Origin of the sequence: Rahnella victoriana (genome assembly GCF_021276285.1) — a bacterium.
Lineage (GTDB): Bacteria > Pseudomonadota > Gammaproteobacteria > Enterobacterales > Enterobacteriaceae > Rahnella > Rahnella victoriana.
Genome location: NZ_CP089919.1, coordinates 3218702 through 3449387 on the forward strand (window position 1 = coordinate 3218702; position 230686 = coordinate 3449387).

Below are 230686 nucleotides of genomic sequence, written 5' to 3' on the forward strand. Positions count from 1 at the left end.
CGCATTACGCGTGAAATCATGCATCAGCCTGCGCTGGACCCGTACCGTGGCCGCGAAATCAGTCCGGGTGAACATGTGCAGACGGACGAAGAACTGGACGCGTTTATCCGTGAACATGCGGAAACGGCGTTCCATCCTTCCTGCACCTGCAAGATGGGCACCGACGATATGGCGGTGGTGGACGGGCAGGGTCGGGTTCACGGTATGCAAGCGCTGCGCGTGGTCGATGCGTCGATCATGCCGCAGATCATTACCGGCAACCTGAACGCCACGACGATCATGATTGCGGAGAAGATCGCGGATAAAATCCGTGACCGTCAGCCGTTGCCGCGCAGTACCGCAGAGTATTACACCGCAGGCGATGCACCGGTTCGCACGCAACCGATGAAAAAAACGGCCTGATAAATTGGCTGTAAAATCTGTGTTAAAAAGAGATATTCTCAGGAATATCTCTTTTTTTTTGGCTTTCAGAAACAGACAGGGCATTAATTCATGACGGGATCAACATCGCTTCACTGGCAGGATTATCATCACAGCGAACTGAACGCGGCACAGCTTTACGCCATTCTGGCACTGCGCAGCGAAGTGTTTGTGGTGGAGCAAACCTGTGTTTATCAGGATATCGACGGGCAGGATCTGGCCGGTGAAAACCGCCATATCGTCGCCTGGCTGGACGGCAGGATTGCCGCCTACGCGCGTATTCTGCGCTTCGAAGAGGATGTGGCTATCGGGCGGGTGATTGTTGCCCCTTCCGCCCGTGGTCTGAAACTAGGCTATCAGCTGATGGAACAGGCGCTGATCGCCTGCCAGAAGCACTGGCCGGGCGTGCGCGTCGCCATTTCCGCCCAGGCGCATTTGCAGGGGTTCTACGGCAGACTGGGATTTGTCGCGTATACCGAGATTTATGATGAAGATGGAATTGCGCATGTGGGGATGGAGTTGAATTCCTGATATTGGGCGAAGCGCAAGCTTCAGCATTGTTTTTGTCATTAATACCCCACCCCAACCCTCCCCTTCGCAGGGGAGGGAGCCGATCGAGCCTTTCGCATGGGATATCGCCGATCGGGTTTTACTCATCTTCCTTCGCATAGGATATAACCGATCGGGTTTTACTCCTCCCCCTGCGAAGGGGGAGGCGGGGAGGGGGTATTAATGGCAACTCAGAAGACGGATATGTTTACCTTTCCCAGTACGCCGGACTCCCAAATTTCTCCAGCAGAAAATCAATCACCGCCCGTACTTTGATCGAAGGACGGCGGCTGTTCGGGTACAGCGCTGAAATGGTTTGCGGCTCCGGCGAGGTCGATACCTGATAGCCTTCCAGCACACTGACCAGCCGTCCGTCGCGTAAGGCGTCGCCAATCAGCCAGGTTGGGAAGACCACCAGCCCCATGCCGTCGGTGGCCGCCTGTGTCAGGCTTTCCGCATTATTGCTGGTCAGCACGCCACGCAGGTTCATCGAGTGCCACTCCTGGTCCGGTTGACGGAAATACCAGCGCTGCGAACCGGCGAAGCCTTTGAACACCAGACAGCTGTGATGCAGCAAATCCTCGGGCGTTTCCGGGGTGCCGTTGCGCGCAAAGTAAGCGGGGCTGGCGGCAAGACGGAAAGTCTGATGGCCAAGCGTACGCGCCTGAAGGGTGGAATCGGCCATCACGCCGATGCGGATCAGCATATCAACGCTGTCCTGTAACGGGTCGATAAAATCATCGGTCTGCATCAGTTCAATATTGAGACGCGGATACCGGGCGCTGAGTTCATGCAGCCAGGGGGCGAGATGGCGCTGGCCGAAAACCACCGGCGCATTGATACGCACCAGTCCGCCGGGTTCGCTGTCCTGTTCCTGTAAATCCAGTTCCGCCAGATCAAGCTGTGCCAGAACCTGCCGGGCGTGATCGGCCAGCAACTTACCTGATTCTGTCGGGCTGACTGCCCGCGTATTGCGGTACAGCAATTGCGTCTGCAAAGCCTGCTCCAGCTGGGAAATTACCCGCGAGATCGTGGAGGGTGACATCGCTTCCTTTCGCGCCACTTCTGAGAAATTCCCCTGATCCAGAACGGCGACATACAGACGCAGGGACTGAATAGTGATCTGATTGAAACCTTTCATCTGTGCATTTCCTGCAAAGGTATTTTCCTGATTGTGCGGTTTTTCGCACAGCTCTGTCACGTTATAGTCGCCGCTTCTCAAAAAACAAAGCAGGGCAATAATGAATCTGATGTTAATTCCGCTGGTGATCCTGGCGGGGATGGGGCTTTCACTGGAAGCCGGACTGATTGGACCGCTCGGGACGGAAGTGGGGCATTTGTGGGCCACGCTGAGTATTTTTGGCGTGGGTGCGGTACTCACCGGCCTGCTGGTGCTGTTTTTCAGCCCGCGTAACGCGCCGTCTTACACCCAGCAACCCGGCTGGCAATTGCTCGGCGGGGTGCTCGGACCGGTGTATGTCGTGGTGCTGACGCTGGCGACGCCGGTGATTGGGATCGGCATGACCATGATTGCGATTTTGTCCGGACAGGTCGCAAAAAGTGTGCTGATAGACCATTACGGTTGGTTTGGTACGCCGCATAAAAAAGTGGGCGGTGAACGTCTGCTGGCGCTGCTGTTTATCGTTGCCGCACTTGTTTTGATTGCCTGGGACTGAACCATGACTGAACTGATTATGATTATTCTGGCCATTGTGGCGGGGGCTGCGCTGAGTATGCAGGCGGCGGTAAACGGACAGTTAGGCGAGAAAGTAGGCGTACTGAAAAGCGCGTTTCTGACCTTCAGCGTGGGGGCTGCAATCACGGCGGTGTTGATTTTATTTCTGCAAACGCCCCAGCAGGCCACATTGCTGACCGTGCCGAAATGGCAACTGGCGGGTGCACTATTCGGTGTGCCGTACATCATCATTATGGTGACTGCGGTTCCGCGTGTGGGCACGGCAGTCGCAACGGTCGCGGTGATCCTCGGACAACTCGCGATGGGGATGCTGATCGATAATTTCGGCTGGCTGGATAATCCGCTGATTGCCTTGTCATGGCACCGGCTGGCGGCGATCCCGTGTCTGATTATCGCGCTGGTGCTGATTTACCGCAGCAACAGAAAAGCCGGATAACCCGCGACGATAAGTTGACCCGCTTCTATTGCAGACGCGGGTCAAACATCATGGGCTCGCGTTGTACCGAACTCAGCAAGGCGGCAAAAGCAGGGTGTTGCGGGTTAAGCAAAACGTTGTATTCCGCAGGGACAATCACCGACGGCACTTTTAATCCGACATAACTGCCTTCCACCAGCCAGGTTTCGCCCTGACGCTGCGTGCTGTCCGGCGGGGAAGGGCTGCGCCAGTCAGCGGCCAGTTCCGACACCTCAAGGGTATCGAGTAACGCCTCCGGCACGTCGATACTTAGCAGCGTGTAGGAGCGCATCAGCATGCTGTTTTGCAAATGCACCAGAATTTCAAGGATCGCCAGTGAAATGCTGGTGGTGGTATACACAACCGGACGACCCGGCGGATTCCACCGCCCGCCATACAGCTGCGCGCCCGCACCAGACCAGGCCGTGGCCAGATGTTGAGTCTGAATGATGCGAAACAGCTTCAACTGAATACCCCGTGCTGCAGGCGACCAATTAAGCGGTTAACTTCGACGGCACCCGCTTCTGACATCAGCAGTTCCAGCGGACGGGAGCCATCCAGTGCCGGTGCCGGACGGGTGATCCAGTCCAGCGCAGAAACGCGATCGCCTTCGAACAAATCCGTGGCCGCGTCAATCACGCGTACCAGCCGCGCTACCCGCTCACTTTCATCGCTTTTCAGTAATCCGTTTCCGGCTTTTCGACGCGCATAGTTGCGCTCATTAATGCCCATGATTTCCAGCAATACCATTTTCGGCCATCCCAGCTCTGTATTAAGTCGGTTGATGCTATCAACCGGAAATCCTTTTTGGATGGCATTTATTAAACTAATTCCGCTACTTGCGGGAAGCCCCGCAGTTTGCCAGAGCGGTGTGACAGGGTGTTGCATCGGTCTGGAAGACAGCCCGGTAATTTTTGAATTCATGATATGTGCCTCCGCACCGTTATTTGTCATAACTATACCATGACAAATAACGAATGGTTGTTTTATCAGCAGATCATTTTTCCTGTCAGCCCGTCAATGAAATCGAACTGAAACATAAGTGTGATCAATGTCACATTGAGGATGTATCAGGATGAAACACAAATTGACAAACCTTGACCAAATCTATTTATTAGCTAAGAAAAGTTAACTCTTGTAGGAAGTAACTGGAAATTGCAGGTTTTTTGCACTATGTGCAGCAATCGGTTGCGGATCACAGTTTTAGGGTTTGTTTTATGCAGCGTCTGAAAGTGGCAAGACGTTGTTCCACCCCCCGCTTCTGGTAAAAATATGAAAAATAAAATTATTGCAGCAGGCGCTTTGATGGCTTTGTCCTACAGCGCGACCGTGCTTGCAGATGATAGCAAGGGCGAGTTTGTTTCTGACTGGTGGCACCAGAGTGTTAACGTTGTAGGCAGCGCCGATACCCGTTTCGGGCCTACGCTGCGTAACGATGTTTACCTTGAATATGAAGCGTTTGCGCACAAAGACTGGTTTGATTTCTACGGCTATATCGATATTCCTAAAACCTTCGGCGCCGGTAATGGCAACGACACCGGTATCTGGGATAAAAACGGTTCTCCGCTGTTTATGGAAATCGAACCGCGTTTCTCTATCGATAAGCTGACCGGCACTGACCTGAGCTTCGGTCCGTTCAAAGAATGGTACTTCGCCAACAACTATATCTACGATATGGGTCCGGACAGCGATAACCGTCAGAACACCTGGTACATGGGTCTGGGTACCGACATCGATACTGGTTTACCGATGAGCCTGTCTCTGAACGTGTATGCCAAATATCAATGGGAAAACTACGGCGCGGCGAACGAAAACAGCTGGGACGGTTACCGTTTCAAAGTGAAATACTTCGTTCCTCTGACGCAGCTGTGGGGCGGCAACCTGAGCTACATCGGGTTCACCAACTTCGACTGGGGCTCCTCACTGGGTGACGACGATTTCCGTGATCTGAACGGCAACAAAGCGCGTTCTAACAACTCTATCGCGTCCAGCCATATCCTCTCGCTGAACTACACACACTGGCATTACTCGTTCGTGGCGCGTTACTTCCACAACGGCGGCCAGTGGGCTGACGGCGCTGAGCTGAACTTCGGTAACGGTAACTTCGATGTGAAGTCCACCGGCTGGGGTTACTACGGCGTAATCGGCTACAACTTCTGATTTCAGAGGTTGTCCTGAAAAGCCCGGCTTATGCCGGGTTTTTGCTTTTTAGATCCCTCTCACCGGGCGCATCAGGCACTTTTTTAGCTATTGAGTGAAAAATGAACACAACTACAGGCGATCCTGACGCGCCGTTGTGGCATAATGCGCGCCAAATCACATTTCCCAATTAAGAGCGAGCGTTGTGCTAAGTACTTACAACATCACCATGCAATTCGGCAGCAAGCCGTTATTTGAAAACATTAACGTGAAATTTGGCGGCGGTAACCGTTATGGCCTGATTGGCGCGAACGGTTGTGGCAAGTCCACTTTCATGAAGATCCTCGGTGGCGATTTAGTGCCTTCCGGCGGTAATGTCGTCCTCGACCCGAACGAACGTCTGGGTAAATTACGTCAGGATCAGTTCGCCTTCGAACAATTCAGCGTGCTGGACACCGTGATCATGGGTCACACCGAATTGTGGGAAGTGAAGGAAGAGCGCGACCGCATTTACGCCATGGCGGAAATGAGCGAAGAAGACGGCTATAAAGTGGCTGATCTGGAAGTCGCTTACGGTGAAATGGACGGCTACAGTGCCGAATCCCGTGCCGGTGAATTACTGCTGGGCGTCGGCATTCCTGTTGAACAACATTATGGCCCGATGAGCGAAATCGCTCCCGGCTTTAAACTGCGTGTGTTGCTGGCGCAGGCCCTGTTCTCCGACCCGGAAATCCTGCTGCTCGACGAACCGACGAACAACCTGGACATCGATACTATTCGCTGGCTGGAGCAGGTGCTGAACGAACGTAACAGCACCATGATCATCATTTCGCATGACCGTCACTTCCTGAACATGGTGTGTACGCACATGGCGGATCTGGACTACGGCGAACTGCGTGTTTATCCGGGTAACTACGACGAATACATGACGGCGGCAACGCAGGCGCGTGAACTTCTCAGTGCTAATAACGCTAAGAAGAAAGCGCAGATTGCTGAACTGCAATCATTCGTCAGCCGTTTCAGCGCCAACGCCTCCAAATCTAAACAGGCGACTTCCCGTGCCCGTCAGATTGATAAGATTCAGCTTGATGAAATCAAAGCATCCAGCCGTCAGAACCCTTACATGCGTTTCGAGCAGGACAAGAAATTGTTCCGTAATGCGCTGGAAGTGGAAAAAATCACCAAAGGTTTCGACAACGGTCCGCTGTTTAAAAACCTCGGCCTGATGCTGGAAGTCGGCGAAAAAGTCGCGATTCTGGGTGCCAACGGTATCGGTAAATCGACCCTGCTGAAAACGCTGGTCGGTGAGCATGAGCCGGAAAGCGGTTCAGTGAAATGGTCCGAAAACTCTAAAATCGGTTATTACGCGCAGGATCACGAATACGAATTCGACGATACCCTGAACGTGTTCGACTGGATGAGCCAGTGGAAATCCGAGAAAGACGACGAGCAGGCTGTGCGCGGTGTGTTAGGCCGTCTGCTGTTCGGTCAGGACGATATCAAGAAGAAAGTGAAAGTGCTTTCCGGTGGTGAAAAAGGTCGTATGTTATTCGGGAAACTGATGATGCAGCGTCCAAACATCCTGATTATGGATGAACCAACCAACCACCTTGATATGGAATCCATCGAGTCACTGAACATGGCGCTGGAAATGTATGAAGGAACGCTGATCTTCGTTTCCCACGACCGTGAGTTTGTCAGCTCGCTGGCAACGCGTATTCTGGAAATGACCCCGACGCGCGTCATTGATTTCTCCGGTAATTATGAAGACTACCTGCGTAGTCAGGGCATCAACAGTTAATTCGCTGCATCCTTCGCGTTGTCTCGGCGTTGGCTGCCTTTACTCACCCCGGTCACTTACCGATGTAAGCTCCCGGGGATTCGTGCAGTTGCCGCCTTGATACAACGCGAATGATTTTGCGAATTGTTTTGGGTGCCATAAAAAATAGAAAACCGCCGATAAAGGCGGTTTTTTTGTGTCTGAATTTACTGATTCATCATTCCCCACACACTTCACAATGCGGGTCTTTCATCAGTTTCATTTCGCGGAACTGCAATGTTATGGCGTCAAACATCAGCAGTTTGCCGCGCGGAGTCTCGCCGAATTTTGTCAGCAGCTTGATGGTTTCCATCGCCTGTAAACTGCCGATGGTGCCGACCAGCGGGGCCATGACGCCAGCTTCCACGCAGGTCAGGGCGTTTTCACCGAACAGGCGGCTCAGGCAGCGGTAGCAAGGTTCCTGCGGCTGATAAGTGAATACGCTGAGCTGGCCTTCCATGCGGATGGCCGCGCCGGAGACCAGCGGTTTTTTCTGCGCGAAACATTCACTGTTCAGCTGATTACGCGTCGTGACGTTGTCGGTGCAATCCACCACCACATCGCAGGCGGCAATCAGGTCGCGCAACAAGGCGTCATCCGCCTGTGCATTCACCTGATTTAAGCGGATGTGCGGATTGATTGCCGCCAGTGCCACGGCGGCGGAGGCGACTTTCGCCATGCCGATCCGCGCATCGGTGTGCAGCGTCTGGCGTTGCAGGTTTGAGAGCGACACCGTATCGAAATCCAGCAGGGTTAATGTGCCGGTGCCTGCTGCCGCCAGATATTGCGCAGCGGCGCAGCCTAAACCGCCCAGCCCGACAATCAGCGCATGGCTGGCTTTCAGCTGTTCCTGACCGTCAAAATCAAACCCTTGCAGAACGATCTGGCGGTTATAACGCAGGGTTTCAGCGTCCGTCAGTTCCGGCAGTTGAGGCATATTCAGCTCCGCAACAGGGCGTTAAAGGGTTCGATTTCAACGATGTCGCCTGCGGCCACGTTGTCGCGTTCGCGCTCAAGCACGATGAAACAGTTGGCCTGACTGAACGAACTGAACACGTGCGAACCCTGATGACCTGTGGTGCGCACTTCCAACTGACCTTCTGCATTGGTGCTGAAGATACCGCGCTGGAAATCGAGACGGCCCGGCGATTTTTTCAGTGGTGTCACCGCTTTTGCCTTCAGGCGCGGCGGGAATTGCCAGGCAGTATGACCCGAGAGTTGTGCAATAAAAGGCTGAACCAGCTGATAAAAGGTCAGCGCGGCAGACACCGGGTTGCCCGGCAGCCCGCAGAACCAGCTATTTTTCAGTTTACCGAAGGCGAAAGGTTTACCCGGCTTCATGGCCAGTTTCCAGAAACCAATTTCGCCCAGCTCATCCAGCATCTGCTTGGTGTAATCGGCTTCACCGACCGACACTCCCCCGCTGGAAATGACCAGATCGGCAAAGTCATTGGCTTCTTCGAAGGCTTTACGTAAGGCCTGTGGATTGTCGCGGATAATGCCCAGATCCAGCACGCTACAACCCAGTTGTTCCAGCATCAGACGGACGGCGAAACGGTTGGTATCGTAAATCTGACCTTCCTGCAAAGGCGTTCCCACGGGTTGCAGTTCATCACCGGTGGAGAATACGGCCACTTTCAGCGGTTTCCACACGTTAACGTCAGTCACGCCCAGAGATGCCAGCAGCGGCAATTCTGCTGCGCCGAGACGCACACCGGCAGGTAACACGCTGTCGCCTTGTTTGATGTCGTCACCGGTCAGGCGGATGTTTTGGCCTTTCACCACATTGGCGGTGAAACGTACGCCCGAGTCAGACACTTCTGCCTGTTCCTGCATGATCACCGCATCAGCGCCCGCAGGCACCGGCGCACCGGTCATGATACGGATACAGGTTCCGGCAGGCCATTCGCCGTGAAAAGGTGCACCGGCAAACGCTTTGCCCGCGACCGGCAACACGGCGCCGTCATGTAATTCGTCGCAACGTACGGCGTAACCGTCCATTGCCGAGTTATCGAAAGGTGGCACAAAAACCGGCGAAAGCACTGGTGTGGCGGTGATGCGGCCTGCGGCTGTGGCGAGTGGTAAGGATTCGGCACCCTGAGCGTTACTGGCTGGCACAAAGGCGCGCATTTTAGCCAGCGCCTCGTCAAGTGAGATCAAACCGGCAGTATTGAATTCCATGAAAATTCCTTAGTGGTTCATCCCGGCTGTGCGGGTATTTTCACCGGAGCCGGGCAGGGAAGTGGAGCATCCGCATAGTATGACAGAGAAACGCAGCGAACCAAAAATCACGAAAGGCGTAAAAAATTCGCGGGGATTGGTGAAAAATTGAGATCGATCCCAAAATTAACAATGTAACGCAGGTATCATAGTTTCCGTTATTTGTGACCACCGTCACACAACTGTCATACAAACAGGAATAACCGGTGCTTAAAAAAAATCGCCATCAGGCCATCCTTCAGTTGGTAGAACAACATGAAGTGTTACAGGTTAGCGAACTGGCACAATCGCTGGATGTGAGTCTTGAAACGATCAGACGCGATCTGAGTGAAATGCAGGACAAGGGATTGATTTTACGCCGTCATGGACGCGCGCGTCGTCTGGCCGCTCAGCCTGAAACATCCTGGCTAAACAGTTTGCAGCGCTGCCCGCAACTTTGATTGCGTAAGCAGAATAAGAAACGGGAAGGCTTAATGCCTTCCCTTTTTTATGCGCTGGATCTACTGGCCGGGATCAGAACCGTCCCTGAATACCAATATGGCCGACATAGCCTTCCATATCGCCGTCAAAACCTTTGACGTATTTCACATCAGCATACACTGAGGTATTTGGCGCAAGTTGTGCCGTCATGCCTGCACCGGTCTGCCAGTATTGATCGGAGAAATCCGTGGTGCTGATATCGGTTCCGCCGACATTGATATCCGGTGAGTCTGAGAAATTACTCAGTACATCGGCAGTCAGATAAGGTTTGAATTTTTCACTGGCTTTATCTTCAGCCTGATCACGGAACAAACGCAGCCCGGCGCGCGCAGTGCCCTGATTGACAGACACACCGGAAATATCAGAAATCTCATCGCTGAAATCTTCAGCATTCAGATACTGATAAATTATCTGACCCTGAGGTTCGATTTTCCAGTTGGTGCTGACCGTATAAGGTTTTCCCGCTTCCGCAGACAGCAGCGCGCCGTAGCTGTCCTGTTTCGCGTCATGCAGGCTGTCATACTGATTGCGATACCAGGTGAACTGGCCGACGAGATCGATATAAGCCCCATCTTGTGCATAACGGGTGTAATACCCACCCAGACTATACGCATCACTGCGCACTGATCCGGCGTCAGCGCGTTTACCGGCCAGGGTGCGCACCTGATCCTGCGTGTCAGTGCTTTGATTACCCAGGGTTGCCATGATACCGGCGTGGACCCGCGTGCCGTTTTTCAGCTCATCCTGATACAGATCGGTCCCGAACTGTGCAAACCAGTAATCACTGTCGTAATCAAAACGGCCTGCGTCAAAAGTGGTGTGCTCGCCGCCGGTTCTCGCCCATGACCGGTTGTTATAGCCTTTGCCGTAAGCTTCGGTGTCGCCCATGCGTTCATGCAAGGTTCCCGCGATACGCATGCCGTAATACAGGTTCAGATAAGGTGCCGCGATATAGCCGGGAATTTCGCCACGGTATGTTTCAGGCGTATCCGGAGTAGGCACAGGAATATCCGGAGTCGGAGTATCTGGCGTTGGAACATCAGGAACCGGGACATCGGGAACCGGGACGTCAGGTGTTGGAATTTCCGCGCGCAGGTACCAGTCATTATTATCGCCGGTCGCCTCTTTGCTGCCTTCGAAAAGGTAATAGTCGTAAGCCCCTATGCTGACGCTATTTTCCAGACTGAATAAGCCATTATGGCGGCTGGCATCATCAATCTGAGCGACCCGGATCCCGTCGTTAATGGTCTCTGCTGCCGTACCCGACGTGGAGATATTTAATCCGAACTGCCCGGAGGCGTTGCCGGTAACGTGAATTAAATCGCCGGCACTGTTTCCCTGCGCATCCTGTTCCAGCGACGTATTCATAAAGAACGTACCGTTGCCTGACAGAGTTTGCATTTCCAGCGTTTTATAATCACCTTGATCGGAAAACCGGACGCTGGCGTTATTCATGTTAAGAGAGTCAATGCGGGAGGAACCGGTCATCAGCCACTGACTGTCCTGCGCATCAATATTAATCGTACCGGCAGGGGCAGACGTCAGCGCCGCGCCATTTATTGCACTGCCTTGCCAGGTTGAATTAAGCAAATTGAGCGTGAGCTGGCTGGCGATTGGATCTTCATCGGCGCTTAGTGCAATAAGGTTACCGTTAATGATGCTGCCGTTGCTGGCATCGACCGACAGGTTGGCAATCTGGCTGGCATTGCTTCCGGCGACAACAAAGGCATCGGCGGCAGTCAGAGTACTGTTATCGAGGGTAACGGCCCAGTCGCCTTCGCTGGCATGCACACCTTGAGTTTTGCCGGTAAGCTGAGAGTTTTTGAGGCTCAGCGCGCCACCAAAGGCATAGTCCGGCGTATCGTAGGAGGTGATCAGGTCAACCAGCGGTTTATCCGATTGCGTATTTTCCATTATCACCTGATTAAGATGAACTTTCCCCTGATGACTGATTTCTATGCCGCTGGTGGTATTGCCGCTGCTGATAGTGCCATTGAGCACCGAGACAACAGAGTTTTCGTTTGAGCTGATCGCTGCGCCTGCGGAATGGACATCGGTGTCCACTAAGGTGACGTAGCTGTTTTGATTGCTTTCGATGGCCGTGCTGCCTGCATATTCTGTATTAACAGAACCGCCGTTCATTAACACACCGCCATTGCGGGTGGAATAAATCGCCCGCGAACCCTCGCCAGTGGTGGTAATTACCGCGTCATTGGAAAACAGAATAAATCCATTGTCTTCAGCATATAAGGCGTTGGTATGCTTACCGTGGGTGGTCACTGCGCTACCACTTCCCGTGATAAGAACGTCGTTTCTCTTGTGCAGGCTGGGATTGATGTTGTTTAAAATAATGCCTTCTGAAAAGTCACCCGCAGTTGTGATATTGACTTTATTGATGGTGCCCATTGCCCCATTCTGGATAACCAGACCATCAGAGCCATTATTCATTGAATTAATATTCAGAGTGCCAGCAATCGTCGCGGTGGCATTATCATTCACTGTGAATGCGGGGGTGCTGTTATTATAGGTATTTACAGTGACATCATTTGTAGAAAGGAAAGAGGTTCCTGCACCTTTCATAATAATGCCTATACTTTCTCCATAAGTATTGACGATAAGCGGGCCGAGTAAATTAACGCTTCCGCCCTTGGAAATGAGCATGGCTTCAGTAAACGAGCCATGGGTGGTAATCGTCACCGGGGCCGCGACAGACTGTGTCAGCGTGCCGCCATCATGAATATAAAAGGCGGGAATACTGACATTGGAACCTTCCGACCAGGTAGTGGCATTGATACCATCAAGATACCCTTCGGCAGAAAGGTCAAAGGGGGCGGTTCCGCTGATATCAAAAATAGGTGCATTTGTCACATTGCCAAATTCATCTTTATCACTAATATCTGTTGCAAGCGCGTAATTTGCCAGAGAGACAGATATTGCCAAAGGGGTCAGTTTTATTAATCTAAATGCAAATGTTTTCCATTTTCTAGGTTCATTGTCCATTTTATATAAAGTCCTGTCAGGATTTTTGTTAAAGAGTCTGCAGGACATTCTACGCAGTTTTATTAATAAGGTTATTAATTGTGTATTAAGGAATGCTTAATTTTAGATGTTTACGAATGTGTAATATGAAGGCGTTAACGCGATGAATACAGAGGATTAAATAATATTCGATGATAATGTTGTTTCAAAGCATATATATTATCGATCGGATGAACACAAAAAAAGCCGACCGCAAAAATGCGGTCGGCTTTTTAGTACTCAAATAGCGTTTTTTAGTGCGCGGTGACTTCGTGATTAATCTTCTCTGCCTTGCTCTTCAGGCTGGCAAGCACCACCATCAGCACCAGCAACGCATAGGAAATGGTCGCGATGTTCAGCGCCCAGAACAGACCGTATTCGTTGTAGATGAAGGAGGAGAAGGACGCGAAAATCAGCGTGCCGACGGAACTGGTGGTCAGCAGCGCGGAAGTCAGCGTTGGCGGGGAGTTTTTCACCTGCAGGCTGCCGTAGCTCATCAGACCGGAGAACATCCCGGAGTTACAGAAACCGAACAGACCGACCGCGAACAGCACCAGAGACGGCGAGTTGCTGGTGGTCAGCACCGCCAGACTTGCCATACCGACAACCACGGAAATCAGCAGGAAAGTACGCAGTTTGACGAAACGCACGGTGAACTGATTCAGGAACAGGCCAATCGCTTTCACCATCCAGTACGTGGTGATGTAAATCGCGGCGCGGTCAGTTTCCATGCTGAAATGCTCATGCAGCCAGCTTGGCATCCACAACGTGAAGACCAGCTCGGTGAAGACAAAAGCAAACAGCGCGATACACAGGAAGAACACCGCAATGCCCCACGGCTCTTTCGCCACGTTGTGCGTGGATTCGTTTTTCACCGGTTGCGGCACATTTGGGAATTTCTGACCTGCGCACAGCAAAATCATCAGCAGGCTCAGTACACCCATAATGCCGTACATCGCCAGCCAGCTTGCGCCATGTTTGAACAGGAAACCCAGCACCAGCGACAGCGTCATTCCCGAAAGCGCGAAGAAGAAGTCAGTGAAGATTAAGTTGGCGGAACGCTTTTTCGGGTCGTCATTGATACGCACCACCAGATAGCTGCCGATAGACATCATCAGACCCGCCGTGGCACCAATCAGGAACACACCCACACCAAACAGCGTAATCGACGGCATGATGAACAGTGCGATACACACCAGCACGGAAATGAACGAGCCGGTCATCAGCTGTTTGCCCAGATCAAACTTACGCATCAGGATGCCACTGATCATAATTGGCAGGAACAGGCCGATGTTCATCAGAGAGAACATCTGGCCGATAAAGCCCGGATCTTTGTTAAACGCGGTGGCCACCGGCCCGATCACAATGCCCAGAGTGGAAACCAGTCCACCGGTAAAGAAATAGCTAAGCCATGAGATCACATTAATCCGACGGCGGTTATAAACAGTTTCCATAAACTGATTTCCTAAAAAGAGAAAATAAAAAAGCCACGGAAAGCTTATCCAGAGGTGCTTTTATCCGCAGTTAAGACGTTTATTATTGCTGTTCTTTGGTCATTTGTCCCGCGAGTATATTCAATTGCAGCATTTGTTTTTCCTAAACAATCTAAGCAATTAGCGACCTTTTGATGGCGCGACATTTCTGCTTTACATACTGTAGCGGGCTAAATATAGTCAAAAACAGATCAACATTTTCCTATACATAAATACAACATCGAAAGGTGCAGCGCTAATGAGTTTTTCTACTGATAATTCAGCGGCTTCCGTTTCGGACAAGAAGCGGGCGGTTATTGCGATCCACGGTGGTGCAGGGGCGATTACCCGCGCGGCAATGAGCGCTGAAAAAGAACGACTTTACTTAGCCGAACTGGAGAGAATAGTCGCGTCCGGACAGGCGATTCTGGCCGCCGGCGGCAGTGCACTGGATGCGGTCACCGAAGCGGTGCGTCTGCTTGAAGAGTGCCCGTTATTTAATGCGGGCAAAGGCGCTGTTTTTACACATCAGGGAACGCATGAGCTTGACGCCTGCATTATGGACGGCCGCACGCTGGATGCCGGTGCGATAAGTTGTGTCAATCATATCCGCAATCCGATCCTGACTGCCCGTAAAGTGCTGGAAGTCAGTCCGCATGTGATGTTTACCGGCGCGGGGGCGGAAGCCTTTGCCCGCGAAAACGGACAGGAAATGGTCGGCCCGGACTACTTTTTCACCCAGGAACGTTATGACCAGCTGCAACGGGCGATTGCCGCCGATCAGGGCGTGATGCTTGATCATGACGGCGCAACGCTGAATGCGGCTGTGTCAGATGATCCGCTCGATCCGGAACGTAAATTTGGCACCGTGGGCGCGGTGGCAATGGATGCGCTGGGTAATCTGGCGGCAGCGACCTCCACCGGCGGCATGACCAACAAACAGGCCGGACGCGTCGGCGATTCGCCGATCATTGGTGCCGGGTGTTACGCCAGCAACAATACCGTGGCGATTTCCAGTACCGGCACCGGCGAAGTGTTTATGCGCACGGTGGCGGCCTATGACGTCGCCGCGCTGATTGAATACGCCGGTCTTTCTCTTGAAGAGGCGACACGTAAAGTCGTGCAGGAAAAACTGCTGCCTCTGGGCGGCAGCGGCGGCATGATTGCGGTAGATAAGTTTGGCAACGTGGAACTGCCGTTCAACAGCGAAGGCATGTACCGTGGATTTGCACGGGTGGGCGAAGCGCCCGTCGTCAGCATTTACCGCGCATGAACAGCCCGATGAAACCCTCTCTTATTTTGCCCCCCGACCACGTGCTGGCTGTCAGTCAGCTCAGTGTGCAATTTGCGCATGAAGGTCAGGTGATCCCGGCGGTTAATCAACTCAGTTTTCAGGTGAAACGCGGCGAAACGCTGGCGATCGTCGGGGAATCCGGCTCCGGAAAATCTGTCACCTCGCTGGCGCTGATGCGTCTGGTAGAGCAGGGCGGCGGCCAGATTTCCCAGGGCGAGATGCATTTTCGTCGCCGTAACGGTGAAGTGGTGGATCTGATGGCGGCCTCGCAGCCTGCCATGCGTAACCTGCGCGGCGCAGACATGGCGATGATTTTTCAGGAGCCGATGACCTCGCTCAATCCGGTTTTTCCGGTGGGTGAACAAATCGCCGAGTCGATCCGTCTGCACCAGAATAAAGATCACCGCGCTGCCCGTGCCGAAGCGTTACGGATGCTGGATCTGGTGCGGATCCCCGAAGCCCGCAATATTCTCGACAGCTACCCGCATCAGCTTTCCGGCGGGATGCGTCAGCGGGTGATGATCGCCATGGCGCTTTCCTGCAAACCCGCGCTGCTGATTGCCGACGAACCGACCACAGCGCTGGATGTCACCATTCAGGCGCAAATTCTGCAACTGATCCGCGTGCTGCAAAAAGAGATGCAGATGGGCGTGATTTTCATTACGCACGATATGGGCGTGGTGGCCGAAATCGCTGACCGGGTGCTGGTCATGCATCAGGGCAACAGCGTGGAAACCGGTCGCGTCAGTGATATTTTTTACTCACCGCAACAGCCCTATACCCGCACGTTATTGGCTGCGGTGCCGAAACTGGGGTCGATGGCGGGTAAACCGCTGCCTGCGCGTTTTCCTTTACCGGAGCAGGAAGAAAGCGACCCGGAACTGGTGCAAAACACCCTGACGCCGGGCGTGCCGCCGATTTTACAGGTGCGTGATCTGGTGACGCGATTTGACCTGCGCAGCGGCATATTTAACCGCGTTACCCGCCGCGTTCATGCGGTGGAAAAAGTCAGCTTTGATTTGCATCCCGGCGAGACGCTGGCGCTGGTCGGGGAATCCGGCTGCGGGAAATCCACCACCGGCCGCTCGCTGCTGAAACTGGTGAAAAGTCAGGGCGGTACCATCACCTTTAACGGCCAGACGCTGACGGATATCGGCGGCAGCGAACTGCAACATCTGCGCCGCGATATTCAGTTTATCTTTCAGGATCCCTACGCCTCGCTCGATCCGCGCCTGACGGTGGGCTATTCGATCATGGAGCCGCTGCTGGTTCACAAGCTGGCAAAAGGCGCAGAAGCGGAAGCCCGCGTGGCCTGGCTGCTGGAAAAAGTCGGGCTGCTGCCGGAACACGCGCAGCGGTATCCTCACGAGTTTTCCGGCGGCCAGCGCCAGCGTATCTGTATCGCCCGCGCACTGGCGCTCAATCCCAAAGTGGTGATTGCCGACGAATCGGTTTCCGCGCTGGATGTCTCCATCCGCGCGCAAATCATCAACCTGCTGATGGATTTGCAGAAAGAGTTCGGGCTGGCGTTTCTGTTTATTTCTCACGATATGGCGGTGGTCGAGCGGATCAGCCATCGCGTGGCGGTGATGTATCTCGGGCAGATTGTGGAGATCGGCTCGCGGCGTGCGGTGTTTGAAAGCCCGCAACATCCTTATACCCGCAAACTGATGGCGGCGGTGCCGGTTGCCGATCCGGCGCATAAGCGCAAGGAACAGGCGCTGCTGGTCGATGAAATCCCCAGCCCGATCCGTGCGCTCAATGATGATCCGCTGGTGGCACCGCTGGTGAAAGTTGGCGAAGGGCATTTCGTCGCACGGCACAGTATCGCGGGCATTTACTGATTTTTCTGGCGGCTTATTTTGAGCCGTCAATTCTTAGCAAGACAAACGGGTAAGACAGGAAAAGGAACTGACATGAATCAGCAGAAATCTAAAGGTAAGAACGTTGTCCGTCAGGCCGTGCTCGCTGCCGCTGTTTTCGGTTCGCTGGCCTCGGCTTCTGCGTGGGCAGCCAAAGACGTGGTGGTCGCCGTAGGCTCTAACTTCACCTCGCTCGATCCCTACGACGCCAATGACACGCTGTCACAGGCGGTTGCCAAATCCTTCTATCAGGGACTGTTTGGCTTCGATAAAAACATGAAGCTGGAGAATGTGCTGGCGGAAAGCTACACCGTCAGTCAGGACGGTCTGGTGTACACCATCAAACTGCATCCGGGCATTAAATTCCAGGACGGCACCGATTTCAACGCCGCTGCTGTGAAGGTTAACTTCGATCGCGCCAGCAACCCGGACAGCCATCTCAAGCGTTACAACCTGTTTAAAAATATCGCCAGCACCGAAGCGGTGGATGACACCACGGTAAAAATTACGCTGAAAACCCCGTTCTCGGCCTTCATCAACATTCTGGCGCACCCGTCTGCGGTGATCATTTCCCCGGCGGCGCTGACCAAATACGGTAAAGATATCGGCTTCCATCCGGTCGGTACCGGCCCGTATACGCTGGATCAGTGGAACCAGACTGACTTCGTGAAAGTGAAGAAATTCGACGGCTACTGGAAAAAAGACGAGCCGAAACTCGACACCATCACCTGGCGTCCGGTGGTCGATAACAATACCCGCGCGGCCATGCTGCAAACCGGCGAAGCGGATCTGGCCTTCCCGGTACCTTATGAACAGGCTGCGCTGCTGGCGAAAAACGACAAACTGGATCTGGTGGCCGCGCCGTCTATCCTGCACCGTTACATCAGCTTTAACGTGACGCAAAAGCCTTTCGATAACGTCAAAGTGCGTGAAGCGATCAACTACGCCATCAACAAACAGGCGCTGATCAAAGTCGCGTTTGCCGGTTACGCGGTGCCATCAGAAGGGCCGTTGCCGCAGGGCATCGAATACGCCGCGAAATTCAAACCCTGGCCGTATGATCCGGCAAAAGCTAAAGCCTTGCTGAAAGAGGCCGGTTATCCGGACGGTTTCACCACCACGCTGTGGTCATCGCACAACAACAGCACCGCGCAGAAAGTGTTGCAGTTCACTCAGCAGCAACTGGCGCAGGTGGGCATCAAAGTCACCGTGACCGCCATGGACGCCGCACAGCGTGCCGCACAGGTTGAGAACGTCGGGCAGAAAGAAGCGGGTATTCGTATGTTCTATACCGGCTGGTCAGCCTCTACCGGTGAAGCAGACTGGGCGCTGTCGCCATTGTTCTCCACGCAGGCCGCGCCGCCGAAGCAGTTCAACACGGCGTTCTACAGCAATGCGCAGGTGGATAAAGACTTGTCGGATGCGCTGAAAACCACCGACAAAACCGAGAAAGCCAGACTGTACGCCGATGCCCAGAAACAAATCTGGACCGATGCGCCGTGGGCCTTCCTGGTGACGGAACGTCTGGTGTCTGCCAATAATAAACGTCTGACAGGCTTTTATGTGATGCCGGATACGGCCTTCAGCTTTGAAGATGCCGATGTGAAATAACAGACGGTGAAGCTTTCAGGGCGTGTGGCGCACAGCGTGCGCGCCCTGAACCCATGTGTTCCGGGGCCGGAACATGGATGTTTACCGTGAAATCACAGACAGCGAATCATGCTTAACTATTTTTTAAAACGATTACTCGGACTGATCCCCACGTTGCTGATTGTGGCGGTGCTGGTGTTTTTATTTGTGCATCTGTTGCCGGGCGATCCGGCGAGGCTGATGGCCGGACAAGATGCCGACGCCAGCGTGGTCGCGCTGGTGCGTCAGGATTTAGGGCTGGATAAGCCGCTTTATCAGCAATTTTTCACCTTCTTTGGCAATGCGCTGACCGGTGACTTCGGTCATTCGATGGTGTCAAAACGCCCGGTTATAGAAGAAATCAGTTCCCGTTTTCTGCCGACATTCTGGCTGACGCTGACCAGCATGCTGTGGTCGGTGATTTTCGGGCTGGTGATCGGCGTGGTCTCCGCCGTCTGGCGTAACCGCTGGCCTGACAGACTGGGTATGGCGCTCGCCGTCTCCGGTATTTCCTTCCCGGCTTTCGCGCTGGGCATGTTGCTGATGCAGATTTTCTCCGTTGAACTGGGCTGGTTGCCGACGGTCGGCGCGGACGGCTGGCGTCACTATATCCTTCCTTCCATTACGCTGGGTGCGGCGGTGGCGGCGATCATGGCCCGCTTCACCCGCGCCTCGTTTGTCGAAGTGATGCAGGAAGATTACATGCGCACCGCGCGCGCCAAAGGGGTACACGAGGTGGTGGTGGTGGTCAAACACGGCCTGCGCAACGCGATGATCCCCGTAGTGACCATGATGGGGCTGCAATTTGGTTTTCTGCTCGGCGGCTCGATTGTCGTCGAAAAAGTCTTCAACTGGCCAGGATTAGGGCGGTTGCTGGTCGATTCCGTTGAGATGCGCGATTATCCGGTGATACAGGCAGAAGTGCTGCTGTTCTCGCTGGAGTTCATCCTGATCAATCTGCTGGTGGACATGCTGTACGCCGTCATCAACCCTTCCATCCGATACAAGTGAGTCAACGCATGAAAAACTGGCGGCGAAATGCCGTACTTGCGAGTTTGCCGATAATCACACCGGGAACCGCGCAATCACAGGCGGTTCGGACACCGTGGAAAGCGTTCTGGCGGCGTTTCCGTCGTCAGCATATTGCGATGATTGCGGGTGTGTTCATCCTGTTATTGATCGCGGCAGCCATTCTTGCGCCCTGGCTGGTGCCCTTTGATCCGGAAAATTATTTTGATTACGACCGGCTGAACGAAGGCCCGTCGCTGATCCACTGGCTGGGCGTCGATTCCCTTGGACGGGATATTTTCAGCCGCATCCTGATGGGCACGCGGATTTCCCTGACGGCGGGTGTGCTTTCGGTGGTACTCGGCGCGGCGATTGGCACGGTATTCGGCCTGCTGGCGGGATATTACGAAGGCTGGTGGGACCGCATCACTATGCGCGTTTGCGACGTGCTGTTTGCTTTCCCCGGTATTTTGCTGGCGATTGCCGTGGTGGCGGTGATGGGCAACGGCATGTCGAACGTGATTATCGCGGTGGCGATTTTCAGCATTCCGGCCTTCGCACGTCTGGTACGTGGCAACACGCTGGTGCTGAAACAGCAAACTTATATTGAATCCGCCCGCAGCATCGGTGCCTCCGACGCCACCATTTTGTTCCGCCACATCCTGCCGGGTACGTTGTCATCCATCGTGGTGTATTTCACCATGCGCATCGGCACGTCAATTATTACCGCCGCCAGCCTGTCCTTCCTTGGCATGGGCGCGCAACCGCCAACACCGGAGTGGGGCGCCATGCTCAACGAAGCCCGCGCCGACATGGTCATGGCACCGCACGTGGCGATATTCCCCAGTCTGGCCATATTCCTGACCGTACTGGCGTTTAATTTGCTGGGCGATGGGTTAAGGGATGCGCTGGATCCGAAATTGAAGAATTGATTTTTGGGGGCAGCTATAGGTTTGAACCATATCGCATTTTTCCCAACAAATTACAGATGAGGATCTGGCCAGTTTTAGGCCTGAAATTAACGGACATGACAATTCCTTTGTTTGTTTTCACAAACGCAGAACAACTCCCTTCCCTGCGAAGGGGAGGGTTGGGGTGGGGTATTAAGGTCAAAATCCATAAGTTGAAGTGTGCTCTGACCGGGGGTTAGCCCTTAAAACCCCCTCCCAGCCTCCCCCTTCGCAGGGGGAGGAGCAAAGCCAAACCCTTATTGCATCAGCAGAGTGTCAGACTTCAGAGTGCAAAAACTCCGCATGGAATCTCAGGTGATCTTCCACAAATGAGGCAATCGTGAAGTAGCTGTGATCGTATCCGGGCTGAACGCGCAACTGTAACGGCCAGCCGCGCTGGCGGGCGATCTCGGCCAGTTTTGCCGGTTGCAGCTGATCTGCCAGGAACTGATCGCCGTCGCCCTGATCGACTAAAATCGGGAACGGTTTTTGATCTTCCGGCAGGGCGCTCAGCAGGTGGCAGCTGTCGTATTGCAGCCACTGGCTTTCGTCATCCCCCAGATACGCGCTGAACGCTTTGCGTCCCCACGGCACCTGCGCCGGATTCACGATCGGCGCAAACGCTGACACGGAGCAGAAACGCTGCGGATTACGCAGTGCCAGCATCAGTGCGCCGTGACCGCCCATCGAGTGCCCGAAAATAGACTGACGATGGCTGACCTTGAAATGCCCGCTGATCAGCGCAGGCAGTTCATCGAGCAGATAATCGTACATGCGAAAATGCGCGGCCCACGGTGCCTGCGTGGCATTCAGATAAAAACCTGCGCCCTGGCCGAGGTCATAACCGTCGTCGTTGGCGACGCCTTCACCGCGCGGGCTGGTATCCGGCATCACCAGAATCACGCCAAGCTCTGCCGCGACACGTTGCGCCCCGGCTTTGATGGTGAAGTTTTCGTCATTGCAGGTCAGACCCGACAGCCAGTACAGCACCGGCGGCGGTGTATCGTCCTGCGCCGGGGGCAGATAAAGGCTGAACGTCATGCTGCAATTCAGGCTCTCAGAGGTATGGCGGTAGCGCTGCTGCCAGCCGCCAAACATCCGGTGTTCTTCGAGTAGTTCAATCGAGCTGCTCATCGACACATTCCTTACTTGTTAAAATGAATCACCGTTCGGATAGATTTTCCTTCGTGCATCAGGTCAAAGGCTTCGTTGATTTCTTCCAGTGGCATGGTGTGGGTGATGAAATCGTTCAGGGCGAATTCGCCGTCCAGATAACGCTGCACAATGCCCGGTAACTGGCTGCGGCCTTTAACGCCACCGAAAGCCGAACCACGCCATACACGGCCGGTCACCAGCTGGAAAGGACGGGTGGAGATTTCTTCGCCTGCACCGGCCACGCCGATGATGACCGATTCGCCCCAGCCTTTATGGCAGCATTCCAGCGCGGAACGCATCACGTTCACGTTACCGATACATTCGAAGGAGAAGTCCACGCCGCCGTCGGTCATTTCAACGATCACGTCCTGAATCGGCTTATCGAAATCTTTCGGGTTGATCAGGTCGGTTGCGCCAAGTTTACGCGCCAGATCGAATTTGCTGGTGTTCAGATCGATACCTATGATGCGGCCTGCGCCCGCCATCACGGCGCCAATGATGGCTGAAAGACCAATGCCGCCGAGGCCGAAGATGGCTACGGTGTCGCCTTTTTTGACTTTCGCGGTATTGATAACGGCACCCATACCGGTGGTCACGCCACAACCGAGCAGACAGACTTCTTCCAGCGGGGCTTCTTTGTTGATTTTCGCCAGCGAGATCTCAGGAACCACGGTGTATTCGGAGAAGGTCGAGGTGCCCATGTAATGGAAAATCGGCTTGCCGTCTTTGAAGAAACGGGTGGTGCCGTCCGGCATCAGACCTTTACCTTGCGTGGTGCGGATCGCCTGACACAGGTTGGTTTTGCCGGATTTACAGAACTTACACTCGCCACATTCCGGGGTGTACAACGGAATGACGTGATCGCCGACGGCCACGCTGGTGACGCCTTCGCCAACCGCTTCCACCACGCCGCCGCCTTCATGGCCGAGGATCGCCGGGAAGACGCCTTCCGGATCTTTGCCTGACAGGGTGTAGGCGTCGGTGTGGCACACGCCGGTCGCGACGATCCGCACCAGCACTTCGCCTTTTTGTGGTGGCATCAAATCGACTTCTTCGATGGACAGAGGTTGGTTCGGGCCCCAGGCGACAGCCGCGCGCGTTTTGATCATTTGCATTTTTTAGCTCCAGTCAGGTGTTTTTACTTATTCAGTTTCGAATTAATAGGTCGGGTGCAGCGCCGGATCGTGTTCCCCGGCGAGCGGATGTTTCAGTAACGGGATCACGCCGTCATTTTGTTCGATGATCAGTTCTTTCAGCGCCCGCACATTCGGGCTGAAGGCGTCCCTGCGCCAGATAAGCCAGGTGGCGGTATCGGCGAATTCATCCGGGATCTCGTGAATGCTGACCCGTTCGTGGCCGGGCAATTGTTCGAGTACCGAGCGCGGCACCATGGCAATCCCCGCACCGCTGGCGACGCAGGCCATCATCGAATGATAGGACTGGATCTCCATGGTATTGGCGACCGGAATGCTCATGTGTTTGATCCAGCCCTGTAAACGCTGGCGGTATGAACAACTCGGGCGGAACGCAAAAACGGTATGACCGCTGCGCCCGGCAGGCACTTCCTGCGGCGATTCGCCGGGCGGCGTGATCACCACCATGCGTTCACGAAAAGAAATGCAGCCATTGATATCGTCAAAATCGATCGGGCCATCCACCAGCGCCGCCGCCAGACGTCCGGCACGCACGCTGTCGATGGTTTCGCCGGAGGTGGCCGTGACCAGCGACAGCGCCACCTGCGGAAACTTCTGATGATATGCCGCCAGTAAAGAGGGCAGGCGCGTCGCCGCCGTACTTTCCATCGATCCCAGCGCGAAGTTCCCGGCGGGTTCACCGGCATGCGTGATGCTCATGGCTTCGTCGCTCAGCGCAAGAATACGTTCGGCATAGTTCAGAAAATTATGGCCCATGGCGGAAAGGCGGATGCGCTGCTTTTCGCGGATAAACAGATCGGTGCCCAGTTCGAGTTCCAGCTGACGCAGGCGGGTGGTCAGGTTCGACGGGACGCGATGCAACTGCTCTGCCGCGCGTGCCAGCGAACCGGTTTCCGCTACGCAGCAAAACATCCGTAACTGAGTGAGATCCATGATGGGTTCCTGTGTTCTCTTATCGTAAACAAGTTGGTTTGTATTATTCAGTTTTCGTGATTGTACTCATAAGGCATCATAGCGACAACATTCAATTTACTTTCTTTTAAGAAATCCGCTGTTTTCAGCCTCGGGCTTTGAGTATGTTTATTCATTGTTTCTATGATGTTGCATCGCGGTTTCTTTTAACGGAGCAGTTATGGCCTTTCGAATTGCGCTAAGTGGTTTTCTGGCTTTTGTGGTCGCGATGGGTATCGGGCGCTTCGCCTTTACGCCGCAGGTGCCTTTAATGATAGCTGAACATCAGTTCAGCCTGACCGGCGCGGGGCTGGTTGCGGCCTTCAACTACCTCGGTTATCTGTGTGGCGCGTTCGACGGGATGCGCGCGGGCAAACATCTCGAGCGCCGTTTGTGGCTGGGGGTGTGGGGCGGCGTTGTGCTGACATTATTGTCGGCGGTGATTTCCGGCGAAGTGCTGCACAGCATCGTGCGCTTTATGATCGGCTGGACCAGCGGCTGGGCGATGGTGATGGTGTCTGCGTGGTGTAATGAACGTCTGGCGCATTATGGCCGTCCGGCGCTGAGTGCCGCGGTGTTTGCCGGGCCGGGCGCGGGGATTTTCCTCAGCGGCATGTTGGCCGTCGGCATTCACAGTTTGCAGCTGACCTCGGCGCAGGCCTGGTGCGTGTACGGCGTGCTGGCGCTGATTTTTGTGGCGATCATTACGCCGACCCTGCCGCGAACAGGAGATTTGCACCGCTCGCATGTGGCAACTGAACCGCTGGTGATGACGCCTGCGCTGAAACGACTGGTGTGGAGTTACAGTCTGGCGGGCTTTGGTTACATCCTTCCCGCCACGTTTTTATCGCAGATGGCGAGTGCACGTTTCCCTGACAGCCTGTTCGCCCAGTTCGTCTGGCCGGTGTTTGGCGGCGCGGCGGTGATCGGCATCATCATCGGTATTCTGACCCGGCACCGCCTGACGACGCATAACCGTCTGGCGCTCACATTATGGGCGCAGGGGCTAGGGATTTTGTGTGCGGAAGTGGTGCCGGGCGTGACCGGTCTGGTGCTGGGCGCATTGCTGACCGGCGGCGGTTTCCTCAGTGTGGTCCAGCTGGCTTTACAATATAGCCGCGAACTGGCACCGAATCACAGCCGCTACATGGCCGGTTTGCTGACCACCGGTTATGCCGTCGGTCAGTTATTCGGCCCCGTTCTGTCGGCCATTTCTACCGCACTGACGCACCGTCTGGAGCCTGCGCTGTATGTCGCGCTGGTCGGTTTCATTATTGCAGGGGCGCTGGTCTTCCGGCAGAACCGATAACTTGCAGCTATTTCATCCATCATGACGCACATTCACTGGATTCTGAACCGGCTCTCTACTACAGTAAGCCACCTCACTTTAGCGTGATCTGCGTCAAAGTGATTACATCTGCCGGAGAAAGAAAGAATGCCAACCCTGAGTAAAGAAGCCATTTTGGTTCACGAGGCCCTGTTAGCCCGTGGTCTGGAAACCCCTCTGCGTGAAGCTTTGCCGATCGACAACGAAACGCGCAAGCAGCGGATCCAGGAACATATGACCGGCATCATGCAGCTTCTTAATCTGGATCTTTCCGATGACAGTCTGGCGGAAACGCCGCACCGCATCGCCAAGATGTATGTGGATGAAATCTTCTCCGGGCTTGATTACGCCAATTTCCCGAAAATCACCGTCATCGAAAACAAGATGAAAGTGGATGAAATGGTCACCGTGCGCGATATCACCCTGACCAGTACCTGCGAACACCATTTCGTGACCATCGATGGCAAAGCCACCGTGGCCTATATCCCGAAAGATACCGTGATTGGCCTGTCGAAAATCAACCGCATTGTGCAGTTCTTCTCGCAGCGTCCGCAGGTTCAGGAACGCCTGACCCAGCAGATCCTGGTGGCCTTGCAAACCCTGCTCGGCACCACCAACGTGGCCGTCTCCATTGACGCCGTGCATTACTGCGTGAAAGCACGCGGTGTGCGTGACGCGACCAGCGCAACGACGACAACATCACTCGGTGGACTTTTCAAATCCAGCCAGAATACACGACAAGAATTTTTAAGAACCGTCCGCCATCCGTCGTAACTAAAGCCGCAGCGGTGTTCGCTGCGTTCGTAGACCCGAATCACTGACATCAGTCAGCTCATCGGGCTCTGCTCGCTGGCTGCCTTGCTGCAACTTCATTTACCTGGAGGGTAGCCACCCTGATTTTCTTCCCTTATTCTTAAATAACTCAACAATCTTCAAAAGGAATGTCAGGGTGCGCTCACGTATTGCCACGCTCGACTTTGCCCGTGGCCTCGCCATTTTTGGCATTCTTCTGCTCAATATCAGCGCCTTCGGTTTACCGAAAGCCGCTTACCTGAATCCGGCGTTTGCCGGAACGCCCTCTGTTTCTGATACCTGGACCTGGGCGGTGCTCGACGTCGTCGCGCAGGGTAAATTCCTGATGATGTTTGCCATGCTGTTTGGCGGCGGTCTGTTTTTGTTGCTGCCGCGCGGTAAACACTGGATCCAGGCGCGTTTGTCGATTCTTTTACTGTGCGGGTTTCTGCATGCCACCCTGATGTGGGACGGCGATATTTTGCTGTCTTACGGGCTGATCGGTCTGGTGTGCTGGCGGATGGTGCGGGAAGGGCGCAGCAGTCAGTCGCTGATTTCCACCGGCATTATTTTGTATCTGATCGGCGTCGCCGTGCTGGCGATGCTCGGGTTCATTACCTCGCCGAAACCCGGCAGTTTCTGGCTGCCGGGACCAGCGGAAATTCAATATGAACAATACTGGCGGCTGAAAGGTGGCTGGGAAGCGATCCGCAACCGCCTCGATTTGCTGTCCTCCAGTTTGCTGGCGATCGGTGCGCAATACGGCTGGGAACTGGCGGGCGCAATGCTGACAGGTGCCGGGCTGATGCGCAGCGGCTGGCTGAAAGGTGAGTTTCGCCTCGCACATTACCGCAAAGTTGCCGCTGTACTGTTACCGCTTTCATTACTGATACAAATTCCGGCGATTTACCTGCAATACCGCACCGGCTGGGACTACCGCTGGAGCGGTTTTTTATTGCAGGTGCCGCGGGAAATTGGCTCGCTGATGCAGGCCGTCAGTTATCTGGCGCTGTGTTACGGCTTCTGGCCGCAGATTTCCCGCTGGCGGGCGGTGAACTGGATTGCGCAGATTGGCCGCATGGCCCTGACCAACTACCTGTTACAGACGCTGATCTGCACCACATTCTTCAATGTCTTCGGCTTCTACCAGCACTTCGACCGCCTGCAACTGCTGGCGCTGGTGCCGCTGGTCTGGGCGTGTAACTTGCTGGTGACCCTGCTGTGGTTGCGGCATTTCCGTCAGGGACCGGTGGAGTGGTTATGGCGTAAACTGACGGTCAAAGCCTCCGGTGTTGAACTGAAAACCGCCTGATCCCAGATCGTCACATCATCCTAAATGATAGATTTGGGATGAAGGTTACAGAATTGTATGTAAACGTTTTCTTTCCTGTGACGAGATTCACGCAGGCGTTTTCGCAAAATGTTTAGGATAGCGGTCGTGCCTCTCCGACGACCACTACACTAAAAAAGGAAACGCCATGCGCACTTCACCTCGCTTCTCTTTGTCCGGCTTCTTTACCTCCTGGGTTAAAAATTTCCGTATTCCTCCGTACCACTCTCTGGCTGATCACGGAGCGACGCATGGTCACCATTCGTGATGTCGCCCGGCTGGCGGGGGTTTCTGTCGCCACCGTTTCACGTGTTCTGAACAATCCCGCTATCGCCAGTAAAGAAGCCCGCGAGCAGGTGTTGCAGGCTGTCGCCACGCTGGGATACCGGCCTAATGCCAACGCGCAGGCGCTGGCCACGCAAAGCAGCGACACCATCGGTGTGGTGGTCATGGATGTGTCAGATCCGTTTTTCGGCGCGCTGGTGAAAGCGGTGGATACCGTTGCACAGCAGCATCAGAAATACGTTTTAATAGGTAACAGCTATCATATTGCCGAAAAAGAAAGGCACGCCATTGAGGTTTTGATTCGTCAACGCTGTAACGCACTCATTGTGCATTCGAAAGCGCTGGGCGATGACGAACTGTCGCGGTTTATGGATCAGGTATCCGGCATGGTGCTGATTAACCGCGTCATTCCGGGCTACGAGCACCGTTGTGTCTGGCTTAACAACGTCAGCGGTGCGGAGATGGCGACGCGTTTGTTGCTGTCGCAGGGCCATCAGCGCATCGGCTATATCGGGTCAAGTCACGGTATCGAAGACGATTTGCAGCGTTATCAGGGCTACGCTCAGGCAATGACGCAGGCACATCAGAGCGGTGACGCGCCACCTGCCGCATGGCGGGCACAAAGTTCGCCGGATCTGCAGGGCGGTGAGGCGGCGATGGTGGAACTCCTCGGGCGTAATCTGCACCTCAGCGCGGTGTTTGCCTATAACGATTCGATGGCGGCCGGTGCGATGGCGGTGTTGAAAGAAAACGGAATTAACATTCCGGATGACTTTTCACTGATCGGTTTTGACGATATTCCGATTGCCCGCTACACCAGCCCGAAAATGACCACCGTGCGATATCCGATCGTTTCCATGGCGACGCTGGCCACCGAACTGGCTTTAAAAGGTGCGGCAGAACAGTTAGCTACGGGCGTTTCGCATTGTTTTATGCCGACGCTGGTCAGACGCCATTCGGTTGCACCCTGGCAAAATGTGGCACCCGTCACTTATTGATCAAATAACGCGATGTAACCGTTTTCAATCTGTGAGAACTTTCACAGTTTATTAACATCGCGCACATTATGATTCATTCGTTTTCAATATGATTCATTTTGGGTCCGGTTTGCCGGACTTGTTTCACAGCGAGTCAGGACGTTATCAGTCAAGGATGGCAGGCACCCACAATCATGACGTGGAGCTGTACTGCTCCCGCAGGGATTTCCGGTGCCACATTCTGTAACACCCTACATAACCGGAGATACAAATGAATAAGAAGGTCTTCACCCTGGCGACTCTGGCTGCAAGCATGATGTTTGGTTTTGCCGCACATGCTGCTGATACTAAAATCGGCGTCACCATCTACAAATATGATGACAACTTCATGTCTGAAGTTCGCAAAGCCATTGAAAAAGATGCTAAAGCTTCTCCAGATGTGCAACTGCTGATGAATGACTCGCAAAACAGCCAGTCTACCCAGAATGACCAGGTTGACGTCATGCTGGCGAAGGGTGTGAAAGCGTTAGCCATTAACCTGGTTGACCCGGCTGCTGCCCCGGTAATCATTGAGAAAGCCCGCGGTGCCGGCATTCCTGTTGTTTTCTACAACAAAGAACCTTCCCGTAAAGCGCTGGACAGCTACGACAAAGCCTATTACGTCGGTACCGATTCTAAAGAATCTGGCGTGATCCAGGGTGAGCTGATTGCTAAACACTGGAAAGCGAACCCGGCCTGGGATCTGAACAAAGACGGCGTGATCCAATACGTGCTGATCAAAGGCGAACCGGGCCATCCGGATGCTGAAGCGCGTACTAAATACGTCATCAGCACCCTGAACGGCAAAGAAGGCCTGAAAACTGATCAGCTGCAACTTGATACCGCTATGTGGGATACCGCACAGGCGAAAGACAAGATGGATGCATGGTTGTCTGGTCCTAACGCCAACAAAATCGAAGTGGTTATCGCCAACAACGATGCCATGGCAATGGGTGCTGTAGAAGCACTGAAATCTCATAACAAATCCAGCATTCCGGTATTTGGTGTGGATGCCCTGGCAGAAGCGCTGGCACTGGTGAAATCTGGCGCAATGGCCGGTACCGTGCTGAACGATGCGAACAACCAGGCTAAAGCGACCTTTGATCTGGCGAAAAACCTGGCAGCCGGTAAACCTGCTGCTGAAGGGACTGACTGGAAAGTTGAAAACAAAGTTGTTCGTATTCCTTACGTCGCGGTGGATAAAGACAATCTGTCTTCCTTCGTGAAATAAGTCGACGTCAGCAGCAATAAAGACAGACAGACAGACAGCAATAAAAAACAAAGCTAAGCAGTGGCAAAAATAATTGCGGTTAAGCCGTAAATAAAGACAAAGTGTTATACCCAAAATAATTTGCGTTGCAGGAAGGCGGCAAACGAGTGAGTCCCGATGAGCTTACTCAGGTAAGTGATTCGGGCGAATAAGCGTAGCCACCGCATCTGCAACATGAAGAATGAAGGGTATTGAGACGTTAATGCTTATCTGACAGGACGTCATGTCACGATGCAGCCGGCAGGTTCGCTTGCCGGCTGCATTACTGACATCAGGTATTAATACACCCGTTTATTTTTATCTTTAGCCAGGTATAACTATGGCCGATAATACGTTATCTGACACAACACAAAAACCGGACGAATTCCTTCTGGAAATGAGTGGTATTAATAAATCATTTCCTGGCGTCAGGGCGTTAGATAATGTGAATTTAAAAGTGCGTCCTCATTCCATTCACGCCCTGATGGGTGAAAACGGCGCCGGTAAATCCACATTATTGAAATGCCTTTTCGGGATATACAGCAAAGACTCCGGTACCATTCTTTTTCAGGGACAGGAAGTTAATTTTAAAAGTTCAAAAGAAGCGCTTGAACAAGGCGTGTCGATGGTCCATCAGGAATTAAACCTGGTGTTGCAACGTACGGTCATGGACAACATGTGGCTGGGACGTTATCCGACCAAAGGTCTTTTTGTCGATCAGGACAAAATGTACAAAGACACCAAGGCGATTTTTGACGAACTGGACATTGATATCGATCCGCGCGACAAGGTCGGTAAACTGTCCGTTTCACAGATGCAGATGATCGAAATCGCCAAGGCGTTTTCCTACAATGCAAAAATCGTCATTATGGACGAACCGACGTCCTCGCTGACGGAAAAAGAAGTGAACCATCTGTTCACCATCATCCGTAAGCTGAAAGACCGTGGCTGTGGCATTGTGTATATCTCTCATAAGATGGAAGAAATTTTCCAGTTATGCGATGAAATCACCATTCTGCGCGACGGTCAGTGGATTGTTACGCAGCCGCTGGAAGGTCTCGACATGGATAAAATCATTTCCATGATGGTCGGCCGTTCACTGAGCCAGCGTTTCCCTGATCGCCAGAACGTACCGGGTGAAGTCATCCTCGAAGTGCGTAATCTGACCTCGCTGCGTCAGCCTTCAATTCGTGATATTTCCTTTGATTTGCACAAAGGGGAAATTCTCGGCATTGCCGGTCTGGTCGGGGCAAAACGTACCGATATCGTCGAGACGTTATTTGGCATCCGCGAGAAAGTCGCCGGTACCATTAAACTGCACGGCAAAAAAATTAATAATCACAGTGCTAACGAAGCCATTAATCACGGTTTTGCACTGGTGACGGAAGAACGTCGTTCCACCGGTATTTATGCGTATCTGGACATCGGCTTTAACTCGCTGATTTCCAATATTCGTCAATATAAGAATAAAGCCGGTTTACTCGATACCACCCGTATGAAAAGCGATACCCAATGGGTTATCGATTCCATGCGGGTGAAAACGCCGGGACATAAAACCAGCATTGGTTCATTGTCAGGCGGGAATCAGCAAAAAGTCATTATCGGGCGCTGGTTATTAACCAACCCTGAAATATTAATGCTGGATGAACCGACGCGCGGCATTGACGTTGGCGCTAAGTTCGAAATTTACCAGTTAATCACCGAGTTGGCGAAAAAAGAGAAGGGGATCATTATTATCTCCTCTGAAATGCCAGAGTTGCTGGGTATTACTGACAGAATATTGGTTATGAGTAATGGACAGGTTGCAGGTATTGTTGAAACCAAAAATACCTCGCAGAACGAAATATTACGCCTGGCTTCCTTGCATCTCTAATTTTTAAGGGTTCTTATTATGAAAGCATTAAATAAGAAAAGTGTGCTCACTTATTTAAAAGAGGGCGGCATTTATGTGGTCCTGCTGGTCTTACTGGCCATTATTATCATCCAGGATCCGAGCTTCCTCAGTCTCGTCAACTTAAGTAACATTCTGACTCAGTCTTCCGTGCGCGTGATTATCGCGCTCGGCGTGGCGGGGCTTATCGTGACGCAGGGTACTGACCTGTCAGCCGGGCGTCAGGTCGGGTTAGCGGCGGTGGTGGCTGCCACCATGTTGCAGGCGATGGACAACGTCAACAAAGTCTTCCCGAACCTCGAAGTGGTGCCAATTCCGCTGGTTATTCTGACCGTGTGTATTGTGGGCGCGTTAATTGGTTTGCTGAATGGTGTGATTATCGCTTACCTGAACGTGACGCCGTTTATTACCACGCTGGGTACGATGATTATCGTTTACGGGATTAACTCCCTGTATTACGACTATGTCGGTTCCTCACCGGTAGCCGGTTTTGACCCGGGCTTCTCACAGTTTGCGCAAGGCTTTATCCATTTAGGCGGCCTGAAGCTTTCCTACATCACCTTCTACGCGCTGATTGCCATCGCCTTTGTCTGGGTGCTGTGGAATAAAACCCGCTTCGGTAAAAACATCTTTGCTATCGGGGGTAACCCTGAAGCCGCGAAAGTGTCTGGCGTTAACGTTCCGTTAAACCTGATCATGATTTATGCGTTGTCCGGTGTGTTCTATGCGTTCGGCGGTTTGCTGGAAGCAGGGCGTATCGGCAGTGCGACCAACAACCTCGGCTTTATGTATGAACTGGATGCCATCGCAGCCTGCGTGGTCGGCGGCGTGTCATTCGCCGGTGGTGTGGGTTCTGTGGCAGGCGTGGTGACCGGTGTACTGATCTTCACCGTTATCAACTACGGTCTGACTTACATCGGCGTTAACCCGTACTGGCAGTACATCATCAAGGGCAGCATCATCATCTTCGCGGTGGCGCTGGATTCCCTGAAGTACGCCAAGAAGAAGTAAGCCATCGGAAAGACAAACAAAAGGCCGCTTATGCGGCCTTTTTGCTGTCGTAAATTCAGAACTCGATCAACTCCCTCCCCTGCGAAGGGGAGGGCTGGGGTCTTTGCTCCTCCCCCTGCGAAGGGGGAGGTTGGGAGGGGGTTTTAAAGGCTAACGCTTTGTCAAAGCTCACTTTAAATCTTGCTTTTGACCTTAATACCCCACCCCAACCCTCCCCTTCGCAGGGGAGGGAGCGGTCCGGCGATCACTGCTGGAAGGGATTTCTGCCTGCCGGTTTCGCCGGTTCGGGTTTGGCGGTGGGTTCCACATCTTCTGCTTCATCCTGCGCTGCGTCGTTGGCTTCCTGTTCTGCTTTCAGTCTGGCGGCTTCGTCTGCGGCTGCTTTGTCCGCAGCGGCTTTATCGGCTGCCGCTTTTTCAGCGGCGGCTTTGGCGATGGCGGCTTTCTTCTCGGCTTCCAGTTGCTGTTGTAACGCCAGCAGTTGTTCCGGCGTGACGGCCGGATAGCCCTGCGCATCGTCAGGAATGGTATGTACCGCAGGAATCGGGATCAGCGGGCCGAGGAAGCGGGGTTCGCGTTTGAGCAGGTACAAATCGGTCAGCGCACCCAGACGGGCGAAGATCTCGCGGCTGCGCACGCTGAGCATATTTTTCGGGGAAGGGACGGCGAAACATTGCGCCTGAATCCCCATATGCAGCGCGATAAACAACGCCCGCTCACAGTGGAAACGCTGGGTGATGATGATGAAATCGTTGGTGTCGAAAACTTTGCGGGTTCTGACGATGGAATCGAGCGTGCGGAATCCGGCGTAGTCGAGCACGATATCGCTGGCGGGGATACCGGCGGCAATCAGGTCGCGGCGCATGGTGCTTGGCTCGTTATAACTTTGCTGCGCGTTGTCGCCACTCAGCAGCAGGTATTTCACCTTACCGCTGTTGTAGGCATTGATCGCACCCTGAATGCGGTACAGGTAATACTGGTTGATCACGCCGGTGCGGTAATACTTCGCGGTGCCGAGCACCACGCCGACCTGACGGTGTGGCAGGGTCTGCACCTCGTCATAAATGTAAGGCTGGGTGCGTATGCTTATCCACTGATCAAGCCCAATAGCGACCGCCAGCATCAGAATAATGATGCCGAAAACGCCAGCGATGAGTCGCTTAATCATAGGTATCCCTGTTATGACCAGATGGAAATCGGATCCAAGGCTACTTTACCTCTCCGGGCTTCGCAATACGTTGGCGTCCGCATCCACCGGCTTCGCGGGTTTTTTCAGCACTTTTCAGCGAATTACTTTTGAATCTGCGCCACGCGCTGCAATTTGAGTGAAAAAAAGACCAATGCACAAGGCATTGGTCCCGATCAGTGTCTGACTGTTTTTCCGGCGATTATCAGAAAGACGTGCGCTTATAGCTGCGGTATTGCGGTGCCCAGAAGTTGTGCTCAATCGCTTTCGACAGCGAGTCTTCTGATGTCACCATGGCGACGCCCTGCAACTGCGCGGCTTTACCGACGGCCATCGCGATGCATTTGGACACGCCCTGAATGTCGTCCACATCCGGTAACAATGAACCTTTACCTTCCGTCGCCAGCGGGGAACATTCTGCCAGCGTCCGGCTCGCGGCCATCAGCATACCGTCGGTCACGCGTGTCGCACCGGAGGCAATCACCCCCAGCCCGATACCCGGGAAGATGAAGGAGTTATTGCACTGTGCGATAGGGTACAGCGTGCCTTTGTGGCTGACCGGTGCAAACGGGCTGCCGGTGGCCACCAGCGCCGCGCCATCCGTCCAGTTAAGGATATCGGCAGGTGTCGCTTCCACGCGGGATGTCGGGTTGCTCAGCGGCATCACCACCGGACGCGCACAGTGTTTGTGCATCTCGCGGATGATTTCTTCGGTGAACAGGCCCGGCTGGCCGGAAACACCGATCAGCACGGTCGGTTTGGCGTTACGCACCACATCCAGCAGGGAAACGCTGTCGCTTTCCATTCCCCAGCTTGCCAGTGCGCTGCTTTTCTGCACCAGTTTGCTCTGGAAATCCAGCAGGTTAGGCAGTTTGTCGGTCAGCAGACCAAAACGATCCACCATAAAGACTTTGGCGCGGGCTTCTTCTTCGCTCAGACCTTCAGACTTCATCTGCGCCACGATCTGTTCGGCGATACCACAACCGGCAGAACCCGCACCGAGGAAGGCGACGGTCTGATCACTCAGCTTGCCACCGGCGGCTTTGCTGGCGGCAATCAGGCTGCCCAGCGCCACGGACGCGGTGCCCTGAATATCATCGTTAAAGCAGCACAGCTCATCACGGTAACGTTCGAGGATCGGCATGGCGTTCTTCTGGGCGAAATCTTCAAACTGCAACAGCACGTTCGGCCAGCGGATTTTCACTGCCTGAATAAACTGATCGACGAAGGCTTCGTATTCTTCGCCGGTGATGCGCGGATGACGCCAGCCCATGTACAGCGGGTCATTCAGCAATTGCGGATTGTTGGTACCGGCATCCAGCACCACCGGCAGGGTATACGCCGGGCTGATGCCGCCACAGGCGGTATACAGCGAAAGTTTACCAATCGGGATCCCCATGCCGCCGATGCCCTGATCGCCCAGGCCGAGGATGCGTTCGCCGTCGGTCACCACCACCACTTTGACGTGTTGTTTGGTGGCGTTTTGCAGCATGTCATCGATATGAGCGCGGTTCGGGTAGGAGATAAACAGGCCACGGGCGCGGCGATAAATATCAGAAAAGTGTTCACAGGCTTCGCCGACGGTCGGCGTATAAATCACCGGCATCATTTCGCTGAGATGGCTGTCCAGCAGACGGTAAAACAGCGTTTCGTTGGTATCCTGAATGTTTCTCAGATAGACGTGTTTATCGATGTCGTTTTTGAAATTTTGAAACTGGCGGTAGGCGCGGTCGGCCTGCTCTTCAATGGTTTCCACCGCTTCCGGCAGTAAACCGTGAAGGTTAAAGTTGCTGCGCTCTTCTTCAGTAAAAGCACTGCCTTTGTTCAGTAACGGAAACTCTAACAGAATCGGACCAGCATGCGGGATGTACAGGGGACGTTTACTTTCGTATTCAAGTTCCATCGTTTTACTCTTCCGGTTTTCAGAATGTGTTTTTTATATTTCGGCGCGTTGAAGGGTAACAGAGAGGAAATAAGGATTTCAAATGACAAACGTAATGACAATGTTATGTAACTAAAGACTCCGGAAACGAAGTCTTTAGTGTTAACCCGCTCACGTTTTCAGCAGGTCAGCGTGGTGATATCTTCACAGCCCAGCGCGTTTAAGGTGGCGCGTGTGGCATCGTTTTGGGTGATCAGCGCATCCGTTTGCTCGACCAGCACGGCGCGGCGAACGTTCAGGCAATCTTCCCCGGACATGTTCAGCAGAATTAACGCTGCCTGGAGCGGAGGCAGGCTCGGGTTAAACGCCGCGTTTTCCGCGTAACGGCCAGCAAACTGTTTGCCGTTGGATGTTTCCAGCGCCACACCGCTGTGAGATTTGCTGTAAGGCGCATGGCTCTGGTTGCAGGCATCCAGCGCCAGCAGGGCCAGCGGGTCCGCGTTTGCCAGTGTGTAGCCGTGGTCTACTTTGTCCATCAGCAGGGTGGTGATGTCCAGATCCTTCGGGCCGAAGGAGTGGGGCAGGTAATCGCCCAGCGTAGCCACGTCACGATCGGGCAGATGGATATCCAGCGCGGTGCCGCTGGTCAGTTCATTCATAAACTGACGGCAGTGACCGCACGGGGTGTAATTCACGGTGATGGAAGCCAGACGGATTTCCCCGCGCAGCCAGGCGTGAGTCACGGCGGACTGTTCGGCATGAACGGTTTGCTGCATCGGCGCACCGGCGAATTCCATATTGGCACCGAAATACAGGTTGCCGGAAATTCCGCGGGCTACTGCACCGACGTTGAAATGAGAAATAGGCGTAACGGAACAGGCTGCAGCCAGAGGCAACAGGGCAAATGCCAGCGCGTCATCGTCCAGCCCGGTCGCCTGTTTTACCTGCGCAACGTCAGCCGCGGTGAGCATTGCCGGGAAGTCATCATGACGCAGAAACGGCTCAAGCGCGGAGGATAAATTTTCAGGGAGTGCCGCAAAGGCGGTGTGAAAACGTGCGTGCATAAACATTCGATCTCGCAGTGATTACGGTTGAACAGTGTAAAAGTCATTACATGAACGTAGTGTGACGAATGTCACTTTTTCGATGTAATAAGTTCTGCTTCGTTGCATATTTGGGAGATGTCACGCATAAACGCCGCCTTTTCAGAAGGCTGTCAAAAAAGGATGACGGGGAATCAGTGAGCCGGGAACCACTTGTCATTGATCTTCTGAAACTCGCCGTTGGCTTTGATCCCTTCCAGTGCCGCATTCAGCCTGGACAGCAGTGCCGTATTATCAGGACGTACTGCCATGCCGACGCCGGTACCAAAGTATTGCGGATCTTTAATCACTTCGCCCACTTCACCGAGATTCGGGTTGGATTTCAGCCAGCCATTCAGCACGGCGGTGTCACCTAACAGCCCGTCCAGACGACCACTTTTCAGATCCAGAATCGCGTTCTGGTAGCTGTCGTAGCCGACGGTGGTGATTTCAGGATGCTTTTCCATCAGGTATTTCTGATGCGTGGTGCCGTTTTCCAGACCAACACGTTTCCCTTTCAGATCCGCAACCGACGAGAATTTGCCTTTCGGCCCGATGATCATCGCGGTATTGGCGTAGTAAGGCTGGGTGAATGTCACCTGTTTGCTGCGCTCTTCGGTGATATCCATTCCGGAAATAATCACGTCGAAACGACGGAATTTCAGTGCCGGGATCAGGCCGTCAAACGGCTGGTTGGTGAAGGTACAGGTTTCCTGCATCTGCTTGCATAATGCGTTCGCCAGATCGATATCAAAACCAATAATCTGGTTATCAGCACCGATGGATTCAAACGGCGGATAAGTGGCGGAAGTGCCGAAACGGATGGTATCTGCGGCGGTGGCAGCAAACGCAGTGGCAGACAAGAGAGCGGCGAGGATAAGCTTTTTCATGCAATACATTCCTGTTTAAAAAATGACATTCCCTTCGCGATTCAGTTTACTGATTTCATTGATGTAATCGGGTAACTGGCAGGAAGTGAAACCTGTCGGTTAAGTTGCCATTAAATGAATTTGTATGCAATAAATTTGATTAAAAAATTACGAAGGTGAGTGGGGAGGTTTTTCACCGGCATAAAAAAAGGGACGATTTCTCGTCCCTTCAGTTTCGACTCTGAGAATCAGTTGCGACGTTCAAACGCCAGCGCACGACGTTCTATCAGACGCATCATCAGGGTCAGCAAGCCGTTCACGCACAGATAAACCAGACCGGCCGCGCCAAACACCATGACGTCATAGGTACGGCCATACATCAGCTGGCTGTGACCCATCACGTCCATCAACGTAATGGTGTACGCCAGCGAAGTACTTTTGAACACCAGCACCACTTCGTTGGAATACGACGACAGCGCGCGTTTAAAGGCATACGGCAGCAAAATGCGCAGGGTTTGCGGTTTCGACATGCCGAGCGCGTTACACGACTGCCACTGGCCCGACGGGATCGCGCGCACCGCACCGGTAAACAGCTGCGTGGTATAGGCCGCGCTGTTCAGTGCCAGCGCAAACATCGCGCAAAGCCACGGCTGAGACAACACTTCCCATAACCACGGAATTTCACGGATCGACGGAAACTGACCCGGACCGTAGTAAATCAGGAAGATTTGGACCAGCAACGGCGTGCCGGTAAACAGCGTGATATAACCTTTGACGATCTGGCTGGCCACCGGCACTTTCAGCGTGAGGATCACGGTGAAAATCATCGCCAGCAGCAGCGCGACAATCAGCGCCGCCACGGTCAGTGTCAGGCTGGTGTGCAATCCTTTCAGGACTTCAGGTAAATATTCCCACATCAGGAAGCACTCCGTTCAAAGCGGGTAGTACGCAGTTCGATGCGTTTAATCACGAACTGGCTGAACAGGGTGACAAGCAGATAAATAGCCGCCGCAATCACATACCAGGTAAAGGGTTCCTGCGTACGGGTGGCGATACTTTTGGTTTGCAGCATCAAATCATTCACACTGATCAGCGACACCAGCGCGGTGTCTTTCAGCAGCACCAGCCACTGATTGCTCAGACCCGGTAATGCATGACGCCACATCTGCGGCATAATCAGACGGAAGAAAATCGCCGACTTTTTCATGCCCAGCACCTGACCGGATTCCCATTGGCCTTGCGGCACGGCTTTCAGTGCGCCGCGCAAGGTCTGCGATGCGTAAGCCGAATACAGCAGGGAAAGGGCGATCACACCACACACAAACGGGCTGACTTCGAAGTTCTCAATCGGCAGTTTGATCGGGATGGCGAACAGGCCGAGGTTGATGCTGAAGCCATCGGCCAGCACCATCAGCAGCTGTGACGAACCGAAATAGATGAACAGCACCACCAGAATTTCCGGCAGACCGCGCAGCACGGTGACCCACGCGGTGCCCAGCCAGCTAAGCGGCTTCCACGGCGCGGATTCCCAGACAGCGAAAATCATCGCCAGCACCAGGCCGAGGATCAGCGCACAAACGGCAAGGCCGACGGTCATCCCGGCGGCGCTTGCTAAAGGTTGGAATTCAGTCATTGATAGGCAAACTTATTGCTGGAACCATTTTGAATACAGCGTCTTGTAAGTGCCGTCAGCTTTCACTTTTGCCAGCGCATCATTCAGTTTAGTCAGCAATTCAGTGTTGTTCTGACGAACAGCAACACCCAGACCGGTACCGAAATACGTCGGGTCAGTGACTTTATCGCCGACAGCGGCCAGATTTTTGTTCTGTTTCAGCCATTCGTTCACCACGGCGGTGTCACCGAAGACCGCGTCCAGACGACCATTTTTCAGATCCAGCACGGCGTTTTGATAGCTGTCATACGGCACGGCAGTGATTTCAGGGTGCTTATCCATCAGGTATTTCTGATGGGTGGTGCCGTTCTGCATACCGACACGTTTGCCTTTCAGCGCCGCAACGTCAGTGAACTGACCGGAATGGGCGATGAAAATAGCGGAGTTGTCGTAGTACGGGTTGGTGAAAGCGACTTGCTTGAGACGTTCCGGCGTGATGTCCATACCGGAAATCACCGCGTCAAAACGACGGAATTTCAGGCTTGGGATCAGGCTGTCAAACGCCTGGTTGGTGAAGGTACAGGTGGCCTGCATCTCTTTACACATGGCGTTCGCCAGATCGACGTCGAAGCCCTGGATCTTGTTGCTGGAGTCGACAAACTCAAACGGAGGATAAGACGCTTCCATCGCGAAACGGATGGTATCAGCCGCGCTGGCTGACAAACTGACGGTGGCCAGAACCGCGGCAATTACTAATTTTTTCATCGCAAACTCCGTAGAAACATCAATCAATGTATTGATAAGAATACAGTTTAGTGGGAAAGGTAGCTGGCAAACTCTTTGGTTTGCGGCTGAGCGAAAATGGAGGCATCGCCTTGCTCAACAATGCGGCCATTTTCCATGTACACCACGCGGCTGGCGGTTTTACGCGCCACTTCCACTTCGTGGGTCACGATAACCTGTGTAATCCCGGTACCCGCCAGTTCGCGGATAATACTGACGATCTGGGCAGTGATTTCCGGGTCAAGCGCGGCGGTCGGTTCATCAAACAGCAGAACCTGAGGCTCCATCATCAGCGCACGGGCAATCGCCACACGCTGTTGCTGACCACCGGAAAGGTGTAAAGGAAAGCGATCGGCGTAATCGGTCAGGCGCAGACGGGTCAGCAGTTTCTGGGCACGTTGCATCGCGACATCTTTGGTCAGTCCCAGAACACGGATCGGGGCTTCCAGTAAGTTGTCGAGTACGGTGCGGTGCGGCCACAGGTTGTATTGCTGGAATACCATGCCGACGTTCTGACGCAGTTCGCGAACGGCTTTTTCATCCGGCTTGCGGGTGAAATCGAAGGTGTTACCGGCGATATGCAATGTGCCTGAACGCGGCATTTCCAGCAGGTTCAGAACACGTAACAGGGAGCTTTTGCCTGCACCACTTGGCCCGAGTAAAACCAAAGTTTCACCGGCAGGGCAGTCGAGCTGGATGTCAAAAAGCGCCTGATGCACGCCGTAGAAGCAGTTGATGCTATTAAGTTGAATACTCATGCGCAAATAGTGAATAGCCATTGATGCCGCAGATGGTAACTTCCACAGCATAGTTATGCAACGATCGCGGCTTAAAAATTATGTGTTGCCGCAGGAATGCCAAAGTGTAGCACAACATATTGTTAACTAACTGTGACGGGGGTGTTGGTCAATGGCGTTATTCATCATTGACCAACATTTTCGTGTGGGGTTTTTAGAAAGCTGAACGGGTTACTGGTTTTCTAAAACCTGACGCAGCGTGCCGCTGGAAGCGAAATCGAGGTTGGCCATATACCGCACGTCATCGACCGTCCAGCATGTGCCTTCCCGCACCATCAGCACTTCATCTTTCCAGCGGGTTGACGCGCCTTGGTCTTTCTCATGCGTGAAGGTCACGCGCAGAGGAATGTTGCGGGCGTCGGTATTTGGAATGGTGGAGGCGTCGTCAACGGAGGCGGACGTCGGGCCGTCAAACAGGCTGGAGAAAATGTCACCATCGCCGGAGCCGGTACCGGTTTTTTCGTTGGGTGAAGCCGCAATATCCACTTTCGGTTGTGACCGTGCTTTCAGCAGGGCGTCATATAACGCGGTGCTCAGATAAGGGCGGTACGCCGCAAGCTGGCTGGCATTCGGTATTCCGCTGCCGCCTTGTTTAATGCGCAAATCATAGAATTGCTGAGCCACGCTGTCAGGGCCGCCGTCGACACACGGCGCGGTACGGCTGCCGATATCCTTATACGCAGGTTCTACCGTGGTGCAGGCATTTAACATCAATACAAACGGGATTGCGGCGAGCAGAGTTTTCTTTTTCATCGTATTCCTTACTGAAAGATTGAACGTTTTCACCATGACTTTCTTTACCATACAGTATAAAACCGATTTGGCTTAATGCATGGCGCAGAGAAAAACAGTCACCGGCAATACCTTGATCTCTCACGCATGGTTTATGCTGTGGATGAACGCTGCGCTTCAACGTGGACGACAACTGATAAGGAATACTCATGCAAATTTCAACCACCCCGACCCTCGAAGGTTTCACCATTGCTGAATATTGTGGCGTGGTGACAGGCGAAGCGATTTTAGGCGCGAATATTTTCCGTGATTTTTTCGCGGGTGTGCGCGATATCGTCGGCGGACGTTCCGGCGCTTATGAAAAAGAGCTGCGCAAGGCGCGTGAGATTGCTTTCCGTGAGCTGGAAGAACAGGCGAAAGAACGCGGAGCCAACGCGGTTGTCGGCATCGACATCGATTACGAAACCGTGGGTAAAGACAGCAGCATGCTGATGGTCAGCGTGTCCGGCACCGCAGTGATCGTACACCGCAAATGATGTGCCGCCGTCTGTCACGCGGCGTACTGACCGCCGCCTTGCTGTTGCTGGCGGGGTGTCAGGGTGCCACCGAAAAAGCCAAAGACGCGCCGTTCCGGCTGGAAACGGCGCGGCAGGCGCAGGGCGCGGATCAGCGGATCCGTTTTCTGGTGATCCATTACACCGCCGAAGATTTCAACAACGCATTAAATACGCTTACAGATGAACACGTCAGCGCGCATTACCTCATTCCGGCGCAACCGCCTATCGAAGACGGTAAACCGGTGGCGTGGCAACTGGTGCCGGAAAATAGGCGCGCCTGGCATGCGGGTGCCAGCGGCTGGCGCGGGCGCACCAATCTCAACGACACGTCGGTCGGCATTGAGCTGGAAAACAAAGGCTACAGCAGGCATCTGCTTGGCAAAAAATTCTATCCGTTCCCGCCTGCGCAAATCGATTTGCTGGCAAATCTGAGTCAGGAGATTGTCACGCGTTATCAGATTGAACCGCGCAATGTGGTGGGACACAGTGATATCGCCCCGCAGCGCAAAGATGATCCCGGCCCGCTGTTTCCGTGGCAGGAAATGGCTGAACGCGGGATTGGGGCATGGCCGGATGCGGCGCGGGTCAATCACTCTCTGGCAGGACGCAATCCGCAGCAACCGGTCGATCAGACACAATTACTGGGGCTGCTGAAAGCCTACGGCTATCCGGTGAGTGATGACATGACGCCGGAACAGCAGCGGCGGGTGATCGCCGCGTTCCAGATGCATTTCCGTCAGAGTGATTACCGCGGTCATGCGGATGCCCAGACGCAGGCCATCGCGCAGGCGTTATTAGTGCAGTATCCGGATAAGAATGACTGAAATCAGCGGCTGACCCTGGCGGTCAGTCGCGTTTCGGACCGATACCGTGCAGCCCCTGAAGTTTACCGTGATCGCGCAGCCAGTCGGCGGTGCGGATAATCCCCTGATCGAGCGAAATCACCGGCACATAGCCCAGTTCTTTCTGCGCGCGCTGCGTATCGAGCGTGAGATCAAAATTCAGTTTCGCCACGCTGTAATGCGTCAGCACCGGCTCTTTATGCGAGCTTTTGCTGATACGCTCCATGCCCCGCGCCATCATATCCAGCAACGGATAAGGCACCGAGCGGATGCGGTATTTGATATCCAGATTTTCCATCAGCTGCTGCACCAGCGTACGCAGCGGGCGCGGCTGCTGATTGGTAATGTTGAAGGCGCGACCGGACTCGGTGGACTGAGAATGCGTCGCCAGCCACATCGCATGTACGGCGTTCTCGACGTACGTCATATCGACCAGTGCTTCGCCGCCGCGTGGCAACATCAGCGTGCCGCCGTATTTCAGCATCTGTAACAGGCGCGGCAGCAGCACGTTATCGTGCGGGCCGAAAATACCTTGCGGCCGCAGGATGGTGAAATGGGTTTGCGGATTGGACAGTGCCAGCGTGTTGATCACCTGCTCACCGGCGGCTTTACTGCGCGCAAACGAGTTAGCGAAACGGTGCGGACGAAAATCTTCCTGTATATCGCGGTGATGGTGGAAATCGAAATAGATGGCCGGTGAGGAGATATGCACGAAGTTTTCGACACCATAAGCTGCCGACCATTCGCCCAGACGGCGCGTGGCGCGCACGTTGGCCAGTTCAAATTCCTGTTCGCTGCCCCACGGCGACATCAGCCCCGAACAGTGCCAGACGGTGTCGATATCTGCCAGCAACGCTTTTGCCTGTGCTGAGACCAGCGTGGTGAGATCGGCGTGAATAAATTCCGCGCCCATTTTCTGCAAAAGCGATCCCATGGCGGCGTTACGGCCTGTCGCCCGGACTTTGATGCCTTTATTTCGCAGAAACTCAACGGCGTTACGTCCAGGGCCGCCACTCGCACCGGTAACCAAAACCTTCATATACAGGCCAATGCCTTCATAAATAGAGAAAAAATATTGTCAGCGTCAGAGTTCTGGCACCCCTCAGCAATAAGGGTGCCATTCTTTCGTGAAATTGTGCGGGTTGCAATGGGAAAGGGGGAAAGCTGTGTCCGAAAGCGGATTAAATGACCCTTTCTAGCGTCCGCAACGGTCTTTCTGCCGGGCAAGGCTGGCGATGCGTTTTGCCATGCCACGAAAAATAAACTGATGAGCGGGCATCATACTGAACCAGTACAGCAGCCCGCTGAACCCGGCGGGATGCCACCACGCGCGCACATCCAGACTGCGGCTCTCGCCATGATCGGTAATAGTGAACGTTAAGCGCCCCAGCCCCGGCGCTTTCATGCCGAATAACAGCGCCAGTTCTCGCTGCGGTTTCAGCCCGATGACTTTCCAGCCATCGATTTTATCGCCGGGTTTCAGAAAGTCGCGATCAGGACGGCCGTATTTTACGCCGCCGCCAAGTAAATCATCGATGCGCGCCCGCGTTTTCCATAAGCCGTTGGCATAGAAATACCCCTCCGCGCCGCCCAGCTGCTGAATGACTTTCCAGAGTGAGGCTTTGGTGGCTGAGGTTTCCAGCGTAAAACCGGCCTGTTTCGGGTAATAACCGTAGCCGGGGCGCCAGCGTGCGCGGGCATCCGCATCGTAGCCCCAGTCCGGTGAATCCATAATTTGCTGCTGTTCTTTTTCCAGTGTTGTGCGGATCGCCTGATCAACAGGGATCAGGATCTGCGGGATCAGCCTTTGCAGTTTCTCACTGTCAGCCGGTAAATCGTGATTCAGCCCCTGAATCAGCGCCTTCGCCAGCGACGTCGGTACGGAGGTGATCAGGCTGAGGAAATACACCGACACAAAGGAGGTCGGCAGGGGAACCGGGATCAGCCAGCGGCGTTTGCCGCTCATGGCGATAAAGCGTTCAAACAGGGTCTGATAGCTGATGTACTCCGGTCCTGCGGCCTCCAGGATCTGATTTTCGCTGGCAGGCAGTGTCACCAGCCCCTGCAAATAATTCAGCAGGTTTTCCAGCGCAATGGGGGAGGACTTTGAGCGAACCCAGCGCGGCGGCGTCAGCACCGGCAGGTTATAGACCATGTCACGCATCACTTCGAACGCGGCGGAACCCGCGCCAATCACAATGCCGGTGCGCAGTTCTGTCACCGGGATGGCGCTCATGCGCAGCAAATCGCCGGTCAGTTTTCTCGCCTGCAAATGCGGCGAATGGTTATCTTCCGGCTGCATCGAGCCGAGATACACAATGTGCTTAATGGAGGACTCTTTTAGCGCCAGCAGGGTGTGTTGCGCGGCCTGCCGTTCCTTTTCCAGCAAGTCATCATCTTCGGCCATCGCGTGAACCAGATACACCAGCACATCCGCGCCTTCAAAGGCGGCAGCCAGCGTTTTACTCTGATACACATCGGCGAAACAGCAGCGGACGTTCGGCCATTTTTGTTGCTGTAACCATTCGATCCGGCGTGCGGCGGCTGTCACCTGAAAGCCTTGCTGGCTGAGATGCGCGGTAAGATGTTGTCCGATATATCCGCTGGCGCCGAGAACGACGATCCGGCCAGTGTGTGTCGTGATTGGCATTTCCATTTGCTCGGTCAGTGTGAGGGAGATAAAGCAGAAAATACGGCGATAGCCCGCAGGTTATCGCCGTGAACCGGACGGTCTGTCAGGCGTGCTGGTGCAGGAATTCCTGCCACAGCGCCACGACTTTTTGCAGGTCTTCGCGGCTGATATTGATGTGCGTCAGCACACGGGTCAGGGGACCGGCGCTGATGATCACTCCGCGCTCCAGCATCCACGGCCCCATTTTAGCCGCCAGCTCTGCGCTCTGTTTGATGTACAGCACGTTGGTCTGAGCACCCGGCGCGGCAATTTCGACGCCGATCTTGCTCAGTTCTTCCGCCAGCCACTGCGCATTGTCGTGGTCATCTTTCAGACGTGCCACGTTGTTTTCCAGCGCGTAAATCGCCGCTGCGGCCAGAATACCGGACTGGCGCATACCGCCGCCGGTCATTTTGCGCCAGCGGTTCGCGCGCTGGATGTACTCTTTGCTGCCGACCAGCAGGGAGCCAATCGGCGCGCCCAGACCTTTCGACAGGCAGATCGTCAGCGTGTCGCAATACTGCGTGATCTCGCGCAGGTCCACGTTCAGCGCCACGGCCGCATTCATGATGCGGGCACCGTCGATATGCAGCGCAAGCCCTTTTTCGCGGGTGAAGGCAAACGCCTTTTGCAGATATTCCAGCGGCAGCACCTTGCCGCTGTGGGTATTTTCAAGACTCAGCAGGCGGGTACGGGCGAAGTGAATGTCATCCGGTTTGATGGCAGCGGCGACTTTATCCAGCGGAATCGAACCGTCAGCGTCCATATCCAGCGGCTGCGGCTGAATGCTGCCGAGGACCGCCGCACCGCCTGCTTCGTACATATAATTGTGGGCTTTCTGGCCGACAATATATTCTTCGCCACGCTGGCAGTGCGTCAGCAACGCCACCAGGTTGGCCTGTGTGCCGGTCGGTAAAAACAGCGCTGCTTCTTTACCGCACAGCTTTGCGGCCATGTCCTGCAAAGCATTTACCGTTGGGTCATCGCCGTAGACATCATCGCCGACTTCAGCGCGGGCCATGGCCTGACGCATCGCTTCACTGGGGCGGGTTACGGTATCACTGCGTAAGTCGATCAACGTGGCTTCCTCTTCTCGGGTTGTAGTTGTGAATGCATGATTAGACAGAATTACCCGCCTAATCATGCACTATAGCCCTGTCAGGGTTATCGCAGCCAGTTGGTTTTTGCCAGTTCAACCACTTCGTCGCCACGACCGCTGATCACTGCGCGCAGCATGTACAGGCTGAAGCCTTTGGCTTGCTCGAATTTGATCTGCGGCGGCATCGCCAGTTCTTCGGTGGCGGTGATCGCATCGATCAGCACCGGACCTTCGTAGGCGAAGGCATCCTGAAGGGCGGTGTCAATATCCGAGGCTTTTTCAACGCGGATGCCTTTGATGCCTGCGGCTTCAGCAATGGCGGCGAAATCCGGGTTTTTCAACTCGGTACCGTCCGTGAGATAGCCGCCGGATTTCATTTCCATCGCCACAAATCCCAGCACACTGTTGTTGAAAATGATGATTTTCACCGGCAGCTTTTGCTGCGCCAGCGTCAGGAAATCCCCCATCAGCATGGCGAATCCGCCGTCACCGCACAAGGCGACCACCTGCCGCGTGCGGTCAATGGCTTGCGCGCCAATCGCCTGCGGCATGGCATTCGCCATTGAGCCGTGGTTAAACGAGCCGAGCAGACGGCGCTGACCGTTCATTTGCAGATAACGGCAGGCCCAGACGGTCGGCGTGCCGACGTCGCAGGTGAAAATCGCATCGGCGGCGGCAAAGCGGCTGATCTGCTGCGCCAGATATTGCGGATGGATCGGCTGCTTGTCGTTCGGCGTCGCCAGCCCGTCGAGATCTTTGCGCGCTTCTTCGTAATGCTTCAGCGCCTTGTCGAGGAACTTGCGTTCGTTTTTCACCTGCAATTGCGGCAGAAGGGCGGTCAGGGTGGATTTGATGTCGCCGACCAGCGCCATATCCACATGGCAATGCGCGCCGATGCTGCCCGGATTAATGTCGATCTGAATGATTTTGGCATCGGTCGGATAGAAGGCGCGATACGGGAATTGCGTACCGAGCAGGATCAGGGTGTCGGCATTGAGCATGGCGTGATAGCCGGAAGAAAAACCGATCAGCCCGGTCATGCCGACGCTGTACGGATTGTCCCACTCGATATGTTCTTTCCCGCGCAGGGCATGGACGACCGGCGCTTTCAGGGTTTCAGCCAGCTTAATCACTTCGTCATGCGCGCCCGCGCAGCCGCTGCCACACATCATCGTGATATTGGTCGCGCCGTTCAGCAGTTCGGCCAGCTTCGCCAGTTCCGTGGGCTGTGGGGTGACTTTCGGCAGCACCGGCGGATACCAGCTGACTTTGGCGTCTTCCGGCGCTGGCCTGAGCGCCACATCGCCCGGCAGCACAATTACCGACACGCCACGGTTGAGAATAGCTTTGCGCATGGCGATCGCCAGCACCTGCGGCAGTTGCTCGGGATTGCTGATCAGTTCGCAGTAATGACTGCATTCGCGGAATAATTCGGTCGGATGGGTTTCCTGAAAATAACCGCTGCCGATTTCACTCGACGGAATATGGGCGGCAATCGCCACAACCGGCACGTGATTGCGATGGCAATCGAACAGGCCGTTAATCAGATGCAGGTTGCCGGGACCACAGGAACCGGCGCAGACCGCCAGCTCACCGGTGATTTGCGCTTCGGCACCGGCGGCAAACGCAGCCACTTCTTCATGGCGCGTACCCAGCCATTCGATGGTGCCCATGCGGTTCAGGCTGTCGCTCAGCCCGTTCAGGGAGTCGCCGGTGACGCCCCAGATCCTTTTTACGCCTGCTGCCTCGAGAGTTTTCGCCAGATATGCTGCTACGCTTTGTTGTTTCATTACTGAATCCCTCCACTGATGCTGAAAAATAACTGCGTTAAGCATAGTCCACTGATTACATCCTTGAATGTTCAGCCTTAAACCATACAAAAATACGCGAGTGAGGGAGGTGAAGATTTGTAAATCTGCCCGCGCAGACTGTAAAAAGTCGTGTGCGGGCAGGGCGTTAAGGCGGGGATCAGGCGAGGGTGACGTTGCCCTGAAGCTGACAGCTACAGGCCAGCACATAACCCTGAGCGACCTCTTCGTCGGTCAGCGTCATGCGGCTGGTGGTCTGATAATCACCGGAAAGTATCCGGGTTTTACAACTGCCGCAGACGCCCGCACGACAGGCCGCGGTGACCGGTAGCTTGTGCTGCTCCATGGCGGCCAGCAGGGTCGAACCGACCGGCACGCGGTAATGCTGTAACGGTGTCAGGCGGGTCAGCGTCAGTTGCTGATCAGCAGACACTTCCGCCTCCGCTGCCTGAAACTGTTCTTTGACGATATTCTCCTGCACCGCGCCCAGCGCCTTCGCCCAGTCTCCCGCCAGTTGCATATACGGCGCCGGGCCGCAAATCATTACCCGGCGTTGACGCATATCCGGCACCTGACTTTGCAGTAAATCCTGGCTCAGACGCCCGGCGATGTGCCCCGGCGCGGCATCCTTTTCCGCCAGAATGGTCAGGTTCAGTTGCGGATATTGGGCCGCCAGTTGCTGCCATTCATCGGCAAAAATGATGTCCTGCGGGCTGCGCACACTGTAAAACACCTGCACACTTTGCGCCGGATGATGTGCCAGCACATCCCGCGTGATCGACATCACCGGCGTCACACCACAGCCTGCCGCCAGCAATAACAGCGGCTGTGCGGTGTCGCAGGTGAATTCCCCTTGTGCATCACTCAGCCAGACATAATCACCGGGTTTCACCTGCTCCGTCAGCCAGGATGAACCTGCGCCACCGTCGATGCGGCGCACCGTCAGCTGAATAAACCGGCTTTTTCCCGGCGTGGAGGAGAGCGTATACGCGCGCTGCACATCGCCACTCTGACCGATATTGACCAGCGCAAACTGTCCGGGACGATACGGATACACATCGTGAGTCATCAGCGACAGCGTGCGTACATCCGGTGTTTCCTGCGTAACGGAACTGACCTGCATGCGGTTCTGGCATAACGCGGTCGGCTGATCGGGAAATAAAGGAAATTTCATCTCAGCTTACTCCGGCAGCATGGTTTTCAGATCCTGCTCCACCGAGGTGATTGCGCGCAGGCCAAATTTTTCATTCAGGATCGCCAGCAGGTTATCGGTGAGGAAGGCTGGCGCCGTCGGGCCGGTGGCGATGTTTTTCACGCCGAGCGACAGCAGGGTCAGCAGGATCACAATGGCTTTCTGTTCAAACCACGACAGCACCAGACTCAGCGGCAAATCATTCACGCCGCAGCCTAATTTCTCAGCCAGAGTCACAGCAAGAATAATGGCGGAATAAGCGTCGTTACACTGACCGACGTCCAGCAGGCGCGGTAACCCTTCAAGCGTACCGAAATCCAGTTTGTTGAAACGGTATTTACCGCAGGCCAGCGTCATGATCAGACAATCCTGCGGCACGCTGAGGGCCAGATCGGTGAAGTAGCTGCGTTCGCCACGGCTGCCGTCACAGCCGCCGATCAGGAAGATATGACGCAGTTTTTTGGCAGCGACCAGATCAATCACGGTGTCTGCCGCGCTGAGTAAGGTCTGACGGCCAAATCCGACGGTAATTTCCTGCTCAATCTCGCTGTAACGGAAGCCCGGAAGCTGCAACGCCTGGGCGATGACCGGCGCAAAATCTTCGCCTTCCAGATGCTGTACGCCCGGCCAGCCGACGATGCTGCGTGTCCAGATGCGGTCGCCATAATTGCCGACGTTCGGATCAATAATGCAGTTCGATGTCATGACCACCGGACCGGGGAATCGGGCGAATTCCACCTGCTGATTCTGCCAGCCGCTGCCGTAGTTACCGGCCAGATGCGGAAATTTCTTCAGCTCAGGGTAACCGTGCGCAGGCAGCATTTCGCCGTGGGTGTAGATGTTGATGCCGGTACCGGCGGTTTGCTCAAGCAGCATCTGCAAATCTTTCAGGTCGTGACCGGAGATCAGGATCGCTTTGCCTGCCAGCGGACGGACATTCACCGCCGTCGGTTGCGGGTGCCCGTAGGCGTCGGTTTCGCCTTTATCCAGGATCGCCATCACGCCAAAGTTCATTTTGCCGATCGCCATCGCGTTGCTGAGCAGTTCGCCCATGTCCGACGGCTGCGTGCCCAGCCAGGCCATCAGGCGGTGGTATTCGGCATAAATGGCGGTGTCAGACTGGCCCAGCACATGGGCGTGTTCCATATAGGCCGCCGCCCCTTTCAGGCCGTACAGACAGAGCATCCGCAGACCATGAATGTCATCGCCGATCTGCGCTTTGTCACTGTTGAGGGCAAACTGCTGCGCCTGCTGTTGCAGCTCGCTGAGGTTATCGCTCACCAGTTCCAGTGCGGCCAGCGGGTGGCTGACGATGACATCAGGATCCATCAGACGGCAACGGACGGCCAGCGCCTCGCGGTGAATAATGGCCTCGCGGGCATAACCCACGATACGGTCAGAATCGAAGTTGACGTTGGTCAGGGTGGAGAAAAAGGCGCGGGGCGCGAAGCTGTCGATCCCGGCATCAGTGATGCCGTAGCCGCGGGCGGTGAGCGCCCAGGCGGATAATCCTTCCAGCACGGCCACCAGTAAGTCTTGTAAATCAGAGGTTTCTGCCGTTTTACCACACATACCCTGCGCATAAGCGCAGCCATTGCCCGCCGGGGTACGGACTGTTTGTTCACATTGCACACAAAACATGATGAGGTCCTTTTTTAAAGTTGCATTTTAAATGCTTGTTTTAATGCAAGCCTAGAACCGGCAGGAACAGAAATGAAGGAGTTTTTAAGACAAAGTGACGCGAAGTTGATTTATCGCAAGTTTTGCTGGGAGGCACCCGCTGCCGGATGGCAGCGGGAAGGGCGGTGATCAGGCGGAGAAAAAGGCCATTAACACCGGGGCGATCAGGCTGAGGATAAAGCCGTGCACCACGGCGGGCGGCACCATATCCAGCCCGCCACTGCGCTGTAAAACCGGCAGGGTGAAGTCCATCGACGTCGCGCCGCACAGACCAAGTGCCGTCGAGCGGCTGCTGCGTACCAGCGTCGGGATCAGCATGATGGCGCACAGTTCGCGCGCCAGATCGTTAAAGAAGGCGGCGCTGCCAATCACCGGCCCGAAGGAATCGGTCAGCACGATACCGGAAAGCGAATACCAGCCGTAACCGGACGCCATTGCCAGGCCGGTTTTCAGCGGCAGACCGAGCAGCACGGCAGCCAGCGCACCGCCAATCAGGGCGCTGAGCGCCACCACCACCGCCACCATCATGCCGCGACGGTTGAGGATAATCTGGCGCAGGGTCATGCTGCTGTTGCGCAGTTGCAGACCGACCAGCGCCAGCAGGAATAACAGCGCGATTTCGCTGGCCTGCGAAGCGAACGTCAGCCAGTGCCATTGGGTCAGGCCGAGTGCAAAACCGCCGACCACCACGCCACACAGTTTCAGGGATTCCAGTGCCATGTGAATACGCGACGGCAGTTTTTCTTGTTTGTATTGCGTTTTCCAGGGTTTGCGGCGTTCCAGCAGCCACAGCGCGGCGTAGTTCATCACGAAAATACACAGGAAGCAGACGGCCGCGTATTTGAATATCAGCAGTAAATTGGTGCTGAGATTGTCGAGAAAAGCCAGACTGATGCCCATAATGAACAGGATGACATACACCATCCAGCTCAGTAACTGGTTCACGAGATGCAGCAGGGAACGGCTTTTGAGCGGAATGAGATAGCCGGCAATCAGCGGCAGGAGAATAATTAACAGCCCGGAATACATGATGCAAAAGTCCCTGAAAAGTGAGATCCCATGAATGGTGCGCGGCACAGAAAATGCCGCCCGCCACGCTAACGAAAAGTTATCTGACTGTAAAGCAGCTTCGGCACGCAGAGATATCTCCGGGTGCTTGACCTGAACCGATTTTTAACGCCATGCTCGGGAAAGCTCTGAGCGCACAGGAGGCGTCTGATGTATCTGGAACATATTGATATTGTCGGTTTTCGCGGAATTAACCGCCTGTCTTTGACGCTGAACCAGCCAGCACAACGTGGGGCATCCATTACCGCTTCTGTCCATCAGGGGCAGACAGAATCCTCTCTGACCAACACCGTGTTGATCGGCGAAAACGCCTGGGGCAAATCCAGCCTGCTTGATGCCTTAACCCTGCTGCTTTCACCGGAACCCAAACTTTACTGCTTTAAAGAGGAGGATTTCTATTTCCCGGCGGGAGAAGAGGAGTCCAAATCGCAGTATCTGCATGTGGTGTTTACGTTTTGCGAGAATCAGGCAGGACATCATATGTCGCCGCGTTTTAATCCGCTCTCACCACTTTGGGTGAAATGCGCCGACAAGCTGAACCGGATTTATTACCGGCTGGAAGGGGAACTGGACGACGATGGCAGCGTGATGACGCTGCGCAGTTTCCTGTCCTCCAACGGCCAGCCTTTAAACCTGACGACCATAGATCCGCTGGCACAGGCGCTGATCCGCCTGAATCCGGTATTGCGTTTGCGCGATGCGCGCTTTATCCGCCGTCTGCGCAGTGAGACGCTGGCCCCGCGTCTGGCGGCCAATAATAAAGAACTGGCCAGACAGCTGGATGAACTGACGCGGGAGCTGGTCCACAGCCCGCAAACGCTGAAAAACAGCGAACTGCGCAGCGGGCTTTTGGCGATGCAGCAGTTGCTGGAACATTATTTTGCCGAGCAGGGGACATCGAACAGCGTGCCGTGGCAGCAAAAGCGTCATGGCCGGGCGGAGAGCCGCCGGGCATGGCGTTCGCTGGATAATATCAACCGCATGATTGCCGAACCGAACAGCCGCAGTATGCGGGTGATGCTGCTGGGCATGTTTTCCACCTTGTTACAGGCCAAAGGTTCGGTGGTGCTGCACCCGGATGCGCGGCCGCTGCTGCTTATCGAAGACCCCGAAACGCGCCTGCATCCGATCATGCTGTCGGTGGCCTGGGGATTGCTGGATCAGCTGCCTCTGCAACGCATCACCACCACGAATTCCGGTGATTTACTCTCGCTGGTGCCGGTTGAACAGATCTGCCGTCTGGTGCGTGAATCCGGCCGCGTCGCGGCTTACGCCATTGGCCCTGAAGGGCTGAGCATGGAAGACAGCCGCCGTATCGCTTTTCATATCCGCTTTAACCGCCCCTCGTCGCTGTTCGCCCGCTGCTGGCTGCTGGTGGAGGGGGAAACCGAAGTCTGGCTGCTGAACCAGCTGGCGCGTCAGTGTGGCTATCATTTTGAATCGGAAGGGATCAAGGTGATTGAGTTCGCACAATGTGGCCTGAAGCCACTGCTGCGTTTTGCCCGGCAAATGGGCATCGAATGGCATGCGCTGGTCGATGGTGATGAAGCCGGACGCAAATATGCGGCGACGGTGATTGCCAATGTGGAAAACCACGACGATACGCTGCGTTATCGCCTGACGGCATTGCCGTCGCAGGATATCGAACATTTTCTGTATCGCGACGGGTTCGAGGACGTTTACCGCAAGAACGCTGCTATACCGGACAATGTCCCGATGTCGCCGCGACGCATTATTGATAAAGCCATTCACCGCAGCTCAAAGCCGGATCTGGCCATCGACGTGGCCCTGGCCGCCTCGCTGCGCGGAACCTCGTCGATTCCGCCTTTGCTGCGGCAAATGTTTTCCCGCGTGGCATGGCTGGCACGCGGCCGGGCGGATTAAGCGGCGCGGCTGTTATCCGTCATCAGCGGATTGCCATGACCCCGGCTAAAGGTCTGGCGGATCTGCGTTTCCAGATCGTCTAACAGCTGGTAACGGCGACGGTATTCCGAGCGCCGTTTACTGGCGATTTCTTCCAGCGGGCGGTGAGCAATCTGCAACGGTAAATGGAAATAACCGTCTTCGGCCTGCTTCGCTTCCATGGTTTCCCAGAAACTGTCGTAATCGGCAAATACCATGCCTTTGCGTTTTTTGTAGCGCGGATTTTCATAAATATGCGTGTGGTTACCCACCGCCACAATCTGTTTCATGCCGGTTACGTCCGCGAGAGTCGTCAGCGCTTCAATCACCAGACGTTTGGGAAATAATCCGTGGCAGGCTTTGGTTGCGGTCTGGATTTCCTGATGATCCACATGCGCGCGGGGCCCCTGTAATGCGCCAATGAACAATGTCGGACGTCCCAGATATTCAATAAAGGAGAACGTCACGATCGCAATCGGCTCGCCCTGCGGCGTGGTAAATGTCAGGGTGGCTTCCCCTTCTTTATCCAGACGGCTGATGGCATTAAAGGTGATAGCAAAACGCTGTTCATCTTTTCCCGTCAGCGTGGCAATCGCCATCGGTTTTTTGCTCAGATAACCGTGATTAATCGCCTCCGGCAGGCAGTGGCCGATCATGTCGTAATGGTCGGTGATGCGCTTCATCGCCTGTTCCGGCGTGATATTGGCCGCCTGGTAGGTGCGGTGCAGTTTGCAGGGCAGGCTGGGCATGGCGGCGAGGATTTCGTCGCGTTGCGGGTGATGCGACAGATAATCAAGCATGCCGAACGTTCTGCGCGGATGCAGCAAAGCGCGATAAAGGAATTTGAAGCGATAACGTGGCAATGTCCATGAAGGCCCCGGCGTGATGCGGCGTGAGAGCAATGCCTTCATCAACTGAAAGCCTGAAAGCGGCGCCTTTTCTTCGGCAGGGTAGCTGAAAGTGGTCATGAAATTACCTGTTATTGTTAGCCAGATTTCTGTAGTGGCTATTTCAACAGGCGCAAAATAAACAGGCGTACAACGGCGGAAATTATGAGGAAATTGAAGGTGATTTGTTGAGATTGTGTTTAGTTTTAATTCCTTTTATATCCTGTCTTAGCAATCGGTGTTTAAAAAATGTACTTTTTTTCGTGCGAAGGGCTTGAAGCCAGCGTCATTCTCCCCCATAAATAAAAATGCCAGTCAGTGAGTGACCGGCATTTGCAGTTGAAGCGTGATGTGTTGCGTAATGCTGAACCGGTCAGGCGACCGCTTCACTTTCCACTGGAATAATGAGACTGGCATGATTCCCCTTTGGGCCTTCATGAACGTCGAAATTGACCTGCTGGCCGGCTTTTAATGTCCGGTAACCCTCCATCTGAATTGTGGAGTAGTGAGCGAAGATGTCTTCACCGCCATTTTGCGGGCAAATGAAGCCAAAGCCTTTAGCATTATTGAACCATTTAACAGTACCCGTCTGCATGCTTCTACATCCCTCTCATGACTAGTCTGGTAGTAAATAGATAAAGCCAGTTGAGTGAGCACGAAGGCCGGAACGCAGCGGATCAGCGCCTGTTCGAGCCTGTTTAAACTCCGTTCAGCTCACGAATTTACACTCTAGTGGAATAGAGTTGGACGTCAAGGAATCGGCATTTGTCCCGAGGGGGCAGATAACCAAACTTTGAAGCAGGTAACGCTATTGACATATTTTGTTAAATTTTCGTAGCGGGGCGGATGGCAGGGAGAACATTTTGTGCAGCGGCGCGGCGACGCAAGAGATGGTAAAATACGGTCATAATGATGTGAGGCTAAGCAGAAAGTGTTCACGTTGCGTATTTAGCATCCAAACGATCTTCACAGGTGACGAGCAGGCAATGGGCAATAATCAAGACTGGCTAAATTTTGAACATTTGGCGGCGGATAAGCAAAAGGATGAGGTAAAACCGCCATCTATGTATAAAGTTATATTAAACAACGACGATTACACTCCAATGGAATTTGTGATTGACGTTCTGCAAAAGTTCTTTTCTTATGATATTGAACGTGCAACGCAACTGATGCTCCAGGTGCACTATAGAGGCAAAGCGATATGCGGCGTTTATACCGCCGAAGTCGCGGAAACCAAGGTCGCACACGTAAATGAGTACGCCAAGGAGAATGAGCATCCGTTGCTGTGTACGCTGGAAAAAGCCTGATTAAGGCAATCTATTTGGGAGGTGCCTATGCTCAATCAAGAACTTGAACTCAGTCTCAACATGGCTTTCGCAAGAGCCCGTGAGCACCGGCATGAGTTTATGACCGTGGAGCACCTGTTGCTGGCGTTGCTCAGCAACCCTGCTGCCCGTGAAGCGCTTGAAGCTTGTACAGTGGATTTAGTGGCCCTGCGCCAGGAACTGGAAGCCTTCATCGAGCAAACCACACCCACCTTACCTGCCAGTGAAGAAGAACGTGACACCCAGCCTACGCTGAGTTTCCAGCGCGTTCTGCAACGTGCGGTATTCCACGTGCAATCTTCTGGCCGCAGCGAAGTGTCCGGCGCCAATGTTCTGGTCGCGATTTTCAGCGAACAGGAATCTCAGGCCGCCTATCTGCTGCGCAAACATGATGTCAGCCGCCTTGATGTGGTGAACTTTATCTCGCACGGCACCCGGAAAGACGAATCCGGCGGTCAGGCGCAAAACAATGCGGAAAACCCAGTTAACGAAGAACAGTCGGCGGGGGAAGATCGTATGGAGAACTTCACCACTAATCTTAACCAGTTAGCGCGTGTAGGTGGCATCGATCCGCTGATTGGCCGTGACAAAGAACTGGAGCGCGCCATTCAGGTGCTCTGCCGTCGTCGTAAGAATAACCCGCTGCTGGTGGGCGAATCCGGCGTAGGTAAAACCGCGATTGCTGAAGGTCTGGCATGGCGAATCGAGCAGGGCGACGTGCCGGAAGTGATGGCCGACTGCACCCTGTATTCTCTGGATATCGGTTCGTTGCTGGCGGGCACCAAATACCGCGGTGATTTCGAAAAACGTTTCAAATCCCTGCTTAAACAGCTGGAACAGGATAAGAACAGCATCCTGTTTATTGATGAAATCCACACGATTATCGGTGCCGGTGCGGCATCAGGTGGTCAGGTGGACGCGGCAAACCTGATCAAGCCATTGCTGTCGAGCGGGAAAATCCGCGTGATCGGTTCGACGACGTATCAGGAATTCAGCAATATCTTTGAAAAAGACCGTGCCCTGGCACGTCGTTTCCAGAAAATTGATATTACTGAGCCAAGCGTTGAAGAAACGGTTCAGATCATCAACGGCCTGAAAACCAAATACGAAGCGCATCACGATGTGCGTTACACCGCGAAAGCGGTACGTGCGGCGGTTGAGCTGTCGGTCAAATATATTAATGACCGTCATCTGCCGGACAAAGCCATCGATGTGATTGACGAAGCGGGCGCACGCAGCCGGTTGATGCCGGTGAGCAAACGCAAGAAAACCGTTAACGTCAGCGATATCGAAAGCGTGGTCGCGCGTATTGCCCGCATTCCGGAAAAAACCGTGTCTGCGACAGACCGCGATGTGCTGAAAAATCTGGGCGATCGCCTGAAAATGCTGGTCTTCGGACAGGATCCGGCTATCGAAGCACTGACCGAAGCGATCAAAATGAGCCGCGCCGGTCTGGGTCAGGATCACAAGCCTGTCGGTTCATTCCTGTTCGCGGGGCCAACCGGTGTCGGTAAAACCGAAGTGACGGTTCAGCTGGCGAAAGCACTGGATATCGAACTGCTGCGCTTTGATATGTCGGAATACATGGAGCGTCATACGGTCAGCCGTTTGATCGGTGCGCCTCCGGGATACGTTGGTTTTGATCAGGGCGGTTTGCTGACGGATGCGGTGATTAAACATCCTCACGCCGTGGTGCTGCTTGATGAAATCGAGAAGGCGCACCCGGATGTCTTTAACCTGCTGTTGCAGGTGATGGATAACGGTACGCTGACCGATAACAATGGCCGCAAAGCTGATTTCCGTAACGTGATTCTGGTGATGACCACCAACGCCGGTGTGCGTGAAACGGAACGTAAATCGATTGGTCTGGTGCATCAGGATAACAGCCCGGATGCGATGGAAGAGATTAAGCGTACCTTTACGCCGGAATTCCGTAACCGTCTGGACAATGTTATCTGGTTCAACCATCTGTCTACGGAAGTTATCCAGCAGGTTGTCGACAAATTTATCGTCGAACTGCAGGCGCAGCTGGATGCGAAAGGCGTGTCTCTGGAAGTCAGCGACGAAGCCCGTGACTGGCTGACCGTGAAAGGTTATGACCGTGCGATGGGTGCGCGTCCGATGACCCGTACCGTTCAGGAAAACCTGAAAAAACCTCTCGCCAACGAGCTGCTGTTTGGTTCACTGGTGGATGGCGGTTCCGTTTCTGTGGCGCTCGATAAGGCGGCTGACAAGCTCACTTATCACTTCATGAGTGCGCAGAAGAAAAAACCGGAAGGTGCGGTGCATTAATTTTTCATAAAGCATGAAAAAACAAAAGGCGATGTGAAAACATCGCCTTTTTTCTTTCCGAAATTCTTTATTTAATTGCAGTAATTAGTGGGGGATTTCAGAAAGGATAGTGGAACAAATAATGGAACAAACGCCGGATTGCGGATACCACAAAACGCCCTTGCAACAGCAGGAAGGGCGAAGAGGGTATCCTCAGGTATCGCCGGAAAATCAGCGATGAGTGAGCCGCTTATTAACGGCTACGGAAGACAATGCGGCCTTTGCTCAGGTCGTACGGGGTCAGCTCTACAGTGACTTTGTCGCCCGTCAGGATGCGGATGTAGTTCTTACGCATTTTACCGGAGATGTGAGCGGTAACTACGTGTCCGTTTTCTAACTCTACGCGGAACATAGTGTTTGGCAGCGTATCAAGTACGGTGCCTTGCATTTCAATGTTGTCTTCTTTGGCCATCGAATCCTCTAGGTCTAACTACCATAGTTTTTAACCGGCAAGATAATGCCGAAAAACCCACATTATGTAAAGAAGTATGGTCCATGACCGCACCTATTCCCTATCCTTCGGGAACACCGGCAGGTCTTCATCATGTGGGGATAAGTCTTGTGGCAACCAGCAATCCGGTGCTAACGCGCGTTGCGAAAGTTCGGATAACTGCTGCAAAAATTGGCGGCGGGGGATCTCTCTCGCACCCAGCGACGCAGTGTGAGGGTTGAGCACCTGACAGTCAATCAGTTCTCCACCATTGCGGGAAAAATGTTGGCAAAAAAGCATAAGCGCGCACTTTGACGCATTCTCCCGGCGGCTGAACATCGACTCGCCGCAAAATAACTGACCGACAGACACACCGTATAATCCGCCGACCAGTTCATTCCCTTCCCACACTTCGACCGAGTGCGCCCGTCCGGCCTCATGCAATTCCTGATAACCCCGCTGAACCAGCGGGCCGATCCAGGTGCCATCTTCACGTTGCATGGCGCAGGCGCGGATCACCTGCTCAAATTGCTGATTGAGGGTGAAACGAAACGGCATCTTACGCATAAAACGTTTAAGACTGCGGCTGGCGTGTCGCTCCCCGGGAACCAAAATGGCACGCGGGTCAGGTGACCACCAGAGGATCATTTCGCCCGGTTCGAACCAGGGAAAAACACCGTGCTGATACGCGGAAAGCAGGCGGGGAGCCGTGAGATCGCCACCAATAGCCAGCAAGCCATTCGGCTCCTGCAATGCAGTGTCAGGATCCGGAAAATTGACTGAATTGGCCTCAAGCTTCACTAACCGCATAGATCTCCTTATCCGGCGGCACATGTCCGCCGTTAACTCAGAACAACAACATCAGGCGCGGGCGAGAAACCTTGCATAACGGCTCTGTGTCGCGGCTAACGTCTGGTGATCGCCTTGTTCCACAATCTGCCCCTCTTCCATGATGCATATCCTGTCGAGGGCTTCCAGACCGTGCAAACGGTGCGTCACTAAGAGTAGCGTCTTATTCTGACAATGCTTGTGCAGGAGTGCCAAAATATGTTGTTCCGTTTCGGCATCCAGCCCTTCTGTCGGCTCATCAAGCAACCACAGCGGCGCATCATGTAATAACGCACGCGCCAGCCCGATACGGCGTTGCTCGCCGCCGGAAAGCTGACGTCCGCCTTCACCGAGCCAGGCATTCAGCCCTTCGTTTTCTAACAGCACATGCAAATCAACGTCCCGTAATGCCTGCGCCAGCTGTTCATCGCTGCTGTGCGGCGAGGCCATGCGCAGGTTTTCCCGCAACGTGGTGTTAAACACATGCGCGCGCTGGCTGACGACGGTGATCATCTTACGCAGCGTGGCTTCATCGTAATCCGCCACCGGATGGCCATTGATTTCCAGCGTACCGTTGCTGATATCCCAGCCCCGGGTCAGCAGTTGCAGCAGGGTGGATTTGCCACAACCGGTCTGACCGAGCAGGGCGATATGTTCACCGGCACGGACCTCCAGATTAATGTCTTTCAGCACGGGCAAAGGCTGCCCCGGATAGGTGAAATTCACCTTTTTCAGCGACAGGCTGACCTGCTCACCGGCCACCGGTCCCTGAGACGGGAACGTCACATCGGCGGGCTGGTCAATGATCTGACTGACGCGCTGAGCAGAAGCGATAACCTGCCCGAGATGCTGGAAGGCGGCGGCTACCGGCCCCAGTGCTTCAAAGGCAGCCAGCGGGGTGAAGACGAATAAAGCGATAAGCGCACCCGGTTGCGGGAACTGGCTGATCCCCCCGGCGGCCAGCCACAGCATCAGCGTAACGGTCAGACCCGCCGCGGCAATCACCATCGCCTGCGACAAACCGGTCAATTTGGCCTGCTGCTGCTGACGCAGCATCCAGCGCCGTTCGATATCGTCGAGTTGCTGGCGAAAGCGTGGCTGAGCGCCGAACACCACCAGCTCAGACTGGCCTTGCAGCCAGGATGTCAGTTGCATCCGGTAATCGCTGCGCAGCGTCGTCAGTTCACGGCCTGCCGGTTTTCCGGCGCGGTAGAAAATCACCGGCAGAAGCAGCATCAGTACCAGCATGATGGCGCCCAGTGTCAGGGCGAGGGTGACATCCAGGAAACTCAGGCCAAACGTCACCAGAAGGATCACCACCAGCGCACTGACCAGCGGAGAAATAACCCGCAGATACAAGTGATCCAGCGTATCGACGTCGGCAACCAGACGGTTTAGCAGATCCGCCTGACGGAAACGTGCAATGCCCCCCGGCGACAGCGGCATGATTTTGGTGAACGTGAAGACCCGCAAATGTGCCAGCACGCGGAATGTTGCATCGTGGCTGACCAGACGCTCGGCGTAACGGCCTGCGGTTCGGAAAATCGCCGCGCCGCGCACACCGGCAGCGGGCAGCATGTAGTTGAAACTGTATAAACCGGCGATACCGGCCACGGCAGAGGCCGCCAGGAACCAGCCGGAAAGTGTCAGCAGGCCGATGCTCGCCATCAAGGTGACGATGGCCAGAATGACGCCCAGTGAGAGACGGAACCAGTGGCGGCGGTACAGGGCGAGATAAGGCAAAAGCGTTTTCATGATTACAGCTCCTTATTCCGCTGGGAAAGCAGGCTGGTGAATAATCCGTTCTGAGCCACCAGTTGCGCAAATGTGCCACGCTCAGCGATCAGGCCCTTATCCATCACCCAGATTTCGTCGTAGTCCCGCGTATCTTCCAGCTGATGCGTCACCAGCAACGAAGTCTGTGCTTTTGACGCTTCATTCAGCGCGCTCATCACGCGTTTTTCGCTGTGAGCATCAAGGCTGGCGGTAGGCTCATCGAGCAGTAAAAGACTGCACGGCGAGAGCAGGGCACGGGCAACGGCGACGCGTTGCGCCTGACCGATGGATAACCGTGCGGCGCTGTCGCCGACTTCCGTTTCCAGCCCCTGTGGTAACAGCGGCAGAAATTCATTCACATAGGCGCGGTCGATGGCGGACTGAAGTTGTTCCTCACTGACATCCGGCTGATTCAGCAGAATATTGGCGCGCAGGGTTTGTTCGGGCAGATGCGGGTTCTGACCGACCCAGCTCAGTTGCTTTCGCCATTCGTTATTGCGCAATGATTTCAGATCTGTGCCGCTGGCGGTGAGAGAACCCTGATAAGGCAGGAAGCCGAGCAGGGCGTTGAGCAGAGAGCTTTTTCCCGCACCGCTCAGGCCGACAATCGCGATACGTTGTCCGGTCTGCACATCAAACGTTAACGGACCGGCCAGTGTTTTGCCCTGCGGCGACTGAATAATCAGGTCGCGGGCTTGCAGTTCCACCGCCTTTCCGGCAGGCCAGTGCTGTTCACCTTCGCCCATATCGGCAGTTTCGGCACTCAGGAACGTGACCAGGCTTTCTGCGGCGCCGACCGCCTGCGCTTTAGCGTGATAAAACGCGCCCAGATCGCGCAGAGGCTGGAAAAACTCAGGAGCCAGTATCAGCACCAGAAAACCGGCAAACAACGTCACAGGGGTACCGTAGCTGCCAAAATTCAGTTCGCCGAGATAAGAGAAACCGAAATACACCGCGACTACCGCAATGGAGATAGATGCGAAGAACTCCAGCACGGCGGAAGATAAAAACGCCAGACGCAGGACATCCATCGTGCGGGCGCGGAAATGTTCAGTGGAACGTGTAATCTGGTCGATTTCCGCAGTACCGCGATGGAAAAGACGAAGCGTATCGAGACCGCGCAGGCTGTCGAGGAAATTGCCGCTGAGACGCGCCAGCGCCACAAAGTTACGACGGTTGGCATCCGCGGCACCCATCCCGACCAGCGCCATAAACAGCGGGATCAGCGGAGCGGTCACCAGCAAAATCAGACCGGCAGCCCAGTTGATCGGGAAGACGCTGACCAGGATCAGCAGCGGAATAATGCCCGCCAGCGCAATCTGCGGCAGATAGCGGGAATAGTAATCCTGCATATCTTCGATTTGTTCAAGAATGATGCTGGCCCAGCTGCCCGCCGGTTTGCCCCGGATCCATGCAGGCCCCAGTTTTTCCAGACGATCCAGCACCAGTTTGCGCATTTCCTGGCGGATAATGCGTCCGCAAATAAAGCCCACCTGTTCCCGCAGCCAGGTCACGACGGCACGCAGCACAAAGGTCAGCGCCATTAACAGGAAGCTTTGCAGCAGGGCATCACGGGAGGTGTGTTCGATGATCAGGCTGTGCAGTAATCCGGCCATCAGCCAGGCCTGAGCCAGAATCAGCAGGCCGGAAAGTAAACCCAGCATCATAGACAGACGGATCCAGCCTTTGGCGCGGGAACTTTGTTGTTTTAACCAGCGGATAAGTTCTTGTTGTCGTGTTTTGTTCATCAGGCTTCAGTCTGTGCAGCAATCCGGATGGGAGGGCGCTTATGTTACATGCTCAGACCGCAAACTGAAAATATGAAAAAGGCGGCAATTACGCCGCCTCTTTTTAAGGGCAAACAGAAGGGGAGATACTTACAAATCCGGTGCTTGCGATAAACCGTCCAGATAGCGTTCGGCATCCAGCGCGGCCATACAACCGGTACCGGCTGAGGTGATCGCCTGACGGTAAATATGGTCCATGACATCGCCTGCGGCGAAAACACCGGGAATGCTGGTTTGTGTCGCATTGCCGTGGGAACCGGACTGCACTTTGATGTAGCCGTCTTTCAGTTCCAGCTGACCTTCGAAAATGCCGGTGTTCGGGCTGTGACCGATGGCAATGAACACCCCCGCCACATCAACCTGAGATTTCTCGTCAGTGCGCACATCCATCAGGCTCGCGCCGGTCACACCCATCTGATCACCGACCACTTCGTTCAGGGTCTTGTGGGTATGCAGAACGATATTGCCGCTGGCGACTTTGTCATTCAGACGGTCAACCAAAATCTTTTCTGCGCGGAAGCTGTCACGGCGGTGGATCAGGTGCACTTCAGAGGCGATATTGGCCAGATAAAGGGCTTCTTCAACAGCGGTATTGCCGCCGCCGACAACCGCGACTTTCTGGTTACGGTAGAAGAATCCGTCGCAGGTTGCACAGGCAGAAACACCACGGCCTTTGAAGGCTTCTTCAGAAGGCAGGCCGATATAACGAGCTGACGCGCCGGTGGCGATAATCAGTGCGTCGCAGGTGTATTCCCCGCTGTCACCGGTCAGGCGGAACGGACGGTTCTGCAAATCGACTTTGTTGATATGGTCGAAAATGATCTCAGTATTAAATTTGGTGGCATGCTCGTGCATACGGTCCATTAAGCCCGGACCGGTCAAACCTTCCGGATCGCCCGGCCAGTTTTCCACTTCGGTGGTGGTGGTCAGCTGACCGCCTTTTTCCACACCCGTGATCAATACCGGATTTAAGTTTGCGCGCGCTGCGTAAACCGCTGCGGTATAACCCGCCGGACCGGAACCCAAAATCAATAACTTACTGTGTTTAACCGTACTCATGCGTAATTCATCTCCGCGGTGGCGACAAGCGATAGACCGATTGTAGGGAAAACGGCGCAGTAAAAAAAGCAAACTCAGATGTTGTTAACGATTTGTCTGATAGTTTTTACTGCGCAACCGGCGTAAAAAGGGGCCTGTCCAATTCGATGAAGCAGGTAACTGTTTGATGGGTAGGGTGAAAAAGCAGCGTATCGGAAGCGGTGCGCGGTAAAAGTTGTTCATCAGATCGCGTTAATTAAGTCCTATATCTCGGTGGTTAGCAGGGATTTGGCTGAAATAACGGGTGAGATGCGTTGTTATTGTTCAAAGAGAAAACATAGCTAAAAAGGGGGCGTCCGCTTTTCAATCTGGCACGTTCTTCTGATTTTGCTTCTTTTACTTTGACAATCCGCTGTGCATTTGCGAAAACATCAGGGGAAGAAGAAATTAACTGCCTGTCTGTGACTTGAATTTATGCAAATGGCTGCTACCCGACCCGTTCTGGTGTTGCTTTTTGCTGTTTTTGTTGCTGCAGGGTTTAGTGAATCAGGTTGGTAGTTGACAACCTATTAATTTCGCAGGGTTATTTCTTTTGAGTATCCGCTTTACGGCCGTGTTCCTTTTGACAGGGGATCAACGCGGCTTTTGGATGCGTAAACCTAAATAATCGGGTCTTCGCTTGGGACAACCCTTAGACATTGAAGTTGGCTGGGGTATGGCAGGTGCAGGGAAGGACAGCAGAGAGACAATAATAATGGTAGACAACAAAAAACGTCCGGGAAAAGATCTCGACCGTATTGACCGTAACATCCTCAACGAATTGCAAAAGGATGGCCGGATTTCAAACGTCGAGCTTTCCAAACGTGTGGGATTATCTCCGACTCCATGTCTGGAGCGCGTTCGTCGTCTCGAACGTCAGGGCTTCATCAATGGTTATACCGCATTGCTCAACCCGCATTATCTGGATGCATCGTTGCTGGTATTTGTTGAGATTACCCTCAACCGCGGTGCCCCGGATGTATTTGAGCAGTTCAATGCGGCAGTGCAAAAACTCGAAGATATTCAGGAGTGTCATTTGGTTTCAGGGGATTTCGACTACCTGTTGAAAACCCGCGTACCTGATATGTCTGCTTACCGTAAGCTGTTAGGTGAGACTTTACTTCGTCTTCCGGGCGTTAACGACACCCGCACCTACGTGGTGATGGAAGAAGTGAAACAGACAAATCGCCTGGTCATTAAGACCCGGTAATTGTCAGGTGCAAAACCTTGTCATTTTAGCTACACTCCTGTGTATCTATACAGCTATGGCGCCGGGGTCAACTCTCGGCGCTGTTGCTTTTTCTCAGTTCACAGGAACCTGGAGAGCCTTTCTTGAGCCAGGAATATACAGAAGATAAAGAAGTTACCCTGAAAAAACTGAGCAATGGCCGCCGTCTTCTGGAGGCTTTGCTGGTTGTGGTAGCGATTTTTGCTGCTTATTTGATGGCAGCACTGGTGAGTTTTAACCCATCGGATCCAAGCTGGTCTCAGACCGCCTGGCATGGGCCAATTCATAACTGGGGCGGTGGTGTGGGTGCCTGGATGGCCGACACGCTGTTCTTCATTTTTGGCGTATTTGGTTACGCGATCCCACCTATTATCCTGTGTCTTTGCTGGGCGGCTTTCCGTCAGCGAGATCAACAGGATTTCGTCGATTATTTTGCCCTTTCGCTGCGCCTCATCGGGACGCTGGCGCTGATTGTCACGTCTTGTGGGCTTGCGGCCGTCAACGTGGACGACCTGTATTACTTCGCGTCGGGCGGTGTGATCGGCAGTCTGTTGAGCACGGCGATGACGCCGTACTTCAACAATGTCGGCGCTACGCTGGTGCTGCTGTGCGTCTGGGCCGCCGGTCTGACCTTATTTACCGGCTGGTCATGGCTGACCATCGCCGAGAAAATTGGCGGTGCGGTGTTGGGCGTGACCAACATTGTGACTAACCGCTCCCGTCGTGATGATGATTATGATTACGACGAACAGGACGATCCGTTACTGGAAGACGATGAACAGCAACCGGTGGCGAAAGTGGCACCGGTGGCAGCAGCGGCAACCGCCACGGCAGCGGTTTCTTCCGCACAAGCCGACGACGATGATGTGCTGTTTTCTGCTCCTTCCGTCAATGAACCTGCGGTTCCGGCTGTTGCAGCCACAGCCCCTGTGGCTGAGCCTGCACCGGCGGTCGGCGAACCTGCACCGGCGGCCAATCCTTATGCCGCTGAGCCGCCGGTCGCGAATATTGCTCCGCCGCCAGCCCCTGCTCCGGCAACGCCACCGTTGTACAGTTTTGAAATTCCGGAAGAAACGCCGGTGCCACGTCATCCGCAACCCGTTCAGCAATCGCCGTCTCCGGCACCTGCTGAACGTCGTGATGAAGACGGTCCGAGCCTCGGCAACTGGCAAACGGCGGTGGAACATTCGCGTTCACCGTTTGATTTCAGTGCTGCCGTTCCTGATGCTGCGCAGGCTGCCAGCGTGGCTGCAACCGCCGCACTGGCCACCGGGCTGGCGCAGGCAGGGCAGTCGGCCGCGACTTCTGCGGGCGCTACGTTTATGCCTGCGTTCAGCGCCGTGAGCGATGAAAATCCTCAGGTGAAAAAAGGCTTCGGCCCTGAATTGCCGCGTCCAAACCCGGTGCGTATTCCTACCCGTCGTGAGCTGGCTTCCTATGGCATCAAGTTGCCATCTCAGCGTATGGCAGAACAGCAGGAACAGGCGCAGTCGGCCGCACAGCAAGATGCGGAAGAAAATGTCTGGCATAACGATCCGCTGGCGCAAGCCGATGAAGAAGCGAGACAGGAAGCCGCATTGCAGCAGGCGTTTGCCGCTCAGCAGCAGGAACGTTATGGCGATGCTGTGACGGAAGATGAGCCGGATGCAGAAGCGGCCTTGCAGGAAGCCGAATTGCGCAATGCGTTTGCTGCGCGTGAGCAAGCCCACTATCAGCAGGATGTCGAGCCGCAAAGCGGTGTGGTGCAACATCATCATTCGCAAAACCAGCAGACAGAATTGCCTGCTGCGGCGGCTGATAATTTTGCCGCCGCCGCGATGAAACTCAGCCAGCATGATGCATTCAGCTTCTCGCCGATGGCGGATCTGGTGGATGACACGCCTTCTGAGCCGTTGTTTACCTTGCCGGCACAAGCGGAAGAAGAACCGCAACCTGCGACCTTTGCTCAGCAACCTTATCAGCGTGCGGTTTCTGAACCCGTGCAACACGCACAGGAATATGAAGCGCCACGTCAGTCTTCGCCATCGGCTCAGCCGGATATGGACAGCCTGATCCACCCGTTCCTGATGCGTAATGAGCAGCCGCTGGTGAAACCGACCACGCCGTTGCCGTCACTGGATTTGCTGACTTCGCCGCCGGCGGAAGCGGAACCTGTTGACGAGTTCGCGCTGGAACAGATGGGCAATCTGATCGAAGCGCGTCTGAACGATTACCGCATTAAAGCGGATGTCGTCGGGAAATTGCCGGGGCCGGTCATCACGCGTTTCGAACTGGATCTGGCACCGGGCGTCAAAGCGGCGCGCATTTCTAACCTTTCCCGTGACCTTGCGCGTTCGCTGTCTGCCGTGGCGGTACGTGTTGTCGAAGTGATCCCGGGCAAACCGTACGTCGGGCTGGAATTGCCGAACAAGAAGCGCCAGACCGTGTATCTGCGGGAAGTGCTGGACTGCGCGAAATTTAAAGAAAGTACGTCGCCGCTGACCATTGTGTTAGGGAAAGATATTTCGGGTGAACCTGTTATCGCCGATCTGGCGAAAATGCCTCACCTGCTGGTGGCCGGTACCACCGGCTCCGGTAAGTCCGTCGGCGTTAACGCCATGATCCTGAGTATGCTGTACAAGTCCAAACCGGAAGATGTGCGCTTCATCATGATCGACCCGAAAATGCTTGAATTGTCGGTGTATGAAGGCATCCCGCATCTGCTGACCGAAGTGGTTACCGATATGAAAGACGCCGCCAATGCGCTGCGCTGGTGTGTCGGTGAAATGGAACGTCGCTACAAGCTGATGTCGGCATTGGGCGTACGTAACCTTGCCGGTTACAACGAACGGGTTCTGGAAGCGGAAGCGATGGGGCGTCCTATCCCTGATCCATTCTGGAAACCGGGCGATGGTATGGCGGCTGAACCACCGTATCTGCAGAAAGAACCGTTTATCGTGGTGATGGTCGATGAGTTTGCCGACCTGATGATGACCGTCGGTAAAAAAGTGGAAGAGCTGATTGCGCGTCTGGCCCAGAAAGCCCGCGCAGCCGGTATTCACCTGGTTCTGGCGACGCAGCGTCCTTCGGTCGATGTGATTACCGGCCTGATTAAAGCCAACATCCCGACCCGTATTGCCTTTACCGTGTCGAGTAAAATTGACTCCCGTACCATTCTGGATCAGGGGGGCGCAGAATCGCTGCTGGGGATGGGGGATATGCTGTATATGGCACCTAACTCCTCGATTCCGGTGCGTGTTCACGGTGCCTTCGTCCGCGATCAGGAAGTGCATGCGGTCGTTCAGGACTGGAAAGCGCGAGGCCGTCCAAAATACATCGAAAGCATTGTTTCCGGTGGTGAAGATGGCGAGGGCGGTGGTTTAGGTCTGGATGGTGATGAAGAGCTTGATCCGCTGTTTGATCAGGCGGTGGCGTTCGTGGTTGATAAACGTCGTGCGTCCATTTCAGGCGTTCAGCGTCAGTTCCGTATCGGATACAACCGGGCGGCACGCATCGTTGAACAAATGGAAGCGCAGGGCATTGTCAGTACGCCGGGCCATAACGGTAACCGTGAAGTGCTGGCTCCGCCGTCGCACGAATAAAACCATACTGAACGGACTGTATTTTGTTAAGAAGGGTCGCGAATGCGGCCCTTGTGCAAAGATGCGTAAAACTATTGTTTTTCAGATGAATGAGCTACCGCCGGGGCGTTGTCTCGGATAGAGTTCGCACCATACGTCTTTTGCCTGTGTAAAAGGCATCGTCTGAAGTTTATGGATTTCTGAGGTAAGTATAAGAATGAAAAAATTATTGATGGTAGGGTGTTTACTGACCGCATTTACCTCCGCTTCCGTATTAGCGGATGCCAGCAGTGATCTCAAATCCCGCCTCGGCAAACTCAACACCTTCCACGCCAGTTTCACGCAAACCGTGACCAGTGATGATGGCGCTGCCGTTCAGCAGGGCGAAGGTCAGCTGTGGGTGAAGCGTCCGAACTTGTTTAACTGGCATATGACGACGCCGGATGAAAGCATTTTAGTTTCCGATGGCAAAACCCTGTGGTTCTACAACCCGTTCGTTGAGCAGGTCACGGCGACGTGGCTGAAAAATGCCACCGGTAACACGCCGTTCATGCTGATCACCCGTAATGACAGCAGCGACTGGGCAAAATATAACGTGAAGCAGAAAGGTGATGATTTCGAATTAACACCTAAAGCGGCAACCGGCAATCTGAAACAATTCGCGATCAATGTGACGCCAGCAGGCACCATCAAAAGCTTCACCGCTGTTGAGCAGGATGGGCAGAAAAGTGCTTATACGCTGAAAGGCGAGCAAAATGCGTCTGTGGATGATGCCAAATTTAAATTTACGCCACCGCAAGGCGTGACGGTGGATGACCAGCGTCAGTGAGGTGAGTTTGAGTAATCTGTCACTCGATTTTTCCCAAAACGAATTCCAGCCACTGGCCGCCCGTATGCGGCCAGTCACACTGGCAGAATATATCGGACAGCAGCATCTGTTAGCGCCGGGCAAACCTTTGCCGCGTGCGATTGAAGCAGGGCAATTGCATTCGATGATTTTGTGGGGGCCGCCAGGCACCGGGAAAACCACGCTGGCAGAACTGATTGGCCGCTATGCGAACGCCGATGTTGAGCGCATCTCAGCGGTCACATCAGGGGTTAAAGATATCCGTGAAGCGATTGAACGCGCCCGTCAGAACCGCGATGCCGGGCGTCGTACAATTTTATTTGTCGACGAAGTCCATCGCTTTAATAAAAGTCAGCAGGATGCCTTCCTGCCGCATATCGAAGACGGCACCATCACGTTTATTGGTGCGACGACCGAAAACCCTTCTTTTGAACTTAACTCCGCCTTACTGTCACGCGCCCGCGTGTATTTGCTCAAATCACTGACGGCTGAAGATATCGGGAAAGTGATCGACCAGGCGCTGACCAATGCTGAGCGCGGTTACGCTAACGAGAAAATTCGTGTCCCGCCGGAAACCCGCCGGATGCTGTCTGAGCTGGTGAATGGCGATGCCCGCCGTGCGCTGAACAGCATCGAAATGATGGCGGATATGGCGGAAATCGACGCCAAAGGTTACCGGACATTAACGCCGGAACTGCTCACTGAGATAGCCGGTGAGCGCAGCGCGCGATTCGATAACAAGGGCGACCGTTTTTACGATTTAATTTCTGCATTGCATAAATCGGTGCGCGGTTCCTCACCGGATGCGGCGCTTTACTGGTACGCCAGAATCATTACCGCCGGTGGTGACCCGTTATATGTTGCCCGTCGTCTGCTGGCCATTGCGTCTGAAGATGTCGGTAACGCTGATCCGCGTGGCATGCAGGTGGCGATTGCAGCCTGGGATTGCTTCACCCGTGTCGGTCCGGCGGAAGGTGAGCGGGCCATTGCTCAGGCTATCGTCTATCTGGCTTGCGCGCCGAAAAGTAATGCCGTCTACACGGCATTTAAATCTGCCATGCGCGATGCACGTGAAATGGCCGATTACGATGTGCCTGAACATCTGCGCAACGCGCCTACAAAACTGATGAAAGAAATGGGGCTTGGGGCTGAGTATCGCTACGCGCATGACGAGCCGAATGCATACGCCGCCGGTGAAGATTATTTCCCCCCTGAAATGGCCCGTACACAGTATTATTACCCGACATCACGCGGGCTTGAAGGCAAGATCGGCGAAAAGCTGGCATGGCTTGCCGGACAAGATCAAAATAGCCCGACAAAACGCTACCGCTAACTTTATCGTTGCGGTAAGGTTACCCGTGATAACTCTTTGACACGCTGTCGTTTCAGACAGCGTGCATCATCAAATTAACATTCAATAACGACACGTACAGGATTAGCATGCTGGATCCCAATCTGCTGCGTAATGAGCTAGACGCAGTTGCAGAAAAACTCGCTCGCAGAGGTTTTAAACTCGATGTGGAAACGCTGCGTTCTCAGGAAGAACGCCGCAAAGTCTTGCAGGTAGAAACGGAAAGTCTACAGGCTGAACGTAACTCCCGATCGAAATCTATCGGTCAGGCAAAAGCCCGTGGCGAAGACATCGAACCCCTGCGTCTGGAAGTGAATACGCTGGGTGAGAAGCTGGATGCAGCGAAAGCTGAGCTGGATGCATTGCAAAATGATATCCGCGATATCGCTTCTGCGATCCCAAACATGCCTGATGACTCCGTGCCTGCCGGTAAAGACGAGAACGATAACCAGGAAGTAAGCCGCTGGGGTACGCCTCGCCAGTACGATTTCGCTGTGCGTGATCACGTATCGCTGGGCGAAATGGCGGGGGGGCTTGATTTTGCGGCTGCCGTTAAACTGACCGGTGCGCGTTTTGTGGTGATGAAAGGGCAGATTGCCCGTATGCATCGCGCGCTGTCCCAGTTCATGCTGGATCTGCACACAGAACAACACGGCTACCTGGAAACTTACGTTCCGTATCTGGTCAACCAGGAAACCCTGTACGGTACCGGTCAGTTGCCTAAATTTGGCGAAGATCTGTTCCATACCAAGCCACTGGGTGAAGAAGCGGGCAGCAGCAACTATGCACTGATCCCGACGGCAGAAGTGCCGCTGACCAACCTGACCCGTGACGAAATTCTTGAAGAAGACTCTCTGCCACTGAAAATGACGGCGCATACCCCCTGCTTCCGTTCAGAAGCCGGTTCTTATGGACGTGACACCCGTGGTCTGATCCGTATGCATCAGTTCGACAAAGTCGAGATGGTGCAAATAGTTCGTCCTGAAGACTCCATGAACGCACTGGAAGAACTGACCGGTCATGCGGAAAAAGTGCTTCAGTTGCTGAATCTGCCATACCGTAAAGTGCTGCTGTGCACCGGTGATATGGGCTTTGGCTCTTGCAAAACGTACGATCTGGAAGTGTGGCTGCCAGCGCAAGATACGTACCGCGAAATCTCTTCCTGTTCCAACATGGGTGATTTCCAGGCGCGTCGTATGCAGGCACGTTGCCGTAACAAGACAGATAAAAAACCACGTCTGGTACATACCCTGAACGGGTCTGGTCTGGCGGTGGGGCGTACTCTGGTGGCTGTGCTGGAAAACTATCAGCAAGCTGACGGTCGTATCGAAGTGCCGGAAGTATTGCGTCCTTACATGGGTGGTTTGGAATATATCGGTTAATCCCGCTGTATATTCAATGAAATAACGAAAAAGCGCCTGAGGGCGCTTTTTTTATGCATAAAACCGTGCGCTGGGTTAAGAATTCCGTATTTCTCTTCTCCAACCCTGTCTTTTTTGATAGCAGACAAAGTTTCCTACCTCCTAATTAGTAGTATCCCTGCATTCTGAGTGGGTAACTACCTCATTACCGGAGTGGGAAAATGTCGGAAACTAAACCAGAAATCACCACGGCAAAAAGTGGTATCAGCCGCCGGACGCTGATGAAAACATCCACCCTGGCAGGGCTGGCGATTGCCGCCGGTGGGGTATCGCTTCCTTTCAGCCGTAAAGCGCTGGCTGAGGCGGTGAGTGATGCGAAACCGTCAGCGCCTGAAGATAAAGTGGTCTGGGGTGCCTGCTCGGTCAACTGCGGCAGCCGCTGCGCATTACGTTTGCATGTGCGCGATGATGAAGTTTACTGGGTTGAGACGGATAACACCGGACAAGATATTTATGGCGACCATCAGGTACGCGCCTGTCTGCGCGGGCGCTCTATCCGCCGCCGCATGAATCATCCGGAACGTCTGAATTATCCGATGAAGCGTGTCGGCAAGCGGGGTGAAGGCAAGTTTAAACGCATCAGCTGGGAAGAAGCCTTCGATGAAATTGCCGGTAATCTGAAGCGTATCGTCGCCCGCTACGGCAATGAAGCGGTGTATATCAATTACACCTCCGGCGTTGTGGGCGGTAACATTACCCGTTCCTCGCCTTATGCCTCTCTGGTTGCCCGTCTGATGAACTGCTACGGCGGTTTCCTCAGCCACTACGGCACATACAGTACCGCGCAAATCGCCTGCGCGATGCCGTACACCTACGGCAGTAATGACGGCAACAGCACGTCAGATATTGAAAACAGTAAGCTGGTAGTGCTTTTCGGTAATAATCCTGCGGAAACGCGCATGAGCGGTGGCGGCATCACCTATTACCTCGAGCAGGCGCGTCAGCGTTCCAGTGCCCGTATGATCGTGATCGACCCGCGCTACACCGACACTGCGGCAGGCCGTGAAGATGAGTGGATCCCGATCCGTCCGGGAACGGATGCTGCGCTGGTCGCCGGTCTTGCGCATGTGTTGATCACCGAAAATATGGTCGATCAGCCTTTCCTCGATGCCTGTTGCGTGGGCTACGACGAAAAAACATTGCCCGCGGACGCACCGGCCAACAGCCATTACAAAGCGTACATTCTCGGTCAGGGGGAAGATGGGACGGCGAAGACGCCTGCATGGGCATCCCGTATTACCGGTATTCCGGCAGAGCGTATTGTTAAACTGGCCCGGGAAATCGGACAAGCCAAACCGGCGTATATTTCTCAGGGCTGGGGTCCGCAGCGTCAGGCTAATGGTGAGCTGACATCGCGCGCTATCGCCATGCTGCCAATTTTAACCGGCAATGTCGGCATAAATGGCGGCAACAGTGGCGCGCGTGAGTCCACCTATACCATCACCATTGAGCGTATGCCGGTGCTGGAAAACCCGGTGAAAACGCAGATCTCCTGTTTCAGCTGGACGGATGCCATTGCCCGTGGCCCGCAGATGACCGCCAAAGCGGACGGAGTAAGGGGCAAAGACAAGCTGGACGTACCGATTAAGTTCATCTGGAACTACGCCGGTAACACCATCACCAACCAGCATTCCGACATCAATAAAACCCACGATATTCTGCAGGACGACGCGCAGTGTGAAATGATCGTTGTGCTGGAAAACTTCATGACCTCCTCGGCAAAATACGCCGATATCCTGCTGCCTGACCTCATGACCGTCGAACAGGAAGACATTATTCCGAACGATTATGCCGGGAATATGGGCTACCTGATTTTCATCCAGCCTGCGACGTCCGCTAAGTTCGAACGCAAAGGCATCTACGAGATGATGAGTGAAGTGGCGCTTCGCCTTGGCCCGGACGTTTACAGCAAATTCACCGAGGGCCGCAGCCAGCGGGAATGGTTGCAGTATCTGTATGCCAAAATGCTGGCGAAAGATCCGGCATTGCCTGCCTATGAAGCACTGCGGGAAATGGGGATTTATAAGCGTAAAGACCCGGCGGGACATTTCGTGGCCTACAAAAAATTCCGTCAGGATCCTCAGGCCAATCCGCTGAAAACACCTTCCGGTAAAATCGAAATCTACTCCTCCGCGCTGGCAAAAATTGCCGGCGAATGGGAACTGCAAAAAGACGAAACCATCAGTCCGCTGCCGGTGTATGCCTCAACCTTTGAAGGCTGGGATGACCCGAAACGCAGCCAGTTCCCGCTGCAAATGTTCGGCTTCCACTACAAAGCCCGTACCCATTCAACCTACGGCAATATCGATGTTCTGCAGGCGGCCTGCCGTCAGGAAGTGTGGATTAATCCGATGGATGCGAAAAGCCGGGGCATTGAAAACGGCGACAAAGTGAAAGTCTTCAACGATCGCGGCGAAGTGCGTGTGGCGGCGAAAGTCACGCCGCGCATCATGCCCGGCGTGGTGGCGATGGGGCAGGGTGCATGGCATCAGGCCAATATGAGTGGCGATCGTATTGACCATGGCGCCTGCATGAACACGCTGACGACCCAACGTCCTTCCCCGTTGGCGAAGGGAAATCCTCAGCATACTAATTTGATTCAAATAGAAAAAGTCTAAAGAAGCTACGGACAAAGAGCCACGCTCGATGACACGGTTGTTACATTTTGTCCTTATGATAAGGACGTTACGGAGTAAGCAATGTCAGATTCAAACAGTCAAAAACCTGATACAGGCGGCGGGATCAGCCGCCGTGATTTGGTTAAGGGAACCACGCTCGCCGGTATGGCGGCAGCGGTCGGCGGAATATCGCTGCCGTTCAAATCCATTCGTGCTGAGCAGATTAAGGCTCCGGTCAGCGCCGCAGACGAGAAAATCGTCTGGAGTGCCTGTACCGTAAACTGCGGTAGCCGTTGCCCGCTGCGCATGCATGTCGTTGATAACGAAATCCGCTATGTCGAAACCGATAATACCGGTGACGATAATTATGAAGGGCTACATCAGGTACGCGCCTGTCTGCGCGGGCGCTCAATGCGCCGTCGCGTGTATAACCCCGATCGCCTGAAGTATCCGATGAAACGGGTAGGCAAACGGGGTGAAGGCAAATTCAAACCTATAAGCTGGGATGAAGCCTATGACACGCTGGCGGCCAGCCTCAAAGACATTATTCACCGTTACGGTAATGAAGCGATCTACCTGAATTACGGTACCGGTACGCTGGGCGGTACCATGACCCGTTCATGGCCGCCGGGCAAAACGCTGATCGCCCGTCTGATGAACTGCTGCGGCGGTTATCTGAATCATTATGGCGATTACAGCTCGGCGCAAATCGCGGCTGGCCTGAATTACACCTACGGCGGCTGGGCAGACGGCAACAGTCCGTCTGATATCGAAAACAGTAAACTTGTGGTGTTGTTCGGTAACAATCCCGGCGAAACGCGCATGAGTGGCGGCGGGGTAACCTATTACCTTGAGCAGGCCCGTCAGCGTTCGAATGCCCGCATGATCATTGTCGATCCGCGATATACCGATACCGGTGCCGGTCGTGAAGATGAATGGGTACCGATCCGTCCGGGGACGGATGGCGCACTGGCCGCTGCACTGGCACACGTGATGATCACCGAAAACCTGGTTGATCAGCCCTTCCTCGATAAGTATTGCGTCGGCTACGACGAAAAAACCTTACCGGCCGGTGTCCCTGAGAATGCGCATTACAAAGCCTATATTCTCGGCAACGGGCCGGATGGCGTAGCGAAAACGCCGGAATGGGCGGCAAAAATCACCGGTATTTCCGTGGATAAAATCGTCAAGCTGGGGCGCGAAATCGGGCAGGCGAAACCGGCGTTTATTACGCAGGGCTGGGGTCCGCAACGTCATGCTAACGGCGAAATTGCCACCCGTGCGATTGCGATGCTGGCGATCCTGACCGGTAACGTCGGCGTTCACGGCGGTAACTCCGGCGCCCGCGAAGGCGCCTACGAAATTCCGTTTGTCCGTATGCCAACGCTGGAAAATCCGGTTCAGACCAGCATTTCTATGTTCCTGTGGACGGATGCGATTGTGCGTGGTCCGGAAATGACGGCCACGAAAGATGGCGTGCGCGGCAAGGAAAAACTGGATGTGCCGATCAAGTTTATCTGGAACTACGCCGGTAACTGTCTGATCAACCAGCATTCTGATATCAACCGCACTCACGATATTCTGCAGGATGACAAACAGTGCGAGATGATTGTGGTGATTGATAACCACATGACGTCGTCAGCGAAATACGCAGATATTATCCTGCCCGACTGCACGGCCTCTGAGCAGATGGACTTCTGCCTTGATGCCTCGTGCGGCAATATGGATTACATCATTTTTGCCGATCAGGCGATCACGCCACGATTCCAGTGCAAAAATATTTATGAAATGACCAGCGAATTGTCCCGCCGTCTGGGCGTTGAGCAGCAGTTCACCGAAGGACGTACGCAGGAAGAATGGTTGCGCCATCTGTACCAGCAATCCCGCGAAGCGCTGCAGGAGCTGCCTGATTTCGACACTTTCCGCAAACAGGGCATGTTCAAAAAACGCGACCCCGATCAGCATCACGTGGCCTACAAAGCATTCCGTGAAGATCCGGCGGCGAATCCGCTGAGCACGCCATCTGGCAAAATTGAAATCTACTCTGCCGAACTGGCCAAAATTGCCGCTGAATGGGAACTCTCCAAAGAGGACGTGATTGATCCATTGCCGGTGTATGCCGCCGGTTTCGAGAACTATGACGATCCGCTGGCCAGCAAATATCCGCTTCAGATGACCGGTTTCCACTACAAAGCGCGTACTCACTCCACTTACGGCAACGTGGATGTCCTGAAAGCAGCCTGTCGTCAGGAAATGTGGATCAACCCGATGGATGCCGCGCAGCGTGGTATCGCCAATGGCGACATGATCCGCATCTTTAACGATCGCGGCGAAGTGCACATTGCTGCAAAAGTAACGCCACGCATGATGCCGGGTGTTGTCGCACTGGGCGAAGGTGCCTGGTATTCACCGGACAGCCAAAAAATCGACCGTGCGGGCAGCATCAACGTACTGACTTCTCAAAGACCTTCACCGCTGGCGAAAGGTAACCCCTCTCACACCAACCTTGTGCAAGTGGCTAAGGTTTAACGGAGTAAAACATGACAACTCAATATGGCTTTTATATTGACTCAAGCCGCTGCACCGGGTGCAAAACCTGTGAGCTGGCTTGCAAGGACTTCAAAAACTTAACGCCGGACGTCAGTTTCCGCCGCATTTATGAATATGCCGGGGGTGACTGGCAGAAAGACGGGGACGGCTGGCATCAGAATGTGTTCGCGTATTATCTGTCTATTTCATGCAACCACTGCGCGGATCCGGCCTGTACCAAAGTCTGTCCGAGTGGCGCAATGCATAAGCGTGAAGACGGTTTTGTGGTGGTGAACGAAGATGTGTGCATCGGTTGCCGCTATTGCCACATGGCATGCCCGTACGGCGCGCCGCAGTACAACGAAGCGAAAGGTCACATGACCAAATGTGACGGTTGCTACGAGCGCATTGCCGAAGGTAAAAAACCGATCTGTGTGGAATCCTGCCCGCTGCGTGCGCTGGATATGGCCCCGATTGAAGAGTTGCGTGCGAAATACGGTGATCTGGCCGAAGTGGCACCGTTGCCGGCTTCACACTTCACTCACCCAAATATCGTCATCAAACCCAATGCGAATTGCCGTCCTGTAGGCGATACCACGGGTTATCTGGCTAACCCGAAGGAGGTTTGAGATGGGAAACGGATGGCATGAATGGCCTTTAATGGTCTTTACCGTTCTGGGGCAATGTGTAGTGGGTGCCTTTATCGTGCTGGCGATTGCCTTACTGTCGCGACGCACTGTCGATGAATACCGCAGGATCCACCTGTCGATGTTCTTCCTGTGGGTGCTGATGGCGATCGCGTTTATCGCCTCAGTGTTGCATCTGGGTTCGCCGCTGCGCGCATTCAATTCGCTTAATCGTCTGGGCGCTTCGCCGCTGAGCAACGAAATTGGCAGCGGTTCATTGTTTTTTGCGCTTGGCGGGATTTACTGGCTGCTGGCGACTCTCAACAAGATGCCGCGCGCACTGGCTAAAATCTGGTTAATCATGACCATGCTGGCAGGCATTGGGTTCGTTTTCGCGATGTGTCGTGTCTATGAAATCAATACCGTGCCGACCTGGGACAATGCCTACACCGCGTTGCATTTTGCTCTGACGGTGCTGATTGGCGGTCCGGTTCTGGGCTATTTGCTGCTGCGTGGTGCCGGTATCAATGGCTGTGCGCTGCGTCTGCTGCCGGTCGTCAGTCTGGTGGCGCTGATCGTGAGCATGGCCGTGGTGGTCTTGCAGAGTGCGAGTCTGGCGGGCATTAACAGCTCTGTTCAGGCAGCTTCAACCCTGATCCCGCAATACGGCGTGTTGTCAGTATGGCGGCTGGTGCTGATTGTTCTGGGATTGGGCTGCTGGTTCTGTCCGCTCATCATGCGTAAACGTCCGGCACTGGCGTCAATGATTCTGGCTTTCGTGCTGGTGTTTGGCGGTGAGTTGATTGGCAGGGCGATTTTCTACGGTCTGCATATGACAGTAGGTATGGCAGTCAGCGGGTAATTTCGGGTCGTCAGGTTTATCAGGAGGCACGTCACCGGTGGTGATGTGCCTCTGCAACAAATGAGTCAATTATGTCAGCAGAATCAATCAGTTTAACCGGTAAAGTTTTAGGCGCGACATTGTTTTATCCGCCGGGAACCGAAGAAGTCCAGCCTCTGGTCGCATTACTTAAAGCGAATGACTGGATGTCACAGTGGCCTTTCGCTTCTGAGGAGGCAAAAAATCAGGCGAGGCAAATGTTCAGTCAGATTGATGCCGCACCTGAGAATCTGGATGACGCTTATCAGCGCCTGTTCGTGGGGCCTTATGCATTACCTGCGCCGCCGTGGGGCTCGGTGTATCTGGATAAGGAATCCGTAGTGTTTGGCGATTCCACCCTGGCGCTTCGTCAGTGGATGCGTGAAAACGGCATTGAGCCGCATCTGGCGCAGGCGGAGCCGGAAGATCATATTGGCTTGCTGCTGATGATGTCTGCGTGGTTAGCCGAAAACTCGCCGTCATTGCTGGATGATTTTTTGACGCTGCATGTATTGCCGTGGGCGGGCCGCTACTTCGAACTGCTCATTCAGAGAGCTGAACACCCGTTTTATCTTGGCGTGGCTTTACTTGCCGGGTCCACGTTGCAAGGCTGGAAACAGCAGCGTGGGTTGCAGACACCGGTCGTGGATCTGTATTTCTGATGAGCGACTCCCGTGACGCCGGTTATTACCGTGCCTGGATGAGCAGCAGAACAGTCAGCCGCCGTGGATTATTCCGCGGCTTGCTGTCTTCGGGCAAACAGGCGATGGAACAGTCGGCAGGCCCCTCCGCCACCTTGCTGGAACGTCGGGTTTCCCGCCCGCCGCAGGCCGTTGCGGAGCCCTTATTTCTGCAACAGTGCAGCGGGTGCGGACATTGTGCAGTGGCCTGTCCGGTCGGCATTATCCGTGTTCCGGACGGGAAGGCTTCGCTGGCAATTGATTATGCCGAATGTGATTTTTGCGGAGCCTGCACACAGGCCTGTGAAAGCGGGGCGCTGGATCTGAGCGTGCCGATGGATACCGGCTTACGTCCGACAGTTTTGTCACAGTGCCTGGGGCGGATGGATGACTTGTGCAGACTGTGCGAAATTGCGTGCCCACGCACGGCAATATTTTTTAATCAACAGAATCAACCTTCTGTTGATGACGCAAAATGTAATGGCTGCGGTAAATGTAAACTTGTTTGTTATCATGGCGATATCAACTTGTCATTAAAGCGTCATGTATCTTCATAGCCAGGCTTGATTAGCGTTTTCAATCATTCCTCTCCACTTTGTGCTCAGGTCAATTTTTGCCAGATTGACTTTTAATCCGCCAGTGGCATGATGCGCGCAATTTCCTCCTCTTTGTGGTCTTCATCGCCCTATGTCCGCCTATTCCCGACCCGTCGCATTATTGCTGTGCGGACTCCTGCTGCTGACGATTTCTATCGCCGTCTTAAACACGCTGGTACCTTTGTGGCTAAGCCATGAGCAACTCCCAACCTGGCAGGTCGGGATGGTCAGTTCATCCTATTTTACCGGTAATTTGCTGGGGACGTTGCTCGCGGGCGGGCTGATTAAACGTATCGGGTTTAACCGCAGTTATTACCTTTCCTGTGTTTTGTTTGCCGTCGCGACCGCAGGGCTGGCGCTGTCGATGAGCTTCTGGGGCTGGGTCAGTGCTCGTTTTGTCGCAGGAGTCGGCTGCGCACTGATTTGGGTGGTGGTGGAGAGTGCTTTGCTGCGCAGCGGAACGGTGAAGAACCGGGGGCAGCTGCTGGCCGCTTATATGATCATGTATTACATCGGCACGGTGGTCGGTCAGCTTCTGGTGGGCACTGTGCCAACAGCTATCTTCAGCGTGTTGCCGTGGGTAACGGCGCTGATTGTGATTGCTATGCTGCCGCTGCTGCTGACGCATATTGAGAATCAGGACAGCGAGCAGCCGCGTCATGCCGTGATGCCGATGTTCAGACGCCGTAATGCGCGTCTGGGGATCAATGGCTGCATTATTTCCGGCATTGTTCTGGGGTCGTTATACGGGCTGATGCCACTGTTCCTGACCCATCAGGGAATGAGTGATGCGAATGTGGGTTACTGGATGGCCTTGCTGGTCAGTGCCGGGATTATCGGTCAGTGGCCGGTAGGGCGTCTGGCAGACCGTTATGGTCGCCTGATGGTTTTACGTATCCAGATTTTTTGTGTGATCCTCGGCAGCATTGCGATGCTCAGTGGCTATGCGATGGCACCAACACTGTTCATTTTGGGATGTGCGGGATTCACACTTTATCCGGTTGCGATGTCATGGGCTTGTGAGAAAGTGAGTGCTGATGAGCTGGTGGCGATGAATCAGGCGTTACTGATGAGTTATACCCTCGGCAGCCTTGCTGGACCGACGATGACCGCAATGCTGATGCAGAGCTATTCTGACCGCCTGTTGTTCGTGATGATCGCTGTAGTCTCACTGGTGTATCTGGTGATGCTGATGCGTAAAGCGGATCATACGCATAACCCGGTGGCTGCCGCCTGATTACCCTGCATACTTGAAGCCGCCACTGCGTTAGCTACGCTCCCGAACCCGAATCACTGACTTAGGTCAGCGCATCGGGATCTCGTCACTTACCGCTTTGTTGCAACTCCAATTATTTTGGGTAAGGTTTCATTGAGAATCTTAGTCTCATAAAGCAAAAAAGACGCCAAATGGCGTCTTTTTTAATGGGCATAATCGGGTGATTAATAAATCACTTTATGCCCGTAGCTGGCGAGAATGTTTTTCACTCTTTCCATGATCTCTTTGGTCGGTGGGTTTACGCCATCCAGACCATATTTCTCACCCATTGCCGTCCATTTGTGTTTGCCCAACTCATGATAGGGCAGCAGCTCGATTTTCTCGATGTTGGTCATGTCCTTGGTGAACTCGCCCAGTTTATGCGCGGAATCATCATCATCTGACCAGCCCGGTACCACCACATAACGGATCCAGGTGCGCTGATTACGTTTCGCCAGATAGCGGGCAAAATCCAGCGTGCGGTGGTTGGATACGCCCACCAGATTCTGGTGAATATCGTCATTCATCTGCTTCAGATCGAGCATGACCAGATCCGAGACATCCAGTAACTCGTCGATCACCGGATCATAACGGCGGACAAAACCGTTGGTGTCCAGACAGGTGTTAATCCCTTCTTTCTGGCAGGCGCGGAACCAGTCGCGCACAAATTCAGCCTGAAGAATGGCTTCACCACCGGATGCGGTCACACCGCCGCCGGAAGCATTCATAAAGTGGCGATACGTCACCACTTCTTTCATTAAATCATCGACATTGATCTCTTTACCGCCATGAGTGTCCCAGGTATCGCGGTTGTGGCAATACATGCAACGCATCAGGCAACCCTGGAAGAAAACAATGAAACGGATACCTGGGCCGTCAACGGTGCCACAGGATTCATATGAGTGGATGCGACCTTGAACTGACATTGCGGGTTATTCTCCATATTGACCAATGAATAGCAGTCTACATGTGCGGGTGCTGGCCTGGCAGAGATAAACTGGAAACCACAGGTTTATGATACCAGACAATCAATAAGGTTGATTGTCAGCAATGGCGGTACTGCTTTGCCAGAGGTCCACAACGTATAGCGCTCTGGCAAAACAGACTGTCGTACAGACAGTGCAGGGCAGGGAGGGATGAAACAAAGGCTCCACGTTGTGGAGCCTTTTATATCAGACCAGATTACAAGGCTGAATTATTACAGGGACTTGGTGAAAGTACGGGTAATAACATCTTGTTGCTGTTCTTTAGTCAGTGAGTTGAAACGCACTGCGTAACCAGAAACACGGATGGTCAGCTGAGGATAGTTTTCAGGATGTTCCATCGCGTCTAACAGCATTTCACGGTTCATCACGTTCACGTTCAGGTGTTGACCACCTTCGATGGACGCTTCGTGGTGGAAGTAACCATCCATCAGACCCGCGAGGTTGGCTTTACGCACATCATCGTCTTTACCCAGCGCATTTGGAACGATAGAGAAGGTATAAGAAATACCATCTTTCGCGTAAGCAAACGGCAGTTTAGCAACGGAAGTCAGAGAGGCAACCGCACCTTTCTGGTCACGACCGTGCATTGGGTTCGCACCTGGACCAAATGGAGCGCCAGCGCGACGACCGTCAGGGGTGTTACCGGTTTTCTTACCATAAACCACGTTAGAGGTGATGGTCAGAACAGACTGAGTAGCCACAGCGCCACGGTAGGTACGCAGTTTCTGAATTTTCTTCATGAAACGTTCTACCAGGTCACAAGCGATGTCATCTACACGAGAATCGTTGTTACCGAACTGTGGATATTCGCCTTCAATTTTGAAGTCTACAGCCAGGCCGTCTTCGTCACGGATGGTGCTCACTTTTGCATATTTGATAGCGGACAGGGAGTCGGCAGCAACTGACAGACCTGCGATACCACATGCCATGGTGCGATAAACGTCACGGTCATGCAGAGCCATCAGCGATGCTTCGTAGCTGTATTTGTCATGCATGTAGTGAATGATGTTCAGCGCAGTCACGTACTGTTTAGCCAACCAGTCCATGAAGTGATCCATGCGATCCATGACTTTGTCATAGGTCAGCACTTCATCCATCATTGGCGCTTCTTTAGGGCCAACCTGGATTTTCATTTTTTCATCAACGCCGCCGTTGATTGCGTACAACATGGTTTTCGCCAGGTTTGCACGAGCGCCGAAGAACTGCATTTGTTTACCCACAACCATTGGGCTCACACAACACGCGATAGCATAGTCATCGTTGTTGAAGTCAGGACGCATCAGGTCATCGTTCTCATACTGTACAGATGAGGTATCGATAGACACTTTTGCTGCGTACTTTTTGAAGTTCATTGGCAGCTTTTCAGACCACAGAATGGTCATGTTCGGCTCTGGTGAAGGCCCCATGGTGTACAGGGTATTCAGGAAGCGGAAGCTGCTTTTGGTGACCAGCGTACGGCCGTCAACGCCCATACCTGCCAGGGATTCAGTCGCCCAGATTGGGTCACCGGAGAACAATTCATCATATTCAGGTGTACGCAGGAAACGTACCATACGCAGTTTCATGACCAGGTGGTCAATCAGTTCCTGAGCTTGTTCTTCGTTCAGTTTGCCAGCTTTGATATCACGTTCGATGAACACGTCAAGGAAGGTAGATACGCGGCCGAAGGACATTGCAGCGCCGTTCTGAGATTTAACTGCAGCCAGGTAGCCGAAGTAAGTCCACTGTACAGCTTCTTGTGCATTGGTCGCAGGACCAGAGATATCGCAGCCATATTTAGCCGCCATTTCTTTAATCTGACCCAGAGCACGGTGTTGTTCTGAGATTTCTTCACGCAGCTGGATGGTCATTTCCAGATTTACGCCGTTTTCCAGATCGTCTTGCAGAGACTGGAATTGTGCGTATTTGTCGGCCATCAGGAAGTCGATACCGTACAGTGCAACGCGACGGTAGTCACCGATGATACGGCCACGGCCATAGGCATCTGGCAAACCGGTCAGAACACCGGATTTACGGCAGTTCAGGATGTCTTTAGTGTAAACATCGAAAACGCCCTGGTTGTGGGTTTTGCGATAATCAGTGAAGACTTTTTTCAGTGCCGGATCCAGTTCACGACCATAAACTTTACATGAACCTTCCACCATTTTGATGCCGCCGAATGGGATCAGGGCACGTTTCAATGGCGCGTCAGTTTGCAGACCAACGATAGTTTCCAATGATTTGTTGATGTAGCCGGCATCGTGCGAAGTGATGGTAGAGGCAACGTCGGTATCAAAATCTACTGGAGCCTTGGTACGGTTCTCCAGTTTGATACCATCCATTACTTTATCCCACAGGGTGGTTGTCGCTTGGGTAGCGCCAGCCAGGAAGGACTCATCACCTTCATACGGTGTGTAGTTCTTCTGAATGAAGTCACGGACGTTTACGCCATTCTGCCATTCACCAGCACTAAAACCTTGCCATGCGTTGGTCAATTTTTCATTGAGCTTGGACATTTTGCACCTACCTTCTAATTTGGATTTCTTTAAAAATCACGTGTAAAACTGTCGTAACAAGAGTGCCACGTTGGATCAGTGGTGTTTCTCATCGCGAAGATATATGACCCAGTACGTTAACCCTACCAGCAAACCGCCCCCGATAATGTTACCGATGGTCACAGGGATAAGATTGTCGATGATAAAGTTAGTGATGTTCAGTTCTGCGAATTGCGCCGGGGTTGCTCCGACGGCCTGCCAGAATTCGGGAGTCGCAAAGTTTTTCACTACGATGCCTAAAGGGATCATGAACATGTTGGCAATGCTGTGTTCAAAGCCGCTGGCGACGAACATACCCACCGGTAAAATCATGGCGAACATTTTATCCATCAGACTGCGGCCGGAGTAACTCATCCATACCGCAAGGCAAACCATCAGGTTCGCGAGGATCCCCAGACAAACAGCTTCGATAAATGTGTGATGCATTTTATGGTCAGCAGTTTGCAGAACATTCAGTCCCCACAAACCGTTATCAACCATGTATTCACCTGAGAACCAAATCAGAGCCACAAAGAACAGGCAGCCAATCAGGTTACCAATATAGACATTGACCCAGTTGCGCGCCAATTGCCCCCAGGTAATACGCCCGCTGGCTTTCGCAATCACGATAAGCACAGTGGAAGTGAACAGGTCAGCGCCACACACCACGACCAGCATCAGACCCAGTGAGAAGCAGATGCCCCCGACGAGTTTTGCAAGACCATAAGGTACGGTACCGGTGCCTGTAGTGGCGGTGATATAAAAAGCAAAGGCAATAGAAATAAAGACGCCAGCAGTAATGGCTAAAAAGAATGTTTTTAACGGCTGTTTGGTGGCTTTATAAACGCCGGCATCTTCAGCAACTTTTGCTGTAGCGGCGGGTAAAATGAGATCGAAGGGGTTGTCAGCTTTCACATTAACTCTCTTATTCAGGGCTATGCACTGCGCAACGAGATACTAGCAAAGCAGTATAACGTAAAAATTGACGTGGATCATACGAGGGGGTTTTTGGTGGTTTTCAGGGTACTACTGAAGGGGTGGTTTTTTAGTTAACTTATTGAAAATAATAGTGTAAAAACATTTTAATTTTTACAAATAAAGTTGATGGCAGGAGGATTTATTTTTCTTTTTGCGTTAATGGGAATAACTCATTGTTAATTAATGTCGTTAATTTGACTTTGTAAATTTCACCGCCATTTAACGTAAAAAAATAAGTGCCATACTTTTGTCGTAAAAAAGACATCCGGGCTTTATTTCGCGCGGAATTACACGTCATTTTTAAGGCTGAGTCAAACCCCGGAGGTCAAATGGCGCACCGCAAGCGTAAACGCAGGAATAAAAAAACCGGCAGGAATTCTGCCGGTTTGAAAGAGTTTTTATCTGAGTGAGATCAGCTTTTTGCCCAGTGGCGACGTTTCGCCACCTGCAACTTCTCATACGCACCCAGCAGCGCCTGATGAGCCGGTAAGGCTTTAAGCGCCGGATCTACCGCAAACAGGCTGTGGAAACGGACGTCGCCACTGATGGCGGCGGAGGCATCTTCAACTGCTTTCTGGCCGTACATTTTCACAAATGCATTGTAATATTGTGCCGGATCGCGATCTTCTTCCAGAGACAGTTGCAGCAGCGTTTGCAGGCAACGGTAGTAGTTGTTGCGCTCATCGCTGTACACAGACGAGTTGAACTCGTGTGCCCACTCAGCCCAGGTCAATGCCTGATCTAAATCGCCACCCGCCAGCGCCAGCATGGATTTCAGTTCGCCCACACGCAGGGTGTACCAGCCGTTGTCCTTACCGCTGGCAATACCCAGTAATTCACGGACGCGGGTAAAGTCATCGAGACCTTCATCATCGAGCTGAGTGATCATCTCAAGATAGGTTTCTTTCGGCAGATCACTGTCCGGCAAGGCCAGCAGCTGATCACGCAGATGTGCGCCCATGCTGTTATTCGCCAGCAGCAGGTCTTCTGCAGGGTAGATATCCGACATACCAGGGACAATAATGCGACAGGCATACACGTCCAGATGCTCGTAATCTGCGATATACACTTCGGCATCTTCTTTATCAAAGATAGCCATCAGGGTCGCGAATTCTTGTTCTGTCGTGCCGCTGAAACTCCAGTCAGCAAACGGATAGTCGGCGTCCTGCTTGAACATGTCCCATGAGATCAGACCGCTTGAATCGATGAAATGGGTTTCAAGGTTAGCGTGTTCCGCCACTTCTTCGTCATCGAAGGTTGGTGCCGTGAAGACATCCAGATCTTTCAGGCTGCGGCCCTGCAGCAGTTCAGTCACGGTACGTTCCAGTGCGACACCAAAATCAGGGTGTGCGCCAAAGGAGGCGAAACAGGTGCCGTTTGCCGGGTTGAACAGCACCACGCAAATGACCGGGTAGTTTCCACCCAGAGAGGCGTCATAAGAAAGAATAGGGAAACCTTCTTCTTCCAGTTTGGCGATGGCTTCCACCACGCCCGGGTAACGTGCCAGCACGTCAGCAGGAATTTCCGGCAGGCTGATGGATTCGGCAATAATGCGGTTCTTGACGTAACGCTCGAAGACTTCTGACAGTCCCTGCACACGCGCTTCATTGGCCGTGTTACCGGCAGACATCCCGTTAGAGACGTACAGGTTGCCGATGATGTTCATCGGAATGTAAACGGTTTGCAGATCAGACTGACGGGTAAACGGCAGGGCGCAGATACCGCGATCCGGATTGCCGGACTGCAGGTCGATCAGATCACTGGCGATCAGTTCTTTATCGGCATCATAAAAGGCATGCAGGCGTTCATCCAGAATGCCAGCCGGCAGGCTGTCGTCTTCAGGCAGCGGGAACCACTTTTCATTCGGATAATGCACGAAGTCGCCGTTGGCTATCTCTTTGCCCAGATAGAAATCGGCAAAGAAATAGTTTGTCGACAGACGCTCAAAATATTCCCCCAATGCCGACGCGAGAGCGGCTTTCTTGCTGGCCCCTTTACCGTTGGTGAAGCACAGCGGACAGTCGCGATCGCGAATGTGCACTGACCAGACGTGGGGAACCGGATTCAGCCAGGAAGCTTCTTCGATATTAAAGCCGAGATCGGTGAGTTTTTGTTGGAAGCGGGAAATGGAGTCTTCCAGCGCCGCGTCTTTACCAGGAATAAAAGTTTGCGTCATTGAGTTCACTTTTGAGCGTGCTAAAAACGCGCAATGATACGGGGTTTTGCGTATGAGCTCCATGTATTCGTGTTAAGAATGTAATCGCGGTGTAACGCGCTAAGCTTGTCTGTAAATCCGCGGCAGGTAAGCCGCTGTTTTCTCTTCCCGTGAGGCATCTATGCAGGCTTTTGATCTGAAACGTATGACGCTGGATAAGTTCCCTCTTGAGTATCTTGGAGAGGTGACATTCCGCTGCTTTTTCATTTTTATTGTGGTGTTTGTCTTTCTGAAACTGACCGGGCGTCGGGGCGTGAATCAGCTTTCTTTGTTCGAAGTGGTGATCATTCTGACGCTGGGTTCTGCCGCCGGTGACGTGACGTTTTATGATGACGTCCCGCTGTTGCCCGTGTTTGCGGTCTTTTTCTCAATTCTGCTGTTTTACCGTCTTTCAACCTGGCTGATGGATAAAAGTCCCCATTTCCAAAACTGGATGGAAGGCAAACCGCTGATCATCATTCGTGACGGCATGTTTGAATGGGAAACCATGGCGCGCGAGAACATCACCAAAGGCGAATTCTACATGGAGTTGCGGCAGAAAGGGGTGGAGCATCTCGGCCAGGTGCGGCTGGCGTTTCTTGAAGCTAACGGCGGCCTGAGTGTTTATTTCCGGCTGGACGAGGATGTCCAACCGGGCCTGCCTGTGTTGCCGGAAGATTACATTGATATCGAGACCCTGATGCTCACCAGCGGGCTGTATGCCTGCCATCAGTGCAGTCTGATTCAAACTTTCAAAGTGGGCGAAAAAGCGGCCTGTCCGCGTTGTCAAAATATCACCTGGGTAAGGGCGCTGAGTACCGTACGGGCGTGAACAGATAATCCTGTTAAATCAGCTTTCCAGGGAGGAATGAACCTTGTGACCTATATCTCATCGCTGTTTATCAGGTCGTGGTGAATAACCGTTGCAGACTGCTTGTCTCGGATGATAAAACCGTTAAATTAGTGATTACTATGTGGCTGTCTCAGAGAAGTGGTGAGGGGAAATGACTCAGGTTTATAATTTTAGTGCAGGCCCGGCAATGATCCCGGCTGAAGTGTTGCGTCGTGCGGAACAGGAACTTTGTAACTGGCACGGACTGGGTACATCGGTGATGGAAATCAGTCACCGTAGTAAGGAATTTATCCAGGTTGCTGAAGAATCCGAAAAGGATATCCGTGACCTGCTGAATATTCCCCCGAACTACAAGGTGCTGTTCTGCCACGGTGGCGCGCGCGCGCAATTTGCTGCCGTCCCGATGAACCTGCTGGGCGATAAATCCTCCGCTGATTACATTGATGGCGGTTACTGGGCGCACAGCGCCGTAAAAGAAGCCCAAAAATACTGCTCGCCTAACGTGATTGATGTCACCACCACGATTGATGGCAAGCGTGGCATTCTGCCAATGAACGAATGGCAGCTGAGCGCAGATTCCGCCTACGTGCATTACTGCCCGAATGAAACGATCGATGGTATTGCTATCGATGAAATGCCTGATTTCGGCGACAAAATCGTGGTTGCCGACTATTCCTCTTGTATCCTTTCCCGCCCGATCGATGTCAGCCGTTTTGGTGTTATCTATGCCGGTGCGCAGAAAAATATCGGTCCGGCCGGTCTGACACTGGTCATCGTTCGTGAAGACCTGCTGGGTAAAGCCCGCACAGAACTGCCGTCTATTCTGGATTATACCGTGCTGGCTGAGAACGATTCTATGTTCAATACCCCGCCAACATTTGCATGGTATCTGTCAGGCATGGTGTTCAAATGGCTGAAAGAACAAGGCGGTCTGCGCGAGATGGAAAAACGCAATCGTGCAAAAGCCGAGCTGCTCTATGGCGCCATCGACCGTACCGGTTTCTACCGTAACCCGGTTGCGGCAGCCAACCGTTCGTGGATGAACGTTCCTTTCCAGATGGCGGATGCTTCTCTGGATAAACTGTTCCTCGATCAGGCGCAGGAAGCCGGTCTGCACGCATTAAAAGGTCACCGTGTTGCTGGCGGTATGCGCGCATCTATTTATAATGCAATGCCCCTTGAAGGCGTCAAAGCCCTGACCGACTTTATGGCGGAGTTCGAAAAGCGCCACGGTTAAGTGCGGGTTTTCGGGCCAGCAAAATGCTTGAGTAAGAAGCCTTAAAAATGACCCCGGCTCACTGTCCGGGGTCATTTTATGAAAAGAAGAATTGGAGAAAGAGTGGAATCCCTGACATTACAACCCGTTGCACTGGTTAACGGCAGCATCAATTTACCTGGCTCAAAAAGTGTTTCCAACCGCGCACTTTTACTGGCTGCTTTTGCACAGGGCACTACCCGCCTGACAAATCTGCTCGACAGCGACGATGTTCGCCATATGCTCACCGCACTGACGCAACTGGGCGTCACGCATCGTTTGTCGGCATCCCGTACCGAGTGTGAAATCGACGGTCTGGGCACGGCTTTTTCCAATGCTAAAGGTCTGGAACTGTTTCTGGGTAACGCAGGGACGGCCATGCGTCCGCTGGCTGCCGCGTTATGTCTGGGTGAACAGGATGTGGTCCTCACCGGCGAGCCACGCATGAAAGAGCGCCCGATCGGACATCTGGTGGATGCGTTACGGCAGGGCGGCGCGCAGATTGATTATTTAGAGCAGGAAAACTATCCGCCACTGCGTCTGCGCGGCGGCTTTAGTGGCGGCAATGTCAGCGTTGATGGCAGCGTGTCCAGCCAGTTCCTGACGGCGTTGCTGATGACCGCGCCACTGGCAGTGAATGACACGACCATTCAGATTAAAGGTGATCTGGTTTCCAAACCTTATATCGATATCACCCTGAACCTGATGAAAACCTTCGGTATTGAAGTGGAAAACCACCAGTACCAGCAATTCAGCATTAAAGGCCAGCAACACTATGTGTCGCCGGGTGCTTATCTGGTTGAAGGTGATGCTTCTTCTGCGTCCTACTTCCTGGCTGCTGCAGCCATCAAGGGCGGTACGGTTCGTGTGACCGGTATTGGTAAAAACAGCATGCAGGGTGATATTCGTTTTGCCGATGTGCTGGAGAAAATGGGCGCAACCATTCACTGGGCTGATGATTATATTGAATGTACCCGTGGCGACCTGAAAGGTATCGACATGGATATGAACCATATTCCTGATGCTGCCATGACCATTGCCACAGCCGCATTGTTTGCGGAAGGCCCGACAACGCTGCGCAACATTTACAACTGGCGTGTCAAAGAAACCGACCGACTGGCAGCCATGGCCACTGAGCTGCGTAAAGTCGGGGCGACGGTGGAAGAGGGTGAAGACTACATCCGCGTTGAGCCACCACAGTCGCTGAAATTTGCCGAAATTGGCACCTACAATGATCATCGCATGGCGATGTGTTTCTCTCTGGTGGCGCTGTCCGATACCCCGGTCACGATCCTTGATCCGAAATGCACAGCGAAAACCTTCCCTGATTACTTTGAACGTCTGGCGGCAATCAGTACGCTGGCATAGTCTTACGTTGTGTCTGCAAAGATAACGGGCATCCATTGATGCCCGTTTTTTGTTACTGAGATTTCGGAACCGTCCGCTTTTTAGGCAACTGAAAAATGGGGGGTAACAGTTGACTTAAAGGCAGCGTATAATGCCGCTCCTGAATGAGCCCTCTATGGCGAGTGAAGCGGGTATACCCCACCGAAAGGAGACAAAAATGACGGCTTTAACCCCGGTAATCACCGTTGATGGGCCAAGTGGTGCAGGTAAAGGTACGTTGTGTAAAGCGCTGGCCGAAGCCTTTAACTGGCACTTGCTGGATTCCGGTGCCATTTACCGCGTGTTAGCCCTGGCAGCGCTGCATCACCAGGTTGATATTGTCTCAGAAGAGGCGTTAGTTCCGCTTGCCGCACATCTCGACGTTCGTTTTGTTGCTCAGGATGGGCAGTTACAGGTTATTTTGGAAGGTGAGGATGTCACCAATGAAATCCGCACCGAAACGGTAGGCAATACGGCTTCACAGGCGGCGGCATTCCCGCGTGTCCGTGAGGCATTGCTGCGCCGTCAGCGCGCATTCCGCGATGCCCCGGGCCTGATTGCAGATGGCCGCGATATGGGCACGGTTGTTTTCCCTGATGCGCCTGTGAAGATATTTCTTGATGCGAGTTCAGAAGAACGTGCAAACAGAAGAATGCTACAGTTGCAGGAAAAAGGCTTTAGTGTTAACTTTGAACGGCTTTTAGCCGAGATCAAAGAACGTGATGACCGTGATCGTAACAGGGCTATCGCGCCTTTAGTGGCTGCTTCCGATGCGTTATTGCTGGATTCAACCAGCATGTCCATCGACGAAGTCATCGAAAAAGCGCTGGCATATGCCACAGAAATTCTAGGATTACCGCAAAAACAAACCCGGTAATCGAGCCGTAATCTGGTGCTGAAGAATATTCAGTGCCAGTTTTGGCTATAGTTTTTTTTAACCTCGCCGCAAGGATCTGTAGCGGGGCATTTGAAACAACCCCATCCAGCAGGAAGCCAGATGGACGTTAAACTTAAGAACCTAAAGATTATCAACATGACTGAATCTTTTGCTCAACTCTTTGAAGAATCCTTAAAAACAATCGAAACCCGTCCTGGTTCCATCGTTCGTGGTGTTGTTGTGTCTATCGACAAAGATATCGTACTGGTTGACGCCGGTCTGAAATCTGAGTCTGCAATCCCGGCAGAACAATTCAAAAACGCACAGGGCGAACTGGAAATCCAGGTTGGCGACGAAGTTGATGTTGCGCTGGACGCTGTTGAAGACGGCTTCGGTGAAACTCTGCTGTCCCGTGAAAAAGCTAAACGTCATGAAGCTTGGATCACGCTGGAAAAAGCTTACGAAGAATCTGCAACTGTTACCGGTGTTATCAACGGTAAAGTGAAAGGCGGTTTCACTGTTGAGCTGAACGGTATCCGTGCGTTCCTGCCAGGTTCACTGGTAGACGTTCGTCCTGTTCGCGACACGCTGCATCTCGAAGGCAAAGATCTTGAGTTCAAAGTCATCAAACTGGACCAGAAACGCAACAACGTTGTTGTTTCCCGTCGTGCAGTAATTGAGTCTGAGAACAGCGCAGAGCGCGATCAACTGCTGGAAAACCTGCAGGAAGGCATGGAAGTTAAAGGTATCGTTAAGAACCTCACTGACTACGGTGCATTCGTTGATCTGGGCGGCGTTGACGGCCTGCTGCACATCACTGACATGGCTTGGAAACGTGTTAAACACCCAAGCGAAATCGTTAATGTTGGCGATGAAATCACTGTTAAAGTCCTTAAATTTGACCGCGAGCGTACCCGTGTGTCACTGGGTCTGAAACAACTGGGCGAAGATCCTTGGGTCGCTATCGCTAAACGTTACCCAGAAGGTACTAAACTGACGGGTCGCGTTACCAACCTGACTGATTACGGCTGCTTCGTAGAAATCGAAGAAGGCGTTGAAGGTCTGGTTCACGTTTCTGAAATGGATTGGACTAACAAAAACATCCACCCATCTAAAGTTGTTAACGTGGGCGATGTTGTTGAAGTTATGGTTCTGGATATCGACGAAGAACGTCGTCGTATCTCCCTGGGCCTGAAACAATGCAAAAACAACCCATGGCAGCAATTCGCAGAAACCCACAACAAGAACGACCGTGTTGAAGGTAAAATCAAGTCAATCACTGACTTCGGTATCTTCATTGGTCTGGACGGCGGCATCGACGGCCTGGTTCACCTGTCTGACATCTCCTGGAACGTTGCAGGCGAAGAAGCAGTACGTGAATACAAAAAAGGCGACGAAATCGCAGCTGTGGTTCTGCAAGTTGACGCAGAACGTGAACGTATCTCCCTGGGCGTGAAGCAACTGGCTGAAGATCCATTCAATAACTACCTGTCTGTTAACAAGAAAGGTACTATTGTTACTGGTAAAGTCACAGCAGTTGACGCCAAAGGTGCTACAGTTGAATTAGCTGGTGGCGTAGAAGGTTACCTGCGCGCTTCAGAAGCTTCTCGCGACCGTATTGAAGACGCAACTCTGGTTCTGAGCGTTGGTGATGAAGTTGAAGCTAAATTCACCGGTGTTGATCGTAAGAACCGCGTAGTAAGCCTGTCCGTCCGTGCTAAGGATGAAGCAGACGAGAAAGATGCAATCGCTGTTGTTAACAACAAACCAGACGAAAGCAACTTCTCTAACGCTATGGCTGAAGCGTTCAAAGCGGCAAAAGGCGAGTAATGACGGGGGGCGACTCTGTTGCCCCGAAACGGTAGTTTAGCTGCAAAGCTTGGAGGTACTATGACCAAGTCTGAACTTATTGAAAGACTTGCTGGCCAGCACTCTCATATCCCGGCGAAAGCTGTTGAGGATGCAGTGAAAGAGATGCTTGAGCATATGGCTGCAACCTTGGCTGATGGTGAACGCATCGAAATCCGTGGGTTTGGCAGTTTTTCTCTTCACTACCGTGCTCCGCGTGTTGGGCGCAACCCTAAAACGGGCGATAAAGTTGAGCTGGACGGCAAGTACGTTCCTCACTTTAAGCCAGGTAAAGAGCTGCGCGATCGCGCGAATATTTACGGTTAAGGTTTTCGCCTGAACGTAAATGTCTGCCTATAGCGAACGTAAAACGGTACCCATTGGGTGCCGTTTTTTTTTGCCTCATAATCTAAGAGTTCCCCCCACTTCTGTTCTGAAAACAAAAAGTTTGCGTAATGTCTCGCAGCATTTTGCTCTCCTGCTTGCCCCTGCCTTGCGTGAAAATCATACTCCGCCACGAACATATGTCCGATAAATGTGAAAGGAGTAAAACATCAAAATCTCACTGGATGAGGCTTCTTTAGCTGTGATAGCCGGCATGATGCCACTGCTCGTTCTCCCGCAACTTCCTTCCTCTCTTCAGATGATCATGCTGTGTATTGCTGCCGGGTATTGCTTCAGATGTCATCACAAACTGTTCAGCTTGCTGGCTATCTGCCTGCTGAGTTTCAGCTGGGCCGCAGTTCAGGGCAGCGTTCAACTGCGCCAGATCTCAGCACTTCAGGGTACCCCGCGCCATGTTATTGCGGTGGCAGAGAGTACTCATCTCGGAAACACCCGTACGTCGTCAGTGTTCTTAAAAATTGAAAAAGTGGATGGCAAAAGGGTATTTCCACCGGTCATGTTCCGTACGAAATGGGACGCGGGAGGAGAAGCACTTTTGGCCGGTCAGCGCTGGGATATGACCGTTAGTTTGCGGCCTGTTCACAGCTTGCTGAATGAAGGCGGATTTGATGCCCAGCGCTGGGCGCTGGCTCAGCATGCCCCGCTGACAGCCACTGTTCGTCGTAGTCAGAGGTTGTCGGCGCAAAGTTCGCTTCGCCAGCAGTTTATTCAACGAGTGCAGCTTAAAATGCCGCCAATGGAAAATACGGCCATTCTGGTCGCACTGGCGTTTGGCGAAAAAGGATTAATCCGGGATGCGGATAAGTTGCTGTTGCAGCACTCAGGCATCGCACATCTGGTGGCGATCTCAGGCTTACATATTGGCATTGCGGCGCTGTTCGGATGGTGGCTGGCACGCGGAATACAATATTTTATGCCGGTAAAGTTAATCGATTATCGTTTTCCGCTATGGGTAAGCGCGGTATTTTTACTGGTTTACACCTGGCTTTCAGGGGGCAACGCACCCGCCATACGTGCAGCGTTAGCAGTATCCTTGTGGATTTTATTGCGCCTTTTCCGTATCCGTTGTCATCCGTGGCAGATATGGCTTTGGGTGGTTTCTGTTCTTCTTCTCGCTGACCCGATGAATTTATTATCCGACAGCTTCTGGTTGTCATGCTTCGCGGTGGGAACACTGATTTTCTGGTTCCAGTGGGCACCGCTTCCTGCCATGTTTCAGCAAGCAAGATATTGGGCGCTGTTACGCTGGGCGCATCTGCAACTGGGGATGACACTTCTCCTGTTACCCTTACAGGTGTGGATCTTTCATGGCATAAACCTTTTTTCCTTTCCGGCAAATATGTGGGCAGTACCGGTAGTTTCGCTGGTCACCGTTCCGCTGGTATTGCTGGCCTTACTGATGAACCTGATGCCATCCGTGCTAATGGATAATGCGCAAACACTGCTCTGGCAACTGGCGGACGCGACGTTAAGGCTGGCGCTGTGGGGAGTCAAAGCATTACCGGATGGCTGGATCCCGCTAGGCGAATCATTTCTGGTCGCAAGCCTGACAGGGTGGATAATGCTTCTGTGCTGGCGGATTTGCCCGTGGAGATATTGCGTTTCACTCCTGCTGTCGATCTTTGCGATCTCATTCGTCTGGCTGAACAGGAACCCGGAAGAGCGCTGGCGGGTGGATATGATTGATGTCGGCCACGGTTTGTCTGTTCTTATCAGTAAAAACGGCAGGGGGATCCTTTACGATACCGGCAACCGCTGGGAAGGGAGTTCCGCCGCTGAGCAAAATATCATCCCTTTCCTGAACTGGAAGAATATTCAGCCAGAACTGATCATTATCAGTCATGATGATATGGATCATCGTGGCGGATTGCCTCTGTTACAAAACCGGTTCCCTGCCGCCAGTGTACGTGAAAGTGCGTTGTCCGGTCAGCATCATCTGAAATGTAAGGCGGGTGAGCAATGGCACTGGCAGGGGCTGGCTTTCAAAGTCTTATGGCCAGAGAAGATGTCAGCGGATGTCGGAAATAATGACAGCTGCGTGATCCGCATTGATGACGGAACATTCAGTTTGCTTCTGACCGGTGATATTGAGGCTGAAACCGAAAAAGCATTAGTCAGGAAATGGCGGAGTGAGCTACAGGCCACGGTGCTTCAGGTTCCTCATCACGGCAGTAATACCTCGTCAACGCCGCCTTTTCTGCGCGCCGTTAAGCCGGTTATCGCACTGGCTTCCGCATCCCGCTTTAATAAATGGCGTCTTCCGGCTGATAAAGTTGTTAGCAGATACAACAAAGCACGCTATGACTGGCGTTCAACGTCCCGTTCGGGTCAGCTTAGTCTCTTCATTTATGACGATTATTGGACAATTAAAGGCTTACGCGAGCAATTAATCCCCCGCTGGTATCACCACCGGTTTGGAGTATCGGAAGATAATGAGTAGAATAGACCGCTATTTCTTTCGATGCTGGTTGATATTGCATGATGAACGATAAAGATCTCTCTACGTGGCAGACATTCCGTCGCCTGTGGCCGATGATCACACCTTTTAAAGCCGGGCTGATCGCTGCGGCAATCGCGCTGGTCGCTAACGCCGCCAGTGACACTTTCATGCTGTCTTTGCTGAAACCGTTGCTGGATGATGGTTTTGGTAAAGCTGACCGCTCAATTTTACTGTGGATGCCTCTGGTCGTTATCGGTCTGATGATCGTACGTGGTGTCAGTGGCTATATATCCAGTTACTGTATTTCGTGGGTTTCGGGCAAAGTGGTGATGCATATGCGTCGTCGCCTGTTTGGTCACATGATGAGAATGCCTGTCGCATTTTTTGATCAGCAGTCTACCGGTACCTTACTTTCCCGTATCACCTATGATTCAGAGCAGGTGGCGTCTTCGTCTTCCAGCGCGCTGGTGACGGTAGTGCGTGAAGGTGCGTCCATCATCGGTCTGTTTGTCATGATGTTCTATTACAGCTGGCAGCTTTCGGTGATCCTGATTGTGATTGCGCCAATTGTGTCTGTTGTTATCCGTGTCGTGTCAAAACGCTTCCGTAACATCAGTAAGACAATGCAAAACACCATGGGGCAGGTTACCACCAGCGCCGAGCAGATGCTGAAAGGTCATAAAGAAGTACTGATCTTCGGCGGTCAGAAAGTGGAAACCGCGCGTTTTGATAAAGTCAGTAACCGCATGCGCCAGCAAGGTATGCGTATGGTTTCGGCTTCTTCAATTTCAGACCCGATCATTCAGCTTATTGCCTCTCTGGCGCTGGCATTCGTATTGTATGCAGCGAGCTTCCCGTCCGTCATGGAAACGCTCAGCGCGGGTACCATCACCGTGGTGTTCTCATCGATGATTGCCCTGATGCGTCCGCTGAAATCCCTGACTAACGTCAACTCCCAGTTCCAGCGCGGGATGGCAGCTTGCCAGACACTGTTCTCCATTCTGGATATGGAACAGGAAAAAGACGAAGGGAAACTGGAAGTCAAACGCGTGAAAGGGGATGTCGAGTTCAAAAATGTGACCTTCACTTATCCCGGGCGTGATATTCCGGCTCTGCGCGATATTTCCTTCAGCCTGCCAGAAGGCAAAACGGTGGCCCTGGTCGGTCGTTCCGGCTCAGGAAAATCGACCATTGCGAACCTGCTGACGCGTTTCTATGACATCCAGGAAGGCTCTATTCTGATGGATGGTCATGATCTGCGTGAATACACGCTGTCATCACTGCGTAATCAGGTGGCGCTGGTTTCTCAAAACGTTCACCTGTTCAACGACACCATTGCCAACAACATCGCTTATGCGCGTACCGATATATACTCCCGCGAAGAGATCGAAAAAGCAGCGACTATGGCTTACGCCATGGACTTTATCAGCAAGATGGATAAAGGACTGGATACGGTTATTGGTGAGAACGGCGTACTGCTTTCAGGCGGTCAGCGTCAGCGTATTGCGATTGCTCGTGCCTTACTGCGTGATTCGCCGGTCCTGATCCTTGATGAAGCGACCTCTGCACTTGATACCGAATCTGAGCGTGCCATTCAGGCCGCGCTGGATGAATTGCAGAAAAACCGTACCTCGTTGGTGATTGCGCACCGCTTGTCGACCATCGAAAAAGCCGATGAAATTCTGGTTATAGAAGATGGTCGTGTCGTTGAACGTGGTTCACATGCTGATTTGCTTGAAGAGCGTGGTGTTTACTCGCAGCTATACCGGATGCAGTTTGGCCAATGATTGAGCGCATCTGGTCAGGTAAGTCACCGCTTTATCTGTTACTCCTGCCTCTTTCGTGGCTGTACGGGTTAGTCTCGTCTGTGATCCGTTACAGCTACAAAGCGGGGCTTAAAAAAAGCTGGCGGGCTTCAGTGCCCGTCGTGGTGGTCGGAAATCTGACTGCCGGGGGTAATGGTAAAACGCCGGTGGTGATCTGGCTGGTTGAAACACTTCAGCAGCATGGTTTTCGGGTTGGCGTGGTTTCACGCGGTTATGGTGGTAAGGCTGAGCACTATCCGTTATTACTGACGGAGGCGACGCCAACCACGCAGGCGGGTGACGAGCCTGTGCTGATATTTCAGAGAACGGCCGCACCGGTTGCGGTCTCTCCCGTGCGTTCAGACGCGGTAAAGGCACTGCTCGCGGCTCACGAACTGGATGTAATTATCACTGATGATGGCTTGCAGCATTACGCCCTCAGCCGTGATATAGAAATTGTGGTCGTCGACGGTATTCGCCGTTTTGGTAATGGTCACTGGCTACCCGCTGGCCCGATGCGTGAACGGGAGTCCCGTTTACGTTCCGTCGATGCGGTGATTACCAATGGCGGCGTTCCTCATGCAGGTGAACTGGCCATGACCCTGCAACCCGGCAAGGCGATAAACCTGAGGACGGGTGAACAGCGCGATGCCGCATCGTTACGAAATGTGGTGGCTATGGCCGGGATCGGGCATCCACCTCGTTTCTTTGCCACGCTGAAACAGCTCGGCCTGACGCTGCAACATGAAGTCGCGTTTTCAGATCATCAGCCATACTCCCCAGAACAACTTTCCGGTATTCTGCAGGGGGCTCAATCCCTGCTGATGACGGAAAAAGATGCGGTGAAATGCCGTGCTTTTGCTCAACCGGACTGGTGGTATTTACCGGTCGACGCAAAAATTTCGGGCGTTCAGGCTGAAAAATTACTGCAAAAAATAACTGACCTTATTTTGCAAAAGACCCGCTGAATGCTAAAAAACACATGAAATGAGCGGTTCTCATAAAAATTTACGTAAATTTAAATCCTGAAGCTCTCTGATTTTAAAGGATTATATTTACGATTCACATTTATTTGCGGAATAATGAAGTAACATGGCTTGCTAATGGTCTGCGCTTATGAGTAAATGCGTGCAGCCTGTGTTGCAGCGCTATTTATGTATGAGTGTAGAGTAAAGCAGTTCCTCCCAGACGTTATCTCTTTCCCGATGATTCCGCTTCCAAGACGAACCTTCTAAGTCCTCCCCATAAGTAATTGTCTGAACTATTGGCTCACATTGCCGAATGGCAGGATTTTATATTTCGTTAAAAGGTTTTAAATATGTCTAAGAAAAATGGTCAGGTTAAGTGGTTCAATGAAAGCAAAGGTTTTGGTTTTATTGAGCAAGCTGATGGCGGTAAAGATGTATTCGTACATTTCTCTGCAATCGCGACCGATGGTTTCAAAACTCTGGCCGAAGGTCAGCGTGTAGAATACACCATTCAGGATAGCCCGCGCGGTCCTGCTGCTGCTAACGTTATTGCACTCTGAGAAGAGGCTGACGTGATGATATGAGTAAGCGTTAATTGCTAATCATATCAGCAGAGTAAAACCCGCCGGATGGCGGGTTTTTCATACCTGAAAGGGTAAAGCGACGTGAATAAAATGTCGCGAAATTTGTAAAAATAATCGTTAAAACAAAATCGCTCATTAGAGGTTTTTTATAAAAAAATAACTTAGAAATGGGCAAACGCATCCGAACAATAATAAAAAAGTGTGTTCATGGATGCCCAAAAGAAAGGATAGAAATTATGATGTTAAAAATGGGTTTAGTTAAATGGTACAATCAGGCTAAAGGCTATGGTTTTATTTGTCCGCTCGATGGTTCTTCTGAAATTTATGTTCAGCGCACTTCCATTGCAAATACGGGTAATAAATCTCTGAGTGCCGGTCAGAAAGTCGAATTCACGACTTACCGCAGTGTTGCGCATGGCCCTTCAGCGGCTGATGTGATTGCGTTCTGAGTCTGATTTTTGTTGTTCACCGTTGAGCTGAATTTTACGCTCCGGTAAAAATATGCTATCGGTATCCACAGTTAATTAGCTGCCTCGGATACCGATATGTCTCACCCGGTTATATCTCTCGCTTCAGCCCGCACCCTGCATTTATCTGCGCAACACCTTCTCAAGCCCGTCACCCGAAAACCTGTGGCATCTGATGTCGTACAGGCCATCCGCGATATGGGATTACTGCAAATCGATACGATCAGCGTCGTCGCCCGCAGTCCTTATCTGGTGTTGTTCAGCCGTCTCGGCAATTATCCGCCGCAGTGGCTTGAAGATGCGCTGTCCGCTGGCAATATTTTCGAATACTGGGCGCATGAAGCCTGTTTTATTCCTGCTGAGGATTACGGTCTGCTGCGCCACCGGATGTTAAATCCGCAGGGCATGGGATGGAAATTTTCTCAGGCCTGGTTTGATGAACATCAGACAGATATTCAGGCGCTTCTTGGCCATATTGCAGAAAACGGTCCGGTGCGTTCCGCTGATTTCAGTGCAGAAAAAAAATCTAACAGCGGCTGGTGGGACTGGAAACCGCATAAAAAGCATCTGGAAACGCTGTTCACCGCAGGAAAACTGATGGTGTCTGAGCGGCGAAGTTTTCACCGCGTATATGACCTGACAGAACGCGTGATGCCCGGCTGGGACGATGCCAGCCAGACCTTAGAACAGGCGGCTGCGGAATACCAGATGCTGCGCCAGTCTGCGCAATATCTGGGTATTTTCAAACCGGAGTGGCTGGCGGATTACTACCGGCTCAAGCGGATCAACACCAAAGCCGTGATCGCTCAGTTGCTGTCTGATGACGAAATTACGCCGGTAGAGGTATCCGGTCTGGACGGAGTTTATTATGTGCATTCCCGGCAGTACTCCTTACTGCAACAGGCCATTGATTCCGGGATCCGCTCTACGGTCACCACACTGCTTTCTCCTTTTGACCCCGTCGTCTGGGACCGAAAGCGTGCCTCAACGTTGTTTAATTTTGATTACCGCATCGAATGTTATACGCCGGAAGCAAAGCGGCAATACGGCTATTTCACGCTACCGGTTTTACAACGCGGTGAACTGATTGGCCGGCTGGATGCAAAAATGCATCGTAAGGAAAAGATACTGGAACTCAAAAGCCTGCATCTTGAACCGGGTGTGGCAGTGACATCACGGCATGCGCGGGATATTCAGGGAGCGATAAGTCGTTTTGCGCAATGGCAGGGTGCGGAGAAGGTTATGAGCGGGCAGTTGCCTGAGGCTCTGAGAAAGATGTGGGGTACGGGCTGGCAGCTTTGATACCGCAAAATAAAACGGCTGCATCAGGCAGCCGTTATTTCACGATGATTGCAGGTGTGACTCAGCATTAGTGGCTGAAGTTAGCGAACATTGCGATGATTTTGTTAATGGTTTTCATTTTTCGTGCTCTTGTCTGAAGTTGATAGTGTGATGTTCATCACAAAAAAATTGTACTCCCACTCAATCTGCAACGCAATCACCCTTCAGTGAAATTTTTTATTCACATCGCTGTAACTTTAAGCGGCCCTTCTCAGAGAGTGATGTGAGGATTAACCCCGGGCGGGGCGTTATGCTATTCTCTGGAACCGCTATCTTATGTTTCCAATGCTTTTTTGCGTCACGCCATGCTGAAAATGGGCGTATTCGCTTCCGGGAGGAATTTATGGATCATCGTTTACTTGAAATCGTTGCGTGCCCTGTATGTAACGGGAAGCTTTACTTTAATAAAGAGTCGCAGGAACTGGTGTGTAAGGCTGACAGTCTGGCTTATCCGGTCCGTGACGGGATCCCTGTTTTATTAGAAAACGAGGCACGCCCGCTTTCTGTTGACGAGACACATCCATGAGTTTTATCGCCATTATTCCTGCCCGCTATGGCTCGAGCCGTCTGCCGGGTAAACCTCTGGCAGACATCAACGGCAAGCCGATGGTTGTGCATGTCATGGAACGTGCTCTTGAATCCGGTGCAAAACGCGTGATAGTCGCAACCGATCATCCTGATGTCGTGAAGGCGGTGGAAGCCGCAGGTGGCGAGGTCTGTCTGACCCGGCCTGATCACCAGTCAGGTACTGAGCGCCTCGCGGAAGTCATCGAATTGTGTCAGTTCGCCGATGACGAAATTATCGTGAATGTGCAGGGCGATGAGCCTTTGATCCCGCCGGTGATTGTCCGTCAGGTTGCAGAAAACCTGGCAAACAGCGAAGCCGGGATGGCAACACTGGCCGTGCCGATTGAATCGGCAGAAGAAGCGTTCAACCCTAACGCGGTGAAAGTGGTGCGGGATGCCAGAGGCTACGCCATGTACTTTTCCCGGGCGGCGATCCCCTGGGAACGTGAACGTTTCGCTGTGTCAAAAGATACCATCGGCGATACCTTCCTTCGTCATATTGGTATTTACGCTTATCGTGCAGGTTTTATCCGCCAGTACGTTAAGTGGGAGCCGAGCAAGCTGGAGCATATCGAACTGCTCGAACAACTCCGGGTGCTGTGGTACGGTGAAAAAATCCATGTTGATGTCGCGAAAGCGATTCCTTCGGTGGGCGTTGATACGCCAGAGGATTTGGAACGTGTGCGCGCGATCCTGGGGCATAAACGTGCCTGACTGAACGTCATCCGAACGGAATGTCCCGGCATTCCGTTTATTTTTAGTGGTCTCTTTGTTTTGCGCGATGCCTTCCTTTTTCTGCCCCAATTATCCGGTTTTATTTGATCTGAAACGGGGTAATCCTTCGCTGAAGCTTTCATCATAAACGTTACTTTTTCGTCACTGCGAACACGTTATGGAACAGCTAAAAGCCGAACTCAGTATTGTATTAGGCGAACGTCTCTCCCGCCTTGAATGCGTCAGTGAGCAGCCTTATGCCCATCTTTTTTCTTTATATGATGAGCAGGGCTATGCCATGCCTTTGCTGGCGAAAAGTTTTGTCTGTCAGGGGATTGCGGGGCAGGAGGCGTATAAGCTCTCGATGCTGGCGCGGGAAGGCGTGGTGCGGGTGCCGACAGTGTACGGTATGGTCACGACCCATCAGAAACCCTATCAGGAAATTTTGCTGATCGAACGCCTGCGCGGTGTTTCGGTGGAAGCCCCGACAAGAACGCCTGAACGCTGGCTAATCCTGCAGGAACAGATCGTTGAGGCGATGCTGGCATGGCACCGGATTGACAGCCACGGATGCGTTGGCTCGGTCGACAGCACGCAGGAAAATCGCTGGGAAAACTGGTATCCGCAGCGCGTCGAAGTGCTGTGGGCGACGCTGTCTAATCTCCAGGCTCCTGAACTCACACCGGAGGACCGCACGCTTCTGTTCCGCTCGCGGGCGTGCATACCGGCATTGTTTGAGGGATTCGACGATACGCCGGTGCTGGTTCACGGTAATGTGTCATTACGCGGCATGCTCAAAGATCCGCGCAGTGATCAACTGCTGGCGATGATCAATCCCGGCACCGTGTTATGGGCTCCCCGCGAATTTGACCTCTTCAGGCTGTGGGAAAAAGGGATGAGTGAGCAGCTGCTGTTCAGCTATCTGCAAAAAGCACCAGTTTCAGAAAGCTTCCTTGCCCGCCGCTGGTTATATCTGGTGTGGGAATCCGTCGCCCACATGATCCATACCGGAAAACTGGACCGCAGGCAGTTCGATTTTGCACGGCAACAGTTGCTGCCGTGGCTTAACTGAGTTATCTGACTTCAGGCGCGGGAAGGGTTATCCATTGCCATATCCGCCCCAGCGTTTCATACCATGCCCGTTCACTGTGAGAGAGGAACAACGCCTGAGGTAAGGCTTTTTCCCACGGATTGAGCGGGGAATCTATTGCCAGCTGATTGGCCGGTGCCGGAATCGGGTTCAGGCCCAGTTGGCGGAAGAAGATGATTGCGCGCGGCAGATGGTTTGCGGAGGTCACCAGCGCAAAGGGTTGTTCTCCCATCATCGCTTTAACCTGCAAGGCTTCCTGATGGGTGTCCTTCGGTTTATCGAGCAAAATAATATCGCTCTCAGGCACGCCTAAACTGATTGCCACCTTTCCCGCCACTGCCGCACTGCTCATCGGGTTGCTCATGGCCTGCGCACCGGTAAAGACCATTTTAGCGCCCGGATTTGCGCGATAAATACGGATCCCTTCCGTCACGCGCGGAAGACTGTTGCTGATCAGATTAGAACTCGGTGCCCAGGCCGGGTTATAGGTGTAACCGCCACCCAGCACCACGACATATTTTACCGGCGTATGGCCCTGAGTCTGGTAAGTGGGGTAGACCGATTCAATGGGGCGCAGCAGCTTATCAGCCACCGGTTGCAGGCTGAGCAGCAACAGAAGCAGCCAACTCAATGAAAAAAACACTTTTCCGGTTTTTTGCCAGCGGGTCATCCACAACAACGCCAGCGCAACCGCCATCATAAGCAAAATAAAAGGCAGAGGTAATAACAGCCCGCCGAGTGTCTTTTTTAGGATAAATAACATCAAAAACGGGTCCTTTTGAGTGAAAAAACGACATCCGGGCGTGAATCCGAGTCAGGATGATTTATTCTAAGCCAGCCTGTGCCAAAATAGCACTTCACACGGCATCGCCGCAGAGACATCATCAGACGAATTGTTTTCAGAAACAGGGTTTACTTCATGCAGGATCGTAATTTCGACGATATCGCCGAAAAATTTTCGCGCAATATCTACGGCACCACCAAGGGACGTATCCGTCAGGCGGTGCTGGGTCAGGATCTGCATGATTTGCTCCAGACGTTGCCACAGCGGCCACTGCGTATTCTTGATGCGGGCGGCGGTGAGGGGCAAATGGCCTGTGAACTGGCCGCTTTAGGACATAAGGTCTTGTTGTGTGATCTCTCCGGTGAGATGATCCGGCGCGCCGAAGCGGCCGCGCGGGAAAAAGGTGTGAGCGACAACATGCAATTTGTACAATGTCCCGCTCAGCATATCGCCGAACATTTGGAACAGCCGGTTGATCTGATATTGTTCCATGCGGTCATTGAATGGCTGGCCGAGCCTCAGCAGGCACTGGCCGCGCTGGTCGATTGTCTGGCCCCCGGTGGCGCAATATCGCTGATGTTTTACAATATCCACGGTCTGGTCATGCGGCATATGATCCTCGGCAATTTTGCTCATGTCGAGGCAGGTGTGCCTAAAATCAAAAAAAGCTCCCTGTTACCCGATCATCCGCTGGAACCGGCAAAGGTTTATCAGTGGCTGGAACAGTTGGGGATGCAGATCAGCGGCAAAACCGGTGTTAGAGTGTTCCACGATTATTTGCGAAACAGACAACAACATAAACAGGATTTTGATGAGCTTCTGGCGCTGGAACAGCGTTATTGCCGTCAGGAACCTTTTGTTAGTTTGGGACGTTACATCCATGTGATGGCGCACAAACCCATTCTGAAGGACGAATTATGAGTGAATTTTCCCAGACTGTACCCGAACTGGTCGCCTGGGCACGGAAAAATGATTTCTCAATTTCGCTGCCAACGGAGCGGCTGGCTTTTCTTCTGGCGATTGCCACGTTAAACAGCGAGCGTCTTGACGGGGAAATGAGTGAGGGTGAGCTGGTCGATGCGTTTCGTCACGTCAGCAAGGGTTTCGAGCAAACCAATGAGACCATCACCGTACGTGCCAACAACGCCATCAATGACATGGTGCGTCAGCGTTTGCTCAACCGTTTTGTCAGTGAGCTGGCCGACGGCAATGCTATCTATCGTCTGACGCCTCTGGCGATCGGCATTTCAGATTATTATATCCGTCAGCGTGAATTCTCCACGTTGCGCTTGTCTATGCAGCTGTCGATCGTGGCGCAGGAACTCAAGCGAGCGGCGGATGCGGCCGACGAAGGCGGTGATGATTTCCACTGGCACCGCAATGTGTACGCCCCTCTCAAATATTCTGTGGCTGAAATTTTCGACAGCATCGACATGACCCAGCGGATCATGGACGAACAGCAGCAGGGCGTAAAAGATGATATCGCGGCGCTGCTCAATAAAGACTGGCGTGCGGCGATTTCCAGCTGTGAAATCCTGCTGTCCGAAACGTCGGGCACGCTACGTGAATTGCAGGATACGCTGGAAGCGGCGGGCGACCTTTTGCAGGCGCACCTGTTGCGTATTCAGGATGCCACCATGGTGGAGATGGACCTGAGCTTTGTTGACAAGCTGGTCTTTGATTTACAGAACAAACTCGACCGTATTACCAGCTGGGGCCAGCAGGCGATTGACCTGTGGATTGGCTATGACCGGCATGTACATAAATTTATCCGTACTGCCATCGACATGGATAAAAACCGGGTATTTGCCCAGCGTTTACGCCAGTCGGTGCAGAACTATTTTGATCAGCCGTGGACCCTGACGTTTGCCAATGCCGATCGTCTGCTGGATATGCGTGACGAAGAGCTGGCCTTGCGCAGCGAAGAAGTGACCGGCGAGCTTCCGCCTGATCTCGAATTTGAAGAATTTAACGAAATCCGCGAACAACTTGCGGCATTGATTGAACAGGCATTACAGGTCTATCAGCAACAAAAAACGCCGCTCAATCTGGGCATGGTAATGCGCGAATACCTCAAACAGTATCCGCGTGCCCGACATTTTGATGTCGCGCGAATTGTGGTCGACCAGGCGGTACGCCTCGGTGTGGCTGAAGCAGATTTTTCAGGGTTGCATGCCGAATGGCAGGCAATCAATGATTACGGAGCCAAGGTGCAGGCCCATGTCATCGACAAATATTGAACACATAATGCCAGCTAAGCTGGCGCAGGCACTGGCTAACTCAGTGTTTCCTGCTCTCGACAGCCAGCTGCGTTCTGGCCGTCATATCGGCATTGATGAACTGGATAACCACGCTTTCCTGATGGATTATCAGGAAGAAATGGAACTGTTTTACAGCCGCTACAGCGTGGAGTTGATCCGGGCGCCGGAAGGTTTCTTCTATCTTCGCCCGCGTTCCACCACGCTTATCCCGCGTTCCGTCTTATCGGAGCTGGACATGATGGTCGGGAAAATTCTCTGCTATCTGTATCTCAGCCCGGAACGTCTGGCGCATGAAGGTATTTTTACCCAGCAGGAATTGTACGACGAATTACTGAGCCTGGCAGACGAAAGCAAATTGCTGAAATACGTCAACCAGCGTTCTACCGGTTCAGATTTGGATCGTCAGAAACTCCAGGACAAAGTCAGAACGTCGCTGAACCGTCTGCGTCGTCTGGGTATGGTCTATTTCATGGGCGTCGACAGCAGCAAATTCCGTATTACCGAAGCGGTATTTCGTTTTGGTGCGGATGTCCGCAGTGGCGATGACGCGCGTGAAGCGCAGTTGCGGATGATCCGCGACGGCGAAGCGATGCCTGTCGACAGTGCGTTGTCATTGAACGATGAAAGTGAAGACGGCGAGCCGCTGGCAGGGCCGCAAGGGCATGAGGGCGCAGAGGATGAACAGGAATGATTGAACGCGGTAAATTTCGCTCACTGACGCTGGTGAACTGGAACGGGTTCTTCGCCCGTACTTTTGACCTCGACTCACTGGTCACCACACTTTCCGGCGGCAACGGGGCGGGTAAATCCACCACCATGGCCGCTTTTGTGACGGCGCTGATCCCCGATCTGACCTTACTGCATTTCCGTAATACCACGGAAGCAGGCGCGACCTCCGGTTCACGTGATAAAGGCCTGCACGGTAAATTGCGTGCCGGTGTCTGTTACTCGGTTCTGGACGTGGTGAACTCCCGTCATCAGCGCATTGTGGTTGGTGTTCGTCTGCAACAGGTTGCCGGGCGTGACCGTAAAGTGGACATCAAACCGTTCACCATTCAGGGCTTGCCGGTGGCAGTGAACCCGACGGAAATGCTGACGGAAACCGTTGGCGAACGTCAGGCGCGCGTGTTGCCTTTGCATGAACTGAAAGAGCGCGTTGAAGCAATGGAAGGCGTGCAGTTCAAGCAGTTCAACTCGATTACCGATTACCATGCGCTGATGTTCGATCTGGGTGTGATCCCGCGCCGCCTGCGTTCAGCGTCTGATCGCAGTAAATTCTACCGTCTGATTGAAGCGTCACTGTACGGTGGTATTTCCAGCGCCATCACCCGTTCCCTGCGCGATTACCTGTTGCCGGAAAACAGCGGTGTGCGTAAGGCTTTCCAGGATATGGAAGCGGCACTGCGTGAAAACCGTATGACGCTCGAAGCGATACGCGTTACCCAGTCTGACCGTGACTTGTTCAAGCATCTGATTTCTGAAGCAACCTCTTACGTGGCCGCCGACTACATGCGCCACGCCAATGAACGCCGTATCCATCTGGATGGTGCGCTGGTGTTGCGTAATGAGTTGCTGTCGAGCCGCAAACAGTTGTCCGGTGAGCAATACCGTCATGTTGAAATGGCGCGTGAGCTGGCCGAGCAAAGCGGTTCGCAAAGTGATCTGGAAACCGATTATCAGGCTGCCAGCGACCACCTGAGTCTGGTTCAGACCGCGATGCGTCAGCAGGAAAAAATTGAGCGCTATGAAGGCGACCTCGAAGAGCTGACCTACCGTCTGGAAGAACAAAACGAAGTCGTTGCCGAAGCCAGCGAACTGCATGCCGAACATGAAGCCCGCGCGGAAGCGGCTGAACTGGAAGTGGATGAGCTGAAAAGCCAGCTGGCAGATTATCAGCAGGCGCTCGATGTGCAGCAGACCCGTGCCATCCAGTACCAGCAGGCGTTGCAGGCCATCGAGCGTGCACGTGATCTGTGCCAGATCCCGGATCTGAGTATTCAGAACAGTGAGGAATGGCTGGAAACGTTCCAGAGCAAAGAGCAGGAAGCGACTGAAATCCTGCTGATGCTGGAACAAAAAATGAGTGTGGCGTCTGCCGCGCACAGTCAGTTTGAGACGGCGTATCAGCTGGTGGTGAAAATCGCCGGTGAAGTGAGCCGCAGTGAAGCCTGGCAGACGGCGCGTGAATTGCTGCGCGACTGGTCTTCTCAGCAACATCAGGCGGAGCGCGTCGAACCGCTGCGCATGCGTTTATCCGAACTCGAAGGCCGCCTGCGTGAACAGCAGGATGCCGAACGTCAGTTGCAGGAATTCTGCAAACGCACCGGGCAGGATGTGCATCCGGAAGATCTGGACGACATGCAGCGTGAGCTGGAAGTGCAGATCGAAGAGTTGCAGGGTGTCGTTTCTCAGGCGGGTGAACGCCGCATGGAAATGCGTCAGGAGCTTGAGCAGGTTCAGTCGCGCATTCGCGAACTGACCGCCCGTGCGCCGGTCTGGCTGGCTGCACAGGAAGCCCTCAGCCAGCTGAGCGAGCAGAGTAAGGAACCGCTGGAAAGCAGCCAGCAGGTCACCGAATACATGCAGCAGTTGCTGGAAACGGAACGCGAAACTACGGTTGAACGCGACGAAGTGGCTGCGCGTAAACGTCGTATTGAAGGGCAGATCACCCGTCTCAGCCAGCCAAGTGGTGCGGAAGATTCCCGCATGATTGCCCTGGCCGAACGTTTCGGTGGTGTACTGCTGTCTGAGATTTACGACGACGTCACTATCGACGATGCGCCTTACTTCTCTGCGCTGTACGGTCCATCGCGTCACGCGATTGTGGTCCCTGATCTGTCGCTTATCCGCGATCAGCTGGAAGGACTGGACGATTGTCCTGAAGATCTCTATCTCATCGAAGGGGATCCGCAGTCCTTTGATGACAATGTGTTTGAAGTAGATGAAATGCAGGGCGCGGTACTGGTCAAGACAGGTGACCGCCAGTGGCGTTATTCGCACTTCCCGCAGGTGCCTTTGTTTGGCCGTGCGGCGCGTGAAAACCGTCTGGAAACCCTGCATAAAGAACGCGAAAACCTGTCAGAGCGTTACGCGACACTGTCGTTTGACGTGCAGAAAATTCAGCGTGCGCATCAGGCATTCAGCCGCTTTATCGGCAGCCATTTAGCCGTCGCGTTTGACGCCGATCCTGAAGCGGATATCCGTACCCTGAGCGGTCGTCGTGGCGAACTTGAACGCGCGCTGAATGCCCATGAAGGCCAGAATCAGCAGCAGCGTCAGCAATTTGAGCAGGCGAAAGAAGCCATCGGCATGCTCAATAAATTGCAGCCGCGTGTGGGTCTGTTGTGCGACGAAACGCTGATCGACCGCGTGGAAGAGATTCGCGAAGAAATGGAAGAGGCGCAGGATTCTGCCCGTTTCATTCAGCAACACGGCGTCTCACTGAGCAAACTGGAACCGCTGGTATCGGTGCTGCAAAGCGACCCGGAACAGCATGAGCAACTGAAAGAAGATTACGCACAGGCGCAGCATGCACAACGTCTGGCGAAGCAACAGGCCTTCGCGCTGACCGAAGTGGTTCAGCGCCGTGCTCACTTCAGCTATACCGACTCTGCCGGTATGTTGAATGAAAACAGCGACCTGAATGACAAACTGCGCCAGCGCCTGGAACATGCGGAAGCGGAACGTACCCGCGCCCGTGAACAGATGCGTCAGCATCAGACACAACTGACCCAATACAGTCAGGTTCTGGCGTCTCTGAAAAGCTCGTTCGATGCCAAGCGCGATATGCTCAAAGAGCTAAGCCAGGAATTGCAGGATATCGGCGTTCAGGCTGATCCGAACGCGGAAGCCCGCGCCAAAACCCGTCGTGACGAATTGCATACCGCGCTCAGCACCAACCGTGCGCGCTGCAATCAGCTGGAAAAACAAATCACCTTCTGCGAAGCCGAAATGGATAACCTGCAGAAGAAATTACGCAAACTTGAGCGTGATTACCATCAGAGCCGCGAACAGGTAGTGACCTCGAAAGCGGGCTGGTGTGCGGTGATGCGTCTGGTGAAAGACAACGGCGTTGAACGTCGTCTGCACCGTCGCGAGCTGGCTTACATGGATGGCGACGAACTGCGTTCCATGTCGGATAAATCCCTCGGTGCGCTGCGTCTGGCGGTATCTGATAACGAACATCTGCGCGACGTGCTGCGTTTGTCGGAAGATCCGAAACGTCCTGAGCGTAAAATTCAGTTCTACATCGCCGTGTATCAGCATCTGCGCGAGCGTATCCGTCAGGATATTATCCGTACCGATGACCCGGTTGAAGCTATCGAACAGATGGAAATTGAGCTGGGACGCCTGACCGAAGAACTGACCGCCCGCGAACAGCAACTGGCGATCAGTTCCAAGAGCGTGGCGAATATCATCCGTAAAACCATTCAGCGCGAGCAGAACCGTATCCGTCAGCTGAACCAGGGCCTGCAGGCAGTGGCGTTTGGTCAGGTGAAAAGCGTACGTCTGAACGTGAATGTGCGTGAAGCGCATGCCGGTCTGCTGGATGTGCTTTCTGAGCAGCAGGAACAGCATCAGGACTTGTTCAGCAGCAACCGCCTGACCTTCTCGGAAGCACTGGCGAAACTGTATCAGCGTCTTAATCCGCAAATTGATATGGGACAGCGCACACCGCAAACCATCGGTGAAGAACTGCTGGACTACCGAAACTATCTGGAAATGGAAGTGGAAGTTAACCGCGGTTCCGATGGCTGGTTGCGTGCAGAAAGTGGCGCGCTGTCAACGGGTGAAGCGATCGGTACCGGTATGTCGATTCTGGTGATGGTAGTACAGAGCTGGGAAGATGAATCGAGCCGCATGCGGGGCAAAGACATTTCGCCTTGCCGTCTGCTGTTCCTCGATGAAGCAGCCCGTCTGGATGCCAAATCGATCGCCACGCTGTTTGAGCTTTGCGATCGTCTGGAGATGCAGCTGATTATCGCGGCGCCGGAAAACATCAGCCCTGAAAAAGGCACGACCTATAAACTGGTGCGTAAAGTGTTCGGTAATAATGAACACGTGCATGTGGTCGGGTTACGTGGCTTTGCGCCGGAACTGCCGGTACTGGCAGATACGGAAGCTGACGTATCCTGATGGTTTGCAGATAAATCAGACGGTTGAAATTCAAAAGCCCTGGCATAAACGCCGGGGCTTTTTATTTTTCTTCCATTCATTTTGCTTATATTTCTATAAAAAATATCTGGTGATTTAAATAACGGTCAACACAATGCGAAGGCGTTGCGTAATTTATAACCGAATGTCTAAAAACAGCACATAAACACTCAACGGAAGGCTTTATTTCGGCTTGCCGCTGGCTTAGAGTCTTTACGTTATACGCGGACTCTATTTCATTGAGTTCCTACGCAAAAAAAGAAATCTCTTTATATACTTAATCCAAGAGCTGCTGGCTCAATTTTGCGGATTAAATTGGGCACTTTATCGGGAGGCAAGGGAAGATGTTGATGAATCAAAGGTCTCTCAGGTTTTTAGTCGCCAGCTGTCTGCTGGCGAGCGGCCTGTCGCCATGGTTTGCAGCCTGGGCGACGGTACCTACGATGCCGCTGGGGAAAACCACGCTGTCCAGCGTGCAGAGCATGAGTCAGCTTCAGGCGGAACTGCTGCCGCGAGGGATCCGGCCGCTGTATCTGTCGTCCCTGTCATCGCTTTATGCGGCGAACCATATGCAACCTATGTGGAATGATCGGGAAACCGTGCAGATATTCCAGCAACAGTTAGCTGAGCTGGCGATTTCGGGCATCCAGCCTCAGTTCACGCAATGGGTGAAATGGCTGACAGATCCGGAAGTAAAAGGCATGGCGCGCGATGTGGTGTTGTCGGATGCGATGCTGGGCTATTTGCAGTTTACCAGCAGCGTGGAAGCCAATGGCGAGAAATGGTTATACAGCACGACGCCATACAAAATGACCACGCCTTCACTGACGGTGATGAATCAGTGGCAGCTGGCTGTGCGTCAGGGCACCACCGCACATTATTTATCGACGCTGGCACCACAACATCCTTATTACAGCAAAATGCATGATGCGCTGAAAACCATGCTGGCGGATAACCGTCCGTGGCCGGTCATGAGCGGAACGGCCAGTTTACGTCCGGACCAAATCAGCGATGATGTGCCTGCGTTACGGGAGATTCTCACCCGCACCGGCATGATGGTCGCCTCACCGGAAGAGAACAAATCACCAAAACCGACGGACGAAACGATCGCGCCAAATGCGCCGGGTAGTGCCGCCAATGACGATTTATCTGTCGATGAAACGGCGGATAAAGCCCAGCAATCCACGCCAGCCGTCAGCCCGTCTGCGACCTCGGTGCAGGACGTCCTGCCGTCGGTACAGAATGCTGAAACGCCTGCGCCAGCCCCTGCGGTGGCAGTGGCGAATAATCAGTACACCCCTGAATTAGTCGACGCAGTAAAACGCTTCCAGAAATGGCAGGGGCTGGAGGATGACGGAGTTATCGGCGCGCGTACGCGTCAGTGGCTGAATGCGTCTCCGCAATTGCGGGCCACCTTGCTGGCGCTGAATATTCAGCGTCTGCGTATTCTGCCGGGCAATGTAAACACCGGTATCATGGTGAACATCCCGAACTATCAGCTCACTTATTACCTCAATGGCAATGAAGTGCTGTCTTCGCGTGTGATTGTCGGGCGTCCGAGCCGCAAAACGCCGTTAATGAGCAGTGCGCTCAATAACGTGGTGGTGAATCCGCCGTGGAATGTGCCGACTACGCTGGTGCGTGAAGATATTATGCCGAAGGCCATGAATAATCCGACGTACTTCCAGCAACATGGTTATCAGGTGTTGTCCGGCTGGAGCAATGACGCCGAAGTGATCGACCCGTCGATGATTGACTGGGCGATGGTTTCACCGAGCCATTTCCCGTATCGCATTCGTCAGGCACCGGGCGCGAATAATTCCCTCGGGCGTTATAAATTCAATATGCCAAGTTCTGATGCCATCTACCTGCATGACACGCCGAACCATAATCTTTTCAGCAAGGATATTCGCGCGCTGAGTTCAGGGTGTGTGAGGGTAAATAAAGCATCGGAATTAGCCAATATGCTGTTGCAGGATGCTGGCTGGAATGACACCCGTATTTCGTCTGCCTTACAGGGCGGCAATACCACTTATGTGGCGATACGCCATCATATACCGGTAAAACTGTTTTATCTGACAGCGTGGGTGGCGGATGACGGTAAGCCGCAGTTCCGCACAGATATTTACAATTATGATGCGACAGTGAGATCGGGTGCACAAATTTTGCCTCAGGCAGAAATTTTGCTCCAATAAATGCAGTAAAACTAGTCTGATAACGGTCAGAGTATTTGGCCATATGACGAGCGTGAGCCACTGGCACGCTCGTTTTGCATATCGGGGTCCCTTGACTCGCTGAAATTTGCCAGTTAAGGTTCGAAACGGTCCGTTCTGTGACCTATTTTTGACTCTCTTATCGGATAGTAAACTGTACATGAATGAAATCGACAAACATCGCCGTAAATGGCTGGCACTGGGCAGTGCCGCTATGGGGATTGCATTGCTTCCAGGTCGTGCATTCGCCACTCTTTCCACGCCTCGTCCCCGTATTTTAGTGGTTAATAATATAAATACCGGCGAAACCCTCAAAACCGAGTTTTTTGATGGAAAGCGTTACAACAAGGATGAGTTGGCCCGGTTGAATCATTTGTTCAGGGACTATCGCGCGGAAAAAGTTAAGACTATCGATCCTGCCTTGTTCGATCACCTTTACCGTTTGCAGGTCATGCTGGGCGGAACCAATAAACCGGTTCAACTGATTTCCGGCTATCGTTCACTGGCAACCAATAACAGTATGCGTGAACCTGGAAGCGGGGTAGCGAAACACAGTTATCACACCCTCGGGCAGGCAATGGATTTCCATATTCAGGGCATCGAACTGAGTAATATCCGCAAAGCAGCATTAAAAATGCGGATGGGTGGTGTAGGATATTATCCACGAAGTAACTTTGTGCACATCGATACCGGCCCCGCCCGGACCTGGTGATGTGTGTTATTAATGGCCTGCAAATATGCAGGCCATTTTGTGGAGCCTTATGAAAATCCATCTTATTACTGTCACGGCGTTCAGCCAGAATTGCTCACTGATTTGGTGTACCAAAACCAATCAGGCCGCACTTGTCGATCCGGGCGGTGAAGCCGCAAGAATTATTCAGGAAGTGTCTGCCAAAGGCGTTCTGGTCACGCAAATTTTGCTGACCCACGGCCATCTCGATCACGTCGGCGCGGCAGCAGAACTGGCCGCCCATTATCAGGTGCCGGTCATCGGGCCTCAGAAAGAAGATCAGTTCCTGCTTGATGCGCTGCCAACGCAGAGCCAGATGTTTGGTCTTGATCATTGCGACCCGCTGACGCCGGATACCTGGCTGGAAGAGGGCGATACGGTCAGCGTGGGTGAAGAAACACTGTCGGTGCTGCATTGTCCGGGCCATACGCCGGGTCATATTGTTTTCATCAATGATAAAGCGCGTATCGCTGTTTCCGGTGATGTGATTTTTAAAGGCGGCGTGGGGCGCAGTGATTTCCCGCGTGGCGATCATCAGGCGCTGATCCATTCCATTAAAACGAAACTATTGCCACTCGGCGATGACATCGTCTTTATTCCCGGTCATGGCCCGATGTCTGATTTTGGCTATGAGCGCAAAACCAATCCTTTCCTGCAGGATGAAATGCCGGTCTGGTAAAAGGTCATGCCTGAAAAGCAAAAAGCCCGTCAGTTTCCTGACGGGCTTTTTTAATCGAGCAACAACGCTTACCTTTTACAGCACCGCGACAATCGCTTCACACAGCGGGGCCATGTTTTCGAGCGTAATACCCGCGACGTTAATACGACCTGAATTTACCGCATACACACCGAATTCATCACGCAAACGCAGCACCTGATCTTTCGTCAGGCCGCTGAATGAAAACATACCGTTCTGATTAATAATAAAGCTGAAGTCTTGCTGCGCGCCTTTTTCCTGCAATGTGCTGACAAATAACTGGCGCATGCGGTGGATACGCTGTCGCATATCGCTCAGTTCCTGCTCCCACAAGGTGCGCAGGGCATCATTACCCAGAATAGTCGCCACTACCGCTGCGCCGTGTGACGGCGGGTTGGAGTAGTTTGCGCGGATAACCGATTTCATCTGGCTGAACGCACGTTCTGCCGTTTCGGCATCGGCGGTCACCAGCGTACAGGCACCGACGCGCTCATTATATAACCCGAAGTTTTTCGAGTAAGAACTGGCGACCAGTAATTCTTTATGGTTTGCCACGAACAGACGCAGGCCAGCAGCATCTTCTTCAAGACCTTTTGCAAAGCCCTGATAAGCGAAATCAAACAGCGGTAACCAGCCTTTAGCCACTGACAGTTCTGCCAGCTGTGCCCATTGTTCTTCCGTCGGATCAATACCGGTCGGGTTATGGCAGCAACCGTGGAATAACACCACGTCGCCGGCAACGGCTTCGCTCAGACTTTTCAGCATGCCGTCGAAATCCAGACTATGACTGGCGGCGTCATAATAATTGTATTCTGCGACTTCGAGACCGGAAGCAGAGAACACGCCTTTGTGATTTGGCCAGCTCGGATTGCTTACCCATACACGTCTGGCGCTGGTTTGTGTCGCGATGAAATCAGCAGCGATGCGCAGGGCACCGGTACCGCCAGGCGTCTGGGCAGTACGTGCACGTTTATCAGCGATGACCGCGCTGTCTTTACCAAACAGCAGTTCCTGCGTGCAGCGGGCAAAATCAGGCAATCCGTCGATGCTCAGATAGGTTTTAGTGGTTTCATTTTCCAACAGGAATTGTTCGGCTTTCTTCACGCTGGCCAGAACCGGCGTTTTACCCGTTTCATCTTTATAAACACCAATCCCAAGATTGATTTTATTTGAGCGGTCATCAGCGCGGAAAAGATCGGAAAGACCCAGGATCGGGTCGGCAGGTGCTGCAGTGATTTTTTCAAACATGTTGGAAACGTCCATTAGCCTGATATGACGAAAGAGGGCATCAGGTTAACGCCAGCGTCCCCGTTTGCCAACCGTTTGCGGCAAAAAGAAAGCAGAGTTGTGAGAAGGCGTGGGAGATTAAAATATTTTATGAGGGAAGGCAGAAAAACGAAGGCGTCGAGGTTCAAAAATGCAAAAGGCAGAGCCGAAGCTCTGCCTTGATATCCCTTTGATACGCCCGTAAGCGAATCGTTAAGCGATATTAGAACTGGTAAACCAGACCGAGTGCGACGATATCGTCAGTTGCGATGCCGTTAGCTTTGGTGAAGTCATTTTCGTCCAGCAGGTTGATTTTGTAGTCAACATAGGTAGACATGTTTTTGTTGAAGTAGTAAGTCGCACCCACTTCAGCATATTTCACCAGATCCTGGTCGTCGCCGTAAGTGCTGTTCAGGCTCTTACCTTTAGACTGCAGGTACGCTACAGAAGGACGCAGACCGAAGTCGAACTGGTACTGTGCAACCACTTCGAAGTTCTGAGTTTTGTTAGCGAATTGCTGGGAACCATCACGGTTACCGTTGTCTGCGCCGTTACCCGCTTCAGTGTTACCGAACGGAGTCATGTTGTTGGTTTCTGCATACATTGCTGCCAGGTATACGCCGTTAGCGTCGTATTTCGCACCAACAGTCCAGACGTCAGCTTTGTCGCCGTTGCCATCAGCAGTCTGCGCATCAGTACGGTCAGAAGACGCGTATGCTGCACCCAGGTTTACGCCTGCGCCGATGTCATAAGTCGTGGAGATTGCATAGCCGTCGCCGTTTTGTTTAGACACGCCACGGTCGTCGTTCTCGTTTTTACCCTGATATTGCAGAGCAAAGTTCAGGCCATCAACCAGACCGAAGAAGTTGGTGTTACGGTAAGTTGCAACGCCGTTAGTACGACCAACCATGAAGTTATCAGTGTAGGTGTAGGTGTCGCCGCCGTATTCTGGCAGGTTATCGGTCCATGCTTCAACGTCATAGACGGCGCCGTAGTTACGACCGTAGTCGAAAGAACCCGCATCGCCAAATTTCAGACCAGCAAAGCCCAGACGGGTTTTGTTGCCTTCGTCGCCCATGCTTTCTGCGTGGTTAGCCTGAACGTTGTATTCCCACTGGCCGTAACCGGTCAGTTGGTCAGTAATCTGAGTTTCGCCTTTGAAGCCGAAACGAACGTAAGTCTGGTCACCGTCGTTGCCGGTGTCATCAGAGAAGTAATGCAGGCCGTCAACTTTACCGTACAAATCCAGTTTGTTGCCGTCTTTGTTATAAACTTCTGCCGCATTAGCTGCACCAGCAACTAACAGAGCAGGGATTACCACTGCAAGAATATTGCGCTTCATCATTATTATTACCCTCATTGGTTTTATTTGGACACCTGCCACTGCCGTAAATAATTCTTTGCGGAACTATTCATGAGAGTTTGGTGTCTCCTGTGTCTGAACGCACTATTCCATCCGTGGTGAGCTTAATCTACAGCGAAAATGCTACTAAATTACTAAATATGTTTCAGTTAGAAAAAATGTATTTCAAAATGTGTATTTTACGGAACTTTGTGACAGGGATCTATCTTTGAAAATGACTAAGGCCAGCAATGCTGGCCTTAGTTATGTAACGATTCTGTTAATTAAAAATAGTTTAATTAATTAGAAGGTTGCATTACGTGGTGTACGCGGGAACGGGATTACATCACGCACATTTTGAACACCGGTCACATAAGCGACTAAACGTTCAAAGCCCAGTCCGAAACCGGAGTGAGGCACAGTGCCGTAACGACGAAGATCGCGATACCACCAATAATCTTCTTTATTCAGACCCATTTCTTCCATCCGGATGTCCAGAACATCCAGACGTTCTTCACGCTGCGAGCCACCGATAATTTCGCCAATCCCCGGCGCCAGAACATCCATGGCCGCCACAGTTTTGCCGTCATCGTTAAGACGCATGTAGAAGGACTTGATATCTTTCGGGTAATTTTTCACCACGACCGGCGCTTTGAAATGCTGCTCTGCCAGATAGCGTTCGTGTTCAGAAGAAAGATCCACACCCCAGGAAACCGGGTTCTCAAATTTCTGGCCACAATTCATTAAGATTTCTACTGCTTCGGTGTAATCCACCTGCGCGAAATCAGAGGTTACAAAACGTTCAAGGCGGGCAACCGCATCTTTGTCTACGCGTTCAGCAAAGAAAGCCATGTCGTCTGCACGTTCGTTCAGCACTGCCTGGAAAACATATTTCAGCATGTTTTCTGCCAGTGATGCGATATCGTCCAGTGTGGCAAAGGCCACTTCCGGTTCAACCATCCAGAACTCAGCCAGATGGCGGCTGGTGTTGGAGTTTTCTGCACGGAACGTCGGGCCGAAGGTGTAAACCTTAGACAGGGCGCAGGCATAAGCCTCGCCGTTCAGCTGGCCGGATACGGTCAGGAAGGACTCTTTACCGAAGAAGTCTTCGCTGAAGTCGATCTCGCCTTTGTCCGTACGTGGCAGGTTCTGCAGATCCAGTGTGGAAACACGGAACATCTCACCCGCGCCTTCGGTATCGGAAGCAGTGATCAGGGGAGTCGATACCCAGAAGTAGCCGTTTTCGTTGTAAAAACGGTGGATCGCCTGAGACAGGGTGTTGCGCACACGGGCAACGGCACCGATCAGGTTGGTACGCGGGCGCAGGTGAGCTACTTCGCGCAGGTATTCGATGCTATGGCGTTTTGCCGCCATCGGGTAGGTATCAGGATCATCCACCCAGCCCACCACGTTAACGACGGTGGCCTGAAGTTCAAAACTCTGACCTTCGCCTGGCGACGCGACAACTTTCCCGGTGATTTCCACAGAACAGCCGGTCGTCAGACGCAGAACGTCCTCATTATAATTGGGCAGAGAATTATTGACGACGGCCTGTAATGGATTAAAGCAGGAGCCGTCATAAACGGCGACGAATGAGATACCAGCTTTAGAATCTCTCCGGGTACGTACCCAACCGCGTACGGTGACTTCACTGTCAACCGCAGCACGGCCTTGCAGTACGTCGACTACAGGCACAACGCTCATAGATTTCTCTCTTTCTTTATATATGTTGACTAAGAAATATTGGACACCCTGTAAATAGGGATTTTGCTATGTTACTTAGCCTTTCTCAGGACACAAGCAGAAATCGTCGTCAGCGGAGAAGAATTGTGGCGTAAATGGCGGGAGCACGGGGAAATATTGAGAGAGTGAATAAAAGCCGAGCAGAATTAGATCATAACTATATAAAGGAAAGAAAAAGCACACAGCGCGCCCGATTTCTCCGGCGCGCCGTGATGGCTCAGGAGGCTTTTTTGACCAGCGGCAGATCGAAGGCTTTGCGCAGCGCTTTGACAAAGGCTTTATCCTGACAAATCGTTTTGCCCGGACTGTCCGAAAGTTTCGCGACAGGTTTGCCATTACACTGCACCAGCTTGATCACAATATTCAGCGGTTTCACATCCGGAATATTACAGGTCAGGCGCGTACCGATACCAAATACCAGGTTCACCCGCTGATGGAAATGGCGATACAGATGCAGCGCTTTATCCAGATCCAGATTATCGGAGAACACCAGCGTTTTGGTCATCGGATCGATATCCAGCGCCTGATAATGAGCGATGGCTTTTTCACCCCATTCCACCGGATCCCCGGAGTCGTGGCGCAGTCCCTGATAGGCATTGGCGAATTTACTGCCGAAATCACGCAGGAACGCATCCATCGTAATGCAATCGGTGAGGGCTATTCCGAGCTGATCGGGATATTCATCCAGCCACGCTTGTAAGGCGGCGCGCTGACTGTTGGCCAGCACCGGGCTGATTTGCTGATGCGCCTGGAACCATTCATGAGCCTGAGTGCCGACCGGCGTCAGTTGCAGTTTATGTGCTAAGTCATAATTGCTGGTACCGACCAGATAAGGGAACTCATTCTTCAGCGTGCTGACGATGGCTTCCTGAACCGCACCGGAGAAACGACGGCGGGTGCCGAAATCCATCAGACGGAACGCAGAGAGATCAATATCTGAAGCCTGTTCCTTAAAGCGGGCGAGATTCCTGCGCAGCTGGTCAACCGCCATTTGCACGGTAGCCTGCGGCGAACGCTGGCGATGAACCACTTCACTGATAACTGCCAGCAACGGTACTTCCCACATAATCACTTCGCGCCACGGGCCTTCAATACGCACGTGTAAATGCCCGTTGCGATCAGAAACGGTGACATGCTCAGGGTTGTAGCGGAAAGTTTTCAGCCAGTTCAGGTAATCCTGCGTGAAGAATGGCAGGCCGGAAAGGTAGATGAACTCATCGTCCGTGAGCGCCAGGTGACTCATCATCTGGATTTGCTGACGGATTTCACTGACATATTCGCCCAGCAGTTCATCGCCACGGCAACGGAACTCGGCCACGACGCTGATGTTGCGATAGCGATGGTAGACCGCTTGCTGCATGTGAAGCTTGTAGGCATCGGTATCTAACAGCGAAGTCAAAATCGGGGAGGCGTATGGAGTCATAGCGCGTTTACAGCATCCTCGTCAGAAACTGAGTGTTTGAACACAAACAACCGTTCCGTAAAAAAAACGTTCTGGATAAAACAGCAAAGTCTGTGAAGTATACCGTATTATCCCGCTAAAGAACCCTCATCACATCATAATTGTCTGTGAATGGTCGAGGCTTAAATGTGCTTAAACGCAGGTAATTCAGGCAAACAGGCGAGTTTTCGGATTAAATAAAGCACAAATTGATTACATACATTTAATCAATCTGACAATTTGAAAGAAAAAAACGGGGCGATTAAACCCCGTTTTTTCCATGTTCAATTCGCTACGTTTGTTCACGATAGTAAACGATCAGATATTTTCCAGATTGATGCCCCGGGTTTTCGGTCCGAAAATACCGATCACCAGCATCACGATCAGCATGCTGACCACAATGAAGGCGATAACGCCCTGTGTCCCGGCGGCCTGCAAAATCAGGCCAATCAGGATGCTGCTGAACACCGTGGATAACCGGCTGAAGGAATAGCAAAAGCCCACGGCACGCGCACGAATATGCGTCGGAAACACTTCTGTCTGGTAAGCGTGATAACTGAACGTCAGCCAGGCATTGGAATACGTGATCAGGAAACCGCAAATCACCAGCATCACAGGGTTATTCTGCAAGGCGAACAGCGTGCCGAAAACCACGGTCATCAGCGATGAAAGCACGATTTGCCATTTATTCTCGATCTTATCGGCGTAGCGGCTGCAAATCAGCGATCCGAGCGGATAGGCGAGGGTAATAAAGAAGGCATACAGCAAACTGTGCGTCACCGTTGTGCCTTTGCCGGAAAGCAGGGCCGGTAGCCAGTTACCAAATCCAAAGAAACCAATGGCCTGGAAAAAGTTCATCACAGTCAGCATCAGGGTGCGCTGGCGATATTCAGGTGACCAGATCTCCCTGAATGTGCCTTTGCGCGGTAAATTCCCCGTATTTTCTTCTGCAACATAGGCCGGGCTGCGGGTCACGCCGCAGCGTTTTTCCATCGCCGTAACCACATGATGCGCGTCTTCATGCCGCCCTTGCTGTGCCAGCCAGCGGGCCGATTCAGGTAAATTTTTGCGTACAAACCAGATAATCAGCGAACACAGCGCCCCGGCAATCACCACATAACGCCACCCGGTCAGACCGAAGAAGGTTTGTGGCACCAGCCACCATGACATCAGCGCAACCGCAGGCACGGAAAGGAACTGTATAAAGAAGGCGAAGGCAAACGCACGACTGCGCAGATGGCTCGGTACCCATTCGGTCAGGTAGGTATCAATTGTCACCAGCTCCAGTCCGAGGCCAATCCCGACCAGAAAACGGCACAAAATGATGCCTTCCGCGCTGTTCTGAAATGCCATCAGCAGAGAAAAACAGCCATACCACGCAAGGGCAAACATAAATGTCATGCGCCTTCCGAAGCGGTCTGCGTTGGGCGCCAGCAGGCTGGCCCCGAAAAAAAGACCCAAAAATGTGGAAGAAGCGAACGCCGCCTGATCGGATATACCGAAGACACCCGCGCTGCCGACATGAAATATGTTTTCTGCGATTAAACCTGAACTTATGTATCCCGTCTGGAAAAGATCATAAAGTTCGAAAAAGCCGCCGAGCGAGAGCAAAATGATGAATCGCCAGAGTCCGGCAGAGGGCGGGAGTGCATCAATACGGGCGGATAATGTATTGTTATATATTGTTTTTTGTTCTGATATCCCCGGTTCCGGGGCGCAGGTGTGACTCATTTTAGGGGTAGCCTCAGTGATTCGTCGTATTCATGATCATGCTAATGACTCCTGATCGGATTTAAATATTGAATTTATGTAACGAAGAAGAAAATAGAGCATAAAAAACTGCGCAAACCGGCCTGATGAAAAGTACAGTTTTATTGCTCAAATATGTGATGGGGATCTGATTGCGCGCTGAACGGGCAAAAACACCGCTTTGCAGAAATTTCTGTGTTTTGGTTGAAAGGTGCGCATACGCACTCACAAACCGGCAACAATCTGGGATTTCCTGATGCCTGTGTTAGAGTTTAGAGATACGTCATTACGATTAACAAAAACGTCAAAAGGTTTTTTATGACTCAATTGCCACAAGCCAAGTTCCGCCATGATTATCGTGCGCCGGACTACACCATCACGGATATTGACCTTAATTTCGAGCTTGATGCACAGAAGACCCTTGTGACTGCCATCAGCCAGATCAAGCGACAGGGTGCAGAAGGCGCACCGCTGGTCCTCAACGGTGAAGATCTGACGCTTATCAGCGTCAAAATTAACGGTCAGGACTGGCCGCAATATCAGATCAAAGAAGGTGCGCTGGAAATTACCGGTCTGCCGGAAGCCTTTGAGCTGGCGATTGTGAACGAAATCCATCCGGCCAAAAATACCGCGCTGGAAGGCCTGTATCTTTCCGGTGAAGCCTTATGTACGCAGTGTGAAGCCGAAGGTTTCCGACACATTACTTATTATCTCGATCGTCCGGATGTGCTCGCACGTTTCACTACCCGCATCGTGGCCGATAAAGCCCGCTATCCGTACCTGCTCTCCAACGGTAACCGCATTGATCAGGGTGAGCTGGAAGGCGGCAAACACTGGATCAAATGGCAGGATCCGTTCCCGAAACCTTGCTACCTGTTTGCCCTGGTCGCCGGTGATTTCGACGTACTGCGCGATTCCTTTAAAACCCGCTCCGGCCGCGATGTGGCGCTGGAACTGTTCGTCGATCGCGGCAATCTGGACCGCGCCGGCTGGGCGATGGAATCCCTGAAGCAATCCATGAAGTGGGACGAAACCCGTTTCAACCTGGAATACGATCTCGACATCTTCATGATCGTCGCCGTTGATTTCTTCAACATGGGTGCGATGGAAAATAAAGGCCTCAACGTCTTTAACTCCAAATACGTGCTGGCGAAAGCCGAAACCGCCACCGACAAAGATTACCTCGGTATTGAAGCGGTGATCGGCCACGAATATTTCCATAACTGGACCGGTAACCGTGTGACCTGCCGCGACTGGTTCCAGCTGAGCCTGAAAGAAGGGCTGACCGTTTTCCGTGACCAGGAATTCAGCTCTGATCTGGGATCGCGTTCGGTGAACCGTATCGATAACGTCCGTGTGATGCGTGGCGCGCAGTTCTCTGAAGATGCCAGCCCGATGGCGCACCCGATCCGTCCGGAAAAAGTCATTGAGATGAACAACTTCTACACCCTGACGGTGTATGAAAAGGGTTCAGAAGTTATCCGTATGCTGCATACATTGCTGGGCGAAGAGAAATTCCAGGCCGGGATGCAGCTGTACTTTGAGCGTCATGACGGCAGCGCCGCCACCTGTGACGATTTCGTGCAGGCGATGGAAGATGCGTCCAACGTGGATCTGTCTCTGTTCCGCCGCTGGTACAGCCAGTCCGGTACGCCAATACTGACCGTGCGTGATGACTATGATGTGGAAAAACAGCAATACACCCTGACGGTCAGCCAGAAAACACCGGCAACGCCAGATCAGAGTGAGAAACTGCCTCTGCACATCCCGCTGGATATCGAACTCTATGATCCGCAGGGCGAAGTGATTGCGCTGAAACAAAACGGCCAGACGGTCAGCAATGTCCTGAACGTGACCGAAGCGGAACAGACGTTCGTCTTTGATGATGTCGAATACCCGCCGGTGCCTTCTTTATTACGTGAATTCTCCGCGCCAGTGAAACTCGATTACAAGTGGGGCGATCATCAGCTGACCTTCCTGATGAAATACGCCCGTAACGATTTCGCCCGCTGGGATGCGGCGCAAAGTCTGCTGGCGATTTACATCAAGCTGAACGTGGCACGTCATCAGCAGAAACAACCGCTTTCCCTGCCGCTGCATGTGGCGGATGCGTTCCGTGCGGTATTGCTGGATGAGAATATCGATCCGGCACTGGCGGCGCAGATCCTGACCCTGCCGTCTGATAATGAAATTGCTGAACTGTTCGAGATTATCGATCCGGAAGCAATCAGTGCAGTGCATGACGCGATTACCCGTTGTCTGGCGACTGAAATGGCCGATGAGTTCCTGGCGGTGTATAACGCCAACCGTCTGCCAGCGTATCGCGTGGTGCACGAAGATATCGGTAAACGTTCACTGCGTAACACCTGCCTGCATTATCTGGCCTTTGCCGATGTCACGCTGGCTGACCAGTTGGTGAAAGCGCAGTTCGAACAGGCTGATAACATGACCGATTCTCTGGCGGCGATGTCCGCTGCGGTCTCGGCACAACTGCCTTGCCGTGAATCGCTGATGGCGGCGTACGATGAACGCTGGCATCACGACGGTCTGGTCATGGATAAATGGTTTATCCAGCAGGCGACCAGCCCGGCAGCCGATGTGCTTGAGAAAGTCCGTTCACTGCTCAATCACCGTTCATTCAGCATGGGCAACCCGAACCGCGTCCGTTCGCTGATCGGTGCCTTTGCGTCGGCGAATCCTTCCGCTTTCCACGCGGCAGATGGCAGCGGTTATCAGTTCCTGACGGAAATGCTGACTGATCTCAACACCCGTAACCCGCAGGTGGCTGCGCGTATGATCGAGCCGCTGATCCGCCTGAAACGCTATGACCAGAACCGCCAGGCGCTGATGCGTCAGGCGCTGGAACAGCTGAAAGGGCTGGAAAATCTGTCCGGTGATTTGTTCGAGAAAATCAGCAAAGCGTTAGATGCGTAAGCGTAAATAGCAGAAAAGCAAAAGGGCGATGGAGATATCGCCCTTTTTTTGTCCGGTAACTTCTGATCAGTGCTGTGCGCGTTTCGCTTCCTGCACGCCGGTCTGTGACGCTTGCGGCGTCAGCACCCGTTCCAGTACTTCCGCTTCCAGTTCCGCCAGTCTTGCCGAACCTTTGCGACGCGGGCGCGGCAAATCCACCGTTAAATCCATGCCAATCTGACCCTGATCGATAAGGATCACCCGGTCAGCCACCGTCACCGCCTCACTGACGTCGTGCGTCACCAGCAATACGGTGAAATCATGTTGCTGCCACAAACGCTCGATCAGGCTCTGCATTTCAATACGCGTCAGGGCATCCAGTGCGCCCAGAGGTTCGTCCAGCAGCAGCAGGCGGGGGCGGTGGATCAGCGCACGCGCCAGCGCCACCCGTTGTTTCTGTCCGCCGGATAAGGCTGACGGCCAGTCGTCGGCACGATCCGCCAGCCCGACTTCTTCCAGCGCGGCCAGCGCGGCTTCACGCCATTTGCCTTTTAAGCCTAAGCCGACGTTATCAATCACTTTTTTCCATGGCAGCAGACGGTCATCCTGAAACATCAGCCGCGTATCTTCACGCACCTGACTCAGAGGTGCGCTGGCGCTGAGCAGTTCGCCCTGTGTGGTTTTTTCCAGACCGGCCAGCAAACGCAGCAGGGTACTTTTGCCACAGCCGCTGCGTCCGACCACCGCCACAAACTGACCGGGTGGAATGCGCAGATTGATATCGTTCAGCACGGCGCGGTTGCCGTATTTTTTGGTGATACCGGATAAGGTCACCGGCGTGCCTTGCGGGATACGTGCGGGTGCGCTCATGCGGCGTCTCCTTGTTTTTTCTGATAAGCAGGGTGCCAGCGCAGCCAGACACTTTCCAGCAGGCGGGCAAGGACATCGGCGAGTTTGCCCAGAATGGCGTACAGCACGATAGCGACCACCACCACGTCAGTCTGTAAAAACTCGCGGGCGTTCATTGCCAGATAACCGATGCCGGAGTTGGCAGAAATGGTTTCGGCCACGATCAGCGTCAGCCACATAAATCCAAGCGCAAAGCGCACGCCGACCATAATCGACGGCAATGCGCCGGGCAGCACCACCTGAATAAACAGCGGGAAGCCGGACAAACCATAACTGCGTGACATCTCCAGCAGGCCACGGTCGATATTGCGGATCCCGTGATAGGTATTGAGATAAATCGGGAACAGCGTCCCCAGCGCCACAAGGAAAATCTTGGCGGATTCGTCAATACCGAACCACAGGATCACCAGCGGGATCAGCGCCAGATGTGGAATATTGCGCAGCATTTGCAGGGAGCTGTCGAGCAACCGTTCGCCCCAGCGTGACAGCCCGGTAATAAAGCCGAGCAGTAAACCGAGGCTGCCGCCAATCGCGAAACCAATCAGTGCGCGGAAGGTGCTGATTTTCAGGTTTTGCCAGAGGTCGCCGCTTTTCGCCAGTGTCCAGAACGCTTCGACTACCGCGCTTGGCGCAGGCAGAATGCGGTTGGATAACCAGCCTGCTTCGACGGCCAGTTGCCAGCCGCCGATTAACACCACCGGCACCACCCACGGCGCAGCACGATTCAGCCAGCGTTGTGTCGTTGTCATTTCTGCTCTCCTCAGTGCTGACTGGCGGCGCGTTTAGTCGCAAAATCATGCGCGACCAGTTCACCGCGTGGCAAAATCGCTTTTTTCACCGTGTTGTCGTCTTCCGGTTTTGCCAGATCCAGATGCGGGAACAACAGTTCGCTGACGCGGTACGCTTCTTCCAGATGCGGATAGCCGGAGAAAATAAAGGTGTCGATGCCCAGATCGGCATATTCCTGCATACGCGCAGCCACGGTCGGACCATCGCCCACCAGCGCCGTGCCGGCACCGGTACGCACCAGACCGATCCCCGCCCAGAGGTTCGGGCTGATTTCCAGTTTGTTACGGTCTCCGCCGTGCAACGCTGCCATGCGGTGCTGGCCGACGGAATCGGTTTTGGCAAACGCCGCCTGCGCCCGCTGGATAGTTTCTTCATCCACGTTGGCGATCAGCTTGTCGGCGGCGCGCCAGGCTTCTTCATTGGTTTCACGCACAATCACGTGCAGACGGATGCCGAAACGCACGGTGCGGCCTTTCGCCGCCGCTTTGGCCCGGACCTGTTCAATTTTCTCTTTCACCAGCGCCGGTGGCTCGCCCCAGGTCAGATAGAGTTCAACCTGCTCAGCGGCCAGATCCTGCGCTTCGTCGGAGGATCCGCCAAAATACAGCGGCGGGCGCGGGTACTGTACCGGCGGGTGCATCAGGCTCGCCCCTTTCACCTGAATGTGTTTGCCAGCGTAATCCACCGTTTCGCCTTCCAGCACGCGACGCCAGATGCGGGTAAATTCTGCCGAGGCTTCGTAACGTTCTTTATGATTGAGGTGCAAACCCTCTGCGGCCAGTTCTGCCGGATCGCCGCCGGTCACCAGATTGAACAGGGCGCGGCCACCGGACAACCGGTCAAGCGTCGCCGCCTGACGTGCGGCCAGGGTCGGAGAAATTATTCCCGGGCGCAATGCCACCAGAAACTTCAGCCGCCGGGTGACGGAAATCAGCGACGCCGCCACCAGCCATGAGTCTTCGCACGAACGGCCGGTCGGCAACAGCACGCCGCCGAAACCTAAACGGTCCGCTGCCTGCGCAATCTGCTGAAGATAGCCGTGGTCAACCACGCGTGCGCCTTCGTCAGTGCCTAAATAGCGGCCATCGCCGTGGGTAGGTAAAAACCAGAAAACGTTCAGACTCATTGTTTTGTTCCTCTCAAAGTGTGCGATTCGTTACCGCTCGGCGGCGGCTAAGTGGGTGTTCAGTTCGCTTGTACGGTGGGTTTCCAGATGCGGTCTTTGATTTCAACCGGCTTCGGTAAAATATGGTTCTGATAGAACAGGTCGGCGGTTTGCTGCTGGCGCTTTTCCGTTTCGCTGCTGACCGGCGTGATCGGCATGTCCGGCAGATGGTCCAGATAAGACGCCACGACTTTGTCAGGCAGCCCCATCGACTGGGAAAGCAGTCTGATGCTTTGCTCACGGTCGGTTTTGGTCAGCGCATTCGCCTGCGTCAAGACTTCCAGAACCTGACTGATAAACTGAGGATTTGCTTCGGTATATTTCTTCGGCGCAAGGTAGAAAGAGCCGGTCTGATGCAGCGTTGAACCGTCCGTTAATACCCGGACGTCCCCCTGAACCTGTGCGGCAGAATAGTACGGATCCCAGATGGCCCAGGCGTCCACGTCATGCTGCTGGAAGGCGGCGCGTGCATCGGCAGGCGTCAGATACACCGGCTGAATGTCGCTGAATTTCAGGCCCGCCTGTTGCAGGGCACGGAGCAATAAGTTGTGCGAGCTGGAGCCTTTCTGGAAAGCGACTTTATGGCCCTTAAGATCTGCTACCGTTTTGATCGGGCTGTTGCTGTCGACCAGAATCACTTCTGCTTTTGGTTTCGGCGGCTCGGAGCCGATGTACAGCAAATCAGCGCCCGCGGCCTGCGCGAACAATGGCGGTAAATCGCCGGTGCCGCCCAGATCAATGCTGCCGACGTTCAGCGCTTCAAGAATTTGGGGGCCGGCCGGGAATTCGACCCAGCTGATTTTGGTGTCCGGGAAGCGTTTTTCCAGCAACTGGTGTGATTTCGCCAGTACCAGTCCGACAGATCCTTTCTGATACGCGATGCGTAACTGCGCAGGATCCTTTTCCTGTGCGGTGGCCGTGCCACTGAGGATCATGCTGGTCAGCAGGCCAGCCACAACCGGGATCCGGCGGAGTAAAGAGAAAGAAGCAGGCATCATTAATTCCTTTTAACGTCAGACGCGCAGGGCTTGCGCAGAAAGGGAAGCGACAGACGGCAGTGCCGGGCGACGGCGGCTCAGTGCCAGATAAAAGTTTTCCAGAGATTCAGTCAGGCGCTCTTCCAGGGCGGGGGCGAGTTTTGCCGGGAACGTCTGGTAATCGGTGATCAGACTGTCATCGGCGAAAACGCCCTGTAACACTTCCTGCGCTTTCAGCGAGGCCAGGACCGGTTTGAGGGCGTAATCCACCGCCAGCATATGGCCGATCGATCCGGCGGTGGCCAGCGGCAACACCACCTTATGATCCAGTGCGCGTTCCGGCAGTAAATCGAGCAGGGTTTTCAGTGCGCCGGAAAAAGAGGCTTTATATACCGGTGTGGCGACAATCAGCCCGTCCGCACTCGCCAGCTCGGCATTCAGCTGCTTTAACTGCGGGCTGCCAAAATTGGCGAACAGCAGGTCATCAGCAGAAAAATCCTGAATATTGTAGGTAAAAACTTCCACGCCCCGGCTCGCCAGCCACTGATGACTCAGCGCCAGCAGGGAAGAGGATCGGGAAGGTTGTCGCGGGCTGCCTGCCAGTGTCACTACACGCATTTGCTTATTCCTTATAACAATCTGTTATAGAACTATCATTTTTCTTAACGAAGTGAAGTAAACCTAGCAGGCAGAAGCCGCGCAGCGGAAATCTCAATTTTGGCTATGGAAAGTTTCAAAACAGATAAAGCGCGTGTTTAGCGGGCCAGACGGCCATGACGGGAAGGGGGAGAAAAGTGAATTAAAGGTAACCAAAAAGTAATCGTTTGCGCAGCGACGCATTTATTCAGCCAATATGCCGGTTATCGTTTCCAATTATCCCACGCTTAGTCGATAATACCGCCCCGTCTAGCCACCGGGAATCCAGGAGTCTCCATGTTGTATCCTCTAATCAGGAAAGCACTGTTTCAGCTCGATCCAGAGCGCGCCCATGAGTTAACCTTCCGTCAGTTAAGCCGCATTTCCGGCACCCCCTTTGAATTTCTGATCCGTCAGTCCGTACCGACCAAACCGGTGACCTGCATGGGATTGTCCTTTAAGAATCCTTTGGGACTGGCCGCAGGTCTGGATAAAGACGGCGAATGTATTGATGCTCTCGGGGCAATGGGCTTTGGATTTATCGAAGTCGGTACGGTCACACCGCGTGCGCAGGCAGGGAATGATAAGCCGCGTTTATTCCGTATCGTTGAGGCAGAAGGCCTGATTAACCGCATGGGGTTCAATAACCATGGCGTGGATAATCTGGTGAATAATGTCAAAAAATCCCATTTTGGCGGCATTCTGGGGATTAATATCGGCAAGAATAAAGACACGCCGGTCGAGCAGGGCAAAGATGATTATCTGACCTGTATGGAAAAGGTATATCCGTACGCAGGTTATATTGCGGTGAATATTTCATCACCGAACACGCCGGGATTACGCTCATTACAATACGGCGAGGCGCTGGATGATCTTCTGGCTGCCATTAAGAATAAGCAGCTTGAGCTTCAGCAACGTCATCAGAAATATGTGCCGGTCGCCGTGAAGATCGCGCCGGATCTTTCTGAAGAGGAATTGATCCAAATAGCCGACAGCTTAGTGCGTCATAATATGGATGGCGTGATTGCGACCAATACCACGCTCGATCGTAAACTGATCCAGGGGCTGAATTATTGCGAACAAATTGGTGGCCTGAGCGGTCGTCCGGTGCAGCTGCGCAGCACAGAAATTATCCGCATGCTGTCGAATGAATTACAGGGTCGTCTGCCTGTTATTGGTGTCGGCGGGATTGATTCATTAACCGCAGCCCGTGAAAAAATGGCCGCAGGCGCGTCCTTAATTCAAATCTATTCCGGCTTTATCTTCAAGGGACCGGGTCTGATCAAAGATATTGTTACCCATATCTAATATTTTTTATCCTGAAGACGAGTCAGGGGTTTATTTATTAACCCGGCTCGTCTATATTTTGTCCACTGACCGTAATTCAGGCTCAGGATTTGTCTGATATCGTTTCATTGCTGAAAAATCTATTCTTGCCTGAATAGCAGGTAATGAAGTCAGACAGAGGGCATAAGGGCACACAGGATGACGAAATGAAAATCAAACCAGATGATAATTGGCGTTGGTATTTTGATGCAGAGCATGACCGGCTTATGTTGGATCTCGCCAATGGCATGATTTTTCGTTCCCGTTTCCCGGCTAAAATGCTGACACCTGATGCTTTCGGAAATATGTCATTTTGTGTCGACGATGCGGCGCTCTATTTTGATTTTGAAGAGCAATGCAAATCTATTCGTCTGGCGGCTGAACAGCGCGCCGAATTAGTTTTAAATGCATTAGTCGCTTATCGCTTTTTAAAACCGCTGATGCCAAAGAGCTGGCATTTCACTCAGCAGATGCGTCCTTTCCAGCCGGCCAACGGTCAGCTTGCTCAGGTGCAGGTCATGGAAAGCGGTGAACAGGCGACGTTGCTGGTGGTGGAATCGGGCGATAATGCCAGTCTGTGCCTGCTGGCGCAGGAAAGGCTGACCGTGGCAGGGCGCGGTATGGTGCTCGGCGATGCTATTAAAGTGATGCATGATCGCTTAATGCCTGCCGCCTTCCGCGTTGATAATAATGTCTACGATCAGGCAGTGTAAATTACCCTTCATATTTCAAGTTGCAGATGCGTTGGCTGCGCTCAGTCACCCGAATCACTGACCTGTTTAAGCTCATCGGGATCCCTTCACTTGCCGCGTTACTGCGACTCGAACTATTTTGGGTAATGGCGAAATATTTTTAGCCGAGCACAATATCCGTTGCCGGTATGCAACTGCACGACAAGATCGTTCCGTCTTTCCCCACTGCACTTTCTTTCAGCGGCGACACTTGCCCTTCTTTCAGCGTCATTCTGCATGCTCCGCAAATCCCGGCACGACAGGAATAGGGGATACGTAATCCCTGCAATTCCAGCTGCTCAAGCAAAATTTGCTGATTGTTGCCGGTAAACTGTGTGCCCTGATAATTAATGCTGACGTCTTGCGCGGTGTTCTTTGGTGCGTCGACATTTTCAATGACTTCGCCCGCGCCGTACGGACGCGGCGGCTTGATCGCCAGTACCTGCACGCTGTCACCTGCGCGGATCACGCCGCTGTTGCGGGCAATCATGTTCTGACCGAAATCGACATCGCCGTCGCTGGCAGTGCGGTAACTTTGCAGGGTTTTCAGCGGTTCGCCACTTGGGTGTTTGCGACCTTTCTCAATGCTGACCGTGGTAAAAATACAGCGACTGCACGGTTTCACCAGATCAAAAATAACCTCACCGATGCGGATCGTCTGCCAGCTGTCTTCGGCATAAGCCTCTGCGCCGCTGACCACGATATTCGGCCGGAACTGTTCAATGCGCACGCCACCCGGGCAGCGGCGTTGCAAATCCTGCATGGAGGCTTCATTGATCAGCAGATACGGGAAACCGTCAGCAAAGGACAACGGCACGTCAGGATGCTTCTTCACCCGGCGCGTGGGTTCATCGCCTACCCACCGCAGTTGCACATCCCGCTTTAAATAACCACTTAACCAGCGATTTACGGGTTCCGGCGCGATGAGTGAGGTAAACTGATTGCCCCAGACTTCCGTCGGCGAGTTATCACCGGCGAAATCATGAAATTTGACGCTGATGCTGTCGCCTTCCGGCGCACAAATCATCAGTCCATCGGGCAGCAAAACCGGCGTGAACAGGACCAGATTCGGATACTGGCGGGCTGTAATGAACATGCCTTGTGGATCGGTGATCATGAACTGGCGATCAAATGCCAGACCGGTGGCAGTGACCAGCGAGTGCGAAACTTGCAGGCCGCGCATGGATTTGACCGGGTGAACGAATAAACGTGAAAGAATGGGCACTGAAGACTGCCTCTCAGAATGTAAAGTCTTAAGAAGAACCAGAGACTTTATGACAAGCGGCGGGGATTAGCTATAATGCGCAACAATTTTATTTTTGGTGATATGTCGATATGAACTCTTTGTTTGCCAGCACGGCGCGTGGACTGGAAGAACTGTTAAAAAGCGAACTGGAAACGCTGGGTGCGCAAGCCTGCAAAGTTGTGCAGGGAGGGGTGCATTTTGAAGGTGACGATCGCCTGCTGTACCGTAGCTTACTGTGGAGCCGTCTGGCTTCGCGCATCCTGTTGCCGCTGAACGAATTTAAAGTTCACAGCGATCTGGATCTTTATCTTGGCGTGATGGCGATCGACTGGCCGTCCGTCTTCGGCGTGGATAAAACTTTTGCCGTGCATTTCAGCGGTCTGAATGAAGAGATCCGCAACAGCCAGTACGGCGCGCTGAAAGTAAAAGACGCCATCGTCGACAGCTTTACCCGCAAGATGGACGAACGCCCGAACGTGGCAAAACAGCAGCCTGACATCCGCGTCAACGTCTTCCTGCAACGTGATACCGCCAGCGTCGCGCTGGATCTCAGCGGCGAAGGCCTGCATCAGCGTGGCTACCGTGACCTGACCGGTCAGGCTCCGCTGAAAGAAAACCTGGCGGCTGCCATTGTGATGCGTTCCGGCTGGCAGGCCGGTACGCCGATGGTCGATCCGATGTGTGGCTCCGGTACGCTGCTGATCGAAGCCGCGATGATCGCCGCCGATCGCGCACCGGGTCTGCATCGTCAGCACTGGGGTTTCACCGGCTGGAACAAGTTTGACGCCGAACTGTGGCGCGAACTGACTGCCGAAGCCCAGGTGCGCACCCGCCGTGCCGTGCAGGAAACCCCTTCCCGCTTCTTTGGTTCCGATATCGATCGTCGCGTGATCGAAATGGCGCGTGCTAACGCCCGTCGTGCCGGTGTCGCTGAACTGATAAGCTTCGAGGCCGCCGAAGTCGGTAAACTGGTCAATCCGCTGCCGGAAGGCCCGGTGGGTACGGTGATCAGTAACCCGCCATACGGCGAGCGTCTGGAAAGCGAACCGGCCCTGATTGCGCTGCACAATATGCTTGGCCGCATCATGAAGACCAAATTTGGCGGCTGGCAGTTGTCACTGTTCAGTGCGTCACCGGAACTGCTGAGCTGCCTGCAACTGCGCGCTGAGCGTCAGTTCAAAGCCAAGAACGGCCCGCTGGAATGCGTGCAGAAAAACTATCAGCTGGCAGAAAACCCGACGGGTGCTGCCGGTACGCAAATGGCGGAAGATTACGCTAACCGTCTGCGTAAAAATGTTAAGAAACTGGAGAAATGGGCCAAACAGCAGGGCATCGAATGCTATCGCCTGTATGACGCTGATTTACCGGATTACAACGTGGCGGTTGACCGTTACGGCAGCAAAGTGGTGGTGCAGGAATATGCGCCGCCAAAAACCGTTGATGCGCAAAAAGCCCGTCAGCGTCTGTTCGACGTGATTAACGCCACGATGTCTGTGCTGGATATTTCCTCCAGCCAGCTGATCCTGAAAACCCGTGAGCGCCAGAAAGGCACCAGCCAGTACGAGAAACTGGCGCAGAAAGGCGAGTTCCTGCTGGTTGAAGAATTCAACGCTAAACTGTGGGTTAACCTGACGGATTATCTCGACACCGGTTTGTTCCTTGATCACCGCATCGCGCGCAAAATGCTCGGTGAAATGAGCAAAGGAAAAGACTTCCTGAACCTGTTTGCCTACACCGGAACTGCCAGTGTGCACGCCGGTCTGGGCGGCGCACGCAGCACGACGACCGTCGATATGTCCCGTACCTATCTGGAATGGGCGGAAAAAAACCTGCGTGCCAATGGCCTGACCGGCCGTCAGCATCGCCTGATCCAGGCGGATTGCCTGTCTTATCTGGGCATGTGCGATGAACAATTCGATGTGATCTTTATCGATCCACCGACGTTCTCCAACTCAAAACGTATGGCCGAAAGTTTTGACGTACAGCGTGATCATCTGGCTCTGATGAAAGATCTGAAACGCATTTTACGTCGCAACGGCACCATTATGTTCTCCAACAACAAGCGCGGTTTCCAGATGGATCTCGACGGACTGAGTAAATTGGGGCTGAGCGCGAAAGAAATCACCAGCCAAACCCTGTCACAGGATTTCGCCCGTAATCGTCAGATTCATAACTGCTGGCTGCTGTCCCATGCCGGCGAGGAAAAATAAAGTTTATGTCGTTAATTAGTATGTCAGGTGCCTGGCTGTCATTCAGTGACTCGCCGCTGTTGGATAACACCGAATTACACATCGAGCCGAATGAGCGCGTCTGTCTGGTTGGCCGTAACGGCGCCGGTAAATCGACGCTGATGAAAATCCTCAACCGTGAAGTGCCGCTCGATGACGGGCGCATTGTGTATGAGCAGGATTTGATTGTGGCGCGTCTGCAACAGGATCCGCCGCGCAATGTTGAAGGTACGGTGTTTGATTTCGTCTCGGAAGGTGTGTTCGAACAGGCCGAGCATCTGAAAGCGTATCACGCGATTTCGCATCTGGTCGAAAGCGACCCGAGCGAGAAGAACATGAACAAACTGGCTCAGGTGATGGAAATCCTTGATCACCAGGGCTTGTGGCAACTCGACAGCCGCATTAATGAAGTGCTGCTGAAACTGGGTCTGGATGCGGATACAGAGCTGAAATCCCTGTCCGGCGGCTGGCTGCGTAAAGCGGCACTGGGTCGTGCGCTGGTCAGCGCGCCGCACATTCTGCTGCTCGACGAACCGACCAACCACCTGGATATCGAGAGTATCGCGTGGCTGGAAGAATTCCTGAAAGAATTCCAGGGCAGCATTATCTTCATTTCCCATGACCGTTCTTTCATCCGCAACATGGCGACGCGTATTGTCGATCTCGATCGCGGCAAACTGGTCTCCTATCCGGGCAATTACGAAGCGTATCTGCTGGCGAAAGAAGAGGCGCTGCGTGTCGAAGAGTTGCAGAACGCCGAGTTTGATAAAAAACTGGCGCAGGAAGAAGTGTGGATCCGTCAGGGTATCAAAGCCCGCCGTACACGTAACGAAGGCCGCGTCCGCGCCCTGAAAGCCCTGCGTAAAGAGCGTTCAGATCGCCGTGAAGTGATGGGCACGGCTAAAATGCAGGTGGTTGAAGCCGCGAGTTCCGGCAAGATTGTCTTCGAAATGGAAGACGTCAGCTACTCGGTGGCCGGTAAACAACTGGTCAGCCATTTCTCCGCTCAGGTCATGCGCGGCGATAAAATCGCGCTGGTCGGCCCGAACGGTTGTGGCAAAACCACCTTGCTAAAACTGATGTTAAGTCAGATTAAGGCAGACAGTGGCCGTGTTCACTGCGGCACCAAGCTGGAAGTGGCGTACTTCGACCAGCACCGTGCTGAGCTGGATCCTGAACGTACGGTGATGGATAACCTTGCAGAAGGTAAGCAGGAAGTGATGGTTAACGGCCGCGCGCGCCACGTGCTGGGCTATTTACAGGACTTCCTGTTCCACCCGAAACGCGCAATGACCCCGGTGAAAGCATTGTCTGGCGGTGAGCGTAACCGTCTGTTGCTGGCTAAATTGTTCCTGCGTCCAAGTAACCTGTTGATCCTCGATGAACCGACCAACGACCTGGATGTGGAAACCCTCGAACTGCTGGAAGAGATGATCGACAGCTATCAGGGTACCGTGATGCTGGTGAGCCATGACCGTGAGTTTGTTGATAACTCCGCAACCGAGTGCTGGATTTATGAAGGCGACGGCGTCATCAACAGTTACGTCGGTGGTTACCATGACGCACAGCATCAGCGCCGCAACCAGAGACCAATCCGTCCTGCGGCTGCAACCGAAAATAAACCGGCTGCGCAACCTAAGGCAGAACCGGCAAAACGCACGGCGAATAAGCTCAGCTATAATCAACAACGTGAACTGGAACAATTGCCTGCGCAAATCAGCGCGCTGGAAGAAAAAATCAGTGCACTGCAACAGCAAATGAGCGATGCGAACTTCTTCACACTTCCTCATGAAGAAACTCAGCAAGTGCTCAATGCTTTCGCTGCTGCAGAGCAGGAGTTAGAGCAGGCGTTTGAACGTTGGGAAGCGCTGGAAGCGCAGAAAAACGGCTAACACTGCATCATGATTGGCAACCGGATTAAGGGAAGACCGGTTGCCGATATTCATAGTCTTTCCGCTGTTGAGGAGTCGATAGTGTGTTCTGACGCCCATGACCCGCACATCTTATGCCCCCAGTGCGACATTCTGGTGGCAATACCTGGTCTGAAAATCGGGCAAAAAGCCGTATGTCCTCGTTGCCATACCACGCTGACATCCCGCTGGAATGAGCCACGCAGACGTCCTGTCGGTTATGCCATCAGCGCCTTATTCATGCTGTTGCTGGCCAACCTTTTTCCTTTCGTTAATATGAATGTTGCCGGGCTGAGCAGCGAAGTGACGCTGGTACAAATCCCTCAGGTTCTGGTTTCAGAAGACTACGCCAGCATGGCGTCGCTGTTTATGGTGGTGGTGCAATTGCTTCCCGCCGTCTGCATGCTGTCTATTATTATCCTTTGTCAGGGTTTCAATATTCCTCTTCGCTGGAAAGTCGGCATTGCCCGTACCTTATTCCGGCTGAAAGCCTGGTGCATGGTCGAGATTTTCCTCGCGGGCGTGCTGGTCAGTTTCGTGAAACTGATGGCCTACGGGGATGTGGGCGTGGGCACCAGTTTTTATCCTTATGTTCTGTTCTGCCTGCTGCAACTGCGCGCATTTCAGTGCACCGATCGTTTGTGGATGTGGAATCACATCGAGCCGGCACCGCCGGTTGCGCAGCCGCTGCGCGTGGGCGAAAGCGGCCTGCGTCAGGGATTGCGTTCCTGCCATTGCTGTATGGCGATTTTGCCGGTGGATCAGAAAGAATGTGGCCGCTGCAAAACGCAGGGCCATGCCCGCCGGAAGAACAGCCTGCAATGGACGATGGCGCTGCTGGTCACGTCCATTCTGTTATATATCCCGGCGAATTTACTGCCGATTATGATCACGCAGGTGCTGGGAAATCCTATCCCGTCTACGATCATGGCCGGGGTCGCGTTGTTGTGGAGTGAAGGTTCATACCCTGTGGCACTGGTTATTTTGATCGCCAGTATCATGGTGCCGACATTGAAAATGATCGCCATCGGCTGGTTATGCTGGGATGCCAACAGCGATAAACAGATCGACAGGGAGCGGTTACACGTTGTGTATGAAGTGGTTGAGTTTGTTGGTCGCTGGTCAATGATTGATGTGTTTGTCATTGCGGTACTTGCGGCACTGGTAAGAATGGGGCAACTGATGAGTATTTATCCGGATATTGGCGCGCTGCTTTTTGCCGGCGTTGTCATTCTCACCATGTTCGCTGCAATGACATTTGACCCAAGGCTCATTTGGGATCGTGCTGGAATGAAGTCTACAAAGGAGCCACAAGATGGCAGGAAATAACATGGCAGAGAATGACGGAACTGCCAAAGTCGAAAAAATTAAACGCTGGTCTCCGGTGTGGATCGTGCCGATTGTCACGGCGCTGATTGGTGCATGGATCCTGTTTTATCATTACAGCCATCAGGGACCGGAAGTTACGCTGATCACTACCACGGCGGAAGGCATTGAGGGCGGGAAAACCACCATCAAAAGCCGTAACGTCGACGTGGGGAAAGTGGAGAGTGTGACCCTGAGTGAAGACCTGCAACAGGTCATCATCAAGGCGCGCCTGAATACCGGCATGGAAAAAATGCTCCGTGACGATTCTGTGTTCTGGGTGGTGAAACCGCAAATCGGACGGGAAGGAATTTCCGGTCTGGGCACGTTGTTGTCCGGTGCTTATATTCAGTTGCAGCCTGGTAACAAAGGCGGCGAAAAATCAGAATATAAACTGGATGATTCCCCGCCGCTGGCTTCGCCTGATGCTAAAGGTATCCGCGTAATTCTGGAAAGTGAGCGTTCAGGACAGCTTAATCCGGGCGATCCGGTGCTGTTCCGCGGTTTCCAGGTCGGTACTGTGGAAACCAGCCACTTTGATCCGAAAGCCCGTAACATCAAATATCAGCTCTTTATCCGTGCACCTTACGACACGCTGGTCACAGACAATGTGCGTTTCTGGAAAGACAGTGGCGTGAACTTTGATATGTCTGCCGCCGGTATGCGGGTGGAAATGGGGTCACTGACCACGCTGTTCAGCGGTGGCGTCAGCTTTGATATCCCGAATGGCTGGACGCAAGGCAATGAAGCGAAAAACGGCGATGATTATAAGCTGTTTGACGATCAGAAAAGCATTCAGGAATCACTGTATACCCGCCACATGGATTACGTGATGTTCTTCTCGGATTCTATTCGCGGCCTGCAACCTGGCGCGCCTGTTGAATTCCGCGGCATTCGTCTGGGTACCGTGGCAGAAGTGCCTTATCCGCTGAATGCGCTGAAACAGCAGATGTCTGAGGATTACCGCATTCCGATACTGATCCGTATTGAACCCGATCGCTTTGCGCAAATGCTGGGCAGTAATTTCAATATTGAAGATCATATCCGTGACGGTATCGCGCATGGTCTGCGTGCGTCGATGAAATCTGCGAACCTGTTAACGGGCGCGATGTACATTGACCTCGATTTCTATCCGAATGAGAAGCCGTGGAAAGGTCCGCTGGAAATTTCCGGCCATAAACTGCTGCCGACCGTGAGCGGTGGTTTCGCGCAAATTCAGCAGAAACTGATGACCACGCTGGATAAAATCAACAATCTGCCGATCGAACCGATGATGCGTGAAGCCACCAGTACGCTGGCCGAAAGTCAGAGAACGATGCGGGCGACGCAGAAAACAATCGAATCACTGAATGCGATTGTGAGCAGCAAAGAGATGAAGAACCTGCCGCAAGATATGCAGCAGACGTTGATTCAGCTTAACCGCAGCCTGAAAGGCTTCCAGCCTGGTTCTCCGGCGTATGGCAATCTGGTTGGCGACATGCAGAGTCTGGATAAAACCCTGCGTGAACTGCAACCGGTACTGAAAACGCTGAACCAGAAAAGTAATGCACTGATTTTCGCCGCCCCTGGGCAAGATGATCCTCAGCCGAAGAAGGCCAAATAATGATGAAATGGATACCTGTCGTCTTAGCATTATTCCTGACTGCCTGTAGCAGCAGTGACCAGAAAACCTACTACCAGTTGCCTGTGCTGAGCAGCACAGCGTCAACCGGCAGTGTGATGTCCTCAGGTGCCGCTACACAGCGCCACCTGTGGGTTGAACGGGTCAGTGTTGCGGATTATCTGGCAGGCTCAGGGTTGGTATATCAGACCAATGATGTGCAGTACACGCTGACCCAGAATAACCTCTGGGCCAGCCCGCTGGATCAACAACTTCACCAGGCGCTTGTGACGTATTTGCGTCGTGATTTGCCGGGCTCAGTGGTGTCAACTCAGGCTTCCAGTTCGGACGACCAGGATGTGCTGAACGTGAATGTCACCGGTTTCCATGGCCGTTACGACGGTATCGTCGTGGTCAGCGGAAGCTGGAGCCTGACAAGAAATGGCCAGATGATTCAGCGCGATTTCGCCCTGAATCTGAAACAAAATGAAGATGGCTATGATGCACTGGTCAGGACGCTGGCGACCGGATGGCAGCAAGAAGCGGGCCAGATAGCCGCGCAGATAAGATGACGATTTTTTAAGCTTAATATTTTTTAAGTGATACATAAAAAATCCCGGTTTCTGACCTTTCAGATGCCGGGATTTTTTTATGGTGATCAGCCAGATGAGGCATTAGCCAGCGCGATTATCTTGCGCGCAATCTAATAATATAGCTCACGAATGTGACATTGGCGTGAAATTTGCGCATTGACCTCTCCCCATATTGCAGCTATTTGTTAGGTGTGGACGCAGAAGCGGCCCACTGTTTTCTTTCCACCTGACCTGAATAATGAGGGATATAAGGCATGAAGAGACAAAAACGCGATCGCCTGGAACGGGCACAATCACGTGGATACCAAGCAGGTATTGGCGGACGCTCAAAAGAGATTTGTCCGTACCAATCATTAGATGCCCGATCACATTGGCTCGGGGGTTGGCGACAAGCCATGGAGGACAGGGCCGTTACCGCTTAAGCGGCTCCCCTGTCAGAATAAGGAACAACCTCCGCTGCGCGCGGAGGTTTTTGTTTGCAGGCCAGAGTGCCCGTACCGCAGACATAAAAAAGGTGAACCCGGAGGCTCACCCTTTTTCAGACGTCGTGCAGGGCTTTATCAGAAAGCCGCAGCGTCTTTGAACAGACCCACTTTCAGATCAGTAGCGGTGTAAATTACCACGCCGTCAACCAGCACTTCACCATCAGCAACGCCCATGATCAGTTTACGGTTGATCACGCGTTTGAAGTTCAGACGGTAGGTGACCAGCTTCGCGGTTGGCAGAACCTGACCGGTGAATTTCACTTCACCCACACCCAGTGCGCGGCCTTTGCCTTCGCCACCGAGCCAGCCCAGATAAAAGCCCACTAACTGCCACATGGCGTCCAGACCCAGACAGCCAGGCATAACCGGATCGCCGATGAAGTGGCAACCGAAGAACCACAGATCAGGATTGATATCTAATTCAGCTTCAACATAGCCTTTGCCATGGGTGCCGCCATCTTCTTGCATCTTCACGATGCGATCCATCATCAGCATGTTGCCTGATGGTAATGGAGGGCCACCAGCACCGAACAGTTCACTGCGGCCAGAAGCTACGAGGTCTTCTTTCGTATAGGAATCGCGTTTATCTACCATGTTCTATGTAAGCCTTATTTTAATGAAGGGCGAAGTTTAGCGAACAGCTGTAAGCTGAACAACTCCGATCAGCTGTGATTGAACCAGTTCAACCAGCGAAGAGGCCACGGATAACGCGGGCTGCCTTGCGATGTGACCAACGCTATGCGCTGCTGAATCAATCCCAGCAGGCTCGGACGCTCTTCTTCAGCTTCTTCTTCGTTTGTGTAAATCAGTCCGGTCAGGATAGGCAGCGCGTCGGCTGCGTTATCAACTGCCCATAAGTGAAACTGGCCTTCGCGAACGGCGTCCAGTACTTGCGGATGCAGGCACAGGTTGCGCACGTTGCTGGTTGGCAGAATGACCCCTTGCTTACCGGTCAAACCGCGACGCTGACAAACTTCGAAGAAACCTTCGATTTTCTCATTTACGCCACCAATAGGTTGCACATTCCCAAACTGATCGACAGAACCGGTTACCGCAATCTGCTGGTTAATCGGCTGCATCGACAAGGCACTGATCAGTGCACAAAGTTCAGCAAGGGACGCGCTGTCGCCGTCCACTTCACCGTAAGATTGTTCAAAAACAATCGACGCGGAGAAGGGCAGAGGCTGGTCGAGTTCTAACTCGGAAATCAGGAAAGCCTGCATAATCATCATGCCCTTGGCATGCAGATTACCGCCTAATTCAGCTTTACGTTCAACGTCAGTAAATTCACCGTCGCCGGTGTGTACGACACAACTAATCCGTGAAGGTTCACCCAGTGCGCGCGGATGGCCAGGGTATTCCAGCACCGACAGGCCGTTAATCTGTCCGACCACTTCGCCTTCCGTCTCGATACGGATTTGCCCCAGCTCAATTTCATCCTGCATGCGTTCCTGCAAATAGCTTTCACGCCATGCACGGGCATTAGAGGCAGCTTCAAGAGATTTCGCGCTGAGCAACTCATCTTCATTATAGAGCGCGGCTTCACTTAACTGTGCACTCAGCCAGACCGGATCCAGCGTCAGGCTGCCCTGATCGGTGCTGTGGCGTATCGCCATTTTATGAAATTCGGGCCAGGCATCGGCGGCCAGACGGGGGATCTCAAGCTCGTCGGCCAGTGTGTTCACATAACCACACCAGGTTTCCATGTCGCTTTCTTCGGTCAGCGGCAGGTCGGCTTCGAATTCGCCATAAATGGCCGATTCCATCAGCTCCGGTTCCATATCGCTCAGATCACCCAGTGACAAGCGGTCACCGACCAGAATCAGGCGAATATCCAGCGGCATTGGCGGAACCGTGACCGGCAGAGGTTTGGCTTCATCAGGAGAAACCCAGTGATACTGGCCTTCGGTGATCATCTGCTTAAGACGCAACCACATCAGCGGCTGGGCAATAAGGGTACGAATTGACAGCACCAGAACGCCGCCATTGACCTGATGAATCAGACCCGGCTCAAGCTGGATCTGGTCTTTGTACACCCTGACGCAACCAAACAGTTGCTCCGGCTCAATCCACTCGCGGTACTGGCAGGTGAATTTTGCCGCGAAGGCATCTTCCGCAGATTTAGCGGCCAGCAGCGTGATCTTATTGCCTTCAATATGATAACGGTTGCCGGTGATTTCAGCCGTTTCGGGCAGCAGTTCGCTGACGACCTGAGCGATACGTGACAGATATTCACGATTTTCCTGCGCCTTGAGCGTCATAAAACGCGGGCGTGAGCGGGGATGACAAAACAGCGTTAAACCATTTTCCAGCCGAGGCTGAGTTCCAGCGAAATCGACAGGGGCTAACTGGGCAGCCGTTGCAAAAATTGCCTCGTAAGGCGCGGAGTCGGGCAGTAAAAGCTGCCAGTCAAGTCGGTTATTGGTCAATGTGTTAGCTGTTTTCTATAAAAAGGGAAAGAGCGATTATACAAGAATAAATCCGGCTGCATACAATGAGAGTCAAAGAGGAAATGCGGTTAGCGCACATTGCTGAACAGGTGCGCAAAAAACAGGCAGAATTAGCCGGTTTATTTGGGGTGAAAATTGAATTAAAGCTGTTATGCTTAGTAAAGTTACGGGGTCACCGAAGAGTTCACGATGAAATATCAGCAACTGGAAAATCTGGAAAGCGGTTGGAAATGGAAGTATCTGGTGAAAAAACACCGGGAAGGTGAGCGGATCACTCGCCATTTAGAAAACAGCGCTGCACAAGAATCCGTGAATCAACTTCTCAGACTGGAAAACGAACCGGTCAAAGTGATGGACTGGATCGCGAATGATATGAATCCGGCGCTGGAAAATCGCCTCAAACAAACCATACGGGCCCGCCGTAAACGACACTTCAATGCTGAGCATCAGCACACCCGTAAGAAATCCATCGATTTAGAGTTTCTGGTGTGGCAGCGTTTGGCCGGTCTGGCGCAAAGGCGTGGGGCAACATTGTCTGACACAATCATTCAGTTGCTTGAGGATGCTGAGCGTAAAGAAAAATACGCTAATCAGATGTCTTCATTAAAAGAGGATCTGCAGCAAATCCTTGGCAAGAAAGATCTCGGGTAATTTCGTTACCGATCCGCAGAGAATACCGCTTTGTTCTGTTATTGCAGCCATAAAAAAACCCCGCCGAGGCGGGGTTTTTGATATCTGTAGCAAAAGCTAAAGTCTGTTATTAAGCCTGTGGCTGAGTAACAGTATCTTTGTAGCCTTTAACTTCGATTTCTACACGACGGTCTGGTGCCAGGCAGTCGATCAGAGCAGCACGGCCTTTAACGGAGTCACAGGTAGAACCGGTAACTGGGTTAGATTTACCCTGGCCTTGTGCAGAGATCTTGTTAGCAGGGATACCTTTAGATACCAGGTAATCTACTACGCTCTGAGCACGTTGCTCAGACAGTTTCTGGTTGTATTGTTCTGAACCGATACGGTCGGTGTAACCCAGAACGATAACAGAACCGTCTTTAGGATCGATTGAGCTCAACTGGCTGTACAGCTGATCCAGAGCCTGTTGGCCTTCTGGTTTCAGAGTCGCTTTGTTGAAGTTGAAGAGAACGTCAGATTTCAGAGTGAATTTCTTAGTTTCTACAACTGGAGCTGGAGCTGGTGCTGGAGCAACAACTGGTGCAGCTGCTTCATCTTGACCGAAACGGTAAGAAACACCCACAGACAGCATTGCGTTATCAGGACGTGCACCAACGGTAGCTGCGTCACCAATGTTGTTAACCCACTGGTAGTCCAGACGGGTAGCCCAGTTTTTGGTCACTGCGTATTCAACACCAACGGCTGCCAGTGGAGAAACACCGGTGTCGTGGTCGCTGATGCGGCCATCTGCGCCATTGTTGAAGTTACCTTTAGAATCTGCACGCCAAACCATACCACCCAGACGGGTGTACAGGTCCAGATCGTCAGTCAGTGGGTAGCTCAGTTTAGCAGCCAGCTGAACGCCTTGTGCTTTGAACGCGCCGTTGTTTACGCTGCCTTTAGAAGGCATACGGCCAAGCCAGTCATATCCCATTTCAAAGCCCAGGTATTGGTTCGCTTGGTAACCCAAGAACGCACCTGCACCCAGTTGGCTTTCGTGGGTAGGGCCGTTGCCGATACCTTCGTAAGCATTTGCGAAACCAGTGTCATGGTATTGGGACCAGCCCAATTTACCACCGGTATACCAGGTGTTATCTTTAGGGGCGGCTTGCGCTACGGTAGCGAAACCTGCCAGTGCCACTGCTAATGCGATAGCTGTCTTTTTCATTTTGCGCCTCGTTATCATCCAAATAGGCAATTGAGCTTTAAGCTTTTTAAGCCCTTGGTTAAAATCCTTACGCCAAGATTATTGCTTCATTTCAGAACTTGCCACTTTACGTTGGCATTATTGAGCAACCTTGGCGTTGTAAAGTCTACAACGTGGCGCGAAACTTACAAGCTTGATGTGTTAACACCGTGGAAAAAAAGGGAAAAACGTACACATTTCTTAACGGCTTTGACTATTTACTGACAAAATCTGGCGTCAAACTACATTCCGAATACCCGTTTTTACTGGGCTGGCGACCTTTGACAGCACAAATCACTAACTTCCCCATTATTTTCATAGGAAAGTTCCTATTTTGAACTAATGGTATACAGAAGAGTGAATTTTTACTGTTGAGTGATGTCCACCTGCTGAATTCTGATCGTTTGTTGGCTTCATGATGAAGCCATAAGCGCCCCCCTGACGTGCTGCAATTTGCAGTCTTTCACGTTCCGCATCATTCAAATCGGGTAGCCATCCGAGCACCACGCTGTAGTTTCCTGTCTGCAATGCTTTCTCCATCGCATCCACCGTCGACATCGCGGTGATCTGATTCACCTGAACCATTTTATCGACCGGCAATCCAGATTCTGATAACCAATGACGGCTGAGCTTTTGCTGAGGCGTGAGCCATAACAGCCAGCGGGACTGCATACCCAGATGTTGGAGCAAAGGCAGGAGTAACTGCGCAAAGGCGGGTTGGCTCGCACTATAGACGAACTCAGTGATCAGACCATTATTCAAGGATGCAGACGTATTTACCTGTGCGCGATTAACCGGCAAAGCAAGCTGACTAAAATGATGATTTGTATGATGTTGAGTTCGCATAGTGATGTACCCCAGTGAGTTACTGTATGAATGTACAGTACTCTGGCGATGAGCAAAGATCAACCCAATTTTTTCCAAGACGTCTCGCAAATTTTGAAGGCAACGGACTGCAACTGCATTTTGTGTTTGTTGCGCTTCGCGACATTGCGTATTTTGCATTTAGCTGTTCTGGTAACTCAAATTGGTCGTCAGGAATTAATGTGAAAAGGATAACGCAATGATAAACAAATCAAAAAAAAGAGTACGTGAGTGCCTGGCCCTGTTTGCCCCATTGGGCAACATTCGTTCCCGCACCCAATTTGGCGGTTTCAGTCTGTCCGCCGACCGTGTCATGTTTGCCCTGGTCTCTGACGGAGAATTATATCTCCGTGCCGATAAAGAAACGGAAGTCCATTTTCGCCGTAAAAAGATGGAGAGACTGATTTACCGCAAGCGCGGCATGGACGTTCAGTTACGCTATTTTAAAGTGAGTCCGGCCCAATGGAGCGATCCTGAGGCGTTATGTAAGCTGGGCAGGCTGGCGTTACAGGGAATGCAACGCGACATCGCCGTGAGAAAAAACAATGAAGCGGGGAGGTTGAAGGATTTACCGAATCTCACACTGGCGCTTGAGAGAATGCTCTGGCAGGCGGGAATTGAGAACTCCGGAGATCTGCGTCTTCACGGTGCCTGCCAGACTTATTTGAAATTGTGCGCAATAAAAAAAAAGAACTTGGGCATTAATCTACTGATGGCACTGGAGGGGGCGATTCTGGGCTTTCACGAGGCCGCTTTGCCGATGGCTTCCAGAGAATCATTAACTCACTGGTTTAACCATCAGCAAGAGCAGCAATCGACGATCCTCCACTAAGGAGCGTCACACACGCCTGCCGTCAGAGGGCGCTCTGTGCAGGCAGGATTTTAGTATTGAGACTGGTGAGTTCAGGTAAATGGGCCACCAGTAAGCCAATTTGCTGAAGGACAAGTTGTTCTTTACTGTCACTGTCCGTCGTCCGCATCTGGATGCGGGCAGTGAGTTGCTCCAGCGCGTGATGGATGCGCTCAGCCTCTGAAGGAAGATGGTGTAACGCGCCATCCACACAGCAGGCTGCGTCATCAAGCAATTGCAGCGTTTCAGCGTCATTAAGTTTTTCACGATGCGCACCCAGCGCAGAAATGTAACTCAGCATGGTGTGATTCAGGCACAGCAGCCGGAATGCGGCCTCAAGCGTCGCCGGATCATTATTCTTCTCAGAACTCATATTCGAAACGACGGAGGCCAGTTCAGCATCACAGTTATGCGCATCGCGCCGGGCGAGCCGGTAATCAAGGCTGTTATCTTTGCCCTGATGGTACTGCACCAGAATGGCATCGAGATAACGGCAGTTCGCATCAAAGGTTTTGCTGACCACCTTATCTATCTGGCGGAATTTCCAGTCAGGCCAGATGTAGGTCACCGCAGCCCAGGCAATACCACAGCCAATCAGGGTATCGATGACACGAGGTATGGCGACTTCAAACCCTTCACCCAGCAAATTGAAACACAGCAAAACGAGCAGGGTAATGAACATGGTTGCCTGCGCGTACTGCACGGTACGGAAGGCAAAGAACAACAATCCGCTGATAACGATCAGGATCATTTGTCCGTCAACGGAAGGCACGAAATACAAGATAGGAATGCCCAGCGCAATACCGGCCAGCGTCCCGATTATCCTCAGCGCCAGTCTGCGGCGGGTCGCGCTGTAGTTTGGCTGGCAGACAAAAAGACTGGTGAGCAAAATCCAGTAGCCATGATTTAAGCCACTGACCTGAATAAATACATAGCCGATAAACAGCACCACTGACATGCGCACCGCATGGCGAAAAAGCACAGACTGAGGGGTAAAATGGCGGGATATGCGCAGCCAGATGTCATCCAGACCGGTCAGACGATCCTCGGCAAACGGGCTTTTCCCCGTCTGGTTTTCCGGCAGTGACTGCTCAGATTCAATGTTTGCCAGTTGGGCATCAATCGCATGCAGATTGCGCAAAAGATGCCGCAAGGCCTGCAACATTTCCCGATGTTCATTCTGAGATTCCAGCCGTTTCAGCGCTTCTTCAAGGCGAGAAAATGCCCGTTCAAACTGGCTGTTATGGGTGTAGTGCTGGCGGTAGAGAATGCATTGCGACAGCTGTAAGCAGGCGCGGGCCTGCATGCTCATCAGGCGTTGAAAGCGGAACAGAATATCGCTGTGATGGAATTGTTCGCTCAGTTTAAGGTATTTCACGTGCGATGAACTGGCGCGCTCATGAATGTCCTGCACCACAAAATAATAATGCAGTGTCCGGCGGGTGCCTTTCTGACCCCGGTCGCCTTTGAGCCGGGTTTGCAGCGTATTTTTCGTCTGATTTAGCGTAGAAACCAGCTGACCGTTAGCCATCGCCAGATCAACCAGTTGCTGATTATTGTCTTCCTGGTCGGGATCAAACAACGTGGCCTTGGCTTCCAGATACGCCGCCAGCTGAGTGAAACAGCGGGAGATCTGATCCTGCAACGGCCTTATCGGGAAAATAATATGGCCCGCCAGCGTCAGCAGGTTATACCAGATCGCACCGGCCAGCAGGATCAGCGGCTGCTGATACCAGATGTGATACATGCTGGTGCCCAGCATCGTATAAATGGCGATCAGTAACGCGCCGAACGCAATCGTGGCGTAACGCTGACCGAGCGCGCCGAGAAGGATGAATCCGCAGGTCGAAATCATCAACCCCGGCGCAAATAACCACGGGTAGGGGAACAGCAATTCTATTGACGCAGAGGCAATGAAAAAGCACACCAGGGTAATCACCAGATTACGCAGGCGGCCGGTGAGCCGATCATCGAGATCGGCCAGTGCGGCCGCCACGACACCGAGTGTCAGCGGAATAGTCAGCGTAATCTGGCCCAGCCACCAGGGCACGGCAGCGGCCCCTGTCAGGGCAATGAAAATCCTGATGTGATAAAGAACATTGCTGTTATAGGCATAACGCCTTAAACCCGGTGCAATAGAAAGCACGGAAAAACCCCACGTTAAAATTCAAAAATGATGAAAAATCGCGATCAGCGAATGCGTCCGTTTTTTATCTGACGGCTTGCATTGGCTTCACGAACTTGTTTTGCCAGCTCGACGGATACCACCCTGCGGCCCACGGGCCAGAGTGCTATGGCGGCGATTTTAAAATTCGCAATACCCACCGGGATTCCGATAATACTGATACATTGCGCGATACCGGCGACAATATGCGACAAGCATAACCACCAGCCGAAGAAAATAAACCAGAAGATATTCAACAGAGTACCACCGCCTGACAGCAGCACGTTGCGTTTTTCCGGGTACAGGTCGTCGACGTGTACCGCTTCGTTGCCAAAGGGCATCAGCGAAAGACGGGTGATTTCCCAGCACGAACGGGTCAGCGGCAGGGTGAAAATCAGCACGATACTGACCAGTGTGGCGAACAACCAGGCGAGCGTGGTGAAAAATCCGCCCAGAACAAAGTTAAGAATGTTGAGTACGGTACGCATGTCAGCTCTTCCCAAAGAATTTAAAAAGTTGAAAAAATTCATGTTCCCTGCAAAGAAACATACCTCTTATTCTACCTTGTTTTGGAACGTGGATCGCCTGCGCTTATCAAAGGTAAACTCTTAAATGCACTTGCATGTAAAATGACTGAATTAAAGAGAAAAAACGGTGTGATGATATGGAATTGAAATCGACCTCATTCGGGAAACATCTGGCGCAACACCCTTATAACCGGGTGCGTCTGCTCAATGCCGGCGTGGAAGTCAGCGGCGACAAACATCACTACCTGATCCCTTTTAATCAGCTCATCCAGATCCGCTGTAAGCGGGGCATCGTCTGGGGGGAACTTGAGTTTGAATTACCTGACCAAAAAGTGGTGCGCCTGCATGGCACGGAATGGCAGGAAACGCAGCGTTTCTACCATTACCTCCTGAACATCTGGCAGACCTGGAGTCTGGAGATGAGCGAGGTCAGCGCCGGGGTATTGCACGGCCAAATCGAAAAAATCACGCAGATTGAACAGCAGGATAAATGGTTCAAACGCGCTGATCTGGCGGATGTGCAGAAGGACATCGCCGACGCTTTTTCTGCCATCCCGGTGCCTGTTGAACGTCTCAGCGAATTTGATAATTGTCGGGAAGATTACCAGACCTGCCTGCGCTGGCTCGAGCAGGGGAAACGCAGCGTTGATCAGCGCAATCTGGCGTGGACCGAAAGGGTGATTGCCGATAATCGTGACTTTTTCGATACGGTGGAAGTGTCGCCCCTCAATGACAGCCAGTGTCGCGCCGTCGTCAATGGCGAAGATGCGGTACTGGTGCTGGCGGGGGCGGGCAGCGGCAAAACATCGGTGCTGGTGGCCCGCGCGGGCTGGCTGTTGCGCCGTCAGGAAGCATTACCGGAACAGATTTTGTTGCTGGCTTTTGGCCGTCAGGCCGCCGATGAAATGAACGGACGTATAAAAGAGCGTTTGCAGACAGAAGGGATCAAGGCGAAAACGTTTCACGCCCTTGCATTGCAGATTATCCAGGAAGGCAGCAAGAAAGTGCCTAAAATCAGCAAGCTGGAAACCGATTCAAAGGCGCGCCGCAGTCTGCTGATCAAAACATGGCAACAGCAATGTGCTGAGAAAAAAGTGCAGGCCAGCGGCTGGCGGCAATGGATGACAGACGAACTGGAATGGACGGTGCCTGACGGTGATTACTGGAAAAATAAATCGCTGGCGGAGCGTCTGGGCAGCCGGCTGGAACGCTGGCTCAGCCTGATGCGTATGCACGGCGGCAGTCAGGCCGAAATGATTGAAAGCGCGTCGGAAGAAGTGAAAGACCTGTTCACGAAACGCATCCGGCTGATGGCACCGTTGCTTAAAGCCTGGAAAACGGCGCTGAAAGAAGAAGGGGCTGTGGATTTCTCCGGCCTGATCCATCAGGCGGTCAATATTCTGGATAAAGGCCGGTTTGTCAGCCCGTGGAAGCATATTCTGGTGGATGAATTTCAGGATATCTCACCCCAGCGTGCGCTGCTGCTGTCGGCGTTACGTAAGCTCAACAAACATAGCAGTCTGTTTGCGGTCGGTGATGACTGGCAGGCGATCTATCGTTTCAGTGGCGCAGAGCTTTCCCTGACCACCGCATTTGCCGACAATTTTGGCGAAGGGGCGCAATGTGCGCTGGATACCACTTATCGCTTTAATGACCGTATCGGCGAAATCGCCAATAAATTTGTGCAGCAAAATCCCTATCAGCTGAAGAAACCGCTGAACAGCCTGACCAAAGGCAACAAGAAAAATGTGGTGATCCTGCCAGAAGATCAGCTGGAAAAGTTGCTGGATAAACTCAGCGGCTATGTCACGGCCGACGAGCATATTTTGGTGCTGGCCCGTTATCATCATCTTCGTCCGCAGATTCTGGAAAAAGCGGCCACGCGCTGGCCGAAACTCAATCTGGATTTTATGACCATTCACGCCAGTAAAGGGCAACAGGCTGAATACGTGATTATTGCCGGATTGCATGAAGGCAATGACGGTTTCCCTGCACCCGCGCGGGAGTCGTTGCTGGAAGAGGTGTTATTGCCGGAGCCTGAAAACTTTATGGATGCCGAAGAACGGCGCTTATTGTATGTGGCGATGACCCGCGCAAAACATCAGGTCTGGCTGCTGCAGGACAAAACCCGTCCCTCGGTTTTTGTCGAACAACTTGAAGACCTCGGCGTGCCGGTGCAGCGCAAGCCCTGAAATGACAAACCCGGCTTTTGCCGGGTTTTTTATGACGATGTACTGACCTATCACTCTTTCAGACGTGCCCATAAATAGCGCTGATAATCAGGAATGGTGATGTCCACTTCAGACTGGAATAACGGAGACTGGATCAGGAAATCCGCCGTAGCCAGATTGGTCGCGACCGGAATATTCCAGACCGTCGCCAGACGCAGCAGGGCTTTCACGTCCGGATCATGCGGCACGGCATTCAGCGGATCCCAAAGGAAAATCAGCATATCGATTTTGCCTTCTGCGATCATGGCGCCCACCTGCTGGTCGCCGCCCATCGGACCGCTCAGCATGCTTTTAACATTAATGCCGGTGCTGCGCTGCACCAGATTCCCCGTAGTGCCGGTCGCGTAAAGCACATGCTTCGACAGTTCATCCACGTTTTTGTCCACCCATTTCATCAGGGTGTTTTTACAGTGGTCATGCGCAACCAGAGCTATGTGTTTTTGTTTTGCGATCGTGCGGGTGGTGTATTCCATCTAATTCCCTTCAACGCGAAAGTAAGAGTGGATCACAGAATACTGAAACTCCGTTTTACTGCATAGCTCAGGGGCAATAATTCGGCGTTAAGAAGGGGAATGCGTGATGCAGATTAAATTACGAGGTCTGTTCCTGTTTATCCGGAAGCGTTAACCAGAGCAATAAACGCTCAATGCCTGCATTCGCCGCCAGACGCGTCCACAGCGGATGAAGATACGCGATAGAAATTTGTGAAGGCGTGTCAGTGGCTAAAGCCGATTTTTTATCCGTGCTGGCCCTGGCAAACGACGGCACGGCCGCACGCGCGCCCGACAAATTGTAGGTCATCATTAACTTTTCAGCGTCAGCGGCATGGCCGGGATTGTACATATTCAGAACATCGCGCTGTGTTGGCATTTGTCTGCCCTGGTCGTCAACCAGCTGATAGTTCATCTGCTGACTGAATTGCGCCGTTTCATCTTCACTGGTCAGTTTTGGCAGCACGAAAGACACTGAGCGATTGCCTTTGGCATTGAAGGTAACGATAAGGGCAGGGGAGTGGTAAAGCTGCGGTGGATTGGCCCGCATCGTTTTGCTGACCTGAAACAGAATCTGATGCTGGCCGCCGTCAAGTTCAAGACTGTCCGCACCTTTAAGGATTGCGCCAGACATTTGTTTGCCGTCGATAACCAGAACATCGACATCGGGGGACAGTTTGAGTGAGGTCGCCGAAGCTGACACCATCAGGCTGAGACTCGCTAATGCGACCAGCGCATGACAGACTTTCATTCTTCTCTCCCCGGATACCCCATTGCTCCTTCGCTATTATTCCGCAATGCGGATTGTGTGTCAAAGTTTTACAAAATGTTTTAATTTCACACGCCATGGCATTTCACGCGGGACTTTTTCTGCCGCAGGCTGTCGGATTGGTCATGCTGCGTTACACTTAACCCATACCGGTCAAAGGAGATAATCCCGTGCAAGACAATGATATCCGCAAGATCCTTGAGGAAGTAAAAACCATCGCGCTGGTCGGTGCCAGTGATAATCCGGGGCGTCCGAGCTACGGCGTCATGGCCTATCTGCTGTCTCAGGGCTTTGACGTGATCCCGGTCAGCCCGAAACTGGCAGGGCAGGAACTTCTGGGGCAGAAAGCCTACGGTTCGCTGGCGGAAATCCCTCATCCAATTGATATGGTGGATGTATTCCGCAATGCGGATGCCGCTTATGGCGTGGCGCAGGAGGCGATTGCGATTAAAGCGAAAGTATTGTGGCTGCAACTTGGGGTGATCAATGAGCAGGCAGCCGTGCTGGCAAAAGAGGCCGGTCTGAAAGTGGTGATGGATCGCTGCCCGAAAATTGAACTCCCGCGGCTGGGCATGGAAAAATAATCACGGTCCTGCGGTGGGCTGAAAAAATGACAAAAAAACCGGCTGCAAAGGCCGGTTTTTCATATCAACAGGTTTAAGCGAGATGGCTCAGTTACGCAGGCGCGGTGCCTGTAACTGGCTGCGGATCGATTCGGCTAAGTCATCCAGAGAGGTTTGTTCCGGATGTGAACGCGCCGCTTCATGATCAATCTGAATTTCCGCCAGGTAGGTATGCACCGGCTGGCCTTCCTCATCTTCCATCACGACATGGTACCAGGGCGCGGTGCGCATGGAATCGTCAGCAGCGACATCATCAACGTCGGGCTTATCGAGCGAATACTCTGCATCGACATCAATCACTACGCCTAAATAACCTAACATTCTGTGGCGTACCTGCTGGCCGATACCGAATTTACTGGCAATCATAGTCACCTCCCAAAATAATTCACTTATCTCTATATGAAGATAAAACGTGCTATTTCAAGTTCTGACCACGTAATCTGCGTAAAATTCGCTCGCGTGCCGTCGTAACAGCACGCAGTGCTTACCTTCAGTTCATGACCAGGCAGGCAAAACCTTTCAGATACAACCCTTCAGGATAGGCGCCGGTCACCGGATGGTCAGCCGCCTGACGGAACTGCTCCACGAACTGTATTTCACGGCCCGCATCCAGCGCCGCATCGGCCAGAATTTTCTGGAACAGATCGGTCGGCAACAGACCGGAGCAGGAGAAGCTGAGCAGGATACCGCCCGGACGCAACAGTTGCAGCGCCAGCATATTGATATCTTTATAGCCGCGACAGGCGCTTGCCAGCTGATTTTTGTTCTCCACGAATTTCGGCGGATCCATCACAATCATGTCGAACTGCTGACCTTCCGTGCGGTATTTACGCAGCAACTGGAAGACGTCTTCGCGCACGAATTCCGCTTTTGACAGGTCCAGTTTGTTCAGCTCAACGTTCTGGCGGGCCACGTCGAGTGCGGCCTGCGAGGTATCCACGTTGGTCACTTTTGTACAGCCGCCCATCAGTGCCGATACAGCAAAAGCACCGGTATAGGAGAAGCAGTTGAGGACATTACGGCCTGCGGCATAATTGCGTGCGGCAAGACGGCTGTCACGCTGATCAAGATAGAAGCCGGTTTTGTGGCCTTCTTTGATATCAACCAGCAGGCTCATCCCGTGTTCCTGAATGGGCAACAGGGCAGGAGGCTCGTCACCCACCACATGGCCTTGCGTCAGTTCCAGACCTTCTTTTTTACGCACCGCCACATCAGAGCGATCCCAGATGGCGCACTCCGGATAACAATGTTGCAGCGCTGCGATCAGCGGAGCACGCTGGTATTCCGCACCGGCTGACAGCAATTGCAGTACCAGAAAATTCTGGAAACGATCGATAGTAATACCGGGCAGGCAGTCGGATTCACCGGCAATCAGGCGATAACCGTCCAGTCCGTCACGTTTAGCGATATAGTCTCGCCAGCTCTGCGCCTGTTGCAAACGACGGATGAAAAACGCGATATCAATGTCTTCATCCTGCTTAAATGTCCAGACGCGCGCACGGATCTGTGAGGACGGCGAATAGGCACCGCGTGCCAGCCATTTTCCCTGACTGTCTACAATATCTATAGTCTCGCCGGAATGGGCTTTACCTTCGATGCGTGCAACAGCACCGGAAAACACCCACGGGTGGCGACGAAGAAGTGATTTTTCACGGCCTTTGGCCAGAATTAAACGTGCAGTCATAAAATTAGGTTCTGTCGGTTCGGAGACAAAAAAGAGCGACATTGTCCGGTCATGCAGGTGAAATTGCAACGAACCATACCGCTAACGGAGAGAATATTATGGCAACAGTCAGTATAGCCGCCTATGTGTACGGCATGGTGCAGGGCGTCGGTTTTCGTTTTGCGACCCAACATCAGGCAACCGGATTGGGGTTAACCGGTTATGCGAAAAATCTTGAGGATGGCAGCGTCGAAGTGGTGGCGTGCGGGGATCAGGAAAAAGTCGACCAGCTGTTAGCCTGGCTGAAGCAGGGCGGGCCGAAACATGCCCGGGTGGATCGCGTGCTCAGTGAGCCGACCGCACCCGGTCATTACAGCGATTTTAAAATCAAATACTGAAGTCTTTTACAGGCACTTCACCGGTTTGGGCAGACCGGCAATTTTGGTCGCCTGTTTGGCCGGGCCTTTCGGGAACAGCCGGAACAGATAGCGGCTGTTGCCTTTCTCTTCGCCGTATTTCTGTGCCATCGCCTTTACCAGCATACGCACGGCGGGTGAGGTATTGAATTCGAGATAAAACCCGCGCACGAACCGCACCACTTCCCAGTGCGCGTCGGTCAGCGTGATGTCTTCCTGTGCGGCCAGCAGAGGCGCCATGCCTTCCTGCCAGTCCTGACTGTTTTTCAGGTAACCCTGAGCGTCGGTTTCAATAACCTGACCTTCAAACTCCAGCATACAACCTCAAACCCGTAAAAATGCAGCCGCCAGTTTAGCAAAAACAGCGGACAGTAAAAATAAAAAGCCCCGCACAGGGGCGGGGCTTCGGTTTACATCAGGCTCATCAGTTACGTGATGACATCCCCAGAATGCTCAGCAGGCTGACAAAGATGTTGTACAGCGAGACATACAGGCTGACGGTCGCGCGAATATAGTTGGTTTCGCCGCCGTGAATGATGTTGCTGGTTTCCCACAGAATCGCACCTGCGGAGAACAGAATAAACAGACAGCTGATCGCCAGTGACAACGCCGGGATTTGCAGGAACAGGTTGGCGATCACCGCCACCAGCAGTACCACAAAGCCTGCCATCATCATGCCGGACAGGAACGACATGTCTTTGCGCGTGGTCAGCACATAGGCTGAACAGCAGAAGAACACCAGCGCGGTACCGCCCAGCGCCAGCATAATAATGTCACCGGCACCGACTGAAAGCAGCGAACTCAGCAATGGCCCCAGCGTATACCCCATAAAACCGGTCAGGGCGAAAGCCGATAAAATACCCGCCGGGCTGTTGGCCGTGCGGTAGGTCAGGAACATCAGCCCGTAGAAGCCGACGATGGTCAGCAGGAAACCGGGAGAGGGCAATCTCAGAACCGTGCTCGCCGTCGCCGTGATCGCGGAAACGCCGAGGGTCAGTGCTAACAGAAAATAAGTATTACGCAGCACCCGGTGCGTGCTTAGCAACGAGCCAGCGCGTGATGACGAAGAGGCAACGATACGATCCATAATAAAATTCTCACTCTTAACAAAAAGTTGGAGTCGGTGAAAATACAAACAGATTGCAGTGTAAGGAGTGGCGTTACGTCATTAAAGACGTTTTACCCTTCTTTACCTGCTCAGGGCGGGCAGGGCGCGGTTTCCCGACGTCAAAACCGTCGTTATGATGCTTAAATCGCCATTTGAGAACGGAATGGCGTTTTTTCAGGCAAACGAACAGAATCAGGCTTTACAAGCGGATCGCCACTGTTTATAGTTCGCTTCGTTGCGGAGGGGTGGCCGAGCGGCTGAAGGCACCGGTCTTGAAAACCGGCGATGGGAAACCATTCGAGAGTTCGAATCTCTCCTCCTCCGCCATAAACAACACAAGAAAGCTGCTAAGTCATTAGCGGCTTTTTTTGTGTCTGTCATTTATGAACATACATTGTGAAGGCGATGTAAATGTTCATAAAATCAACAAACTAGACCGAAAATAATGTTTGCATCTTTTTTTCTGTCTTGTATACTACGCCCCGTACTGAACGACTGACGTCGTAAAGTGCTTGTTGTTTACGGAGGGGTGGCCGAGCGGCTGAAGGCACCGGTCTTGAAAACCGGCGATGGGAAACCATTCGAGAGTTCGAATCTCTCCTCCTCCGCCATAAACAACACATCAAAGCTGCTAAGCCATTAGCGGCTTTTTTTGTGTCTGAAATTCAGGCATCCCTGCCTGAATTCAGCGTATGGCCTGCTGGCCGTACTGTCTCGGCGAACATCCCAGTGTGCGTTTGAACGCTGTGCTGAAGGCACTTTCAGAGTCATAACCGAGCGACAGGGCTACCGCTGAAACCGGTTCTTTACTGTTCGCCAGCCGGTCTCCGGCCAGCAACATCCGCCAGCGCGTCAGGTATTCCAGCGGCGCACTGCCGACGGCCTGCTTAAATTTCTGCGAGAACACGGAGCGCGACATGCCCGCCCGTTCCGCCAGCGTCTGCACCGTCCAGCGTTGCGCAGGATTTTCATGCATCGCATTCAGTGCTTTCGATAACTGCTTATCTGCCAGCGCGGCAAACCAGCCACTGTTTTCCCCTTCCGGCGCGTTATCGACGTGCATCCGCAGCGCCTGAACCAGCATCATGTGCGCCATGTGCTGTGCGATCAGTAATCCGCCGGGCCGCTGATCACGTAATTCCTGCATCATCCGCTCAACTGCCCAGCGCAAACTCTCTTTGTCGGATTCTTTCGAGATATGCACCACCGGCGGCAGCATCGCCAGCAATGTGGCGGCGTTAGTGCCGCTGACCGCAAACCGGCTGCCGGTCAGAAAGAAATCCCGGCCGCCGTTGCAGGACACCGTACCGCCATCCAGCGCCTGCTGGAAAATCGGACCAGCATCGACGGGCGGAATACTCAGATCGCTGGCGAGCCGAAAAGGGCGGCCGCCAGGCAACACAAAACAATCACCGGCTTTGAGATGTACCGCGCCGGGCACATCGTCTACCGCCAGCCAGCATTCGCCGGTAATGATCGCATTGCATTTAATCGACTGATAATGGTCGGGAAATTGTACCGACCACGCCCCTCCGGCTTCAAAACCTTTGGACATATAACTGCGCGGCTTCAGCAGCGATAACACATCAGAAAGAGGATCCATTAATGACTCCGGACGATCGCAAAGATAATGCGGACATTAGCGCATAGATCGTCTTTTCTCCAGTGCCTATAGTGTGCTGCGTAAGCCATTCACCTTTATCAGCCAACCACAGGGGATTTTAAGATGCGTGTATTCGTGACAGGAGCAACGGGTTTTGTCGGTTCTGCGGTGGTGCAGGAATTACTGCGTGCCGGTCATCAGGTGCTGGGGCTGGCCCGTTCGGATGCTTCGGCGCAGGCGCTGACTGACGCGGGGGCTGACGTGCATCGCGGCAGTATTGAAGATCCGGACAGTCTGACGTCCGGCGCGGCGCAGGCAGACGGCGTGATCCACACGGCGTTTATCCATGACTTTTCGAAATTTCTCGAGAATTGTGAAAAAGACCGGCGGGCAATTGGCGCACTGGGTGCGGCGCTGAAAGGCACGGATAAACCGCTGATCGTGACGTCCGGCACCGCGCTGGTAAACACCGGACGTCTGGCGACGGAAAAGGATTTACCTGATCCGCAGGGACAGAATCCCCGTGTGGCCTCTGATCTCGCGGTTGCCGCGCTGGCGGAGCAGGGCGTGCGGGTATCACTGGTGCGGCTGCCGCCGTCGGTGCACGGCGCGGGCGACCACGGTTTTGTGCCGATGATCATCGCGATGGCGCGGGAAAAAGGCGAATCAGCGTATCCCGGTGAAGGCGAAAACCGCTGGCCTGCCGTTCACCGTTTTGATGCGGCGAAGGTGTTTGTGCTGGCGCTGGAGAAAGGCGCGCAGAATGCGATTTATCATGCGAACTCAGAGGAAGGCGTCCCATTTCGCGAAATTGCCACACTGATTGGCAAGCACCTTAACCTGCCGGTGGTCAGTAAAAACGGGCAAGATCTGACGGCGCACTTTGGCTGGTTCACGCATTTTGCTTCGCTGAATAATCCGACCTCCAGTCAGATCACCCGCGATATTCTGGGCTGGACACCGGCGCATCCGGATTTACTGACAGATATAAATACGGCCGGATATTTTAAATAATCCTCTTTGAACCGGACGCAAAACAGGTCATTCCGGCGGCCTGTTTTGCGTTTTCCTCCGTGGTTTTTATGGTGTTAATTGCCTAAAAAACGCCCCGACTCACAAATCGGGAAGATAAAAAAATTACCCCATTGCCTGCCCGATGTTATGCGCTATGTTGATTTTTAGTTTCCCAAATGTAACTAGAGGTTAACAATAATGAAGAACAACTTACGATTCTCTCTGATTGCTGCGGCTGTAATGATGTCTTCCTCCGCAATGTCTGCATTACCTCAGGGCTACCCGGCCGGTTATCAAAAAATCGTCGATGCGGCGACCAAAGAAGGCAAAGTGGTGGTCTATTCCACCACCGACACCAAAGCCGCAGGCCCGCTGATTCAGGGCTTTGAGGCCACGTATCCGGGTATCAAAGTCGAATATAACGACATGAACAGCACCGAACTGTACAACCGTTATATCAGTGAACAGGCGGCGGGCGGCACCAGTGGCGACGTGGTCTGGAGTTCCTCCATGGACACGGCGCTGAAACTGGCGACCGACTACGCGCAGGAATACAAATCCCCGGAACAGGCGCAGTTACCAAAATGGGCGGTGTGGAAAGACAAAGCCTACGGCACGACCTATGAGCCGGTGGTGTTTATCTATAACAAACGTCTGATCCCGGCCGGTGATGTGCCGGACTCGCACGCGGCACTGGCGAAACTGATTGCCAGCCAGACCGAAAAATTCAACAAAAAAGTGACGACTTACGACATCGAAAAATCCGGCCTCGGCTTCATGCTGTCGGTGCAGGATTTCAAAGCCGATCCGAATTATTTCAAAACGCTGGCTGACGTCGCCAAAGGCGGTTTAGCGGTGCAGTCTTCCACCGGCACCATGATGGAACGCGTTTCTTCCGGCGAAAACCTGATCGGCTTTAACATCCTTGGTTCTTACGCCGAGGCCCGCGCCAAAACGGATCCGTCACTCGGTATCTCCTATCCGAAGGATTACACCCTGGTGCTCTCCCGCGTGTCCTTCATCAGTCAGGAATCGAAAAACAGCAACGCCGCCAAACTGTGGCTGGACTACGTGCTGTCTGAGAAAGGGCAGAGCATTCTGGCCAATCAGGCGGATATCCCGTCTATCCGTAACGATATCGAAGGCAAAAACGATATCGACGGCATGACCAAAATGTTGGGCAATGCGCTCAAACCCATCCCGGTGGATGAAACCCTGCTGGAATACCTGCAACAGAAAAAACGCCTCGACTACATCAAACAGTGGCGTACCGCTGCTGCCAAGTAGTGGCATATCGAAGCGCGTCACTTTCCGTCGCGCTTCCTTTTTCCTGCCTGATTTCGCTCTCCTTGTTTCTAACCGAAGGGAAGTAACATGAACGCATTGCGCAGAAAGTGGCAGAGCCTGCCGCGCGGCATTGTGGTGTTGATAACGGCGCTGGTTATCTACATCCCGTTGTCGTTCATCGTGATACAAAGTTTCCTCTCCGCGCCGTTCTTTTCGCCGTCGAAAGAATGGAGCCTCGAATCTTTTGGATTCATCTTTACCGATCCGGATTTCTACAAGGCGCTGAAAAGCGGCTTTATTCTGGCCTTCGGGCTGGTGGTGATCGCCATTCCGCTCGGCGGGATCCTGGCGTTCCTGATGGTGCGTACCGATTTACCGGGCAGACGCGTGATTGAACCGCTGATCCTGGTGCCGATTTTCGTCTCGCCGATGGTGCTGGGTTTTGGTTATGTGGTGGCGGCCGGGCCGGTCGGGTTCTTCTCTCTGTGGGCGCAGTCGATCATTGGTTTCGTGCCGTGGAACATCTACGACATGTCGAGCATCGTTGTGATTGCCGGTCTGACGCACGTTCCGCACGCGTATCTGTATATCTCCTCGGCGCTGCGCAGCGTCGGATCGGATGTCGAAGAAGCCGCGCGTACCGCCGGTGCCTCGCCGTTGCAGGTGATGACCGCCGTCAGTCTGCCGATGGTGCGCCCGTCGATTCTCTACGCCACGGTTCTGTTGTTTTTCCTCGGGCTGGAAGTGTTCGGGCTGATGCTGGTGCTTGGCGACCCGGAAGGCAACATGGTGCTGGCGACCTATCTGTATCAGCTGACCAACAAACTTGGTACGCCGTCTTATCACCTGATGGCTGCGGTGGCCGTAGTACTGATTTGTATCACTATTCCGCTGGTGATGTTGCAGCGCCGCCTGATGCGTACGGCCAACCGTTTTGTCACGGTGAAAGGTAAGGCGTCACAGGCGCGAGCCTTGCCGCTTGGCAAATGGCGCTGGGTAGCCGGTGCCGTGGTGGCGTTCTGGCTGACGGTGACCATCGGCGTTCCGCTGATTGGCGTGATGCTGCGCGCGTTTATCTCCAACTGGGGTGTCGGCGTGTCCATCTGGGATGAACTGTCACTCAATACGTTTCGCACGATCTGGGAACAACCCAACCTGCTGCGCGCTATCGTCAACTCCATGGCGATTGGTGTGATCGGCGGTGCGCTGGCGGTGGCCTGTTATCTGTTTATCGGCATCGCGATGCACCGTAAACCGGACGGCGTGACCCGTTTCCTCGATTACAGCGTACTGGTGCCGCGTGCGGTGCCGGGGCTGCTGGCCGGTCTGGCGTTTCTGTGGGTGTTTCTGTTCCTGCCGATGTGGCTGGATAACGCGCTCAAATCCGGCTGGCTTTCCGGTATGCCGTGGTCGCAGTGGCTGCGCGATAACCTGGTGGTCTGGCTGCGATCGCTGCGCAGTACGATTTTCAGTGTCTGGCTGGCGTATACCGTGGTGTGGATGGCGTACGGCCTGCGGCTGATCTCCTCGACGCTGTTGCAGGTCGGGCCGGAGCTGGAAGAGGCGGCGCGCAGTACCGGTGCGACGCGCGGGCAGATCACCCGTCACGTCACCATTCCGCTGTCGCGTTACGGCCTGATTGGCTCTTGGCTGCTGATGTTCCTGATTTTCGAGCGCGAATATTCCACCGGTGTCTATCTGCTGTCGCCGGGCACGGAAACCATCGGCTCGATGCTGGTTTCCCTGTGGGCGGCGGGTGCCATTGATATCGTTGCCGCGCTCTCCTTTATTAACATCCTGCTGGTGGTGTTAGGTCTGGGTATTGCCCTTCGTTTCGGAGTCAAATTACATGATTGAATTATCGGTCGACAATCTGCACTTAACTTATGGCGACAATCCGGTGCTGAAGGGCGTTTCCATGGAACTGAAACGCGGCGAAGTGGTGTCATTGCTCGGGCCTTCCGGCAGCGGCAAAACCACCTTACTGCGGGCAGTGGCCGGGCTGGAAAAACCGGTGAAAGGCACCATCGTCATTGGCAAAAACAAAGTCTACGATGGCACGCCGCGCAGCGAAATTCCGGCCGAAGAGCGCAATCTCGGGCTGGTGTTTCAGTCTTACGCGCTGTGGCCGCACAAAACCGTGTTTGAGAACGTGGCGTATCCGCTGAAATTACGCAAAGTGTCAGCCGGGGAAATCACTCAACGTGTGCAGGATGTGCTGAATCAGCTGGGGCTGGGGCATCTGGGCAAGCGCCATCCGCATCAGCTTTCCGGCGGACAGCAGCAGCGGGTGGCGATTGGCCGTGCGCTGGTTTACAACCCGCCGGTGATCCTGCTCGATGAGCCGCTGTCGAACCTTGATGCCAAACTGCGTGAAGAAGCGCGGGTTTTCCTGCGCGAACTGATCATCAAACTCGGGCTGTCGGCGCTGATGGTGACGCACGACCAGAACGAAGCGATGGCGATTTCGGATCGTATTTTGTTGCTCAACAACGGCAAAATTGAACAGCAGGGTACGCCGCAGGAAATGTACGGTTCGCCGAAAACGCTGTTTACCGCAGAGTTTATGGGCAGCAACAACCGTCTGCACGGCAAAGTCACTGAAGTGCGCGACGGCAAAGCGCGCATCGAAGGCAGCGGCTGGGTGCTGTGGGGGCAGGCGGGAGAGGGCGTGCAGGCCGGACAGGATGGCACGGCGGTGATCCGCGTCGAACGCGTGGTGCTGGCCGACGGACCGGGCGAGAATCAGCTGGAATTACCGTTGCTGACCAGCATGTATCTCGGTGACCGCTGGGAATATCTGTTCCGCACGGCTGGCGATGATTTTGTCATTCGCGCGTATGGCACCGACGTGCGCGACCCGCAGCATTGCCGTCTGGCACTTCCCGAAAACCATGTGTGGATCTTCCCTAAATAATACCCGTCATACTTAAAGCTGCAGGTGCGTTGGCTGCGTTCAGGGACCCGAATCACTTACTTATGTAAGCTCATCGGGATCCCATCGCTTGCCGCCTTCCTGCAGCTTCAATTATTTAGGGTATTACCGTAAGTCGGACAATTTATTGAAATATTTCTGTCATTTCCCGCGAGTAAAATTCTGCTTCTTGTTTAAATAATGCAGAATAATCATGAATTTAACCTCCCGTTCACTTATCGGTAAAATGCCCTTCAACAGATTGTTTCGTTCGGGGTTCCTCAAACGCCCGCGCGGAATACTTTTTGGGGTAATTTTCGTTATCGCCCTGTTTTCTGCTTTGCAAATCTTCTCCACCGTGGTGCTCACCAACATCCTGCAGGATGCGCGCAACAACGTGATGGCGACTGAAAGCCTGCGCCAGCAGCAGGCTGTGATGGATAAAGCCCGCATGGAACTGCTGATGGCCAGCGACAAACTGAACCGCGCCGGTATTTATTACATGCAGGATAAAGAAACCGGTTCGGTCGGCAGCTGGAACAGCCTGATGGAAGAATCGCTGGGGTCGCTTGCGGCGTCGCAAAAGGCGTTTGACCAGTTCGAATCCATGACCAAACATGCAGATGCGGCCACCACAGACCTGAAGGCCAGCTATCAGATGTTCTGCGACGGGTTGCGTGAACAGGCGGATGGCCTGCAAAAAAACAACAATATTGATGCTTTCTTTGAAGTGCCGATCCAGGCGTTTCAGGATGATTTCAGTCAGAAATATTATGCTTATCTGGCTGTTAACGAGCGCACGGCGGTGTCACTGAGCGACCGCTTACTCAACGCGCTGACGCAGGCGAAAACGCTGTTTATGGCTGCGCTGGTCATTCTGGCGGTGATTGCGGTGCTGGTCTGGCGCAGTGTGTCTGCGTGGATTATCCGTCCGTTGCAACGCATGATCGGGCAGATCAGCGTGCTGGCTGCCGGGGATTTATCGCGCGATGTCGAAGACGATAATGCGCGGGTAACCGAAGTCCGCGAGCTGGGCGTCAGCCTGCGTAATATGCAGCGCGGGCTGCAAAAACTGGTCAGTGAGGTGCGTGATGCGTCTGCGCACATCATGCTGAATATCGATCAGATGGCGAAAGGTAACGAGCAATTATCGGCACAGGCGGCGATTCAGAGCACAGAGCTGAAAGCCGCCACCGAGCACATCACGCATCTCAATGAACGGGTGAAAGAAAACGCCCTCCATGCTCAGCAGGCCAGCAAACGGGCCGAGCAGGCGAAAGGCGTGGCGACGCGCGGCGGGGAAGTGATGGGGCAGGTGGACACCGCGATGAAAGAGATTGTCAGCCAGTCGTCAGAAATGAGCAGCATCGTTTCGATGATCGACAGCGTGGCGTTCCAGACCAACATTCTGGCGCTGAATGCGGCCATTGAAGCCGCACATGCCGGACAGCACGGGCGCGGATTTGCGGTGGTGGCGAAAGAAATCGGTCTGCTGGCGCAAAAGAGCAGCCATTCGACGCGCGGTATCCATCAGCTGATTGACGGATCCGTGCAGCAAATCGGTCGCGGCTCCGCATCGGTCAATGTGTTGAGCCAGAGTCTGGAAGAGATCATTCATATCTTCAACGGCCTCAGCGCGCTGGTGAAGGAGATTTCAGAAGCGACGCAGTATCAGGGGCAAAGTGTTCACGATGTCTCCGAACGCATCACGGCGCTCAACCAGGTGACCCTGCAAAATGGCAAACTGGCCGATCATGCCGCGGCGTCATCCCGGCAGTTGCTGGATCAGTCGCAGCGGCTGGAAAAAGCCGTGGCCCGGTTTGCCCTGACAGCGGCCTGAGGCTTGACAGGCACGCTGCCGCCGGACAAATTGTGACATCACCTCAGTCATCTGGAAGAGTTTGAATGGTCATCAACGGGCTGGAAATTTGTTCGCTGGCAGAAAATACGGGACATATCCCGGCAATTTCGCAACTTCTTCATGAAGAATGGTCGGCGTTTGAAAACTGGGCGGAACCGGCGCGGATCAGTCAGCGCTTACAGACGCGTATCAGCGCCGGTCACCATGAGTTCACCCTGGTGGCGCTGGCGGATGAACACGGGATTGCGGGCACCGCCAGTGTGATCCGTTATGAACTGGCCGATCGTGCGGAACGGGAATACTGGCTGGGCGAAGTCTTTACCTGTGCGCCTGTGCGCGGAAAAGGCATCGGCAGCGCGCTGGTGCGGGCCTGTGTGAAAAAAGCCCGCGCCGCAGGCATTGACGCGCTGTGGCTGTACACGCCGGATCAGCAGGCATTGTATGCCCGTCTGGGCTGGCAGGAAGCTGAACAACGCGAGCAGGCGGGGGAGCAGGTCACGGTGATGATGCTGCCGCTGTGACCGGTTTTACTTTTTATGCCAGACCAGCATGCTGCCTTCACTGTGTCCGGTCACCGGATCGGTGGCAGGCAGCGGCACGGCCTTCACCGCTTTGGTCCGTGCTGCCAGTTGCGGCAGTTCGTCGTGGCATAAATCGGCTTTTATCCCCGGCGGATACGCGCCTACCAGCATAAAATCTTCATCCGCTGAAATCTGCTTATGGCCAATTCCGGCAGGCAGCAGCAATACATCCCCGACGTTTACCTCAATAATCTTGCCGTGTTCACCGCCGAGTTGCAGTTTCGCCGTACCGGCAAACACGCCCAGCGCCTCCGGGGTATTGGAGTGGAAATGGGTGAAGGTATACACCGGATAGCGCCACTGTGGCGGCCAGCCGTTTGAACGGAAAAGGTGTTCGAGGTAACCGGCATTATCGGCGGTATCAGGCGGAATGACGCGGTGATAAATCAGTACCGGCAGGGTGTTATTCGGCACACCGCCGTCAGGTTTGTTAATCAACACTGTCTCCATAGCAACCTCTCTGGGCGTCGCGAAGCCTTTCCGGGGGAGTGGCATCAGGGCAAAAACACCCAGCAAAGTAACGAACCGGCGTCGATCCAAATGCATCAGGAATGGCTCCTTGTCGCGCAATCAATGGCTTACCTCTTTCATGTATAGATCAAAAAGCGCTGAATATCCTCTTTTCACTTACAGAAAAAATGTCCGTCAGGCCGCGCTAAAAAGGTCATTTCCGGTTATCAGAAAAAACTTAAAATCTGTAGCAATCAACAAATAGAAGTCATATTGGCTGGCAAAATCCCTTATGTCCTCTATGCTTAACAAGACAAAAATACTCAGGAGGAGAAGTTATGAATAAGAAAATGTTACTTGTGGTTGCTACAGCAGTTTCGGTACTGGCAGGGTGTCAGACTTACGACCGTGCAGCGAGTTACGTGAAAGAGCCGGTTGTCAGCGACGTGAAAGTCGGGATGACGAAATCGCAGGTTCGTGCCATTGCAGGGCCGCCGTCAACGGAAGCGACTCTGGTTCATGCGAAAGGGACTTGTCAGACTTATGCGGTCGCGCCGCGTGATGGTAAAGCACAGACTTACTTCGTCAGCTTTAACGACACCGGTCATGTCATGAATAAAGGCTATCAGTCTTGTTCAGACTACGACAAAGACCCGCAAGCCGGTCAGTAATACCGTAATGATTTAGCTCCTCCCCCTGCGAAGGGTGGGGAGCTATAATTTTATGCCTTCTGCGTCACAATCCTCACACCGACTTTACTGACCCGATTCCCGTCCATTTCCGCAATTGTCCACGTCAGTCCGTCCCATTCGATATGGTCACCGATAACCGGTTCGCCACCGAGCAGTTTGATCACGAAATGCCCCAGGGTTTGCGACTGATCGACCGTCTCTTCCAGATTCAGACCATACAGTTGTGAAATCGCATCCAGCGGCGCATCGGCCTGCAAAATAAAGTCACCGAAGAAGCGGTCATCCAGCACCACTTTATTGCTGTCGCTGAACAGTTTGCCCAGTTCCGGTAAATCTTTTTCCTGGCCGATCACACACAGAATATCGCCTTCCTTCAGCCGCGTACTGCCGGTCGGATGCAGCATCTCTTTGCCCCGGAATAACGCCGCGATGCGTGTTGCCTGCGGCATTTGCAGATCACGCAGTGCAGCACCGACGCACCATTTGTCGGAACCCAGCTGATACACAAACTGTTCCCAGTCGTTGTACACATCGATATCCAGCCCGACGCGGGAAATGGGGGTCGGTTGCGGCGGCACCAGCACTTTGGCTTTTTTCGCCGCAAAGCCTAATGACGTGCCCTGAAGCAGCAGGGAAACCAGCACGATAAAGAAGGCGACATTGAAATACAGTGTCGCGTTAGGCAGACCGGCCATCATCGGGAACACCGCCAGAATGATCGGCACCGCGCCGCGCAGACCGACCCACGAGATAAAGAACCGCTCGCGCAGGGTAAAGTTTTTGAACGGGATCAGGCTGACGAACACCGACAGCGGACGCGCCAGCAGGATCATCCACAACGACAGCGCCAGCGCCGCGATGGCAATCGGCAGCAGATCGCTGGGGGTCAGCAGCAAACCGAGCACCAGGAACATGCCGATCTGGCTCAGCCACGCCAGTCCGTCGAAGGTCTGCAAAATGCCGTGGCGGTTGCGGATCGGCATATTGCCGAGCATCAGACCGCACAGATACACCGCCAGAATGCCGCTGCCTTCCAGTGACATGGTCGCCGCATACACCAGCAAACCGCCGCTGAATGCCAGCAGCGGATATAGACCGGCCGCCAGGGTAATTTTGTTGATAAGTTTATGCAGCAGCCAGCCGCCGCCGACACCAAACACAATGCCGAGACCAAACTGGCGGACCACATCCACCACAAACATCAGGCTCAGGCCGTGCTGGCCTTTGGAAATCATGTCGATCAGGGTGATGGTCAGGAACACTGCCATCGGGTCGTTGCTGCCTGACTCAATTTCCAGCGTGGCGCTGACACGTTCGTTCAGGCCTTTACCGCCGATCAGGGAGAAGACGGCCGCCGCATCGGTCGAGCCGATAATTGCGCCAATCAGTAAGCCCTGCATCAGGTTGATATTAAACAGCCATGCGGCGGCCAGTCCGGTCAGACCGGCGGTGATCAGCACGCCGACGGTGGCCAGCGACAGGGCAGGCCACAGGGCAACGCGGAAAGATGAAGCGCGGGTCCGCATCCCGCCGTCGAGTAAAATCACCGCCAGCGCCAGGTTACTGACCAGATACGCGGCCGGGTAATTATCGAACGCAATACCGCCAATCCCGTCGACACCGGCCAGCATGCCGATTGCCAGGAAAATGACCAAAATAGGGATGCCAAGCTTAGAAGAGAACGAACTGAGCAAAATGCTCGCCGCAACTAACAGGGCGCCAATAAAGAAAAGTGTATTAATCGTGCTGGCGTCCAAGAGTGTTCTCCTTGTAAAGCATGAATGGCGCGGGGGCGGGCGGTGTCGTCATCAGTGACAATGCCTTTAATTTATCAGGAAAATGAGCGCGTTGCTGAGGTCATTTAGGATTTTTATTAGTTGCACTTAAGAATTAAAAACTATGCTTAGAGATGAACAATGTCTTTGTGCAGTTGATCAAAAAGGAAACCACAATGAGTGAATTTACCGGTGTACACCGTGAGGTGATGAAAGACGGGGCGATCAAACATGTGCTGATCCGCGATGCGGCAGGCAATGAACAGTCGATTGCCGCAAAAGATTACATTTCGCAAGGGATCGAGCCAGATCTGAATGAGTTGCCCGAAGTCGGCACTGACAGCGAATTTCCGGTGGCGGGAAAAGCCTGACAAATCGTTGTTCCCCGCAGCATACCTGCGGGGAACAGCCGTCAGACGCCCAGCCGGTCGCGCAGGGAATAATACGCCGCGCCGAGCATGGTAAACGGCACCTGGAAGTTGCGGCCACCGAAGAACGGCATGTGCGGCAGCCGGGCAAAGGCATCGAAACGTTCGGCATCGCCGCGCAGCATTTCAGTGATCAGCTTGCCGGCCAGATGCGTCAGCGTCACGCCGTGTCCGCTGTCACCCTGCATGTAATAGACGTTATTTTCCAGCCGGCCAAACTGCGGCAGGCGCGATAACGTCAGCAGGAAATTGCCGCCCCAGCGGTAATCAATCTTCACGCCTTTCAGCTGCGGGAAGGTGCGGTTGAGTTTAGGCAGGATCACCGAATCGATATTCGGCGGATTTTTGCCGCCGTACGTCACGCCGCCGCCATACAACATGCGGTTATCGGCGGTGAGACGGAAATAATCGAGCAGGTAATTGCAGTCTTCGACGCAGTAATTGTTCGGCAACAGCGAGAGCGCCATGTCATCCGACAGCGGTTCAGTGGCGACAATTTGCGAGCCACACGGCATGCTGAGGCGCGTCAGGCGCGGCGCAAGTTGCTGACTCAGATAGGCGTTACCCGCCAGAATCACATACTTCGCTTTGACCTGACCTTTGGCGGTATGCACCCGTGCCGGTTCGCCGTGTTCGATGCGCGTGGCGGCGGAGCCTTCATAAATCCGCCCGCCGTGACGGCGTACCGCTTCGGCCTCACCCAGCACCAGATTCAGCGGATGAAGGTGACCGCCATTTTTATCCAGCAGCCCGCCGACATAACGGTCGGTGGCGATTTCGCGGCGGATGGCGCTTTCATCCAGCAGTTTCAGTTCAGTATGACCGTACCGGTTCCACAGCTTTTGCTGATCCCGCAGTTTCGCCAGCTGGCGCGCACTGAGGGCGGCAAAGATGCAACCGGGACGGTAATCGCAGTCGATGGCGTACTGGTCGATGCGCTGGCGAATAATGTTCGCGCCTTCAAACATCATGCTGCCGAGCATATCGGCGGTCTGACGTCCGTAGCGGTCTTCAATCACATCAATGTCGCGGCTGTAGGAGTTGACCACTTGTCCGCCGTTACGCCCGCTGGCGCCCCAGCCGACGCGGGCGGCTTCGAGCACCACCACGTCATACCCGGCTTCGCAGAGATATAAAGCAGAAGAGATGCCGGTATAACCGGCACCGACAATACAGACATCGCACTCAATATTGTCCGTCAGCTCCGGCCACGGCGCGTGGTCGTTGACGGAACTGGCGTAATAGCTGTCGGTGTGCGGCACACCGGCAGCGCGGGGACTTCCTGTTTGAGCACTCATGGTGACATCCTTCTTTGGGTTCCCGTTGCCACGCCCGGAGCCGATGACAACTAGAAGGTATTAGGGGTATGTGCGCTGACAATCCTGCAAATCCGCGACGAAATATTACTGAAGCTGTGTGGGTTCGCGGTGTTAATGGCATAGCTTTGTCCCGCACGCAGCGGGTAACTCTGACCGTTGACGGTTAAAATGATTTCTCCTTCTAACAGGGTGCCGACTTCCTCGCCCTGATGTTTGATTTTGTCGCCGGTGGTGCTGCCGGGCTGATACGTTTCCAGCAGCATGGCGACGGTATGGTTTGGCGTGCCGTTGTGGACCATCCGCATGGAGACGCCACGGCTGCCGATCTCAATCAAATCCGCCGCATTGATCACAATCCGCGGCTCATTACTCTTATTCTCTTCGGCGAAAAATTCCGAAAGTGACAGCCCGTACACCCGCAACAATTTTTGTAGCGTACTGACGGCGGGGCTGACTTTATCCTGTTCAATGGTGCTGATGGCGCTATGTGTCAGGCCAGACAACTCGGCGGCTTTGCGTTGTGACATCCCGAGTTGCTGGCGAATTTCAGAAAGCCGGCGACCAGGCGCCAGACTGACTTCGCTCATCCGTTTATTCCTCTACGGCGCTCCGGACCTGATGGCCGTTGCGACAGGCAGCAATAAAAGCGTTAAACAGCTGACGCGACACGGGGTCTGTCAGGCTGTGCCATTCCGGATGCCACTGCACACCAAGGGCAAACGGATGATTGCGGACACTCACGGCTTCCACCAGATTGTCCGGTGCGCGTGCTTCCACGGTCAGTTCCGGCCCCAGACGGTTGGCTCCCTGACCGTGAAGGGAGTTCACCTGAAACTGCTGATAATCGGGTAATAATTCTGAAAGTAAGCCGCCCGGTTCGATATGCACCGGATGCACCACGTCATATTGATTGTCATGCGGCAGGGTGGTGTCTTCGCGGTGATCCATATAGCCCGGCACCTCCTGCACTTTGCGGTACAAACTGCCACCGGTGGCGACCACCAGCTCCTGCAAACCACGGCAGGCGGCGAAAAGCGGGATTTTCTTATCCAGCGTCGCGCGGATAAGCTGCAAACTCAGGCGGTCGCGGCCGGGATCGGCCAGCGCCTCGACACCTTCTTCACCGTACTGATGTGGCTCAATATTGCTGGGACTGCCGGTGAGGAAGATGCCGTCCAGACCGCGCAGAATCTGGTCTATCGCCCCTTCGCGTGCTGCCAGTTCGTGCGGCAGACAGACGGGAAGGGCATCGGCGTTAAAAATGGCGTCCAGATACTTTTCATGGACCGTGAGGGCAGGGTTTTCATCAACCGTGTTTTCACACATCACTACCCCAATGACCGGTCTGTAAAGGGTCTCTTTCCCCGTGGATGCCGTGGAAGATATATTGCCCATAATACCGCCTCGTTGAGTAGATAAATTGACTGACAGCCCGCGCCTCCCCGCACGTGACTGCTCAGAATATTGACCTTTCATTGACCAATTTAGCAGCGCACTGGTCGCTTTTCAAACGGATATGTTGCGCGAATGTAGGTGTTGCAAATAATTAATGTTAAGGCTAGGGTTAATGATATGGCCGTTATTTTGAGCAATAAACGGCTCGGACATAAGCAGTTTGAGCATAAAGCGAGAGGATCCCATCACCATGAGAGCACTGCGTTGAACAGAGTAATTACCCGGTAAAGCATGACCGGCTGGCACCATGGTGGTGCCTGATATGCCGGAAACCAGCAAATGGCGGATAACCTATGCAAGCGACTGAACTGATGAACGAAATCAAAAAAGAGATTAGCGAACCCCTCGCTAAGCACGCTGAAGAGCGAAGTAGCGCGTTCCAGGATGAAGTGTCTCAATACCTGGAGCGTCACCCGCTAACCCTTCACGTCGACGTCCTGCTCACCGATCTCAATGGCTCCTTCCGCGGCAAACGCATTCCCGTCTCAGCACTCCGTAAACTCGAAAAAGGCTGTTATTTCCCGGCATCGGTTTTCGCCATGGACATTCTCGGTAATGTCGTGGAAGAAGCCGGATTAGGCCAGGAACTGGGCGAACCCGACCGCACCTGCGTACCGGTCCCCGGCACCTTAACGCCTTCTGCCGCCGACCCCGAACACATCGGCCAGTTGTTACTGACCATGCTTGACGAAGATGGCACTCCCTTTAACGTTGAACCACGCAATGTGCTGAACCATATCTGGCAAACATTGCGCCAGCGGGGTTTATTCCCGGTGGTAGCGGTAGAGCTGGAGTTCTATCTGCTCGACAGGCAGCGGGATGCGGAAGGCTATATCCAGCCGCCGTGTACGCCGGGCACCCAGGAACGCAGCGTGCACACTCAGGTTTACTCGGTGGATAATCTCGATCATTTCGCCGATGTGCTCAGTGACATTGACCGTCTGGCGCACATTCAGGGGCTACCGGCGGATGGCGCGGTGGCGGAATCTTCGCCCGGCCAGTTCGAAATTAACCTGCACCACAGTGAAAATATTCTGCGTGCCTGCGATTACGCCCTGATGCTCAAACGTCTGGTGCGGCTGGTGGCAGAAAATCACGAGATGGACGCCACCTTTATGGCGAAACCTTACGACGAATACGCGGGCAGCGGGATGCACATCCATCTCAGCGTGCTCGACGACAACGGCAAAAATCTCTTTGCCGGTGCCAATGGCGAAGATTCAGAGCTGATGAAACGCTCTCTCGCCGGCATGATTGCGCTGATGCCTGCCTCGATGGCGGTGCTGGCGCCAAACGTCAATGCCTTCCGCCGCTTCCAGCCGGGCATGTATGTGCCGACGCAGGCGTCGTGGGGCCATAATAACCGTACTGTTGCACTGCGTGTGCCGTGCGGCGGGACTGCCGATCACCGTGTGGAATACCGCGTGGCCGGTGCCGATGCCAACCCATATTTAGTGGTCGCCACCGTGCTGGCGGGCATGTTGTATGGTCTGGATAACGACCTGCCGTTGCCGGAACCGGTCACCGGTAACGGTCTGGAACAGGAAGGTATTCCGCTGCCAATCCGCCAGAGCGACGCGCTGTATGATTTTGATGACCAGCCTGCGCTGAAAAAAATCCTCGGCGAGCGTTTCTCGCAGGTTTATCACACCTGTAAATCCGATGAACTGTTGCAGTTCGAGCGAAGGGTGACGGAAACAGAAATAGACTGGATGTTACGTAACGCGTAATACGGTTAACGAATACGCGCATCATGTTCAATGCCGGAAAAGAATTTGTAACTCAACGCCTCTGAATGTTGTCATTTATGCATGATTTGTGCAAAATACGCCGCACTGCAGATAACCGACGCTTAAAGGCGCCGGTTATTTTTTTTGTATATGCAGTACCCAAACTAATTTAACAGAGGCCGGACCCAGATCCGGATAGATAACAAGGTTCGTGTGCGACCCCAAATCAAAAACGGTCGCCACTATGAGGAAATGTAACATGGGGCAATACTTCAAACCTGTACCGGTGCCCGCCGGTGCTTCTTTCAGCTGCGGCCAAATTCGCACAGCCTTCACCTCCGCGTTCAGCGACGTGAAGATCTACCCCCCGTTTACTGGTAATAACTCACGAAGTTTTCCCTGTACGTTGCGTTCAGAGGCGTTTAAGCGCCCGGTGTCTGCAATTCAGGGAGGGCTGAACCATGTCTGCTAATGCATCTGCCGCTCCGGCCACTCAGCGCGTACAACTGCGTAAAACCCTGACACTGGTTCAGGTGGTGATGATGGGTCTTGCCTATCTGCAACCGATGACTATTTTCGATACGTTCGGCATCGTCTCCGGCCTGACCGATGGTCACGTCGCAACCGCGTACATCTTCGCGCTGATCGCCGTTCTGTTTACCGCCGTGAGCTACGGCAAACTGGTGCAGCGTTTCCCGTCTGCCGGTTCTGCTTATACTTACGCGCAAAAAGCCATCAGCCCGCACGTCGGCTTTATGGTCGGCTGGTCATCACTGCTGGACTACCTGTTCATGCCGATGATCAACATCCTGCTGGCGAAAATCTATCTGGAAGCCATCTTCCCTGGCGTGCCGTCGTGGATATTTGTCGTGGCGCTGGTCGGTATGATGACCGCCTTCAACCTGCGCGGCATCAAGATCGTGGCTAACCTGAACAGCATTATTGTTGTCGTGCAGGTGGCGATCATGGTGGTGTTCCTGGGTCTGTTAGTCCGTGGCGTTTACATGGGCGAGGGCATGGGCACGCTGGCGACCACCAAGCCATTCTTCAGTGAGAATGCGCACGTGGTGCCGATGATCACCGGGGCGACCATTCTGTGCTTCTCGTTCCTGGGCTTCGACGGTATCAGTTCGTTGTCAGAAGAAACGCCAAATGCGGGTAAAGTTATCCCGAAAGCGATTTTCCTGACCGCGCTGATTGGCGGCGTCATCTTCGTCGTGGTGTCTTACTTCCTGCAGTTGTACTTCCCGGATATCTCGCGTTTCAAAGATCCGGACGCTTCTCAGCCTGAAATCATGTTGTACGTGGCAGGCAAGTTCTTCCAGTCCGTCATTCTGTGCTTCAGCTGTGTAACCGTTCTGGCATCCGGCATGGCTGCACATGCGGGGGTTTCCCGTCTGCTGTACGTGATGGGCCGCGACGGCGTATTCCCTGAAAAACTGTTCGGTTATGTGCATCCGAAATGGCGTACCCCGACCTTCAACGTGTTGCTGGTCGGTGTGGTGGCGATGTCTGCGGTGACCTTTGATCTGGTAACCGCGACGGCGCTGATTAACTTCGGCGCGCTGGTGGCGTTCACCTTCGTGAACCTGTCGGTGATTTCACAGTTCTACATTCGTGAAAAACGTAACCGCACGCTGAAAGATCACATCAACTACCTGATCCTGCCGGTGATTGGTGCGCTGACCGTCGGTGCGTTGTGGCTGAACCTGGAATCGAGTTCGATGACTCTGGGCTTAGTCTGGGGCGCGATTGGCCTCGGGTATCTGGCGTTCATCACCAATGCGTTTCGTAAGCAGCCTCCGCAAATGAGCGGGGAGATAGCGCCGGAAGCGTGATTTTTGCCCTTCCCGGCGAAGGGGAGGGTCGGGGTGGGGTATTGAAGCGAAATCAATGAGTTGAAGTTTGCTTTGACGTGGTGTTAGCCTTTAAAACCCCCTCCCAACCTCCCCCTTCGCAGGGGGAGGAGCAAACACACGACGGCTTAATCATACCGCTGCGGTTGAGTGAGTTAACTGCTCTGCTCCCACCCCTGCGAAGGGGAGGAGCAAACACACGACGGCTTAATCGTACCGCTGTGGTTGAGTGAGTTAACTGCTCTGCTCCCACCCCTGCGAAGGGGAGGAGCAAACACACGACGGCTTAATCGTACCGCTGAGGTTGAGTGAGTTAACTGCTCTGCTCCCTCCCCTGCGAAGGGGAGGGCTGGGGTGGGGTATTAAAGCGAAATCAACGAGTTGAAGTTTGCTTTGACGAGAGGTTAGCCCTTTATACACCGCTCGCAGCCTTTCCCCTTCGCAGGGGGAGGAGCATCACCGGTTAACCCACCAGTTTCTTCCCATATTCAAACAGCGCCTTGAGAAGCGCCATCTTCTCAACATCCCCCTCATGCAAGTTATACAGCGATTCAAGCTCTAAAATGTACGCCTGCACACGTTCGTCCGTCAGTTTCTCCTGCCGGTGCAACATCCAGCGCTTCTGCTCGGCATCGGTCAGCGTGGCGGCGTAGTTGCGCGCACGGAAGCGGAACAACAACGGCTCGATGCGGGAATCATTAAAAGTCAGATCCAGTGCGGGCAGATTTTCCGGACGGGTTTCCAGAATAATGCGCATTGCGGCGCGATCGGCATCGCTGAAGAAACCGTCGTACAGGCGGGCATCCACGTCATCGGAAGGTGTAAACGGTTCGGCTTCGGCAAACATCGTGACCACTTTCTCGCGCACCTGCGGGTTCTGCCGCAGTAACTGCAAATTCTCAAGACAACGCTGACGGTCAATGCCCAGCCGTTCGGCATTTTCCGGCAACAGCGTTTTGGCCGGTGCCAGCACCGGACATTTATTGATATGCACCAGCTTGACCGGCAGCGGAGACTGACCCGCCTGCAACGCATCGCGGCGGCTGTACAGACGTTCACGCATCTCATCAGGATCGAGATCTAATAACGTCGACATATCACCGGCGAGATCGCACATGATCACGGCGTTCTTATTTTCAGGATGCCAGGCCAGCGGCGCGACCCAGGCGGTATTACCGCGTGCTGCGCCAAACATACCGGAAACATGCACCAGCGGCGCCATCGCAGGGATGTCGATCAGGGTATTGAGTTTATGTTTGCTGCGGTGTTCAAGCAGAAAACTGAACAGACGCGGCTGCGCCTGCTTCACAAGTTTCGCCATCGCGATAGTCGCGTAAACGTCGGCCATCGCATCATGGGCATTTTCATGCTCGATGCCGTTGGCCCTGGTCAGATGCTCAAGGCGGAAACTCGGGAATCCGTCATCGTTTTCCGGCCAGTTGATCCCTTCCGGACGCAGCGCATAACAGGCGCGCATCACATCAAGCAGATCCCAGCGGGAGTTACCGTTCTGCCAGCTGTAGGCATACGGGTCGTAAAAGTTGCGATACAGGATATTGCGGCTGACTTCATCGTCGAAACGGATATTGTTATAACCGACAATGCAGGTGCCCGGTACGCTGAATGCCTTGTGGATTTGCGCGGTAAATTCCGCTTCGATCACGCCGCGTTCCAGCGCGATCTGCGGTGTAATACCGGTGATCATCACCGCTTCCGGTTCCGGCAGGTAATCGTCAGAAGGGCGGCAATAAATGACCAACGGTTCTTCGATGATGTTGAAGTCTTCGTCAGTTCTCACCCCGGCAAACTGCGCCGGACGGTCCAGCGCCGGATTCTTACCGAAGGTCTCGTAATCGTGGAAGTAGAACGTTTTTTGCGGCTTGTCTGACATTACGAAAATAACCTTAATCAGTGCGGAATGGGTAAACTCGACGGCGACTAGGATACCATCCGCCGCAATGAAGTCATGACAAAATGCACAGCCCCGGAACACATCGTTAAAATTTACATACACGCTGGCAAGATCCCCCAAAACCCTGACAAAAGCAGGGTGATCCCCTTTCCCAACTCGGCTAAACTACCGCCTAATCTGAATTCACGCCTTACGGCAGGCCTAACGTGCGTCTCGACAAGAAAATTTCTCCGCTGGATAACGTCATCTACCGTCATTACCGGATTACTCACGCCCTGCGTATCGCGGTGGCATTCATTTTGACATTCCTGATTGTCCGGTTGACTGAAATCCCCGAAGGCACCTGGCCGCTGATCACCCTGGTCGTGGTAATGGGGCCGATTTCGTTTTGGGGAAATGTCGTGCAGCGCGTACTGGAGCGCATCAGCGGCACTGTTTTAGGTGCAGCTTCCGGGCTGATCGCGTTGTGGCTGGAGCTGTATTCATTTCCGCTGATGCTGGTGTGGTGCGGCGTCGTGATGTTCGTCAGCGGGTATCTGACCCTCGGTAAACGTCCTTATATGGCGTTGCTGATTGGTATCACGCTGGCGGTAGTTTGCGGGGCGGGGCCGGGCGACATGAAAATGGCGCTGTGGCGATCGGGCGATGTGATTTTCGGATCCCTGCTGGCGCTGCTGTTCGCCAGTATTTATCCGCAGCGTGCCTTTATTCACTGGCGTATGCAGATGGCGGATTATCTGATGTCGCTGAATAAACTCTACAGTGCGTGGTTGTCGCCGAACATGCTCGAACGCCCGCATCTGCATGGCAAAATGAAGACATCTATGAGCCAGATGATCAAGATGCGTTCTCTGTTCGCGCCCGCCAGTAAAGAATCTCATATTCCGCGCGAAGTGTTTGACGCGATCCAGACGCTGAGCCGCAACCTGCTGTGTACGCTCGAACTGCTGGCCGATGCTTACTGGAGTTCGCGCGAAAGCCATTTCCTGATGCTCAATGCCCGCACGTTGCGCAGCGCGCAGTTACTGATGCTCAGCACGCTGGAAAAACTCAGCCAGATGTTGCTGAACGGCACCAAAGGTGACGAGCTGACCATCAATCATCAGCTCAATGAATCGGCGGAAGAACTTAAAGCACTGATGGCGGAAATGAACGCAGCGAATCATCTGGAAGCGCAGGTGTATGGCTACGTCTGGCTCAGCGCGCAGGTGGCCGAGCAACTGAAATCCATGGGTGACCTGATCACCATGACGATGCAAAAAGAAGACGCTCAAATAAGCAGCGTTAAAACGACGAAAGCATGAAGGGATTTTTGTCTGCGGCCTAAAACGGGTAAGATGGGCTTATTGGACGATTATCTGAGCGCGCAGCCCGATCTTTGCTACTCTTCCTGCTAAGCTTTTGCGTAAAGGCAGGCAAAGCGGTTGCGACAAGTCACTGAATCTGTGTAACTTAATCGAAGGTGTTAAAATGGACAATATCAATAAGCCGAGTTTCCAGGACGTTCTGGAGTTTGTGCGCATTTTCCGTCGTAAAAACAAATTACAACGCGAAATTGCTGATAACGAAAAGAAAATCCGTGACAACCAGAAACGTGTTCTGCTGCTCGACAACCTGAGCGACTACATCAAACCAGGGATGAGCATCGACGAAATTCAGGCAATCATTGCCAGCATGCGCGGCGACTATGAAGATCGTGTTGATGATTACATCATCCGCAATGCAGACCTGTCGAAAGAACGTCGTGAAATGTCCAAAAAGCTGAAAGCGATGGGCGAAATCAAAGCCAACGAAACTAAGTAATTTCGTCGCTGCTGAAAGCAAAAACCGGGTTCAGGCCCGGTTTTTTTACGCCTGTCGTTTACCCTAATCCAAAACACGCAGCAGTTTACCCGCCAGAAATGCCTGAATATCCTCAACCGCTTCCCTGAAATAGACCTGATAATTGCCGTCGGAAACGTACCCCAGATGCGGCGTCGCCAGCACATTGGGCAGGGTCCGGAAAGGATGACCGGCGGGCAGTGGCTCGGCATCAAACACATCCAGACCGGCACCGGCGATCACACCCCGTTGCAGTGCATCAATCAGGGCGGGTTGATCGACAATTGCGGCGCGCGAGGTATTGATCAGCAGGGCGGACGGTTTCATCTGCGCCAGTTCGCTGACGCCGAGTAAACCGCGTGTCCGCTCGCCGAGCACCAGATGAATGGACACCACGTCGCTGGTTTGCAGCAATTCTTGTTTCGATGCGCAAAGTATCACGCCATGTTCCGCTGCGCGTTCTGCGGTCAGGTTCTGGCTCCAGGCGCAGACATCCATGCCAAAAGCCTGCGCGATATGCGCCATCTTTTGCCCGATCTTTCCCAGTCCCAACAGCCCCAGCCGTTTACCGCTCAGGCCAGCACCGAGCGTGCTTTGCCACGGGCCGTTCTGGCGCAGCGCATTATTTTCTGTGACCAGATGCCGTGCCAGCCCGAGGATCAGCGCCCACGTCAGTTCGACCGGGGCGGATTGCCCGCTGCCGGTACCGCATACGGTCACGCCATGGCGCTTCGCGGCGGTTAGATCGATGGCTGCATTACGCATGCCTGAAGTGATCAGCAGTTTCAGATTGGGCAGACGTGCAAACAGCGCGGCGGTGAAGGGCGTCCGTTCACGCATAATCACCAGGATATCGGCGTCTTTCAGCGTCTCCGCCAGGGTATTTTCGTCTTCGATGTGTTCCGTCAGCGCACGGCATTCTACCTGCGGCGCGAGTGCCTGCCAGTCAGCCAGCGAAAGGGCAACGTTTTGGTAATCATCAAGAATGCGGCATTGCAGTGGCATGAGAACCTCTTATCGGAAAAATAATGATAAGAGGTATAGCACTGAAACTGCCGGGGCGTGAAGCGACCCGGCAGGAGGTTATTGTCAGAAACTGTAATCGACAGCGGCGAAATATCTCCGGCCATCTTCGTTATAGCTGTAATCGTCGCGGTTGAGGTCTTTATCCGTCAGGTTGAGCACCCCGGCGCGGATTTTTACCGCTTTACTGAGCTGATACGAACCGCCGGTGTTCCAGATGGTGTAACCGCCCGGCGTGGCGTTGCCGTCAGTGACGGTGCGGCTTTTGCCTTTGTAGTTGGCGGAAATATAGAAGCTCCAGTCTTCCAGCGGTTTCCAGTCAACGGTCGCATTGCTGGTGTGGAACGGCAGTTCCGAGAGGGGCTTATTGCCACCGTTACTCAGGTCGCGGGCGTCGTTGTAGGTGTAATTCAGCCTGAGGTTAAGCGTATCGGAAAGCGGCAAACCCAGTTCGGTTTCCAGCCCGCGGATCCGCGCCTTGTTGACGTTGTAATACCGGAAGATCGGATTGCCGCTGGCGTCGAAACCGACAAAGTTCTGATAAGTCGGTGCCAGATTGCGGTTGGCGGTACGGATCACGGTGATCATGTCGTCGATGTCGTTCTGGAACACTGTCGCGCTGGCGGTCACGTCTTCCAGCAAGCCTTCCTGACCGGCGTAATACAGGCCAAACTCCACGCTTTCGCTGGTTTCCGCTTTCAGATCTTTGCTGCCCACCACATTACAGCTGCCACGGCAGGAAGCACTTTGCCAGTCCGGGCTGAGTTGCAACAGGGAAGGGGCCTTGAACGCTGATGCCCAGCCACCTTTCAGCGTCACGCTGTCGGTGGCGTTGTAGACCAGATAGGCACGCGGGCTCCAGTTGACGCCGTAGTTTTCGTGGTCATCCATGCGCACGCCGCCGGTCAGCGCCAGATTTTCGAAGATACGCCATTCGTCTTCAAGGAACAGCGCGTACTGATTGGCCTGCGTGCTGCCACCATTTTTCATGTTTACGCCGTCTTCCAGTTTGTCGTTGCGGTATTCGCCGCCGAACGTCAGGAACTGATTGTAATCGCCGAGCGGGATCACCACTTTGCCGTCGAGAGAGTTGTTTTTTGAGGTAATGGTTTCGGCGTTTTTGTTCTCGATATTTTCACCGTAGAAACGCAGCTCGGTATTCATCAGACCCCAGCGGCCGTTGTGGCCGAGAGAATAATTCTCGCGTTCGATACGGTTTTTATCCAGCGTATCGGAATCGCGATCCTGACGATCCAGACCGTAGCCAAAGGTCATGTCCTGATCTTCATCCGGCGTCAGGGAGAATTCGACGTTGGCGTTACGCGAGGTATACCCTTCAATGCGCGGCTGACCGGTGCTGCCGCTGGCGGAACTGGCCTGATCTTTCTGACGTTTACCGAGTGCGCCGTAAACTTTCACGCCCAGTAAATCGTCCACCAGCGGACCGCTGGCGAAGAAATTCCCGTTGCCGCTGTCACCGCGATCGCGGTGTTCCTGCACGGTGGTGTCGGCGCTCAGCGTGCCGTGCCATTTTGTACCGACTTTGCGGGTAATAATATTGACCACGCCGCCCAGCGCGTCAGATCCATATAAGGAAGACATCGGCCCGCGCACCACTTCGATGCGTTCAATGGATTCCGCAGGGATCCAGCTTAAATCGAAATCGTTATGGCGAAAGACGGCATTGCGGGAATTCACGCGCTTGCCATCGACCAGGATCAGCGTATAGCCGCTGCCCAGCCCGCGGATGCTGACGCCCTGACGGTTGTCACTTTCATTAGTGATTTGCACGCCGGGGACATCTTTCAGCACGTCTTTGAGGTTTTGTACCGGTTTCTTTTGCAGATCTTCGCGGGTGATCACGCTGATACTGGCGGGCGCATCTTTGAGGTTTTGTTCAATCGCGGAAGCCGTCACCACCATCTGATCTTCTTTTTCTTTCACTTCGCTGACGTCTTCCGCCATCACCGGACACGCGGCAGCAATCAGTTGTGCGAGCAGCCCGACTTTGATCGCCGGTGTGAATGTCATCTTAGGCATGTTTTCTCTCCGTGAGATAAAAAGCCCCGGCAGCGCGGGGCGGTGTCCCTTTTACTCTGTCCAGTAAGTGCCGGTCGGTTCGACGGCGAGGAACTGTTTATAAAGCTGTTGCTGCGTTTGCTGAGGATCGAGATCGGCAAACTTCTGCGGATAAAACGCTTTGGCGAAAACCTGCACCGCCAGCACGTTATACGGGGAATTGTAATAGTTGTGCCAGATGCCAAAACTGCGGCCATCTTCGACAGCTTTCAGGGTGCTGATGCCTTTGCGCGCCAGCAGCGGTTTCAGACTGGCGCTGGCCTGTTCCGGCGTGGTTTGCGCGCCGAGCACTAAACCCGCAGGTTGCGGATCGCCAGCTTTCGGCGGTTTACCGCCACCGCTCACCAGATAGACATCCGGTTGTGCGGCAATCACTTTCTCCAGATTCACCTGACCGAGAGGGCCGGGCAGCAGAGGTTTGGCGATGTTCACGCCGCCCGCCTGATCGATAAAATCACCCATATTGCCGTTACCGGCCGAGCGGCAGCATTCATCTGCCGTCGAGGCGCGTAACTCGATGAACACCTTAGGTTTATCCTGCTCAGGAATGTCTTTGGTGACGTCGGTGACGCGTCTGATATTGTCCTGATAGAAGCGGATATAGTCCTGCGCCTGCTTCTCACGGTTCAGCACTTTACCCAGCAGTTCCATGCTCGGCAGGGTGTTTTTCAGCGGAGAGGTGCGGAAATCCACAAACACCACCGGCACCCCGGCTTTCTGCAGCTGCGTCACCAGTTCGCTTTCCCGTCCCGGTCCGTGGCCTGACAAACCAAAGATCGCCAGCTGCGGGTTCAGCGTCAGGACTTTTTCCGGACTGATGCTGTCGGCGCTGGTATTGCCAATCAGCGGGATCTTGTCGATTTGCGGGAATTTTGCCTGATAGGTGGCGTAGGTTTGCGGATCAAGCTTACGGAAATCTCCCTGCCAGCCGACAATCCGGTCGAAGGGTTTCTGGCCTTCGAGCAGGGAAAGGGCGAAGAACAACCGGCCTTCTCCCAGTACCACGCGCTGAATATCATCCGGCACGGTAACAGTGCGCCCGGCGATATCGGTCACGGTGACAGCCTGCGTGGCGAAGCTAAGCACGCCAAGCGTGAGTCCGGCTAATCCGCCAGCCATGCGCTTAGCGGTGAGCGTCGTGAAAAAATTCTGCTGATAATTCATCTTCTTCCGATTCCTTTACGTTTCCCTGAAGAGGCGCTAACAATAAAAGAAATGATAACGATTATCAATGCGGTTTACATTAGTGCGGAAGAGGAGGGCAAAACCGCCCCGAAAGGGCGGCCTGAAGCGAGTGATTAATGCAGATGAGAAAGGCTTGGCGCGCTGATACGCAGTCCGTCCTGGCTGAACACCATGCAGCGTTTGGCATCGAACCAGGTGGTCAGGCTCTGATAAGGGTTGAAGGCCATGTCGCCCGGCAGCAGCATTTTAAAACCGTCGGTGCCGTAACATTGCCCGAACAGGTAGGTGCTGTTGCCCAGACGCTCAACCACTTCGCAGTTAAACTCCAGCACGTTTTCGGTTTCCTGCGACAGCAGATGTTCGGGGCGAATGCCGAGGGTGATTTTATCGCCCGCCGCCAGTTCGTCGGTACTGAGTGCCAGCGTCAGGGTTTTCTCCGGCGTCAGTCGCACTTCCAGCCGCTCAGGCTGCCAGCTCAGCACTTCTGCGGGCAGGAAATTCATCTTCGGGGAGCCGATAAATCCGGCCACAAACTGATTTACCGGGTTGTAGTAAAGATCCATCGGCGCACCCATCTGCTCGACTTTGCCATAGTTCATCACCACGATTTTATCGGCCAGCGTCATGGCTTCGGTCTGATCGTGCGTCACGTAAACCATGGTGGTTTTCAGTTCCTGATGCAGCTTGGAAATGTGCAGGCGCATGTCCACGCGCAGTTCGGCATCCAGGTTAGACAGCGGTTCATCAAACATAAAGACCTGAGGGTTACGCACAATCGCCCGGCCAATGGCGGTACGCTGGCGCTGGCCGCCGGAAAGCTGCTTCGGTTTTCGGTCCAGCAGATGAGAAAGTTGCAGGGTTTTGGCGACCATCTCCACCTGATGACGAATTTCTTCCTTTGGCACGCCGTTCACTTTCAGCCCGTAACCCATGTTTTCGGCAATGGTCATGTGCGGATACAGCGCGTAAGACTGAAACACCATCGCCACACCGCGCCGTGACGGGTCAACGTCATTGACCCGCTGCTCGCCAATGTAAACGTCTCCTTCCGTAATGTCTTCCAGCCCGGCAATCATGCGCAGCAGGGTGGATTTCCCGCATCCCGATGGCCCGACAAAGACAGTGAACTCCCCGTCTTCAATATCAATATTGATGCCATGCAACGTCACGGTTTTATCGAAACGTTTGACCACATTTTTAAGTCTGATGCTGGACATGTTTGACCTCATAAAGAATTCATACCGCTGATGTTTCGGACTATAACCACCTTGTGTAAGCGTTTGCACAGGCGGGTTCGAATTTTGGAGAGAAGATCACACAATACGCATCTTTTTGTAGTGATTTATGGCTTGTAAGTTTAACGTATAACATAGTTTTCAGGACGACATTAATCACTATGCAATCAGCGTTTAAAGGGTTTTTGGCATGGGTTGTTGATTCGGTGTCGTGTTTAACCCTACAAAAATGTTATACCTTCACATTCAGGAGCAACAATGAAAATTACACACCTTACTGCCCTGGTACTGATGTCGTTAAGCCTTAGCAGCCAGGCCGTCCGGGCAGCCGAGGGTCAGTTACTTATCTGGGAAGATATTAAGAAATCTTCCGGTATTGCCGACGCGGTGAAAGATTTTGAAAAAGAGAACAACGTCAAAGTCGTGGTGCAGGAAACGCCTTATGCACAACAAACGGAGAAATTACGTCTGGATGGTCCGGCAGGTATCGGCCCCGACGTCGTCGTGATCCCCAATGACCAGTTAGGGACCGCTGTGGTTCAGGGGTTGCTGGCACCGATGACCCTCGACAAGGCGTTTCTCGGCAGCTTTACCCCGTCGGCATTAAACGCATTCCAGCTGAAAGGCCAGACCTACGGCGTGCCGAAAGCCGTGGAAACGCTGGTGCTGATTTATAACAAAGATTTGCTGCCGCAGGCTCCGGCAACGCTCGACGAGTATTACACCTTCTCGAAAGCGGAAAGGGCGAAGGGCAAATACGGCCTGCTGGCCAAGTTTGACGAAGTCTATTACGCCTACGGCGCGATGGCTTCCATGGGCGGCTATATCTTCGGTAAAGACGCCAAAGGCGAAATCAACGTTGAAGATATCGGCCTGAACAAACCGGGCAGCATCGAAGCCATTACTTACCTGAAAAAATTCTATGCCGACGGATTATTCCCGGCGGGGATTGTCGGTGATAACGGCCTGAACGCCATCGATTCACTGTTTACGGAGAAGAAAGCGGCCGCAGTGATCACCGGCCCGTGGGCATTCCAGCCGTATGAAGCGGCGGGCATCAACTACGGCGTCAAAGCGTTGCCGCAGTTGCCGAACGGCAAACCGATGAGCTCATTCCTTGGCGTGAAAGGTTATGCGGTCTCGACGTACAGCAAGCAAAAACCGCTGGCCGAGAAATTCATCACCTTCATCAACCAGCCTAAGTACGCCAAAGTGCGTTACGAAGTGACCAAAGAAATCCCGGCACTGACGGTGCTGGTGAATGATCCGATGATCAAAAACGATGAGAAAGCCAATGCGGTGGCTGAACAGTCTACCCGTGCCACGGCCATGCCGGGTGTACCGGAAATGCAGGAAGTCTGGGGTCCGGCCAACAACGGCATCCAGCTGGGCGTGACCGGTAAACAACCGGTTGACGCGGCACTCAATGATGCCGTGAAAAATATCCAGATGCAGATCGAAGCGGCGAAAGCCAGCAACGAGTAACCGGTAACACCCCCGTATGTCTGACAAGAGGGCGTGAATTCACGCCCTCACCAGTGAAAGGAACATCTTTGTGTCTATGCGTCTTCATGAGGAAAACCCGGCGCCACTTTCTGCCAGCCACCATGCACCGGTGGCACTGGCTGTGGCGCTGATCCCCGGTTTTGGGCAGTTCTATAACCGGCAATGGGCCAAGGGAATCGTGTTTTTTATCATTCTTATTTGTTTCGCCGGCGTGTTCTATGATTTCCTGCGTCAGGGATTATGGGGGTTATATACGCTGGGCGAAGAAGTGCCGCGTGATAATTCTATATTCCTGTTAGCCAAAGGCATTATCAGCGTACTGATCGGTGCATTTGGCGTGGGGTTTTATTACTGGAGTCTGCGCGATGCGTGGGCTAACGGTAAACGTCGCGATCAGGGAGTGGAATTACCCGGCGTGCGTAAGCAATATCATTTATTGCTGCGTGAGGGATTCCCTTATTTAATGATCACGCCGGGCTTTATTTTGCTGGTGTTTGTGGTGGTCTTCCCGATTATATTCGGTTTCTCGATTGCGTTTACCAATTACAATTTGTATCACACGCCACCGGCGAAACTCGTCGACTGGGTGGGGTTCAAAAACTTTATTAATATCTTCACGCTCAATATCTGGCGCTCGACCTTGCTGGACGTCTTGCAATGGACGGTGGTCTGGACGGTGCTGGCGACCACGCTGCAATGTACCGTGGGCGTGATGCTGGCGATTCTGGTGAATCAGAAAGATCTGCGCTTCAAGGCGCTGATCCGCACCGTGCTGATCCTGCCGTGGGCGGTGCCGGGCTTCGTCACCATTCTGGTGTTTGCCGGCATGTTCAATGATTCCTTCGGCGTCATCAACAACGGCATTCTGGCGGCATTAGGCATTGAACCGAAAGCCTGGCTCACCGATCCGTTCTGGACCAAAACGGCGCTGATCATGATGCAGACCTGGCTGGGTTTCCCGTTTGTCTTTGCGATGACCACCGGCGTATTGCAGGCCATTCCCAACGACTTATATGAAGCCGCGACGATGGACGGTGCGAGCACCTGGAAGAAATTAAAAACCATTACGCTTCCGCTGGTCTTATATTCCATTGCGCCAATCATTATCACGCAATACACCTTCAACTTTAATAACTTCAATATTATCTATCTGTTTAATAACGGTGGCCCGGCGGTGGCGGGTTCGAATGCAGGCGGGACGGATATTCTGGTGTCGTGGATCTATAAACTCACCATGTCATCTTCGCAATATGCCATTGCCGCGACCATTACCATTTTGCTGTCGATATTTGTGGTCGGTATTGCGCTGTGGCAATTCCGTTCAACCAATTCATTTAAACAAGATGATATGGCGTAACCGGGGGAAGGGCTATGAGTAAGAACAGCAGTATTAAAAGAAACCGGTTTATCCGCCTGGGGCTGAGTTATTTCCTGTTGCTGATTGTGGCGGTGATCATTATTTATCCGCTGATCTGGACGGTCGGTGCGTCTCTGAATGCCGGTAACAGCCTGCTCAGTACGTCGATTATTCCGGAGAACGTCTCGTTCCAGCATTACAAAGACCTGTTTAACGGCGACGTGAATTACGTCGGCTGGTACTGGAACTCGATGAAAATCAGTTTCCTGACCATGATCCTGACCCTGATTTGCGTCAGTTTCACCGCCTATTCGTTTTCACGTTTTCGGTTTAAAGGCCGTAAAGACGGGCTGATGCTGTTTCTGTTATTGCAGATGATCCCGCAGTTTTCGGCGCTGATCGCCATCTTTGTGCTGGCGCAGTTACTCGGCCTGATTAACAGCCATCTGGCGCTGGTGCTGATTTACGTCGGCGGCATGATCCCGATGAACACCTATCTGATGAAAGGCTATCTCGATGCTATCCCGAAAGATTTGGATGAATCGGCGCGTATGGACGGCGCGGGGAATTTCCGCATTTTCATCGAAATCATCATGCCGTTATCGAAACCGATACTGGCGGTGATCGCGCTGTTTTCCTTCACCGGACCGCTGGGGGATTTCATCCTCTCCAGCACCATTTTGCGTACGCCGGACAAGTACACCCTGCCGATTGGCCTGTACAACCTGGTGGCGCAGAAGATGGGCGCGAACTACACCATGTATGCCGCAGGCGCCGTGCTGATCGCCGTGCCGGTCGCCATTTTCTATCTTGCCTTACAAAAATACTTCGTCTCCGGCCTGACCGCTGGCAGTACAAAAGGATAATGTCATGACGTTATTTTCTAAGAAGATTTTCAACAAAAGCGCAATGGCCTGTGTAGTGCTGGCGATGTCATTTTCGACCGTGGCGCAGGATGTGGTGATCAAAAAGGTCGCCAACGTTCCGGCGGATTTCATCAAAGGCGCGGACATCTCGACGCTGATTGATGTCGAAAAACACGGCGGCAAGTTCTTTGATCAGCACCACAAACAGACCGATGCGATGGAGATCCTCCGGCAGAACGGTTTTAACTACGTGCGCCTGCGTTTATGGGTGGATCCGAAAGACGCGCAGGGGCATCCGTACGGCGGCGGCAATAACGATCTCGCCACCACGCTGGAACTGGCGAAACGCGCCAAAGCGCAGGGGTTTAAAATCCTGCTCGATTTCCATTACAGCGATTTCTGGACCGATCCCGGCAAACAGTTCAAGCCGAAAAGCTGGGAAAAAATGGATTACCCGCAGCTGAAAACGGCCATTCATGATTACAGCCGCGAGGTGATCGCCAGATTACGTGCGCAGGGCACCGTGCCGGATATGGTGCAGGTCGGCAATGAAATGAACGGCGGCATTCTGTGGCCGGAAGGCAAAAGCTGGGGCGCGGGCGGCGGCGAGTTTGACCGTCTGGCCGGGCTGCTGAATGCCGCGATTTCCGGGGTGCGGGCGGACGAAAAAAATCCGTCTGACATCAAAATCATGCTGCATCTGGCGGAAGGCACCAAAAACGACACCTTCCGCTGGTGGTTCGATGAAATCAACCAGCGCAACGTGCCTTACGACGTGATCGGCCTGTCATTTTACACCTACTGGAACGGCCCGATTTCCGCCTTACAGGCCAACATGGATGACATCAGCAAACGCTACAACAAAGACGTGATTGTGGTGGAAGTGGCCTACGGCTATACCACCAAAAACTGCGACGCCGCTGAAAACAGCTTTACGGAAAAAGAAGCCAAAGACGGCGGCTATCCGGGCACGGTGCAGGGGCAGGCTGATTTCCTTAGCGACATGATCAACAGCCTGGTGACGGTGCCGGATCATCGCGGCAAAGGCCTGTTCTACTGGGAACCGACCTGGATCGCCGTTGACGGCGCAGGCTGGGCGACGCCCGCCGGTATGACCTACATCAATGACCACTGGAAAGAGGGCAATGCCCGCGAAAACCAGGCGTTATTCGGCTGTGACGGTCAGGTCCTTCCATCCATCAAAGTGTTCAATTAATCCCTTTTTCCCCGGCTTCATTGGCCGGGGAGTTGATATTTCTTAAAGTTCCTAAGGACCAAGCATGACGAAATTTCCTCTTCTGAGCAGTAAGATTTCCGGGCTATTACATGGTGCGGATTACAACCCGGAACAGTGGCTGGAAAGCCCTGATGTCCTGATCCGCGATGTCGAAATGATGAAAGAGGCACGCTGTAATGTCATGTCTGTCGGGATTTTCAGCTGGTCGGCGCTGGAACCCGAAGAAGGCCAGTTCACGTTTGGCTGGATGGATCAGGTGCTGGACCGTTTACATGAAAACGGTATCTCCGTCTTTCTCGCCACCCCAAGCGGGGCGCGCCCGGCGTGGATGTCACAAAAATATCCGGAAGTTCTGCGCGTAGGCCGCGACCGCGTAAAAGCGCTGCACGGCGGGCGTCACAACCACTGCATGAGTTCGCCGGTGTATGCTGAAAAAGTGCAGCTGATGAACAGCGCGCTGGCGAAACGGTATGCCCATCATCCGGCGGTGATCGGCTGGCATATTTCCAACGAATACGGCGGCGAGTGCCATTGCAACCACTGTCAGACCCGTTTCCGCGACTGGCTGAAAGCCCGCTATGTCACGCTGGATGCGCTGAACAAAGCCTGGTGGAGCACCTTCTGGAGCCACACGTACAGCGACTGGGCACAGATCGAATCGCCGTCACCGCAGGGCGAAAGCGGCGTTCATGGCCTCAATCTTGACTGGCGTCGTTTTAACACCGATCAGGTGACCCGTTTTTGCAGCGAAGAAATCCGTCCGCTGAAAGCGGAGAATCCGGCGTTACCGGCGACCACCAATTTCATGGAATATTTCTACGATTACGATTACTGGAAACTCGCCAGCGTGCTGGATTTCATCTCGTGGGACAGCTACCCGATGTGGCATACCCGCAAAGATGATATCGGTCTGGCGGCGTACACCGCGATGTATCACGACCTGATGCGCACCCTGAAACAGGGCCAGCCGTTTGTGCTGATGGAATCGACGCCGAGCTTCACCAACTGGCAGCCGGTCAGCAAGCTGAAAAAACCGGGCATGCACATTCTTTCTTCCTTACAGGCGGTCGCACACGGTTCGGATTCGGTGCAGTACTTCCAGTGGCGCAAAAGCCGTGGCTCGTCGGAGAAATTCCACGGCGCGGTGGTGGATCACGTCGGGCATATCGATACCCGTGTCGGGCGCGAAGTCTCCGAACTGGGCGGGATTTTATCCGCGCTGGCTCCGGTGGCGGGCAGCCGCGTCGACGCCAAAGTGGCGATTATCTTTGACTGGGAAAGCCGCTGGGCGATGGACGATTCCCTCGGCCCGCGCAATCAGGGGCTGGAATATGAAAACACCGTCGCCGGACATTACCGCGCGTTCTGGGCGCAGGGCATCGCGGTGGATGTGATCAATGCCGACTGCGATCTGACCGGTTATGACCTGGTGATCGCGCCGATGCTGTATATGGTGCGCGAGGGCGTTGGCGAGCGGATCACTGCGTTTGTGCAGGCCGGTGGCCGGTTTGTCGCGACTTACTGGAGCGGCATCGTTAACGAAAGCGATTTATGTTTCCTCAGCGGATTCCCCGGACCGTTGCGTCCGGTGCTTGGCATCTGGTCGGAAGAAATCGACAGCCTGACTGACGACCAGCACAACAGCGTCAGCGGTGTCGAAGGCAACGCGCTGGGGCTAAACGGCCCGTACCGTGCCAGTGAGTTGTGCGAAGTGATCCATCTGGAAGGCGCGGCGGCGCTGGCCACTTACGGCGATGATTTCTATGCCGGAACGCCAGCCGTGACCGTGAATCTGTTCGGCAAAGGGCAGGCGTATTATCTGGCTTCGCGCAATGATCAGCAGTTCCACGCTGATTTTTATACCGCGCTGGCCAAAGAGATGAAACTGCCGAAGGCGATAGATACCGAACTGCCGGAAGGCGTCACTGCAGCACGACGCACCGACGGGGAAAGTGAATTTATCTTCCTGCAAAACTATGCCGCAGACAGCCAGACGGTGACGCTGCCGGACGATTATCGCGATATGGTGCATGGTGGCGTATTGCCGCGCAAACTGACGCTTCCGGCACTGGGTTGCCAGATCCTGACGCGCCGGTTATCCGTTATTGCTTAAACCTTTATTTTAATACCGACGTGCAATCAGGAATTCCCGGTTGCACGTTTTTTTTCATTCCTGAAAGAGAGTAATCATCATGGTAAATATTAAAGACTTTATGCATGTATTCTCCGCGAAGAATAAAACTCCTGAAAATGACGCACCGCCATCGACTGACGTAGCGTTATTAATTGATGCCCTCGGCGGGCGCGAGAATATTATTAACGTTGATGCCTGCATTACCCGTTTGCGGGTGACCGTAAAAGAACTCAAACGGGTGAACTCCGGCGCTATCCAGCAGGCCGGTGCAATTGGCGTGGTGATTATCGGCCAGGAAGTGCATGCGATATTCGGTAAACAATCCGACAGCCTGAAGAAATTAATGACTGAGAAATTTGGATTAAAAAGCAATTAACTCCTTTCTTTAAATAACGGCAAAAATAAAGGCAGCCCGACACAAGGCTGCCTTTATTGTTTCTTCTTTTTGTTGCGGATAATAATGATGCTGCTGTGCGGAGAAAAAACGTAACGATCCCCTACAAGAGAAATTAAGTTTTTGTCTGTCGCTTTATTACAATGAGGATATTTCTCTAATAACTAACGCCTGTTTTTTTCAAAGTCATTGGAGTTGCAGCCAACGCAGCAACAGCTTCAAGAATGAAGGAAATTTACCACCAGGCTTCCACCTGAACCCCAAAGTTCCACGTATCGGATTTGGTGTGATCTTCAAAGGTATCGCCATGCTCTGAATCATTCAGATATGAAGCGAACACGCGCAGTTCAGGGCGTGACATAAACTCAGGACCGGCTGCCAGACCCATCGCCAGTGTATATTTCTGACCGCCTTGCTTATAGTTGGAACCGTTCTTGTAATCGTCTTTCTGATAGAACGTACCGACTTCACCGATGGTGCGGACATAATCCGTCCACTGGTATTGCGCACGGCCCACCAGAGAAACCAGCTCCGTGGTATCGGTATAATCGGTGATGTTTTCCGCGTGACCGTAAGTCAGCACGTGGTTCAGGCTGAACTTGCTGGTGATCGGGATCAGGCCGGTGATGATACCGCGATAACCGGTGGCGTCATTGGTGTAGTTCCACATATCGTACCAGCCGCCGCCCTGCGAAATCATGTTCTGCGCCAGACCCTTGTTGGCGTACTGCAACACCAGTTTGTTGTAACCGCCCCACATATCCTGACTGATTTCGCCGGTCAGCATCACGCCGTTATCCGCATCGTACAGACCGCCGTAGTCTTTCTGATCGTGCGTCAGGTTTGGCATGGCGTAGTCGGCACCGACTTCCATCCATGCACCGTTCCACGGTTTGATCCCGGCATAACGTACGTCGATGTAGTTGATGTTGACGTCGCTATCGCCATCCACGCGGTAATCCACGTCATTGGCATCGCCACGGATCCAGGCCACGGACAGCGCGCCATCGCCCAGTTTCAGGTTTTCAACACCGGCACCGGCACCGGAAATGTTCCAGTATTTGGTATCAATGATGTGTAAATCGTGGCGCTGGTAATAACGTTTACCGCCCCAGATCACCGCATCTTTATCCCACGGCACCAGCCCTTTAATTTGCAGATTCAGCTGACGCAGACCGAACTGGGCATCGTCGTTAACGGTGTTTTCATCATCATTGGAACCGTCGGATACCATGCTGACCATCGAGTCGACATAAAAACTCACATCGTCTTTCTTATAGACTTCGCTGCCCAGTTCGATTTCACCGTAGGTGTCATCTTCGTTGCCCAGACGACCGACTTTGTTTTTCTGGAATTGCTCCAGACTGCCGCTGCCGGAAACGCCAAGCCCGGAACGCAGATACCCATGAAAATCAATATCGTTTGCCACTGCCGGGCCTGTCGTAATGGCGAGTGAAACCGCCACAGCCAGAGTGCGTAAGTTGTGTTTCATTCTTTTTCCTTATGATTGTATGACGTTCACATTTACGGAATCTATAAGATACCCAGAAACAATAATGATCAATTTTACACATTCGGAATTGTGAGATATGTCTGGTAATTATGACGTTTTTGTTAATGCGGTGGTGATGCAAATCACGATTATATGCAATGTTAACGTATAACTTATGCAATGACCGGCTCTCCAGATTGAACTTTTAAATGAGATCCCGTACGTTGGCTCGATTATCATGAAACGAAGCAAAATCACGGGCCGCAGACTGGGGAAAGAATGAAATCAAAAAGTTCGACATTAGAAGATGTTGCCCGCTATGCCGGTGTCTCTTATCAGACGGTTTCGCGGGTATTGAATAAGTCGGCCAATGTCTCAGACGCCACCCGCCGCAAGGTCGAGCAGGCGATAGAAGTATTGCGTTATGTGCCGAACCGGCTGGCGCAACAACTGGTTGGAAAACAAAGCTTCACCCTCGGACTGGTGACCACCTCGCTGGCGTTACATGCGCCGTCGCAAATTGCCGCTTCCGTGAAGAAATACGCCCATCAGGCCGGGTATCAGGTGCTGATCTCCATGATTGATGAAGACGTGAATCAGAGCATTCAGGACTCCATCAACGAGCTGAAATCACAGCGTGTGGAACGGGTGATCATCAACATTCCGCTGGAAAGCACAGAGGCAGAGCGGATTTACGAAAATAACCGCGATATTTTGTGTCTGTTCCTCGATGTCGATCCCACCAGCCCGGTGTTCAACGTGTGTTTCAATCCGGCCGATGGATCACGCGCCAGCGTGGAATATCTGCATGATTTAGGGCATCGCGAATTCGCCTTGCTGGCGGGGCCGGAGGATTCCGTGTCATCCCGTCTGCGTCTGAAAAGCTGGCAGGAAACACTGGCGGAGAAAGACATCCGTCCGGTGACGGTGATCCACGGTGACTGGAGTGCAAAAAGCGGGTATTACAGCGCGTTGCAGATTTTGCGGGAGACGCCGCAATTCACCGCCATGCTGGTGGGGAATGACCAGATGGCGCTGGGCGTGATCAGTGCGCTGCATCAGCATAACGTCGCCATCCCGCAGCAGGTGTCGATCATTGGTTACGATGACACCTACGACAGTGCCTTTTTCCATCCGGCGCTGACCACCGTCTCGCTGGATCTCGATTTGCAGAGCAAAGAGGCGGTTGAACATCTGCTGGCCGAAAGCCCTGAAGCGACATCGTCGAAAATTTTGCCTGCGCAACTGGTGGTGCGTAACTCGACGCGCGCGCCGGGGCAGCAGGATAAAGATCTGAATCAGATTGCCGACCAGCTTGATATTCTGGCGAAGCAGTTGCGGGGGCATTAAGAAAACGCTCTGTTTGATTACGAATTGAAAATTAACGTTATAAAACTGATTAACCGGTAAAAGGACGTGATGAGATGACGGTATGGCAGTGTTATTTGCAGGGCTGGAAAAGGTATGTGGATTTTAATGGTCGGGCGACGCGCAAGGAGTTCTGGACATTTGCACTGGGCAACTTGCTGATCATTATTTTGCTGACCATGGGCGTGTCCTTCCTGTTCGCGCTGGCGGGGGATCCTCACAGCATCTTTTACGCTGGCGTGGCTTACACCCTGTTTGCCCTGGCGACGGCATTGCCGCTGCTGGCGGTGGGTGTCCGGCGCATGCATGACATCAACCGTTCCGGCTGGTGGTTTGGCTGTGTCTATCTGGCCGGCGTGGTCTCGCGCCTGCTAAATTCGATTCTGATGGAATACGCTTCACCGGAAACGTATGTCTGGATGAAAATCACGCTGGGCATTGCGCTGGGGTGGATCCCGCTGCTGATGATGATTTTCCTCTGTTGCCAGAAGTCTCAGCCTCCGCAGGCAATGCATTCCCGTATTGTTGAGTAACGCCATACTGAGTGCGTTTCCTGTCGTTATGTCGACACGTTTGCCGTCAGTCCGGCGGCAAACTGCTCCAGTTTTGCCAGCCCCCACGGCCATTCGCCAAACCCCGACTCGACATTGATGTGTCCGGCTTCGCCGATATCGGCCAGCTCGCAGCCCCATGCCTGTGCCCAAAACCTTGCCCGGCCGAAAGACAGCAACGGATCGGTGTGACTTGCCACCAGCAGCCCCGGCACGGCAAGCGGCACAGGCAAAATGTCGTCCTCCAGCCCGAAACGCAGCGGTTCCGCAGGCGCGACCAGCATCACCCCGGCGCAATGTTGCGGGTGGCGGTTCGCCCACACCAGACTGGCGAGTGCGCCAAAACTGTGGCCGATCAGCAACAGCGGGGCGGGGGTGAGTTTTCTTTCGCGGTCGATGGCGGCTATCCAGCCTTCAAGATCGCCCTGTGACCAGTCGCGCTGGCGGATGCGCAGCCAATGAGGGCGTTGCTCATGCCAGCGGCTTTGCCAGTGCCCGGCTTCGCTGTCGCGCAGTCCGGGAACCAGCATCAGGGTGATGTCAGATGCAGTGCTCATTGCGGGAAAGCCACTAATACCGTCGCCACCGCCAGTAAATCAGCACTGCCGCCGGGGCTGAGATGTCGGGCAATCAGCGCCTGATCCATCTGCTGTAAATCCTCTTTCTGCCAGCCCGATGTCAGTAACCGGCGTGCATAATCCTGCACGAAATGTAATCCGCTCAGCCCGCCGCGCGCCACCAGATTGGTATCCGGGTTATACGCCATCAGACGCAGCAGGGCGTTCAGGCTGCGGCGTTCAGGATGGGTTTCACTGTACCAGTGCGGTAAGACATGACGGCGCAGGGTAAGGAAACCGCTCTCCACTTCGCCGCGTGCGCCGGTCATGCCGTGAGCCTGAAACAGGCGTTCACCGGCCGTGGCGGGCTGACGGCAATGTTGTAATTCCCGTTCGACCAGACCTTGTGTCATGGCGGCCACTTCTGCGCATAAACCCTGACGGGTCAGCGGACGGTGGCCTGCGCTGAGCCTGCCTGCCGCCGTACACAACAACCCCAGCGAGAAAATGCCGCCTTTGTGGGCATTAATCCCCTGTGTTGCGCCGAACATCGCCTGTTCACAGGCCAGACCGGCGGGGCGGATACGCATCAGCATCGCCGGTGCAGGCTGCAAAAAATCCTGCTGTCCCTGCGCCTGAAACTGATACAACCACGGTGCTATGGCGTCGATGCTGCGCAGAAACAGCGGCAAATCCATGTCATCGTGCGAACCGTTATTGGCACTGTCCACCAGTCCCGGTTTGGGTGTCAGCCAGACTTCACTGCGCAGGGCGTCTGCCGCCAGCGTGGCGACGGACGGGGGGGAAAGTGATTCAGTGAGCGCGGTGCCAGCCATCGATCAGCGCCTCCACTTTTGAGATCACCTGATCCAGCGGGTGATGACGCGAACGGGCGCAGGCATGGGCAGGGCCGTGGCAGACCAGACAGCGGCGGCTGGCAAGGTCGAGTGAGCGTCGCCCTGTCACGCCTGCCTGCGGACAAATCACATCGAAATCCCATAAACGCCCGAGCGCATGAGATTGCTCCAGCGCGACGGTCGCTGCTTTCACTTCCGCTGCCGGATGTGCCACACACCAGAACGCTTCCGCTCCCGAAGGCAGCCAGAAAACCTGATGTTTCAGTACCGGCCAGCCGTGTTGCAGTAACATCACGTCGGCGCGTTGCAGCGCCTCACGCATTACCTGACGGTAGCTCACGGAATCTTTCACCGGCCCCGGCGTGACCAGCGTGAGGGAGATCAGCGGCTGTGAGAATTGTGTCAGCCAGTCGGTTTGCCGCTGTGCACGCAGTTCCTTTGCTGCCAGCAAATCCTCCAGGCTGACGCCTGCCTGAGCAGGCGTCATGATGGTCATTATGCGTCCTCTTTTACCTGATGAACCACGTCGATCACGCTGCCGTCGCGATAGCGGATCACCCCCACGATACGGTCGGTGAATTCAATCGGTTTCGGCTCGCCGGTCAGGGAAATTGCCCGCTGATACAGGGTTTCAATGTCCATGATTTTCATCCCCGCCTCTTCCAGCCGCTGACGGATTTCCGGACGTGCCGGATTCACGGCGATGCCGTGGTCGGTCACCAGCACGTCGATGCTTTCCCCCGGCGTCACGCGGGTTGTGACACGACGCACCACCGTCGGGATCCGGCTGCGCAGTAACGGCGCGACCACGATGGTCAGGTTGGCGGCGCTGGCAACGTCGCAATGTCCGCCGGAGGCGCCACGCATTACGCCGTCGGAGCCGGTGATCACGTTGACGTTAAAACCGGTGTCGATTTCCAGTGCGCTCAGGATAACGATATCCAGCTGATCACAACTCGCCGCTTTCGCGCCCGGATTGGCGTACACATTGGTGGAAATCTCGATGTGCCGCGGGTTACGGCTGAGCGAGGCCGCCGCTTGCCCGTCGAAACATTGCGTATCCAGCAGGGTGTCGATCAGACCTTTTTCATGCAAATCCACCAGACTGCCGGTGATGCCGCCGAGGGCAAAACGGGCGGTGATCTGGTTGCGTTCCATTTTTTCTTCCATGAAACGGGTACAGGCCGTCGCCGCCGCGCCGGAACCGGTCTGCATCGAAAAGCCCGGTTTGAAATAGCCTGAATATTCGATGACTTCCGCTGCCGTGCGGGCAATCATCAGCTCGCGCGGATTACTGGTGACACGCGCCGCGCCGACGCTGATTTTTGCCGGATCGCCGACCTGATCGACTTTTACGATGTAATCCACCTGATCCTGCACCAGACTGGCGGGCATGTTAGGGAAGGGCACCAGTTCTTCCGTCAGCAGCACCACGGTGTTGGCAAACTGTGCGTCAACCATCGCGTAACCCAGCGAACCACAACAGGATTTACCGTGCGTGCCGTTGGCGTTGCCGAATTCATCGCTGCACGGCACGCCGAGAAACGCGACATCAATGTTCAGTTCGCCGTCCTGCAGCAACTTCACCCGTCCGCCGTGGGAGTGGATGTGTACCGGTTCTTCCATCAGCCCGTGCGAGATGGCATCGGCCAGTTTGCCGCGCATGCCGGAGGTATAAATACGGGTGATGACGCCATGGCGGATATGTTCGATCAGCGCCTCGTTGCAGGTCATCAGCGAGCTGGACGCCAGCGTGAGATTTTTAAAGCCAAGGTTCGCCAGTGTCGCCACGACGTGATTGATCACCTGATCGCCTTCGCGAAAAGCGTGATGGAAGGAAATGGTCATGCCGTCTTTCAGGCCGCTGCGGGCAATCGCCTGTTCCAGCGAATCACACAATTTACGGTGCAGACGGGCATCCGGATCGGAAAGATAAGGCGTCGTGCGGTGGGCGCCGTCAAACGGCACAAGGTGCCGGAGTTGCGGATGATGGCTGTGCAAAGTTTCAGTTAAATGACTCATGATAAAGATCTTCCTGTGCAAAATTGAGGGCTAGCGGCGCACGCCTGACGCGCTGGCGCGTTCAAGTACCACCTGTGCATGATTGATGATCGGGCCATCGATCATCTTGCCGTTCAGCGAAATCACGCCCAGACCGTTACGCTCACCTTCTTCAGCGGCAGCAATCACGCGGTGCGCGTAATCCACCTCTTCCTGTGTTGGCGCATAAGCGTTATGCAGCAGCTCAATCTGGCGCGGGTTGATCAGGGATTTGCCGTTGAAGCCCATTTTGCGGATCAGCTCGACTTCCCGCAGGAAACCGGCCTCGTCGTTGATGTCGGAATAAACCACGTCGAAGGCATCGATACCGGCAGCGCGGGCGGCATGCAGCACGGCACAGCGGGCATAAAACAGCTCGGTGCCATCGCCGCGCTCAGTTTGCATGTCCATCACGTAGTCGAAAGCCGCCAGCGCGATGCCGATCAGACGCGGTGAACAGCGGGCGATCGCCACGGCGTTAATCACGCCAATGGCCGATTCGATCGCCGCCATGATTTTGGTCGAACCGGGTTCACGACCGCAGTCTTTCTCGATGCGTTCGATATGTGCTTCCAGTTCAAAAATATCGTCCGGCGTATCGGTTTTGGGTAAGCGCACCACATCCACCCCGGCACGTACCACAGCCTCCAGATCTTTAAGGCCAAAGGGGGTGCTGAGCTGGTTGATGCGGACAACGGTTTCGATATCGCGATACATCGGATGCTGAAGGGCATGGAAAACCAGAATGCGTGCGGTGTCTTTTTCACGCAGCGAAACGGCATCTTCCAGATCGAACATGATGGAGTCCGGACGATAAATAAACGCAGTGGACAACATGGCGGCGCTGGCTCCCGGCAGGAACAGCATGCTGCGGCGCAGTTTTTTCATCGTAACGTCTCCCAGTTAATCTCTTCAGCCTGTGCCGCGCGCAGCACCGCACTTTGTACCCTGGCGCGGATCACACAATCGAGCGCGCCTTTATCTTCGATAATCAGTAAGCCTTCGGTCACGCCGAGGGCGGCGAGTGTCTCGCTGACCACGCTTCGGATCTGATCACCAAACTGTTTGATGACTTCACTGTTGATCACCACATTCAGCTCACTGGCCGGGGCGATTTTGACCAGCAAATCGCTGGATTCAACCGTGCCTGCCAGCGCCTCCTTCACAATTTTCATTGGTTTTTCCTGCTGTTAACAAAGTGAGGGTGAAATAATACGTTCGTCACCGAGTGCGGTTTCAGCGGGCGCACTGGCGAAATAATGTTGTTCGAGATGTGCATAGGTGCCGGGCGGAACGATGTCGCGGATCCGTGCCAGTTGCTGTGTTTTGAGCAAGGCACGCACCTCAGAGGCGGAAATGGCCCTGCCGCTGGCGTGACGTTTTCGCGGTAACTCGGTCACACTCAGGGGCGGCGACGCCGAGCGGGAAGGGGTTTCCAGCCAGTCATGCATATCGCAGTTGTACTGATGCGTGACCGGGCAGAAAGGCTCACTGCCGACAAAACGATGGGTAATCCCCAAGGCCGGGGCGATGTACTGACGGAAAATCAGCAGATCCATCACGCTCCAGGCCTGATTGACCAGTCCGGCATCCTTGAGGAAATAACCGGGGAAGGTCGCGCGGGAAATCAGATATTCCGAACCGGCATGCACCGTCACATTGGACAGGTCTGCCACCCCCTGACGCACCATCTCCAGCCGTTCCTGAAACGGGAAATACGACACGTCTTCACTGACCACAAACACATGCAGCCAGTCGCAGGTCGCCGCCGCCTGTTCAGCCAGATAACGGTGACCAAGCGTAAACGGATTGGCATTCATCACTACCGCGCCAATACGCTGGCCGCGGTGATAATGGCGTTGCAACCCACGGCAATAATGGCTGATGCCTACCGGCGTGTTTTCCATCAGCACTGCCACCTGATCCCACTGCACCAGCGGATAAAACCCGCAGCCGCGAAAACGCTCAAGATTGGCGGGGCGGGTGTAGAGAAACAGATGGAAATGTCCGCCGGAGACCGCCAGATTTTCCACTTCGCCGAGCAGTCTGGCGCTGAGATTTTCACCGCGCCAGTCGGCGGCGACGGCCACACATTTGATGGTGTTGCTCACCAGTCCGGCGCATCCGACCAGCTGGTGGCCTGAACAGGCCACCACAAACTGCTCAATATCGTCATCCATGCCCAGCTGACTTTGTTGCAGCAGGGCGCGGATATCCTCCAGCATGCCTTGCGGCGGCTGGCTGACAGAGATGACGTGAAAGTCGGGCGTATTACGACTGAACATAAGCCGGGCTCAGCTGACGGTCGGTGGCAATCTTCATGTCTGCGGCGACAATCACATTGCTCAGATGGCCGATCTTTTCGATTTCCACTTCGATGCGGTCGCCGGGCTTCATAAACAGCGGTGGCACGCGTTTTTTCCCCACGCCCCCCGGAGAGCCGGTGATGATCACGTCACCGGCATGCAGCGTGGTAAAGGTGCTGATGTATTCAATCAGTTCAGCGACTTTGTGGATCATGCTGCGGGTGTTGTCTTCCTGCACCATGTTGCCGTTAAGCCACGTACGGATCGCCAGCGAGTGCGGATCCGGGATTTCATCGGCGGTGGTCATCCACGGCCCGAATGCGCCGGTCTGACGCCAGTTTTTACCGGCGGTAAACCAGGTGTGCTGCCAGTCACGGGCGGAACCGTCCATGTAGCAGCTGTATCCGGCGACATGCGACAGGGCATCTTCGCGTGAGATATTTTCCCCGGCCGAACCGATGATCACCGCCAGTTCCCCCTCGTAATCAAACTCCACAGACCGGCTCGGTTTGATGACGGGAGAACCGTGGCCGGTTTGCGAGTCGGCAAAGCGCACGAACAAGGTCGGCGCCGGATTATGCTGGTCAAACTCTTTGCGTTTTTCGGCATAGTTCATGCCGACGCAGAGGATTTTTTCCGGATTCTGAATTACCGGCAGAAACGTCAGATCACTGAAATCGAGATCGACGGGCAGGGTAGCCAGTTCCTGAGCATGTGCCAGCCCGTTCCCCGCCAGCAGGGCTTTCAGGTCCGGGTAAAGCTGTCCGAGATGACGACCCAGGTCGATCATGCCGTGCGCCGTTGCGATACCGTAGGACTTGCGCCCCTTATAGAGATAACTTGCCAGTTTCATAAAAATGTCCTGAATTTTAAAAAGGGTTGAACACGGCGTCAGACAAGGAAGTTGCCGAGAACCAGCAGTGCAACCGAGACGTTGATCGCACCGCCGATACGGGTGGCGATCTGGGCAAACGGCATCAGCGACATACGGTTGCCCGCCGTCAGAATCGCCACGTCACCGGTTCCGCCCTGACCGCTCTGGCAGCAGGAGACGATGGCGACATCAATCGGGTGCATGCCGATTTTCTTACCGACGAAGAAGCCGGTGGCCACCAGCGCGCCGACGGTGCTGACGATGACCAGCAGATTAGAAAGGGTGAACGCGGCAACCAGTTCATTCCACGGGGTGATAGCCACACCGACGGCGAACAGGATCGGGTAGGTCACTGAGGTCTGGAAGAATTTGTAAACCACCTGAGAACCTTCGAGCAGGCGCGGAGAAACGCCATGCGCCAGTTTCAGGGCGACAGCCGCGAACAACATGCCAACCGGTGCAGGCAGGCCAATCAGTTTGTGCAACAGCATGCCGACCATGTACAGCAGCACGGCCAGCAGGGCACCGGCAGCGATGGTGGTGACATCGGTTTTACCGCCGGTACCGCTCAGCTTGCTGCTGTCTGCGGTGGCGTTTTTGGAAGACGGCATCAGCTGGCCTTCACCGGTCAGGTGCGGATAGCGTTTACCGAGTTGATTCAGTGAGCCTGAGATCACGATAGCCGTCAGACCGCCCAGCATCACAATAGGCAGAATGCGACCCAGTGCCACGCCCTGATCCATATGCAGTAATGTCGCGTAGCCGATGGACAACGGAATGGCCCCTTCGCCTACGCCGCCCGCCATGATTGGCAGGATCAGGAAGAAGAAAATCTGGAAGGGTTCCATGCCCAGCGCCAGACCCACGCCCATCCCGGTTAACATGCCGATCACTTCACCGCACAGCATCGGGAAGAAGATGCGCATGAAGCCCTGAATCAGCACTTTGCGATCCATACTCATGATGCTGCCGACGATAATGCAGCAGATGTACAGATACAGAATGTTGGTGCTTTTATAGAACTTGGTGGTGGACTCGACCACTACATCGGGCAGCAGGCCGTAATAGACCAGCGCGGAAGGAATGAAAGTGGCGCAAATCGCCGCCGCCCCCATTTTGCCGATGAACGGCAGACGCTTGCCGAACTCGCCGCAGGCGAAGCCGAAGAACGCCAGCGTGGCGACCATCACCACGATGTCGCTGGGCAGTTTGCCGTCGAGACAGTCAATGGCAATCAGCAATCCCGCCATGGCAAACAGCGGTAACGGAATAATGCCAATTTTCCAGGTATCGAGAATGTGCCACCATTTTTCTTTTAATGAGAGCTGTTTTGCGGAGGAAGAGGCCGCGGGAACAGAATAGGTGTCGTCGGTTGTACTCATGATGAATCCCCTGTGTCAATTTGTGCAGGGAGTGTAAGAGAGATAGTTGCCGCTATTATGTGAGGTGCCGCAAATTAGAAACGGTATTTTAAAGGAGTGAAAGGTTTTAATGGTTTTAATTGATTTTAGACGTCGGCGTGAAATTATTTTATCGTGGTTTTTATGGTGTTATTTGTAATTATAATATTACTGTTAATTTATGGTGAAAAAGCTGTTGTGGATTTTGTTGTGCCTGCGAAATCGCTTGCTGTGACTGTGATTGTTCTGCGGCACATCTCGCAACTTTCAGTGTTCCTTCTGACGGGAATACTGCCGGATGATAAAGTTCACACAGGGTTTATTAATATCACTGCTTAATAATGAGTGTTCAGATGCGTTTCCGGCCTTCTTTTCAGATAAAGCTTTTTCTTTATCTTATGGTGTTATTTATGGCGCTGTTTTCCATCGTGGGAGTTTATTACTATCAGGATATTCAGCGGCAGTTATATGAAGATATGGGAATTCGCGCAAAAGTTCAGGCGGAAGAAATTGCACTTATTCCGTCTTTAATCTCGGCAGTGGAAAATAAGGATATTACGGAAATTAATAGTTTGATGAGGAATATCTCTGCCCGCAGCGACGCCAGTTATATGGTCATTGGTGACGGCAAGGCAATGCATCTGTTTCACTCCATTTATGCCGACCGGGTCGGCACCACGCTGGTCGGCGGTGATAACGAAGAAGTGCTGGCGGGTAAAAGCACGACCACCATCCGGCTGGGCGGTATCGGGCTGTCGCTGCGCAGTAAAGCGCCGATCCGTAATGCTGAAGGTCAGGTGATCGGCATCGTGTCTGTCGGTTATCTCACCAGCCACATTAATAATCTGACGCTTGAGAAAGTGATCAGCATTCTGCTGGCGGCCGCCATGCTGTTACTGGCGCTGTTCACCTTCTCATGGTTTTTTTCGCGCTCAATCAAAAAACAGATGTTCTCGCTGGAGCCACGCGAAATCGGCCTGCTGGTGAGACAGCAAAAAGCCCTGATGGAATCGATCTACGAAGGGGTGATCGCCATTGACGATCAGTTTCGTGTCGCGGTGATCAATCAGGCGGCTAAAAAATTGCTCGGTCTGGATGCACCATCCCGTGAACTGCGCGGCCTGCCACTTCAGCAGGTCATCGCACCGGTCAGTTTCTTTGACCCGCAGGTGATGCTGGAAAAAGACATCCACGATGAGATCTGCCTGTTCAACAGCCTGACGGTGATCGCCAGCCGTGTACGGATTATGTTGGAAAATGAGCTGCAGGGCTGGGTGATTACCTTCCGCGATTGCAGCGACATTGACCGGCTCAGTATTCAGCTCAGTCAGGTGCAGCGTTATGCCGATAACCTGCGCGTCATGCGCCATGAGCAACTTAACTGGACGGCGACGCTGGCGGGGTTGCTGCACATGGGACGCTATGACGAGGCGATCCGCTACATCGAAGCGCAGTCAGAAGGGGCGCAGGAGTTACTGGATTTCGTCTCGGCACGCTTTTGCTCGCCAAGGCTGTGCGGACTGTTGCTCGGTAAATACGCCCGTGCGCGGGAAAAAGGCGTTGAACTGGCTTTTGACCCGGCCTGTGAGTTAACCCGGTTGCCTGTAGCACTCAGTGAAACCGAGCTGATGTCGATTATCGGCAACCTGCTGGATAACGCCATCGAAGCCACATTGTTGCGGGGTCATGATGCGGGGCCGGTTGAGGTCTATATCGCTTCCGGCGCGAGTGAGCTGGTGATTGAAGTCGCTGACCATGGCATCGGAATCGCACAGGAGCGGCGGGAACAGATTTTCACGCTGGGCGTGACCTCCAAGTCGCAGGGCGATCACGGGCTGGGGCTGCATCTGGTGGCCAGCTATGTCAGCCACGCGGGTGGCTTTATTGAAGTTTCGGATAACCCGCCGACCGGCGCGGTGTTTTCGGTCTTTATCCCGGACAACGTCACGGAATTTGAAGAGAGTAAATGATGCAAGCCGAAATGATTGACGTAATGATTGTGGAAGATGAAAACCAGCTGGCCCGGCTGTATGCCGAGCTTATTGATAATCACCGCTGGCTGCGGCTGGTCGGCGTCGCGTCCACATTGCGGGAAGCAAAGGCGCTGATCGAAGAAAAGCGTCCACAGTTATTACTGCTGGATAATTATCTGCCGGACGGACAGGGGATTTCGCTGATTGAACACGATCTGTTTAAGAAGGCTCACTGCTCGGTCATTTTCATTACGGCGGCCAGTGATATGCACACCTGTAGTCAGGCGATCCGCTGCGGTGCTTTTGATTACATTCTTAAACCGGTGTCGTGGAACCGCCTCCAGCAATCGCTGGATCGCTTTATTCAGTTCAGCCAGACCCAGCGGGCATGGAAAGTGGTGGATCAGCAGAACGTAGACAGCCTGTATCAGCTTCAGGCAAAAGATTTCACGCCCAAAGCGGGAAACAAAGGCATTGAAGAAAACACGCTGAATCTGGTGGAAGGCATCTTCTTACAGGGAGAACCACGCTGTTATTCGGTGGATGAAGTGGTCAGTGAAACGAAGCTGAGTAAAACGACGGCACGCCGTTATCTCGAGCATTGTGTGCAGAAAGGGGATTTGCGGGTAGAAATGCTCTACGGCAAGATCGGCCATCCCCGCCGGATGTACCGGCGGGCGTAACCGCAAAAGATTATTCTGTCTTTTTGGCTCTCGGGTATTTCCACAACCAGCGGCCACTGGCCATTCGCCAGTAGAAGAACAGGCCGCGCACGATCCAGTCGAGGAACATGCCGAGCCAGATGCCGACCACGCCGAAGCCCAGAACAATGCCAAGGAAATAGCCCACCACGATGCGACAACCCCACATGCCGAGCATCGACACATACATGGTAAAGCGTGCGTCGCGCGCGCCTTTCAGGCCTGCCGGCAACACCCACGACGCGGCCCAGAATGGCATGAAGGCGGCATTCAGCCAGATCAGGATTTTGACGACGTCGATAACGTCCTGCTCATTGGTATAAAACCGTGCCAGTAGCCCGGCAAAGGGCACGGAAAGGAACGCCAGCACGCACAGCCCGAAGGTGGACAGCCAGAAAATATGCCGCAACTGACGCTCGGATTGCGCAATTTGTCCTTTACCCAGACGGGTTCCGACGATAATGGTCGATGCCGACCCCAGCGCGTTGCCTGGCAGGTTAATCAGTGCCGCAATGGAGAAGGCAATAAAGTTACCGGCGATGACATTGGTGCCCATGCCGGCGACAAAAACCTGTGTCAGGAGTTTACCGCCGTTAAACAGCACGGATTCGATACTGGCAGGAATACCAATGCCTAATACTTCACGCAGAATATTGGTATTGAGTGGCAGGAAGTAGCTTTTGAGCGAGATTTTCAGCGACGGATTGAACCCCACCATCAGCACAAAAATAACCGCGATCGCGCCGATATAGCGGGCAATGGTCAGCCCCAGACCGGCACCGATAAAGCCCAGGCCGTGCCAGCCGAAACAGCCGTAGATCAATACGCTGCTGATCATCAGATTGAGGATGTTCATGCCGCCATTGAGCAGCATCGGGATCTTGGTGTTACCGGCACCGCGCAGGGCGCCGGAACCGATCAGCGCAATCGCTGCCGCCGGATAGCTCCAGCTGCTCATTTGCAGGTACGACAGCGCCAGTTCTTTCACTTCGGGTTCTGCATTGCCCGCGATCATGTCGATGATCACATGTCCGGAAAATTGCAAAAGTATCGCCAGCAGTACGGCAAACACCGTCATGATTGCCAGAGACTGGCGGGCGGCAGCGCGGGCGCGTTCGTGATCTAGTTTTCCGAGGCTGAACGCCACCACCACCGTGGTACCGAGATCGACCGCCGCGAAGAAGGAAATCACCACCATGTTAAAACTGTCGGCAAGCCCTACGCCCGCCATCGCTTCCTTACCCAGCCAGCTGACCAGAAACGTGCTGAGCACCCCCATCAGCAGGACGCAGGCATTCTCGAAGAAGATAGGGACGGCGAGGGGCGTAATCTCACGCCAGAACAAGGTACGGTAAGAACGCCGTTTCGGATACCAGGGCGTGCGCTCGATGGCTTTGCGCAAAGAGACGATGACGTTTTGCAAGAGAGTTCCAGGGTGGCAGAAAGTAGAACAGCGTTTTAATTTATGATGGTAAAAGACTGTGCAATATGCAAAGTCTTTTTTTGGAAATCCTTAATTCCCCGTCATATTTCGTGCCGCAGATGCGTTGGCTGCGTTTAATAACCCGAGTCACTTACTTAATGTAAGCTCATCGGGATTATTAAATTTGCCGCCTGCCTGCAACACGAACTATTTAGGGGAGCCAGAGTGGTTATCAACGGAACGGCGGTTCATTAAACGTGCGCAATTTGCGTGAATGCAGATGATCGCCCTCGGCGCGTAACAGGTCGATGGCGCAGATGCCGATTTGCAGATGTTCTGAGATTGCGCCTTCGTAGAATTTGTTCGCCTGACCCGGCAGCTTGATTTCGCCATGCAGCGGTTTATCCGACACGCAAAGCAGCGTCCCGTAAGGCACCCGAAAACGGTAACCCTGTGCGGCGATGGTGGCGCTTTCCATATCGACTGCGACGGCGCGGCTGAGGTTAAAACGCAGCGCCGACGCGGCATAGCGCAGTTCCCAGTTACGGTCATCGGTGGTGACCACCGTCCCGGTACGCAGCCGTTGTTTGACCTGTTCACCGGGCATACCGCTCATCATTTTGGTGGCGTCGTACAGCGCACGCTGCACTTCGGCAATGCTCGGAATAGGGATATCCGGCGGCAATACCGCATCCAGTACATGATCGTCACGCAGATAGGCGTGCGCCAGTACGTAATCGCCGATCGACTGTGTTTCGCGCAATCCGCCGCAGTGACCAATCATCAGCCAGACATGCGGGCGCAGTACCGCCAGATGATCACAGATGGTTTTGGCATTTGCCGGACCGACCCCGATATTGACCAGCGTAATCCCCGTACCGTCGCGGGCAATCAGATGATAGGCGGGCATCTGGTGTTTTTTCCAGGCCAGATCGGACACCGCCTGCTCAGGATTCTGCGTTTCCGCCGTGATGAACACGCTGCCCGCACAAGCCAGTGCCTCATACGGACTTTCCGGATCGGCAATCTGCGCGCAGGCCCAGCTGACAAATTCATCGACGTAGCGGGTGTAGTTGGTGAACAGCACATAGGGCTGAAAATGTTCGATCAGCGTGCCGGTGTAATGGCGCAGGCGTGCCAGCGAGAAGTCTGCGCGCAGTGCGTTGAAATGTGACAGCGGGAAGATGTCGCCGGGATAATGCAGGCCATCCGCCGTTTCATCGCCAATTTGCGACAGTTCCGTGGTCGGAAAATGCTTCGCCAGTCCCGCGCTCATCGAGCGGTCCAGCATCAGGTCCGAGCCGTCAATCACGTACGAATAGGGGATTTCCTGCTGAGACGGCACCACTTCAATCACGGCGTCGTATTCCTCTTCCAGCAGGGAAAGTTGTTCCAGCAGGTAATGGCGGAAAAGCTCCGGATGCGTGATGGTATTGGCATAACGTCCGGGATGAGAGAAGCGGCCATAGGCTCGGGTCGGGTTTTTGGCGGGCGTTACGCCGTCCCAGCTGACCCGCAGTTCGGGATAAACAAACAGCCCGGCGGCACGCGCGGCAATATCCGGCAGGGTTCCCTGAACGATGAAATCTTTAATCGCATCCCGCAGGGCGGCTACCGAGTTGGTATACATCTCTTCGAGCTTCTCAATCGCCTGTGAAGCGGTGAGGGACTTGTTATCCATACGCTTTTCCTTGGTTCTTCGTTTATCATCATTCACTCTAAATATGGCTTGTCTGACCGGCGTCGCCAATGTTTTATTAGGATAGAAAAGCCGGATGGCGCTTTTATGAACTGACTGATACCTCTCCAGCCTTTGCGGGCCGAGGCCTCGACTAAAACGACTAAATTTACATGCTGTTTTGGCAAAAATTATAACGAAGTACACTGCCTTTTAGATCTGATCCTTCTTGTCTCTTTACCGTAAAATCCACTTATTAGTTATGGGTATACGCCATGGCGATAAATTCTGGATGAACGGTAAATAAAACAAGGAGCGGTTATGTCAGAGGGAAGCGTAGAAATCATCGACGAGTCCGGCGACGGTGGCGGGGGGGCTGAACCCGCCACGCCCGCGACGACGGGCACCGGCAATACGATAGGCAAAATCACCCATGCCCCGAAGCCCGTGAATATTCCGGCCGCTGAGGCCAATCCCCCCGCCGTCCCCGAAACGCCGGCCGAGCAGGGGGTGTGGGATGAATTTACGGACTGGCTCAGCGAGGGTAAAGACGGCATACCCGACGCCATTGACCATCCGGAGATGGCGGCGCTGGGGGCGGGAAAAAGCCTGTGGAATACCGCCGTGGATTTAGGCGGGCTGATGGCGCAGGGCGCCTCTTATCAGGCGGCCGGGCAGATGATGCAAAATGCCGCCATTATGGGGGCCACGGGAAGCGCGGCGCAGGCGGAAGGGATGATGCAGGCGGCGCAGGATCTCAGTGACAGCGCCGCCGGCGTGAATTTCGATGCCGCGAAGGCCACCCTGAATACCCCCGCCGAGCATACCGGCGACGTGGCGATACAGCTGGCGATGACGGCAGCCGACGGTGTCGGCCTCGCCAGAGGGGCGGCCGCTTTGTTTGGCAGGCTTGCGGCGAAAAGGGCGGCCACGGTGGCGGTAAAGGGCGCGGAAAAAGAGGTCGCCCGTGTCGTGACGGAGCCCGGCGCCACGGTGACCACGCGAAAGGTTGAGGGCAAGACGGCGGCGGATAAGGATGCGGCCCCGTCGACCTCGGACAAAAAAGGCGGCGATAACGCCGTGGAGAGCAGCACCTGCGAGGGTGACCCGGTTGACGTCGCCACCGGGGATCTATTGCAGATTCTCCCGGTGACTGACCTGCCGGGTACGCTGCCGCTGACGCTGACCCGCGTGTACCGTTCGCGCTCGGAGGGAGGTGGCCTGTTTGGTGCCAAATGGCGGGATAACTGGTCGCAGTCGCTGCGCCTGGATGAAGGTGAAATTCACTTCACCAACCATGAGGGCACGGTGCTGAGTTATTACGCGGCCGGGGATAAGGTGGACGCGCTCAATTTGCATCAGGCGCACTGCCGGTTATACGGCAGCCGTCAGGGCACGCTGTATATCCACGACCGCCATAGCGGGCAGACGCTGTGCTTTGCGCCGCAGCCGCAGGCCCTGCGTCCTCTCTCCGCCGTGCAGGACGCGGCCGGCAACCGCATTGTGTTTCACTACCGGGATGAGCGTCTGGTGCGTCTTGAGCACAGCGACGGCTATGACCTTACGCTGACGTATCAGGATAACCGCCTGCGCCATCTGCACCGGGTCGAAGGGGCGCAGCGGCAGTGGCTGGCGCACTGCGTTTACGATGAGGCGGGGATGCTGGCGGAGTGTGACACCTTCCAGTTCAGCCATCTGTGGCACGAATACGATGCGCAGGGGCACATGACCCGCTGGCACGACACCGATAAAAGCGATGTGCACTACCGCTATGACACCCGCGGGCGGGTCACGCAAACCCGGGGCGAAGGCGGCTACTTCTGCGACCGGTTTATCTATGACGACCTGCGCCGCACCACCACCTACCTCGACGGCGAGGGCGGACGCGCCGTGTTTGAATACAATACGGCGGGGCGCGTCACCCGGGCGACCGACGCGCTGGGGCGCGTGACGCAGACCCTGTGGGACCACGGCAACAGGGTGCGCGAGACCGACCCGCTCGGGCGTGAAACCCGCTACCGCTACAACGGGTTTGGCCAGGTGACGGAGGTCACCGGGGCGGCGGGGGATACGGTGCGCTATGACTACAACGACGCCGGTCAGGTTATCGCCCTCACGCAGCCCGGCGGCAAACGCTGGCAGTTTGTATGGAATGAACAGGGACGGCTGCTGAGCCGGACCGACCCGCAGGGGCGGGTGCACCGCAGTGAATATGACGCCAGCGGGCAGTGCGTGAGTGAGCACCAGCCTGACGGCGCAACGTGGCGCTATGGTTACAACGCCCGGCATCAGCTGACCACGCTTATCTCCCCTGACGGGGCCACGACCCGGCTGGAGCAGGACCCGTTCGGCCGCGTGCAGCGCGTCACCGACCCGCTGGGCCATCTGACGCGGTACACGCACTCAGCGGCGCACGCCGGGGCGGCGGGCAGCGTGACGGCCATCGACCTGCCGGACGGCGTGAGGCAGGAGGCCAGCTACGACGGCGAAAAGCGGCGGGCGACGACGACGGACGGCGGGGGCAAAACCACCCGTTATGTGTACGGGGAGTTTGACCTGCTGCTGGGGCTGACCCGTCCGGACGGTCAGACGCTGGGCTTTCAGTATGACTCCCTCACGCGGCTGAAACAGGTCACCCGTGCGGGCGGTGAAACCTATAGCCTTGAGCGGGACGCTGCGGGGCAGGTTATCCGCGAGACGGATTTTACCGGCCGCAGCGTGCAGTATGAGTACGACGCCGCGGGGCGGCGCACGGGGGCGCGGCATGCGGACGACCGGATTGTCCGCTGGCACTATTCCCTGCGCGACGAGCTGATACGTCAGGAGGTGTGGCAGGGCGGCGGGACGCAGTCCGCGCTGCTCGCCGTCACGCATTACGGGTATGACCGTCAGGGGCGGATGATACGGGCGCAGAACGATGACGCGCGGGTGGAGTTTGAGTTTGACGACGCGGGTCGTCTGGTGTGTGAGCGGCTGAACGGCGAGGCGGTGACGCACAGGTGGGACACGCGCAGCGACCGGCCGCTGTCGCGGGCGTTCCGGGGCCTGACGTTAGCCTTTGACTACGACATGGCCGGGCGGATAGCGCGGATGCAGGCGGGGGACCTGAGCCCGCTGGAGATAGAGTATGACGCGGGCGGTCGTGAACGCCTGCGCCACAGCGTGGCGGGTTTTGTGCAGTCGCAGGGGTATTCGGCGACGGGGATGTTACTGCACCAGGCGGCGGGGCGCGACGGCGGGCAGTACCGGCACCTGCCGGGCGGCGACGGGGCGCAGATGAGCGGCAGCGCGGTGAACCGGCGCTGGGCCTATGACGGGGCGTACAACCTGCTGAGCCTGGATGATGACCGCTGGGGCACGTCGCAGTTTGATTATGACAGTAACGACCAGATAACGCGGTCGGCGTCCGGCGGCATGATGGCGGTGGAGGAGCGGTTCCGTTACGACGCGAACCTGAACATCCGCGAGCAGAGCCGTCTGCCGCGGGGGGCGATGTCAGCGCCGGTGCCGCAGCGGCAGGCGGGGGGGCGTGTGGTGAGCCGGGGAGAGGATGACTACCGGTACGACGCGGCGGGGAGGCTGACGGAGAAGTGCCGTTACCGCGATGGCTACCGGCCGCAGAGGTGGCGCTACCGGTGGGATGCGCATGACCGGCTGAGTGAGCTGATGACGCCGTCGGGGGTGCGGTGGCGTTATCGCTACGACCCGTTCGGCCGCCGCATCCGCAAACAGAAGGTGGGTGCTGAAAACGCGGCTGACACGCGTCCCGCGGGGACGGAATACCGGTGGAGTGGGGACCAGATGATAGCGGAAACGCCGGTGTACGCGGACGGTACGGTGGCGTATGACGAAGGCATCCAGTGGCTGTACGCGCCGGGGTCGCTGACGCCGGCGGCGCGGTATCAAAAGGGTCAGCTTCACTACGTGGTGAGTGACCACATGGGGACGCCGCGCGAGCTGCTGACGGCGCAGGGTAAAGTGGCGTGGGCGGGCCGGCTGAGCACCTGGGGTGAGGTGACGGAGTGGCCGGTGGCGGCGAACGATGCGGACAAGCTGAGTTGCAACCTGCGCTTTGCGGGGCAATATGCCGATGAAGAATCAGGGTTGCACTACAACCGTTTCCGTTACTATGATAACGGGGCGGGGCAATACCTGAGCCCGGACCCGATAGGGCTGTCGGGCGGGGTGAATCCTTACGGGTATGTGCATAATCCGCTGGGGTGGATTGATCCGCTGGGGTTGTGTAAGTCTGATGTGCAAACATTAGATCCAAAAGATATTCGTTTTAGCCAAAGTTCAGTAAACGGTGCTGCTGATTTGACAAATGGAATGAAGATTAATGGTTGGAAAGGAGATCCTATTGATGTTGTTAGGATGAGTGATGGTAAATTAACAACTATTGATAATACTCGAGTATTAGCAGCTTCAAGAGCTGGAATTAAAGTGGAAGCACGCATTCATGATGGTTCTGAAGCATTACCTATAGAATTAATTGAAAGATTTACCACCAAGAAAGGTGTCCCTTCCACATGGGAAGATGCGGCGGGTTTACGCATTGGAAAACAATCGGCTGTATATAGAAATACACATCCTGATGGCTCAGTTATTATAGGATCACCTGATTAATATGGAAAAGTTATTAACAGATAGTGAATTGCCGACATGGTTCTCTTATCCTGATTCGTTTAAAAGAATATTTGAACAAGGGTTAATCGATTTTGATCCTTGGATTATCATGGATGATGCTCGTTTAAGAGTGAGATATGAAGGGATAAAAAAGCGATATCCTTCAAGAGAATTAATCCCTTTCGCCCGAAGAGAGGATAATGATGACGTAGCTTGTTGGGAGAGGAGTAAGAATGGGAAAGTTATTATTATTCATGATTTTGCCAGCGAAGGTTATGAGGATGTAAAAGAGCTTGATAGTTTCTGGGACTGGTTACGAAGCGCTCTGGAAGCTACAATAGAATACGGCGGAGAGTAAAACGCAAAGCAGGAAAGATCACTCCGATCTTTCCTGCGTCTTCATTTGACTCGCTATGCTATGTAATACGGATTTAATATTTTACTTAGCCTTATTAATATCCATAAATTGCTGGTTTGGGACTTTCAGGTCATATTTCATATCGTCCATTCCATCGTTGACACGAATGATCACAATACCTCCATCGGCTATTTTAATGGTGACAGGTACGCCGTCTCAAATCCCGCTTCACGCAACTATTCACCTTTTAAATGACTATTCGGCGTACCGGTATCACCCCGGTTCGGCACATGGTCAGCAATATAAAAGCGCTGCGTTTGAGTACGACTAGCTCATGTGCCTGAAGCTGGTATGACCTTACGCTGGAGTATCAGGATAACGCATCAGCGGGACACGCGCAGCGACCGGCCGCTGTCGCGGGCGTTCCGGGGCCTGACGTTAGCCTTTGACTACGACATGGCCGGGCGGATAGCGCGGATGCAGGCGGGAGACCTGAGCCCGCTGGAGATAGAGTATGACGCGGGCGGTCGTGAACGCCTGCGCCACAGCGGGGCGGGTTTTGTGCAGTCGCAGGGGTATTCGGCGACGGGGATGTTACTGCACCAGGCGGCGGGGCGCGACGGCGGGCAGTACCGTCACCTGCCGGGCGGCGACGGGGCGCAGATGAGCGGCAGCGCGGTGAACCGGCGCTGGGCCTATGACGGGGCGTACAACCTGCTGAGCCTGGATGATGACCGCTGGGGCACGTCGCAGTTTGATTATGACAGTAACGACCAGATAACGCGGTCGGCGTCCGGCGGCATGATGGCGGTGGAGGAGCGGTTCCGTTACGACGCGAACCTGAACATCCGCGAGCAGAGCCGCCTGCCGCACGGGGCGATGTCATCGTTTGAGCAGGTGCAGCAGCGGCAGGCGTGCGGGCGCGTGGTGAGCCGGGGAGAGGATGACTACCGGTACGACGCGGCGGGTAGGCTGACGGAGAAGTGCCGTTACCGCGACGGCTACCGGCCGCAGAGGTGGCGCTACCGGTGGGATGCGCATGACCGGCTGAGTGAGCTGATGACGCCGTCGGGGGTACGCTGGCGTTATAGCTACGACCCGTTCGGTCGCCGCATCCGCAAACAGAAGGTGGGTGCTGAAAACGCGGCTGACACGCGACCCGCCGGGACGGAATACCGGTGGAGCGGGGACCAGATGATAGCGGAAACGCCGGTGTACGCGGACGGTACGGTGGCGTATGACGAAGGCATCCAGTGGCTGTACGCGCCGGGGTCGCTGACGCCGGCGGCGCGGTATCAAAAGGGTCAGCTTCACTACGTGGTGAGCGACCACATGGGGACGCCGCGCGAGCTGCTGACGGCGCAGGGTAAAGTGGCGTGGGCGGGCCGGCTGAGCACCTGGGGTGAGGTGACGGAGTGGCCGGTGGCGGCGAACGATGCGGACAAGCTGAGTTGCAACCTGCGCTTTGCGGGGCAATATGCCGATGAAGAATCAGGGTTGCACTACAACCGTTTCCGTTACTATGATAACGGGACGGGGCAATACCTGAGCCCGGACCCGATAGGATTGCTGGGTGGAGTGAATCCGTACGGGTATGTGCATAATCCGCTGAGTTGGGTTGATCCGCTGGGGCTGGCTGGGAAGGATTGTTGTGAAACAAGGAAAAATTCAGCAGGAGATGACGTTATTCGGCGTTATGTAAGTAGTCAGGATGATTTACTTGCTGAAGCGGAAAAGGCTGCAGGCGGTAATCTTGATTCGTTTGATAATTACAAACCTGATTGGTATCAAAGCAGCGACGGAAAACGAAAAATAGAATGGAATCCTTATGGACATGCTAATACTAATGAAGGTCCTCACGTGACTATACGAGACTATGATGGGAGACGTTATCCTGTTAAGGATAAAATATTTATTGAGGGCAGAGATGTATATGATGGAAAATTCTAACGTTCGGATCCTAAATTGGGATGAGTCCAGTAGAGTATTAAAAAATGTGATTGGATGTGAACCAAAGCAGTTGGCAAATATTAGTCACTCTGAGAAAAATAAACCATTCTATTGTAAGAGAATCAATGACTGGCAGAGTTTTAACGATGAGGAAATTTTTGCTATTATAAATGGATGTCTGTATCTGGAATCTGATGTGTATATGATTTGTGATGTATCATACTCCCAATGTAAAGGGGTTTTTCATCTAAAGTCATCAGAAGTTTCTGCGTATGTTTCTAACTATTATGATACTTTCGGTGAGTATCTTTTTGAAGATGATGTGTATTTTATTTTTCCTAAAAATAAAAAATTACTAGTTTACCAGCACGAAGGTTATCATATGCTGTATTCATTACCTCTTACTCATCTATAAGTAGCAACAATGACATCCTGAATTGCAACCTGGGCTTTGCGGGCCAGTATGAAGGCAGTGAATTCGGGTTTCACTACAATCATTTTCGTTACTATGATACTGAGACTGGGCAGTACCTGAGCCCGGACCCGATAGGGCTGGCTGGGGGAATTAATCCTTACGGGTATGTGCATAATCCGCTGGGGTGGGTTGATCCGCTTGGGTTAAGTAATTTACCAGTAACATACTATCCACCGAACGATGGTGCACATGGCCCTGTGAGTAATACAACTTTAGAACCTGGTACGACTATTGATAGATATGGTTATTCCGGTGGTAGATATACTTCTCCTGTTGGCACTCCGTATTCAATGCGTGCTCTGCCACCGGGAACTGATTCAGGGCCTTATACTGTTTATAAGGTGATGAAACCTATTCCAAACGTAGCGGAAAGCAAGATTGCTCCTTGGTTTGGGGAAATGGGGATGGGAACGCAATATAAACTAGAGCATAGCGTTCAATCCTATTTGGATTCTGAGCATTTGAAAGAAATGATCGAAGGGGTAGATTGTTGTGGCTAAAAATGAACTACTTAATCAATTGATTAGTATGAACTTACCCAAGGGTAGTTATTCTATTGATTGTGATAAAAATGAGTCACTATGTTTTATGCATGATGGTTTTTTATGGGTTGTATTTTATAGTGAAAGAGGGCAAAAAACCGAGCCTGAATATTTTTCAAATGAAGAGGACGCATGTGATGCTTTCTTTTTAAGATTGAAAAAAATGTTGAATATAAAATAATAAAATGCTTGCATTAATAATAAAAGGCCGGAAAGTTCATCAGAACTTTTCGGCCCTTTTGTCATCTTCAATCCACTAAGCAACCAGCGCCTTCATTCCCATAGCCGCCTGTTTAAACTGGTAAAGTTCCGCCTCCAGAGTCTGCACTTCAGGGAGGGGCGCAATAATCGTCAGCACGCCATCCGATATTTTCACCGTCACGCCTGTCCCGGTATCAAATCCAGCTTCTTTCAGCCAGTCGCCTTTAAGCATCAGACTCGGATGACGGGAATAATAGCGTGTCCGGAATGATTTGGGGTCGGCGTACCGCGCGGTTATATAACTCACCTGGTAACGGCGCTGCGTTTTGGATATCTTCCGTTCTGCCGTAGAATGTTTCTCAGCCATGATCAACTCCTGTTTAGTTGCCTGTGCGATTCAGATGAATAATCCGGATTGCACTACAACCGTTTCCGTTACTATGATAACGGGACGGGGCAATACTTGAGCCCGGACCCGATTGGATTAGCGGGCGGGGTGAATCCTTACGGGTATGTACCTAACCCATTAAAATATGCAGATCCTTTCTGGTTATGTAAAATCGACAATGCAAGAGCGCGACAGGCTCAAATGTTAAAAGACAATGTAGGATACAATATAAGCCAAAAAATTGAGATCAATACCCTTCACTTGGTCAATATGGTACATTTGTTACAGATAAATAAGGTGCATTAAAATACTTACTTGTTGTGCAAAATAGTGAAGTAGCTATATATAAATCGCTGGGAGCAACTATTAAAAATGAGAAGAGATTATCACTGAAATCCTTTAGTGATGGATTTGATATCAGTAGGGTTGATGGAATTTCAATTATGAAACCACGAAACTTCCTGGGTGGTAATGATTATTTCTTAGGCCCAGAGCAACACTTACCCGACAGTGCTCCGGAAGTGGATATAGAGACTGTTTCAACAACAACTTCAATAACTATAGGAGTGAATGCAAATTGAATAAAATGCCAGAAAATTCTATTATCGTTAATGATATGGCCGGGGATATTATAAAACTTAGAGTTTCCAGCACGGCATTAATTGATGAAATGAAGTTGATTGGGTTTTCAGTAAATGATCAAATAATGACACTCAATGTAAGCAATGATCAAGATAAGAAACGTGTGATACAGTTATTAATTAAGGCGGGAGCATCTTTTTTATATGGGAATGGTTGGTACCCATCAGAGCTCATGGAGTACTATAAAGATCAAAAATTAGATATTGGAAAATACAAGATAATATTCTGGACTGATAAAGATACTTATCATATAGAAGAACGCTAATCTAAATAACTGCATAGGGATATAGGCCGGAAAGATCGCCCTATCTTTCCGGGTTATATTTATTCGCGGCTGTTCAGCACCCTAAACCAGCGCGTCCTGCATCCCCTCAGCCACCTGCCGCGCCTGATAAAGCTGCTCGCGTAATCCCTGCACCTCGTTATTATCTGCTGTCAGCACAATACACCCCGCTATGATTTTCACCGTCACGCCGCAGCCAGTCTCAAACCCTGCGTCAGCCAGCCGCCTTTCCGATGCAGGCTGGGACGACGTGAATAATAGTATGTGTTACACAGAATACTAAGGTGGTCACTTCCATCGTTACAGCGGACCCTGAGTTGTGTGTGAATCTGGCTAAAACTCCGTCTCTTGCCCTGAGAAGCTTGAGGTAGACGGCGGTTGACGGCGGTCTACGACGGTGAAAAGCGGCGGGCAATACCACCTGTTATGTTTACGGTGAGTCTGACCTGTCCGGGCGGTTGGGCGCTGAGCTGAAGATTTTAGAAAACTAAGATTCTTAAATATACTTATCCGCAAACCTATTTTAATTTGCAGTGACTAACGGCACGCCGGATGGCGCTTTTATGAACGACCAGGAGAAAGCAGATGATCCGGGTATGGGGCAGAAAAACATCGTCAAATGTTCAGGCACTGATGTGGTGTATCGGCGAGTTAGGGCTGGAGTACGAGCGGTTTGATATCGGGCATAAATACGGTGGCAATGACACGCCGGAATTTCTGGCGATGAACCCCAATGGCACGGTACCGGTGCTCCGCGATGGCGAAGGCAGCCCGTTGTGGGAAACCGGTGCCATTCTGCGTTATCTGGCAGGAAAATACGGCGCGGATGAATTCTGGCCAAAAGACGCGGAGCGCCGGGCTGAAATCGATAAGTGGACTGAATGGGCAAAAATCGGTGTGGCGATGAATTTCACCGCGCCGGTGTTCTGGATGGTGGTGAGAACGGCGGCGAAAGATCAGGATCATCAGGCATTAGAAAAATCATTGCAGAACCTGAATAAGAAACTGGCGATTGCCGAGGCGCAGATAGCCAGGCATGGCTATCTTGCCGGAAGTACATTCTCACTGGCCGATATTCAGTTTGGTCACAGTCTGTACCGCTACTTTGATATTGCGATTGAACGGCCTTCGTATCCGGCAATCGAACACTATTATGAAAAGCTCAAACTACGCCCGGCGTTTGCGGAACATGTGATGGTGTCTTATGACGAGTTGCGGGTGGTGTAACCCTGTCTGAAATGTCAGAAAGCCCGCTTAAAACCGATTAAGCGGGCTTTTTTAATGGTCTGCGGCTCAGTGTGGCTGAGGCGTTTTCATCAACATTGCCGTGAGGGCGGAGAGCAAACAGCCCGCCATCAGATAAATGGCGACGGAATGCCATTCACCGCCGGAGAAGTTCAGCAATGCGGCGGCAATAAACGGAGTAAATCCACCGCCGACAACGCTGGCGACCTGATAACCCACACCGGCTCCGCTGTAGCGGTAACCCGCGCCAAACATTTCCGTAAACATCGGTTGCTGGACGCACACCACCATATCGTGGGCGATATTCGCCAGCAGCAGCGAGAAGATCACCACGCCGACAATGGAACGGGCTTCGAGCGCCATAAAGAACGGGAAGGCACTCAGTGCGCCAACTAATGCGCCGGTAATATAGATGCGGCGACGCCCGAAACGATCCGCCAGCCAGGCAAACAAGGGAATGGTCAGGCAACTGATACCACCGACCAGCAGCCCGATATTCAGAAACAGTTCCCGCGACAGCCCGAGGTTATGCGTCGAGTAGTTAAGCGCGAACGCGGTAACAATGTACATCGTCAGCAATTCGCACAGGCGCAGAAGGATGATTTTCAAAAATGCGCCGGGATGGCGAATCAGGGCTTCGAATACCGGTAAACGTTTTTTCGCCTCTTTAGGCTGCTGTTCCTGAGCACGTTCAAACTCGACCGATTCTTCCATGCCGTTACGTACCCACAGTGCGCCCAGCACCAGCACCACGCTGAACAGAAACGGTAAACGCCAGCCCCAGCTCAGGAACTGCGCGTCGGTGGTCAGGCTGCTTATCAGGGACACCAGTCCGGTCGCGAGCAACAACCCGACGCCATATCCCATCTGGATCCCGCTGCTGTAGAACGCCTTTTTACCCGCAGGCGCACTTTCCACGGCCAGCAACGCCGCGCCACCCCATTCGCCGCCTACGGCAAATCCCTGAATGGCACGTAAGGTGACCAGCAGCGCCGGCGCCCACCAGCCAATCGCCGCGAAAGAGGGAAGAATGCCAATACACGCGGTGGCAATGCCCATGATCCAGACGGTCATCATCAGCATCCGTTTACGTCCCAGACGATCGCCGAAATGACCAAAGACAATGCCGCCGAGCGGACGGAATAAAAAGCCGACGCCAAAGGTGGCAAATGCTGCCAGGGTGCCCATTGCCGGGTCGATTTGCGGGAAAAATTCGCTGTTAAAAACCAGTGCCGCAGTGATGCCGTAGAGCAAAAAATCGAACCAGTCGACCACGGCGCCGACGAAGCTTCCCCAGGCGGCGCGGCGGGCGCGATTAAATGAAGGTATCTCCTCATCGGGGCGGGGGGTAGCGAGCGTGGAGTCCATAATTTTCCTGTCAGTTTCTCAAATTTCTGGAATTTCTTGTTATTAAATCCGCTGGAAGGGCGCGCATGTTGCGTGACGCAAAGATAAAACCGCTACTGAGACTACAGCGTCAAGGGGCGGGTGAAAACGCTTTTGCAACGTGAAAGGGTAATTTAATGCGGGGAAAGGTGAGTATGGCGGGCAACAAAAGCAAAAAGCCCGCTTAAGTTTCCTTAAGCGGACCTGAGTCAAACCCATCACTGACTGAAGATCAATTCGTGACTTTCACGACACCGTATTTGGACGCCTGATCCTGATAGACCACAGTTCCGTCGCTATTCTTGATGATTTTGACCGTCAGGACATCATTATCCATGCTGTTCTGTGCGAATAAGGTGAAATTCTCGGTAAGCTTTATATGCAGTCCGTCAGAATAGGCTTCACCGGCCTGACTGGGATAATTCCCGCTGTTCATATTATAAAGCGTAGTGATGTGGTTATTGGTGACCTTTAAGTCGCTGTCGTTAAAGCAATTATCGACATATCCAGCCGATGTCACCGGGCCGCAGGTTATAATGGCGGTGAAGCCATTTTTATATTTTTCCTCTTCGTCGATGTGATATTTAGCGGCTTTGATATTTTGGTCAGCCAGCGGACTGCCGTTTTGTTTCGCTTTTTCATACCACGCGAGCGATTGTTGGTAGTCTTTCTCCACGCCGATACCGTTGGCGTAATCATAGCCCAGATCGATTTGTGCATTGGCATCATTGGCTTCGGCTGCCTGGCGGGTCAGCGATAACCCTTTACTGACATCCTGTGTAACACCTTTGCCATATGTGTAAAGGAAACCCAGTCGCTGAATTGCCGAAGTATTTTTATTTTCAGCAGACTTTTCCAGCCAGGTGATGGCTTCGCGTTTCTGCTGCGCATCGCCTTCACTTAGCTTTATCCCCCATTCCACCTGTGCTTGCGGATCTCCGGCTTCAGCTTTGAGTTGAAGATCGGATTTGACGGGCGCTGGTGGGAGAGTCGTGGTGGCAGGATGTTGCGAAACTTCCGTGATTGCGGCTGTTTGCTGTGTTGTGGGCTGTGCCGTATCGCCTAAAAGTGTATGCAAATCCAGTATTCGAGCCTGATAGGCTGACTGCAGCGTCTGGATCGTAGTGGCTTTGCCGCGGACGTCCTTCAGCCATGACAGCTGAGATTTACGCAACAGAGCTTTGTTTTGTGGCTGCTGCTCAAGCACCTGACCATACAATTTGCTGAGTTGGGAATCCATGTCGGAAAGAGAAGGCGTTGAACAAATGGTCAGTTCAATAAATCCAGATGCTTTCTCACAATCAAATGAAGCCCCGTACGCCAGTGGTGTCAAACCACAAAGCAGTCCTGCTAACCATGCACTCTTCATTGCAGCCTCTTTTTCAATCCAAATGAAAGATATCGGCCTGAAAGCAGGGGACTTTAGCGATAAAGTGGTATTAAGCACAAAAGCAAAAAGCCCGCTTAAGTTTCCTTAAGCGGGCTTCTCTAATTTGGCTCCTCTGACTGGACTCGAACCAGTGACATACGGATTAACAGTCCGCCGTTCTACCGACTGAACTACAGAGGAATCGTGTGAACGGGGCGAATAATAGCGAGTGCCCCGTGGCATGTCAAAGGGGAAACTGCATAAATGCGTGCGTTTGCTGATACTTTAGTCAAGTTGTTGAGAATAGAGTCAAAATGGCCTGTTTCCGGCATCAGACAGGCCTTTTCAGCATTAACGCAGTTCACGGCACGCGCGGCTGATCCGCGTGCAGGCTTCCTGTAAACGGCTGTCATCAATGGCGTAGGCAATGCGTAAATACCCCGGTGCGCCAAACGCAGAACCCTGAAGGGTGGCGACATGGGCCGATTTCAGCAGATAAGCCGCAAAATCTTCATCAGTGTGAATGATGTCACCGGAAGGCGTGGTTTTGCCTGTCATGCCCTGGCAGTTGGCGAACACGTAAAATGCCCCCGGCGGCACTTGCGCACTCAGGCCATCAACGTCGTTGATGCAATCCATAATCAGGGTACGGCGGCGGGTCAGGATGTCGATCCATTCGGTGATGAATTCGCTGCCCTGTTCCAGTGCGGCCACGGTCGCTGCCTGAGAAATCGAGCTGGGGTTGGACGTACTTTGCGACTGCAAAATTTGCATCGCTGAAATCAGCCACGCCGGACCGCCCGCATAACCCAGACGCCAGCCTGTCATCGAGTAGCCTTTGGATACGCCGTTGATGGTCAGGATCCGGTCTTTCAGGCGCGGTTCGGCTTCCGCCAGGGTGGCGAAGGTGCCGGGCACGAAACAGATCTGCTCATAAATATCGTCTGCCATCACCAGCACATGAGGATGGTCCAGCAGAACGGCTCCCAGCGCGCGGAGTTCGTCGGCGGAATATACGGCGCCGGTCGGGTTGTTAGGGGAATTGAGGATCACCCAGCGGGTTTTCGGGGTGATCGCCGCGGCCAGATCTTCCGGCTGCAACTTCCAGCCATGAGTTTCCAGACAGGCAACCTTCTTCGATTCGCCTTCTGCGAGCGTCACCATATCCGGATAAGACACCCAGTAGGGCGCAGGAATAATCACCTCATCACCCGCCGAAACGGTGGCTAAAAGTGCATTGAAGATCAACTGCTTGGCACCGCTGCCTGCAATGACTTCCTCCGGACGGTAGCTGATCCTGTTTTCACGATTAAACTTAGAGATGATGGCCTGTTTGAGCGCGGCGGTACCGGCAACAGCGGTGTATTTTGTGTCACCTTGTACAATCGCGTCGATGCCTGCCTGCTTAATATGCTCAGGCGTATCGAAATCCAGTTCACCTTCGCCAAGGTTAATGACATCTGTCCCTTCCGCGCTCAGCGCGCGAACCTGGTCGGAAATCGCCGCAGTCGGCGAAGGGCGCACGCGGCGTAAACGCGGTGCAAGAAATTCAGCAGACATTGTTTCCCCTGTTTGAACAATAACAAAATTGTATTATGTGAATCATTAAAACCAATTTAAACTTACCATTCTTCTTTTTGCTTTGCTCATAATTTCTTCGTGCTGAGCAGGATTTTACCGGCGGAAATGGCCGGGTAGCCCGTTTTACTGACCTGCTGTCAGCGGCTTGCCTGAACTTTCCTTTTATATTTCAAGGTTGTCTTATGGCTTTTATTTTTGTTGCGCACGACACACCGGAACCGTCGCTGTATGGCGCGATGGCAGCAATACTGGCGGCACAAAAACATTTACCTCTGGCGCACCTGCCGGTGAGCTGGGACATTGCACGTTATCCGGATGCCTGTCAGCACGTCATCGGAGAAGGGCAACTGATGACCAGCGGACTGTTGTGGACGGAACGCCTGAATCCCCAAAGTGCGGGCAGGGTGATGGAGCTGGACGAGTTACTGGATACCTTTGGTACGCAGGATGTGGTGATCCCGCTTGGTCCGATGCAGATCATTCAGTTCACGCACATTGCGCGGCAGGTACGCGAACATGCGTTTGATTACGAATTGATCAACGTGGAGCGTTCCAATCAGGGCTATGCGTTCAGCCGTCATGGTCAGATTGATGAAACGGCCGGATGCTGGTGGCGTGACCGCTACGGGCGCTGGATAAATCATAATACTCCGCCGCAAACCGGCACTTCGCTGCGTATTGCTCTGGTGGGCGCGCAGTCAGATCAATGCAGTGTGTATCCCGCCACGCTGGCGGCGCTGGGTGATGCGGCAGACGCACTCTCGCTGTCGCTGGATATCGTCTATGCCGCGCCGCTGGCGCTGGAAGAACATCTGCATGAAGTGATGGAAAACGTGGATGGCATTTTGCTGCCGGGCGGGGCGGCGATGTGTAACGTTGCCGGACAAATCTGTGCAGCGCATTACGCCCTGAACCGTAATATTCCCGTTCTCGGTCTGTGTCTGGGAATGCAAACCATGACCACCGCTCTCGTGCAAAAAATGCTGGGTTCCGAAAAAGCTAACCTGACGGAAGCCGACCCGGATGCGGAGATCAAAACCTTTATTCCGCTGGCCGATACGCCGACCTTTCCGGTGCATCGTCTGGGCAATCACCTGATGTATTCACGGGCAGGCAGCAGGCTGTATGACATTCTTGGCGGTGAATATCCCGTGCGTTATAACCACCGCTTTCACCTTGACCCCGGGCTGAAACCTGCGCTGGAAGAGTATGGCGTGCAGATCAGCGGAACAGACATCACCGGCAAGATTGCGGACGGTATCGAATACACCCGGCATCCGTTTTATCTCGGTGTGCAGGGGCATCCTGAGCTGTCGTCATTGCATGTAAAACCCCATCCGTTGCTGATGGCATTTTTAGAGACGGCGGGCTTACAGCGCCGTTAAGATCGGACCGACCCAGTTTTCTGTCAGCAGCCCGTCCACGCGGGCGAACTCGTGCAGGTTGTTGGTCACCATGACCATGCCTGCACTTCGCGCCTGTGCGGCGATATGCATGTCGTTTACGCCAATCAGGTTGCCGCACTTTTCGAGACAGGCACGGATGTGTCCGTAATGCGCGGCCGCTTTCTGGTCATAATCGATGATACGCAGATGGGAGACGAACTCCTCGACCGCCAGCTTGTTTTTGACAGGGCTGGCACTTTTCGCAATGCCATGCAGCAATTCCGCGTAGGTGATCATCGAGATGGCCAGCTGATCCGTGTGCTGGTTGAATTTTGCCAGCACACTCATCGGCCTGCGTTTCAGTATGTAAATAACAATATTGGTGTCCAGCAGATAGGTCAGCATTAAAACGTGTCCCTGTCAGACTGATCTTGTGATGCGCGATCTGCCATAAAGTCGTCAGTGACGCGCAGTTCACTGCCGAAAAAATTATCCCAGCTGTTATCGGCGGGGGTTAATACCAGTGAATTCCCTACTTTTCTTATCGTCACGATTTTTACCTCATCAGGAAAACGGCATTCTGCCGGAATACGTACGCTCTGCGTTCTGTTGTTTAAAAAGACGGTGCCTTTAGGCATGTCGATACTCCTCAGTGGTGTTATGTAAGCCAAAACTTCTGCTCAAATACTACTCGCCTGAAAAATATAGTGCAAAGGTATATACGTGGTGATGGGATGGCAAGAACAGAAAAAAAAGCATTATCCGTTTTGCGTGATGTCTCGAAAAAGGGGATGCAACAAAAGAAAATCCCCGCCTGCTCA

194 protein-coding genes, 3 tRNA genes and 2 pseudogenes (1 of these 199 only partly in view) are annotated in these 230686 nt (G+C 53.5%); 108 read left to right on the forward strand and 91 right to left on the reverse strand.

Annotation, left to right across the window (positions count from 1 at the left end):
- Positions 1 to 402, forward strand: the final stretch of a protein-coding gene (gene betA, locus J9880_RS14885) for a choline dehydrogenase (protein ID WP_232769536.1). 1284 nt of this gene lie to the left of the window's left edge; 402 of the gene's 1686 nt are visible here — the last part of the coding sequence; the start codon falls outside the window, past its left edge; its stop codon occupies positions 400 to 402.
- Positions 403 to 492: 90 nt separating this feature from the next.
- Positions 493 to 951 (forward strand): GNAT family N-acetyltransferase, encoded by a 459-nt coding sequence (locus tag J9880_RS14890; protein WP_095922711.1) that lies wholly within the window; start codon positions 493 to 495, stop codon positions 949 to 951.
- 226 nt (positions 952 to 1177) lie between these two features.
- Here J9880_RS14890 and J9880_RS14895 read toward each other — a convergent pair whose 3' ends face one another.
- Positions 1178 to 2110 carry a LysR family transcriptional regulator gene (locus J9880_RS14895; protein ID WP_095922710.1) on the reverse strand — a complete coding sequence of 311 codons (933 nt, stop codon included), beginning with the start codon at positions 2108 to 2110 and terminating at the stop codon, positions 1178 to 1180.
- Positions 2111 to 2210: 100 nt separating this feature from the next.
- Between J9880_RS14895 and J9880_RS14900 the strand changes: the two genes are divergently transcribed.
- Together J9880_RS14900 and J9880_RS14905 are read left to right on the forward strand one after the other, a co-directional pair.
- Positions 2211 to 2645, forward strand: coding sequence for a DMT family transporter (locus J9880_RS14900; protein WP_095922709.1), 435 nt, complete (start codon positions 2211 to 2213; stop codon positions 2643 to 2645).
- Between the two features lie 3 nt (positions 2646 to 2648).
- Positions 2649 to 3101 (forward strand): DMT family transporter, encoded by a 453-nt coding sequence (locus tag J9880_RS14905; RefSeq protein ID WP_095922708.1) that lies wholly within the window; start codon positions 2649 to 2651, stop codon positions 3099 to 3101.
- Positions 3102 to 3126: 25 nt separating this feature from the next.
- Here the strand turns inward: J9880_RS14905 and J9880_RS14910 are convergent, their stop codons facing one another.
- Positions 3127 to 3585: an RES family NAD+ phosphorylase gene (locus tag J9880_RS14910; protein WP_095922707.1), complete on the reverse strand. Its 459-nt coding sequence runs from the start codon at positions 3583 to 3585 to the stop codon at positions 3127 to 3129.
- The gene (gene parS / locus J9880_RS14915) at positions 3582 to 4073 is read right to left on the reverse strand and encodes a type II RES/Xre toxin-antitoxin system antitoxin (protein ID WP_332875561.1); all 492 of its coding nucleotides are present in this window, start codon (positions 4071 to 4073) and stop codon (positions 3582 to 3584) included. Before parS ends, J9880_RS14910 begins: the two co-directional genes overlap by 4 nt.
- A gap of 318 nt (positions 4074 to 4391) precedes the next feature.
- On the opposite strand from parS, the gene J9880_RS14920 reads away from it, so the two are divergent.
- Together J9880_RS14920 and J9880_RS14925 are read left to right on the forward strand one after the other, a co-directional pair.
- Positions 4392 to 5279: a nucleoside-specific channel-forming protein Tsx gene (locus J9880_RS14920; RefSeq protein ID WP_013574724.1), complete on the forward strand. Its 888-nt coding sequence runs from the start codon at positions 4392 to 4394 to the stop codon at positions 5277 to 5279.
- 184 nt (positions 5280 to 5463) lie between these two features.
- Entirely contained in the window at positions 5464 to 7059 is a 1596-nt protein-coding gene (locus J9880_RS14925) for an ABC-F family ATPase (protein WP_095922705.1), read from the forward strand.
- A gap of 196 nt (positions 7060 to 7255) precedes the next feature.
- Here J9880_RS14925 and moeB read toward each other — a convergent pair whose 3' ends face one another.
- Together moeB and moeA are read right to left on the reverse strand one after the other, a co-directional pair.
- A complete protein-coding gene (gene moeB / locus J9880_RS14930; protein ID WP_232769537.1) occupies positions 7256 to 8014 on the reverse strand; it encodes a molybdopterin-synthase adenylyltransferase MoeB in 759 nt (252 codons plus the stop codon).
- A 2-nt stretch (positions 8015 to 8016) separates the two neighbouring features.
- On the reverse strand, positions 8017 to 9258 hold the full coding sequence (moeA, locus tag J9880_RS14935; protein WP_232769538.1) for a molybdopterin molybdotransferase MoeA: 1242 nt from the start codon (positions 9256 to 9258) through the stop codon (positions 8017 to 8019).
- A gap of 245 nt (positions 9259 to 9503) precedes the next feature.
- Here moeA and J9880_RS14940 point away from each other — a divergent pair, with 245 nt between their 5' ends.
- Entirely contained in the window at positions 9504 to 9737 is a 234-nt protein-coding gene (locus J9880_RS14940; RefSeq protein WP_013574728.1) for a DeoR family transcriptional regulator, read from the forward strand.
- 73 nt (positions 9738 to 9810) lie between these two features.
- Here J9880_RS14940 and J9880_RS14945 read toward each other — a convergent pair whose 3' ends face one another.
- Together J9880_RS14945 and tsgA are read right to left on the reverse strand one after the other, a co-directional pair.
- Complete coding sequence (locus J9880_RS14945) at positions 9811 to 12645, reverse strand: autotransporter family protein (protein WP_232769539.1); 2835 nt, start codon at positions 12643 to 12645, stop codon at positions 9811 to 9813.
- A gap of 404 nt (positions 12646 to 13049) precedes the next feature.
- Positions 13050 to 14249, reverse strand: coding sequence for an MFS transporter TsgA (gene tsgA, locus J9880_RS14950; RefSeq protein WP_095922701.1), 1200 nt, complete (start codon positions 14247 to 14249; stop codon positions 13050 to 13052).
- Between the two features lie 277 nt (positions 14250 to 14526).
- On the opposite strand from tsgA, the gene J9880_RS14955 reads away from it, so the two are divergent.
- From J9880_RS14955 to gsiD, 5 genes are all read left to right on the forward strand, one after another.
- Positions 14527 to 15540 carry an isoaspartyl peptidase/L-asparaginase family protein gene (locus J9880_RS14955; RefSeq protein ID WP_119822193.1) on the forward strand — a complete coding sequence of 338 codons (1014 nt, stop codon included), beginning with the start codon at positions 14527 to 14529 and terminating at the stop codon, positions 15538 to 15540.
- Entirely contained in the window at positions 15537 to 17405 is a 1869-nt protein-coding gene (gene gsiA, locus J9880_RS14960) for a glutathione ABC transporter ATP-binding protein GsiA (RefSeq protein ID WP_119822194.1), read from the forward strand. The genes J9880_RS14955 and gsiA overlap by 4 nt, the downstream gene beginning before the upstream one ends.
- A gap of 72 nt (positions 17406 to 17477) precedes the next feature.
- The gene (gene gsiB / locus J9880_RS14965) at positions 17478 to 19034 is read left to right on the forward strand and encodes a glutathione ABC transporter substrate-binding protein GsiB (RefSeq protein ID WP_232769540.1); all 1557 of its coding nucleotides are present in this window, start codon (positions 17478 to 17480) and stop codon (positions 19032 to 19034) included.
- Positions 19035 to 19142: 108 nt separating this feature from the next.
- On the forward strand, positions 19143 to 20063 hold the full coding sequence (gene gsiC / locus J9880_RS14970) for a glutathione ABC transporter permease GsiC (RefSeq protein ID WP_195817351.1): 921 nt from the start codon (positions 19143 to 19145) through the stop codon (positions 20061 to 20063).
- Between the two features lie 8 nt (positions 20064 to 20071).
- Entirely contained in the window at positions 20072 to 20992 is a 921-nt protein-coding gene (gene gsiD, locus J9880_RS14975) for a glutathione ABC transporter permease GsiD (RefSeq protein WP_095922696.1), read from the forward strand.
- Positions 20993 to 21286: 294 nt separating this feature from the next.
- On the opposite strand, the gene fghA is transcribed toward gsiD, so the two are convergent.
- From fghA to ptrR, 3 genes are read right to left on the reverse strand one after another with little or no spacing between them, the layout of a single operon-like run.
- Positions 21287 to 22144 carry an S-formylglutathione hydrolase gene (fghA, locus tag J9880_RS14980; protein ID WP_119822198.1) on the reverse strand — a complete coding sequence of 286 codons (858 nt, stop codon included), beginning with the start codon at positions 22142 to 22144 and terminating at the stop codon, positions 21287 to 21289.
- Positions 22145 to 22155: 11 nt separating this feature from the next.
- Positions 22156 to 23280 carry an S-(hydroxymethyl)glutathione dehydrogenase/class III alcohol dehydrogenase gene (locus J9880_RS14985; RefSeq protein ID WP_095922693.1) on the reverse strand — a complete coding sequence of 375 codons (1125 nt, stop codon included), beginning with the start codon at positions 23278 to 23280 and terminating at the stop codon, positions 22156 to 22158.
- A gap of 42 nt (positions 23281 to 23322) precedes the next feature.
- Positions 23323 to 24252 (reverse strand): putrescine utilization regulator PtrR, encoded by a 930-nt coding sequence (gene ptrR / locus J9880_RS14990; protein ID WP_119822199.1) that lies wholly within the window; start codon positions 24250 to 24252, stop codon positions 23323 to 23325.
- Between the two features lie 199 nt (positions 24253 to 24451).
- Here ptrR and J9880_RS14995 point away from each other — a divergent pair, with 199 nt between their 5' ends.
- The 7 genes from J9880_RS14995 (at position 24452) to mglC (ending at position 33171) form a co-directional block, all read left to right on the forward strand.
- Complete coding sequence (locus J9880_RS14995; protein ID WP_232769541.1) at positions 24452 to 25579, forward strand: YbfB/YjiJ family MFS transporter; 1128 nt, start codon at positions 24452 to 24454, stop codon at positions 25577 to 25579.
- Positions 25580 to 25705: 126 nt separating this feature from the next.
- Positions 25706 to 26371: a GTP cyclohydrolase I FolE gene (folE, locus tag J9880_RS15000; protein WP_095922690.1), complete on the forward strand. Its 666-nt coding sequence runs from the start codon at positions 25706 to 25708 to the stop codon at positions 26369 to 26371.
- Between the two features lie 175 nt (positions 26372 to 26546).
- On the forward strand, positions 26547 to 27701 hold the full coding sequence (gene yeiB / locus J9880_RS15005; RefSeq protein WP_195817349.1) for a DUF418 domain-containing protein YeiB: 1155 nt from the start codon (positions 26547 to 26549) through the stop codon (positions 27699 to 27701).
- Positions 27702 to 27970: 269 nt separating this feature from the next.
- Positions 27971 to 29002 carry an HTH-type transcriptional regulator GalS gene (gene galS / locus J9880_RS15010; RefSeq protein WP_131693008.1) on the forward strand — a complete coding sequence of 344 codons (1032 nt, stop codon included), beginning with the start codon at positions 27971 to 27973 and terminating at the stop codon, positions 29000 to 29002.
- 250 nt (positions 29003 to 29252) lie between these two features.
- A complete protein-coding gene (gene mglB / locus J9880_RS15015; protein WP_095922687.1) occupies positions 29253 to 30251 on the forward strand; it encodes a galactose/glucose ABC transporter substrate-binding protein MglB in 999 nt (332 codons plus the stop codon).
- Between the two features lie 358 nt (positions 30252 to 30609).
- The gene (gene mglA / locus J9880_RS15020) at positions 30610 to 32142 is read left to right on the forward strand and encodes a galactose/methyl galactoside ABC transporter ATP-binding protein MglA (protein WP_095922686.1); all 1533 of its coding nucleotides are present in this window, start codon (positions 30610 to 30612) and stop codon (positions 32140 to 32142) included.
- An 18-nt stretch (positions 32143 to 32160) separates the two neighbouring features.
- Positions 32161 to 33171, forward strand: coding sequence for a galactose/methyl galactoside ABC transporter permease MglC (gene mglC, locus J9880_RS15025; protein WP_095922685.1), 1011 nt, complete (start codon positions 32161 to 32163; stop codon positions 33169 to 33171).
- Between the two features lie 244 nt (positions 33172 to 33415).
- Here mglC and sanA read toward each other — a convergent pair whose 3' ends face one another.
- The 9 genes from sanA to J9880_RS15070 form a co-directional block, all read right to left on the reverse strand.
- Positions 33416 to 34339 carry an outer membrane permeability protein SanA gene (sanA, locus tag J9880_RS15030; RefSeq protein WP_095922684.1) on the reverse strand — a complete coding sequence of 308 codons (924 nt, stop codon included), beginning with the start codon at positions 34337 to 34339 and terminating at the stop codon, positions 33416 to 33418.
- A gap of 223 nt (positions 34340 to 34562) precedes the next feature.
- Positions 34563 to 36260, reverse strand: a complete 1698-nt coding sequence (locus J9880_RS15035) for an NAD-dependent malic enzyme (RefSeq protein WP_095922683.1) — start codon at positions 36258 to 36260, stop codon at positions 34563 to 34565.
- A gap of 158 nt (positions 36261 to 36418) precedes the next feature.
- Positions 36419 to 37303, reverse strand: coding sequence for a cytidine deaminase (gene cdd, locus J9880_RS15040; protein WP_232769542.1), 885 nt, complete (start codon positions 37301 to 37303; stop codon positions 36419 to 36421).
- A 173-nt stretch (positions 37304 to 37476) separates the two neighbouring features.
- A complete protein-coding gene (locus J9880_RS15045) occupies positions 37477 to 38211 on the reverse strand; it encodes an arginine ABC transporter substrate-binding protein (protein ID WP_095922682.1) in 735 nt (244 codons plus the stop codon).
- A 227-nt stretch (positions 38212 to 38438) separates the two neighbouring features.
- A complete protein-coding gene (gene artM / locus J9880_RS15050; RefSeq protein ID WP_095922681.1) occupies positions 38439 to 39107 on the reverse strand; it encodes an arginine ABC transporter permease ArtM in 669 nt (222 codons plus the stop codon).
- Positions 39107 to 39823, reverse strand: coding sequence for an arginine ABC transporter permease ArtQ (gene artQ / locus J9880_RS15055; RefSeq protein ID WP_095922680.1), 717 nt, complete (start codon positions 39821 to 39823; stop codon positions 39107 to 39109). The genes artM and artQ overlap by 1 nt, the downstream gene beginning before the upstream one ends.
- 12 nt (positions 39824 to 39835) lie before the next feature.
- Positions 39836 to 40567: an arginine ABC transporter substrate-binding protein gene (gene artJ, locus J9880_RS15060; protein ID WP_119822205.1), complete on the reverse strand. Its 732-nt coding sequence runs from the start codon at positions 40565 to 40567 to the stop codon at positions 39836 to 39838.
- Positions 40568 to 40614: 47 nt separating this feature from the next.
- Complete coding sequence (artP, locus tag J9880_RS15065; protein ID WP_095925169.1) at positions 40615 to 41343, reverse strand: arginine ABC transporter ATP-binding protein ArtP; 729 nt, start codon at positions 41341 to 41343, stop codon at positions 40615 to 40617.
- A 210-nt stretch (positions 41344 to 41553) separates the two neighbouring features.
- Positions 41554 to 42135 carry a lipoprotein gene (locus J9880_RS15070; RefSeq protein WP_232769543.1) on the reverse strand — a complete coding sequence of 194 codons (582 nt, stop codon included), beginning with the start codon at positions 42133 to 42135 and terminating at the stop codon, positions 41554 to 41556.
- Positions 42136 to 42323: 188 nt separating this feature from the next.
- Between J9880_RS15070 and J9880_RS15075 the strand changes: the two genes are divergently transcribed.
- On the forward strand, positions 42324 to 42650 hold the full coding sequence (locus J9880_RS15075) for a heavy metal-binding domain-containing protein (RefSeq protein ID WP_013574757.1): 327 nt from the start codon (positions 42324 to 42326) through the stop codon (positions 42648 to 42650).
- The gene (locus tag J9880_RS15080) at positions 42647 to 43495 is read left to right on the forward strand and encodes an N-acetylmuramoyl-L-alanine amidase (RefSeq protein ID WP_232769544.1); all 849 of its coding nucleotides are present in this window, start codon (positions 42647 to 42649) and stop codon (positions 43493 to 43495) included. The genes J9880_RS15075 and J9880_RS15080 overlap by 4 nt, the downstream gene beginning before the upstream one ends.
- Positions 43496 to 43517: 22 nt before the next feature.
- Here the strand turns inward: J9880_RS15080 and J9880_RS15085 are convergent, their stop codons facing one another.
- The 7 genes from J9880_RS15085 to J9880_RS15115 all read right to left on the reverse strand — a co-directional run bounded on the left by J9880_RS15085 (position 43518) and on the right by J9880_RS15115 (position 52992).
- Complete coding sequence (locus J9880_RS15085) at positions 43518 to 44552, reverse strand: NAD-dependent epimerase/dehydratase family protein (RefSeq protein ID WP_232769545.1); 1035 nt, start codon at positions 44550 to 44552, stop codon at positions 43518 to 43520.
- A 156-nt stretch (positions 44553 to 44708) separates the two neighbouring features.
- The gene (locus J9880_RS15090) at positions 44709 to 46163 is read right to left on the reverse strand and encodes a DUF2867 domain-containing protein (RefSeq protein WP_119822933.1); all 1455 of its coding nucleotides are present in this window, start codon (positions 46161 to 46163) and stop codon (positions 44709 to 44711) included.
- An 85-nt stretch (positions 46164 to 46248) separates the two neighbouring features.
- Complete coding sequence (ltaE, locus tag J9880_RS15095) at positions 46249 to 47217, reverse strand: low-specificity L-threonine aldolase (RefSeq protein WP_229921124.1); 969 nt, start codon at positions 47215 to 47217, stop codon at positions 46249 to 46251.
- A 131-nt stretch (positions 47218 to 47348) separates the two neighbouring features.
- On the reverse strand, positions 47349 to 49073 hold the full coding sequence (gene poxB, locus J9880_RS15100) for a ubiquinone-dependent pyruvate dehydrogenase (RefSeq protein WP_095922673.1): 1725 nt from the start codon (positions 49071 to 49073) through the stop codon (positions 47349 to 47351).
- A gap of 178 nt (positions 49074 to 49251) precedes the next feature.
- On the reverse strand, positions 49252 to 50265 hold the full coding sequence (hcr, locus tag J9880_RS15105) for an NADH oxidoreductase (RefSeq protein ID WP_232769546.1): 1014 nt from the start codon (positions 50263 to 50265) through the stop codon (positions 49252 to 49254).
- A gap of 6 nt (positions 50266 to 50271) precedes the next feature.
- Positions 50272 to 51924, reverse strand: coding sequence for a hydroxylamine reductase (hcp, locus tag J9880_RS15110; protein WP_232769547.1), 1653 nt, complete (start codon positions 51922 to 51924; stop codon positions 50272 to 50274).
- A 168-nt stretch (positions 51925 to 52092) separates the two neighbouring features.
- A complete protein-coding gene (locus J9880_RS15115) occupies positions 52093 to 52992 on the reverse strand; it encodes a lysine exporter LysO family protein (RefSeq protein WP_095922670.1) in 900 nt (299 codons plus the stop codon).
- Between the two features lie 189 nt (positions 52993 to 53181).
- On the opposite strand from J9880_RS15115, the gene J9880_RS15120 reads away from it, so the two are divergent.
- Positions 53182 to 54915 (forward strand): ATP-dependent nuclease, encoded by a 1734-nt coding sequence (locus J9880_RS15120; RefSeq protein WP_232769548.1) that lies wholly within the window; start codon positions 53182 to 53184, stop codon positions 54913 to 54915.
- On the opposite strand, the gene J9880_RS15125 is transcribed toward J9880_RS15120, so the two are convergent.
- Together J9880_RS15125 and cspD are read right to left on the reverse strand one after the other, a co-directional pair.
- A complete protein-coding gene (locus J9880_RS15125) occupies positions 54912 to 55901 on the reverse strand; it encodes a VirK/YbjX family protein (RefSeq protein ID WP_095922668.1) in 990 nt (329 codons plus the stop codon). The two genes, J9880_RS15120 and J9880_RS15125, sit on opposite strands and share 4 nt — an antisense overlap.
- 292 nt (positions 55902 to 56193) lie before the next feature.
- The gene (gene cspD, locus J9880_RS15130; RefSeq protein WP_015696601.1) at positions 56194 to 56415 is read right to left on the reverse strand and encodes a cold shock-like protein CspD; all 222 of its coding nucleotides are present in this window, start codon (positions 56413 to 56415) and stop codon (positions 56194 to 56196) included.
- 391 nt (positions 56416 to 56806) lie between these two features.
- Between cspD and clpS the strand changes: the two genes are divergently transcribed.
- Both clpS and clpA read left to right on the forward strand, forming a co-directional pair.
- Positions 56807 to 57127, forward strand: coding sequence for an ATP-dependent Clp protease adapter ClpS (clpS, locus tag J9880_RS15135; protein WP_013574769.1), 321 nt, complete (start codon positions 56807 to 56809; stop codon positions 57125 to 57127).
- Positions 57128 to 57154: 27 nt separating this feature from the next.
- Complete coding sequence (clpA, locus tag J9880_RS15140; protein WP_095922667.1) at positions 57155 to 59437, forward strand: ATP-dependent Clp protease ATP-binding subunit ClpA; 2283 nt, start codon at positions 57155 to 57157, stop codon at positions 59435 to 59437.
- Between the two features lie 232 nt (positions 59438 to 59669).
- Here clpA and infA read toward each other — a convergent pair whose 3' ends face one another.
- From infA to trxB, 5 genes are all read right to left on the reverse strand, one after another.
- Positions 59670 to 59888 (reverse strand): translation initiation factor IF-1, encoded by a 219-nt coding sequence (gene infA, locus J9880_RS15145; RefSeq protein ID WP_002211347.1) that lies wholly within the window; start codon positions 59886 to 59888, stop codon positions 59670 to 59672.
- A gap of 93 nt (positions 59889 to 59981) precedes the next feature.
- A complete protein-coding gene (gene aat / locus J9880_RS15150; RefSeq protein ID WP_095922666.1) occupies positions 59982 to 60716 on the reverse strand; it encodes a leucyl/phenylalanyl-tRNA--protein transferase in 735 nt (244 codons plus the stop codon).
- A 51-nt stretch (positions 60717 to 60767) separates the two neighbouring features.
- Positions 60768 to 62489, reverse strand: a complete 1722-nt coding sequence (gene cydC / locus J9880_RS15155; RefSeq protein ID WP_232769549.1) for a heme ABC transporter ATP-binding protein/permease CydC — start codon at positions 62487 to 62489, stop codon at positions 60768 to 60770.
- Between the two features lie 2 nt (positions 62490 to 62491).
- A complete protein-coding gene (gene cydD / locus J9880_RS15160; protein ID WP_119822213.1) occupies positions 62492 to 64258 on the reverse strand; it encodes a heme ABC transporter permease/ATP-binding protein CydD in 1767 nt (588 codons plus the stop codon).
- Positions 64259 to 64387: 129 nt separating this feature from the next.
- Positions 64388 to 65356, reverse strand: a complete 969-nt coding sequence (trxB, locus tag J9880_RS15165) for a thioredoxin-disulfide reductase (protein WP_119822214.1) — start codon at positions 65354 to 65356, stop codon at positions 64388 to 64390.
- Between the two features lie 733 nt (positions 65357 to 66089).
- Here trxB and lrp point away from each other — a divergent pair.
- The 12 genes from lrp to J9880_RS15225 all read left to right on the forward strand — a co-directional run bounded on the left by lrp (position 66090) and on the right by J9880_RS15225 (position 82947).
- Positions 66090 to 66584, forward strand: a complete 495-nt coding sequence (lrp, locus tag J9880_RS15170) for a leucine-responsive transcriptional regulator Lrp (protein ID WP_013574775.1) — start codon at positions 66090 to 66092, stop codon at positions 66582 to 66584.
- A 122-nt stretch (positions 66585 to 66706) separates the two neighbouring features.
- Positions 66707 to 70183 carry a DNA translocase FtsK 4TM domain-containing protein gene (locus tag J9880_RS15175; RefSeq protein WP_232769550.1) on the forward strand — a complete coding sequence of 1159 codons (3477 nt, stop codon included), beginning with the start codon at positions 66707 to 66709 and terminating at the stop codon, positions 70181 to 70183.
- 196 nt (positions 70184 to 70379) lie between these two features.
- The gene (lolA, locus tag J9880_RS15180; protein WP_095922661.1) at positions 70380 to 70991 is read left to right on the forward strand and encodes an outer membrane lipoprotein chaperone LolA; all 612 of its coding nucleotides are present in this window, start codon (positions 70380 to 70382) and stop codon (positions 70989 to 70991) included.
- Positions 70992 to 70998: 7 nt separating this feature from the next.
- Positions 70999 to 72342: a replication-associated recombination protein A gene (locus tag J9880_RS15185; protein ID WP_095925168.1), complete on the forward strand. Its 1344-nt coding sequence runs from the start codon at positions 70999 to 71001 to the stop codon at positions 72340 to 72342.
- Positions 72343 to 72449: 107 nt separating this feature from the next.
- Complete coding sequence (serS, locus tag J9880_RS15190) at positions 72450 to 73742, forward strand: serine--tRNA ligase (RefSeq protein WP_232769551.1); 1293 nt, start codon at positions 72450 to 72452, stop codon at positions 73740 to 73742.
- Positions 73743 to 73942: 200 nt separating this feature from the next.
- On the forward strand, positions 73943 to 76399 hold the full coding sequence (gene ynfE, locus J9880_RS15195; RefSeq protein ID WP_232769552.1) for a selenate/tellurate reductase subunit YnfE: 2457 nt from the start codon (positions 73943 to 73945) through the stop codon (positions 76397 to 76399).
- An 81-nt stretch (positions 76400 to 76480) separates the two neighbouring features.
- The gene (gene dmsA, locus J9880_RS15200) at positions 76481 to 78928 is read left to right on the forward strand and encodes a dimethylsulfoxide reductase subunit A (RefSeq protein WP_232769553.1); all 2448 of its coding nucleotides are present in this window, start codon (positions 76481 to 76483) and stop codon (positions 78926 to 78928) included.
- Between the two features lie 11 nt (positions 78929 to 78939).
- A complete protein-coding gene (locus tag J9880_RS15205; protein WP_095922658.1) occupies positions 78940 to 79557 on the forward strand; it encodes a DMSO/selenate family reductase complex B subunit in 618 nt (205 codons plus the stop codon).
- Position 79558: 1 nt separating this feature from the next.
- On the forward strand, positions 79559 to 80416 hold the full coding sequence (locus J9880_RS15210; protein ID WP_131693725.1) for a dimethyl sulfoxide reductase anchor subunit family protein: 858 nt from the start codon (positions 79559 to 79561) through the stop codon (positions 80414 to 80416).
- Between the two features lie 71 nt (positions 80417 to 80487).
- A complete protein-coding gene (gene dmsD, locus J9880_RS15215; protein ID WP_119822218.1) occupies positions 80488 to 81096 on the forward strand; it encodes a Tat proofreading chaperone DmsD in 609 nt (202 codons plus the stop codon).
- Positions 81096 to 81671, forward strand: a complete 576-nt coding sequence (napF, locus tag J9880_RS15220; protein WP_232769554.1) for a ferredoxin-type protein NapF — start codon at positions 81096 to 81098, stop codon at positions 81669 to 81671. The genes dmsD and napF overlap by 1 nt, the downstream gene beginning before the upstream one ends.
- 130 nt (positions 81672 to 81801) lie before the next feature.
- On the forward strand, positions 81802 to 82947 hold the full coding sequence (locus J9880_RS15225) for an MFS transporter (protein WP_095922654.1): 1146 nt from the start codon (positions 81802 to 81804) through the stop codon (positions 82945 to 82947).
- 203 nt (positions 82948 to 83150) lie between these two features.
- Here J9880_RS15225 and pflA read toward each other — a convergent pair whose 3' ends face one another.
- The 4 genes from pflA to ycaO form a co-directional block, all read right to left on the reverse strand.
- On the reverse strand, positions 83151 to 83891 hold the full coding sequence (gene pflA / locus J9880_RS15230) for a pyruvate formate lyase 1-activating protein (protein WP_015689580.1): 741 nt from the start codon (positions 83889 to 83891) through the stop codon (positions 83151 to 83153).
- Positions 83892 to 84163: 272 nt separating this feature from the next.
- Entirely contained in the window at positions 84164 to 86446 is a 2283-nt protein-coding gene (gene pflB / locus J9880_RS15235; RefSeq protein ID WP_095922617.1) for a formate C-acetyltransferase, read from the reverse strand.
- A gap of 75 nt (positions 86447 to 86521) precedes the next feature.
- Positions 86522 to 87379, reverse strand: a complete 858-nt coding sequence (gene focA, locus J9880_RS15240) for a formate transporter FocA (RefSeq protein WP_095922616.1) — start codon at positions 87377 to 87379, stop codon at positions 86522 to 86524.
- Between the two features lie 475 nt (positions 87380 to 87854).
- Positions 87855 to 89618, reverse strand: coding sequence for a 30S ribosomal protein S12 methylthiotransferase accessory factor YcaO (gene ycaO, locus J9880_RS15245; protein WP_232769555.1), 1764 nt, complete (start codon positions 89616 to 89618; stop codon positions 87855 to 87857).
- 160 nt (positions 89619 to 89778) lie between these two features.
- On the opposite strand from ycaO, the gene J9880_RS15250 reads away from it, so the two are divergent.
- From J9880_RS15250 to J9880_RS15320, 15 genes are all read left to right on the forward strand, one after another.
- On the forward strand, positions 89779 to 90468 hold the full coding sequence (locus tag J9880_RS15250; protein ID WP_095922615.1) for a DUF421 domain-containing protein: 690 nt from the start codon (positions 89779 to 89781) through the stop codon (positions 90466 to 90468).
- 172 nt (positions 90469 to 90640) lie between these two features.
- Positions 90641 to 91726 carry a 3-phosphoserine/phosphohydroxythreonine transaminase gene (gene serC, locus J9880_RS15255; RefSeq protein WP_095922614.1) on the forward strand — a complete coding sequence of 362 codons (1086 nt, stop codon included), beginning with the start codon at positions 90641 to 90643 and terminating at the stop codon, positions 91724 to 91726.
- A 102-nt stretch (positions 91727 to 91828) separates the two neighbouring features.
- Positions 91829 to 93112, forward strand: a complete 1284-nt coding sequence (aroA, locus tag J9880_RS15260) for a 3-phosphoshikimate 1-carboxyvinyltransferase (RefSeq protein ID WP_119822221.1) — start codon at positions 91829 to 91831, stop codon at positions 93110 to 93112.
- Between the two features lie 196 nt (positions 93113 to 93308).
- On the forward strand, positions 93309 to 94007 hold the full coding sequence (cmk, locus tag J9880_RS15265) for a (d)CMP kinase (protein WP_095922612.1): 699 nt from the start codon (positions 93309 to 93311) through the stop codon (positions 94005 to 94007).
- Between the two features lie 156 nt (positions 94008 to 94163).
- Entirely contained in the window at positions 94164 to 95837 is a 1674-nt protein-coding gene (gene rpsA, locus J9880_RS15270; RefSeq protein WP_095925166.1) for a 30S ribosomal protein S1, read from the forward strand.
- 60 nt (positions 95838 to 95897) lie between these two features.
- A complete protein-coding gene (gene ihfB / locus J9880_RS15275; protein ID WP_013574835.1) occupies positions 95898 to 96182 on the forward strand; it encodes an integration host factor subunit beta in 285 nt (94 codons plus the stop codon).
- Between the two features lie 271 nt (positions 96183 to 96453).
- A complete protein-coding gene (locus tag J9880_RS15280; protein WP_232769556.1) occupies positions 96454 to 98700 on the forward strand; it encodes a ComEC family protein in 2247 nt (748 codons plus the stop codon).
- Positions 98701 to 98738: 38 nt separating this feature from the next.
- The gene (gene msbA / locus J9880_RS15285) at positions 98739 to 100487 is read left to right on the forward strand and encodes a lipid A ABC transporter ATP-binding protein/permease MsbA (protein WP_119822223.1); all 1749 of its coding nucleotides are present in this window, start codon (positions 98739 to 98741) and stop codon (positions 100485 to 100487) included.
- Entirely contained in the window at positions 100484 to 101473 is a 990-nt protein-coding gene (gene lpxK, locus J9880_RS15290) for a tetraacyldisaccharide 4'-kinase (protein ID WP_232769557.1), read from the forward strand. The genes msbA and lpxK overlap by 4 nt, the downstream gene beginning before the upstream one ends.
- Positions 101474 to 101823: 350 nt before the next feature.
- Positions 101824 to 102033: a transcription antiterminator/RNA stability regulator CspE gene (cspE, locus tag J9880_RS15295; RefSeq protein ID WP_013574839.1), complete on the forward strand. Its 210-nt coding sequence runs from the start codon at positions 101824 to 101826 to the stop codon at positions 102031 to 102033.
- 260 nt (positions 102034 to 102293) lie between these two features.
- On the forward strand, positions 102294 to 102506 hold the full coding sequence (locus tag J9880_RS15300) for a cold-shock protein (protein WP_095922608.1): 213 nt from the start codon (positions 102294 to 102296) through the stop codon (positions 102504 to 102506).
- 96 nt (positions 102507 to 102602) lie between these two features.
- Positions 102603 to 103826, forward strand: a complete 1224-nt coding sequence (locus J9880_RS15305; RefSeq protein ID WP_232769558.1) for a winged helix-turn-helix domain-containing protein — start codon at positions 102603 to 102605, stop codon at positions 103824 to 103826.
- 382 nt (positions 103827 to 104208) lie between these two features.
- Positions 104209 to 104391, forward strand: coding sequence for a Trm112 family protein (locus J9880_RS15310; protein WP_056771818.1), 183 nt, complete (start codon positions 104209 to 104211; stop codon positions 104389 to 104391).
- On the forward strand, positions 104388 to 105146 hold the full coding sequence (gene kdsB / locus J9880_RS15315) for a 3-deoxy-manno-octulosonate cytidylyltransferase (RefSeq protein ID WP_095922606.1): 759 nt from the start codon (positions 104388 to 104390) through the stop codon (positions 105144 to 105146). Before J9880_RS15310 ends, kdsB begins: the two co-directional genes overlap by 4 nt.
- A gap of 178 nt (positions 105147 to 105324) precedes the next feature.
- Entirely contained in the window at positions 105325 to 106218 is an 894-nt protein-coding gene (locus tag J9880_RS15320) for a YcbJ family phosphotransferase (protein ID WP_232769559.1), read from the forward strand.
- A gap of 1 nt (position 106219) precedes the next feature.
- Here J9880_RS15320 and elyC read toward each other — a convergent pair whose 3' ends face one another.
- A complete protein-coding gene (elyC, locus tag J9880_RS15325) occupies positions 106220 to 106999 on the reverse strand; it encodes an envelope biogenesis factor ElyC (RefSeq protein ID WP_232769560.1) in 780 nt (259 codons plus the stop codon).
- A gap of 156 nt (positions 107000 to 107155) precedes the next feature.
- On the opposite strand from elyC, the gene cmoM reads away from it, so the two are divergent.
- The 7 genes from cmoM (at position 107156) to J9880_RS15360 (ending at position 118057) form a co-directional block, all read left to right on the forward strand.
- Positions 107156 to 107941 (forward strand): tRNA uridine 5-oxyacetic acid(34) methyltransferase CmoM, encoded by a 786-nt coding sequence (cmoM, locus tag J9880_RS15330; protein WP_232769561.1) that lies wholly within the window; start codon positions 107156 to 107158, stop codon positions 107939 to 107941.
- Positions 107938 to 109260, forward strand: a complete 1323-nt coding sequence (gene mukF, locus J9880_RS15335) for a chromosome partition protein MukF (protein ID WP_133823832.1) — start codon at positions 107938 to 107940, stop codon at positions 109258 to 109260. Before cmoM ends, mukF begins: the two co-directional genes overlap by 4 nt.
- Complete coding sequence (gene mukE / locus J9880_RS15340; protein ID WP_095922601.1) at positions 109241 to 109972, forward strand: chromosome partition protein MukE; 732 nt, start codon at positions 109241 to 109243, stop codon at positions 109970 to 109972. Before mukF ends, mukE begins: the two co-directional genes overlap by 20 nt.
- Entirely contained in the window at positions 109969 to 114417 is a 4449-nt protein-coding gene (gene mukB / locus J9880_RS15345) for a chromosome partition protein MukB (RefSeq protein WP_232769562.1), read from the forward strand. Before mukE ends, mukB begins: the two co-directional genes overlap by 4 nt.
- Before the next feature lie 362 nt (positions 114418 to 114779).
- A complete protein-coding gene (ldtD, locus tag J9880_RS15350; RefSeq protein ID WP_119822228.1) occupies positions 114780 to 116630 on the forward strand; it encodes a L,D-transpeptidase in 1851 nt (616 codons plus the stop codon).
- Positions 116631 to 116808: 178 nt separating this feature from the next.
- Entirely contained in the window at positions 116809 to 117360 is a 552-nt protein-coding gene (locus J9880_RS15355) for a YcbK family protein (RefSeq protein WP_095922598.1), read from the forward strand.
- A 49-nt stretch (positions 117361 to 117409) separates the two neighbouring features.
- Complete coding sequence (locus J9880_RS15360) at positions 117410 to 118057, forward strand: MBL fold metallo-hydrolase (RefSeq protein WP_095922597.1); 648 nt, start codon at positions 117410 to 117412, stop codon at positions 118055 to 118057.
- Positions 118058 to 118132: 75 nt separating this feature from the next.
- On the opposite strand, the gene J9880_RS15365 is transcribed toward J9880_RS15360, so the two are convergent.
- From J9880_RS15365 to J9880_RS15385, 5 genes are all read right to left on the reverse strand, one after another.
- Positions 118133 to 119323: an amino acid aminotransferase gene (locus J9880_RS15365; protein ID WP_131693718.1), complete on the reverse strand. Its 1191-nt coding sequence runs from the start codon at positions 119321 to 119323 to the stop codon at positions 118133 to 118135.
- 241 nt (positions 119324 to 119564) lie between these two features.
- Positions 119565 to 120686 (reverse strand): porin OmpC, encoded by a 1122-nt coding sequence (gene ompC / locus J9880_RS15370; protein WP_269812091.1) that lies wholly within the window; start codon positions 120684 to 120686, stop codon positions 119565 to 119567.
- Between the two features lie 300 nt (positions 120687 to 120986).
- Positions 120987 to 122387: an asparagine--tRNA ligase gene (gene asnS / locus J9880_RS15375; RefSeq protein ID WP_095922595.1), complete on the reverse strand. Its 1401-nt coding sequence runs from the start codon at positions 122385 to 122387 to the stop codon at positions 120987 to 120989.
- Between the two features lie 256 nt (positions 122388 to 122643).
- Entirely contained in the window at positions 122644 to 123849 is a 1206-nt protein-coding gene (gene pncB / locus J9880_RS15380) for a nicotinate phosphoribosyltransferase (RefSeq protein WP_095922594.1), read from the reverse strand.
- A gap of 336 nt (positions 123850 to 124185) precedes the next feature.
- Complete coding sequence (locus J9880_RS15385) at positions 124186 to 125598, reverse strand: MFS transporter (protein WP_195817336.1); 1413 nt, start codon at positions 125596 to 125598, stop codon at positions 124186 to 124188.
- Positions 125599 to 125934: 336 nt separating this feature from the next.
- Here J9880_RS15385 and pepN point away from each other — a divergent pair, with 336 nt between their 5' ends.
- Entirely contained in the window at positions 125935 to 128550 is a 2616-nt protein-coding gene (gene pepN, locus J9880_RS15390; RefSeq protein WP_095922592.1) for an aminopeptidase N, read from the forward strand.
- A 66-nt stretch (positions 128551 to 128616) separates the two neighbouring features.
- Here the strand turns inward: pepN and ssuB are convergent, their stop codons facing one another.
- Genes ssuB through ssuE form a run of 5 tightly spaced genes read right to left on the reverse strand, consistent with a single transcriptional unit; the run spans position 128617 to position 132987 of the window.
- The gene (ssuB, locus tag J9880_RS15395; protein WP_095922591.1) at positions 128617 to 129399 is read right to left on the reverse strand and encodes an aliphatic sulfonates ABC transporter ATP-binding protein; all 783 of its coding nucleotides are present in this window, start codon (positions 129397 to 129399) and stop codon (positions 128617 to 128619) included.
- Positions 129396 to 130187 carry an aliphatic sulfonate ABC transporter permease SsuC gene (gene ssuC / locus J9880_RS15400; RefSeq protein WP_095922590.1) on the reverse strand — a complete coding sequence of 264 codons (792 nt, stop codon included), beginning with the start codon at positions 130185 to 130187 and terminating at the stop codon, positions 129396 to 129398. The genes ssuB and ssuC overlap by 4 nt, the downstream gene beginning before the upstream one ends.
- An 11-nt stretch (positions 130188 to 130198) precedes the next feature.
- The gene (gene ssuD / locus J9880_RS15405) at positions 130199 to 131353 is read right to left on the reverse strand and encodes an FMNH2-dependent alkanesulfonate monooxygenase (RefSeq protein WP_095922589.1); all 1155 of its coding nucleotides are present in this window, start codon (positions 131351 to 131353) and stop codon (positions 130199 to 130201) included.
- Between the two features lie 59 nt (positions 131354 to 131412).
- Positions 131413 to 132387 carry a sulfonate ABC transporter substrate-binding protein gene (locus J9880_RS15410; protein ID WP_232770478.1) on the reverse strand — a complete coding sequence of 325 codons (975 nt, stop codon included), beginning with the start codon at positions 132385 to 132387 and terminating at the stop codon, positions 131413 to 131415.
- Between the two features lie 18 nt (positions 132388 to 132405).
- Positions 132406 to 132987 (reverse strand): NADPH-dependent FMN reductase, encoded by a 582-nt coding sequence (gene ssuE / locus J9880_RS15415; protein WP_095922587.1) that lies wholly within the window; start codon positions 132985 to 132987, stop codon positions 132406 to 132408.
- A 315-nt stretch (positions 132988 to 133302) separates the two neighbouring features.
- Between ssuE and pyrD the strand changes: the two genes are divergently transcribed.
- Positions 133303 to 134313, forward strand: a complete 1011-nt coding sequence (gene pyrD / locus J9880_RS15420) for a quinone-dependent dihydroorotate dehydrogenase (RefSeq protein ID WP_095922586.1) — start codon at positions 133303 to 133305, stop codon at positions 134311 to 134313.
- Between the two features lie 185 nt (positions 134314 to 134498).
- Positions 134499 to 135044, forward strand: coding sequence for a cell division protein ZapC (locus tag J9880_RS15425; RefSeq protein WP_095922585.1), 546 nt, complete (start codon positions 134499 to 134501; stop codon positions 135042 to 135044).
- Between the two features lie 139 nt (positions 135045 to 135183).
- Here J9880_RS15425 and J9880_RS15430 read toward each other — a convergent pair whose 3' ends face one another.
- Positions 135184 to 136287 carry a YcbX family protein gene (locus J9880_RS15430; RefSeq protein WP_095922584.1) on the reverse strand — a complete coding sequence of 368 codons (1104 nt, stop codon included), beginning with the start codon at positions 136285 to 136287 and terminating at the stop codon, positions 135184 to 135186.
- Between the two features lie 110 nt (positions 136288 to 136397).
- On the opposite strand from J9880_RS15430, the gene rlmKL reads away from it, so the two are divergent.
- The 6 genes from rlmKL to rmf all read left to right on the forward strand — a co-directional run bounded on the left by rlmKL (position 136398) and on the right by rmf (position 144426).
- Entirely contained in the window at positions 136398 to 138518 is a 2121-nt protein-coding gene (gene rlmKL / locus J9880_RS15435; RefSeq protein ID WP_095922583.1) for a bifunctional 23S rRNA (guanine(2069)-N(7))-methyltransferase RlmK/23S rRNA (guanine(2445)-N(2))-methyltransferase RlmL, read from the forward strand.
- A 5-nt stretch (positions 138519 to 138523) separates the two neighbouring features.
- Complete coding sequence (locus tag J9880_RS15440) at positions 138524 to 140428, forward strand: ABC transporter ATP-binding protein (RefSeq protein ID WP_119822233.1); 1905 nt, start codon at positions 138524 to 138526, stop codon at positions 140426 to 140428.
- Between the two features lie 78 nt (positions 140429 to 140506).
- Entirely contained in the window at positions 140507 to 141775 is a 1269-nt protein-coding gene (gene pqiA / locus J9880_RS15445) for a membrane integrity-associated transporter subunit PqiA (protein WP_408637238.1), read from the forward strand.
- On the forward strand, positions 141762 to 143414 hold the full coding sequence (pqiB, locus tag J9880_RS15450; protein ID WP_095922580.1) for an intermembrane transport protein PqiB: 1653 nt from the start codon (positions 141762 to 141764) through the stop codon (positions 143412 to 143414). The genes pqiA and pqiB overlap by 14 nt, the downstream gene beginning before the upstream one ends.
- Entirely contained in the window at positions 143414 to 143983 is a 570-nt protein-coding gene (pqiC, locus tag J9880_RS15455; RefSeq protein WP_133823823.1) for a membrane integrity-associated transporter subunit PqiC, read from the forward strand. Before pqiB ends, pqiC begins: the two co-directional genes overlap by 1 nt.
- 275 nt (positions 143984 to 144258) lie before the next feature.
- Positions 144259 to 144426, forward strand: a complete 168-nt coding sequence (gene rmf / locus J9880_RS15460) for a ribosome modulation factor (RefSeq protein WP_013574871.1) — start codon at positions 144259 to 144261, stop codon at positions 144424 to 144426.
- A gap of 138 nt (positions 144427 to 144564) precedes the next feature.
- Here rmf and fabA read toward each other — a convergent pair whose 3' ends face one another.
- Together fabA and J9880_RS15470 are read right to left on the reverse strand one after the other, a co-directional pair.
- Positions 144565 to 145083: a bifunctional 3-hydroxydecanoyl-ACP dehydratase/trans-2-decenoyl-ACP isomerase gene (gene fabA / locus J9880_RS15465; RefSeq protein ID WP_013574872.1), complete on the reverse strand. Its 519-nt coding sequence runs from the start codon at positions 145081 to 145083 to the stop codon at positions 144565 to 144567.
- A 68-nt stretch (positions 145084 to 145151) separates the two neighbouring features.
- Complete coding sequence (locus J9880_RS15470) at positions 145152 to 146918, reverse strand: AAA family ATPase (protein WP_119822235.1); 1767 nt, start codon at positions 146916 to 146918, stop codon at positions 145152 to 145154.
- 210 nt (positions 146919 to 147128) lie between these two features.
- Between J9880_RS15470 and matP the strand changes: the two genes are divergently transcribed.
- On the forward strand, positions 147129 to 147590 hold the full coding sequence (gene matP, locus J9880_RS15475) for a macrodomain Ter protein MatP (RefSeq protein ID WP_095922577.1): 462 nt from the start codon (positions 147129 to 147131) through the stop codon (positions 147588 to 147590).
- 109 nt (positions 147591 to 147699) lie between these two features.
- Here the strand turns inward: matP and ompA are convergent, their stop codons facing one another.
- Positions 147700 to 148776, reverse strand: coding sequence for a porin OmpA (gene ompA, locus J9880_RS15480; RefSeq protein WP_095922576.1), 1077 nt, complete (start codon positions 148774 to 148776; stop codon positions 147700 to 147702).
- A gap of 357 nt (positions 148777 to 149133) precedes the next feature.
- Complete coding sequence (gene sulA / locus J9880_RS15485) at positions 149134 to 149640, reverse strand: SOS-induced cell division inhibitor SulA (protein ID WP_119822941.1); 507 nt, start codon at positions 149638 to 149640, stop codon at positions 149134 to 149136.
- Between the two features lie 217 nt (positions 149641 to 149857).
- Between sulA and J9880_RS15490 the strand changes: the two genes are divergently transcribed.
- The gene (locus J9880_RS15490) at positions 149858 to 150490 is read left to right on the forward strand and encodes a TfoX/Sxy family DNA transformation protein (RefSeq protein WP_119822237.1); all 633 of its coding nucleotides are present in this window, start codon (positions 149858 to 149860) and stop codon (positions 150488 to 150490) included.
- A gap of 22 nt (positions 150491 to 150512) precedes the next feature.
- Here J9880_RS15490 and yccS read toward each other — a convergent pair whose 3' ends face one another.
- The gene (gene yccS / locus J9880_RS15495; protein ID WP_232769563.1) at positions 150513 to 152654 is read right to left on the reverse strand and encodes a YccS family putative transporter; all 2142 of its coding nucleotides are present in this window, start codon (positions 152652 to 152654) and stop codon (positions 150513 to 150515) included.
- Between the two features lie 44 nt (positions 152655 to 152698).
- Complete coding sequence (locus J9880_RS15500) at positions 152699 to 153160, reverse strand: YccF domain-containing protein (protein ID WP_131693714.1); 462 nt, start codon at positions 153158 to 153160, stop codon at positions 152699 to 152701.
- Positions 153161 to 153336: 176 nt separating this feature from the next.
- Between J9880_RS15500 and helD the strand changes: the two genes are divergently transcribed.
- A complete protein-coding gene (gene helD / locus J9880_RS15505; protein ID WP_095922573.1) occupies positions 153337 to 155391 on the forward strand; it encodes a DNA helicase IV in 2055 nt (684 codons plus the stop codon).
- A gap of 50 nt (positions 155392 to 155441) precedes the next feature.
- Here the strand turns inward: helD and mgsA are convergent, their stop codons facing one another.
- The gene (gene mgsA / locus J9880_RS15510; RefSeq protein ID WP_095922572.1) at positions 155442 to 155903 is read right to left on the reverse strand and encodes a methylglyoxal synthase; all 462 of its coding nucleotides are present in this window, start codon (positions 155901 to 155903) and stop codon (positions 155442 to 155444) included.
- 118 nt (positions 155904 to 156021) lie between these two features.
- Positions 156022 to 156672 (reverse strand): DUF2057 family protein, encoded by a 651-nt coding sequence (locus tag J9880_RS15515; RefSeq protein WP_119822239.1) that lies wholly within the window; start codon positions 156670 to 156672, stop codon positions 156022 to 156024.
- A 188-nt stretch (positions 156673 to 156860) separates the two neighbouring features.
- On the opposite strand from J9880_RS15515, the gene J9880_RS15520 reads away from it, so the two are divergent.
- Entirely contained in the window at positions 156861 to 157274 is a 414-nt protein-coding gene (locus J9880_RS15520) for a CoA-binding protein (protein WP_119822240.1), read from the forward strand.
- A gap of 87 nt (positions 157275 to 157361) precedes the next feature.
- Here J9880_RS15520 and hspQ read toward each other — a convergent pair whose 3' ends face one another.
- Both hspQ and rlmI read right to left on the reverse strand, forming a co-directional pair.
- The gene (gene hspQ / locus J9880_RS15525) at positions 157362 to 157679 is read right to left on the reverse strand and encodes a heat shock protein HspQ (RefSeq protein WP_095922569.1); all 318 of its coding nucleotides are present in this window, start codon (positions 157677 to 157679) and stop codon (positions 157362 to 157364) included.
- A 124-nt stretch (positions 157680 to 157803) separates the two neighbouring features.
- On the reverse strand, positions 157804 to 158997 hold the full coding sequence (gene rlmI / locus J9880_RS15530) for a 23S rRNA (cytosine(1962)-C(5))-methyltransferase RlmI (RefSeq protein ID WP_095922568.1): 1194 nt from the start codon (positions 158995 to 158997) through the stop codon (positions 157804 to 157806).
- A gap of 98 nt (positions 158998 to 159095) precedes the next feature.
- Between rlmI and yccX the strand changes: the two genes are divergently transcribed.
- Positions 159096 to 159374: an acylphosphatase gene (gene yccX / locus J9880_RS15535; protein ID WP_095922567.1), complete on the forward strand. Its 279-nt coding sequence runs from the start codon at positions 159096 to 159098 to the stop codon at positions 159372 to 159374.
- A 6-nt stretch (positions 159375 to 159380) separates the two neighbouring features.
- On the opposite strand, the gene tusE is transcribed toward yccX, so the two are convergent.
- The gene (gene tusE / locus J9880_RS15540; protein WP_095922566.1) at positions 159381 to 159710 is read right to left on the reverse strand and encodes a sulfurtransferase TusE; all 330 of its coding nucleotides are present in this window, start codon (positions 159708 to 159710) and stop codon (positions 159381 to 159383) included.
- Between the two features lie 106 nt (positions 159711 to 159816).
- Entirely contained in the window at positions 159817 to 160479 is a 663-nt protein-coding gene (yccA, locus tag J9880_RS15545) for an FtsH protease modulator YccA (protein WP_095922565.1), read from the reverse strand.
- 260 nt (positions 160480 to 160739) lie between these two features.
- On the opposite strand from yccA, the gene J9880_RS15550 reads away from it, so the two are divergent.
- Both J9880_RS15550 and J9880_RS15555 read left to right on the forward strand, forming a co-directional pair.
- Positions 160740 to 160827: transfer RNA gene (locus J9880_RS15550), tRNA-Ser, on the forward strand.
- Positions 160828 to 161023: 196 nt separating this feature from the next.
- Positions 161024 to 161111, forward strand: a tRNA-Ser gene (locus tag J9880_RS15555).
- A gap of 74 nt (positions 161112 to 161185) precedes the next feature.
- Here J9880_RS15555 and J9880_RS15560 read toward each other — a convergent pair.
- On the reverse strand, positions 161186 to 162103 hold the full coding sequence (locus J9880_RS15560; RefSeq protein WP_119822241.1) for an AraC family transcriptional regulator: 918 nt from the start codon (positions 162101 to 162103) through the stop codon (positions 161186 to 161188).
- A gap of 123 nt (positions 162104 to 162226) precedes the next feature.
- Between J9880_RS15560 and J9880_RS15565 the strand changes: the two genes are divergently transcribed.
- The 6 genes from J9880_RS15565 to J9880_RS15590 all read left to right on the forward strand — a co-directional run bounded on the left by J9880_RS15565 (position 162227) and on the right by J9880_RS15590 (position 169700).
- Positions 162227 to 163117 (forward strand): SDR family oxidoreductase, encoded by an 891-nt coding sequence (locus J9880_RS15565; RefSeq protein ID WP_232769564.1) that lies wholly within the window; start codon positions 162227 to 162229, stop codon positions 163115 to 163117.
- Positions 163118 to 163315: 198 nt separating this feature from the next.
- Positions 163316 to 164404, forward strand: a complete 1089-nt coding sequence (locus tag J9880_RS15570; protein WP_095922562.1) for an ABC transporter substrate-binding protein — start codon at positions 163316 to 163318, stop codon at positions 164402 to 164404.
- A gap of 87 nt (positions 164405 to 164491) precedes the next feature.
- Positions 164492 to 166261: an ABC transporter permease gene (locus J9880_RS15575; RefSeq protein ID WP_195817328.1), complete on the forward strand. Its 1770-nt coding sequence runs from the start codon at positions 164492 to 164494 to the stop codon at positions 166259 to 166261.
- Positions 166254 to 167321, forward strand: a complete 1068-nt coding sequence (locus J9880_RS15580) for an ABC transporter ATP-binding protein (RefSeq protein WP_095922560.1) — start codon at positions 166254 to 166256, stop codon at positions 167319 to 167321. The genes J9880_RS15575 and J9880_RS15580 overlap by 8 nt, the downstream gene beginning before the upstream one ends.
- A 211-nt stretch (positions 167322 to 167532) precedes the next feature.
- Positions 167533 to 169158, forward strand: coding sequence for a methyl-accepting chemotaxis protein (locus J9880_RS15585; protein WP_232769565.1), 1626 nt, complete (start codon positions 167533 to 167535; stop codon positions 169156 to 169158).
- A gap of 65 nt (positions 169159 to 169223) precedes the next feature.
- Positions 169224 to 169700 (forward strand): GNAT family N-acetyltransferase, encoded by a 477-nt coding sequence (locus J9880_RS15590; protein WP_232769566.1) that lies wholly within the window; start codon positions 169224 to 169226, stop codon positions 169698 to 169700.
- A gap of 6 nt (positions 169701 to 169706) precedes the next feature.
- Here J9880_RS15590 and J9880_RS15595 read toward each other — a convergent pair whose 3' ends face one another.
- Positions 169707 to 170306: a cupin gene (locus tag J9880_RS15595; protein ID WP_408637206.1), complete on the reverse strand. Its 600-nt coding sequence runs from the start codon at positions 170304 to 170306 to the stop codon at positions 169707 to 169709.
- Positions 170307 to 170548: 242 nt separating this feature from the next.
- Here J9880_RS15595 and osmE point away from each other — a divergent pair, with 242 nt between their 5' ends.
- On the forward strand, positions 170549 to 170881 hold the full coding sequence (osmE, locus tag J9880_RS15600; protein ID WP_095922556.1) for an osmotically-inducible lipoprotein OsmE: 333 nt from the start codon (positions 170549 to 170551) through the stop codon (positions 170879 to 170881).
- Between the two features lie 50 nt (positions 170882 to 170931).
- On the opposite strand, the gene J9880_RS15605 is transcribed toward osmE, so the two are convergent.
- The gene (locus tag J9880_RS15605; protein WP_095922555.1) at positions 170932 to 172659 is read right to left on the reverse strand and encodes a potassium/proton antiporter; all 1728 of its coding nucleotides are present in this window, start codon (positions 172657 to 172659) and stop codon (positions 170932 to 170934) included.
- Positions 172660 to 172853: 194 nt separating this feature from the next.
- On the opposite strand from J9880_RS15605, the gene J9880_RS15610 reads away from it, so the two are divergent.
- A complete protein-coding gene (locus J9880_RS15610) occupies positions 172854 to 173048 on the forward strand; it encodes a hypothetical protein (protein ID WP_162928528.1) in 195 nt (64 codons plus the stop codon).
- Between the two features lie 41 nt (positions 173049 to 173089).
- Here J9880_RS15610 and J9880_RS15615 read toward each other — a convergent pair whose 3' ends face one another.
- From J9880_RS15615 to puuD, 3 genes are read right to left on the reverse strand one after another with little or no spacing between them, the layout of a single operon-like run.
- Complete coding sequence (locus tag J9880_RS15615) at positions 173090 to 174403, reverse strand: NAD(P)/FAD-dependent oxidoreductase (protein WP_131693707.1); 1314 nt, start codon at positions 174401 to 174403, stop codon at positions 173090 to 173092.
- A 50-nt stretch (positions 174404 to 174453) separates the two neighbouring features.
- Complete coding sequence (puuR, locus tag J9880_RS15620) at positions 174454 to 175011, reverse strand: HTH-type transcriptional regulator PuuR (RefSeq protein WP_095922552.1); 558 nt, start codon at positions 175009 to 175011, stop codon at positions 174454 to 174456.
- Positions 175012 to 175015: 4 nt separating this feature from the next.
- Positions 175016 to 175819, reverse strand: coding sequence for a gamma-glutamyl-gamma-aminobutyrate hydrolase (gene puuD, locus J9880_RS15625; RefSeq protein ID WP_095922551.1), 804 nt, complete (start codon positions 175817 to 175819; stop codon positions 175016 to 175018).
- Positions 175820 to 176190: 371 nt separating this feature from the next.
- Between puuD and J9880_RS15630 the strand changes: the two genes are divergently transcribed.
- Entirely contained in the window at positions 176191 to 177609 is a 1419-nt protein-coding gene (locus J9880_RS15630) for a glutamine synthetase family protein (protein ID WP_119822945.1), read from the forward strand.
- Between the two features lie 461 nt (positions 177610 to 178070).
- Entirely contained in the window at positions 178071 to 179447 is a 1377-nt protein-coding gene (locus tag J9880_RS15635; RefSeq protein WP_095922549.1) for an APC family permease, read from the forward strand.
- A gap of 481 nt (positions 179448 to 179928) precedes the next feature.
- Here the strand turns inward: J9880_RS15635 and sbcB are convergent, their stop codons facing one another.
- Positions 179929 to 181356 carry an exodeoxyribonuclease I gene (gene sbcB, locus J9880_RS15640; RefSeq protein WP_232769567.1) on the reverse strand — a complete coding sequence of 476 codons (1428 nt, stop codon included), beginning with the start codon at positions 181354 to 181356 and terminating at the stop codon, positions 179929 to 179931.
- A gap of 227 nt (positions 181357 to 181583) precedes the next feature.
- Here sbcB and J9880_RS15645 point away from each other — a divergent pair, with 227 nt between their 5' ends.
- Together J9880_RS15645 and J9880_RS15650 are read left to right on the forward strand one after the other, a co-directional pair.
- Complete coding sequence (locus J9880_RS15645; RefSeq protein ID WP_133823670.1) at positions 181584 to 182681, forward strand: FUSC family protein; 1098 nt, start codon at positions 181584 to 181586, stop codon at positions 182679 to 182681.
- Positions 182682 to 182847: 166 nt separating this feature from the next.
- A complete protein-coding gene (locus tag J9880_RS15650; protein ID WP_013574907.1) occupies positions 182848 to 183180 on the forward strand; it encodes a DUF496 family protein in 333 nt (110 codons plus the stop codon).
- Between the two features lie 63 nt (positions 183181 to 183243).
- Here the strand turns inward: J9880_RS15650 and J9880_RS15655 are convergent, their stop codons facing one another.
- The 4 genes from J9880_RS15655 to J9880_RS15670 all read right to left on the reverse strand — a co-directional run bounded on the left by J9880_RS15655 (position 183244) and on the right by J9880_RS15670 (position 188702).
- The gene (locus J9880_RS15655; RefSeq protein WP_232769568.1) at positions 183244 to 184203 is read right to left on the reverse strand and encodes a D-2-hydroxyacid dehydrogenase family protein; all 960 of its coding nucleotides are present in this window, start codon (positions 184201 to 184203) and stop codon (positions 183244 to 183246) included.
- Between the two features lie 84 nt (positions 184204 to 184287).
- A complete protein-coding gene (gene cirA / locus J9880_RS15660) occupies positions 184288 to 186261 on the reverse strand; it encodes a catecholate siderophore receptor CirA (protein ID WP_232769569.1) in 1974 nt (657 codons plus the stop codon).
- A gap of 51 nt (positions 186262 to 186312) precedes the next feature.
- Positions 186313 to 187419, reverse strand: a complete 1107-nt coding sequence (locus J9880_RS15665) for an ABC transporter substrate-binding protein (protein WP_165497952.1) — start codon at positions 187417 to 187419, stop codon at positions 186313 to 186315.
- A 179-nt stretch (positions 187420 to 187598) separates the two neighbouring features.
- Positions 187599 to 188702: an ABC transporter ATP-binding protein gene (locus J9880_RS15670; RefSeq protein ID WP_232769570.1), complete on the reverse strand. Its 1104-nt coding sequence runs from the start codon at positions 188700 to 188702 to the stop codon at positions 187599 to 187601.
- 276 nt (positions 188703 to 188978) lie between these two features.
- Here J9880_RS15670 and J9880_RS15675 point away from each other — a divergent pair, with 276 nt between their 5' ends.
- From J9880_RS15675 to J9880_RS15700, 6 genes are all read left to right on the forward strand, one after another.
- Complete coding sequence (locus J9880_RS15675) at positions 188979 to 190205, forward strand: extracellular solute-binding protein (RefSeq protein WP_095922464.1); 1227 nt, start codon at positions 188979 to 188981, stop codon at positions 190203 to 190205.
- 76 nt (positions 190206 to 190281) lie between these two features.
- Positions 190282 to 191583 (forward strand): carbohydrate ABC transporter permease, encoded by a 1302-nt coding sequence (locus tag J9880_RS15680; protein ID WP_095922463.1) that lies wholly within the window; start codon positions 190282 to 190284, stop codon positions 191581 to 191583.
- Between the two features lie 14 nt (positions 191584 to 191597).
- Positions 191598 to 192449 carry a sugar ABC transporter permease gene (locus J9880_RS15685; protein ID WP_095922462.1) on the forward strand — a complete coding sequence of 284 codons (852 nt, stop codon included), beginning with the start codon at positions 191598 to 191600 and terminating at the stop codon, positions 192447 to 192449.
- A gap of 64 nt (positions 192450 to 192513) precedes the next feature.
- Complete coding sequence (locus J9880_RS15690) at positions 192514 to 193665, forward strand: glycoside hydrolase family 53 protein (protein ID WP_229921118.1); 1152 nt, start codon at positions 192514 to 192516, stop codon at positions 193663 to 193665.
- Positions 193666 to 193729: 64 nt separating this feature from the next.
- Positions 193730 to 195799: a beta-galactosidase gene (locus J9880_RS15695; RefSeq protein ID WP_095922460.1), complete on the forward strand. Its 2070-nt coding sequence runs from the start codon at positions 193730 to 193732 to the stop codon at positions 195797 to 195799.
- A 79-nt stretch (positions 195800 to 195878) separates the two neighbouring features.
- On the forward strand, positions 195879 to 196196 hold the full coding sequence (locus J9880_RS15700; protein ID WP_119822259.1) for a glucose PTS transporter subunit EIIB: 318 nt from the start codon (positions 195879 to 195881) through the stop codon (positions 196194 to 196196).
- 253 nt (positions 196197 to 196449) lie between these two features.
- On the opposite strand, the gene J9880_RS15705 is transcribed toward J9880_RS15700, so the two are convergent.
- Complete coding sequence (locus J9880_RS15705) at positions 196450 to 197706, reverse strand: maltoporin (protein ID WP_232769571.1); 1257 nt, start codon at positions 197704 to 197706, stop codon at positions 196450 to 196452.
- A gap of 279 nt (positions 197707 to 197985) precedes the next feature.
- On the opposite strand from J9880_RS15705, the gene J9880_RS15710 reads away from it, so the two are divergent.
- Positions 197986 to 199056, forward strand: a complete 1071-nt coding sequence (locus J9880_RS15710) for a LacI family DNA-binding transcriptional regulator (RefSeq protein ID WP_232769572.1) — start codon at positions 197986 to 197988, stop codon at positions 199054 to 199056.
- Between the two features lie 74 nt (positions 199057 to 199130).
- Positions 199131 to 199607, forward strand: coding sequence for a DUF805 domain-containing protein (locus J9880_RS15715; protein ID WP_133823680.1), 477 nt, complete (start codon positions 199131 to 199133; stop codon positions 199605 to 199607).
- 26 nt (positions 199608 to 199633) lie between these two features.
- Here the strand turns inward: J9880_RS15715 and J9880_RS15720 are convergent, their stop codons facing one another.
- Genes J9880_RS15720 through J9880_RS15760 form a run of 9 tightly spaced genes read right to left on the reverse strand, consistent with a single transcriptional unit; the run spans position 199634 to position 207641 of the window.
- Positions 199634 to 200182, reverse strand: a complete 549-nt coding sequence (locus tag J9880_RS15720; RefSeq protein WP_095922455.1) for an RBBP9/YdeN family alpha/beta hydrolase — start codon at positions 200180 to 200182, stop codon at positions 199634 to 199636.
- Positions 200179 to 201018, reverse strand: coding sequence for a triphosphoribosyl-dephospho-CoA synthase CitG (gene citG, locus J9880_RS15725; protein WP_232769573.1), 840 nt, complete (start codon positions 201016 to 201018; stop codon positions 200179 to 200181). The genes J9880_RS15720 and citG overlap by 4 nt, the downstream gene beginning before the upstream one ends.
- Positions 200996 to 201535: a citrate lyase holo-[acyl-carrier protein] synthase gene (gene citX, locus J9880_RS15730; RefSeq protein ID WP_095922453.1), complete on the reverse strand. Its 540-nt coding sequence runs from the start codon at positions 201533 to 201535 to the stop codon at positions 200996 to 200998. The genes citG and citX overlap by 23 nt, the downstream gene beginning before the upstream one ends.
- Entirely contained in the window at positions 201535 to 203061 is a 1527-nt protein-coding gene (gene citF / locus J9880_RS15735) for a citrate lyase subunit alpha (protein WP_232769574.1), read from the reverse strand. The genes citX and citF overlap by 1 nt, the downstream gene beginning before the upstream one ends.
- Before the next feature lie 30 nt (positions 203062 to 203091).
- Positions 203092 to 203967, reverse strand: a complete 876-nt coding sequence (citE, locus tag J9880_RS15740; RefSeq protein WP_133823684.1) for a citrate (pro-3S)-lyase subunit beta — start codon at positions 203965 to 203967, stop codon at positions 203092 to 203094.
- Positions 203964 to 204254, reverse strand: coding sequence for a citrate lyase acyl carrier protein (citD, locus tag J9880_RS15745; protein WP_015696741.1), 291 nt, complete (start codon positions 204252 to 204254; stop codon positions 203964 to 203966). Before citD ends, citE begins: the two co-directional genes overlap by 4 nt.
- 15 nt (positions 204255 to 204269) lie before the next feature.
- Positions 204270 to 205364, reverse strand: a complete 1095-nt coding sequence (gene citC, locus J9880_RS15750; protein ID WP_232769575.1) for a [citrate (pro-3S)-lyase] ligase — start codon at positions 205362 to 205364, stop codon at positions 204270 to 204272.
- Positions 205351 to 206238, reverse strand: a complete 888-nt coding sequence (locus tag J9880_RS15755; RefSeq protein ID WP_095922449.1) for a fumarylacetoacetate hydrolase family protein — start codon at positions 206236 to 206238, stop codon at positions 205351 to 205353. The genes citC and J9880_RS15755 overlap by 14 nt, the downstream gene beginning before the upstream one ends.
- 38 nt (positions 206239 to 206276) lie before the next feature.
- The gene (locus J9880_RS15760) at positions 206277 to 207641 is read right to left on the reverse strand and encodes a 2-hydroxycarboxylate transporter family protein (protein WP_095922448.1); all 1365 of its coding nucleotides are present in this window, start codon (positions 207639 to 207641) and stop codon (positions 206277 to 206279) included.
- Positions 207642 to 208012: 371 nt separating this feature from the next.
- On the opposite strand from J9880_RS15760, the gene J9880_RS15765 reads away from it, so the two are divergent.
- On the forward strand, positions 208013 to 209629 hold the full coding sequence (locus tag J9880_RS15765; protein WP_095925159.1) for an ATP-binding protein: 1617 nt from the start codon (positions 208013 to 208015) through the stop codon (positions 209627 to 209629).
- A complete protein-coding gene (locus J9880_RS15770; RefSeq protein WP_166654478.1) occupies positions 209629 to 210315 on the forward strand; it encodes a response regulator in 687 nt (228 codons plus the stop codon). Before J9880_RS15765 ends, J9880_RS15770 begins: the two co-directional genes overlap by 1 nt.
- 10 nt (positions 210316 to 210325) lie before the next feature.
- On the opposite strand, the gene J9880_RS15775 is transcribed toward J9880_RS15770, so the two are convergent.
- Together J9880_RS15775 and J9880_RS15780 are read right to left on the reverse strand one after the other, a co-directional pair.
- A complete protein-coding gene (locus J9880_RS15775) occupies positions 210326 to 211756 on the reverse strand; it encodes an EmmdR/YeeO family multidrug/toxin efflux MATE transporter (RefSeq protein WP_095922445.1) in 1431 nt (476 codons plus the stop codon).
- A 232-nt stretch (positions 211757 to 211988) separates the two neighbouring features.
- On the reverse strand, positions 211989 to 213437 hold the full coding sequence (locus J9880_RS15780; protein WP_119822268.1) for an AMP nucleosidase: 1449 nt from the start codon (positions 213435 to 213437) through the stop codon (positions 211989 to 211991).
- Between the two features lie 318 nt (positions 213438 to 213755).
- Between J9880_RS15780 and J9880_RS15785 the strand changes: the two genes are divergently transcribed.
- The 7 genes and pseudogenes from J9880_RS15785 to J9880_RS15815 all read left to right on the forward strand — a co-directional run bounded on the left by J9880_RS15785 (position 213756) and on the right by J9880_RS15815 (position 221566).
- On the forward strand, positions 213756 to 218060 hold the full coding sequence (locus J9880_RS15785; RefSeq protein WP_232769576.1) for an RHS repeat-associated core domain-containing protein: 4305 nt from the start codon (positions 213756 to 213758) through the stop codon (positions 218058 to 218060).
- 1 nt (position 218061) lies between these two features.
- Entirely contained in the window at positions 218062 to 218418 is a 357-nt protein-coding gene (locus J9880_RS15790; RefSeq protein WP_232769577.1) for a hypothetical protein, read from the forward strand.
- Positions 218419 to 218769: 351 nt separating this feature from the next.
- On the forward strand, positions 218770 to 220368 hold the full coding sequence (locus J9880_RS15795) for an RHS repeat domain-containing protein (RefSeq protein ID WP_232769578.1): 1599 nt from the start codon (positions 218770 to 218772) through the stop codon (positions 220366 to 220368).
- Complete coding sequence (locus J9880_RS15800) at positions 220352 to 220783, forward strand: hypothetical protein (protein WP_119822270.1); 432 nt, start codon at positions 220352 to 220354, stop codon at positions 220781 to 220783. The genes J9880_RS15795 and J9880_RS15800 overlap by 17 nt, the downstream gene beginning before the upstream one ends.
- Positions 220735 to 221004 (forward strand): annotated as a pseudogene (locus J9880_RS25125) (RHS repeat-associated core domain-containing protein); the annotation flags it as partial. The gene J9880_RS15800 and the pseudogene J9880_RS25125, both read left to right, overlap by 49 nt.
- Positions 221005 to 221040: 36 nt before the next feature.
- Positions 221041 to 221343: a TNT domain-containing protein gene (locus J9880_RS15810; protein ID WP_162928529.1), complete on the forward strand. Its 303-nt coding sequence runs from the start codon at positions 221041 to 221043 to the stop codon at positions 221341 to 221343.
- The gene (locus J9880_RS15815) at positions 221336 to 221566 is read left to right on the forward strand and encodes a hypothetical protein (RefSeq protein WP_162928530.1); all 231 of its coding nucleotides are present in this window, start codon (positions 221336 to 221338) and stop codon (positions 221564 to 221566) included. The genes J9880_RS15810 and J9880_RS15815 overlap by 8 nt, the downstream gene beginning before the upstream one ends.
- A gap of 75 nt (positions 221567 to 221641) precedes the next feature.
- Here the strand turns inward: J9880_RS15815 and J9880_RS15820 are convergent, their stop codons facing one another.
- On the reverse strand, positions 221642 to 221953 hold the full coding sequence (locus tag J9880_RS15820; protein ID WP_232769579.1) for a SymE family type I addiction module toxin: 312 nt from the start codon (positions 221951 to 221953) through the stop codon (positions 221642 to 221644).
- Between the two features lie 42 nt (positions 221954 to 221995).
- Here J9880_RS15820 and J9880_RS25200 point away from each other — a divergent pair.
- From J9880_RS25200 to J9880_RS15840, 4 genes and pseudogenes are all read left to right on the forward strand, one after another.
- Positions 221996 to 222139 (forward strand): annotated as a pseudogene (locus tag J9880_RS25200) (RHS repeat-associated core domain-containing protein); the annotation flags it as partial.
- A gap of 155 nt (positions 222140 to 222294) precedes the next feature.
- Complete coding sequence (locus J9880_RS15830) at positions 222295 to 222555, forward strand: hypothetical protein (protein ID WP_162928532.1); 261 nt, start codon at positions 222295 to 222297, stop codon at positions 222553 to 222555.
- 5 nt (positions 222556 to 222560) lie between these two features.
- On the forward strand, positions 222561 to 222881 hold the full coding sequence (locus J9880_RS15835) for a hypothetical protein (protein WP_232770480.1): 321 nt from the start codon (positions 222561 to 222563) through the stop codon (positions 222879 to 222881).
- Positions 222882 to 223484: 603 nt separating this feature from the next.
- Positions 223485 to 224126, forward strand: coding sequence for a glutathione S-transferase family protein (locus J9880_RS15840; RefSeq protein ID WP_133823689.1), 642 nt, complete (start codon positions 223485 to 223487; stop codon positions 224124 to 224126).
- A gap of 66 nt (positions 224127 to 224192) precedes the next feature.
- On the opposite strand, the gene shiA is transcribed toward J9880_RS15840, so the two are convergent.
- From shiA to J9880_RS15860, 4 genes are all read right to left on the reverse strand, one after another.
- Complete coding sequence (shiA, locus tag J9880_RS15845; protein WP_232769581.1) at positions 224193 to 225512, reverse strand: shikimate transporter; 1320 nt, start codon at positions 225510 to 225512, stop codon at positions 224193 to 224195.
- A gap of 250 nt (positions 225513 to 225762) precedes the next feature.
- Positions 225763 to 226899, reverse strand: coding sequence for a lysozyme inhibitor LprI family protein (locus tag J9880_RS15850; RefSeq protein ID WP_232769582.1), 1137 nt, complete (start codon positions 226897 to 226899; stop codon positions 225763 to 225765).
- Between the two features lie 125 nt (positions 226900 to 227024).
- A tRNA-Asn gene (locus J9880_RS15855) sits at positions 227025 to 227100 on the reverse strand.
- A 150-nt stretch (positions 227101 to 227250) separates the two neighbouring features.
- On the reverse strand, positions 227251 to 228459 hold the full coding sequence (locus J9880_RS15860; protein WP_095922440.1) for a pyridoxal phosphate-dependent aminotransferase: 1209 nt from the start codon (positions 228457 to 228459) through the stop codon (positions 227251 to 227253).
- A 203-nt stretch (positions 228460 to 228662) separates the two neighbouring features.
- Between J9880_RS15860 and J9880_RS15865 the strand changes: the two genes are divergently transcribed.
- Positions 228663 to 229865: a glutamine amidotransferase-related protein gene (locus J9880_RS15865; RefSeq protein ID WP_232769583.1), complete on the forward strand. Its 1203-nt coding sequence runs from the start codon at positions 228663 to 228665 to the stop codon at positions 229863 to 229865.
- Here the strand turns inward: J9880_RS15865 and vapC are convergent.
- On the reverse strand, positions 229851 to 230270 hold the full coding sequence (vapC, locus tag J9880_RS15870; RefSeq protein ID WP_095922438.1) for a type II toxin-antitoxin system tRNA(fMet)-specific endonuclease VapC: 420 nt from the start codon (positions 230268 to 230270) through the stop codon (positions 229851 to 229853). The genes J9880_RS15865 and vapC overlap by 15 nt on opposite strands.
- A complete protein-coding gene (gene vapB / locus J9880_RS15875) occupies positions 230270 to 230503 on the reverse strand; it encodes a type II toxin-antitoxin system VapB family antitoxin (protein ID WP_095922437.1) in 234 nt (77 codons plus the stop codon). The genes vapC and vapB overlap by 1 nt, the downstream gene beginning before the upstream one ends.
- Between the last annotated feature and the right edge of the window lie 183 nt (positions 230504 to 230686).

Bases quoted from the DNA above. Each gene is read 5' to 3' on its own strand.
- puuD (WP_095922551.1), bottom strand. From the start codon at position 175,819: ATGGGCAATATATCTTCCACGGCATCCACGGGGAAAGAGACCCTTTAC.
- mukB (WP_232769562.1), top strand. From the start codon at position 109,969: ATGATTGAACGCGGTAAATTTCGCTCACTGACGCTGGTGAACTGGAAC.
- ssuC (WP_095922590.1), bottom strand. From the start codon at position 130,187: ATGACAACGACACAACGCTGGCTGAATCGTGCTGCGCCGTGGGTGGTG.
- gsiB (WP_232769540.1), top strand. From the start codon at position 17,478: ATGAATCAGCAGAAATCTAAAGGTAAGAACGTTGTCCGTCAGGCCGTG.
- napF (WP_232769554.1), top strand. From the start codon at position 81,096: ATGAGCGACTCCCGTGACGCCGGTTATTACCGTGCCTGGATGAGCAGC.
- J9880_RS15575 (WP_195817328.1), top strand. From the start codon at position 164,492: ATGAACGCATTGCGCAGAAAGTGGCAGAGCCTGCCGCGCGGCATTGTG.
- serS (WP_232769551.1), top strand. From the start codon at position 72,450: ATGCTGGATCCCAATCTGCTGCGTAATGAGCTAGACGCAGTTGCAGAA.
- mukE (WP_095922601.1), top strand. From the start codon at position 109,241: ATGTCATCGACAAATATTGAACACATAATGCCAGCTAAGCTGGCGCAG.
- J9880_RS15425 (WP_095922585.1), top strand. From the start codon at position 134,499: ATGAAAATCAAACCAGATGATAATTGGCGTTGGTATTTTGATGCAGAG.
- ompC (WP_269812091.1), bottom strand. From the start codon at position 120,686: ATGATGAAGCGCAATATTCTTGCAGTGGTAATCCCTGCTCTGTTAGTT.
- gsiC (WP_195817351.1), top strand. From the start codon at position 19,143: ATGCTTAACTATTTTTTAAAACGATTACTCGGACTGATCCCCACGTTG.
- mukF (WP_133823832.1), top strand. From the start codon at position 107,938: ATGAGTGAATTTTCCCAGACTGTACCCGAACTGGTCGCCTGGGCACGG.
- J9880_RS14890 (WP_095922711.1), top strand. From the start codon at position 493: ATGACGGGATCAACATCGCTTCACTGGCAGGATTATCATCACAGCGAA.
- cmk (WP_095922612.1), top strand. From the start codon at position 93,309: ATGACGGCTTTAACCCCGGTAATCACCGTTGATGGGCCAAGTGGTGCA.
- J9880_RS15490 (WP_119822237.1), top strand. From the start codon at position 149,858: ATGATAAACAAATCAAAAAAAAGAGTACGTGAGTGCCTGGCCCTGTTT.
- J9880_RS15075 (WP_013574757.1), top strand. From the start codon at position 42,324: ATGCAAATTTCAACCACCCCGACCCTCGAAGGTTTCACCATTGCTGAA.
- citX (WP_095922453.1), bottom strand. From the start codon at position 201,535: ATGACCATCATGACGCCTGCTCAGGCAGGCGTCAGCCTGGAGGATTTG.
- rmf (WP_013574871.1), top strand. From the start codon at position 144,259: ATGAAGAGACAAAAACGCGATCGCCTGGAACGGGCACAATCACGTGGA.
- lpxK (WP_232769557.1), top strand. From the start codon at position 100,484: ATGATTGAGCGCATCTGGTCAGGTAAGTCACCGCTTTATCTGTTACTC.
- J9880_RS15365 (WP_131693718.1), bottom strand. From the start codon at position 119,323: ATGTTTGAAAAAATCACTGCAGCACCTGCCGACCCGATCCTGGGTCTT.
- J9880_RS15595 (WP_408637206.1), bottom strand. From the start codon at position 170,306: ATGCATTTGGATCGACGCCGGTTCGTTACTTTGCTGGGTGTTTTTGCC.
- mglB (WP_095922687.1), top strand. From the start codon at position 29,253: ATGAATAAGAAGGTCTTCACCCTGGCGACTCTGGCTGCAAGCATGATG.
- mglA (WP_095922686.1), top strand. From the start codon at position 30,610: ATGGCCGATAATACGTTATCTGACACAACACAAAAACCGGACGAATTC.
- asnS (WP_095922595.1), bottom strand. From the start codon at position 122,387: ATGAGCGTTGTGCCTGTAGTCGACGTACTGCAAGGCCGTGCTGCGGTT.
- aat (WP_095922666.1), bottom strand. From the start codon at position 60,716: ATGCGGTTAGTGAAGCTTGAGGCCAATTCAGTCAATTTTCCGGATCCT.
- J9880_RS15770 (WP_166654478.1), top strand. From the start codon at position 209,629: ATGCAAGCCGAAATGATTGACGTAATGATTGTGGAAGATGAAAACCAG.
- ssuD (WP_095922589.1), bottom strand. From the start codon at position 131,353: ATGAGTCTGAACGTTTTCTGGTTTTTACCTACCCACGGCGATGGCCGC.
- J9880_RS15565 (WP_232769564.1), top strand. From the start codon at position 162,227: ATGCGTGTATTCGTGACAGGAGCAACGGGTTTTGTCGGTTCTGCGGTG.
- J9880_RS15570 (WP_095922562.1), top strand. From the start codon at position 163,316: ATGAAGAACAACTTACGATTCTCTCTGATTGCTGCGGCTGTAATGATG.
- pflA (WP_015689580.1), bottom strand. From the start codon at position 83,891: ATGTCAGTTCAAGGTCGCATCCACTCATATGAATCCTGTGGCACCGTT.
- J9880_RS15800 (WP_119822270.1), top strand. From the start codon at position 220,352: ATGATGGAAAATTCTAACGTTCGGATCCTAAATTGGGATGAGTCCAGT.
- J9880_RS15670 (WP_232769570.1), bottom strand. From the start codon at position 188,702: ATGTCCAGCATCAGACTTAAAAATGTGGTCAAACGTTTCGATAAAACC.
- cmoM (WP_232769561.1), top strand. From the start codon at position 107,156: ATGCAGGATCGTAATTTCGACGATATCGCCGAAAAATTTTCGCGCAAT.
- infA (WP_002211347.1), bottom strand. From the start codon at position 59,888: ATGGCCAAAGAAGACAACATTGAAATGCAAGGCACCGTACTTGATACG.
- pyrD (WP_095922586.1), top strand. From the start codon at position 133,303: ATGTTGTATCCTCTAATCAGGAAAGCACTGTTTCAGCTCGATCCAGAG.
- artP (WP_095925169.1), bottom strand. From the start codon at position 41,343: ATGAGTATTCAACTTAATAGCATCAACTGCTTCTACGGCGTGCATCAG.
- J9880_RS15685 (WP_095922462.1), top strand. From the start codon at position 191,598: ATGAGTAAGAACAGCAGTATTAAAAGAAACCGGTTTATCCGCCTGGGG.
- ompA (WP_095922576.1), bottom strand. From the start codon at position 148,776: ATGAAAAAGACAGCTATCGCATTAGCAGTGGCACTGGCAGGTTTCGCT.
- helD (WP_095922573.1), top strand. From the start codon at position 153,337: ATGGAATTGAAATCGACCTCATTCGGGAAACATCTGGCGCAACACCCT.
- shiA (WP_232769581.1), bottom strand. From the start codon at position 225,512: ATGGACTCCACGCTCGCTACCCCCCGCCCCGATGAGGAGATACCTTCA.
- J9880_RS15035 (WP_095922683.1), bottom strand. From the start codon at position 36,260: ATGGAACTTGAATACGAAAGTAAACGTCCCCTGTACATCCCGCATGCT.
- ycaO (WP_232769555.1), bottom strand. From the start codon at position 89,618: ATGACGCAAACTTTTATTCCTGGTAAAGACGCGGCGCTGGAAGACTCC.
- dmsD (WP_119822218.1), top strand. From the start codon at position 80,488: ATGTCAGCAGAATCAATCAGTTTAACCGGTAAAGTTTTAGGCGCGACA.
- cydD (WP_119822213.1), bottom strand. From the start codon at position 64,258: ATGAACAAAACACGACAACAAGAACTTATCCGCTGGTTAAAACAACAA.
- pqiC (WP_133823823.1), top strand. From the start codon at position 143,414: ATGATGAAATGGATACCTGTCGTCTTAGCATTATTCCTGACTGCCTGT.
- J9880_RS15115 (WP_095922670.1), bottom strand. From the start codon at position 52,992: ATGTATTCCGGGCTGTTAATTATTCTCCTGCCGCTGATTGCCGGCTAT.
- J9880_RS15680 (WP_095922463.1), top strand. From the start codon at position 190,282: ATGCGTCTTCATGAGGAAAACCCGGCGCCACTTTCTGCCAGCCACCAT.
- pflB (WP_095922617.1), bottom strand. From the start codon at position 86,446: ATGTCCAAGCTCAATGAAAAATTGACCAACGCATGGCAAGGTTTTAGT.
- fabA (WP_013574872.1), bottom strand. From the start codon at position 145,083: ATGGTAGATAAACGCGATTCCTATACGAAAGAAGACCTCGTAGCTTCT.
- J9880_RS15250 (WP_095922615.1), top strand. From the start codon at position 89,779: ATGCAGGCTTTTGATCTGAAACGTATGACGCTGGATAAGTTCCCTCTT.
- J9880_RS15760 (WP_095922448.1), bottom strand. From the start codon at position 207,641: ATGAGTACAACCGACGACACCTATTCTGTTCCCGCGGCCTCTTCCTCC.
- J9880_RS15755 (WP_095922449.1), bottom strand. From the start codon at position 206,238: ATGAAACTGGCAAGTTATCTCTATAAGGGGCGCAAGTCCTACGGTATC.
- J9880_RS14895 (WP_095922710.1), bottom strand. From the start codon at position 2,110: ATGAAAGGTTTCAATCAGATCACTATTCAGTCCCTGCGTCTGTATGTC.
- J9880_RS15320 (WP_232769559.1), top strand. From the start codon at position 105,325: ATGGAACAGCTAAAAGCCGAACTCAGTATTGTATTAGGCGAACGTCTC.
- J9880_RS15715 (WP_133823680.1), top strand. From the start codon at position 199,131: ATGACGGTATGGCAGTGTTATTTGCAGGGCTGGAAAAGGTATGTGGAT.
- matP (WP_095922577.1), top strand. From the start codon at position 147,129: ATGAAATATCAGCAACTGGAAAATCTGGAAAGCGGTTGGAAATGGAAG.
- sanA (WP_095922684.1), bottom strand. From the start codon at position 34,339: ATGATTAAGCGACTCATCGCTGGCGTTTTCGGCATCATTATTCTGATG.
- yccA (WP_095922565.1), bottom strand. From the start codon at position 160,479: ATGGATCGTATCGTTGCCTCTTCGTCATCACGCGCTGGCTCGTTGCTA.
- tusE (WP_095922566.1), bottom strand. From the start codon at position 159,710: ATGCTGGAGTTTGAAGGTCAGGTTATTGAAACCGACGCTCAGGGTTAC.
- rlmI (WP_095922568.1), bottom strand. From the start codon at position 158,997: ATGACTGCACGTTTAATTCTGGCCAAAGGCCGTGAAAAATCACTTCTT.
- serC (WP_095922614.1), top strand. From the start codon at position 90,641: ATGACTCAGGTTTATAATTTTAGTGCAGGCCCGGCAATGATCCCGGCT.
- J9880_RS15700 (WP_119822259.1), top strand. From the start codon at position 195,879: ATGGTAAATATTAAAGACTTTATGCATGTATTCTCCGCGAAGAATAAA.
- vapC (WP_095922438.1), bottom strand. From the start codon at position 230,270: ATGCTGACCTATCTGCTGGACACCAATATTGTTATTTACATACTGAAA.
- J9880_RS15585 (WP_232769565.1), top strand. From the start codon at position 167,533: ATGAATTTAACCTCCCGTTCACTTATCGGTAAAATGCCCTTCAACAGA.
- hspQ (WP_095922569.1), bottom strand. From the start codon at position 157,679: ATGATTGCCAGTAAATTCGGTATCGGCCAGCAGGTACGCCACAGAATG.
- J9880_RS15840 (WP_133823689.1), top strand. From the start codon at position 223,485: ATGATCCGGGTATGGGGCAGAAAAACATCGTCAAATGTTCAGGCACTG.
- puuR (WP_095922552.1), bottom strand. From the start codon at position 175,011: ATGAGCGAAGTCAGTCTGGCGCCTGGTCGCCGGCTTTCTGAAATTCGC.
- mglC (WP_095922685.1), top strand. From the start codon at position 32,161: ATGAAAGCATTAAATAAGAAAAGTGTGCTCACTTATTTAAAAGAGGGC.
- J9880_RS14900 (WP_095922709.1), top strand. From the start codon at position 2,211: ATGAATCTGATGTTAATTCCGCTGGTGATCCTGGCGGGGATGGGGCTT.
- J9880_RS15300 (WP_095922608.1), top strand. From the start codon at position 102,294: ATGATGTTAAAAATGGGTTTAGTTAAATGGTACAATCAGGCTAAAGGC.
- J9880_RS15720 (WP_095922455.1), bottom strand. From the start codon at position 200,182: ATGAGCACTGCATCTGACATCACCCTGATGCTGGTTCCCGGACTGCGC.
- J9880_RS15580 (WP_095922560.1), top strand. From the start codon at position 166,254: ATGATTGAATTATCGGTCGACAATCTGCACTTAACTTATGGCGACAAT.
- J9880_RS15280 (WP_232769556.1), top strand. From the start codon at position 96,454: ATGATGCCACTGCTCGTTCTCCCGCAACTTCCTTCCTCTCTTCAGATG.
- J9880_RS15710 (WP_232769572.1), top strand. From the start codon at position 197,986: ATGAAATCAAAAAGTTCGACATTAGAAGATGTTGCCCGCTATGCCGGT.
- J9880_RS15045 (WP_095922682.1), bottom strand. From the start codon at position 38,211: ATGAAAAAGCTTATCCTCGCCGCTCTCTTGTCTGCCACTGCGTTTGCT.
- moeA (WP_232769538.1), bottom strand. From the start codon at position 9,258: ATGGAATTCAATACTGCCGGTTTGATCTCACTTGACGAGGCGCTGGCT.
- J9880_RS15820 (WP_232769579.1), bottom strand. From the start codon at position 221,953: ATGGCTGAGAAACATTCTACGGCAGAACGGAAGATATCCAAAACGCAG.
- J9880_RS15125 (WP_095922668.1), bottom strand. From the start codon at position 55,901: ATGACCACTTTCAGCTACCCTGCCGAAGAAAAGGCGCCGCTTTCAGGC.
- J9880_RS15865 (WP_232769583.1), top strand. From the start codon at position 228,663: ATGGCTTTTATTTTTGTTGCGCACGACACACCGGAACCGTCGCTGTAT.
- tsgA (WP_095922701.1), bottom strand. From the start codon at position 14,249: ATGGAAACTGTTTATAACCGCCGTCGGATTAATGTGATCTCATGGCTT.
- J9880_RS15225 (WP_095922654.1), top strand. From the start codon at position 81,802: ATGTCCGCCTATTCCCGACCCGTCGCATTATTGCTGTGCGGACTCCTG.
- J9880_RS15860 (WP_095922440.1), bottom strand. From the start codon at position 228,459: ATGTCTGCTGAATTTCTTGCACCGCGTTTACGCCGCGTGCGCCCTTCG.
- yccX (WP_095922567.1), top strand. From the start codon at position 159,096: ATGGCAACAGTCAGTATAGCCGCCTATGTGTACGGCATGGTGCAGGGC.
- pqiB (WP_095922580.1), top strand. From the start codon at position 141,762: ATGGCAGGAAATAACATGGCAGAGAATGACGGAACTGCCAAAGTCGAA.
- ptrR (WP_119822199.1), bottom strand. From the start codon at position 24,252: ATGGATCTCACTCAGTTACGGATGTTTTGCTGCGTAGCGGAAACCGGT.
- J9880_RS15705 (WP_232769571.1), bottom strand. From the start codon at position 197,706: ATGAAACACAACTTACGCACTCTGGCTGTGGCGGTTTCACTCGCCATT.
- J9880_RS15070 (WP_232769543.1), bottom strand. From the start codon at position 42,135: ATGAAAAAGAAAACTCTGCTCGCCGCAATCCCGTTTGTATTGATGTTA.
- lrp (WP_013574775.1), top strand. From the start codon at position 66,090: ATGGTAGACAACAAAAAACGTCCGGGAAAAGATCTCGACCGTATTGAC.
- ldtD (WP_119822228.1), top strand. From the start codon at position 114,780: ATGTTGATGAATCAAAGGTCTCTCAGGTTTTTAGTCGCCAGCTGTCTG.
- J9880_RS15090 (WP_119822933.1), bottom strand. From the start codon at position 46,163: ATGCCAATCACGACACACACTGGCCGGATCGTCGTTCTCGGCGCCAGC.
- clpA (WP_095922667.1), top strand. From the start codon at position 57,155: ATGCTCAATCAAGAACTTGAACTCAGTCTCAACATGGCTTTCGCAAGA.
- J9880_RS15695 (WP_095922460.1), top strand. From the start codon at position 193,730: ATGACGAAATTTCCTCTTCTGAGCAGTAAGATTTCCGGGCTATTACAT.
- J9880_RS15615 (WP_131693707.1), bottom strand. From the start codon at position 174,403: ATGAGTGCTCAAACAGGAAGTCCCCGCGCTGCCGGTGTGCCGCACACC.
- mgsA (WP_095922572.1), bottom strand. From the start codon at position 155,903: ATGGAATACACCACCCGCACGATCGCAAAACAAAAACACATAGCTCTG.
- J9880_RS15765 (WP_095925159.1), top strand. From the start codon at position 208,013: ATGCGTTTCCGGCCTTCTTTTCAGATAAAGCTTTTTCTTTATCTTATG.
- citF (WP_232769574.1), bottom strand. From the start codon at position 203,061: ATGAGTCATTTAACTGAAACTTTGCACAGCCATCATCCGCAACTCCGG.
- gsiA (WP_119822194.1), top strand. From the start codon at position 15,537: ATGAACAGCCCGATGAAACCCTCTCTTATTTTGCCCCCCGACCACGTG.
- galS (WP_131693008.1), top strand. From the start codon at position 27,971: ATGGTCACCATTCGTGATGTCGCCCGGCTGGCGGGGGTTTCTGTCGCC.
- vapB (WP_095922437.1), bottom strand. From the start codon at position 230,503: ATGCCTAAAGGCACCGTCTTTTTAAACAACAGAACGCAGAGCGTACGT.
- moeB (WP_232769537.1), bottom strand. From the start codon at position 8,014: ATGCCTCAACTGCCGGAACTGACGGACGCTGAAACCCTGCGTTATAAC.
- hcr (WP_232769546.1), bottom strand. From the start codon at position 50,265: ATGAAATTTCCTTTATTTCCCGATCAGCCGACCGCGTTATGCCAGAAC.
- J9880_RS15795 (WP_232769578.1), top strand. From the start codon at position 218,770: ATGACCTTACGCTGGAGTATCAGGATAACGCATCAGCGGGACACGCGC.
- J9880_RS14955 (WP_119822193.1), top strand. From the start codon at position 14,527: ATGAGTTTTTCTACTGATAATTCAGCGGCTTCCGTTTCGGACAAGAAG.
- J9880_RS15305 (WP_232769558.1), top strand. From the start codon at position 102,603: ATGTCTCACCCGGTTATATCTCTCGCTTCAGCCCGCACCCTGCATTTA.
- J9880_RS15355 (WP_095922598.1), top strand. From the start codon at position 116,809: ATGAATGAAATCGACAAACATCGCCGTAAATGGCTGGCACTGGGCAGT.
- rpsA (WP_095925166.1), top strand. From the start codon at position 94,164: ATGACTGAATCTTTTGCTCAACTCTTTGAAGAATCCTTAAAAACAATC.
- J9880_RS15120 (WP_232769548.1), top strand. From the start codon at position 53,182: ATGTATCTGGAACATATTGATATTGTCGGTTTTCGCGGAATTAACCGC.
- J9880_RS15080 (WP_232769544.1), top strand. From the start codon at position 42,647: ATGATGTGCCGCCGTCTGTCACGCGGCGTACTGACCGCCGCCTTGCTG.
- trxB (WP_119822214.1), bottom strand. From the start codon at position 65,356: ATGAGTACGGTTAAACACAGTAAGTTATTGATTTTGGGTTCCGGTCCG.
- J9880_RS15590 (WP_232769566.1), top strand. From the start codon at position 169,224: ATGGTCATCAACGGGCTGGAAATTTGTTCGCTGGCAGAAAATACGGGA.
- citG (WP_232769573.1), bottom strand. From the start codon at position 201,018: ATGGCTGGCACCGCGCTCACTGAATCACTTTCCCCCCCGTCCGTCGCC.
- artQ (WP_095922680.1), bottom strand. From the start codon at position 39,823: ATGACTGAATTCCAACCTTTAGCAAGCGCCGCCGGGATGACCGTCGGC.
- J9880_RS15310 (WP_056771818.1), top strand. From the start codon at position 104,209: ATGGATCATCGTTTACTTGAAATCGTTGCGTGCCCTGTATGTAACGGG.
- dmsA (WP_232769553.1), top strand. From the start codon at position 76,481: ATGTCAGATTCAAACAGTCAAAAACCTGATACAGGCGGCGGGATCAGC.
- J9880_RS15360 (WP_095922597.1), top strand. From the start codon at position 117,410: ATGAAAATCCATCTTATTACTGTCACGGCGTTCAGCCAGAATTGCTCA.
- J9880_RS15785 (WP_232769576.1), top strand. From the start codon at position 213,756: ATGTCAGAGGGAAGCGTAGAAATCATCGACGAGTCCGGCGACGGTGGC.
- kdsB (WP_095922606.1), top strand. From the start codon at position 104,388: ATGAGTTTTATCGCCATTATTCCTGCCCGCTATGGCTCGAGCCGTCTG.
- cspE (WP_013574839.1), top strand. From the start codon at position 101,824: ATGTCTAAGAAAAATGGTCAGGTTAAGTGGTTCAATGAAAGCAAAGGT.
- J9880_RS15500 (WP_131693714.1), bottom strand. From the start codon at position 153,160: ATGCGTACCGTACTCAACATTCTTAACTTTGTTCTGGGCGGATTTTTC.
- cspD (WP_015696601.1), bottom strand. From the start codon at position 56,415: ATGCAGACGGGTACTGTTAAATGGTTCAATAATGCTAAAGGCTTTGGC.
- folE (WP_095922690.1), top strand. From the start codon at position 25,706: ATGCCAACCCTGAGTAAAGAAGCCATTTTGGTTCACGAGGCCCTGTTA.
- msbA (WP_119822223.1), top strand. From the start codon at position 98,739: ATGATGAACGATAAAGATCTCTCTACGTGGCAGACATTCCGTCGCCTG.
- citD (WP_015696741.1), bottom strand. From the start codon at position 204,254: ATGAAAATTGTGAAGGAGGCGCTGGCAGGCACGGTTGAATCCAGCGAT.
- sbcB (WP_232769567.1), bottom strand. From the start codon at position 181,356: ATGTCAGACAAGCCGCAAAAAACGTTCTACTTCCACGATTACGAGACC.
- J9880_RS15665 (WP_165497952.1), bottom strand. From the start codon at position 187,419: ATGGCTGGCGGATTAGCCGGACTCACGCTTGGCGTGCTTAGCTTCGCC.
- fghA (WP_119822198.1), bottom strand. From the start codon at position 22,144: ATGAGCAGCTCGATTGAACTACTCGAAGAACACCGGATGTTTGGCGGC.
- ssuB (WP_095922591.1), bottom strand. From the start codon at position 129,399: ATGAGCGCACCCGCACGTATCCCGCAAGGCACGCCGGTGACCTTATCC.
- J9880_RS14920 (WP_013574724.1), top strand. From the start codon at position 4,392: ATGAAAAATAAAATTATTGCAGCAGGCGCTTTGATGGCTTTGTCCTAC.
- J9880_RS14985 (WP_095922693.1), bottom strand. From the start codon at position 23,280: ATGCAAATGATCAAAACGCGCGCGGCTGTCGCCTGGGGCCCGAACCAA.
- J9880_RS15560 (WP_119822241.1), bottom strand. From the start codon at position 162,103: ATGGATCCTCTTTCTGATGTGTTATCGCTGCTGAAGCCGCGCAGTTAT.
- poxB (WP_095922673.1), bottom strand. From the start codon at position 49,073: ATGAAACAACAAAGCGTAGCAGCATATCTGGCGAAAACTCTCGAGGCA.
- J9880_RS15440 (WP_119822233.1), top strand. From the start codon at position 138,524: ATGTCGTTAATTAGTATGTCAGGTGCCTGGCTGTCATTCAGTGACTCG.
- artM (WP_095922681.1), bottom strand. From the start codon at position 39,107: ATGTGGGAATATTTACCTGAAGTCCTGAAAGGATTGCACACCAGCCTG.
- ssuE (WP_095922587.1), bottom strand. From the start codon at position 132,987: ATGCGTGTAGTGACACTGGCAGGCAGCCCGCGACAACCTTCCCGATCC.
- ihfB (WP_013574835.1), top strand. From the start codon at position 95,898: ATGACCAAGTCTGAACTTATTGAAAGACTTGCTGGCCAGCACTCTCAT.
- parS (WP_332875561.1), bottom strand. From the start codon at position 4,073: ATGACAAATAACGGTGCGGAGGCACATATCATGAATTCAAAAATTACC.
- J9880_RS15630 (WP_119822945.1), top strand. From the start codon at position 176,191: ATGAACGAAATCAAAAAAGAGATTAGCGAACCCCTCGCTAAGCACGCT.
- J9880_RS15410 (WP_232770478.1), bottom strand. From the start codon at position 132,387: ATGCCTGCTTCTTTCTCTTTACTCCGCCGGATCCCGGTTGTGGCTGGC.
- J9880_RS15085 (WP_232769545.1), bottom strand. From the start codon at position 44,552: ATGAAGGTTTTGGTTACCGGTGCGAGTGGCGGCCCTGGACGTAACGCC.
- cirA (WP_232769569.1), bottom strand. From the start codon at position 186,261: ATGCCTAAGATGACATTCACACCGGCGATCAAAGTCGGGCTGCTCGCA.
- J9880_RS15835 (WP_232770480.1), top strand. From the start codon at position 222,561: ATGCCAGAAAATTCTATTATCGTTAATGATATGGCCGGGGATATTATA.
- J9880_RS15635 (WP_095922549.1), top strand. From the start codon at position 178,071: ATGTCTGCTAATGCATCTGCCGCTCCGGCCACTCAGCGCGTACAACTG.
- pncB (WP_095922594.1), bottom strand. From the start codon at position 123,849: ATGACTCCATACGCCTCCCCGATTTTGACTTCGCTGTTAGATACCGAT.
- clpS (WP_013574769.1), top strand. From the start codon at position 56,807: ATGGGCAATAATCAAGACTGGCTAAATTTTGAACATTTGGCGGCGGAT.
- J9880_RS15385 (WP_195817336.1), bottom strand. From the start codon at position 125,598: ATGAGTCACACCTGCGCCCCGGAACCGGGGATATCAGAACAAAAAACA.
- elyC (WP_232769560.1), bottom strand. From the start codon at position 106,999: ATGTTATTTATCCTAAAAAAGACACTCGGCGGGCTGTTATTACCTCTG.
- J9880_RS15850 (WP_232769582.1), bottom strand. From the start codon at position 226,899: ATGAAGAGTGCATGGTTAGCAGGACTGCTTTGTGGTTTGACACCACTG.
- J9880_RS15515 (WP_119822239.1), bottom strand. From the start codon at position 156,672: ATGAAAGTCTGTCATGCGCTGGTCGCATTAGCGAGTCTCAGCCTGATG.
- J9880_RS15655 (WP_232769568.1), bottom strand. From the start codon at position 184,203: ATGCCACTGCAATGCCGCATTCTTGATGATTACCAAAACGTTGCCCTT.
- J9880_RS15780 (WP_119822268.1), bottom strand. From the start codon at position 213,437: ATGGATAACAAGTCCCTCACCGCTTCACAGGCGATTGAGAAGCTCGAA.
- J9880_RS15205 (WP_095922658.1), top strand. From the start codon at position 78,940: ATGACAACTCAATATGGCTTTTATATTGACTCAAGCCGCTGCACCGGG.
- osmE (WP_095922556.1), top strand. From the start codon at position 170,549: ATGAATAAGAAAATGTTACTTGTGGTTGCTACAGCAGTTTCGGTACTG.
- J9880_RS15210 (WP_131693725.1), top strand. From the start codon at position 79,559: ATGGGAAACGGATGGCATGAATGGCCTTTAATGGTCTTTACCGTTCTG.
- rlmKL (WP_095922583.1), top strand. From the start codon at position 136,398: ATGAACTCTTTGTTTGCCAGCACGGCGCGTGGACTGGAAGAACTGTTA.
- J9880_RS15675 (WP_095922464.1), top strand. From the start codon at position 188,979: ATGAAAATTACACACCTTACTGCCCTGGTACTGATGTCGTTAAGCCTT.
- J9880_RS15690 (WP_229921118.1), top strand. From the start codon at position 192,514: ATGTCATTTTCGACCGTGGCGCAGGATGTGGTGATCAAAAAGGTCGCC.
- J9880_RS15790 (WP_232769577.1), top strand. From the start codon at position 218,062: ATGGAAAAGTTATTAACAGATAGTGAATTGCCGACATGGTTCTCTTAT.
- J9880_RS15650 (WP_013574907.1), top strand. From the start codon at position 182,848: ATGGACAATATCAATAAGCCGAGTTTCCAGGACGTTCTGGAGTTTGTG.
- J9880_RS15610 (WP_162928528.1), top strand. From the start codon at position 172,854: ATGAGTGAATTTACCGGTGTACACCGTGAGGTGATGAAAGACGGGGCG.
- J9880_RS14905 (WP_095922708.1), top strand. From the start codon at position 2,649: ATGACTGAACTGATTATGATTATTCTGGCCATTGTGGCGGGGGCTGCG.
- J9880_RS14995 (WP_232769541.1), top strand. From the start codon at position 24,452: ATGGCCTTTCGAATTGCGCTAAGTGGTTTTCTGGCTTTTGTGGTCGCG.
- citC (WP_232769575.1), bottom strand. From the start codon at position 205,364: ATGTTCAGTCGTAATACGCCCGACTTTCACGTCATCTCTGTCAGCCAG.
- lolA (WP_095922661.1), top strand. From the start codon at position 70,380: ATGAAAAAATTATTGATGGTAGGGTGTTTACTGACCGCATTTACCTCC.
- gsiD (WP_095922696.1), top strand. From the start codon at position 20,072: ATGAAAAACTGGCGGCGAAATGCCGTACTTGCGAGTTTGCCGATAATC.
- hcp (WP_232769547.1), bottom strand. From the start codon at position 51,924: ATGTTTTGTGTGCAATGTGAACAAACAGTCCGTACCCCGGCGGGCAAT.
- cydC (WP_232769549.1), bottom strand. From the start codon at position 62,489: ATGAAAACGCTTTTGCCTTATCTCGCCCTGTACCGCCGCCACTGGTTC.
- ynfE (WP_232769552.1), top strand. From the start codon at position 73,943: ATGTCGGAAACTAAACCAGAAATCACCACGGCAAAAAGTGGTATCAGC.
- citE (WP_133823684.1), bottom strand. From the start codon at position 203,967: ATGAAAAAACTGCGCCGCAGCATGCTGTTCCTGCCGGGAGCCAGCGCC.
- ltaE (WP_229921124.1), bottom strand. From the start codon at position 47,217: ATGCGTCAGGCCATGGCCCGCGCTGAAGTCGGCGATGATGTCTACGGC.
- artJ (WP_119822205.1), bottom strand. From the start codon at position 40,567: ATGAAAAAATTAGTAATTGCCGCGGTTCTGGCCACCGTCAGTTTGTCA.
- sulA (WP_119822941.1), bottom strand. From the start codon at position 149,640: ATGCGAACTCAACATCATACAAATCATCATTTTAGTCAGCTTGCTTTG.
- cdd (WP_232769542.1), bottom strand. From the start codon at position 37,303: ATGCACGCACGTTTTCACACCGCCTTTGCGGCACTCCCTGAAAATTTA.
- pepN (WP_095922592.1), top strand. From the start codon at position 125,935: ATGACTCAATTGCCACAAGCCAAGTTCCGCCATGATTATCGTGCGCCG.